This is a genomic window from Novosphingobium sp. TK71 (genome assembly GCF_055361505.1).
Map to the genome: position 1 here is coordinate 1,539,651 of NZ_CM143962.1, position 225,523 is coordinate 1,765,173.

At 65.1% G+C, this 225,523-nt stretch carries 198 protein-coding genes, 6 tRNA genes, 1 pseudogene and 2 riboswitches (1 of these 207 running past the window's edge); of the genes and pseudogenes, 88 read left to right on the forward strand and 117 right to left on the reverse strand.

Features of this window, described 5'->3' with window-relative positions; all coding sequences use genetic code 11:
• Positions 1-57: 57 nt before the first annotated feature.
• From katG to ACXJ16_RS07070, 6 genes are all read right to left on the reverse strand, one after another.
• A complete protein-coding gene (gene katG / locus ACXJ16_RS07045) occupies positions 58-2,262 on the reverse strand; it encodes a catalase/peroxidase HPI (RefSeq protein ID WP_463921669.1) in 2,205 nt (734 codons plus the stop codon).
• Between the two features lie 721 nt (positions 2,263-2,983).
• Positions 2,984-4,477, reverse strand: coding sequence for an L-lactate permease (locus tag ACXJ16_RS07050; RefSeq protein WP_463921671.1), 1,494 nt, complete (start codon positions 4,475-4,477; stop codon positions 2,984-2,986).
• Between the two features lie 5 nt (positions 4,478-4,482).
• On the reverse strand, positions 4,483-5,493 hold the full coding sequence (locus ACXJ16_RS07055; RefSeq protein ID WP_324698974.1) for a 2-hydroxyacid dehydrogenase: 1,011 nt from the start codon (positions 5,491-5,493) through the stop codon (positions 4,483-4,485).
• A gap of 94 nt (positions 5,494-5,587) precedes the next feature.
• Positions 5,588-6,592, reverse strand: coding sequence for a L,D-transpeptidase family protein (locus ACXJ16_RS07060; protein ID WP_324698973.1), 1,005 nt, complete (start codon positions 6,590-6,592; stop codon positions 5,588-5,590).
• Positions 6,593-6,673: 81 nt separating this feature from the next.
• Complete coding sequence (locus ACXJ16_RS07065; protein WP_324698972.1) at positions 6,674-6,937, reverse strand: GlsB/YeaQ/YmgE family stress response membrane protein; 264 nt, start codon at positions 6,935-6,937, stop codon at positions 6,674-6,676.
• Between the two features lie 584 nt (positions 6,938-7,521).
• Complete coding sequence (locus ACXJ16_RS07070; RefSeq protein WP_443477794.1) at positions 7,522-8,346, reverse strand: universal stress protein; 825 nt, start codon at positions 8,344-8,346, stop codon at positions 7,522-7,524.
• A gap of 162 nt (positions 8,347-8,508) precedes the next feature.
• Here ACXJ16_RS07070 and ACXJ16_RS07075 point away from each other — a divergent pair, with 162 nt between their 5' ends.
• Positions 8,509-9,210 (forward strand): DUF2238 domain-containing protein, encoded by a 702-nt coding sequence (locus ACXJ16_RS07075; RefSeq protein WP_054435865.1) that lies wholly within the window; start codon positions 8,509-8,511, stop codon positions 9,208-9,210.
• Between the two features lie 353 nt (positions 9,211-9,563).
• On the opposite strand, the gene ACXJ16_RS07080 is transcribed toward ACXJ16_RS07075, so the two are convergent.
• From ACXJ16_RS07080 to ACXJ16_RS07105, 6 genes are all read right to left on the reverse strand, one after another.
• The gene (locus tag ACXJ16_RS07080) at positions 9,564-10,820 is read right to left on the reverse strand and encodes an IS701 family transposase (RefSeq protein WP_185997635.1); all 1,257 of its coding nucleotides are present in this window, start codon (positions 10,818-10,820) and stop codon (positions 9,564-9,566) included.
• A 146-nt stretch (positions 10,821-10,966) separates the two neighbouring features.
• Positions 10,967-12,175 carry an ABC transporter permease gene (locus ACXJ16_RS07085; protein WP_324698970.1) on the reverse strand — a complete coding sequence of 403 codons (1,209 nt, stop codon included), beginning with the start codon at positions 12,173-12,175 and terminating at the stop codon, positions 10,967-10,969.
• Positions 12,175-12,927 carry an ABC transporter ATP-binding protein gene (locus ACXJ16_RS07090; protein WP_324698969.1) on the reverse strand — a complete coding sequence of 251 codons (753 nt, stop codon included), beginning with the start codon at positions 12,925-12,927 and terminating at the stop codon, positions 12,175-12,177. The genes ACXJ16_RS07085 and ACXJ16_RS07090 overlap by 1 nt, the downstream gene beginning before the upstream one ends.
• A 10-nt stretch (positions 12,928-12,937) precedes the next feature.
• The gene (locus tag ACXJ16_RS07095) at positions 12,938-14,260 is read right to left on the reverse strand and encodes an efflux RND transporter periplasmic adaptor subunit (protein ID WP_054441360.1); all 1,323 of its coding nucleotides are present in this window, start codon (positions 14,258-14,260) and stop codon (positions 12,938-12,940) included.
• Between the two features lies 1 nt (position 14,261).
• Positions 14,262-15,743, reverse strand: coding sequence for an efflux transporter outer membrane subunit (locus ACXJ16_RS07100; RefSeq protein WP_463921673.1), 1,482 nt, complete (start codon positions 15,741-15,743; stop codon positions 14,262-14,264).
• 217 nt (positions 15,744-15,960) lie between these two features.
• Positions 15,961-17,013 (reverse strand): NAD(P)-dependent alcohol dehydrogenase, encoded by a 1,053-nt coding sequence (locus ACXJ16_RS07105; RefSeq protein WP_463921674.1) that lies wholly within the window; start codon positions 17,011-17,013, stop codon positions 15,961-15,963.
• 134 nt (positions 17,014-17,147) lie between these two features.
• On the opposite strand from ACXJ16_RS07105, the gene ACXJ16_RS07110 reads away from it, so the two are divergent.
• The 3 genes from ACXJ16_RS07110 to ACXJ16_RS07120 all read left to right on the forward strand — a co-directional run bounded on the left by ACXJ16_RS07110 (position 17,148) and on the right by ACXJ16_RS07120 (position 20,315).
• The gene (locus tag ACXJ16_RS07110; RefSeq protein WP_054441366.1) at positions 17,148-18,044 is read left to right on the forward strand and encodes a LysR family transcriptional regulator; all 897 of its coding nucleotides are present in this window, start codon (positions 17,148-17,150) and stop codon (positions 18,042-18,044) included.
• Positions 18,045-18,197: 153 nt separating this feature from the next.
• Positions 18,198-19,346, forward strand: a complete 1,149-nt coding sequence (locus ACXJ16_RS07115; RefSeq protein WP_185997640.1) for a ThuA domain-containing protein — start codon at positions 18,198-18,200, stop codon at positions 19,344-19,346.
• A gap of 117 nt (positions 19,347-19,463) precedes the next feature.
• Complete coding sequence (locus ACXJ16_RS07120; protein ID WP_463921676.1) at positions 19,464-20,315, forward strand: aldose 1-epimerase; 852 nt, start codon at positions 19,464-19,466, stop codon at positions 20,313-20,315.
• Between the two features lie 237 nt (positions 20,316-20,552).
• Here the strand turns inward: ACXJ16_RS07120 and ACXJ16_RS07125 are convergent, their stop codons facing one another.
• A complete protein-coding gene (locus tag ACXJ16_RS07125) occupies positions 20,553-22,013 on the reverse strand; it encodes an arylsulfatase (protein WP_463921677.1) in 1,461 nt (486 codons plus the stop codon).
• Positions 22,014-22,361: 348 nt separating this feature from the next.
• On the reverse strand, positions 22,362-23,300 hold the full coding sequence (locus ACXJ16_RS07130; RefSeq protein WP_463921678.1) for a LysR family transcriptional regulator: 939 nt from the start codon (positions 23,298-23,300) through the stop codon (positions 22,362-22,364).
• A 116-nt stretch (positions 23,301-23,416) separates the two neighbouring features.
• Here ACXJ16_RS07130 and ACXJ16_RS07135 point away from each other — a divergent pair, with 116 nt between their 5' ends.
• The 4 genes from ACXJ16_RS07135 to ACXJ16_RS07150 all read left to right on the forward strand — a co-directional run bounded on the left by ACXJ16_RS07135 (position 23,417) and on the right by ACXJ16_RS07150 (position 25,571).
• Positions 23,417-24,535, forward strand: a complete 1,119-nt coding sequence (locus ACXJ16_RS07135; RefSeq protein ID WP_463921679.1) for an alkene reductase — start codon at positions 23,417-23,419, stop codon at positions 24,533-24,535.
• Positions 24,528-24,668, forward strand: coding sequence for a hypothetical protein (locus ACXJ16_RS07140; protein WP_463921680.1), 141 nt, complete (start codon positions 24,528-24,530; stop codon positions 24,666-24,668). The genes ACXJ16_RS07135 and ACXJ16_RS07140 overlap by 8 nt, the downstream gene beginning before the upstream one ends.
• Positions 24,669-24,693: 25 nt before the next feature.
• Positions 24,694-25,161 carry a nuclear transport factor 2 family protein gene (locus ACXJ16_RS07145; protein ID WP_463921681.1) on the forward strand — a complete coding sequence of 156 codons (468 nt, stop codon included), beginning with the start codon at positions 24,694-24,696 and terminating at the stop codon, positions 25,159-25,161.
• 257 nt (positions 25,162-25,418) lie between these two features.
• Positions 25,419-25,571 carry a hypothetical protein gene (locus ACXJ16_RS07150; protein WP_463921682.1) on the forward strand — a complete coding sequence of 51 codons (153 nt, stop codon included), beginning with the start codon at positions 25,419-25,421 and terminating at the stop codon, positions 25,569-25,571.
• 113 nt (positions 25,572-25,684) lie between these two features.
• Here the strand turns inward: ACXJ16_RS07150 and hutC are convergent, their stop codons facing one another.
• Complete coding sequence (hutC, locus tag ACXJ16_RS07155) at positions 25,685-26,407, reverse strand: histidine utilization transcriptional repressor HutC (protein ID WP_463921683.1); 723 nt, start codon at positions 26,405-26,407, stop codon at positions 25,685-25,687.
• Positions 26,404-27,792, reverse strand: a complete 1,389-nt coding sequence (locus ACXJ16_RS07160; RefSeq protein ID WP_463921684.1) for a formimidoylglutamate deiminase — start codon at positions 27,790-27,792, stop codon at positions 26,404-26,406. The genes hutC and ACXJ16_RS07160 overlap by 4 nt, the downstream gene beginning before the upstream one ends.
• Before the next feature lie 86 nt (positions 27,793-27,878).
• Between ACXJ16_RS07160 and hutI the strand changes: the two genes are divergently transcribed.
• The 4 genes from hutI to hutU all read left to right on the forward strand — a co-directional run bounded on the left by hutI (position 27,879) and on the right by hutU (position 33,244).
• Positions 27,879-29,078 carry an imidazolonepropionase gene (gene hutI, locus ACXJ16_RS07165; RefSeq protein ID WP_463921685.1) on the forward strand — a complete coding sequence of 400 codons (1,200 nt, stop codon included), beginning with the start codon at positions 27,879-27,881 and terminating at the stop codon, positions 29,076-29,078.
• On the forward strand, positions 29,075-30,604 hold the full coding sequence (hutH, locus tag ACXJ16_RS07170; RefSeq protein ID WP_324698956.1) for a histidine ammonia-lyase: 1,530 nt from the start codon (positions 29,075-29,077) through the stop codon (positions 30,602-30,604). Before hutI ends, hutH begins: the two co-directional genes overlap by 4 nt.
• Positions 30,605-30,758: 154 nt before the next feature.
• Complete coding sequence (hutG, locus tag ACXJ16_RS07175; RefSeq protein ID WP_324698955.1) at positions 30,759-31,565, forward strand: N-formylglutamate deformylase; 807 nt, start codon at positions 30,759-30,761, stop codon at positions 31,563-31,565.
• A gap of 14 nt (positions 31,566-31,579) precedes the next feature.
• A complete protein-coding gene (gene hutU / locus ACXJ16_RS07180; RefSeq protein ID WP_443477792.1) occupies positions 31,580-33,244 on the forward strand; it encodes a urocanate hydratase in 1,665 nt (554 codons plus the stop codon).
• A 46-nt stretch (positions 33,245-33,290) separates the two neighbouring features.
• On the opposite strand, the gene ACXJ16_RS07185 is transcribed toward hutU, so the two are convergent.
• Positions 33,291-35,114: a DUF885 domain-containing protein gene (locus tag ACXJ16_RS07185; RefSeq protein ID WP_324698953.1), complete on the reverse strand. Its 1,824-nt coding sequence runs from the start codon at positions 35,112-35,114 to the stop codon at positions 33,291-33,293.
• 204 nt (positions 35,115-35,318) lie between these two features.
• Here ACXJ16_RS07185 and ACXJ16_RS07190 point away from each other — a divergent pair, with 204 nt between their 5' ends.
• Together ACXJ16_RS07190 and ACXJ16_RS07195 are read left to right on the forward strand one after the other, a co-directional pair.
• Positions 35,319-35,891 carry a helix-turn-helix transcriptional regulator gene (locus tag ACXJ16_RS07190; protein ID WP_054441402.1) on the forward strand — a complete coding sequence of 191 codons (573 nt, stop codon included), beginning with the start codon at positions 35,319-35,321 and terminating at the stop codon, positions 35,889-35,891.
• Positions 35,892-35,915: 24 nt separating this feature from the next.
• Positions 35,916-37,124 (forward strand): glycosyltransferase, encoded by a 1,209-nt coding sequence (locus ACXJ16_RS07195; RefSeq protein WP_463921686.1) that lies wholly within the window; start codon positions 35,916-35,918, stop codon positions 37,122-37,124.
• Between the two features lie 60 nt (positions 37,125-37,184).
• Here ACXJ16_RS07195 and secF read toward each other — a convergent pair whose 3' ends face one another.
• The 3 genes from secF to yajC form a co-directional block, all read right to left on the reverse strand.
• Positions 37,185-38,171, reverse strand: a complete 987-nt coding sequence (gene secF / locus ACXJ16_RS07200; RefSeq protein ID WP_054441345.1) for a protein translocase subunit SecF — start codon at positions 38,169-38,171, stop codon at positions 37,185-37,187.
• A 12-nt stretch (positions 38,172-38,183) separates the two neighbouring features.
• On the reverse strand, positions 38,184-39,797 hold the full coding sequence (gene secD / locus ACXJ16_RS07205) for a protein translocase subunit SecD (protein ID WP_463921687.1): 1,614 nt from the start codon (positions 39,795-39,797) through the stop codon (positions 38,184-38,186).
• A 121-nt stretch (positions 39,798-39,918) separates the two neighbouring features.
• Positions 39,919-40,257 (reverse strand): preprotein translocase subunit YajC, encoded by a 339-nt coding sequence (yajC, locus tag ACXJ16_RS07210; protein WP_054441343.1) that lies wholly within the window; start codon positions 40,255-40,257, stop codon positions 39,919-39,921.
• Between the two features lie 280 nt (positions 40,258-40,537).
• On the opposite strand from yajC, the gene ACXJ16_RS07215 reads away from it, so the two are divergent.
• The 4 genes from ACXJ16_RS07215 (at position 40,538) to aroQ (ending at position 42,131) form a co-directional block, all read left to right on the forward strand.
• Positions 40,538-40,614, forward strand: a tRNA-Pro gene (locus ACXJ16_RS07215).
• A 136-nt stretch (positions 40,615-40,750) separates the two neighbouring features.
• Positions 40,751-41,164, forward strand: a complete 414-nt coding sequence (locus ACXJ16_RS07220) for a holin family protein (RefSeq protein ID WP_054441342.1) — start codon at positions 40,751-40,753, stop codon at positions 41,162-41,164.
• 74 nt (positions 41,165-41,238) lie between these two features.
• On the forward strand, positions 41,239-41,571 hold the full coding sequence (locus tag ACXJ16_RS07225) for a hypothetical protein (protein WP_463921689.1): 333 nt from the start codon (positions 41,239-41,241) through the stop codon (positions 41,569-41,571).
• A gap of 122 nt (positions 41,572-41,693) precedes the next feature.
• Positions 41,694-42,131 (forward strand): type II 3-dehydroquinate dehydratase, encoded by a 438-nt coding sequence (gene aroQ, locus ACXJ16_RS07230; protein WP_185997659.1) that lies wholly within the window; start codon positions 41,694-41,696, stop codon positions 42,129-42,131.
• Here aroQ and ACXJ16_RS07235 read toward each other — a convergent pair.
• Together ACXJ16_RS07235 and ACXJ16_RS07240 are read right to left on the reverse strand one after the other, a co-directional pair.
• The gene (locus tag ACXJ16_RS07235) at positions 42,095-42,619 is read right to left on the reverse strand and encodes a hypothetical protein (RefSeq protein WP_324698948.1); all 525 of its coding nucleotides are present in this window, start codon (positions 42,617-42,619) and stop codon (positions 42,095-42,097) included. The genes aroQ and ACXJ16_RS07235 overlap by 37 nt on opposite strands.
• Positions 42,620-42,638: 19 nt before the next feature.
• A complete protein-coding gene (locus ACXJ16_RS07240) occupies positions 42,639-43,106 on the reverse strand; it encodes an Lrp/AsnC family transcriptional regulator (RefSeq protein ID WP_054441400.1) in 468 nt (155 codons plus the stop codon).
• Between the two features lie 254 nt (positions 43,107-43,360).
• On the opposite strand from ACXJ16_RS07240, the gene ACXJ16_RS07245 reads away from it, so the two are divergent.
• The 4 genes from ACXJ16_RS07245 (at position 43,361) to ACXJ16_RS07260 (ending at position 46,638) form a co-directional block, all read left to right on the forward strand.
• Positions 43,361-45,202 carry a sensor histidine kinase gene (locus ACXJ16_RS07245; protein WP_463921690.1) on the forward strand — a complete coding sequence of 614 codons (1,842 nt, stop codon included), beginning with the start codon at positions 43,361-43,363 and terminating at the stop codon, positions 45,200-45,202.
• Between the two features lie 164 nt (positions 45,203-45,366).
• Positions 45,367-46,371 (forward strand): polysaccharide deacetylase family protein, encoded by a 1,005-nt coding sequence (locus ACXJ16_RS07250; RefSeq protein ID WP_463921691.1) that lies wholly within the window; start codon positions 45,367-45,369, stop codon positions 46,369-46,371.
• Positions 46,372-46,436: 65 nt separating this feature from the next.
• Positions 46,437-46,512: transfer RNA gene (locus tag ACXJ16_RS07255), tRNA-Ile, on the forward strand.
• A gap of 49 nt (positions 46,513-46,561) precedes the next feature.
• Positions 46,562-46,638, forward strand: a tRNA-Pro gene (locus ACXJ16_RS07260).
• Positions 46,639-46,746: 108 nt separating this feature from the next.
• Here the strand turns inward: ACXJ16_RS07260 and ACXJ16_RS07265 are convergent.
• Positions 46,747-47,640, reverse strand: a complete 894-nt coding sequence (locus tag ACXJ16_RS07265) for a LysR family transcriptional regulator (protein ID WP_054441333.1) — start codon at positions 47,638-47,640, stop codon at positions 46,747-46,749.
• Between the two features lie 193 nt (positions 47,641-47,833).
• Between ACXJ16_RS07265 and ACXJ16_RS07270 the strand changes: the two genes are divergently transcribed.
• Positions 47,834-48,691, forward strand: coding sequence for an aldo/keto reductase (locus ACXJ16_RS07270; RefSeq protein WP_463921692.1), 858 nt, complete (start codon positions 47,834-47,836; stop codon positions 48,689-48,691).
• 22 nt (positions 48,692-48,713) lie between these two features.
• Here the strand turns inward: ACXJ16_RS07270 and ACXJ16_RS07275 are convergent, their stop codons facing one another.
• The 7 genes from ACXJ16_RS07275 to ACXJ16_RS07305 all read right to left on the reverse strand — a co-directional run bounded on the left by ACXJ16_RS07275 (position 48,714) and on the right by ACXJ16_RS07305 (position 67,977).
• Positions 48,714-49,919 carry an HlyD family type I secretion periplasmic adaptor subunit gene (locus tag ACXJ16_RS07275; RefSeq protein WP_463921693.1) on the reverse strand — a complete coding sequence of 402 codons (1,206 nt, stop codon included), beginning with the start codon at positions 49,917-49,919 and terminating at the stop codon, positions 48,714-48,716.
• Positions 49,916-52,060, reverse strand: a complete 2,145-nt coding sequence (locus ACXJ16_RS07280; RefSeq protein WP_463921694.1) for a type I secretion system permease/ATPase — start codon at positions 52,058-52,060, stop codon at positions 49,916-49,918. Before ACXJ16_RS07280 ends, ACXJ16_RS07275 begins: the two co-directional genes overlap by 4 nt.
• Positions 52,053-53,429, reverse strand: coding sequence for a TolC family protein (locus ACXJ16_RS07285; protein ID WP_324698826.1), 1,377 nt, complete (start codon positions 53,427-53,429; stop codon positions 52,053-52,055). The genes ACXJ16_RS07280 and ACXJ16_RS07285 overlap by 8 nt, the downstream gene beginning before the upstream one ends.
• Before the next feature lie 68 nt (positions 53,430-53,497).
• Positions 53,498-64,105: an Ig-like domain-containing protein gene (locus ACXJ16_RS07290; RefSeq protein WP_463921695.1), complete on the reverse strand. Its 10,608-nt coding sequence runs from the start codon at positions 64,103-64,105 to the stop codon at positions 53,498-53,500.
• Between the two features lie 664 nt (positions 64,106-64,769).
• Positions 64,770-65,453 (reverse strand): TadE/TadG family type IV pilus assembly protein, encoded by a 684-nt coding sequence (locus tag ACXJ16_RS07295; protein WP_185997667.1) that lies wholly within the window; start codon positions 65,451-65,453, stop codon positions 64,770-64,772.
• Positions 65,450-66,073, reverse strand: a complete 624-nt coding sequence (locus ACXJ16_RS07300) for a TadE/TadG family type IV pilus assembly protein (protein WP_231636177.1) — start codon at positions 66,071-66,073, stop codon at positions 65,450-65,452. Before ACXJ16_RS07300 ends, ACXJ16_RS07295 begins: the two co-directional genes overlap by 4 nt.
• Positions 66,070-67,977, reverse strand: a complete 1,908-nt coding sequence (locus tag ACXJ16_RS07305) for a pilus assembly protein TadG-related protein (protein ID WP_132469467.1) — start codon at positions 67,975-67,977, stop codon at positions 66,070-66,072. The genes ACXJ16_RS07300 and ACXJ16_RS07305 overlap by 4 nt, the downstream gene beginning before the upstream one ends.
• A 260-nt stretch (positions 67,978-68,237) precedes the next feature.
• Between ACXJ16_RS07305 and ACXJ16_RS07310 the strand changes: the two genes are divergently transcribed.
• From ACXJ16_RS07310 to ACXJ16_RS07335, 6 genes are all read left to right on the forward strand, one after another.
• Positions 68,238-71,351, forward strand: a complete 3,114-nt coding sequence (locus ACXJ16_RS07310) for a response regulator (protein WP_463921697.1) — start codon at positions 68,238-68,240, stop codon at positions 71,349-71,351.
• Between the two features lie 5 nt (positions 71,352-71,356).
• The gene (locus tag ACXJ16_RS07315; RefSeq protein ID WP_185997670.1) at positions 71,357-72,220 is read left to right on the forward strand and encodes a CheR family methyltransferase; all 864 of its coding nucleotides are present in this window, start codon (positions 71,357-71,359) and stop codon (positions 72,218-72,220) included.
• A complete protein-coding gene (locus tag ACXJ16_RS07320; RefSeq protein ID WP_463921698.1) occupies positions 72,210-74,039 on the forward strand; it encodes a response regulator in 1,830 nt (609 codons plus the stop codon). Before ACXJ16_RS07315 ends, ACXJ16_RS07320 begins: the two co-directional genes overlap by 11 nt.
• Positions 74,040-74,311: 272 nt before the next feature.
• On the forward strand, positions 74,312-74,806 hold the full coding sequence (locus ACXJ16_RS07325) for a low molecular weight protein-tyrosine-phosphatase (RefSeq protein ID WP_324698821.1): 495 nt from the start codon (positions 74,312-74,314) through the stop codon (positions 74,804-74,806).
• Between the two features lie 236 nt (positions 74,807-75,042).
• Positions 75,043-75,825, forward strand: a complete 783-nt coding sequence (purC, locus tag ACXJ16_RS07330; protein WP_054441309.1) for a phosphoribosylaminoimidazolesuccinocarboxamide synthase — start codon at positions 75,043-75,045, stop codon at positions 75,823-75,825.
• A 137-nt stretch (positions 75,826-75,962) separates the two neighbouring features.
• Positions 75,963-78,803: a M16 family metallopeptidase gene (locus ACXJ16_RS07335; protein WP_324698820.1), complete on the forward strand. Its 2,841-nt coding sequence runs from the start codon at positions 75,963-75,965 to the stop codon at positions 78,801-78,803.
• 75 nt (positions 78,804-78,878) lie between these two features.
• Here the strand turns inward: ACXJ16_RS07335 and ACXJ16_RS07340 are convergent, their stop codons facing one another.
• Positions 78,879-79,757, reverse strand: coding sequence for an isocitrate lyase/PEP mutase family protein (locus ACXJ16_RS07340; protein WP_132469464.1), 879 nt, complete (start codon positions 79,755-79,757; stop codon positions 78,879-78,881).
• Positions 79,758-79,977: 220 nt separating this feature from the next.
• On the reverse strand, positions 79,978-82,368 hold the full coding sequence (locus ACXJ16_RS07345; protein ID WP_132469463.1) for a TonB-dependent receptor: 2,391 nt from the start codon (positions 82,366-82,368) through the stop codon (positions 79,978-79,980).
• Between the two features lie 227 nt (positions 82,369-82,595).
• On the opposite strand from ACXJ16_RS07345, the gene ACXJ16_RS07350 reads away from it, so the two are divergent.
• A complete protein-coding gene (locus ACXJ16_RS07350) occupies positions 82,596-83,282 on the forward strand; it encodes a response regulator transcription factor (protein WP_185997675.1) in 687 nt (228 codons plus the stop codon).
• 19 nt (positions 83,283-83,301) lie between these two features.
• Here the strand turns inward: ACXJ16_RS07350 and ACXJ16_RS07355 are convergent, their stop codons facing one another.
• Positions 83,302-83,988, reverse strand: coding sequence for an HAD hydrolase-like protein (locus ACXJ16_RS07355; protein WP_324698818.1), 687 nt, complete (start codon positions 83,986-83,988; stop codon positions 83,302-83,304).
• Positions 83,989-84,047: 59 nt separating this feature from the next.
• Between ACXJ16_RS07355 and glmU the strand changes: the two genes are divergently transcribed.
• Positions 84,048-85,418 (forward strand): bifunctional UDP-N-acetylglucosamine diphosphorylase/glucosamine-1-phosphate N-acetyltransferase GlmU, encoded by a 1,371-nt coding sequence (gene glmU, locus ACXJ16_RS07360; RefSeq protein WP_443477787.1) that lies wholly within the window; start codon positions 84,048-84,050, stop codon positions 85,416-85,418.
• Positions 85,419-85,475: 57 nt separating this feature from the next.
• Here glmU and ACXJ16_RS07365 read toward each other — a convergent pair whose 3' ends face one another.
• A complete protein-coding gene (locus tag ACXJ16_RS07365; protein ID WP_324698816.1) occupies positions 85,476-86,189 on the reverse strand; it encodes a tetratricopeptide repeat protein in 714 nt (237 codons plus the stop codon).
• Between the two features lie 170 nt (positions 86,190-86,359).
• On the opposite strand from ACXJ16_RS07365, the gene ACXJ16_RS07370 reads away from it, so the two are divergent.
• The 3 genes from ACXJ16_RS07370 (at position 86,360) to ACXJ16_RS07380 (ending at position 91,584) form a co-directional block, all read left to right on the forward strand.
• Positions 86,360-87,208, forward strand: coding sequence for a TIGR00266 family protein (locus ACXJ16_RS07370; protein WP_185997678.1), 849 nt, complete (start codon positions 86,360-86,362; stop codon positions 87,206-87,208).
• A 134-nt stretch (positions 87,209-87,342) separates the two neighbouring features.
• A complete protein-coding gene (glmS, locus tag ACXJ16_RS07375) occupies positions 87,343-89,166 on the forward strand; it encodes a glutamine--fructose-6-phosphate transaminase (isomerizing) (protein ID WP_324698815.1) in 1,824 nt (607 codons plus the stop codon).
• 234 nt (positions 89,167-89,400) lie between these two features.
• A complete protein-coding gene (locus ACXJ16_RS07380; protein WP_324698814.1) occupies positions 89,401-91,584 on the forward strand; it encodes a putative bifunctional diguanylate cyclase/phosphodiesterase in 2,184 nt (727 codons plus the stop codon).
• 134 nt (positions 91,585-91,718) lie between these two features.
• Here ACXJ16_RS07380 and purQ read toward each other — a convergent pair whose 3' ends face one another.
• Entirely contained in the window at positions 91,719-92,396 is a 678-nt protein-coding gene (gene purQ / locus ACXJ16_RS07385) for a phosphoribosylformylglycinamidine synthase subunit PurQ (RefSeq protein ID WP_054441294.1), read from the reverse strand.
• Positions 92,396-92,629 (reverse strand): phosphoribosylformylglycinamidine synthase subunit PurS, encoded by a 234-nt coding sequence (purS, locus tag ACXJ16_RS07390; RefSeq protein ID WP_054441292.1) that lies wholly within the window; start codon positions 92,627-92,629, stop codon positions 92,396-92,398. The genes purQ and purS overlap by 1 nt, the downstream gene beginning before the upstream one ends.
• A 140-nt stretch (positions 92,630-92,769) precedes the next feature.
• On the opposite strand from purS, the gene ACXJ16_RS07395 reads away from it, so the two are divergent.
• The 3 genes from ACXJ16_RS07395 to ACXJ16_RS07405 all read left to right on the forward strand — a co-directional run bounded on the left by ACXJ16_RS07395 (position 92,770) and on the right by ACXJ16_RS07405 (position 95,100).
• Positions 92,770-93,681 carry an SDR family NAD(P)-dependent oxidoreductase gene (locus tag ACXJ16_RS07395; protein WP_324698813.1) on the forward strand — a complete coding sequence of 304 codons (912 nt, stop codon included), beginning with the start codon at positions 92,770-92,772 and terminating at the stop codon, positions 93,679-93,681.
• 87 nt (positions 93,682-93,768) lie between these two features.
• Positions 93,769-94,446 (forward strand): DUF4328 domain-containing protein, encoded by a 678-nt coding sequence (locus tag ACXJ16_RS07400; protein ID WP_324698812.1) that lies wholly within the window; start codon positions 93,769-93,771, stop codon positions 94,444-94,446.
• Between the two features lie 30 nt (positions 94,447-94,476).
• Positions 94,477-95,100: a DUF4328 domain-containing protein gene (locus ACXJ16_RS07405; protein ID WP_443477784.1), complete on the forward strand. Its 624-nt coding sequence runs from the start codon at positions 94,477-94,479 to the stop codon at positions 95,098-95,100.
• A 21-nt stretch (positions 95,101-95,121) separates the two neighbouring features.
• On the opposite strand, the gene ACXJ16_RS07410 is transcribed toward ACXJ16_RS07405, so the two are convergent.
• From ACXJ16_RS07410 to ACXJ16_RS07425, 4 genes are read right to left on the reverse strand one after another with little or no spacing between them, the layout of a single operon-like run.
• Positions 95,122-95,493, reverse strand: coding sequence for a DUF2794 domain-containing protein (locus ACXJ16_RS07410; protein WP_185997684.1), 372 nt, complete (start codon positions 95,491-95,493; stop codon positions 95,122-95,124).
• A gap of 5 nt (positions 95,494-95,498) precedes the next feature.
• Entirely contained in the window at positions 95,499-96,200 is a 702-nt protein-coding gene (gene epsC / locus ACXJ16_RS07415; protein ID WP_054441282.1) for a serine O-acetyltransferase EpsC, read from the reverse strand.
• 44 nt (positions 96,201-96,244) lie between these two features.
• Positions 96,245-96,868 (reverse strand): P-loop NTPase family protein, encoded by a 624-nt coding sequence (locus ACXJ16_RS07420; RefSeq protein WP_054441279.1) that lies wholly within the window; start codon positions 96,866-96,868, stop codon positions 96,245-96,247.
• An 11-nt stretch (positions 96,869-96,879) separates the two neighbouring features.
• Entirely contained in the window at positions 96,880-98,178 is a 1,299-nt protein-coding gene (locus ACXJ16_RS07425; protein WP_324698810.1) for a heavy-metal-associated domain-containing protein, read from the reverse strand.
• 218 nt (positions 98,179-98,396) lie between these two features.
• Here ACXJ16_RS07425 and purM point away from each other — a divergent pair, with 218 nt between their 5' ends.
• Together purM and purN are read left to right on the forward strand one after the other, a co-directional pair.
• Positions 98,397-99,500 carry a phosphoribosylformylglycinamidine cyclo-ligase gene (gene purM, locus ACXJ16_RS07430; protein ID WP_054441276.1) on the forward strand — a complete coding sequence of 368 codons (1,104 nt, stop codon included), beginning with the start codon at positions 98,397-98,399 and terminating at the stop codon, positions 99,498-99,500.
• Positions 99,493-100,446: a phosphoribosylglycinamide formyltransferase gene (purN, locus tag ACXJ16_RS07435; protein WP_443477781.1), complete on the forward strand. Its 954-nt coding sequence runs from the start codon at positions 99,493-99,495 to the stop codon at positions 100,444-100,446. Before purM ends, purN begins: the two co-directional genes overlap by 8 nt.
• Before the next feature lie 50 nt (positions 100,447-100,496).
• Here purN and ACXJ16_RS07440 read toward each other — a convergent pair whose 3' ends face one another.
• From ACXJ16_RS07440 to ACXJ16_RS07450, 3 genes are all read right to left on the reverse strand, one after another.
• Positions 100,497-100,880 carry an OsmC family protein gene (locus tag ACXJ16_RS07440; RefSeq protein ID WP_324698809.1) on the reverse strand — a complete coding sequence of 128 codons (384 nt, stop codon included), beginning with the start codon at positions 100,878-100,880 and terminating at the stop codon, positions 100,497-100,499.
• A 13-nt stretch (positions 100,881-100,893) separates the two neighbouring features.
• Entirely contained in the window at positions 100,894-101,790 is an 897-nt protein-coding gene (locus ACXJ16_RS07445; protein WP_054441271.1) for a pirin family protein, read from the reverse strand.
• A gap of 137 nt (positions 101,791-101,927) precedes the next feature.
• The gene (locus ACXJ16_RS07450) at positions 101,928-102,626 is read right to left on the reverse strand and encodes a pirin family protein (RefSeq protein ID WP_054441269.1); all 699 of its coding nucleotides are present in this window, start codon (positions 102,624-102,626) and stop codon (positions 101,928-101,930) included.
• 121 nt (positions 102,627-102,747) lie between these two features.
• Between ACXJ16_RS07450 and ACXJ16_RS07455 the strand changes: the two genes are divergently transcribed.
• The 3 genes from ACXJ16_RS07455 (at position 102,748) to ACXJ16_RS07465 (ending at position 105,214) form a co-directional block, all read left to right on the forward strand.
• A complete protein-coding gene (locus tag ACXJ16_RS07455) occupies positions 102,748-103,677 on the forward strand; it encodes a LysR family transcriptional regulator (protein ID WP_463921703.1) in 930 nt (309 codons plus the stop codon).
• 190 nt (positions 103,678-103,867) lie between these two features.
• The gene (locus ACXJ16_RS07460; RefSeq protein WP_454796959.1) at positions 103,868-104,377 is read left to right on the forward strand and encodes a helix-turn-helix domain-containing protein; all 510 of its coding nucleotides are present in this window, start codon (positions 103,868-103,870) and stop codon (positions 104,375-104,377) included.
• A 429-nt stretch (positions 104,378-104,806) separates the two neighbouring features.
• Complete coding sequence (locus ACXJ16_RS07465; RefSeq protein WP_463921705.1) at positions 104,807-105,214, forward strand: DoxX family protein; 408 nt, start codon at positions 104,807-104,809, stop codon at positions 105,212-105,214.
• A gap of 143 nt (positions 105,215-105,357) precedes the next feature.
• On the opposite strand, the gene ACXJ16_RS07470 is transcribed toward ACXJ16_RS07465, so the two are convergent.
• The gene (locus ACXJ16_RS07470; protein ID WP_324698805.1) at positions 105,358-106,536 is read right to left on the reverse strand and encodes a TetR/AcrR family transcriptional regulator; all 1,179 of its coding nucleotides are present in this window, start codon (positions 106,534-106,536) and stop codon (positions 105,358-105,360) included.
• A 285-nt stretch (positions 106,537-106,821) separates the two neighbouring features.
• On the opposite strand from ACXJ16_RS07470, the gene ACXJ16_RS07475 reads away from it, so the two are divergent.
• Positions 106,822-107,877, forward strand: a complete 1,056-nt coding sequence (locus ACXJ16_RS07475; protein WP_454796957.1) for a tyrosine-protein phosphatase — start codon at positions 106,822-106,824, stop codon at positions 107,875-107,877.
• Between the two features lie 101 nt (positions 107,878-107,978).
• Here the strand turns inward: ACXJ16_RS07475 and ACXJ16_RS07480 are convergent, their stop codons facing one another.
• The 4 genes from ACXJ16_RS07480 to ACXJ16_RS07495 form a co-directional block, all read right to left on the reverse strand.
• A complete protein-coding gene (locus ACXJ16_RS07480; RefSeq protein ID WP_463921707.1) occupies positions 107,979-109,277 on the reverse strand; it encodes a purple acid phosphatase family protein in 1,299 nt (432 codons plus the stop codon).
• A gap of 11 nt (positions 109,278-109,288) precedes the next feature.
• Positions 109,289-112,501, reverse strand: a complete 3,213-nt coding sequence (locus tag ACXJ16_RS07485; protein ID WP_463921708.1) for a TonB-dependent receptor — start codon at positions 112,499-112,501, stop codon at positions 109,289-109,291.
• A 125-nt stretch (positions 112,502-112,626) separates the two neighbouring features.
• Entirely contained in the window at positions 112,627-113,655 is a 1,029-nt protein-coding gene (locus ACXJ16_RS07490; protein WP_463921709.1) for a FecR family protein, read from the reverse strand.
• A 3-nt stretch (positions 113,656-113,658) separates the two neighbouring features.
• Positions 113,659-114,195: an RNA polymerase sigma factor gene (locus ACXJ16_RS07495; RefSeq protein WP_324698800.1), complete on the reverse strand. Its 537-nt coding sequence runs from the start codon at positions 114,193-114,195 to the stop codon at positions 113,659-113,661.
• 255 nt (positions 114,196-114,450) lie between these two features.
• Between ACXJ16_RS07495 and ACXJ16_RS07500 the strand changes: the two genes are divergently transcribed.
• The 7 genes and pseudogenes from ACXJ16_RS07500 (at position 114,451) to ACXJ16_RS07530 (ending at position 120,340) form a co-directional block, all read left to right on the forward strand.
• On the forward strand, positions 114,451-114,783 hold the full coding sequence (locus tag ACXJ16_RS07500; protein ID WP_054441254.1) for a hypothetical protein: 333 nt from the start codon (positions 114,451-114,453) through the stop codon (positions 114,781-114,783).
• On the forward strand, positions 114,780-116,342 hold the full coding sequence (locus ACXJ16_RS07505) for a PepSY-associated TM helix domain-containing protein (protein ID WP_463921711.1): 1,563 nt from the start codon (positions 114,780-114,782) through the stop codon (positions 116,340-116,342). Before ACXJ16_RS07500 ends, ACXJ16_RS07505 begins: the two co-directional genes overlap by 4 nt.
• Positions 116,339-116,623, forward strand: a complete 285-nt coding sequence (locus tag ACXJ16_RS07510; RefSeq protein WP_463921712.1) for a DUF3325 domain-containing protein — start codon at positions 116,339-116,341, stop codon at positions 116,621-116,623. Before ACXJ16_RS07505 ends, ACXJ16_RS07510 begins: the two co-directional genes overlap by 4 nt.
• Before the next feature lie 95 nt (positions 116,624-116,718).
• Positions 116,719-117,671: pseudogene (locus ACXJ16_RS07515) on the forward strand (glutathione S-transferase family protein).
• 101 nt (positions 117,672-117,772) lie between these two features.
• Positions 117,773-118,084, forward strand: coding sequence for a hypothetical protein (locus ACXJ16_RS07520; RefSeq protein ID WP_231636170.1), 312 nt, complete (start codon positions 117,773-117,775; stop codon positions 118,082-118,084).
• A gap of 231 nt (positions 118,085-118,315) precedes the next feature.
• Positions 118,316-119,158 (forward strand): hypothetical protein, encoded by an 843-nt coding sequence (locus ACXJ16_RS07525; protein ID WP_324698796.1) that lies wholly within the window; start codon positions 118,316-118,318, stop codon positions 119,156-119,158.
• 93 nt (positions 119,159-119,251) lie between these two features.
• Positions 119,252-120,340 (forward strand): endonuclease/exonuclease/phosphatase family protein, encoded by a 1,089-nt coding sequence (locus ACXJ16_RS07530; protein ID WP_463921714.1) that lies wholly within the window; start codon positions 119,252-119,254, stop codon positions 120,338-120,340.
• A gap of 12 nt (positions 120,341-120,352) precedes the next feature.
• On the opposite strand, the gene ACXJ16_RS07535 is transcribed toward ACXJ16_RS07530, so the two are convergent.
• Positions 120,353-122,449, reverse strand: a complete 2,097-nt coding sequence (locus tag ACXJ16_RS07535; RefSeq protein WP_454796949.1) for a transglycosylase domain-containing protein — start codon at positions 122,447-122,449, stop codon at positions 120,353-120,355.
• 314 nt (positions 122,450-122,763) lie between these two features.
• On the opposite strand from ACXJ16_RS07535, the gene ACXJ16_RS07540 reads away from it, so the two are divergent.
• The 7 genes from ACXJ16_RS07540 (at position 122,764) to ACXJ16_RS07570 (ending at position 130,678) form a co-directional block, all read left to right on the forward strand.
• Positions 122,764-124,248 carry a class-III pyridoxal-phosphate-dependent aminotransferase gene (locus ACXJ16_RS07540; protein ID WP_185997707.1) on the forward strand — a complete coding sequence of 495 codons (1,485 nt, stop codon included), beginning with the start codon at positions 122,764-122,766 and terminating at the stop codon, positions 124,246-124,248.
• 4 nt (positions 124,249-124,252) lie between these two features.
• Complete coding sequence (locus ACXJ16_RS07545; RefSeq protein ID WP_463921716.1) at positions 124,253-125,848, forward strand: glycosyltransferase family 39 protein; 1,596 nt, start codon at positions 124,253-124,255, stop codon at positions 125,846-125,848.
• Positions 125,849-126,015: 167 nt separating this feature from the next.
• The gene (locus ACXJ16_RS07550; RefSeq protein WP_463921717.1) at positions 126,016-127,011 is read left to right on the forward strand and encodes a UbiA family prenyltransferase; all 996 of its coding nucleotides are present in this window, start codon (positions 126,016-126,018) and stop codon (positions 127,009-127,011) included.
• Positions 127,012-127,022: 11 nt separating this feature from the next.
• Positions 127,023-127,739, forward strand: a complete 717-nt coding sequence (locus tag ACXJ16_RS07555; protein WP_324698792.1) for an HAD family hydrolase — start codon at positions 127,023-127,025, stop codon at positions 127,737-127,739.
• The gene (locus ACXJ16_RS07560; RefSeq protein ID WP_054441233.1) at positions 127,732-128,148 is read left to right on the forward strand and encodes a hypothetical protein; all 417 of its coding nucleotides are present in this window, start codon (positions 127,732-127,734) and stop codon (positions 128,146-128,148) included. Before ACXJ16_RS07555 ends, ACXJ16_RS07560 begins: the two co-directional genes overlap by 8 nt.
• A complete protein-coding gene (locus ACXJ16_RS07565) occupies positions 128,145-129,587 on the forward strand; it encodes a GMC family oxidoreductase N-terminal domain-containing protein (protein ID WP_132469453.1) in 1,443 nt (480 codons plus the stop codon). Before ACXJ16_RS07560 ends, ACXJ16_RS07565 begins: the two co-directional genes overlap by 4 nt.
• Positions 129,588-129,811: 224 nt before the next feature.
• Positions 129,812-130,678: a hypothetical protein gene (locus ACXJ16_RS07570; protein WP_324698789.1), complete on the forward strand. Its 867-nt coding sequence runs from the start codon at positions 129,812-129,814 to the stop codon at positions 130,676-130,678.
• A gap of 107 nt (positions 130,679-130,785) precedes the next feature.
• Here the strand turns inward: ACXJ16_RS07570 and ACXJ16_RS07575 are convergent, their stop codons facing one another.
• From ACXJ16_RS07575 to ACXJ16_RS07585, 3 genes are read right to left on the reverse strand one after another with little or no spacing between them, the layout of a single operon-like run.
• Positions 130,786-131,793, reverse strand: coding sequence for a lysylphosphatidylglycerol synthase transmembrane domain-containing protein (locus tag ACXJ16_RS07575; protein WP_463921720.1), 1,008 nt, complete (start codon positions 131,791-131,793; stop codon positions 130,786-130,788).
• A 2-nt stretch (positions 131,794-131,795) separates the two neighbouring features.
• A complete protein-coding gene (locus ACXJ16_RS07580) occupies positions 131,796-132,455 on the reverse strand; it encodes a response regulator transcription factor (protein ID WP_324698788.1) in 660 nt (219 codons plus the stop codon).
• Positions 132,452-134,119, reverse strand: a complete 1,668-nt coding sequence (locus ACXJ16_RS07585) for a sensor histidine kinase (RefSeq protein WP_054441221.1) — start codon at positions 134,117-134,119, stop codon at positions 132,452-132,454. Before ACXJ16_RS07585 ends, ACXJ16_RS07580 begins: the two co-directional genes overlap by 4 nt.
• A gap of 190 nt (positions 134,120-134,309) precedes the next feature.
• A riboswitch (SAM-I-IV-variant riboswitch) is annotated at positions 134,310-134,421 on the forward strand.
• Between the two features lie 55 nt (positions 134,422-134,476).
• Here ACXJ16_RS07585 and ACXJ16_RS07590 point away from each other — a divergent pair.
• Complete coding sequence (locus ACXJ16_RS07590) at positions 134,477-135,547, forward strand: threonine aldolase family protein (protein WP_463921721.1); 1,071 nt, start codon at positions 134,477-134,479, stop codon at positions 135,545-135,547.
• A 198-nt stretch (positions 135,548-135,745) separates the two neighbouring features.
• Positions 135,746-138,283, forward strand: a complete 2,538-nt coding sequence (locus tag ACXJ16_RS07595) for a PepSY domain-containing protein (RefSeq protein WP_463921722.1) — start codon at positions 135,746-135,748, stop codon at positions 138,281-138,283.
• Positions 138,284-138,341: 58 nt separating this feature from the next.
• Here the strand turns inward: ACXJ16_RS07595 and ACXJ16_RS07600 are convergent, their stop codons facing one another.
• Positions 138,342-140,309: an OPT family oligopeptide transporter gene (locus ACXJ16_RS07600; RefSeq protein WP_185997717.1), complete on the reverse strand. Its 1,968-nt coding sequence runs from the start codon at positions 140,307-140,309 to the stop codon at positions 138,342-138,344.
• 167 nt (positions 140,310-140,476) lie between these two features.
• Here ACXJ16_RS07600 and ACXJ16_RS07605 point away from each other — a divergent pair, with 167 nt between their 5' ends.
• The 3 genes from ACXJ16_RS07605 (at position 140,477) to ACXJ16_RS07615 (ending at position 143,803) form a co-directional block, all read left to right on the forward strand.
• The gene (locus tag ACXJ16_RS07605) at positions 140,477-141,394 is read left to right on the forward strand and encodes a LysR family transcriptional regulator (RefSeq protein ID WP_054441217.1); all 918 of its coding nucleotides are present in this window, start codon (positions 140,477-140,479) and stop codon (positions 141,392-141,394) included.
• A 142-nt stretch (positions 141,395-141,536) separates the two neighbouring features.
• A complete protein-coding gene (locus tag ACXJ16_RS07610; protein WP_054441215.1) occupies positions 141,537-142,886 on the forward strand; it encodes an MFS transporter in 1,350 nt (449 codons plus the stop codon).
• A gap of 29 nt (positions 142,887-142,915) precedes the next feature.
• Positions 142,916-143,803 (forward strand): shikimate dehydrogenase, encoded by an 888-nt coding sequence (locus ACXJ16_RS07615; protein WP_463921723.1) that lies wholly within the window; start codon positions 142,916-142,918, stop codon positions 143,801-143,803.
• A gap of 150 nt (positions 143,804-143,953) precedes the next feature.
• Here ACXJ16_RS07615 and ACXJ16_RS07620 read toward each other — a convergent pair whose 3' ends face one another.
• The 4 genes from ACXJ16_RS07620 to ACXJ16_RS07635 form a co-directional block, all read right to left on the reverse strand.
• Positions 143,954-145,843 (reverse strand): bifunctional sugar phosphate isomerase/epimerase/4-hydroxyphenylpyruvate dioxygenase family protein, encoded by a 1,890-nt coding sequence (locus ACXJ16_RS07620; RefSeq protein ID WP_463921725.1) that lies wholly within the window; start codon positions 145,841-145,843, stop codon positions 143,954-143,956.
• 127 nt (positions 145,844-145,970) lie between these two features.
• The gene (gene egtD, locus ACXJ16_RS07625) at positions 145,971-146,963 is read right to left on the reverse strand and encodes an L-histidine N(alpha)-methyltransferase (protein ID WP_463921726.1); all 993 of its coding nucleotides are present in this window, start codon (positions 146,961-146,963) and stop codon (positions 145,971-145,973) included.
• Between the two features lies 1 nt (position 146,964).
• A complete protein-coding gene (gene egtB, locus ACXJ16_RS07630) occupies positions 146,965-148,233 on the reverse strand; it encodes an ergothioneine biosynthesis protein EgtB (RefSeq protein WP_463921766.1) in 1,269 nt (422 codons plus the stop codon).
• Positions 148,234-148,490: 257 nt separating this feature from the next.
• Positions 148,491-149,147 carry a response regulator transcription factor gene (locus ACXJ16_RS07635; RefSeq protein ID WP_463921728.1) on the reverse strand — a complete coding sequence of 219 codons (657 nt, stop codon included), beginning with the start codon at positions 149,145-149,147 and terminating at the stop codon, positions 148,491-148,493.
• A gap of 126 nt (positions 149,148-149,273) precedes the next feature.
• Between ACXJ16_RS07635 and ACXJ16_RS07640 the strand changes: the two genes are divergently transcribed.
• On the forward strand, positions 149,274-149,957 hold the full coding sequence (locus ACXJ16_RS07640; RefSeq protein WP_324698782.1) for a response regulator transcription factor: 684 nt from the start codon (positions 149,274-149,276) through the stop codon (positions 149,955-149,957).
• 21 nt (positions 149,958-149,978) lie between these two features.
• Here the strand turns inward: ACXJ16_RS07640 and ACXJ16_RS07645 are convergent, their stop codons facing one another.
• The 8 genes from ACXJ16_RS07645 to ACXJ16_RS07680 form a co-directional block, all read right to left on the reverse strand.
• A complete protein-coding gene (locus ACXJ16_RS07645) occupies positions 149,979-150,683 on the reverse strand; it encodes a YoaK family protein (RefSeq protein WP_324698781.1) in 705 nt (234 codons plus the stop codon).
• 104 nt (positions 150,684-150,787) lie between these two features.
• Positions 150,788-152,149, reverse strand: a complete 1,362-nt coding sequence (locus ACXJ16_RS07650) for an alginate export family protein (protein ID WP_324698779.1) — start codon at positions 152,147-152,149, stop codon at positions 150,788-150,790.
• Positions 152,142-152,570 (reverse strand): DoxX family protein, encoded by a 429-nt coding sequence (locus tag ACXJ16_RS07655; RefSeq protein ID WP_463921730.1) that lies wholly within the window; start codon positions 152,568-152,570, stop codon positions 152,142-152,144. The genes ACXJ16_RS07650 and ACXJ16_RS07655 overlap by 8 nt, the downstream gene beginning before the upstream one ends.
• Before the next feature lie 3 nt (positions 152,571-152,573).
• Entirely contained in the window at positions 152,574-153,467 is an 894-nt protein-coding gene (locus ACXJ16_RS07660) for a glyoxalase (protein WP_324698776.1), read from the reverse strand.
• 166 nt (positions 153,468-153,633) lie between these two features.
• Positions 153,634-155,478 carry an amidohydrolase gene (locus tag ACXJ16_RS07665; RefSeq protein ID WP_463921731.1) on the reverse strand — a complete coding sequence of 615 codons (1,845 nt, stop codon included), beginning with the start codon at positions 155,476-155,478 and terminating at the stop codon, positions 153,634-153,636.
• A gap of 89 nt (positions 155,479-155,567) precedes the next feature.
• Complete coding sequence (locus ACXJ16_RS07670; protein WP_454796934.1) at positions 155,568-155,840, reverse strand: DUF1427 family protein; 273 nt, start codon at positions 155,838-155,840, stop codon at positions 155,568-155,570.
• A 25-nt stretch (positions 155,841-155,865) separates the two neighbouring features.
• Positions 155,866-156,702: an alpha/beta fold hydrolase gene (locus ACXJ16_RS07675; RefSeq protein WP_054441195.1), complete on the reverse strand. Its 837-nt coding sequence runs from the start codon at positions 156,700-156,702 to the stop codon at positions 155,866-155,868.
• A gap of 126 nt (positions 156,703-156,828) precedes the next feature.
• Positions 156,829-157,500 carry a hydrolase gene (locus ACXJ16_RS07680; protein WP_054441193.1) on the reverse strand — a complete coding sequence of 224 codons (672 nt, stop codon included), beginning with the start codon at positions 157,498-157,500 and terminating at the stop codon, positions 156,829-156,831.
• A 427-nt stretch (positions 157,501-157,927) separates the two neighbouring features.
• Between ACXJ16_RS07680 and ACXJ16_RS07685 the strand changes: the two genes are divergently transcribed.
• Entirely contained in the window at positions 157,928-159,937 is a 2,010-nt protein-coding gene (locus ACXJ16_RS07685) for an acyltransferase family protein (protein WP_463921732.1), read from the forward strand.
• 284 nt (positions 159,938-160,221) lie between these two features.
• Here ACXJ16_RS07685 and pnuC read toward each other — a convergent pair whose 3' ends face one another.
• The 3 genes from pnuC to ACXJ16_RS07700 form a co-directional block, all read right to left on the reverse strand.
• On the reverse strand, positions 160,222-160,782 hold the full coding sequence (gene pnuC, locus ACXJ16_RS07690; protein ID WP_463921734.1) for a nicotinamide riboside transporter PnuC: 561 nt from the start codon (positions 160,780-160,782) through the stop codon (positions 160,222-160,224).
• A complete protein-coding gene (locus ACXJ16_RS07695) occupies positions 160,782-161,891 on the reverse strand; it encodes a phosphotransferase enzyme family protein (protein ID WP_463921768.1) in 1,110 nt (369 codons plus the stop codon). Before ACXJ16_RS07695 ends, pnuC begins: the two co-directional genes overlap by 1 nt.
• A gap of 65 nt (positions 161,892-161,956) precedes the next feature.
• Positions 161,957-164,287: a TonB-dependent receptor gene (locus ACXJ16_RS07700; protein WP_463921769.1), complete on the reverse strand. Its 2,331-nt coding sequence runs from the start codon at positions 164,285-164,287 to the stop codon at positions 161,957-161,959.
• Between the two features lie 47 nt (positions 164,288-164,334).
• A riboswitch (TPP riboswitch) is annotated at positions 164,335-164,444 on the reverse strand.
• A gap of 175 nt (positions 164,445-164,619) precedes the next feature.
• Between ACXJ16_RS07700 and ACXJ16_RS07705 the strand changes: the two genes are divergently transcribed.
• The 3 genes from ACXJ16_RS07705 (at position 164,620) to ACXJ16_RS07715 (ending at position 167,352) form a co-directional block, all read left to right on the forward strand.
• Positions 164,620-164,949 carry a hypothetical protein gene (locus tag ACXJ16_RS07705; RefSeq protein WP_324698771.1) on the forward strand — a complete coding sequence of 110 codons (330 nt, stop codon included), beginning with the start codon at positions 164,620-164,622 and terminating at the stop codon, positions 164,947-164,949.
• Between the two features lie 272 nt (positions 164,950-165,221).
• Entirely contained in the window at positions 165,222-166,835 is a 1,614-nt protein-coding gene (locus ACXJ16_RS07710; protein WP_463921735.1) for a DUF6438 domain-containing protein, read from the forward strand.
• A gap of 1 nt (position 166,836) precedes the next feature.
• Positions 166,837-167,352 carry an SH3 domain-containing protein gene (locus tag ACXJ16_RS07715; RefSeq protein ID WP_324698769.1) on the forward strand — a complete coding sequence of 172 codons (516 nt, stop codon included), beginning with the start codon at positions 166,837-166,839 and terminating at the stop codon, positions 167,350-167,352.
• A gap of 250 nt (positions 167,353-167,602) precedes the next feature.
• Here ACXJ16_RS07715 and ACXJ16_RS07720 read toward each other — a convergent pair whose 3' ends face one another.
• The 4 genes from ACXJ16_RS07720 to ACXJ16_RS07735 form a co-directional block, all read right to left on the reverse strand.
• Positions 167,603-167,890, reverse strand: coding sequence for a BrnA antitoxin family protein (locus ACXJ16_RS07720; RefSeq protein ID WP_324698768.1), 288 nt, complete (start codon positions 167,888-167,890; stop codon positions 167,603-167,605).
• 626 nt (positions 167,891-168,516) lie between these two features.
• On the reverse strand, positions 168,517-169,020 hold the full coding sequence (locus ACXJ16_RS07725; protein ID WP_324698767.1) for a tyrosine-type recombinase/integrase: 504 nt from the start codon (positions 169,018-169,020) through the stop codon (positions 168,517-168,519).
• Positions 169,021-169,221: 201 nt separating this feature from the next.
• Positions 169,222-169,298, reverse strand: a tRNA-Met gene (locus tag ACXJ16_RS07730).
• 110 nt (positions 169,299-169,408) lie between these two features.
• On the reverse strand, positions 169,409-169,951 hold the full coding sequence (locus ACXJ16_RS07735; RefSeq protein ID WP_443477763.1) for a 2'-5' RNA ligase family protein: 543 nt from the start codon (positions 169,949-169,951) through the stop codon (positions 169,409-169,411).
• 107 nt (positions 169,952-170,058) lie between these two features.
• Here ACXJ16_RS07735 and ACXJ16_RS07740 point away from each other — a divergent pair, with 107 nt between their 5' ends.
• Positions 170,059-170,469, forward strand: coding sequence for a sugar transporter (locus tag ACXJ16_RS07740; RefSeq protein ID WP_443477762.1), 411 nt, complete (start codon positions 170,059-170,061; stop codon positions 170,467-170,469).
• Between the two features lie 19 nt (positions 170,470-170,488).
• Here the strand turns inward: ACXJ16_RS07740 and mltG are convergent, their stop codons facing one another.
• The 4 genes from mltG to aspS form a co-directional block, all read right to left on the reverse strand.
• Complete coding sequence (mltG, locus tag ACXJ16_RS07745) at positions 170,489-171,463, reverse strand: endolytic transglycosylase MltG (protein ID WP_132469082.1); 975 nt, start codon at positions 171,461-171,463, stop codon at positions 170,489-170,491.
• A 21-nt stretch (positions 171,464-171,484) separates the two neighbouring features.
• Positions 171,485-172,744 carry a beta-ketoacyl-ACP synthase II gene (gene fabF / locus ACXJ16_RS07750; RefSeq protein WP_054439687.1) on the reverse strand — a complete coding sequence of 420 codons (1,260 nt, stop codon included), beginning with the start codon at positions 172,742-172,744 and terminating at the stop codon, positions 171,485-171,487.
• Between the two features lie 186 nt (positions 172,745-172,930).
• Entirely contained in the window at positions 172,931-173,167 is a 237-nt protein-coding gene (locus ACXJ16_RS07755) for an acyl carrier protein (RefSeq protein ID WP_007013838.1), read from the reverse strand.
• Positions 173,168-173,390: 223 nt separating this feature from the next.
• On the reverse strand, positions 173,391-175,175 hold the full coding sequence (gene aspS / locus ACXJ16_RS07760; RefSeq protein WP_185998821.1) for an aspartate--tRNA ligase: 1,785 nt from the start codon (positions 175,173-175,175) through the stop codon (positions 173,391-173,393).
• Between the two features lie 273 nt (positions 175,176-175,448).
• Here aspS and ACXJ16_RS07765 point away from each other — a divergent pair, with 273 nt between their 5' ends.
• Entirely contained in the window at positions 175,449-175,862 is a 414-nt protein-coding gene (locus ACXJ16_RS07765) for a hypothetical protein (RefSeq protein ID WP_454796910.1), read from the forward strand.
• A 119-nt stretch (positions 175,863-175,981) separates the two neighbouring features.
• Here the strand turns inward: ACXJ16_RS07765 and ACXJ16_RS07770 are convergent, their stop codons facing one another.
• On the reverse strand, positions 175,982-176,302 hold the full coding sequence (locus tag ACXJ16_RS07770; protein ID WP_463921739.1) for a ribonuclease E inhibitor RraB: 321 nt from the start codon (positions 176,300-176,302) through the stop codon (positions 175,982-175,984).
• Positions 176,303-176,508: 206 nt separating this feature from the next.
• Here ACXJ16_RS07770 and ACXJ16_RS07775 point away from each other — a divergent pair, with 206 nt between their 5' ends.
• The 3 genes from ACXJ16_RS07775 (at position 176,509) to ACXJ16_RS07785 (ending at position 179,750) form a co-directional block, all read left to right on the forward strand.
• The gene (locus ACXJ16_RS07775; RefSeq protein ID WP_463921740.1) at positions 176,509-177,546 is read left to right on the forward strand and encodes a hypothetical protein; all 1,038 of its coding nucleotides are present in this window, start codon (positions 176,509-176,511) and stop codon (positions 177,544-177,546) included.
• Between the two features lie 81 nt (positions 177,547-177,627).
• Entirely contained in the window at positions 177,628-178,857 is a 1,230-nt protein-coding gene (gene rnd / locus ACXJ16_RS07780; protein ID WP_132469118.1) for a ribonuclease D, read from the forward strand.
• Positions 178,854-179,750, forward strand: a complete 897-nt coding sequence (locus ACXJ16_RS07785) for a hydrogen peroxide-inducible genes activator (RefSeq protein ID WP_054439690.1) — start codon at positions 178,854-178,856, stop codon at positions 179,748-179,750. The genes rnd and ACXJ16_RS07785 overlap by 4 nt, the downstream gene beginning before the upstream one ends.
• A 27-nt stretch (positions 179,751-179,777) precedes the next feature.
• On the opposite strand, the gene ACXJ16_RS07790 is transcribed toward ACXJ16_RS07785, so the two are convergent.
• The 3 genes from ACXJ16_RS07790 to chrA all read right to left on the reverse strand — a co-directional run bounded on the left by ACXJ16_RS07790 (position 179,778) and on the right by chrA (position 183,151).
• Positions 179,778-180,908 (reverse strand): MFS transporter, encoded by a 1,131-nt coding sequence (locus ACXJ16_RS07790; protein ID WP_054439866.1) that lies wholly within the window; start codon positions 180,906-180,908, stop codon positions 179,778-179,780.
• A gap of 243 nt (positions 180,909-181,151) precedes the next feature.
• On the reverse strand, positions 181,152-181,745 hold the full coding sequence (pgsA, locus tag ACXJ16_RS07795; RefSeq protein ID WP_054439868.1) for a CDP-diacylglycerol--glycerol-3-phosphate 3-phosphatidyltransferase: 594 nt from the start codon (positions 181,743-181,745) through the stop codon (positions 181,152-181,154).
• A gap of 77 nt (positions 181,746-181,822) precedes the next feature.
• The gene (chrA, locus tag ACXJ16_RS07800; protein WP_463920333.1) at positions 181,823-183,151 is read right to left on the reverse strand and encodes a chromate efflux transporter; all 1,329 of its coding nucleotides are present in this window, start codon (positions 183,149-183,151) and stop codon (positions 181,823-181,825) included.
• A 323-nt stretch (positions 183,152-183,474) separates the two neighbouring features.
• On the opposite strand from chrA, the gene ACXJ16_RS07805 reads away from it, so the two are divergent.
• A complete protein-coding gene (locus ACXJ16_RS07805; protein ID WP_185997766.1) occupies positions 183,475-184,788 on the forward strand; it encodes an MFS transporter in 1,314 nt (437 codons plus the stop codon).
• Between the two features lie 48 nt (positions 184,789-184,836).
• Here the strand turns inward: ACXJ16_RS07805 and ACXJ16_RS07810 are convergent, their stop codons facing one another.
• From ACXJ16_RS07810 to ACXJ16_RS07820, 3 genes are all read right to left on the reverse strand, one after another.
• Complete coding sequence (locus tag ACXJ16_RS07810) at positions 184,837-185,061, reverse strand: hypothetical protein (RefSeq protein ID WP_054439694.1); 225 nt, start codon at positions 185,059-185,061, stop codon at positions 184,837-184,839.
• A 198-nt stretch (positions 185,062-185,259) separates the two neighbouring features.
• Positions 185,260-185,442 (reverse strand): CsbD family protein, encoded by a 183-nt coding sequence (locus ACXJ16_RS07815; protein WP_054439696.1) that lies wholly within the window; start codon positions 185,440-185,442, stop codon positions 185,260-185,262.
• 121 nt (positions 185,443-185,563) lie between these two features.
• Complete coding sequence (locus ACXJ16_RS07820) at positions 185,564-185,977, reverse strand: EVE domain-containing protein (RefSeq protein WP_054439698.1); 414 nt, start codon at positions 185,975-185,977, stop codon at positions 185,564-185,566.
• Positions 185,978-186,122: 145 nt separating this feature from the next.
• Between ACXJ16_RS07820 and ACXJ16_RS07825 the strand changes: the two genes are divergently transcribed.
• The 6 genes from ACXJ16_RS07825 (at position 186,123) to ACXJ16_RS07850 (ending at position 192,548) form a co-directional block, all read left to right on the forward strand.
• A complete protein-coding gene (locus ACXJ16_RS07825; RefSeq protein ID WP_324699020.1) occupies positions 186,123-187,058 on the forward strand; it encodes an isopenicillin N synthase family dioxygenase in 936 nt (311 codons plus the stop codon).
• Between the two features lie 90 nt (positions 187,059-187,148).
• Entirely contained in the window at positions 187,149-188,858 is a 1,710-nt protein-coding gene (locus ACXJ16_RS07830; RefSeq protein ID WP_463920335.1) for a putative bifunctional diguanylate cyclase/phosphodiesterase, read from the forward strand.
• A gap of 69 nt (positions 188,859-188,927) precedes the next feature.
• Positions 188,928-189,746, forward strand: a complete 819-nt coding sequence (dapF, locus tag ACXJ16_RS07835; RefSeq protein WP_185997767.1) for a diaminopimelate epimerase — start codon at positions 188,928-188,930, stop codon at positions 189,744-189,746.
• Positions 189,743-190,957, forward strand: coding sequence for a MiaB/RimO family radical SAM methylthiotransferase (locus ACXJ16_RS07840; protein WP_463920337.1), 1,215 nt, complete (start codon positions 189,743-189,745; stop codon positions 190,955-190,957). The genes dapF and ACXJ16_RS07840 overlap by 4 nt, the downstream gene beginning before the upstream one ends.
• Positions 190,954-191,895 (forward strand): signal recognition particle-docking protein FtsY, encoded by a 942-nt coding sequence (gene ftsY, locus ACXJ16_RS07845; RefSeq protein WP_054439702.1) that lies wholly within the window; start codon positions 190,954-190,956, stop codon positions 191,893-191,895. The genes ACXJ16_RS07840 and ftsY overlap by 4 nt, the downstream gene beginning before the upstream one ends.
• Entirely contained in the window at positions 191,895-192,548 is a 654-nt protein-coding gene (locus ACXJ16_RS07850; protein ID WP_324698708.1) for an inner membrane-spanning protein YciB, read from the forward strand. Before ftsY ends, ACXJ16_RS07850 begins: the two co-directional genes overlap by 1 nt.
• 12 nt (positions 192,549-192,560) lie before the next feature.
• Here ACXJ16_RS07850 and ACXJ16_RS07855 read toward each other — a convergent pair whose 3' ends face one another.
• From ACXJ16_RS07855 to ACXJ16_RS07900, 10 genes are all read right to left on the reverse strand, one after another.
• Positions 192,561-193,670, reverse strand: coding sequence for an energy transducer TonB (locus ACXJ16_RS07855; RefSeq protein ID WP_463920340.1), 1,110 nt, complete (start codon positions 193,668-193,670; stop codon positions 192,561-192,563).
• A 69-nt stretch (positions 193,671-193,739) separates the two neighbouring features.
• Positions 193,740-195,698, reverse strand: a complete 1,959-nt coding sequence (locus ACXJ16_RS07860; protein ID WP_185997771.1) for a potassium transporter Kup — start codon at positions 195,696-195,698, stop codon at positions 193,740-193,742.
• A 105-nt stretch (positions 195,699-195,803) separates the two neighbouring features.
• Positions 195,804-196,472, reverse strand: coding sequence for a tetratricopeptide repeat protein (locus tag ACXJ16_RS07865; protein WP_324698705.1), 669 nt, complete (start codon positions 196,470-196,472; stop codon positions 195,804-195,806).
• Positions 196,469-196,867: a cytochrome c-type biogenesis protein gene (locus tag ACXJ16_RS07870; RefSeq protein WP_082370474.1), complete on the reverse strand. Its 399-nt coding sequence runs from the start codon at positions 196,865-196,867 to the stop codon at positions 196,469-196,471. Before ACXJ16_RS07870 ends, ACXJ16_RS07865 begins: the two co-directional genes overlap by 4 nt.
• Before the next feature lie 35 nt (positions 196,868-196,902).
• On the reverse strand, positions 196,903-197,454 hold the full coding sequence (locus ACXJ16_RS07875; protein ID WP_324698704.1) for a DsbE family thiol:disulfide interchange protein: 552 nt from the start codon (positions 197,452-197,454) through the stop codon (positions 196,903-196,905).
• Positions 197,451-199,415: a heme lyase CcmF/NrfE family subunit gene (locus tag ACXJ16_RS07880; RefSeq protein WP_185997773.1), complete on the reverse strand. Its 1,965-nt coding sequence runs from the start codon at positions 199,413-199,415 to the stop codon at positions 197,451-197,453. The genes ACXJ16_RS07875 and ACXJ16_RS07880 overlap by 4 nt, the downstream gene beginning before the upstream one ends.
• Positions 199,416-199,425: 10 nt before the next feature.
• Complete coding sequence (gene ccmE / locus ACXJ16_RS07885; RefSeq protein ID WP_420719869.1) at positions 199,426-199,908, reverse strand: cytochrome c maturation protein CcmE; 483 nt, start codon at positions 199,906-199,908, stop codon at positions 199,426-199,428.
• A 2-nt stretch (positions 199,909-199,910) separates the two neighbouring features.
• Positions 199,911-200,051, reverse strand: coding sequence for a hypothetical protein (locus ACXJ16_RS07890; protein WP_324698702.1), 141 nt, complete (start codon positions 200,049-200,051; stop codon positions 199,911-199,913).
• A gap of 24 nt (positions 200,052-200,075) precedes the next feature.
• Positions 200,076-200,804 carry a heme ABC transporter permease CcmC gene (ccmC, locus tag ACXJ16_RS07895; RefSeq protein WP_324698701.1) on the reverse strand — a complete coding sequence of 243 codons (729 nt, stop codon included), beginning with the start codon at positions 200,802-200,804 and terminating at the stop codon, positions 200,076-200,078.
• Between the two features lie 107 nt (positions 200,805-200,911).
• Positions 200,912-200,988: transfer RNA gene (locus ACXJ16_RS07900), tRNA-His, on the reverse strand.
• Positions 200,989-201,189: 201 nt separating this feature from the next.
• On the opposite strand from ACXJ16_RS07900, the gene ACXJ16_RS07905 reads away from it, so the two are divergent.
• Positions 201,190-201,822, forward strand: a complete 633-nt coding sequence (locus tag ACXJ16_RS07905) for a prolyl hydroxylase family protein (protein WP_185997775.1) — start codon at positions 201,190-201,192, stop codon at positions 201,820-201,822.
• Positions 201,823-201,881: 59 nt separating this feature from the next.
• Here ACXJ16_RS07905 and ACXJ16_RS07910 read toward each other — a convergent pair whose 3' ends face one another.
• Positions 201,882-202,433 carry a superoxide dismutase family protein gene (locus tag ACXJ16_RS07910; protein WP_054439723.1) on the reverse strand — a complete coding sequence of 184 codons (552 nt, stop codon included), beginning with the start codon at positions 202,431-202,433 and terminating at the stop codon, positions 201,882-201,884.
• 192 nt (positions 202,434-202,625) lie between these two features.
• Here ACXJ16_RS07910 and ACXJ16_RS07915 point away from each other — a divergent pair, with 192 nt between their 5' ends.
• Complete coding sequence (locus ACXJ16_RS07915) at positions 202,626-202,973, forward strand: PilZ domain-containing protein (protein ID WP_324698700.1); 348 nt, start codon at positions 202,626-202,628, stop codon at positions 202,971-202,973.
• A gap of 87 nt (positions 202,974-203,060) precedes the next feature.
• Here the strand turns inward: ACXJ16_RS07915 and rpmE are convergent, their stop codons facing one another.
• The 10 genes from rpmE to pyrH all read right to left on the reverse strand — a co-directional run bounded on the left by rpmE (position 203,061) and on the right by pyrH (position 212,629).
• The gene (gene rpmE, locus ACXJ16_RS07920; protein WP_054439727.1) at positions 203,061-203,288 is read right to left on the reverse strand and encodes a 50S ribosomal protein L31; all 228 of its coding nucleotides are present in this window, start codon (positions 203,286-203,288) and stop codon (positions 203,061-203,063) included.
• Positions 203,289-203,407: 119 nt separating this feature from the next.
• Positions 203,408-203,860 (reverse strand): 3-hydroxyacyl-ACP dehydratase FabZ, encoded by a 453-nt coding sequence (gene fabZ, locus ACXJ16_RS07925; RefSeq protein WP_054439729.1) that lies wholly within the window; start codon positions 203,858-203,860, stop codon positions 203,408-203,410.
• Between the two features lie 20 nt (positions 203,861-203,880).
• Positions 203,881-204,480, reverse strand: a complete 600-nt coding sequence (locus ACXJ16_RS07930) for an OmpH/Skp family outer membrane protein (protein WP_054439732.1) — start codon at positions 204,478-204,480, stop codon at positions 203,881-203,883.
• Positions 204,480-207,119, reverse strand: coding sequence for an outer membrane protein assembly factor BamA (gene bamA, locus ACXJ16_RS07935; RefSeq protein ID WP_231636063.1), 2,640 nt, complete (start codon positions 207,117-207,119; stop codon positions 204,480-204,482). Before bamA ends, ACXJ16_RS07930 begins: the two co-directional genes overlap by 1 nt.
• 173 nt (positions 207,120-207,292) lie before the next feature.
• On the reverse strand, positions 207,293-208,678 hold the full coding sequence (gene rseP / locus ACXJ16_RS07940; RefSeq protein WP_324698699.1) for an RIP metalloprotease RseP: 1,386 nt from the start codon (positions 208,676-208,678) through the stop codon (positions 207,293-207,295).
• A gap of 30 nt (positions 208,679-208,708) precedes the next feature.
• Positions 208,709-209,860, reverse strand: a complete 1,152-nt coding sequence (locus tag ACXJ16_RS07945; RefSeq protein ID WP_324699019.1) for a 1-deoxy-D-xylulose-5-phosphate reductoisomerase — start codon at positions 209,858-209,860, stop codon at positions 208,709-208,711.
• Between the two features lie 5 nt (positions 209,861-209,865).
• Positions 209,866-210,639: a phosphatidate cytidylyltransferase gene (locus tag ACXJ16_RS07950; RefSeq protein ID WP_054439739.1), complete on the reverse strand. Its 774-nt coding sequence runs from the start codon at positions 210,637-210,639 to the stop codon at positions 209,866-209,868.
• Positions 210,626-211,315 (reverse strand): polyprenyl diphosphate synthase, encoded by a 690-nt coding sequence (gene uppS / locus ACXJ16_RS07955; RefSeq protein WP_132469080.1) that lies wholly within the window; start codon positions 211,313-211,315, stop codon positions 210,626-210,628. Before uppS ends, ACXJ16_RS07950 begins: the two co-directional genes overlap by 14 nt.
• A gap of 30 nt (positions 211,316-211,345) precedes the next feature.
• Entirely contained in the window at positions 211,346-211,903 is a 558-nt protein-coding gene (gene frr, locus ACXJ16_RS07960; protein WP_132469079.1) for a ribosome recycling factor, read from the reverse strand.
• Between the two features lie 3 nt (positions 211,904-211,906).
• Positions 211,907-212,629: a UMP kinase gene (pyrH, locus tag ACXJ16_RS07965; RefSeq protein WP_054439743.1), complete on the reverse strand. Its 723-nt coding sequence runs from the start codon at positions 212,627-212,629 to the stop codon at positions 211,907-211,909.
• A gap of 77 nt (positions 212,630-212,706) precedes the next feature.
• On the opposite strand from pyrH, the gene ACXJ16_RS07970 reads away from it, so the two are divergent.
• On the forward strand, positions 212,707-213,513 hold the full coding sequence (locus tag ACXJ16_RS07970; RefSeq protein WP_324698698.1) for a hypothetical protein: 807 nt from the start codon (positions 212,707-212,709) through the stop codon (positions 213,511-213,513).
• A gap of 4 nt (positions 213,514-213,517) precedes the next feature.
• Here the strand turns inward: ACXJ16_RS07970 and ACXJ16_RS07975 are convergent, their stop codons facing one another.
• Positions 213,518-213,946 (reverse strand): winged helix-turn-helix transcriptional regulator, encoded by a 429-nt coding sequence (locus ACXJ16_RS07975; RefSeq protein WP_324698697.1) that lies wholly within the window; start codon positions 213,944-213,946, stop codon positions 213,518-213,520.
• 54 nt (positions 213,947-214,000) lie between these two features.
• Between ACXJ16_RS07975 and ACXJ16_RS07980 the strand changes: the two genes are divergently transcribed.
• Positions 214,001-214,609: an NAD(P)-dependent oxidoreductase gene (locus ACXJ16_RS07980; RefSeq protein WP_197283093.1), complete on the forward strand. Its 609-nt coding sequence runs from the start codon at positions 214,001-214,003 to the stop codon at positions 214,607-214,609.
• 82 nt (positions 214,610-214,691) lie between these two features.
• Here ACXJ16_RS07980 and tsf read toward each other — a convergent pair whose 3' ends face one another.
• Together tsf and rpsB are read right to left on the reverse strand one after the other, a co-directional pair.
• Complete coding sequence (gene tsf / locus ACXJ16_RS07985; RefSeq protein WP_054439749.1) at positions 214,692-215,615, reverse strand: translation elongation factor Ts; 924 nt, start codon at positions 215,613-215,615, stop codon at positions 214,692-214,694.
• A 145-nt stretch (positions 215,616-215,760) separates the two neighbouring features.
• On the reverse strand, positions 215,761-216,516 hold the full coding sequence (gene rpsB / locus ACXJ16_RS07990; RefSeq protein ID WP_054439750.1) for a 30S ribosomal protein S2: 756 nt from the start codon (positions 216,514-216,516) through the stop codon (positions 215,761-215,763).
• Between the two features lie 406 nt (positions 216,517-216,922).
• On the opposite strand from rpsB, the gene ACXJ16_RS07995 reads away from it, so the two are divergent.
• Positions 216,923-217,201 (forward strand): hypothetical protein, encoded by a 279-nt coding sequence (locus ACXJ16_RS07995; RefSeq protein WP_054439752.1) that lies wholly within the window; start codon positions 216,923-216,925, stop codon positions 217,199-217,201.
• Between the two features lie 38 nt (positions 217,202-217,239).
• Here ACXJ16_RS07995 and ACXJ16_RS08000 read toward each other — a convergent pair whose 3' ends face one another.
• Positions 217,240-217,710 carry a hypothetical protein gene (locus ACXJ16_RS08000; protein WP_463920347.1) on the reverse strand — a complete coding sequence of 157 codons (471 nt, stop codon included), beginning with the start codon at positions 217,708-217,710 and terminating at the stop codon, positions 217,240-217,242.
• 192 nt (positions 217,711-217,902) lie between these two features.
• Between ACXJ16_RS08000 and ACXJ16_RS08005 the strand changes: the two genes are divergently transcribed.
• Positions 217,903-218,202 carry a hypothetical protein gene (locus ACXJ16_RS08005; protein ID WP_132469076.1) on the forward strand — a complete coding sequence of 100 codons (300 nt, stop codon included), beginning with the start codon at positions 217,903-217,905 and terminating at the stop codon, positions 218,200-218,202.
• On the opposite strand, the gene ACXJ16_RS08010 is transcribed toward ACXJ16_RS08005, so the two are convergent.
• The 3 genes from ACXJ16_RS08010 to ACXJ16_RS08020 form a co-directional block, all read right to left on the reverse strand.
• On the reverse strand, positions 218,180-218,920 hold the full coding sequence (locus tag ACXJ16_RS08010) for a CDP-alcohol phosphatidyltransferase family protein (protein ID WP_454797828.1): 741 nt from the start codon (positions 218,918-218,920) through the stop codon (positions 218,180-218,182). The two genes, ACXJ16_RS08005 and ACXJ16_RS08010, sit on opposite strands and share 23 nt — an antisense overlap.
• 80 nt (positions 218,921-219,000) lie before the next feature.
• Positions 219,001-219,750: a phosphatidylserine decarboxylase gene (locus ACXJ16_RS08015; protein ID WP_054439880.1), complete on the reverse strand. Its 750-nt coding sequence runs from the start codon at positions 219,748-219,750 to the stop codon at positions 219,001-219,003.
• Between the two features lie 197 nt (positions 219,751-219,947).
• Positions 219,948-220,033: transfer RNA gene (locus tag ACXJ16_RS08020), tRNA-Tyr, on the reverse strand.
• A 163-nt stretch (positions 220,034-220,196) separates the two neighbouring features.
• Here ACXJ16_RS08020 and rlmB point away from each other — a divergent pair.
• Together rlmB and ACXJ16_RS08030 are read left to right on the forward strand one after the other, a co-directional pair.
• Complete coding sequence (rlmB, locus tag ACXJ16_RS08025) at positions 220,197-221,024, forward strand: 23S rRNA (guanosine(2251)-2'-O)-methyltransferase RlmB (protein ID WP_054439760.1); 828 nt, start codon at positions 220,197-220,199, stop codon at positions 221,022-221,024.
• Between the two features lie 24 nt (positions 221,025-221,048).
• Positions 221,049-221,882: a hypothetical protein gene (locus tag ACXJ16_RS08030; protein ID WP_132469075.1), complete on the forward strand. Its 834-nt coding sequence runs from the start codon at positions 221,049-221,051 to the stop codon at positions 221,880-221,882.
• Between the two features lie 181 nt (positions 221,883-222,063).
• Here the strand turns inward: ACXJ16_RS08030 and ACXJ16_RS08035 are convergent, their stop codons facing one another.
• The 4 genes from ACXJ16_RS08035 to ACXJ16_RS08050 all read right to left on the reverse strand — a co-directional run bounded on the left by ACXJ16_RS08035 (position 222,064) and on the right by ACXJ16_RS08050 (position 224,837).
• Positions 222,064-222,336, reverse strand: a complete 273-nt coding sequence (locus tag ACXJ16_RS08035) for an HU family DNA-binding protein (RefSeq protein ID WP_054439764.1) — start codon at positions 222,334-222,336, stop codon at positions 222,064-222,066.
• 417 nt (positions 222,337-222,753) lie between these two features.
• Positions 222,754-223,122: a 50S ribosomal protein L19 gene (gene rplS, locus ACXJ16_RS08040; RefSeq protein WP_054439766.1), complete on the reverse strand. Its 369-nt coding sequence runs from the start codon at positions 223,120-223,122 to the stop codon at positions 222,754-222,756.
• Positions 223,119-223,865 carry a tRNA (guanosine(37)-N1)-methyltransferase TrmD gene (trmD, locus tag ACXJ16_RS08045; RefSeq protein WP_054439882.1) on the reverse strand — a complete coding sequence of 249 codons (747 nt, stop codon included), beginning with the start codon at positions 223,863-223,865 and terminating at the stop codon, positions 223,119-223,121. Before trmD ends, rplS begins: the two co-directional genes overlap by 4 nt.
• Before the next feature lie 57 nt (positions 223,866-223,922).
• Complete coding sequence (locus tag ACXJ16_RS08050) at positions 223,923-224,837, reverse strand: LysR substrate-binding domain-containing protein (protein WP_463920350.1); 915 nt, start codon at positions 224,835-224,837, stop codon at positions 223,923-223,925.
• Positions 224,838-224,938: 101 nt separating this feature from the next.
• On the opposite strand from ACXJ16_RS08050, the gene ACXJ16_RS08055 reads away from it, so the two are divergent.
• Entirely contained in the window at positions 224,939-225,175 is a 237-nt protein-coding gene (locus ACXJ16_RS08055) for a hypothetical protein (protein ID WP_463920351.1), read from the forward strand.
• A 3-nt stretch (positions 225,176-225,178) separates the two neighbouring features.
• On the opposite strand, the gene ACXJ16_RS08060 is transcribed toward ACXJ16_RS08055, so the two are convergent.
• On the reverse strand, positions 225,179-225,508 hold the full coding sequence (locus ACXJ16_RS08060) for a hypothetical protein (protein ID WP_463920353.1): 330 nt from the start codon (positions 225,506-225,508) through the stop codon (positions 225,179-225,181).
• Positions 225,501-225,523, reverse strand: the end of a protein-coding gene (gene rimM, locus ACXJ16_RS08065) for a ribosome maturation factor RimM (RefSeq protein WP_185997786.1). The gene runs 505 nt beyond the window's last position; only the last 23 of its 528 coding nucleotides appear in the window; its start codon lies off the right edge, out of view — the gene reads right to left on this strand; it ends in the stop codon at positions 225,501-225,503. Before rimM ends, ACXJ16_RS08060 begins: the two co-directional genes overlap by 8 nt.

A 225,523-nucleotide genomic window follows, 5' to 3' on the forward strand; every position in this document is an offset into this window, starting at 1 on the left:
AAAGATATCTTTATATGCCTCGCCGAAGCCTTGGCAGGGCAATCCGCAGCCCCCGTTTCAGTGCAGATCGAAACGATCCGCATTCATGACCTTTACCCAGGCGGACACGAAATCCCTGAGGAACCTCTCCCCTCCATCGGCGCAGGCATAGACTTCGCTGAGCGCGCGGAGCTGAGAATTGGAGCCGAACACCAGATCCGTCCGCGTGGCTGACCATTTCGGCTGGCCCGAAGCGCGATCGGTGCCCACGAAGGTTTCGTCTCCCGCATCGTCCACCTGCTTCCAGGCGGTGCCCATGTCGAGCAGATTGACGAAGAAGTCGTTGGTAAGTTGCCCCTCGCGGGCCGTGAAGACACCGTCCCTCGTCCCGCCGTGGTTCGCACCCAGCACGCGCAGCCCCCCGACCAGCACCGTCATTTCGGAGGCGCCAAGGCCCAGCAGTTGCGCGCGATCGATCAGCAGTTCCTCGGTCGGGACAGTGAACGGCACCTGCAGGTAATTGCGGAACCCGTCGACGCGCGGCTCCAGCACGGCGAAGCCCTCGATGTCGGTCTGCGCCTGAGAGGCATCGGTCCGACCCGGCGCGAACGGCACTTCCACCGGCGTTCCGGCGTCGGCCGCCGCCTTCTCGATGCCGACACCGCCGCCCAGCACGATGAGGTCGGCGATGCTCACTTTCTTCCCGCCTGCAGCCGAACTGTCGAAATCGGCCTTGATGCGCTCGTAGACGCTCAGGATCTGCGCCAGCTTATCCGGCTCGTTGACGTCCCAGTCCTTCTGCGGTGCAAGGCGAATGCGTGCACCGTTGGCGCCGCCGCGATGGTCGGACCCGCGATAGGTCGATGCCGAAGCCCAGGCGGCGGAGACAAGTTCCGCAACCGTCAAGCCGGAGGCCCGAATCCTCTGCTTCAGGTCCGCCACGTCCCCGGCCTCTATCGCCGGATGGTCGGGCGCGGGGAGTGGATCCTGCCAGAGCAGGTCTTCTGCCGGAACCTCCGGGCCGAGGTAGCGGGATTTCGGCCCCATGTCGCGGTGGCAGAGCTTGAACCAGGCACGCGCGAAAGCATCGGCGAAGTGATCCGGGTCGGCCCGGAAACCTTCAAGAATCCGCCGATATTCCGGATCGACCTTGAAGGCCATGTCGGCGGTGGTCATCATGGTCGGCACGCGCCGCTCGGGGCTGTGGGCGCCCGGCGCGAGATCCTCCAACCTCTGCCCCACCGGCTGCCACTGCTGTGCGCCCGCCGGGCTGCGGACCAGTTCGTATTCGTAATCGAGCAACATGTGCAGGAAGCTCATGTCCCACTTCGTCGGCGTGGGCGTCCAGGAGCCTTCGAGCCCTGAAGTGATCGTGTGGTCGCCAAAACCGCTTTCATGGCCGCTCTGCCAGCCGAGACCCTGCTGGGCGATGTCCGCGCCTTCCGGTTCCGCGCCGACCTTGGCGGCATCGCCCGCGCCGTGGCACTTGCCGAACGTATGTCCGCCCGCCGTGAGAGCAGCGGTTTCCTCATCGTTCATGCCCATGCGCGCGAAAGTCTCGCGAATGTCGCGGGCCGAGCCGACTGGATCAGGCTCGCCGCCCGGCCCTTCGGGATTGACGTAGATGAGACCCATCTGGATCGCCGCCAGCGGGTTTTCGAGCGCCATTTCCCGCTCCGGCTGGATGCGCGTTTCGGCGCCCTGCCCGACCCACTGCTCCTCGGTGCCCCAGTAGACGTCCTTCTCCGGTTCGAAGATGTCCTCGCGCCCGCCACCAAAACCGAACGTCGGCCCGCCCATGGACTCGATGGCGACATTGCCGGCGAGGATCAGCAGGTCCGCCCAGGATAGCTTCGCGCCGTACTTCTGCTTGATCGGCCAGAGCAGGCGCCGCGCCTTGTCGAGATTGGCGTTGTCAGGCCAGGAATTGAGCGGCGCGAACCGCTGGTTGCCGGAAGAGGCCCCGCCGCGCCCGTCGCCGGTACGGTAGGTGCCCGCGCTGTGCCAGGCCATGCGGATGAAGAACGGGCCGTAATGGCCGTAATCGGCGGGCCACCACGGCTGGCTGCCGGTCATCAGCGCGGTAAGATCGGCCTTCACCGCCGCATAGTCGAGCGACTTGAACGCCTCGGCATAGCTGAAGCCAGTGCCGAGCGGGCCGGCGCCGCTGACGCCCAGGATGTCGAGGGAAAGCTGGTTGGGCCACCAGTCTCGGTTGGTGCGGCCCAAGAGCGATCGTACCGGCTCGCCGTGCATCGGGCAGCCGCTGGTCTTCGCATCCATGTCATTCTCCTTCCGGTCGGTCCTGTCAGTCCGCCCTGTTCACCGGGCGGTTCCAAAAACTCCGCATTCGGCCACGGGCGCTGTTCGGCGCATCGCAGGAGGCCTGTCGCGGCTCCGGGAAGCTACAGAAAGCCTGCCTAGACACTCTCCCGGTGCCCGGCCAGCTTGCCAGATGCAGGCGCGCGATCAAGGGCGAGGAACATCGTCGCTGACGGAAATTTCCGATCATCGACCGGGATGAAACTGATAAGGCTGCAACGCCGGCCCACCAAGGAGGCAACTGATTATTCCGCCTCCTGCCACGCTCGGTGGGGGGATATGGACAGGAGGCGGAATTGGCTACGGAAGGCCTAAAGCCCGCCGTTGCACATCTTGAAGGAGAGCCCTGCTCTCCTGAATGGCTGCGTGAACGCCTGGCCTGCTCGCCCTGCCAGACAGGACACCGGAGCCGCGCGGCTGCGGCGCATCATGGGATGGAAGTCAGCCATTTCAGTCTCACCCTTGAGCGTTCCGCTTGTCATGACCGGACACGATATCGCTCAGCAATATTGCACAAGCAAGACACAATACTCAATACATAATAGGCAACCCGCCCAACCTGGTTACTGATTCACTTAACCATAAACAGGATGAACGATTGCAGCAATTTTCGCAGACATTGAAACAGAAACGAAATTTTGGGAATAAGTTCTGACGATCCTCACCACACACAGCACGGATTTCAGCCCATCGCCCACTGTGCGGCAAGCACGATAACCCCTCCCGCCGCCGCATAAGCCAGGCAAACCGGTGCGGTGCGGGACAGAGCCTCGCCCTCACGCCCCACCAAGCCGACTGTCGCGGTGCCTGCCACGATATTATGCGGGGCCACGATGTTCCCGATCGCCGACCCCACGCTCTGCCCGGCAAGCGCCAGCCAGTGGGGCAGGGTAACCGCATCGGCGGCGGCGATCTGGAAGTTGGCGAAAATGATGTTCGAGGCCGTTGCCGAACCGGTCACGAACGAGCCCAGCGCCCCCACCAGCGGGACGGCCAGCGGCCAGGCCTGTCCGAACAGGCCTGTCGCGCCGACGGCCAGCGCGTCGATCATGCCGCCGTGGACGATGAACCGCGCGAGCGTCAGCACGGAAACCAGCGCGATCGCCACTTGCGGCAGTCGCCTTGCCGCCGCCGTCATGGACTGGGCAACGAGACGCGGGCTGGAGCGATTGACCATCGCGGTTATCGCAAATGCCAGGACCAGCATCGTACCGGGATGATAGAGCGGCATCAGCGTATCGCCGAACCCGTTGCCGTAGGCCCAGTCGAACCGATGAGCGCGCAGGCTGATGCGAAGCGGGTCGATCAGCCGGGTCGCAAGGATCAGCGTTACCAGTACGGCATAGGGCAATGCCGCGGACAGCAGCGCCCTGCCCGCAATTCGCTCGGTCCGTTGCACCGGCGGCGAGCCCCGTCGCAACCAGACGATGAACAGCCCTCCGCCCAGCAGGGCGCCGCCCAGTGTCGGCAATTCAGGCCCGGCCACGCCAGCAATGAGCGCCGCCGCCGGAAAGAAGCAGGCAGCCGCCATGACCGCCACCTGCCACGAAGCCGCACCGTCCAGCCGCGCCCGCACGCTGCCCTGCCTGACGACGATCAGCGCCAGCACCCAGCCAAGGCAGGCATGGATCAGCAGTATCGCAAGCGAGAGCCTGCGCTCATCGACGTATCCCGCTTCGACGAGCGGCACCATCGGCGCCCCCACCGCCCCGAACGATACGCCCACGACATGGCCCATCAGCGCGACCAGCAATGCGCGCGCAGGGGGAACGCCCAGCGAGACCAGCATCGGCGCAACGATCGCCACCGGCGTCCCGAACCCGGAAGCACCTTCGAGGAACATCGCGAAGAACCAGCCCACCAGCAAGGCGGTTGCCGCAGGGTCGGAAGAGACCGACTTCAGCCAATCCCCGATCACCTCGGTCGCGCCGGTCCGCATCTGATACTCGTGGATCGAAAGCGCGGGGAAGATGATCCAGAGGATCGTCGCCGCCGTGAACATCGCTTCTAGGCACGGCCCTGCCAAGTCAGCCGGTGTCTCTCCGAACTGGAACGCCGTCACCGCCACCACCGCGGCGATCACCGCCGAAACTGTCCCCGCCGCTGCCGCCGACCAGCGCAGCACGGTCATCAGCAGCACCAGCGACAGGATCGGGGCTATCGCCAGCCCGGTCACGGCATTTAGCCCCGTCGCTCTACCTGGACGGGATAGAGAGGCGCGCCCTCTTTCTCGAAGGCGGTGATGTTGGAAATCGTCGTGCCGGCGATCGCGGTCATCGCCTCTCGCGTGAAGAAGCCCTGGTGGCCGGTGATGAGGACGTTGGGAAAGGTCATGAGCCGCACGAAAACGTCATCACGGATGACCTGCTCGGACAAGTCCTCGAAGAACAGGTCTTCCTCCTCCTCGTAAACGTCGAGCCCGACATAGCCGACCTTGCCGCTCTTGAGCCCGGCGATCACCGCGCGCGCATCCATCACCGCGCCGCGGCTGGTGTTGATGAGCATGGCTCCGGACTTCAGCTTGGCGATTGCGTCCCGGTCTATCAGGTGGCGCGTCGCCGGCGTCAGCGGGCAGTGCAGGCTGATGATGTCGCATTGCGCCAGCAATTCGTCGATCGGAACGTATCGCCCGCCAAGCGCGCCGAGTTCCGGCGCCTCGAACGGATCGCTCGCCAGCACCTCGCAGCCGAAGCCCCTGAGAATGCGGGCGACGTTGATGCCGATCTTGCCGGTGCCGATCACGCCCGCGACCTTGCCCTTGAGGTCGAACCCCAGCAGCCCTTCGAGTGCGAAATTGCCTTCCCGCACGCGGGCGTAAGCCTTGTGGATCTTGCGATTGAGCGAGAGGATCAGCGCCACCGCATGTTCGGCGATCGCATCGGGCGAATAGGCGGGAACACGGCCGATCCGAAGGCCCAGTTCACGGGCGGCATCGAGATCGACATTGTTGAAGCCAGCGCTGCGAAGGGCAATTAGGCGCGTGCCGTTGGCGGCGATGATTTCCAGCTCCTTTCGCCCCAACTGGTCGTTCACGAAAGCGCAGATACAGTCATGGCCGGCAGCAAGATGGGCCGTATGCGAATTGAGGCGCATCTCTAGATAGAACAATTCATGCCTGGAACCGCTCAGCTCGTTCGCACCGTCAAGGAATTCACGATCGTATGGACGGGTGCTGAAGACCGCAACTTTCAAGGAAGCCCTCCTGTCGTCGGGATAATTTCAGAGTACCACGGGATGACGGCAAGCTGCGAAACCGGTCAGCCCTACCGGAGCACGGATAATCGCTTCACGGGACGGGATTGACTGCGTCGATCACCGTGAGCCTTTCGAGCGGGCCGTCGGCCACGCGTGAATTGGTCACGAGAATCGTGGTGCCGGGCTTCAACTGGGCCTTCACTTTCTCGTAGAACGGACGCGGCACCCGCAAGCGGTTGATGACCGCCTCGTCTACTATGGCCCCCTCATCCTCTCCGTGGCCTGGCAGGCCGACGTAGACCCACTCCGGCTTCCCGCTGCGCGTCGTCAGGGTGATGACGTGGGAACCGGGATCCTTGTCATTGACCTCGGCCACGCTGCGACCGATCTCGATCCCGTTGCGCAGCACGACGACACGCTGGTCGAGCTTGGAAACGATGATGGAAAGCGGCCCGGAACGGGCAAGCTCCGGCCGCCAGCGATATTGCTCGCCGCCGCTCAGCGGATGTCGTTCGACCACCTTTCCGGTAGCGTCGAACGGTGCCAGCAGGCTGTTGTCGCTGGTGCGGACATGCGCCTCGGCATTGCCTTCGACGACGACCGTCACGCCGAGCTTGGTAATCTCGAACAACTCGCGCGCGAAACCGTAGGGCAGGTGAACGCAGCCGTGGCTTTCGGGGTAGCCCGGCAACCCTCCCGCATGAAGCGCCACCCCGTCCCATGTCAGCCGCTGCTGATAGGGCATGGGAGCGTTATTGTAGGTGCTCGACCGGTGCTTGGCATCCTTCTGAAGGATGGTGAAGACTCCGGTCGGCGTCGCATAACCGGACTTGCCGCTGGACACCGTGGTCGCCGCAATCCGCACGCCGTTGCGATAGACGAGACCGATCTGCCGCGAGAGATCGACATAGATCAGCACCGGCCCACTTGGCGCAACGGACGGCGCCCAGACCCATTCCCCCGGCTTGAGATGCTCGACCCTGCGGGCAAACTCGGGCGGCGAAGTTGCCCGGGCTCCCTGCGCCACGGCGGGCACCGCCGTGAACGAAAACACCCCGAGAACCAGCGCCGATATCGCCGATCGCGCCGCCAACATGCCTGCCCGCATGAAAATCCCTGCAATATCTGCGAGAACCGAAAGCCGCGCCCGCCTGAGCCGAAGCGCAGCGCCTGTCGATCAGCGCACCCGGCCGTGTTGCACCAGGTTGACGATGGCCAGCAGGATAACCGCTCCGAGGAAGGCGACGATCAACCCGACGATGGAGAATTCCTGGACCGATCCGACGATGCCGAACCGATTGGCCACGAAATTGCCGATCACCGAACCGACGCAGCCCACGACGATGTTCCAGATAACACCCATCGAGGCATCGCGGTTCATCACGAGACTGGCCAGCCATCCAGCGATGCCGCCAACGATCAATGCGATAATCCAGCCCATAACGTTCTCCCGACCAATTGTCCGCATGGTGCGGAAACAAAATGCAATGTCGTATCAGCAAACCTGAAGTGGAATGACATTCACCGCCTGAAGCCGTTCGTCGGCAATGCTGCGCCTGCTGCCGTTAAAGGTCAACCGGCACATGCGCAATTCTACCTAATATCCCTGCCTAGGCTCGACTTATTCATCGCCCGGCGTGGAATAGAAAACTCACATGATGCGTGGCGATGCAAAGTATCCGGCCATTTCCGGACCACATGTCTTGCCTAGGGTCAGGACCCATTAATCACGCCTGCGAGGTTTGAATCAAAATGGCTCAGAGCGAGGAAGGAAGGCGTAGTAATATGTCTATATTTCAAGCCTTTCTGACGCTGCACTGGGCCATTTTGATCAAATCCCTCCGGGACACCGGAATGGCTTCCATCTCGAACCAAAGCGGCTTTGGACGGGCAACCAGCCCGCCCGGCAGCCGCTTTGGCCCGATATGTTCGCCATTCCGGTGCCTCGCAGGCGTGATTAATGGGTCCTGACCCTAGCCGCCGGGATGCCCGTCGGCGGCCAAAGCACCGGCTCCGCCAAAAAACCTAGGCCGCTTCCCCGCGAACTATCAGCGTATCGGGCCGGATCGTGGTCAGCAAGGATGAGGAGAGGCTGCCGATCACCGCTTTTCGGAACCCGGATTCGCCATGCGCGGCGAGCACCACGAGATCGGGGGTTTGTTCATTGATGGCGCGATCGATGCAGCCTTCGGGTTCACCGTAGCTGATCCAGCCTTCCAGTCGCGATGTCCCTAGCTCGGCAAACCGAGGGTCGGCGAGGAACGCATCCATCTGCGCTCTGGCCTCGACTTCTGTCTCATCCCGGACATGCGCGGAAACGCCCCAGCCCTCGAAAGCGACGTGGAAGGCATGAACAACGTCGATGCGCGCCTTGGGAAAAAGCCGCGCAGCCGCCAGGATTGCCGCTTTCGAGTTCTCGGAAAAGTCGGATGGCGCAAGAATTCGCGCATAGGGACGGCGAAGGCGCTGCTTCACCACCAGCACCGGCGCTCGGGCATGGTGCACGAGATAGTCCACTGCCGTGCCCAGGGCATAGTCCGTGACATGATTGAAGCGCGCTACTCCCACCACGATCAATGCGGCGCCCTGTTCCTCGGCGACGCGGGCAATCGTGGCGGGCGGAGAGCCCACGGGCAGGAAGATTTCCGCGCCTTCGCTCTGCTCCGGCAACGTGTCGCGAACCTCCTGGTCCAACGCCCGCGGGGGCAGCCGGGCATCCCCTTCCGCCTTGAGGACATGGACCACCTTGACCTGCAGCCCCAGATCGCGGCCCAGCGCGAAGGCACGGTCGATCGCCCGGTCGCTCCGCGCGCTGAGGTCGGTCGCGGCGATGATGGACCCTTGCAGCATGAGCGGCTCCCGCTGGAAAAATGGACCTTATGCGAGTGGCCTATCCCAAGTCTCCGCCAAGGTCACGCTTGCAAGTGCAGGGAAGGAATGCTTGCATCCATACGGCGAAATACCTGAAAAAGCCGGCGCATATCGTGCCAGACATTGCCGCATGGGAATCTCATGACCGATCCAGAGCGCGACAGTTCGCAAATCCCGCCGCCGGTCGGCCGCAAGCAGGCGCTGGTAACTTATGCGATGCTGGCCGTCATGGCCTTCGAACTGGCGACGCTGCTATGGACAGGACGCTGGCCCCATGCCGTGCTTGTGCTGGGCCTGATGGCGATCATCGGCCTGCCGGTGTTTCACCGCCGCGGCGTGATCGCTCTGGTGCCGGTCGAAATTCAGGTCTGCGCCGTGATCTTCATCTTCGCGACGCTGTTCCTTGGCGAGGTTCGCGATTTCTACATCCGCATCTGGTGGTGGGATCTGGTACTCCACACCAGTTCCGGCGTACTGCTGGGGCTGCTGGGCTTCCTCATGCTCTACCTGCTCAACGAGAGCGAAACCGTCGGCTTTGCGCTGAGGCCCGTGTTCCTTGCCTTCTTCGCCTTCTGCTTCAGCGTGGCGCTCGGCGCGCTTTGGGAGATTTTCGAGTTCGCGATGGACCAGATCTTCGGGATGAACATGCAGAAGCCGATGCTGAACGATCCATCCGGGCTGACCGACACGATGTGGGATCTCATCGTCGATACGATAGGCGCGCTCTTCGCCAGCCTTGCCGGGCTGCTCTATCTGCTGCGTGCCCGCAAGGAAGGCCGCAAGGACTGGCTCCAGCGTTTCGTCGAACGGTATCCCAGGGTGTTCGGGGCGGATAAGTCCTAGGTCGTAAACTCATAAACGGCACCATCGAGGTTTGAGGCAAAATGGCTCAGCGCAAGAAGGGAAGGCGATGGAATATGTCGATATTTCAAGCCTTCCCGACGCAGCGTTGGGCCATTTTGATCAAATCCCGAAGGGACGCCCAAATGGCTTCCATCTCGGACCGAAGCTGCCTTGGACGGGCAACCAGCCCGTCCGGCGGCACCTTCGGCCCGAGCTGTTCGCCATTTGGGCGCCTCGATGGTGCCGTTTATGAGTTTACGACCTAGCACTACTTTGGCAGAATTTGGTTAGATGGTTTAAACAGCGCCCCTCCGCAATGAGGGCAATGTCTTGGCGGTGAGCGCGACAAGCGGTCAAGGATGGCTTGGCGAACTGCTGGCAAACTGGGCTGAGGTGGCGGCCCGGAGACTCTTTTTTTTCCGGCCCGCCTGAGCGAGCCTTTGTGTTTGTAGAAACGCGTATGCCATCATTGTCATGAGCGCGTGTCGATGCAGCCCCGTCCATGACCTTCCCTCGAAGTGATCGAGGCCAAGTTCTTCCTTGAGTTGCTGATGAGCCTGTTCGCAAACCCAGCGGGCCTTGATCGCGCCTGCTAGCTCGCGGATCGAGGTTCCTGCGGGCAGATTGGAGAGGTAGTATTTGCGCTCGCCGTTCGAGCGATGCTCGCCCACCAGCCAAACCTCTTCGCCGGGCATATGCTGGGCTCCTGCAGAGCCAATCCGCTGGGGCGCGCCATCGGCGATGCGCACGCGCATGGCGGCAAAGCGGGCGCTCAGCATCCCCTTCGTTCCCCGCCTCCAACTGACCTGTCGCCATTTCGCATCCTCGAGCATGGCATGGGCCGCTCGGGATTTGACATCAGGCACGTGCCGGACACGTGGCCGGCCCCGTGTCGCTACCGGGAAAATCAATTGCACATCGGCTGGATAGACCTTCTGGTGCCGGGGAATACCGACCGCCCAGCATAGATCCCGGGCGGTGAGTGCCTGTCGGAACGACGCCGAGAGCCCATAGCCGGCATCGGCCAAGACGCAGCCGAAGCGAACGCCGGCAGCGATTGCGCGGTCGATTTCCTCCACTGCGATCTCGGGCTTTGTGCGGTAGCTCTGCAAAGGCTCAGGCACGCCAGCTTTGGTCATCCGCGCCGCATCGTCGGTCCAGCTTTCCGGCAGGAACAGGCGCAGGCTCAGCATGATGGGTACTTCGCCTGATGCGAGCGTTACCGAAACCATCGTCTGACAATTCGCATTCTTGCCGAGCACCGTTGCATATTGCGGGGCGACACCGACCGAAGCTTTGCCCTTCTTGGGCAAGGCCGTATCGTCGATGATCAGCCAGGCCTTGTTGCCGCCGACCAATTGATCTGCCTGGCTCCACAAGATCGCTTCCAGCGGGGCGCTGTCCCACAGGCCGGCACCGATGAAATGATGCAGCCGGTCATAAGGGATGGCATCAGTTCGAGCTGCCATGGGCTGAATGCTCTTGCGATCGCCAGGCCCAATCAAGCCGGCAATATAGGCCGGGCACATCCGCCGCCGCGTCTTGTTCGCCAGACTTCCCAGATATGGCTCAAGCCAACGCTCCAGATCTGCTTGCCAGTCCTCGTCCATCGCCAGCCTCCATAAAAGCTGGCTCCTCATGAATCACGCATTCAACGCCAAGGGAATCCTAAAAATCAACGTTCTGCCAAAGTAGTGCTAGTCGGCGTGGACGAATTCGGCGTAGCCCACGAACATCCGCGGATCGGCTGAAGTTCCTATTCGTGACGAAGGGCGTCGATGGGATTAAGACTGGCCGCGCGCCGGGCCGGGAAATAGCCGAAGACTACACCGATCACCGCCGAAACCACAAAGGCCCCGAGGTTGACCGCCGGATCGAATATCCAGGGCAGATCCATCAGCGGCGTCGCCACGCCCACCACAAGTTGAGCAAGCAGCAGTCCGATCAGCCCGCCCAGACACGACAGCACGACCGCCTCCACCAGAAACTGCATCAGCACCTCGTTCGCCACCGCTCCGATGGCGAGGCGGATGCCGATCTCGCGGGTTCGTTCCGTCACCGAGACCAGCATGATGTTCATGATGCCGATCCCGCCCACCACCAGGCTGATCGCGGCTACCGCCGCCACGATCTGGGTGAGCATCGTCGTCGTCTGGGTCAGCGTATCGGAAATCTGCTTGGTGTCGAAGATGTTGAAATCGTCGTCCTTGCCTTCCGTGATGTGGCGGCGCTCGCGCAGGAGGGTGGTGAGGGTCGTCTGGACCTGCTCGGTGGAATAGTTGCCGTCCACCCCGACGAGGATCGTGCGGATCGAAGTCGTGCCGAGGAAGCGGCGCTGCACCGTCTTGATCGGCATGATGACGATATCGTCCTGGTCGCCGCCGAAACCCGCCTGTCCCTTGGTCGTCAGCAGCCCGATGACATCGCAGGATACATCGCCGATGCGGAAACGCTTGCCGATAGGATCGGCGCCGCGAAACAGGTTGGTGCTTACCGTGGTGCCGATGATACAGACCGACTTGCCGGCGCTTTCCTCATCCCCGGTGAACAGGCGGCCCGATTGCAGCGGCCAGGGCTGGATCCGGAAGTAGTCGGAAGTGGTGCCGTTGATCGTCGTCGACCAGTTGGCACCCTCGTAGATGGCAGTGCCGCTCGACGAAGCCTGCGGGGCCACGGCCGTGACGCCGCCCACCTGCTGGCGGATGGCGACGATGTCGGATGGGTCGAAATCGCGCGGCGAAGGTCCGCCCCCCCCGCGCCCGAAACCCTGACCGGGGCGGACCTGAAGGATATTGGTGCCGAGAGCGGCGATCTGCTGGGTTACCGCCGCCGTGGTCGCCTTGCCCAGCGTCACCATCGAGACAACGGCCGCCACGCCGATGACGATCCCCAGCATGGTCAGCAGGGATCGCAGAACGTGGCGCCGGATCGAGCGCAGCGCGAGAAGGAAGGTCGTGCCCAGCATCAGCCGATATCCCCGGAATGCGCTGAAGCCGGAGCCGGAGCCGCAGCCGCAGCACCGTTGCCCTGGTCGATCCGGTCTATCAGACCATCCTTGAAGTGGACGATCCGCCGCGCATACTCGGCCATGTCCGGCTCATGGGTGACCATCAGCACGGTAATCCCGGAATCGCGGTTGAGCACGGAAAGAAACTCCATGATCTCGACCGAGCGCTGGCTGTCGAGATTGCCGGTCGGCTCATCGGCCAGCAGGACTTCCGGATTGGTGACGATGGCGCGGGCAATGGCGACGCGCTGCTGCTGCCCGCCGGAAAGTTCGCCCGGCGTATGGCCCGCCCAATCGGCAAGCCCCACCTTGTCCAGCGCGGCCATGGCCTCCTTGCGCCGGTCTTGCTTGCTGTCGCCGCGGTAGAGCAGCGGAAGTTCCACATTCTCCAATGCGGAAGTGCGCGCCAGCAGGTTGAAGCCCTGGAACACGAAGCCGAGGTACTTGCGGCGCAGGAGCGCGCGCTGGTCCCGGTCGAGGTTTTCGACGTGGTGGCCATGAAACAGGAATTGGCCGGCGGTAGAAACGTCGAGGCAGCCCAGGATGTTCATCATCGTCGACTTGCCCGAACCGGACGGCCCCATGACCGCCACGAAATCACCCGACATGATATCGAGATCGACGCCCTTGAGTGCGCGGAAAGCCGTCTCCCCGGTGCCGAACACCTTGGTGATCCCGCGCAGCGAAATGATGGGCGAGGTGCCGGCCATGCGCCCCGCCTCAGCTTCCGGCTGTGGCAAGCTGGCCGGTCACGACCTGCATGCCGGGCCTCAGATCGCCGGACACCACCTCGGTCTGCTGGCCGTTGGTGCTGCCGGTAACGATCTGGATCGCCTGCGGCGTTCCGTCGGCGCCGAGCACGTAGATGGTCTGGCGCGTGCCCCGGTCAAGCGTCGCGCTCTTGGCCGCGCGCTGGCCGCGACGCGGCGGGCGGAAGCTGATCGCCGCGGTCACGCCGCCGCCCTTCTTCTTGGCCGCGGCCTGCGGGGTGAAGGAGAGCGCGGCATTGGGGATCAGCAGGACGTCGTTCTTGTCCGAAGTGACGATATCGGCCGTGGCGGTCATGCCGGGGCGCAGCTTGAAATCGGCATTGGCGACGGAAAGGTCCGCCGCATAGGACACGACCTGCCCGCTGGTGCTGGTCGTGCTTGTCGACGAACTGGATGAACTCGCCGAGGAGGCGGTAAGGTTGGACGCGATCTCGACACGGGTGATCTTCGCGGGGAAAGACTTTCCGGGGAAGGCATCCACCGTGAAAGTGGCGCTCTGGCCTTCCTCCACGGTGCCGACATCGGCTTCGTCTATCGCGACTTCCAGCTTCATTTCGCTGAGATCCTCGGCGATCACGAAGAGCGTGGGGGTGTTGAAAGAGGAAGCGACGGTCTGGCCGGGATCGACCTGCCGGGCCAGCACCACGCCCGAAACCGGAGACACGATCATCGCCCGGGCGCGCTGTGTCTGGTTCTGCGCCAATGACGCTTCGGCAGCGAGCACATTGGCCTGCGAGGTCTTGAGCGCGGCGGCAGCACGCTGCATGTCGGCGCGGCCCGCCTGAAGTTCGGTCTTCGAGGGAACCTTGCCGCCGGACAGCCGCGAGACTTCCTCGAGGCGGGCAAGCTGGGCCTGCGATTCCGCCAGCGTCGCCCTCGCCTGGTCCACCTGGGCGCGGTTTGCCGCGAGTTGCGCCTGGCTCTGGCGGATCTGATCCTCGATCTGCTCGGGGTCGATCTCGGCAAGCACCTGCCCGGCCTTGACCCTGTCGTTCACGTCCACCAGCACCTTGGTGACGAGGCCGGAAAGCTGCGAACCCACCGTCACCTGATTGGTTGGAGCCAGTTTTCCGGTGGCCGAGACACTGGTGACGAGGCGCCCTTTCTCCGCCTTGGTGGTGGCGTAGGCCTGAGGCTCAGTGCCACCGAAGCACCGCACAAGCAGCACTGAAAGCGACACAAGCACCACCAGGCCGGTCCAGAACACCCATTTGCGCTGCCAGACCGGTTTCTTGTCCGCTCCGAGGAATTCGTCGAGTTTTTCGTCGGCCATCTCAGTTCGTTCCCCGAGGCTCGGTTGCCAGCACGGTGTAGTCGGAGGAAGGGTCCCAGCCGCCGCCGAGCGCATCGTAAAGCGCGATCAGCGCGGTTGCCCGGTCGGACCGGGCCTGCACCAGCCCGTTCCGCGCGGAGATCAGCGCGCTTTCCTGCGTATTGAGCGTGGTGAAGTCGGTCAGGCCGCTGCGGTACTGCGCCCGCGCCAGCAGCGCCGAATTGTTCGAAGCGTCCAGCGCGATGGCGAACTGCCGCTCGCGCTCCTCGGCCGATTGCAGCGCGACGACCGCATTTTCCACGTCCTCCAGCGCGGTCAGCACCGAGGAGCGGTATGCCGCGAAGGCGCCGTCCGCCGCGGCGCGGCTGGAGCGGACCTGCGCGTTCAGGCGCCCGCCGTTGAAGATCGCCTGGCTGATCCCGCCGAACAGCCCGCCGGTGATCGTGTCGAACAGGCTGTTGAAGTTGGTGGCGTTGGTATCGAGGCTGCCGCTGATGTTGAGCTGGGGCAGCAACGCGGCCTTGGCCACGCCGATCTGCGCCGTCGCCGCCGCGAGCTGGCGTTCGGAGGATCGCACGTCGGGCCGCTGGCGCAGCACATTGGCGGGAATGCCCGAGCCGACCTGCACCGGCCCTCGCGGGATCGGCCGCACTGGCGCGAGCAACGGCTTGAGCGCGCCCGGCGCCTGCCCGGTCAGTACCGAGATGCGCGAGACGGCGGCGTTGTACTGCTGTTCGACCTGCGGGATGCCCGCGGCTGTCTGCGCCCTGCTGGCGCGCGCCTGCTCCTGGTCCACCGAGGAGACCAGCCCCGCCATGACCCGCCACCCGGCGATCTGGAGATTGTCGTCCTGGATCGCGAGGCTCGCCTTCGCGTTTTCGAGCTGCGCCTGATAGGCCCGGGCCAGCACATAATTGCGCGCGACTTCGCTCTGAACCGTGAGCAAGGTGGTGGCATAGTCGAAGCCCGAACCTTCGAACCGGGCCCTGCTGGCCTCCACCGCGCGGCGATTGCCGCCGAACAGATCGAGCTGGTAGCTGGCGTCGAGCCCGAGCGAGAAGCTGGTCCGCCCTCCTCCGCCCGTGGTCGTCACCGTGCCGTCCGGCAGGGTCAGGGTCGTACCGCCGCCCTTGAGCGTTTCGGTGCGGTTGACGCTGCCCGATCCGCTGGCCGAAGGCAGCAGCGCTGCCCCGCTGATGACGAGCGATTCCCGCGCCTGCCGCAGCCGCGCTATCGCCTGTTCGAGATCGAGATTGGTCGCGGCGGCCTGTTCGACCAGCTGCGTCAGCACCGGATCGTCGAAATTGCGCCACCAGCGGGTGAGGTCTTCGGCCTGGGGCGGCGCACTGACCGACCATTGATCGGGAACGCCCAGCTCACCGGCACTGCGCGCCGCATAATCGGGACCGACCGCGCAGGAGGCCAGCAAGCCTGCCGCGAGCGGGACGAACAAAAGGCGATCTAATCCGGCTCGCAAGATCATCGGATTCCAGGGTGATCCCTCGACTTGGGTCGTAAACCTTTGGCGAAGATGATCCGGGTTGAGGGGAAAGGTCAAGAAGAAGCGTCGGCGATTACAACGCCTTGGCGAGGAGGGATGTTCCCGGCTCTGCCCGCGGATCAAAAGGAAATGGCCGGAAAGCTCCCGCTTTCCGGCCATTCTCATCGTTCGGCGCGCCCCGATCGGGGCACATGACCGGTCAGGCGGCGGCTTCCAGCGTCGCCATGTCGATCACGAAGCGGTAATGCACGTCGGACTTCTCCATGCGTTCGTAGGCATGGTTGATCTCGTCCATGCGGATCATCTCGACTTCGGGAAGGATGTTCTTTTCGGCGCAGAAATCGAGCATTTCCTGAGTTTCGGCGATGCCGCCGATCAGCGATCCGGCCACGCGGCGGCGTCCGAAGATCAGCGGCGTCGTGATCGGCTCTTCCACCGGGCCGATCTGCCCGACCAGAACCAGGCTGCCGTCGACGTCGAGCAGCGGCAGGTAGGGATTGAGATCGTGCTTCACCGGCACGGTGTCGATGATGAAGTCGAAGCTGCTGGCGGCTGCCCTCATCGCATCTGCATCGCTGGAGATCAGCACGCGGCTGGCGCCCAGTTCGAGCGCGTCGGCTTCCTTGCCGGGCGAGCGGCTGAACACGGTGACGTCAGCGCCCATTGCCGCCGCCAGCTTCACCGCCATGTGGCCCAGACCGCCCAGGCCGATCACGCCCACGCGGCTGCCCTCTCCCACGTTCCATTCGCGCAGCGGCGAATAAGTGGTGATGCCCGCGCAGAGCAGCGGCGCAACCTTGGCCACATCCAGGTTCTGCGGAACCTTCAGCACGAAATCCTCGCGCACGACGATATCGCGCGAATAGCCGCCCTGCGTGATTTCGCCGGTGATCCTGTCCTTGCCGTTATACGTGCCGACCCAGCCGTTGCGGCAGTAGTTCTCAAGATCGCGTTCGCACTGGTCGCAATGCTTGCAGCTGTCGACGAGGCAGCCGATCGCCACGACCTCACCCACCGCATGACGCCCCGCCTCGGAGCCCACCGCAGTGACGCGGCCGACGATCTCGTGCCCCGGCACGATCGGATACACGGTGCCGCCCCAGTCGTTGCGGGCGGTGTGAAGGTCCGAGTGGCAGACCCCGCAATAGAGGATCTCGATGGCGACATCGTTTCCGCGCAGTTCGCGGCGGTCGAATTCGAACGGCGCGAGCGGCGTTTCGGCGGACTGGGCTGCGTAGCCGATGGTCTTCATGGGAGTTCCTCGTTCTCGGGATGGCACGGTGGGACAGACATGCTGCAATGCAACACCCGGCGCGGAATATATGTTCGCAAGGTGCTAACAATTAGGGGAGGCCACGGCATGACTGTCATGATATGGCCTCATGAATGCAACGCGAACATCTCGCCGATCTCACCGCCTTCATCGCCGTCGCCGACGAAGGCAGCTTCACGCGCGCCGCCGCGAAGCTGGGTTCGTCCCAGTCCGCGCTCAGCCACACGATCCGCCGCCTTGAAACGCGGCTGGGGGTGCGGCTGCTTTCGCGAACGACCCGCGCCGTCTCGCCCACCGAGGCCGGCGATCGGCTGCTCGCCACCCTGCGCCCGGCGATGGACGAGATCGCCATGGGCCTGGCCACCGTCAGCGAACTTCGCGACAAGCCGGCCGGCACCGTGCGGCTGACGGCATCGGAACATGCGGCGAATTCGGTGATCTGGCCCGCGCTGCGCCGGTTCCTGCCCAACTATCCCGACATCAACGTCGAAGTGAACATCGATTCCGGCTTCGTCGATATCGTGGCCGAACGGTTCGACGCCGGGGTCCGGCTTGGCGAATCCATCGCCCGCGACATGATCGCGGTACGCATCGGCCCTCATGCGCGCCTCGTGCCCGTGGCAGCGCCGGAATATATCGAGCGCCACGGCCTTCCCGAAACCCCGCATGACCTTGCGGCCCACCAGTGCATCAACTTGCGGTTCCGCACGCGGGGCAGCATCTATGCGTGGGAATTCGAGAAGGACGGGCGCGAACTCAACGTCCGCGTCGATGGCCAGCTCACTTTCGACAGCATGGCGATGATCCTGCAGGCGGCGCTCGACGGCGCCGGGATCGCCATGATGATGGACACTTACGCAAGGCCGCACATCGAATCCGGCGCTCTGGTCCCCCTGCTCGACGACTGGTGCCAGCCGTTCTCCGGCTACCACCTCTATTATCCCAGCCGCCGGCAACCTTCCGCCGCATTCCGCCTGCTCGTGGATGCCCTGCGCTATCGCGGGGATTAGGCGGCACCGATCAAGCCGCTTTCGTGAAAGAAACGGCCGGAGGGGACCGGCCGGGTCCGGTGCCCCGCGAATGTCCGTCTGGCGAACGCTTGCCAAATTGCAGCCTTGCGTTACGCAGGAGAGACCAGACCGGGAGAGCTGGAGACCATGACAATGAAAAGACGCACCCTGATCGCCTGCGCCGCCCTGGCTGCTTCCGCATTCACCCCGCATGTCGCCGCTGCCGCAGCGCCTGCCGGCCCGGCGCAGTTGGACTGTGCCTTGCGGGATGCCCCGTTCACCGCGGATTCGCCGCTCATCGACCTGCTGCTGAGCCCCGATGCGAAAGCCATCGTCTCGCGCGAGATGGGGCCCGCGCTGGACCGCGCGCCGCCGCGCTTCCTGGGCACCGAAGCCCCCACTTTCGCCGCCATCCTGACCCTGCGCAAGGCCGCCGGATTCTTCGGAATGCCCGCCGAAGCCGTGGACCGGGCCGATGGCGAACTGCGCAAGCTCAAGGTCACCGAGGCCGACCGCGTGGCCCGCTGCGCCCGCTATGACGACACGCCGCTCGACCTGCCTGCGCAAAAGGGCAAGGACAGGAACGGTGCTCCGAGCCTGCTCGTGTTCGAGAAGATCAACGGCTTCAAGGACACCCCCGGCTTCGACGCTGCCCATGCCCTGATCATGGACCTTGCCCGCGAGAATGGTTGGAACGTGGTCGCCACGGACAAGGGCGGCGCGATCCGGCCAGAAACCCTGCGCCGCTTCGATGCGGTGATCTGGAACAATATCAGCGGCGACGTGCTCACCCTCACCCAGCGCAAGGCGCTCCAGGGCTATGTCGAGGGCGGCGGCGGCTTCTTTGCGGTTCATGGCTCGGCCGGCGATCCCGTCTACTTCTGGGACTGGTATGCCGATACGCTGATCGGCGCCCGCTTTGCCGGGCATCCGATGGCACCGCAGTTCCAGGACGCCCGGATCAGGATCGAAACCCCGTCCTCGCCGCTCGCCGCCGGGCTCCCCGCCGAATGGACGATGAACGACGAATGGTACTCGTTCAGCACCAACCCGCGAAAGGCCGGAGCAAGCGTATTGGCCACGCTGGACGAGACGACCTATTCGCCGAAGGGCATCGGCGGCCAGGACCTCCACATGGGCGACCATCCGCTTGTCTGGAGCAATTGCATCGGCAAGGGCCGGATGTTCTATTCCGCCATCGGCCACCGCCCGGAGACGTATTCCACGCCGGAGTATCGCACCATGGTGAAGAACGCCCTCACCTGGGTTTCTCAGCGAAAGGCGTGCGAGCGCGGGCAATGATCGCCCGCGCCGGGATCATCGCCGGAGTTGCAACACCTCCTTGTTAGCGCTAACTCGGTTTCCGCCCAAGCCCGCCGCAAACCGGGAAGGCAGAGCCATGGGAGTGGACCGGAAGCGATGATTATCGAAGCGCAAGGCTATCGCCTCGAACTGGCCCCCGAGCGCGGCGGATCGGTGTTGCGGCTGGACTGGCACGGCGAGCCGCTGATGCGTCCCGTCTGCGGGAACACGATCTTCGACGTCGCCAGTTTTCCGCTGGTCCCCTTCTCCAACCGCATCGCGCGGGGGCGCTTCAACACCGGCGCGCGCAGGGGCACGATCGCGCCGAATTTCCCCGGTTCCGATCACCCCCACCCGCTCCACGGCTTCGGCTGGCTGGCCGCGTGGCAGGCGACGGAACAGGGAGAGGACCACGCGGTGCTCGAACATGTCTATCCCGGCGGGGAGTGGCCCTGGCCATACCGCGCGCGCCAGACCTTCCAGCTCGGCGCCGGGGGGGTGGTTACGAGCATCTCGGTTACGAACCTCGGCGATGCAACGATGCCGGCCGGTCTCGGTTTCCACCCCTATTTCCCGCGCGATGCCGCCACCGTCTATCGCGGGTTTCACCGGGGTGAGTGGTACAACACGCCCGACTGCCTTCCCAGTTCGCTGGACGAACAGGACGAGGCGATCGACTGGTGGCAGGGCGAACCCGTGGATGCCCGCGCGGTCGACACCGCCTATACCGGACGCGAAGGCGCGCTGGAGATCGACTGGCCCACGCGCGGCCTGGGCCTGACTATCCTGCCCTCGGACGAACTGTCGACCACGGTGGTCTTCTCCCCGAAAGGCGAGGACTATTTCTGCGTCGAGCCCGTCACTCACGCCACCGACGCGATCAACCGCGCACCGGAAACGATGGCCTGGCTGGAACCCGGCGAAACCGCCAGCGTGACCATGACGATCTCGGCCCGCCAACTCGCTTAGGCGCATCCGTAAGTCGGAAACCTGCGTTCTGAACGCTGGCCGACCCGGACACGCACCATAGCCGACGTCAGGCCGAGCCGGATTAGCGACTGCTCTGCGCCCAACCTGGGCCTGGGGCCATCGGCTCGCGGCGGAACACCCCGGCAGAGCATCAATGCTGGCCCATGATGAAGTGCGAAAAGGGCTGCCGCAGGTAAACCGGCGGCAGCCCTTTCCTGTCGGATCAATCGCCGTGCGTCAGTCGCGCGCGGCCTGTTCCTTGAACTTGTCGATCATCTTCGAGAAGTCGGCCGACATGGCTTCCTGCCGGGGCGGGAATTCCTGGAAGGTCATCACGTGCTTGGTCATGAAGTCGACGATCGGCAGCAGCACCCAGCCCTTGTGTTCGGCCAGCTTGCGGTTGACGTCTCCCCACTGGCGTTCGAAGGGATCCATCAGGATGTTGGTGATCATCGGGCGACCCAGGTGGACCAGCGGATTGTCCCACTTGCCTTCCATCTTCGCGGCGATCGTCACCTTCCATGGGCCATAACGCACGCCGGTCAATTCGGTCTCGTCGTAATAGAAATAGTACTTGCGCGTGGAGGGGCCGGTGCCGGTGAACAGCGCGGTCTGATCGTAGCCGTCGAGATGGATCTTGTAGGTCTTGCCGTCGTGCTCGACCCCCTTCTTCAGCTTCTCGCCGATGTCGGGCATGCCGACCAGCGACGCGAAGGTCATGAAGAAGTCCTCCATGGCGACGATGTCCGAGCTGACCTGGCCTGCCGGAATCTTGCCGGGATAGCGCACCACGCAAGGCACGCGCACGCCGCCCTCCCAGGTCGTGCCCTTGTCGCCGCGGAACGGTGAGGTGCCGCCTTCGGGCCACATGTACTGATAGGCGCCGTTGTCGGTGGTGTAGACGACGATGGTGTCCTCGGTGATGCCCAGTTCTTCGAGCTTGGCCAGCAGCTGGCCTACATGGCCGTCATGCTCGGCAAGGCCATCGCCGTAGATGTCGGCCTCCGACGCCCGCGATACGCCGCGCCGCTCGTCAAGCATATGGGTGAACACGTGCATGCGACTGGCGCAGTGCCAGACGAAGAACGGCTTGTCGGCCTTGACCTGCCGCTCCATGAAATCGGAGGTCTTGGCGACGATCTCGTCGTCGATGGTCTTCATCCGCTCGGTATCGAGCGGGCCTTCGTCCTTCGTTTCGCCGCCGGCGGTACCCGAGACCAGACCGCGCACCTGCCAGCGATCCTGGAATTCCTTGCTCTGGGGACGGTCAGGGTCTTCGGGATCCTCGTTCGCATTCAGGTGATAGAGGTTGCCGAAGTATTCGTCGAAGCCGTGGCGGTGGGGCAGGTGCTCTTCGCGGTCGCCAAGGTGGTTCTTGCCGAACTGGGCGGTGGCATAACCCGCCATCTTGAGGATCTGGGCGATCGTGGGATCCTTGTCCGACAGGCCCTGCGGCGCACCGGCGGCACCCACCGTGGTCAGGCCGGTGCGCGCGGGCATCTGCCCGGTGATGAACGCCGCGCGCCCCGCCGTGCAGGACGGCTGCGCGTAGAACGAGGTAAGCTTGATCCCTTCCTTGCCGATGCGGTCGATGTTGGGCGTTTCGACACCCATCGTATCCCCGCCAAAGGAACTGATGTTCCAGTAGCCGATGTCATCGCCAAAGATGACGAGGATGTTCGGTTGCGACTTGGGCATGACGTTCTCCAGCTTGGCTCTGCCATAGGGCCATCCGCAGGCAACCTAGAAAGGCAAGTCACACGCGCACATCGGGATTAACCCTTGCATTAATCGGGGAAAGCACGGGTGCTCTCCAGCAGCGCACCATCAAGCGCGGAATTACTTGAACTGGCCGACAGCCGATACGGCGTAAACGTCAGCTATCGCCGCGCCCCGGCCCGGGACCGGACGTTCGCCAATCGGCCCGGTGGGCGTATGAGATGGGTAAGTGGACAGACTGCACCGGGGAACGGGAATTCGACCGCTGAACGACCGATAAGGGTCGCGAGCCGCTGCAGAACCTATCCTTGTCAATTTCTGGTAGCATTAGTCTCGGGAAGGCGCTTCTGGCGTAAAGCACGATCCCGGCTTTTGCGCCGCGGCAGCCAAGGCATCGATCACGATGCGCAGGCGCGGCTGCTCATAGCGGGAGCTGGGCCAGACGAGGTGGATCGGCATTTGTGCGCCGGCAAATTCCTCCAGCACCGGCACAAGAGCGCCTGAAGCAAGCTCCTTGCCGATCAACCAAGTAGGGAGCTGGGACAGGCCTTCTCCCGCCAGAACGGCCGCGACGATCGCTTCGCCGTCGCTGAATTCATGGCGTACCTTCACTTCCTGAGCGATCTCGCCACCGGCCTCATCCTTCAGCAACCACACCGGTCGGGGAACGCGCCTCCAACCGATGATGCAATCACGCTGTGTCAATTCCTCCGGAGTTGTCGGGGCGCCATGGCGCGCAAGGTAGTCCGGGGAGGCACAGATCAGGAGCCGCTGGGTGCCGAGCCGCCGCGCGGTCAGGTCCGCGTCGTTACCGAGCGCGCCGATGCGCACGGCGAGGTCGATGCCCTCATCGATGACGTTGGCCGTGCGCTCGGTGAACATCACCGAGAGGTCGAGGTGGCGGTACCGGGCCGTGAGATCCAGCAGGATCGGCATCACGTGTTTGCGCCCGAACGCCGCAGGCAGGTTGAGATGAAGCGTCCCTACCGGCGTGTCCCGCCCCGACGCCATCGCCAGTTCGGTCCCTTCCAGGTCATCGATGATCCTCTGGCACGCATCGAGGTAGAGCTGGCCTTCGGCGGTCAGGGTCAAAAGCCGCGTTGTCCGGTGCAGCAATTTGGTCCCGAGGCGCGCCTCCAGGCGCGTGATACTCTTGCCGACCGCGGAACCCGTGACACCCAGCTCCCGGGCGGCGGCCGCGAAGCTCCCCTGGCGCACGGTCGTGACGAATTCGGTCAGTCCGGAAAATCGGTCCTGTGTGTCCATTCGGGAATTGTGGGATCGGCTGGCTGGAATGGCAAGGGGATTATCAGGCCTCGGTTCCACTCTAATTAGGAGCAACGCATCGCTCCAATTCCAAACCCGTACTGTCCAGGATTCCCATGACCAAGCTTTTCGAGCCCTTCGACCTCTCCGGTCTCCAACTGCGAAACCGCGTCGTCATGGCGCCGATGACCCGGGCGCGGGCGCTCGACACCGTGCCCGACGACCTGACCGTGAAGTACTACAGCCAGCGCGCTGGCGCAGGCCTCATCATCAGCGAAGGGGCCCCGGTCTCGCTGGAAGGCTGCGGCTACTTGTTCAATCCGGGCCTCTATACGCGCGAGCAGGCAGCAGGCTGGCGGCGTGTGACCGACGCGGTTCACGCGAAAGGTGGCCGCATGTTTGCCCAGCTCTGGCATGTGGGGCGTGTCTCGCACACCTCGATCCTGGGCGAGGAACAGTCGCCGGTTTCGTGTTCATCAAGCGTGGGTGAGAACGTCTGGGCTTTCGGGCGCGACGAGAACGGCACCGCCAAGACGCTCGCTGCCAGCCCTCCGCGCGCGCTTGAGACCGAGGAAGTCGCCCGAATTACCCACGACGTCGTGCGAGCGGCGCGCACGGCCATCGATGCCGGTTTCGACGGCGTCGAGCTTCACGGCGCCAATGGCTACCTCTTCGAGCAGTTCGTCAACGGCGCGCTCAACAAGCGCGAGGACCGCTATGGTGGCTCGATCGCGAACCGCCTGCGCTTCATGCTCGAAACGCTCGACGCGATCAGCGCGGAGATCGGCAGTAACCGGGTCGGCGTGCGCGTCTCGCCGTTCGGCCGCCTGTTCGGCATGAAGCCCTACGAAGACGAGGCCGAAACCTGGGTCACGCTGGCGGGCGAGTTCGAAAAGCGCAGCCTTGCCTATGTGCATCTCAGCGATCAGCTGACGATTGGCGCCGAGAAGATGCCCGAAAACTTCGCACGCGATTTCCGTAACACCTATACCGGCATCCTGATTGCCGCAGGCGGCTTCGAGAAGGACACCGCCGAGGCGGCCCTGCAGTCGGGCGAGCTCGACCTCATCGCCTTCGGCCGCCCGTTCATTGCCAACCCCGACCTGGTCGAGCGCATGCGCGCCGGCCATCCGACCAACGCTGCCGACCGCGCCACCTGGTACGGTGACCTCGGCGCGCGTGGTTACACCGATTACCCCACCTGGGAGGAAGAGGAGGCCGGCAAAAATGGCTGAACCAAGCACGAACCGGGAGCAGGCCGGCGACACCGCGTCGCTGCGCCTCAGCCTGCCGTCCTCGCTTTGCCTCGCCGTTCGCGACGACGTTCGCGAACCTCTCCCCACGATCCAGCCTCTCGGGCCAGCCTGATCCTTACGACAAGGTGTACGAAAACATGCAAGACAAGATCCAAGCCTTGATCGACAAAGACGAGATCCGCAACCTGCGTATCCGCTATTCGCATCTTCTCGACGGAAACCGGATCGACGCTCTCGACCAGGTGTTTGCCGCCGATGCGGTGGTCGAAGTGACGGTGGGGCGGATGGAAGGGCTCGAGGCGATCAAGGCTGGGCTCAAGGATGCCTATGCTCTGTTCGATCGTGACCGGCGGGGCCACTATCCCTTCATGCACCCCATCGCCAACCACCTGATTGAGCAGACCGGCCCGGACAGTGCGACCGGCTCCTGTTATCTCATCGACTTCGAGACAGCCTCCAAGTCCGATCCCAATCCCCTGCTTCTGCTGGGCCTCTATGCGGACGAGTATCGGCGCATCGACGGCGCTTGGCGCATCACCCACAGCCGACTGGATGTCGTCTGGCCAACTTCCGAAGCTCCGCCACAGAGCAAAGGCCAGGCGTGAACTGCGCCCCCGATACCGGTTTCCACCTCGCCCCTCCTCCCCCTCACGAGGAGGCGGAGACCGGCACAGTTATAGCAGCAGTCTCATGGTTCGGACACATTCAGTGAGAACTCTGATCGCCACCACGCTCTGTTTTCGGCGCTGTTTATGGCCCTGTTTCCGGCGCGCGCCAGCGACGGAGTCGAGATAACCGAAACGGCGCGGGGCAGTCTTGAAAGCCACCCTAACTGTTTCTGTAGATCATCCCAAGAAATCCCATGGCTCTCGCCATTGATTTCCCATCGCAAGGTGGCTTGCTGCTGTTCAGTTGCCGCCGAAATGCCGACCAGCCCGTGACACAGGCCGTTCCGAACATCGAGAGGCTTTTGCAGTTGGCGGCGCAACGTCTTGGCGAGAAGCGGCCCCAATGAGGCCTCTCATTCCACCAGCAAGCCCTCCTCAACGCCCCGCCGGTACCTGCGCTAAACCGAGGCATCTCAGAGAAGCATCCGACAGGTCTATTGTGCGAGGCGGCATGGATCTTTCAGGCCTCGCGGCGCGCCGACGCGCCCGGTCCGAAATGTGCCGTCAGTTCATAGGCACCGGCGACGAACTGCTGGCGCACATAAGTGATCGGCTCAAGGCCGCGCCAGGTCTTGCGCTCCACGCAAAGGCAGGGCGCTCCCGGTTCGACGGCCAGCAACCGCGCCTCGGCCGCACTGGCCCCGGTTGCGGTGATCCGGGCATCGGCCTCGGTCCAGGGGACGTGCTCCAGCAGCCATGTGCCGGGCGAGGAGCCGGTGAAATCGGCGTCTAGTATCTCGGAAACGGCGGCGACGTTCACGAAGCGGTGCTCCAGCGCGAACGGCGCGCCATCGGCGAAGTGAATGCCTTCCAGTTCGAGCAGCGGCACCGAACTGTCCACCTTCCACTCCAGCCGCGCCTGTGTCGCGCGCATTTCGCGGCGCAGCGAGATGTCGAAGCGATAAGCCTGTCCGCGCTCCGCCACCTGGGCGCCGAGATCCGGGATATCCATCGCCATCGAATGCACGCGCGGCCGGGCGACGAAAGTGCCGGCTTTCTTGCGGCGGTCCACCAGCCCCGCCGTCGCCAGTGCGGACAGCGCCTTGTTCACCGTCATCCGTGCGCAGCGATAGAGTTCCATCAGTTCCTGCTCGGTCGGCAGGCGCGCGCCGGGCGCGAGCGCGCCGGACAGGATGCGCGTTTCGAAATCCAGACGGATGCGTTCGTGGAGCGGTGTGTTCACCCGATCAGCCTGTTCAACGTCTCTGTATAGCGCCGGACGACCCCGTCCCGTGCATGATGTCGGCCACCGCTTACCACCTGTGCGCCGAAGCGCCAGACGCAATCCACCGCGCTCCGCCCCGCGGCGAAAACCAGCCCGTCGAGCAGGCGATCAGCCCCGCGCGCCGCCAGTGACGGATGGCCGAGGTCGAGCGAGAGCGCGTCGAAGGCCAAGCCGATGGAAAGCCCGCCCTTTGCGCCGAGCGCCTGCCCGCCGCCGTCCAGCGCACGCCGCCAGACCGCCTCGCCCGTGGAAGGCGTGGCAGCATCCGCCAGCAGATTGCGGCCGCGCCGGGTGAGCCGCTGGCCATATTCCAGCAGTCGCAATTCCTCGGCCACATCGATCAGCACGTTCGAGTCGCTGCCGATGCCATAGACGCCGCCTTCGGCAAGGAACTCCTCGGCGGGGAACAGACCGTCGCCCAGGTTGGCCTCGGTGATCGGGCAAAGCCCCGCCACGGCGCCGCTGCGAGCCACGGCGCGGGCCTCGCCCTGCGTCATGTGCGTGGCGTGAACGAGGCACCAGCGCCTGTCCACGGCCGCATGATCGAGCAGCCATTCGACCGGACGCCGACCGCTCCAGGCAATGCAGTCCTCCACTTCGCGGACCTGCTCGGCGATGTGGATGTGGATCGGCCCCGCGCCGGCACCAGCCCCGGCCCCGGCCATACTTTCGAGCGCCGCGAGTTGCTCCGGCGAAACCGCCCGCAAGCTGTGCGGGGCGAGACCGAGCACTGCCTCGTCCAGTCCGGCAAGGGCGCTCCCCGCACCTTCGAGCAAGTGGGCGAAACCGTCGAGGTCGTGGAGGAAGCGCCGCTGCCCCTCGCTCGGCGGCAGCGCGCCGAAGCCGGAATGGGCGTAGAACACCGGCAGCAGGGTGAGGCCGATGCCCGTTTCCGCCGCCGCGCGGGCAATGGCGACGCTCATTTCCGCCGGGTCGGCATAGGCCCGCCCATCCGGCGCGTGATGGAGATAATGAAACTCGCCGACGCGGGCAAAGCCGCTTTCCAGCATCTCCAGATAGGCCATCGCCGCCACCGCATGGAGATCGTCCGGCGTCATCCGGTCGAGGAAGCGATACATGACCTCGCGCCAGGTCCAGAAGCTGTCGTCACTATGGCCGCGCCGCTCCGCGAGACCGGCCATGCCCCGCTGGAAGGCGTGGCTATGGAGGTTGCCCAGTGCAGGGATGACGCAGTCATGGCGCTCGTCGCCCGCGCGCACCGCCGTATCGCGCTCGATGCCGGAAATCCGCCCCTGCCGGAGTATGATCCGCACGTCTGCGGCCCAGCCGTCCTCCAGCAGGGCGAGGTCGGCAAAGATCGCACGGGGAGAAAGGTCGGACATCGCTTTCGTAGCTCCTTCGCTATTTTGTCTATACATTAAAAACGACCGATGCAATAACCGGGGCAACCAAGGAGGATCGACTCGTCATGCGCTGCGACAGGCTCTGGAAACATGCCCGTTTGGCAACGATGGCGGGCGAGGGACTCGGACTGGTCGAGAACGGCCTCGTCGCATCGCAGAACGGCGTGATCTTGTACGCCGGTCCCGAAGCCGGGGCTCCCCCATTCGACGCCGCCGAAACGATCGACTGCGCGGGCCGCTGGATCACGCCCGGCCTGATCGATTGCCACACCCATCTCGTCTTCGGCGCAGACCGCTCGCGCGAGTTCGAACTGCGGCTGGAAGGCGCCTCCTACGAAGAAATCGCCCGCGCCGGGGGCGGCATCGTCTCGACCATGAAGGCCACGCGCGCCGCCAGCGAGGATGAACTGGTCGCCTCCGCCCTGCCCCGCCTCGACGCGCTGATTTCGGAAGGCGTTACCACCGTCGAAGTGAAGTCCGGCTACGGCCTCGACCTCGCCAGCGAGATCAAGATGCTGCGCGCCGCGCGGCGGCTGGGCGAACTCCGCCCCGTGCGGATCGTCACCACCTTCCTCGGCGCCCACGCCCTGCCTCCCGAATTCGCAGGCGATGCCGATGGCTATATCGGCCACATCTGCGAGGTCATGCTGCCAGCCGTCGCACAGGCGGGCCTTGCCGATGCGGTGGACGCCTTCTGCGAGGGCATCGGCTTCTCTCCCGAGCAGACCGAGCGCCTTTTCGTCGCCGCCAAAGTGCATGGCCTGCCGGTGAAGCTCCATGCGGAGCAGCTCTCCAACCTCCACGGCAGCGCCCTGGCCGCCCGCCACGGCGCGCTTTCGGCGGATCATCTCGAACATCTCGATAGCGAAGGCGTGGCCGCCATGGCCGCTTCCGGCACCGTCGCCACGCTGCTGCCGGGCGCCTACTATTTCTGCCGCGAAACCGTGCTGCCGCCGGTCGCCGCCCTGCGCGCAGCCGGCGTGCCGATCGCGCTGGCGACGGACTGCAATCCCGGCACGTCGCCCCTCACCTCGCTGCTGCTGGCGATGAACATGGGCGCGACCCTGTTCCGCCTCACCGTGCCCGAATGCCTCGCCGCCGTGACGCGTAACGCGGCGCAGGCGCTGGGCCTTTCCCACCGTCTCGGCACGCTCGAACCCGGCAAGGCCTGCGACCTTGCGATCTGGGACATCGAGCGCCCGGCCGACCTCGTTTACCGCATGGGCTTCAATCCGCTCCATGCGCGCATCTGGAGTGGACAATGAACGACATCCTCCTCACGCCCGGCAACGTTTCGCTTGCCCAGTGGCGCGCGGTCTATCGCGGCGCGGGCGTGACGCTCGACCCGGCCTGCGCGCCGCGCGTGATCGAAAGCGCCGCCGCCGTCGCCCGCATCCTCGCCAGGGGCGAGCCGGTCTACGGCATCAACACCGGGTTCGGTAAGCTTGCCAGCGTGCGCATCGGCGACGAGGATCTCGCCACGCTCCAGCGCAACATCGTGCTGAGCCATGCGGCGGGCACGGGTGAGCCCTCTCCGGTTCCCGTGATCCGCCTGATGATGGCGCTCAAGCTTGCCAGCCTCGCACAAGGCGCCTCGGGCGTGCGCCCGGAAACCGTCGCCCTGCTCGAAACGATGCTGGCCAAGGGCCTGACGCCGGTGGTGCCCTCGCAAGGTTCGGTCGGCGCCAGCGGCGACCTTGCCCCGCTTTCGCACATGGCCGCAACGATGATCGGCGTGGGCGAGATCATGTTCGAAGGCCAGCGCCTCCCCGCTATCGAAGCGCTCACCCGCGCCGGTCTCGATCCGCTTGAACTCGGGCCGAAGGAAGGCCTCGCACTGCTCAACGGCACCCAGTTCTCGACCGCCAATGCGCTGGCCGGCCTGTTCGAAGCCGAACTGCTGTTCCGCTCCGCGCTGGTGACGGGGGCACTTTCCACCGAAGCGGCGAAGGGCTCCGACACGCCGTTCGACCCGCGCATCCACGCCCTGCGCCGCCATCGCGGCCAGATCGAGGTGGCCGACGCCCTGCGCGGCCTCATGGCGGGCTCCGCGATCCGCGCCAGCCATGTCGAGAACGACGCCCGCGTGCAGGACCCCTATTGCCTGCGCTGCCAGCCGCAGGTCATGGGCGCCGCGCTCGACGTGCTGCGCCAGGCGGCAACGACGCTGGAGATTGAGGCCAACGGCGTTTCCGACAACCCGCTGATCTTCCCGGAAGCGGACGAGGCCCTCTCCGGCGGCAATTTCCATGCCGAGCCGGTCGCCTTCGCCGCCGACATGATCGCGCTGGCCGTCTGCGAGATCGGCTCGATCGCCGAACGCCGCATCGCCATGCTGGTGGACCCTGCGCTGTCCGGCCTGCCCGCGTTCCTGACGCCGCGCCCCGGCCTCAATTCGGGCTTCATGATCCCGCAGGTCACCGCCGCCGCGCTGGTCTCCGAAAACAAGCAGAAGGCCTATCCGGCATCGGTCGATTCGATCCCCACTTCGGCCAATCAGGAAGACCACGTCTCGATGGCCGCCCACGGCGCGCGCCGCCTTCTCTCGATGGTGGAGAACGCGACGGCGGTGATCGGCATCGAACTGCTCGCCGCCGCCCAGGGCATCGAGTTCCACGCCCCGCTCGCCTCCAGCACCTGGCTCGAAGCCGCGCGCGGCGTGCTGCGCGCGGAAGTTCCGGCGCTGGACGACGACCGTCATTTCCACCCGGACATGGAAGCCGCGAACGTGCTGATCCGCTCCGGCGCGCTGGCCGACACGGCGGCGGACCTGCTCCCGGCGATTTCGTGATGGCCCGCCTGCCGTCCACCCCCACTTTCGTCATTGCGAGCGTAGCGAAGCAATCCAGAGTCGCGCAGAGCCGTTCCGGATTGGCGCGTCGGCTTCGCCTCCTCGTAATGACGAAGATGGAAACGGGAACGACGGTCGGTACGGTGCGAAGCACATGAACCTGCCCTTCACCCTTCATCGCGGGGAGGCGCCGCTCATCGTCGCCTTCCCGCATGTCGGCACCGACCTCGCCGACGTCGGCCCGGCCTTCCACTCGGACTGGCTGGCACGGCGCGATGCCGACTGGTGGGTGGACGATCTCTACGCCTTCGCCCGCGAGCTTGGCGCGACGACGATTGCTGCGCGCGTCTCGCGCAGCGTGATCGACCTCAACCGCGATCCATCGGGCGCCTCGCTCTATCCGGGGCAGGCGACGACGGAACTCTGCCCGACGACCACCTTCGACGGCGAGCTGCTCTACAAGGACGCTGCGCCGGACGAAGCCGAGATCGCCCGCCGGCGCGCGCTCTGGTTCGATCCATACCACGCCGCGCTTCGCTCCGAGATCGAGCGACTGCGCAGTGCTCACGGCAAAGTCGTGGTCTATGACGCGCACTCGATCCGCAGCCACGTGCCGCGCCTGTTCGATGGCGAATTGCCGCAGTTCAACATTGGCACCAACCTCGGCCAGACCTGCGATCCGGCGCTTTCCGCCGCCGTGACCCAAGTCTGCAAGGCAAGCGGTCTGAGCCACGTTCTGGACGGCCGCTTCCGTGGCGGCTGGACCACGCGGCATTATGGAGAGCCTGCCAGCGGCGTCCACGCGATCCAGATGGAACTCGCCATTCGCGGCTACATGGATGAGCCCGAAGTGCCGAGCGAAGCCAACTGGCCCTTGCCCTATTCGGCGGCGCGTGCCGCCACCCTCACCCCGATCCTGCAAGACGTGCTGAAGGCCGCAATCGCCTTCGCGCAATCCTGACCAGAGGAAATACAATGACCCGCCTCGACAACAGCCGCGTCATCAAACCTGCGACCGGCACCGAACTCAGCGCAAAAAGCTGGCTCACCGAAGCGCCGCTGCGCATGCTGATGAACAACCTCCACCCCGACGTGGCCGAACGGCCGGAGGAACTGGTGGTCTATGGCGGCATCGGCCGCGCCGCGCGCGACTGGGAAAGCTACGACAAGATCGTCGAGACCCTGCGCCGCCTGAACGAGGATGAGACGCTGCTGGTCCAGTCCGGCAAGCCGGTCGGCGTGTTCCGCACCCATGCCGATGCACCGCGCGTGCTGATCGCCAATTCCAACCTCGTGCCGGAATGGGCGAACTGGGAACACTTCAACGAACTCGATAAGCGCGGCCTTGCCATGTACGGCCAGATGACCGCCGGTTCGTGGATCTACATCGGCACGCAGGGCATCGTTCAGGGCACCTACGAGACGTTCGTGGAGATGGGCCGCCAACACTACAACGGCGACCTTTCGGGCAAGTGGCTGCTGACCGCCGGCCTTGGCGGCATGGGCGGCGCGCAGCCGCTGGCCGCGGTGATGGCCGGCGCTTCCTGCCTTGCCATCGAATGCCAGCCCAGCCGCATCGAAATGCGCCTGCGCACCGGCTATCTCGACGTTGCCGCCGAGACCATCGACGAAGCCATGGCAATCATCGAAAAGGCCAATGCCGACAAAAAGCCGGTCTCCGTCGGCCTGCTCGGCAACGCGGCGGAACTGCTGCCCGAAATGTTCGCGCGCGGTATCCGTCCCGATTTGCTGACCGATCAGACTTCCGCCCACGATCCCGTCAACGGCTACCTCCCCGCCGGCTGGACCGTTGCCGAATGGATCGAAAAGCGCGAGCGAGAACCCGAAGCCGTCGCCAAGGCGGCCAAGGCCTCCATGGCGGTCCACGTGCAGGCCATGCTGGACTTCCAGGCGGCGGGCGTGCCCACCACCGACTATGGCAACAACATCCGCCAGATGGCGAAGAACGAAGGCGTGGAGAACGCGTTCGACTTCCCCGGCTTCGTGCCCGCCTATATCCGCCCGCTGTTCTGCCGCGGCGTCGGACCGTTCCGCTGGGCCGCGCTCTCCGGCGATCCCGAGGATATCTACAAGACCGACGCCAAAGTGAAGGAACTGCTGCCCGACCACGCGCACCTGCACAACTGGCTCGACATGGCGCGGGAGAAGATCCAGTTCCAGGGCCTGCCCGCGCGCATCTGCTGGGTCGGTCTGGGTGACCGCCACCGGCTGGGCCTCGCCTTCAACGAGATGGTGGCGAACGGTGAACTCAAGGCCCCGGTCGTCATCGGCCGCGATCATCTCGACAGCGGCTCGGTCGCCTCTCCCAACCGCGAGACCGAGGCCATGCGCGACGGTTCGGACGCGGTTTCGGACTGGCCGCTGCTCAATGCGCTACTGAACACTGCGTCGGGCGCGACCTGGGTTTCGCTGCACCACGGCGGCGGCGTCGGCATGGGCTATTCGCAGCATTCGGGCATGGTGATCGTCGCCGACGGCACCGAAGCTGCCGCCAGGCGTCTGGAGCGCGTGCTGTGGAACGACCCGGCGACAGGAGTGATGCGTCACGCCGATGCCGGGTACGAAATCGCGCTGGATTGTGCGCGGGAGAAGGGTCTGGACCTTCCCGGCATCCTCTGAAAGCTGGCGGGAGCGATCGCCGCAGCCGGTCGCTCCCGCCCTGCGCTCAGCCCAGCTTCTGCCGCTCGGCGATGCGTTCGTCCACGCGCTTGTCCAGCATCGAAAGCGGCATCACCCCTTCTGCCAGAACCGCATGGAACCATGGCAGGGTGAACTTGTCGCCCAGGGCCGCCTGCGCCCGCTGCCGCGCCTTGACCCATGCGGTGTGGCCCATCTTGTACGAACAGGCCTGGCCGATCATCGTGCAGTAACGCTCGACCTCGCGCAGGGAACGCGGACGCGCGAATCCCACCGTCTCGACCATGTAGTCCGCCGCCTTCTCGCGGCTCCACTTGTAGTGGTGGAGCCCGGTATCGATGACCAGACGCGCGGCGCGGAACAGATAGCTCTGGAGATATCCCGCGCGTTCAAGGCCGCTGTAACCTCCCAGCTCGTCGGCAAGCTGCTCCGCATAGAGCGCCCAGCCTTCGCCATAGGCGGAGATGAAGCTGTTCCTGAGCAGCATCGGCAATTCGCCCCCGGTCTGGGCATAGCCGCCCTGCAGGTGATGCCCGGGAACGCCCTCGTGGTAGGTGAGCGAGGGCAAGGTGTATTTCGGCCAGTCCCCCACGTCCTTGAGGTTGATCCAGTAGATCGCCGGACGCGACCCATCGAGAGGCGCGCGATAATAATAGCCGTTCGAAGCGCCGTCCTGAATCTCGGGCGGCACGCGGCGGATTTCGAGCGGCTGCTGCGGTGGGTTGTCGAAGACCTGCGGCAGCTTCGCATACATCTGCCGGATGCCGTCGTTGAGGGCGGCGATCAATTCGGTGCGACCGGCATCGGTGTTCGCGTAAAGCTGGTCCGGCCGCTTGTTGAGCGCATCGAGACGCGCGCCGACCGGGCCTTGCGTCAGCCCGGCGGAGCGCAGGATCGTATCGAGCTGCGCTGAAAGATCGGCAACCTGTTCGAGGCCGATCCTGTGGACTTCCTCGGGCGAATACTCGGTGGTGGTCGCCTGCTTGAGCGCCTCGGCATAGATTTCGTCGCCGCGCTTGAGGCGCCACGCGCCGTCGCCCGCCGCGGTGTTCGGGCGCTGCGCCCTCAGCAGGGCGATCTGGCGGTCCAGCGCGGGATGAACCTCCTTTTCGAGTATGGCCGATGCCCGTGCCGCCCAATCACCCGCGATGCCCTTGGCCGCCGCGCGCCTCGCCAGTGAAGTGACCAGACCGCTCTGCGCGGCAGGCGTGTCGCGCAGCTTCGCCATCTGGCCGAGCGTCAGGTCCAACGACCAGCCCGGCGCGACCACGCCGCGCGCGCCATATTCCTTCTGCAGGTCCGTCTCGTCGTCAAGCGAGGTCCTGAAGGCGGAAAGGCGCGAGAGATAAGCCTCCGCATCGTCCTTCGTCTCGATCGTGTGGCGGCTGTCGAGGAAGTCCGGCAGCGAAAAGTAGGCGCCGCCCTGCTGGGTTATGAGATAGGGCCGCTGCGCGCTTTCCAGATCGAACCGGTCCTGCGCCGCCACCCGCTGGCGAAGCTGGTAGAGCGAGAGTTCGCGGTTGCGACGGCCGGTTTCGCTGAGCGGCGCGGGATCGACTTTCTCGACTTCGGCGATCGCCTTGTGGCCAAGGGCGAGATCGGCCTCCCGTCCCTTGCGGCTGCCGTCCGAAAGGCGGGACTTCAGCGCCGCATACTTGCCCTTGTCCAGGCCAAGCGAGGTGGCCATCTCCGGGCTCTGCGCCAGGCTTTCATAGAACAGGCCGTCCAGCTTTGCATAGAAAGCGGTGTCGGCACCGTTCGGCGCGGTCGCCGCAGCCATGGCGCTGCGGGATGAAAGCAGGCTCCAGGCCAGTCCGGCCCCAGCCGTAGCCATGAATTCGCGGCGCAGCATTCTGTTATCTCCATCAAGAGCACTGCCGCGAACGTGCCGATCCTTTCACGCCTCCGCAACGCAAGTGTACTGGTTCAAACGATTAAATTCACAGCCGCGCAAAAATCCGATCGATCAGGCGAGAAAGCACGGCAGGTTCTCTTGCCAAACTGGATCGCAAGAGGAATGAAAGAAAACCAGATCGGTTATATGACAGGACATCCCATGATTAACCGCATCCGCGACATTCGCCTTCAGAAAGGGCTTACCCTGGCCGATGTCGCCGCCGCCTGTGAACCGCAGACCACGCCGCAGACCATCGGCCGTCTCGAAACCGGGATGCGCAACCTCTCCCTCGTCTGGATGAACCGGATCGCAAGGGCGCTGCAGGTCGAGCCGGAAAGCCTGCTGCGCAGCGAGGCGAACGCACCGGCCATGATCGTGGCGGTGCTGTCCGAAAGCGGGGCCGAGAGCCCGCGCACCCGCCGCGAAGCCGTGCTGCCCAGCGACCTCGCCGCCGAAACGCCGTGGATGGTGATGGAAGTCGAAGGGTCCTGCGGCGAGTATCGCACCGCGGATCAGGTATGGCTCAGGCAAGGTCCTGCGCAGGACGCCGCCCGCCTGCTGAACCGCGACGTGCTCGTGCCCCTTCCCGGCGGCCGGTTCGCGTTCGGCCGCCTGATCGAGATAACCGGAGAGACGCTTTCCCTCCTGCCTCCCGTCAGCGGCCAGCGGCCGGTACCGGTGGAACATCCGCAATGGATAGCCGTTGCCGAAATGCTCGTCAGGAAGCTCTAACCTTATACAGCCAAAGGCAAACCCATGCGCATCCTGTCCATCGCCACGCTGTTTCCCAATCCTGTCAGACCTTCGTTCGGTATCTTCGTCGGCAACCAGATGCGCGCGATCGTGGCGAGCGGCGAGGTGGATCTGACGATGATAAGCCCGATCGGCATCCCGCCATGGCCCCTCGCCCGCCGCCATCCCTACGACAAGCTGCGCCATGTTCCCGAATGCAGCGATGCGTCCGGATTCGAGGTTCACTATCCCAAGTTCACCCTCATCCCGAAGATCGGGGGCGACAGCAATCCCGGACGAATCGCCACGGCCGTGCTGCCGCTGGTGCGCCGTCTCCACGCAGAGAAGCCGTTCGACCTCGTCGACGCCCAGTTCTTCTTCCCGGACGGGCCTGCCGCCGCCATCGTCGCACGGGAACTGGGACTGCCGCTCACCATCAAGTCGCGCGGGGCGGATATCCATTACTGGGGCCAGCGCCCCGCCGCGCTGAAGCAGATGCGACAGGCCGCGCATCAGGCGGCAGGAATGCTCGCAGTGAGCCGGGCCCTGCGCGAAGACATGATCGCCCTGGGCATGCCGGAAGAACGGATCGGCGTTCACTACACCGGGCTGGACCACGATCGCTTCCACCCCATCGAGCGCGGTGCCGCGCGCGCGCTGGTTTCGGCCATGCCCAACCTCGGCATCTGGTCGGTCGGTCCGCTGATCGTCACGCCCGGCTCGCTGATCCCGCGCAAGGGCCAGCGGCTGGTCATCGAGGCCCTGGCCCTCCTGCCCGGCGCTAGGCTGGCGCTGGCCGGCGCCGGCGAGGACGAAAAGCCGCTGCGCGACCTTGCGCAGCGGCTGAGCGTGAGTGACCGGGTGCAGTTTCTCGGCCTTGTCGGGCATGACCTGCTTCCCCACGTCCTGTGCGCGGCCGACGTTCTGGTGCTCCCTTCGACCAGCGAGGGCCTTGCCAATGTCTGGATCGAGGGGCTGGCCTGCGGCACACCGATCGTCATCCCCGATATCGGCGGCGCACGGGAAGTCGTGAAGGACGACAGCGCCGGCCGCATCGCCTCGCGCACACCGGAGGCGATTGCCGATGCGGTGAGCCGGATTCTCGCCGATCCGCCGAGCCAGCAGGATGTTTCGGCCAACGTCAGCCGTTTCTCATGGGGCGTGAACGCGCAGAATCTCGTTCACTTCTGGCACGGTATCCTCGCGGGCGACCCCGTAAACACCGGAGCATGAATGAAAAAAGGGCCGCTCCCTTCCGGGAACGGCCCTTTTTCTTAAAAGCCCAAAGGCCGATCAGGGCTGCGCGCCACGCTCGCGGGCGAGGCGGTCCTGACGGTCAATCTCGCTTTCCTGCTTCACGAAGGTATCCGACTTCACGCCCAACCAGACCAGGATCGGCGCGGACATGAAGATCGAGCTGTAAGTGCCGATGAAGATACCCAGCGTGATGGCGGCGGTGAAGCCGAAGATCACATCGGGACCAAGCGCCAGCAACGAGACCAGCATGATGAGAACCGACAGCGAAGTCGCGATCGTGCGTGACAGCGTCTCGTTCACCGAGAGGTCGAGCAGCTCGTTCATCGGCATGCGCCGGTGCTTCTTCATGTTCTCGCGGATACGGTCGTAGACGACGATCTTGTCGTTCAGCGAGTAACCCAGCAGCGTCAGCAGAGCCGCGACGATGTTGAGGTCGAATTCCATCTGGGTGAGCGAGAACATGCCCACGGTCAGCAGGATATCCTGCACCAGCGCGAAGAGCGCGCCGACCGCGAACTGCCACTCGAAGCGGATCCAGATGTAGATCGAGATGAACACCATGGCGAGACCGAGCGCCAGCATACCGGTGTGGAACAGCTCGCCCGAAACCTTGCCGGAGACCGAGTCTACACCGTCGACGCGGGCGTCCGCGAAGTCCTGCCGGACCTTGGCGGTGATCTTGCGGGCCATGCCGTCAGCCAGCTTCGGATTGTCCTCCGAACCTTCCGGCAGCTTCATGCGGACCGAGACCTCGTTCGGCTTGCCGAAAGTCTGGATGACCGGCTCGCCGAAGCCGAGCGAATCGACGCTGTCGCGCAGCTTGGCGACCGGAGCGGTCGCGCTCTGTTCGAAGGTCACGCGGATCATCTGGCCGCCGACGAAGTCGACGCCCAGGTTGAGCCCGTATGTGAACAGCAGAACGACCGAGGCGGCCATCGCCAGGATGTTGGTGATGAAGAACGGCCACTGCCAACGAAGGAAGTGGATGTTCGTGTGATCGGGAATGAGCTTGAGGAGCTTCATGCGCCAGTACCTTTATACGTTCAGGTCGCTGGGACGGGTGCGACGCAGCCAGCCCGCAACCCACATCCGGCTCATCGTGACCGCGGTGAACACCGAGGTGACGATGCCGATCATGAGAACGACGGCAAAACCGCGTACCGGGCCCGAACCGAAGGCGAACATCAGCACGGCGGCGATGGAGTTGGTGATATTGGCGTCGAAGATGGCGCGGCTCGCCTCCTTGTAACCCAGTTCCACCGACTGCACGACGCGGCGTCCGCGATGGCGTTCCTCGCGGATGCGCTCGTTGATGAGCACGTTGGCGTCCACCGCAGCACCGATGGTGAGCACGAAGCCGGCGATGCCGGGCAGTGTCAGCGTCGTTCCCAGCACGGCCATGATGCCCAGGATCATCAGCACGTTGAAGATCAGGGCCAGGTTCGCATAAGCGCCGAAGCGCCCATAGGTCAGGAAGATGAACAGCATCAGCAGCACGGTGCCGACGCCCATGGCGACGACGCCCTTCTGGATCGAATCGGCGCCGAGATCAGGCCCGACGGTGCGTTCCTCCACCACGGTGAGGTCGACCGGAAGCGCACCCGAACGCAGCGCAATGGCGAGCTGGGTAGCCGACTGGACGTTGAAGCTGCCCGAAATCTGGGCGCTGCCGCCAAGAATCGGTTCGTTGATGCTGGGCGCGGAAAGCACCTTGCCGTCGAGGATGATGGCGAAGCGCTTGTTCACGTTCTCGGTGGTCAGCTTGGCGAACTTCTCGCCGCCCTGCTGGTTGAACGTGATCGAGACGACAGCCGCGTTGGTCTTCAGTTCGAAGGCCTGCTTGGCGTCGGTCAGTTCGTCACCCTTGATGCCGCCGAGGCGCTTGACGGCCAGGACCGGAACGCCGCCCGAACCGGGCGCGCTCGGATCGGCCCATGGCACCAGTTCGTCACCCGGGGGCACAATGCCCTTGGCGATGTCGCTGGGCACGGCGGTCTCGTCGACCATCTTGAATTCGAGCTTCGCGGTCTGGCCGAGCAGGTTCTTGAGCGCCTGCGGGTCCTGAAGGCCCGGAACCTGCACGTCGATGCGCGTGCCGCCGAGGCGGCGGATGTCGGGCTCCTTGGTGCCCAGCGCGTCGATACGCTTGCGCACCACCTCGACCGCGGTTTCCATCGCATTGCTGATCGCAAGGTCGATACCCGCCTGCGTCGGCACGAGGATGAAGCGGGTGCCGTCCTGAACCGTGATGTCCCAGTCACGCTGGCCGGTAAGGCCTGCGCCGGAGGTCAGCGGCAGGATCGCCTCGCGCGCCGCATCGACCTGCGAGGGATCGCGCACGGTGAAGGCAAGCTGGCCGCCGGTGCTGGAGAAATCGCCGATGGCGATGGCCGGGGAGGCCTGGCGCAGGCGCGTGCGCACGGATTCTTCCATGCCTTCGAGGCGCTGCTGCACGACCTGCTGGCGATTGGCCTCCAGCAGGAGGCGGCTTCCGCCGGCAAGGTCGAGGCCGAGATTGATCTTGGGCTCGGGCAGGAAACTGGGCCAGCGCGCGTTGGTCAGCGAGACCAGCGAGGGCACGGCGCAGAGGGCGATGACAATCGTCAGGCCCCAGTACCAGAGCTTCTTCCAGGTGGGAAATTCGAGCATAGCCTGTGGCTTCTCTCCGAAAAGAGCGCCCGAATGGCGGGGCGCCCTATGTGATCGGACCTACTGTGTGATCGGACCTAGCAAACGGGCATCGCCGGCAACACCCGGCGATGCCGGAAACTCAGTCGTTCGCGGGCTTCGAACCGGCCGGCGGGATCACGTCGACGATGGTCGACTTGACGGCCTTCACGATAACGCCCTGTGCGAGCTGGACGTCGGCATAGTTGTCGTCGATCCGGACGATCTTGCCGACGAGACCGCCACCGGTCAGCACTTCGTCGCCCTTCTTGAGCGCCGACAGCTTGTTCTTGTGCTCCTTCTGCTGCTTCATCTGCGGGCGCAGGATGAGGAACCAGAAGATCACCGCCATCGGGATAATGATACCGAAGTTCGCAATAAACGAACCAACACCACTGGGGGCGGCTGCTGCGGCGAGCTGGTTGAGAATCGAGCTTTGCATTGAACTGAAGGGCCTTCTCGTCGTTTCGTCCCGGCGGGCGGGGCGGCATCCGATCTGCCGCACGCCTCGCCGGAAAAATCCATTCATGGACTTTGCCGGATGCGCGCGGTTAGCAATAAAGCGAAGCACTGGCAACGCGCGGCCTTGCTGCCGAAAGCCGCCCATCCCCCGCGACCTGCCCGCAGATAGGTATCCACAGGCTTGCTTCAACCGGCATGAAGAAAGTCTCAATCAGACGCTTGCGCTCTCGAAAAGACCCTCCTATAGGCCGCGCTCCGGTCGGGACGTAGCGCAGCCTGGTAGCGCATCACACTGGGGGTGTGGGGGTCGGAGGTTCGAATCCTCTCGTCCCGACCAATTTTCCAAGACATCGTTGGCAGAGAATTTCCCCTCCCGGGGACACGGCATTCTCTCGCGGTCTTGCTACCCATTTTCCTACAGGGCCGGTTTTGGCTATCTGGTTGCGGGCCACCATTCCGGGAGTGCCCCAAGAATGCCACTGCTCGATTCGATTCTCTCGCCCGTATCGAAGATCATCGACAAGGTGATCCCCGATCCCGAAGCGCGCGACCGCGCCAAGCTCGAATTGCTCAAGCTCGAAAATTCCCAGGAACTCCAGATGCTTCAGGCGAGCCTCTCGCCAATCGTCGCAGAAGCGAATTCAAGCGATCCCTGGACCAGCCGTGCGCGGCCAAGCTTCCTCTACGTCATCTACATCATGATTCTCTGGGCCTTGCCGATGGGCCTGATCGGCGCGCTCAGCCCGGCGACGGCCCATGCCATCGGCGATGCCATGACCGCTTACCTCAACGGCATCCCCGAGCCCCTCTATGCCCTCTTCGGCACCGGCTATCTGGGCTACTCGGCAATGCGCCAGTGGGGAAAGACCAAGGGTTCCGACCGTTAAGACAAAGCCAAGCCTTGGCCGCTAAGCCTCCTTGCAAGAGCGCGCGCCATGCCCGCCCTTGCAAGGAGCAACTGGTGTTTCGGATTGTCGCGCGCATCGTGCTGGCCACGACCCCTGCCCTGGCGCTGGTCGCCTGCGGACCGGGCCGCGAAGAGGAGCTGGAAAAGCAGCTGGCCGAGGCCAAGGCATCGGCCGAACAGGAAGCCTCCGCCCGCAAGCAGGCCGAACGGGAAGCCTCGGCCGCGCGGCTCAAGGCGAACGACGCGGAACTCGCCCGGTTCTACCAGGGTGACGGCGGCGCGGCGGGGGAACCCGAAGCGGAAACGCCTGCCGACACGGCGCCCCCGCCCGAGGGGACTCAGGCCGATGGGCGCCCTGTCGCCGACGAGATGCCCGCTCCGCGCTGACCGTGCCGACATCTCGCCCCGCGACATGTTTTGCCGCATTTTCCGGCGGGCGGGCGATTCCACCTCGCCTGAAAATGCTCTAGAGCCGCGACCGGAAAGCAACCGCACCGGGAATTCTCGAAATGGCCAGCAAGCTCGTCTACGTCCTCAACGGACCGAACCTCAACCGCCTGGGCAAGCGCGAGCCCGGCATTTACGGCTCCCAGACGCTGGACGACATCGGCGCCATGCTGGTGGAACGCGGCGAGGCGCTGGACTGCACCATCGAAATGCGCCAGTCGAACCATGAAGGCCACCTCGTGGACTGGCTTCATGAAGCAGAGGACGAAGGCGCGCACGCGGTGCTGATAAACCCCGGCGCCTACACGCATACCTCGGTAGCGCTGCATGACGCGATCCGCTCGATCAAGGTGCCGGTGATCGAGGTCCACCTTTCCAACCCCCATGCACGCGAGGAATTCCGCCACAAGTCATGGGTCGGCATGGCCGCCAGGGCGACCGTCGCCGGCTTCGGTGCGAAGGGCTACCTGCTGGCGCTGGAGGGTGCCGCAGCGCTTTGAGCGACGATGCAATCCAGCGCCTTGCCCCGCTCATCCCTTACCGAGACGATATGCTGGATATCGACGTAGACCCCGCCGCGCGTTCCGGGCTTCATGCCGTCCGGAACGACGGCAACGTCGCAAATTGACGCCCGCGCAAGATCGAGAAGCATGGGCCGCAGTTCCTGCGGCCCCTCATCCGCGGCGATGGCGATGGCAAGGTAGGAACGGGGCTTGAATTCCGAGATAACGTCGTCGCCATGAAAGGGACGGACGCGATCGCCGATCGCAGAAATGGGCCGCCCCCGGTCGCTCCAGCCGCCGTGAACGACATCGAAGCGAGGAAGTGACGGAAGGACATCCGCCGTAATCTCCACTTGCTCCCATGTCGTTCCAAGCACGAAGTCGGGCTCGGGCGCCTGCTTGCCGCGCGTGAACCACCAGAGGTTCCCTCCAGCCAGCAGCAACGCCGCGCCGACCAGCAGGGCACGGCGCGTTCTTGCCATCATCGTCACGCGCGAATCGCTGTCAGGTTTCGAGCGGCACGCCCGGCACGCTCTTGGCAGTGCGGATCGTCAGCGAAGTCTTGACGCTATCGACGTTGGGAGCCGGCGTCAGCTTGCTGGTCAGGAATTCCTGGAAGCTCTGAAGATCGCGGCTGACGATCTTGAGGATGAAGTCGATCTCGCCGTTGAGCATGTGGCACTCGCGCACCTCGGGCAGACCCTTCATGTGGTCTTCGAAGGCCCTCAGCGATTCCTCGGCCTGGCTCTTGAGGCTGACCAGCGCGAAGACGGTGATCGTGAAGCCCAGCTTCGAGGCATCGAGGTCGGCGTGATAGCCCTGGATGATGCCCGATTCCTCCAGGCTGCGTACGCGGCGCAGGCACGGAGGGGCAGTGAGACCGACACGCTGGGCCAGTTCGACATTGGTGATCCGGCCCTCCTCCTGCAGCTCGGCGAGCAGGCGGCGGTCGATGTCATCGAGATTAATCATGCGAAACTTTCCTTGCGGGCGCGCAGCGTCATCCGACATGCAATATCCACACGAAAACACTGACGCCCCTGTAATAATATTATCCCATAGCGTAATCGTCCCGCATTGCAACGCCTACAATCTACCGACTTCCGCTGTCTGCACAGTTTGCTAGGCCATGAGTGACGCGGGTTTAACCTCTATCGGGCCATACTGTGCCGGATATGCGGAAACGGCAGCTTCGCAATGGTTTGCGGGTCGCCTATGGAACGGAAATGCACTTCGACGATCGCCTTGCCACGGTACTGCGCCTGCCGTCCTCCGCGGACACGCTGGCCCGTATCCAGTACAGGCAATTGATCGATATCCTCGGCCGCCTGCCCGCCGACGCCCAATCCGCCGCGATCGACGCCGGATTCGCGCGCGTCGTGGAACTGGGCGCGGTGATTCCCGCCGCCGATCGTGCCCGCCTTGTCCGCCAGCCGCTTCAACCGCTGACCAACCCCCGGTTGCTGGCGATTTTTGCCGAAGCGGAGCCCGAGGTCGCGACGGCGGCAATCGGCACCGCGAGGCTCGATACCGAGGCGTGGGTCGGCCTCGTTCCCGCCCTGCCCGTGCGGGCGCGCGGCATTCTTCGCCATCGCCGCGATCTCGGCCCCGAAGTGGAAAGGCTGCTCGAAAGGCTCGGCATTCTCGATCGCGGACTGCCGCCTTGCGAATCGGCCGAGGCGGTCGACGAGCCGCTCGAACCCGAACCGCTCGATCTGCTCGACGAAATTGCGCCGCCCGAGCCGGCCCAGATCGAGCCCACCCAGATCGAGCCCACCCCGCTCGAACAGCCGCCGATCGGCGCACCTGCAAGCCACCCCATTCCCTTCGCCGAGTTCGAACAGGCTGCCGCCTCGCTCAAGGCGCCGCCTTCTCCGACGACGAACGAAGCGGGCATCGGCGCCATCGTCCGCCGGATCGAGGAATTCCGCAAAGCGCGCGAGAGCCATGCGAGCGACGCCGCGCCCCGCCTGCCGCTCGGCGATTCGGCTGCTGCCGTCTTTCCCGCCGCGATGGACTTCACCACCGATGCCGAAGGACGAATCTGCTGGGCGGACGGCCCGCATGCCAGCGCGCTGATCGGGCTCAACCTTGCAGCGCATGATCCGGCCATGGCCGAACCGCATCATGCGCCTGCCCCCCACCCCGCCGCGCATATGCCCGGCCTCGCGCTTTCGATGCGCCACCGTCAGCCCCTGCGCGCCGTACCCATCGAGATTGCCGGCGCTCCGGCCGTCAGCGGAGACTGGCAGGTCGATGCCGTTCCGCACTTCGATTCGGCGAGCGGCCGCTTCACCGGCTATGCGGGCCGACTGCGCCGTCCCGGCAAGGTTGCCGCTGTCGATGCAGTGCCCACCGCCGAGCCCAGCGAAGCGGACCGCATGCGGCAGGTGCTTCACGAACTGCGCACCCCGGCAAACGCCATCCAGGTGGCCGCCGAGATCATCCAGCAACAGCTCTACGGCCCGGCCCCGCATGAATACCGCGCGCTGGCCGCCGCCATTGCCGGAGACTGTGCACACATTCTCGCCGGATTCGAGGAACTCGACCGGCTGGTGAAGCTAGAATCGGGCGTCCTCGGGATCGAATCGGGCGAGTGCGATCTCGCCTCGGTTCTGGAAGAGACCGTTGCGCGCCTCAAGGCCTGGACCGAACCGCGCCGCAGTGGGTTCGCCCTGCCCGAAGGTCAGGCTCCCGGCCTTCTTCTCGCGATCGACCGCACAGAAGTCGAACGCCTGGTATGGCGGATATTCGCCGTGCTGGCGGGCATGACCGCGCCGGACGAAATACTGCGCCTGACGTGGACCTGCGAGAGCGGGCGAATCGGACTGCGGATCGCCCTGCCCACCCTGCTCATCGCCCGCACCGCACAAAGCCTGTTCGAAACGCCGGCCAGCGAACGTGGGCAATCGCTCTCCACCGGCATGTTCGGCATCGGCTTCACGCTTCGCCTGGCGGCGGCGGAAGCGACGGCGGCCGGCGGCGGGCTTCTGCGCGAGGACAACGACCTGAAACTCTGGCTTCCGGCTTTGACCGCGAGTGCAGCAACACACAGCCAGGGAGCCTGAATCCGCGTTCTCCGGGATGCCCCGCCTTTACCGAAGCGGAACGTTTTACCGCCTATTCTCGTTTCTGCCGCAAGCATCGAATCGCAGGTTCTTTCCCGATCCGGGCACGGTTTTCATTGTCGCCACCCTGTCGGATGCGACCCGATCGAGGGAAAAGTTCTTTCTTGCAGGGGTCAAATCTCCTCCAGCCGCCGGCAACCGATGCGCTCGCACGATTTCGCGAGGGCTTCGGGCAGCGTTTCATCGTCACGGTCGACACCGAGGAGGAGTTCGACTGGGACGCCCCGCTCGACCGTAGACGGCACAGCACGCTGACCCTGCCCGCCCTGCGCAAATTCCAGCAGTTCTGCGAAGGCTTCGGCGTCGTCCCGATCTATCTGCTGGATTATCCGGTCGCCGATTCGCCCGATACCGTTGCCGCCATAGGGGACGCAGTGGACGCTGGCCGCGCCGAAGTGGGGGTCCAGCTCCACCCATGGGTAAGCCCTCCGTTCGACGAGGACGTGAGCGAGTTCAACTCCTACGCCGGCAACCTCCCCTACGAACTGGAGCGCGAAAAGTTCGCCCGCCTCCATCGGCGAATCGACCGGGCCTTCGGCCAGGCCCCGCGAATCTATCGTGCGGGCCGTTATGGCCTCGGGCCGCGCACCGCCGAAATTCTCGCCGAATTCGGAATGGCCATCGACACTTCGGTACGCGCCCGGTTCGACTACAGTTCAGCCGGCGGCCCCAATTACCGCGAACACCCGCTGCACCCCTACTGGGCCGGGGGCGAGCACGCCCTGCTCGAACTGCCGCTGACCACCGTTTACTGGGGCCCGCTGCGGCAGATGGGCAACGTCATCTACCCCCACCTCTGGCGCGCACCGCAAGTGCGCGGCGTACTGGCGCGGGCCGGACTGCTGGAGCGCATTCCTCTCACGCCTGAGGGAATCACCGCCGAGGAAGCCCTGCGCGGCGTGGATATCGCGATAGACGAGGGCCTGCCCGTGCTGGTCTTCTCTTTCCACAGCCCCTCACTGGCCCCTGGCCACACGCCCTATGTGCGCAGCGAGGCCGATCTGGACGCTCTTTACGACTGGTGGCGCACGCTTTTCGCCCATCTGGCGCATCGCGGCGTGCGTCCCACCCATGTTGCCGACATCCTTTCCAGCGTAGTGCTTGCCTAGACGGCATTGCCAAGCTAACGGGCTTTTCGTCCGGCCATCGTCGATGGGGTCGGGCATGGCAGTTGGGGCCTGTAGCTCAGCGGTTAGAGCTGGCCGCTCATAACGGCTAGGTCGCGGGTTCGAATCCTGCCGGGCCCACCAACGGCCACCAGGGCACAGGCCTTGGATACATCATCGACGACCGAAGGGTCGGGGAGTGGCGCAGCCCGGTAGCGCGCTTGCTTTGGGAGCAAGATGTCGCAGGTTCGAATCCTGTCTCCCCGACCATTTCGTTTTTCCAGAACACCGGTACCTTCCAGGATCGAGGCCCGCATTCGGCGCTGCGCGGCCGCTGGCGAAGCCATGACGGATGTTCTTACGCAGGTCTGCCCTACCTCAAGACCGATAGCGCAAGGTCTCGACCAGCAGGGCGAAGGCGGGAGAAGCGTGGCGCCGGCTCGGGTAGTAGAGATGGTGACCGGGAAAAGGTCCACACCAGTCTTCCATCACCCGGATCAGGCGGCCTTGCGCGATATAGGGCAGAACCTGATCCTCCGGCAGATAGGCAAGGCCCAGGCCATCCAGCGTCGAATTGAGCCGCAGGCCGATGTTGTTGAACACCAGTTGCCCCTCGATCCGAACATTGACTTCGTGCCCGTCCTTATCGAGGTCCCACGGGAAAATGCCGCCATAGGTGGGCAGCCGGATACCGATGCAATTGTGCCGTGTCAGGTCTTGCGGCGTATGCGGAACGGGATAGCGGGCAAAATACTCGGGCGACCCGACAACGGCCATGCGCAAATCCGGGCCGATACGAACTGCAACCATGTCCTTGGCCACCTGGTCGCCCAACCGAACCCCTGCGTCATATCCTTCGGCCACGATGTCGGTCAGACCGTTGTCGACAACGATCTCGACGCGGATGTCGGGGTTATCGGGCAGGAATTTACGCAGCGCCGGCTGCAGGACCGCCAGTGCCGCATGTTCCCCCGCATTGATGCGGATGGTGCCGGACGGCTTGTCGCGCAACTGGCTGAGCGAGACGAGTTCCTGCGCGATCTCCTCGAAGCGCGGGGCCAGGGTGCCGAACAGGCGGTGTCCCGCCTCGGTCGGCGATACGCTGCGGGTCGTGCGGGTGAGCAACCTCAACCCCAATCGCTCTTCGAGCCCGCGGATCGTCTGGCTGAGCGCCGATTGCGAAACGCCGAGCTTTGCAGCCGCGCGGGTAAAACTGCGCTCACGCGCGACCATCACGAACGCTGCGAGTTCGTTGTAGTTCTCACCCGCCATTAATTAGCGTACCTTATAGTGACATACCGATTACGGCGTCTAATCGCATTCCGGCTGCCAGACTATATCCGATCCGACAATTTTCCCGGCGGCCTGCGCCGTATTGGCCGGCAACCTGACGCGAACCTCGGGTAATCGCCATGAGTCAGGCTGAGACCGCACGTGATCGCCGATCTGAACAAAAGGATGCCACATGTCCCAGTCCGTCCCCAATGTGACCCTGAACAATGGCGTGGAAATGCCGAGCCTCGGCTTTGGCGTTTTCCAGGTTCCCGACCCCGCTGAATGCGAGCGCAGTGTGCGCGACGCCATCGATGTCGGTTATCGTCTGCTCGATACCGCAACCTCCTATGGCAACGAGGAAGCGGTTGGACAGGCCATCCGCAATCATGGCATCGCGCGCAGCGAACTTTTCGTCACGACCAAGCTGTGGATCGAGGACGTCAGCTATGAAGGCGCCAAGGCGGCTTTCGAGCGTTCACTGAACAAGCTGCAGCTCGATTATCTCGACCTGTGGCTGATCCATCAGCCTTATGGCGATGTGTACGGCGCCTGGCGCGCCATGCAGGACCTGCACCGCGAAGGTCGCATCCGGGCTATCGGAGTGAGCAACTTCTATCCCGACCGGCTGCTCGATTTCGTGCTGCACAATGAAATCACCCCTGCGGTCAACCAGATCGAGATCCACCCCTTCCACCAGCAGCACGATGCTCAGGCATTGCTGGAGGAATACCAGGTGCAGCCCGAAGCCTGGGGCCCCTTCGCGGAAGGCAAGAACGGGCTGTTCAGCAACGAGTTGCTGACCTCGATCGGACAGAAGCACGGCAAGACCGTTGCCCAGGTCGTCCTGCGCTGGCTGAACCAGCGCGGCATCGTCGCAATCCCGAAGTCGGTCCGCAAGGAGCGCATGGCCGAGAATTTCGCGATCTTCGACTTTGCTCTGGACGATGGCGATATCGCAGCGATTTCCGCGCTTGATCAGAAGGCCAGCAGCTTCTTCGACCACCGCGATCCGGCGATGGTCAAATGGCTCGGCACCCGCAAGCTCTGACACGGGAAGCACATTTTCCGGCCTAGCGCTCCCGCAGCGCTTCTTGCGCCTTGTTGATCGGCTTCATCAGGTACTGGAGTATGGTTTTCCGACCGGTGCGGATTTCCACCGTAGCCACCATTCCCGGCATGATCGCATGCTCGCGCCCGTCTTTCGTCCGCAGGCTAGAATTGTGGGTGCGAACGTAGACGCGGTAATAGACCTGATCGCGGTGGACCTCGTCCTGCAAGGTATCGGGAGAAATGCGGTCCACCGTTCCCGGTAAAGTGCCGTAGATGGACGGATCGTATGCCGTGATTTTTACGGTGGCCGGCTGGCCGGGCCGGATGAAGGCGATGTCGCGCGGGGAAACCCGCGCTTCGATCAGGAGCTGGTCCTCCAGCGGCACGATCTCCATCAGCGAGCCGCCCGGCTGGATGACGCCGCCGATGGTCGTGACTTCCAGGTTCTTTACGATCCCGCGGACGGGCGAATGAAGCGTCGTGCGGTCAAGCTGGTCGCGCCTGCCGCCGATCACCTGAATCACCTGATCCAGTTCGGCGCGGGCCTTGGCATAGTCTGCACTGGCATCGATGACGTACTGGTTGCGCAGTGAATCGAGCTTGGCCTGGATCTCATTCTCCTGACGGCGAAGCTGGATCACTTCCACCTGATTGGCCGCGCCGAGTTCGACGAGCGGCTCCGTCATGGCAAGCTGGCGCCGGGTCAACGCCAGCGACTGCCGCATGCTCGCGGTGGCGACGGCCAGGTTCTGCCGGCGCGAATGCATCAGTTCCATTTCGCGCGCGACGAGGCCGGGTGTATCCTTCACCGCCTGCGGAAAGCGAGGCGTTCCGCCATTGATCTCGGCTTCAAGGCGGGCTGCTGATGCTTCGAGCGCGCGTGCCTTCGCTTCCGCTTCGCCAAGCATGGAACTGAAGCGTGCACGGTCAAGCGTGGCCAGCTTCTGGCGCGGGCTGACGATATCTCCTTCATGGACGAAGATTCCATTGACGATCCCCCCCTCCAGACTCTGAACAATCTGGGATCGGGAGGGCGGCGTCACTTTGCCTGGCCCCACGGCCACTTCGTCAAGCACGCCGAAGTAGCTCCAGACCACGAAAGCCAGGATGCCGATCGAAAGGATCGGCACGATGCGCAGACGCCCCAGGGTACGCAGCCAGCGGCTCTCCTCATCGCCGCCGAAACCCGCCGGCAGGCTCGCGGAAACCGGCATGGTCCGGTTCATGAGCGTTTCTCCTTCAGCGCAGCAGGCATCGCCAGCGCCGCGAGCACGGCCTCCTTGGCTCCGTCGAGCGCGACCCGCCCGCCGTCGATCAGCACGATCCGGTCCACCAGTTCGAGCAGCCCCGGCCGGTTGGTCGTCACGACAAGGGTCCTCCCGTTCAGCCACTGGCCGAGATTGGCCACCAGATTGCGCTCGCTGATATCGTCCAGCGGCGCGGAAGGTTCATCGAGCAGCAGGATATTGCCACCTCGCAGCAGCGCCCTGGTCAGCAGCAGGGTTTGCCGCTGCCCGCCGGAAAGCCCCGCCCCGCCCTCCTGAAGCAACAGGTCTAGCCCGTGCGGCTGGTTCTGGACGATCCCGGTGCCGCCGGTCACCGCCAGCGCCCGCAGTATCCGATCGTCGCTGGTGCCGGGCGCGCCGATCAGCAGGTTTTCGCGAATCGTACCGAGAAAGAGCTGAGCCCCCTGCCCGAGATAGGAAATGTCCCGGCGAACATCGGCCGGGCTGATCTGCGCAAGACTGCTGCCGTCAAGCAGCACATCGCCGCCCGATGGCAAGGACAGCCCCGCAAGGACTCGTAGCAGAGTCGACTTGCCGGCTCCGATCCGTCCCAGCAGGGCAATCCGCTCCCCGGCGCGGATGGACAGCCGCTCGACCTTGAGGGCCAGCGGCCCCTCGGGATCATAGGCATATCTCAGATCGTTGATCTCGTAGTATCCCTTGAGCACGGGGCGACGCAGCAGCCCCCGCTCGGGATCATGATCGACCGGTTTCCCGAAGAGATCCTCAAGCCCGCCGAGTGCGACCCTGGCATTCTGCCATCGGGTGAATATCTGGCCGAACGGAACGAACAGCACCAGCGCGCGGCTGGTCAGGATGGAGCAGGCGATAAGCGCGCCCATCGTCATGTCGCCGTCCATCACGCGAAATGCCCCGGCGACGACAACGACCGTATAAGCCAGTTGCTGAAGGGTCTGCGTCCAGTTGACGAAAAACGAGGACAGGAACCGCTGTTCCGCCGCGACGCGCGCCCCCGTCACCGAGAGCCGCTCCCACAGCGACTGGAAGCGCGGCTCCGCCTGCGCCATCTTGATCTCGTCGATACGCTCGATCGATTCCACGAGGATCGCGTTTCGCAATGCCCCTTCCTTCATGCCCTCCGTCGCCAGCCGGGCAAGCGGCCGCTGTAGAAGGAGGCCGGGCAGCACGATCAGCACGGCAGCGCCCACCAGCACGAAAGTGAGCGGCCCTGCCAGCAGGGCGAACAGCATGAGGAAGAGCGCGACGAACGGGACGTCGATCAGGGCCGATACGGTGGTGGAGGTGAGCATCTCGCGGATCTGTTCGACATCGCGCAATTGCGCGATCAGGGCCCCCGTCGATCGCGGGCGGGCATCGTTGCGGATGTCCAGCGCACGGGCAAATATCCGCGAGGAAATGGCAAGGTCGGCCCGCCGCCCGATGCGGTCCACCAGTTGCACCCGCGCCGTGCGCAACATGAATTCGAATAACAGCGCCAGTCCCGTCCCCAGCGCCAGCACCCACAGCGTGGGAATGGACTGGGCGGGGATCACGCGGTCCCAAACCTGCATTGCGAAAAGCGAGGTGGCGAAAGTGAGCAGGTTGCCGAACACCGACGCCAGCAGCACCTCCCCGTAGCCGCGCCGGTCCGCGGTGATGATATCCCACACCCAGGAACGGGATGGCCGCCGCAGGAACTCCTCCAACCGGGCATCTCGCGATCGCGTGGACAGGGGTTCGACGAAGCCGACCCGCCCCGAAACCTGCGCGCGGAATGTCTCCAGCGCGAGTTCGACCGGTGTATCCCTGTGGAGCCATGGCATCGTGACGCGGACATGCCCTGCATCGCGGCTGTGGACGATGGCCGCCCCTTCGCCGCGCAGTTCGAAGATGGCCGGAAGCAGCATTTGCGGCACATCTTCAATGCCCATCGCCACGATCTCGAAATCGAGGCCGGACAGCCGCGCAGCCTCTGCCAGGCCTTCTTCCGCCCCCCTGCCCTCATTCCAGTAGAGCCGCCGCGCCAGTTCAGGCACGCCGACCGGCACGCCCTTCAATGTAGCGAGCGCCGCGATGGCGGCGGCCCAGGGATCGTGCAGCACTTCCGGACTGTCAGCCATGCAGGTCTTCTTCCTCGATGAGGCGCGCGGGAAGGCCCAGCGAGGGACGCAGCGTCCCGCAAAGGTTCTCGAACCGGACGCGCGCGCCCATGATGTCATGTTCGGCCACGATCCGGGCACTGGCGGCGCGGTAGATTTCAAGCTGGGTGTTGAGCAGTTCGGTCAGCGTTCGCTTGCCCAGCTTGTATTCCTCGAAGAAGATGCGGCTGGCGGTGATCGCCTGCTCTTCCTGATGCGAATAGGCGGCGATCCGCAAGTGGCCGGCACGGATTTCCTGCCGCGCGGAAAGAGCCTTGCCTCGCGCTTCCATGATGGCCGCTTCCCGCGTCGCGTCAGCCGCGCGGCGGTCTTCCTCGGCAGCTTGAACGAGATAGCGGTTGCCCCGGCGGTAGACATCGCCCGTCACCGTCACCAGCGCCGTGAAGGCATTGTCCCGTGTGTTGTAGGTGTAGTTGTTGCGGGTGTAGCCCATTTGCAGCCCAAGCCTGGGATAGCGTTCGGCCTTGGCCTGCCCGATCCGGGCCGCAGCGGCGTTCTCCGCTTCCTGCGCGGCGGCGATCGCGGGCAAGCGATCATAGTCCGGCTCTTCGTCCCCGGCTTCGAGGCGCGAAATCTCGGCAGATGGATCGGCATAGGTCAGGGCGACCCCGCCGATCAGGTTCGCCAAGGCCGCGCTCGCGATCGCAAGCGCGGTCTGTGCCTGGATCGCTTCACCGCGCGCGCTTTCCACTCTTACGTCGGCCAGCATGAGGTCGGACTTGTCGGATATGCCGGCGCGAACCCGAAATCCGATCAGTTCCCGCAGCCGCTCCAGTTCCTCCACCTGCCGCGCCGCTTCGGCCGACAGCTGCTCGAAACGGCGCACTTCGAGAAACGCCAGCGCACCCTGTTCGGCAAGCTGATCCGCCACCGATTCCAGTTCGAACCGGCGCTGGCTCGTCGTTGAACGGGCCGCGCCGATTTCTCCCCTGGATCGTCCGAAGTCCCAGACCTGCTGCTGCAGATAGACGCTTGGCCCGGCCATGTTCTGGTTGAGCCCGGAACCGTTCCTGTCCGTGAGCATGTTCGGCCCGAGATTGGCCTGGTAGGAAAGCTGCGGATACCAGGCCGCGCGCGCCGCGCCGAGATCGGCCCGGCCCCGCGCCAGCGCGGCATTGGCCCGGGCGATCTGCGGGTGCCGCGCCAGCGTCAGCGCAACGGCCTGCGCGATGTCGAGGTTGGCCGGAACCCGTTCAGCCAGTTCAGGGCCACCCGGTTGTTCGAAGTTTCGTGAAGCTCCTTCGCCATCTTGCGCTGCCAACTTCTCCGCCATCATCCCGGCCATAAGAAACACGGCCGCTCCGGCGATCCTGCGCCACGTAAAGGTCATGAGTCCCCTTCATGATCCGCTTCCCATATTCGACCGGCACGCTGGCCGGATGCGCTCTCCCCGGCGGCTCAAACCACGACGAGAACCGGGTGATCGACGAAGATATCCGTCGTTCCCAAAGTGTAGTGGTTGTAGGCTTCGCCATTGATCAGGGTTTGGCCCTGGAAGACCGCTCCGGTCATGGTGACCCGGTCGCTCCCGTCACCGGCGATCGTCAGTTGGTGGTTACTGTCGGTCGCGCGCAGGACGCCGGTCTCGGTCAGGGTGATCTGCCTGCCGGCATCCCCGGTTCCCAGATCAATGCGTTCGATGTTGCGAATGTTGCTCACCGCATCGAGATTGAGCACCTGCCCGGTTCCGCTATCGATCAGCAGCGTATCGCTTCCCGCACCGCCGTCGATCAGCGTATCGCTGGCATCATAGACGAGCGTGTCGTTGCCCGCGCCGCCGTTGAGCGTATCGGCACCCGCCCCACCGCGCAGCAGATCGTTGCCGTCATTGCCGTTCAGCACGTCATTCCCGGCAAAGCCGTAGAGGCGGTCGTTTCCGGTCGTCCCGCTGAGGGTGTTCGCGCCGGCATCGCCCTGGATCACGTTGGCCGAGCCACCGGAATTGAGCAGGCTGACATCGAGCAGCGAACCTGTGGCGGCACTGGCGGAAAGGCCTGTCGTATCGGTTGCCGTGATCGTCGTCGCGTTGAGCACGTCGAGGCCGAGAAGCGACAGATTCTGCTCGAAATGCACGGTGCCGAGCAGTTCGTTCACCGCCATGTTGCTCATCGCGCCATTGTCGATAGCGGTGATCGTCAGCGTGGAGGAAGGCGCCACGATGCCGAGGATGCCGGAAGAATTGCTGATCGAGATATGCAGCCCGAGTTCCGCCGCCAGCGCTGCCGAAGCCGTCAGCGTATAAGCGCCGAGAGCCAGCGACAGCACCGGGGCATACTTGACCTGCACCGTCTTGAGGTTGTTGTTGGGATCCACGGCGGTAAGCGACTGCGAGCCGAGGTCCAGCAGGTTCAGCGCCTCCACGCCGACCAGTCCCAGCAGTGCCGAATTGCTCGCCTGCACCATCGGTGCCTGCGCCGGAATGCTGGTTATGCTGATCGTCTGCGAGGCATTGTGACCCACGTTGCCTGCGGCATCGACGACGCGAACGGCAACGGCATGCGATCCCACGGAAAGGGTGCCCGGCCCATAATACCAGCTTGTGCCGGATACCGAGGCATTGACCCAGGTTCCACTGTCGATCTGGATCTGCACCTGCTCGCCCGTGCCGAGAGCCGAACCGAGAGTTCCGCTGATGGTGGGGCTGTTGTCCTGCGTGCTCCAGTCACCGACGGTGCCCGTATCGACCGACAGCGTAGTGATGGCGATCGTGGCGGAAGGCGGCGTCTGGTCCAGCGTCACGCCGTAAGTGTTGGACGCGGCGCTGGCATTTCCGGCCGTGTCCATGGCAACAGCCGTGAAGTTATGCGTACCGTCGCTCAGGCCCGAGGAAGGCGTGAAGGTCCACGCGCCGCTCGCATTGGAGGTGGTGCTGCCGATGACCACTCCATTGTCGTAGATCGCCACGGCTGTGTTGGCCGAAGCCGTGCCGGTCAGTTGCGGAGTGCCATCGTTGGAAACGCCGCCATTCGCGACGGTACCGGTGTTCGGCGCCACGTCGTCCACGATGCCGGTGATGACCGGCACTGACGGGGGCGTGGTGTCCGCCGTGATGGCGAAGGCATTGGAGGTCGCTCCGGTGTTCCCTGCGGCATCCGTGGCGGTAGCGGTGAAGCTGTATGTCCCCTCGCCCAGCGCCGGCGATGGACTGAAAGTCCAGTTGCCGCTCGCATCCACCAGCGTCGTGCCGATCGACACTCCGTTCGCCAACAGCGTCAGCGTCGATCCCGCCTCGGCGGTGCCGCGAAGGAGCGGCACTGTGTCGTTGGTCACGCCGCCATTGGCGACCGAGCCCTGCACGGTGCCGACATCGTCGGTAACGCTGGAGATCGTCGGCGCGGCAGGGGCGCTGGTGTCGACCCGGATCGCGAATGGCGAAGAGGCAGGGCCAAGATTGCCTGCGGCATCCGTTGCCCGAACGGTAAGGCTGTGATCGCCCTGGGCAAGTGCGGCAGGAGGGGTGTAGCTCCAGGCGCCAGACCCGTTCGCGGTGGTGGTGCCGACCAGCGTGCCGTTGTCGTAGATCGAGACGGTGGCATTGGCCTCCGACGTGCCCGAAAGCGTTGGCCGGGTATCATCGGTCGCCGCGCCGTTCGCCAGCGCGCCGGTACGGCTTCCCACATCGTCTGTAACGCTGGCGATCAGCGGAGCCGAGGGAGGCGTGGTGTCCACGACGACGACATAGGCCGTGGACGATGGACTGACGTTGCCCGCTGCATCACGCGCCGTGACGGTAAAGCTGTGCGGTCCATCGGACAGCGGAGATGGCGGCGTGAAGCTCCAGGCACCCGCCCCGTTCGCCGTCGCAGTACCAAGCAGGACCGCACCGTTGTAGACCGAGACGATGGAGTTTGCCTCGGCGGTGCCGGACAGGAGCGGCGTGGCATCGTCGGTAACGCCGCCGCTGGCGACCGGCCCCTGCGTCGTGCCGACGTCATCGGCGGCGCCAGTGATGACAGGCGCTGTCGGTGCGCTGGTATCGACGGTAAGATTGAAGACGGTGGTTGCACCGCTCTGATTGCCTGCCGCATCCGTGGCCGTAACGGTCAGGGCGTGCGGTCCAGAGGACAAGGGGCCGGAAGGCGTGAAGCTCCATGCGCCGGAGGCATTTGCCGTGGTCGTGCCCACCAGCGTCGCCCCATCGAAGATCGATATCGTCGCATTGCCCTCTGCCGTTCCGGCAAGGGTCGGACGGGCATCATCCGTCGTCGCGCCGTTGGCGAGCGGTCCCTGGATCAGGCCGACATCATCCGTGACCGATGCCAGGACCGGCGTGCTCGGCGCCGTGTTATCCACCGTCAGGCTATAGGTGTTCGATGTCGCGCTCTGGTTGCCTGCCGGATCGGTGGCAACAGCGGTCAGGTTGTGGAGCCCGCTCGACAGCGGCGTGGAAGGCGTGAAGCTCCATGCGCCGGACCCGTTGGAAGTGGTGGTGCCGACCAGCGTCGCGCCCTGATAGATCGAAACCGTCACATTGGCGGGAGCGGTGCCGACCAGCGTCGGCCGCGCGTCGTCGGTTACCCCGCCGCTGGCGACCGGCCCCTGGATCGACCCCACGTCATCGGTGGCGCCGGTGATGACAGGCGTTGCCGGCGCCGTGGTGACGACCGTGACCGTATAGGCCGGGGAAGGCAGACTGACATTGCCGAGCGTATCGGTGGCAGTGATCGTGAAGCTGTGGCTGCCTTGTCCCAGCGGTGTCGTGGGCGTGAAGGCCCAATTGCCCGCGCCGTTGGCCGTGGTCGTTCCCAGCAGCGTTGCGCCGTCGTAGACGGTTACGGTCGCATTCGCCTCGGTCGTGCCGGAAAGCGTGGGCCGCGTATCGTCGGTCTGGCCGCCGCTGTTCACGGAGCCTGTCACCGGACCGACATCGTCCGTCACCGTGGCGATGGCCGGCGGCGAAGGAGGCGCGCGGTCGATCGTTGCCGTGCCGGGAGGCGAAGCGTTTCCGGCAGGGTCCACCGCCACTGCACTGACCACGGTCCCGTTCGAGAGCGGCGTCGGCGGCGTATACGTCCAGTTTCCGGACGGGTCCGCCAGCACCGAGGCATCGGTGTTGTTATCGCCATCGAAATCGAGATTGACGGTAGCGCCCGCCTCTGCCGTGCCTGTCAGGGTGGTGCCATTGCTGGCATTGACCGTGGGCGCCGCGGGAGGCACCGTATCGACCTCGAATGCGAGCGGCGGGCTGTTGAGGCTCTGCACGCCGTTGTCCGTAGCCGTGGCGGTAATGCTGTGTGCGCCGTCTCCCAGCGCAGGGGAGATGCTCCACTCGCCAAACGTATCGGCGATTACGGTGCCGATCTGGACGCCATTGTCATAGATGGTGACAAGCGAGCCCACTTGCGCCGTACCGTGAATCTCGGGAACCGGATCATCGGTAACGCCGCCCGGACCGATCGGCCCCTGCGTGGTGCCGACGTCATCCGCGATTACGGGTGCTGACGGGATCGGCGGCGGTGTCGTATTCATGCCGGTATTGACGATTTCGGAATCGCTGCCCGAAACGTTGCCGGCCGCATCGACGGCAACGACGGTGATCTCCGTGCCATTCGGAAGTGTGGGGCTGAAAGTGACGCTCCACTGCCCGAAACTGTCTACCGTGGCAGTCGTATCGGGAACGCCGATGGCATCGGTATGAACCTGGATCACCGCGCCGGCCTCTCCGGTGCCGGACACCGTTGTGCCGTCGGTCGGGTTCAGGGTCGGGTCGGCGGGAGCTGTCGTATCCACGCGAACGGTGTAAGCGACCGATTGCGGGCTGACGTTACCGGCCCGGTCGGTTGCCGTAACGGCGAAGTTGTAGTTGCCTTCAGGCAAGACGGGCGAGAACGACCAGTCTCCGTTGATGTCGGCAGTGGTCGTGGCCGGATAGGCGGACCCGTTGATATAGAGGGTGATCGTCGCACCGGCTTCCGCCGTACCGGAAATGACCGGTTGCGTATCGTTGGTGGAGCCCCCGCTCGCAACCGTTCCGGTCTGCGGCAGGACATCATCCGCAACGGTCAGGATCGTCGGTGCCGGCGGCGCATTCGTGTCCACGGAGAACACGAAGGGAGCCAAGGCCGTGCCGGTGTTTCCGGCTGCATCGGTCGCGGTGATCGTGATGCTGTGCGATCCCTGCCCCAGCGGTGCCGAGGGCGTGAAGGTCCAGTTTCCGGCATTGTTGGCCTGTACGGTTCCGATAGCCGATCCGTTGTCGAGTATCGTGACGGTCGCATTGCCTTCCGCCGTTCCGCTGAGCACCGGCAGTGTATCGTCGGTGGAGCCGTTGGCGCTGACAGCCCCCACAACCGCGCCCTGATCGTCCGTCACGGCGGTAAGCGCGGGAACCCCCGGCGCAACCGCATCCACGGTGATCGTCGTCGCGCCCGAGACGTTCCCCGCCGCATCCACCGCCGTTACCGAAACCGGCGTGTTGTTCCCCGGATTGCTCGGCAGGGTGTAGCTCCACTCTCCCGAAGCATTGGCCTGTACGCGCGTGTCGATCGACCCGTTGTTGCCGATATCGATATCGATGAAGGCGTTCGCCTCCGCCGTGCCGGACAGAATCTGCCCGTTACTGGGGTGGACGGAAGGTGCGCTCGGCGCGGTTGCATCGATGGTGAAGGCGAAGGGCGACGAGACCCCGCTGGTGTTTCCAGCCGAATTAGTCGCGCTGACGGTGATGCTCTGCGCGCCTTGTCCCAGGGTTGGAGTGTAACTCCAGGCGCCGCTGCCATTGGCCGTCGTCGTCGCCAGCAGCACGCCATTGTTGAAAATGGATATCGTGGCATTGGCTGCAGACGTGCCGCTGATGAGCGGCGTGGTATCGTTGGTGAGCCCTCCGTCCGTGATCGGTCCCGTTATGTTGGGCGCGTTATCCGTCAGCGACGTGATCTGCGGCACCGGAGGAGGCACGGTATCGATCGTCACGGCATAGCTGTTGGAAAAGGCGCTGACATTGCCCGCGCCATTGGTGGCCAGGGCGGTGAAGCTGGGTGTTCCGCTCAGGGCGCCGGTCGGCGTGAAGCTCCATGCGCCTGTTCCGTCCGCCGTCGTCGTGCCGAGCAGGCTGCCGTTCGCATAGACGGAAACCACGACATTGGCGGCCGAGGTGCCGGTTACGGTCGGCTTGCTGTCATCCGTTGTGCCGCCATTGGCGACCGTACCCTGAGTAGCGCCGATATCGTCGCTCACAAGCGTGATGACGGGTGCTGCCGGCGTGCTCGTGTCGAGCGTGACGGTATAGGCCGGGGAAGCCGGGCCGAGGTTGCCGGTGGCATCGGTCGCCGCTGCGGTGAAGGCATGCGGGCCGGACAGGAGCGGCGTCGAGAGGGTCAGGGTCCAGGTGCCGGAAACGCCCGCCACCGCCTGCCCGATCGCGGTGCCGTTATCGTAGACGGTTACCGTCGCACCATGCTCGGCGGTGCCGCTGATGACCGGCAAAGTATCGTCCGTGGCGCCGCCGTTCGCGACGGTCCCGGTCTGCGGCCCCACATCGTCCGTCACGCTGACGATGGCCGGAGCGGCGGGCGCGGTGCGGTCAACCACGATGCTTTCGGGCGCGGAAGTATTGCCGGCCGCATCCGTGGCCGTGACGATCACGGTCACCCCGTCCGCAAGTTGGAGCGGCGGATTGTATGTCCATATGCCGGAACCGTTTGCGGTTGTCGTCACGTCTACCGTGCCGTTGCCGTCGAGATCGAGGTTGATCGTCGCATTCGGTTCGGCCGTACCGCCAAGGGTGGTTCCCGTGCTCGGATTGATCGTGGGATCAGCGGGCGGCGTGACGTCGACAACAAGGGTGAAGGTTCCCGAAGGCACGCTCACGTTGCCGGCCGCATCGGTAGCGACGGCGGTGAAGTTGTGCGGCCCCTCCGCCAGCGCGGTGCCGGGCGTAAAGCTCCAGATGCCAAGGCCGTTCACCGCCGCCGTGCCGATTGCATTACCGTTGTGGAAGATGGTGACCGTCGCTCCCGGTTCGGCGGAACCTGCAAGCGTGGGAAGAATATCGTCAGTGACCGAACCGCTCGGCAGCGGCCCCTGAACGGTGCCGACATTGTCGTTCGCGCTACCGAACAGCGGCGCGGCCGGCGGTGTCGTGTCCACGGTGACAACGTAAGGCGATGACAGCGCGCTTTCGTTGCCGGCCGCATTGATGCTCATCACGGTGTAGCTGTAAGTGCCCTGCGCCAGAGGCGCCGCAGGCGTATAGTTCCAGCCGCCCAGGGCATCGGCCGATACCGTGGCCACGGGAATACCGCCGCGCAGGATCGTGACGGTGGAGTTGGGGGCTGCCGTGCCGGAGAGGCTCGGCTGGGTGTCGTTGGTGATGCCGCCATTGACGACGGCGCCCTGCTCCAGCCCCACATTATCCACTGCGATCGCGATTGCGGGCGTGTCGGGCACGGAATTGTTGATCGACACCACGTAGGCCGGCGATTGTGCGCTGACGTTGCCAGCGGCATCCGCAGCAGTGACGACGAAGCTGTGACTGCCCTGCCCCAGCGCCGAAACCGGCGTGAAGCTCCATGCCCCGGAACCGTTCGCCGTGGTCGTGCCCAGCAGCGCGCCGTTGTCGTAAATGGAGACGGTTGCATTGGCCTCCGATGTGCCGGTCAGCGTGGGGCGTGCATCGTCCGTGGTTCCGCCATTGGAAACGGGGCCCTGGCTGTCCCCGAAATCGTCGGCAATCGACGAGATGGCAGGCGCTGCCGGAGGGGTATTGTCGATCGTCAGAGTGAAAGGCGCGGAATTGGCGCTGACATTGCCTACCGCATCGGTCGCCGTAATCGTGAGTGTATGGGTTCCCTGGCTCAGCGGCGCGGTGGGCGTGAAGGTCCAGCTCCCCGCCCCGCTTGCCGTGGTCGTTCCCAGCAAGGTTGGGCCGTCGTAGACGGATACCGTCGAATTGGCTTCCGCCGTGCCAGACAAAGCCGGTTGACCGTCATCCGTGGACGAACCGCTCGCCAGCATGCCCTGGCTCGCGCCGACATCGTCGGCTGCTGACGTTACGACGGGCGCTGGTGGCGGGCTGCGATCAATGGTGGTCGAACCCTGAAGCGAGGTATTCCCGGCGGCGTCCGTAGCGGTGGCGATCACGGTGCTGCCGTCGGCTAGCGGCGTGGCCGGGGTGTAGGACCACGAACCCGAAGGGCCGGCCTGCACCGTGGCATCCACGGTGCCATTGCCGTTCAGGTCCAGCCGAACCACGGCGCCTGCCTCGGCCGTGCCGGAGACCAGCGATCCGTTGGAAGGATTGATGACAGGCGCCGCAGGGGCCGTCGTATCCACGGTCAGGCCGAAGACAGGCGTGGCCTGGCTTTCGTTACCCTCGCTGTCGGTAGTGGTGAAGGTCAGGCTGTGTGCACCCTGTGCAAGGGTCGGGGTGAAGTTCCAGGCCCCCGAACCATCAGCGACGACCGTACCGAGGAGGTTTGCGCCGTCATAGATCGAGACCAGGACACCCGCCTCGGCCGTACCCGCCAGTCGAGGTTGGGTGTCATCGGTCACCGCACCATTGGCCAACGGCCCCTGCACCGTGCCCACGTCATCGGTGGCCGAAACCAGCACGGGAACCGGCGGCGGTGTACTGTCCAGCTCGGCATCCACGGTGGTGGTTGCCGCAGGCGACGGATTCCCCGCCGCATCGGTGGCGATCACACTGACGACGGTTCCATCCGCGAGCGGGGCGGCGAAAGTGACGCTCCACTGCCCACCGTCTCCGGCGATCACGCTGGCGTCCGGGGTTCCATCGCCGTTCGTGTCCACCGTAACGGTCGCCCCGGCCTCGGCCGTGCCGGACAGGGTTACGCCATCTGTCGGGCTGAGCGTGGGCGCGGCGGGTGCGCTGAGGTCGATCGTAACGGCATATCCGGAAGAAGGCCCGCCTACCCCGCCCGCCTCGTTTACGGACGTGACGGCGAAGATGTGGTCTCCTTCGGGCAAGGCCGCCGCCGTGAACGTCCAGTCGCCCGATCCGTTCGCGATGGCCGTGCCGAGCAGCACGCCATTGTCGTACAAGGAGACGGTAGAGCCTGCTTCGGCCGTGCCGCCGATCGTCGGCGTGGCATCGTTGGTGAGACCACCGCTGGGCACGGTGCCGGTCTGCGGCGCGGCATCGTCAACGACCCGGAGAATGATAGGCGCGACGGCCGCTTCGATATCCACGACCACGGTCACGGGCGGCGAACTGTTTCCAGCCGCATCGCTCACCGTGATGCTGACGGTCGTGCCGTCGGGAATGTGCGTGGTGGGCACGAAGACCCAATCCCCCGCGGCATTGGTCAGCGCGGTTCCGTCGATCGTGCCGTCATCGCCGAAGTCGATGTTGACGACCGATCCCGGCTCGGCCGTGCCGGTCAAGGCCGCGCCGTTGCTGGGGTCGACCGTGGCGGCCAGGGGAGGCACGGTATCCACCGTGAACGCGAAAGGCTGCGACGGGGCGCTCTCGTTGCCGTCTCCGTCGCTTGAAGTGAAGGTCAGGCTATGGCCGCCCTCCCCCAGTGGAGGAGACGGGGTGAACTGCCAGTCCCCATCGCCGTCAACCGTGGTCGAGCCGATCAGCACGCCATTGTCGTAGACGGAGACGGTCGATCCCGGTTCCCCGCCAGACCCGCTGAATTCGGGCGTGGAATCGTCGGTAATCGCCCCGTTCGCGAGATTACCCTGGATCGCGCCCGTATCATCGTCCGCGCCGCCCACGCCCGGCACGGGCGGCGGGGTCGTGTCGATGTCGCCATCCACCGTGACGGTCGCTGCCGGCGAACTGTTCCCGGCCGCGTCTGTCGCCGTGGCACTCACCACCGTGCCATCGGCAAGCGGCTCATCCAGCGTCACGCTCCAGCTGCCGGTAGGCCCGGCAACGGCGGTTGCATCGGGGGTTCCATCACCATCGACGTCGATCGAGACAATTGTGCCCGCCTCGGCGGTGCCGGAAACCGTGATCCCGTCCGTCGGATTGAGCACGGGCGCCGCCGGAGAGGCGGTGTCCACCGTCAACTCGTAAGCCGGAGATGCCGCGCTGACATTACCGACCGCGTCCTTCGCGGTGATCGTGAAGCTGTGATGGCCCTGTGCCAGAGCGCTGGGCGGCGTGAAGCTCCAGGTGCCTGTCGAACTCGCCGTAGCGGTGCCGATCAGGGTGCCGTTGTCGTAGATGGAAACGGTCGATCCCGCTTCGGCCGTGCCCGATAGCGCCGGACGGGTATCATCGGTTGCGCCGCCGCTTGCGACATTGCCCTGGATGGCCCCGACATCGTCGGCAGCCGCGCTGATCGTCGGCACCGCGGGAGGCGCGGCATCGACCGTGACCGATGCCGGCGTGCTGACGTTCCCGGCAGCGTCCACCGCTCTTACTGTAACCGTGGTGCCGTCGGCGATCGGCGTCGTCGGCGTATAGGTCCAGCTTCCGCTTGCGTTGGCCGTCACGGTGGCATCGGTGGTGCCGTCACCGTTGATGTCGATACGCACTGTGGCGCCGGGTTCCGCCGTTCCGCTCAGGACAGTGCCGTTTGTTGCCGCCACGGTCGGCGCGGCCGGAGGTGTCGTATCCACCGGTTCGTCGGAGTGACCACCCCCGCCGCTGGCCGCAAGCGCGATCCCCCCGCCCACACCCAGCGCGCCAAGCGCGAGTAGAGCGCCCGTGCCGATCCCGCCACCACCAGCCGCACCCAGCGGCGACATGCTGAAATCGAGCGGTTCGGTCGAAGCGTCGGCAGGCGCGAAGCAGGCGGCATCTCCAAGATGGACGAGCCACTGTTCGCCGCTGCCCGGATCGCCGAAGCTGAGCTGACCGATATCGTCCGCCGGGCAGGCGAAGTAGCCGTCCAGACGAATGGTGGAGCCATCCGAGAACGTTATGACGAGATCGTCACCTTCGCGGACCATCGAGGACACGCTGCTGGGCGGCGCCACGACCTTCACATTGGAACCTGGCTGGACGGCGATCTGCGTGACGCCTTCCCGTGCCGTGGTGGTATTGACGGTCCGGGTTGTGCGATTGGTGATTTCGACACGCTTTTCCATCGAACGTCTCCCAGAAAGAAGGATCGCCTCGCCGCCTGGCGGCGCGTTTTGGGCAGCGTTCTGGAAAGACGCGTGCGCGCGGAGAAATATCCGCGTGTTAGCTCCGTCATATTACGGCTAAATCAGCGTTTATCCGGAACGTGCAGATCGTATTCCAGGCCATACGAACTTTCGTTACGTCATCATGGCCAGCAAAATTGCGATAGATATCGTGGATACTATTATGAGGGCACCACATCCCTGACAGGTTTATTCTATTTTTACTGAGTGCATCGATAGGTTCGCGACTCAATCGCGAACAGCACTTTCCCGTCCGCTTCGGATGGATTGCCCCAGTGAAATTGGGAATGCGGATCAAGAACTTCGGTCAGGAAGTGCGGCATCGGGCGCTGCCGGATAGGGATGCGCGCAGTATTGAACGCAAGGCGGCCCCTCATGGGCGGCATCTTCCCCGGCTTTGCGGGGTAACGCCGCAATGCGCCCGGTCATCGTCAAGTTACCGAAAATCCAGTCTTATGCGTCGTTTGCTCGCTTTCCGGATCGAGACTGCACAGCATATCTCCCCGGAAAAGTCGGTAATCGCACGGAACTGGATGAAACCCTTCGGAATTTCCTGCTCCGACCGGATAGCCCAAGCCTGCCGGTCAGAACGCCCGGCAATACGTCAGGTGCAGTGAGACTGCCCGCCGCTGCCGGTAATGCCGTCTGTCGAGCCGGTCGGATTGAGACTGCGGTCGTCACGGATCAGGAAGGCCGCCTCCTGGTGGAAGGTCGTGTTCTTGACGAACATGTCCCCGAACAGCGGCTGGTAGTGGAAGAAGACCTCGACATACATCACCGCCGAATTGGCGGTCGCGTAGATCTTGTGATCGGTCTGCCCCATGCCGTCGAGCACCTTGCCCGTCTTGCCGGTGCCCGAAATCCCGTAGCTTGACGCGCGATCAAGCTCCCCGCGGCACCTCTGCCAATGGATATACTGGCGATTGGAAGCGGAATCGATTTCCAGACTGGACAGGATGATCCTGCCGTTCGCGTTGAAATCGAAGGAAGCACCTTCCGACAAGGCCCCCCACATCACCGAATCGACCTGGGTTTCGGTAACGGTGGGCGTTACCGAACTGTTGTCGGTCTGGCCGAGCCGAGAGGCGTTGTCCGCCACCGACGTGGCGATCTCGCCGACCTGCATCTTTATCATCGACATGTAGGCCAGTTCGGTACCGTAAAGCCCCAGCGTCAGCAGGACCGGCAGGACGAGCGCAAACTCCAGGATCGACACGCCGCTCCGATCCCGGAGCAGTTTGCCAAGACAGGTGGCAAGCGGGCGCAGCAATGCAACTCGCCGGTTCATCTGCAGGTCCCCGCCGCGGAACCATAAGCCTGTTGCAGCGAGTAGGGCTGGTTCTTCTTGACCGCCGTTGCGCTGAGCGTGCGCGTGGCGTCGCGGTTGGTCAGGCCGGGAATGGGGAACAGTGGGCTGTAGGTGACATTGACCTTGTAGATCACGACATCGTTCGCGCCGCCGTTACCGCTTTTTCCGACGTCGGCATCCCACTGACCGTTCTTGTTCTCGTCCGTATAGGTCTCGCCGTTATCGCATATGCCGTTGTTGTTCTTGTCGTTCCACGATTCCGGCCGGGCAATGTCGGTAAAGTCGTAGTAGCTGGAGCGCGAGAATTCCACCACGGCACCGGGCGCGACGCCGCCCACGATCTTGCTGACGAACGCATCCTCCGTTGCCGTGTCGGCGGTTTCCAGCGTCGCGTTACGGGCAACCTGCTGGACCGCACCCTGAAGCACGGCCCGGACATAGGCCATGTGTCCGATGTCGAAGATTCCCATCAGGAGCATGATCAGCACCGGCGCCGCCAGCGCGAACTCAACGGCCGTCACGCCTTCCCGGGCGGCGCCGCAGCGGCGCAGCAGGGCCGCGAAGCGACGCACCGGGCGATGATGCCCGCTACGCTTCACTGGGTAATCCTGAGCTCGCCGACCTGCTTGGCGATTTCCTGGAAAGCGGAATCGAGTTCCGTGGAATTGTTCGCGGTGAACGAACTGTCATCCGAAGCGCAGGTCTGGAGATCGGTGGACAGGGCCGAGGTAAAGGCGATCACCCAGACCCGGATGCCCTTCGCCTTGATCGCCTCGCAGACCGAGAGGAAGCGCTGCGTGTGGCGTGCGTCCTCCTGGAGCTTCGAGCCATCGCTCGTCGTGCGGCGATCCCACCATTCCATCCCCCACGCGGTAGGCACGTAGTTGGCGGTATCCATGTAGCCGTCGGTCATGAAAATGATGTGGCGCGAAACTTCGCCGCCGTTCGACGGATCCTTGTTCACCACGGAACCGAAGATGCCGTCGGGCGAAAGCAGACGCCCACCCCAGATCATCCCGATATCAAGATAGGTTCCGCCCACCGCCGTCAGCGAATCCGCGTAGGCATTGAAGCTCTTCTGGTCCATTTCCTGGAGCAGTTGCGATTTTGCCGGGCAGTAGGTTCCAGCCGAAGCGCCTGTCGTGCCAGGATCGAGCGTGTAGGTGTTGGCGGCGCTTCCGGCGCGGCGATAGGAAATCTCCGGCCACAGCGGGGCCCAGCGCGTCGCATTGCCCGTTCCCGGCGCAGTATCGATATCCACGTCGAGCGCGCCGGAAGGGGACATGCCGGTAATGGATGAGTAAGAAAACTTATCGCTGTTGACCGTCTGGCGCTCGATGATGCAGCCGCCCCAGGTATAGGAAACCGACGCGCCGTTGGTTCCGTTGTTGACCGCGGTTGCGGCAAAGGTCTTGAACAGGCTCGTGTCGCGCGTCAGCTTCATGTATTCGAAGTGATCGAACGTATATCCCGACGTCGGCGCATTGGTCGTGGCGTTCGTGTAAGGCTGGGTCGTAACCTTGTCGCGCGTGTACGTATAAGTATAAAGGTAATACTTGCTCCCGGACTTGGCGCAGGAATACTCCATCTTGCGCTGCGGCTGCGTGGTCACGACGTTGACGACGACATTGGGGCTCGTTCCCGAAGTCGAAGTCGTGCTCGTGGCGGAACCGTAGTCCTTGTAGTCCGTATCGTTGGCCGAGAGCGCCGAATTGCAGGCGCTCGACGAATTGTAGCTCTTCGACGTGTTGCTGCTGCCCGCGTTCTTGTACTCGACCGTCGATGTGCCCTTCGTCCCTTTCGAGACATTGTAGAACACCGGCTGGCGCGACTGGTAGTCGGCGGAATTCGCCAGGAACGCCGGATTGAGTTCGGAAAGCAGGTGCCCGACGTTGACCGTGGAACTGTAGGGAACGAACCCGTAGCGGACGCGGGCGTTGGTATCGTTCGTCGCGGTGGAGAGCGTCTTGTAGAAGTTCTTCACGGCGGAACGCAGGGCGGCGATGCGGGTGGAACTGCCCAGCGCTTCCCCCATCGACCCTGTCGTGTCGAGCACCATCATGACATCCGCGTTGCCCACGCCCATCGAGGACGTGCAGTGAACGTTGACCGGAAACGTATCGTAGCCGACCAGTCGCATGATGAGCGTGTTGACGGTGGTGGAAGCCGTGCCCTTCACCGTCTGGCCATCGTCGTCGGACGTGGAGTCGAAAGTGGTTCCCGTGCTCTCGTGCACACCATCGTTGAAATTGGTCGCGAAATAATTCCTTGCGATCGCCTTCGACGCTTCGTCGAGTCCGTTCGTCGTCACCGAGCGACGTCCGGCGAGTACTGCCGCGTCACAAGCGGCCTGAAGCTGGTTCTGTACCTTGTAGGTGCGGCTGATATCGACCGCGGCACCCACCACGACGACCGCGACCAGCATTCCCACCGCAGCCATGGGCAGGATATTGCCCGAGGCATCCCGAAGACAGTCTCGCAACCAGTGATGGATTTGGCGCATCGGTTAACCAGTCTTTCGGCTAGGATTTTCCGCAGGATTTCAGCCGTCTCCTAGAGGAGATTGCTTAATGAAACCCTCACCGAGCGTGGACCGCCTTCCTTCACGAAGCGTCCCGAATTTCGGGAAACACAGGATTTACCACGATTTCTCCGGAACCAATCGCAACGCAGAGCGTTCAAGCTCCCGATCCGGGGACCGTCTCGAATTTTTGGGGGAAGATTCGGTCCGCCTGCAGCCGGCCTTTTCCCTTGAGATTCGTAATGTCGCCCAGCAAGGCTCTCAGTTCCCACGTCCAGCTTGCGCTTGTCATCATTGTCGTTCTGGGCCTTGCCCTCGTCATCGACATCACGATCCCGCTCGGCACCGGAGTCAGCGTCCTCTACCTGCTGCCCACGGTGATCGCCTTCGTCGCCAGGCGGCCGATCACGCCGGTGCTGGCAGCCATTGCCGGCGTAGGCTGCGCGATAGCCGCCTATTTCATCGCGCCGCAGGGACTCGGGCTGGAAATTGCGCTGACGAACCGGGCATTTTCGGGCGTGACCAATTTCCTGCTAGCGGCGATCGGCTTCGTCCTGATCCGCTATCGCAATTCCAATCGCCATGAACAGTGGCTGCGCGAGTGCGAGGCCGACCTTGCGCGCGCCACGGCCGGCAGCATTCCTCTGGGTGATCTCGGCGACCGCGCCCTCGCCTTCCTTGCGGAGCGCTTCGGCGCGATCGCCGGAGCGCTCTATGTCAACGACGACGGCGCGTTCCGGAAGATCGCGACATATGGCGTGCCCGCCGATGCAAGCGTCCCGGAACGCATGGAGCCCGGCGAGGGTCTATTGGGCGAAGTCATGCGCCACGGCCGCACCACCACGATCGCGCAAGTTCCCGCAGGCTACCTTTCATTCGGCTCCGCTCTCGGCCAGTCCACGCCCGCACGTCTCGTCCTCGGCGCCACTCAGGTGGATGACAAGGTCAACGCGGTCCTGGAACTTGGCTTCCTGGACACGGCCGATGCCCGCCCGGAAGATCTCGTCTCGTTCCTGGACATCGTGGCGAATTCGCTCGGCATCACCCTGCGCTCTGCGAAGTACCGCGCCCGGCTTGAACACCTGCTCGCGGAGACGCAGCAACAGGCGGAAGAACTCCAGAACCAGAGCGAGGAACTGCGCGCCACCAATGACGAGCTGGAAGCGCAGAGCAAGCTGCTGCTCAACTCGCAGTCCCAGCTTGAGGAACAGCAGGCGGAACTCGAACGCAGCAATTCGCAGCTTGAGGAACAGGCCCAGTCGCTCGAGGCGCAGCGCGACGAATTGACCCGCTCGCAAGCGCGCCTGCGCGGCCAGACCGAGGAACTCGAACAGGCCAGCCGCTACAAGTCCGAATTCCTCGCCAATATGAGCCACGAGCTGCGCACGCCGCTCAACTCCCTGCTGATCATGGCCCGCCTGCTTGCCGATAACCGGCAAGGCAACCTTTCGGGTGAACAAGTGCGTTATGCCGAGACCATCGAGTCCTCAGGCAACGACCTGCTCACGCTCATCAACGACGTGCTCGATATCTCCAAGATCGAGGCAGGCAGGCTGGAACTGGACCCCCGCGACGTCCCGGTAGGCGCCATCCTCTCCAAGCTCGAAAACACGTTCGCGGCGGCGGCGTCCGGCAAGGGTCTGAAGCTCAGCATGAACCTCGCCGAAGGCGCGCCGGGAACGATCGAGACCGATCCCCTCCGGCTTGAGCAGGTTCTGAAGAACTTCCTGTCGAATGCAGTCAAGTTCACCTCGGACGGCGAAGTCTCCCTCACGGTCGGCGCGCTGGCGTCCGGCCGGGTTGCGTTCTCGGTCCGGGATTCCGGGCCCGGCATCCCGGAAGACCAGCAGGACGCGATCTTCGAGGCATTCCGCCAGGCCGATGGCGGCATTGCCCGCAAGTACGGCGGCACCGGGCTGGGCCTGTCGATCTCGCGCGAACTGGCGCACCTGCTCGGCGGTGCGATCACGCTTCACAGCACTCCCGGACAGGGCAGCACCTTCTCGCTGGAAATTCCCGAGCGCTTCGCGCCTCGCGAGGCGGGCAGCGCGCCCGGCGTGCCCGGCAAGGCCACGCCCACCCCGACCCCGGCCGCCACGCAAACGACTGCCCCGCAAAGCCGCCGCGGCCCCTCCCCGCAGGACGACCGTGAAACGCTGTCGGGCGATTCCCGCGTTATCCTGATCGTCGAGGACGACCCGGCCTTCGCGCGCATCCTCTGCGATCTGGCGCATGAAGTCGGTTTCGAGTGCCTGATCGCCGGCACCGCAGACGAGGGAGCCCTGCTCGCCCGGCAATACCTGCCGCAAGCCGTGATCCTCGACATGCACCTGCCCGATCACACCGGGCTTTCCGTGCTGGACCGGATCAAGCGCGATACCCGCACGCGCCATATTCCGGTGCACATCGTCTCGGCCGACCACGACGACCATGCCGCGCTCGCCAGCGGCGCCGTAGGCTACCTCTTCAAGCCGGTGAGCCGGGATACGCTGGTCGACATGCTCGAAGGCCTCGAGGCGCGGATGGACCAGCGCCTGCGCCGCGTTCTGGTGGTGGAGGACGATCCCCGGCAGGCCGAAGCGATCCACCTTCTCCTCGCCTCCCGCGATGTCGAGACGGTGGACGTGCAAAGTGCTGCGGATTGCCTCGCCCGGCTGGGCGAAGAGACGTTCGACTGCATGGTGCTGGATCTCAACCTGCCCGACATGTCCGGGTTGGACCTGCTCGAACGCCTCTCGCACGACGAGAGCGTCGCGTTCCCGCCGGTCATCGTCTATACCGGCCGCGAGCTTTCCGAAGAGGAGGAGATGCGGCTTCGGCGCTACTCCAAATCGATCATCGTCAAGGGCGCCAAGAGCCCGGAACGCCTGCTCGACGAAGTGACGCTGTTCCTGCACCAGGTCGTCTCCGAACTGCCGGACGAGAAGCAGCAACTGCTTGCCCGCTCGCTCGGACGCGATGCCGCGCTGGAAGGCCGCCAGATCCTCGTCGTCGAGGACGATATCCGCAACATCTATGCGCTGACTTCGGTTCTCGAACCGCACGGCGTACAAGTGCGCATCGCCCGCAACGGCATCGAGGCGCTGAACGAACTGGCCCGCGCGGCGGACAGTGACGGCGCCCCGGTCGATCTCGTATTGATGGACGTGATGATGCCGGAGATGGACGGCCTCACCTGCACGCGCGAAATCCGCAAGCAGGGTCAGTGGCATTCGCTGCCGATCATCGCACTGACGGCCAAGGCCATGGAACGCGACCACCGCGAATGCCTTGAGGCGGGCGCCAACGACTACCTGTCGAAGCCGCTCGACGTGGACAAGCTGCTCAGCCTCGTGCGCGTGTGGATGCCGCGATGAAGCCGATGTCACGAAGGTTGGCGGAGGCCGTCGAGGATATCGAAGTCGATCTCCTCGTCGAGGCCATCTGGCGGCGCTACCAATACGATTTCCGCGACTATTCCCGTGCCTCGCTGCTGCGCCGCCTGCAACGTGCGCAGTCCCATTTCGGCTATCCCCATCTCTCCAGCCTGCTCGACCGCATTCTCCACGATCCCGACAGCCTGAATGTCCTGATCGGGTTCCTGACCATCCAGGTCAGCGAGATGTTCCGCGATCCCGAGTATTTCCGGGCGATCCGCGAGCAAGTGATCCCGCACCTTCGCACATGGCCCTCCATCAAGGTCTGGGTTGCGGGCTGTGCCAATGGCGAGGAGTTCTATTCGCTGGCGATCCTCTTCCGCGAGGAAGGGCTGGACGATCGCACGATGTTCTACTGCACCGACATCAACCCGGCAGCTCTCGTCAAGGCAGAGGCCGGCGTCTACGAGATCGAGCGTATTGCAGGCTTCTCCCGCAATTATATGGAAGCAGGCGGGAAAGGTTCGCTTTCGGACTATTACACCGCCAATTACGGCGTCGCCCGGTTCGACCCGACATTGCGCAAGCGCGCGGTCTTTGCCGATCACAATCTCGCCAGCGATGCCGTGTTCTCGGAAGTCCAGCTTGTCTCCAGCCGCAACGTGCTGATCTATTTCGACCGGGCGCTGCAGGACCGCGCACTCGGCCTTTTCGCCAGTTCACTGCCGCCCGGCGGCTTCCTGGGCCTCGGTTCGAAGGAGACCGTCCACTTTTCCGCCGAGGGCGATAGCTTCGCCGACTTCGCGCCGATCGAGAAGATCTGGCGCCGCACCAAGCACGACGTGCAGGAGGCCGCCTTTGCTGAATGAGCCGCTCAAGATCCTTGCGGTCGACGATATCAGGGACAACCTTCTCGTGCTCGAAGCCGCGCTGGACCAGCCCGGCGTCGAACTGGTCACGGTTTCCTCGGGGTTCGAGGCGCTGGAAGCCATGCTGCGCGACGATTTCGCACTGGCCCTGCTTGACGTGATGATGCCGGAGATGGACGGCTTCGAACTCGCCGAGCTCATGCGCGGGACCGAGCGCACGCGTGCCGTGCCGATCATATTCCTCACCGCCCTGGCCACGGACGAGCGGCGCAAGTTCCTCGGATACGAGGCCGGCGCCGTGGATTACCTGCTCAAGCCGCTCGACATGGTCGAACTCAATTCCAAGGTCGCGGTCTTCGTCGAACTCGCCCGCCAGCGGCGCGAGATCGCCCGCCAGCGCGACGAACTCGGCCTGGCCCTCGGCCGCCTTCGCGCGCATGGCGACAACTCCCCCCTCGCCGTTCTGGAAATCGACGCCAACCTGCGAATCGTGAGCTGGTATCGCAGCGCCGAACGCGAGATCGGCTTCGCGGCGCAGGATATTCTCGGCCTCAAGGTAGAGGACGCCCCCTTCCTCCCCATGGCGGACCGTCCGCGCTTCCTGGACGGGATGCGGGCCCTCCTCGGCGGTGAGGACCGCAGGGAGAAGCAGGACCACCGCTTCGTGCGCGCAGACGGTGCCCTTCGCGAAGGCGAATGGTACTGCTCCTCGCTGGTCGGCACCGGTTCGCGCGGCGCCAGCGTGATGATCGAACTGATCGACGTGACCGAACGCCTGCGCGCCGAAGAGACCCAGCGGCTGCTGATCGGGGAATTGAACCACCGGGTGAAGAACACCCTCGCAACGGTTCAGGCCATCGCCTCGCAGGGGTTCCGGCACGCCCGGTCTCCCGAGGGCTTCCACCAGTCGTTCACCGGCCGCCTGCAATCGCTTGCCCGCGCCCATTCGCTGCTGAGCGCAACGACATGGGAGCCCGCCAGCCTGCGCCGCCTGATCGCCGATCAGGTTGCCATCGGCGCGGTCGGCGAGGATCGGCTGAAGCTCTCCGGCCCGGACGTGGACCTGCCGCCGGAACTCGCCCTGCGCTTCTCGCTCATCATCCACGAACTGGCGACCAATGCCCACAAGTACGGTGCACTCTCGAACGAGGCCGGAACGGTCACGCTCGACTGGTCGCTGAAAGGACAAGTGCTGTCGCTCGCCTGGAGCGAGCACGGCGGCCCTCCCGTTTCCGTCCCGGAACGGCGTGGCTTCGGGTCCACCCTGATCGAGAACAGCATGGCGGGTGATGGCGCCCGGATCAGTGCGGAATATGCACCGGAAGGCGTGCGCTGGCAGTTGGTCCTGCCGCTCTCAGATGCCGCCGCCGAAGCGCCTGCTACCGTCGAGGAATCGCCGCGTTCTGAGCCTGCCCCGGACGCCCCTCCTGCGGAAGCCGCGCCCAGTCCGCGGGCGCTCAGGGTGCTCGTGGTCGAGGATGAGCCGCTCGTGGCCATGGAGCTCATGATGGAGATCGAGGACTGGGGCGCATCGCCCCTCGGCCCCGCGACGTCGTGCGATCAGGCGATCCACATGATCCGAGACACCGTGCCGGACCTGGCCCTGCTGGACGGCAACCTCAACGGCGAGAGGATCGATGCCGTTGCCGACGAACTGGCCGCACGCGACATCCCCTTCGCTTTCGTCAGCGGCTACGACCGGCAGCACCTTCCAAGCGGCCACAGCCACAGACCGATGCTGGGCAAGCCGTTTCTCGGCACCGAGGTCTGCGCCATGGTCAGGAGACTGGCTGCCGAAGCCGGCGCCGTGACGCCCTGAAATGGCAAACGGCGGCGCAGCGGGGGAACCTTTCAGCCTTCCTTCGGGTTTCTTCGGGACGGAAGAAGGAGCATCGCCTATGGCCTTGACGCAAGAACGCACCTACCGATCCGAACGTATCTGGACGCCCCGCCCACCACTGGATCCCGGCCTCCGCCGGCGTTTCCATGGGCCGATCCAGCCGATGGAAGAGCCCACGTTCCTCGAGCGCCTGTTTGGCCGGCATTGAATGATCGTTTGAGAACGATCCTGCCCGGCGCTAGGCCGGAAGCATGTCTGCAACGCCTCCCCCATCCGTCCTGTTCGTCTGCCTCGGCAATATCTGCCGCTCCCCGCTGGCCGAGGCGGCGTTGCGCCATGCCGCGCAGGAAGCCGGACTGGAACTGACCGTTGATTCGGCCGGAACCGGATCCTGGCATATCGGCAAGGGGCCCGATCCGCGTTCCTGCGACGAGGCATCCCGGCACGGCATCGACATCACCCACTATCGCGCCCGGCAGGTCACGGTCCGGGATTTCGACCGTTTCGATCGAATCGTCGCGCTGGACGCCAGCAATCTGGCGAACCTCGAACGGATCGCACCCGCCAGCCCCCACGCCCGGCTTTCGCTGCTGCTGGACCATGTGCCGGGCATGGAGGGGCAGGATGTCGACGATCCCTACTTCGGTGGCCCAGAAGGTTTCGTGACGACGTGGGAACAGGTGAGCGAAGCCGCGCGGAACCTCGTCGCCGAATTTCTCGATGAACGCGATGGTCAAGGGCACTAATTCGCAATCCGGGACACGGACTTCCTGCTCGTTCAGAGCACGGCTCGTGGTTCGCCGGGCAATCCTCCGCAACGGCATGCCCCGGTCGCGGCCCGGTTCGATCCCCCTGCCTCAAGCCCTGTTTGCTTTTGGGCCTGCTTTCATTATATGCCCGCTCGAACGCCCCGGCCCGCAGTCGCCAAAGCGACTTCAACGTGCCGGGGCTCGCTCTTTTACAGTTTCAAGGACGAACACGCATGTCCCGTCGCCGCCAGATCTACGAGGGCAAGGCCAAGATCCTCTACGAAGGCCCTGAACCCGGCACCCTGATCCAGTACTTCAAGGACGACGCCACTGCGTTCAACGCGCAGAAGAAGGGCACGATCCAGGGCAAGGGCGTGATCAACAACCGCATCAGCGAGTACGTGTTCACGCGCCTCAACCACATCGGCGTGCCCAACCACTTCATCCGCCGCCTCAACATGCGCGAGCAGCTCGTCCGCCAGGTCGAGATCATCCCGATCGAGGTCGTGGTGCGCAATGTGGCCGCCGGTTCGATCTCGAAGCGTCTCGGCATTCCCGAGGGTGAGCCGCTGCCACACACGCTGATCGAATATTATTACAAGGACGATGCCCTGGGTGATCCGATGATCGCCGAAGAGCACATCGCCTGCTTCGGCTGGGCCACCAACGAGGAGATGCAGGACATCGCCGCGATGGCCATCCGCGTGAACGACTTCATGTGCGGCATGTTCGCGGCGATCAACATCCGCCTTGTCGACTTCAAGCTCGAATTCGGCCGTATCTGGGACGGCGACTACAGCCGCGTCATCCTCGCGGACGAAATCAGCCCCGATGGCTGCCGCCTGTGGGACATGTTCACCGGCGAAAAGCTGGACAAGGACCGCTTCCGCCGCGATCTCGGCGGCGAGGAAGAGGCCTATCAGGAAGTCGCCCGTCGCCTCGGCCTGCTGCAGGACGATAACGGCCCGAGCGAAGTCTTCGACCTGTCGAAGCACCGCAAGCTGCGCGGCAAGTAAGGCCCGCAGCGATGCTCCCGAAGGCCCGGCCGCCGCAAGGTGTGCCGGGCCTTCTTGCGTCTGGAGCATCCGCAAGTCCTCACAGTTCACCTCTCTCTCCCCTTGTTATCAAGGGACTGCTCGGGCACTGGCGCCATATGCGAATCGTTCTCATTACTGCGCTGGTCCTTGCCACGCCCCTTCCCCTGTCCGCCCGGGAAGCACCGCTCCGTACCGAGGAGACCCGTTGGGCCTTCGAAACGAGCGACGTGCCGGTCGATCCCGATTTCCGCTTCGGCCGCCTGGCCAACGGCATGCGCTATGTGATCCGCCACAATGCAACGCCCGCCGGAACCGCCGTGGTGCGGATGGAAGTCGCCGCCGGCTCGCTGGACGAACAGGAAGCCGAACAGGGCTTTGCGCATTTCGTCGAACACATGGCCTTCAACGGCAGCAAGCGCGTGCCCGAAGGCCAGATGATCCCCCTGCTGGAACGGGACGGCCTCGCTTTTGGGGCCGATACCAACGCCTCGACCAACTTCGAGCGTACGATCTACAAGCTCGACCTGCCGCGCAACGACGCCAAGTTGCTGGACACTGCGCTCATGCTGATGCGCGAAACGGCAAGCGAACTGACCATTTCACAAGGCGCGATAGACCGCGAGCGCGGCGTGATTCTCTCGGAAATGCGCGACCGCAATACTTTCGGCCTGCGCAACAGCATTGATTCCACGCACTTCTTCTATCCGCAGGCGCTCTACGGCAGCCGTTTCCCGATCGGCACGGTCGCCACGCTCAACGGCGCGAATGCGGCGAACCTGCGCGCTTTCTACGAGCGCGAATATGTGCCCGCACATGTCACGCTGGTCATCGTCGGCGATTTCGACACTGCCGCCGTCGAGGCCGGCATCACCCGCCACTTCGCTGACTGGACCGGCGGCCCGGCCGAGGTCCAGCCCGACCCCGGCCCGGTTGCCTCGAAGGATCGCGACCGCACCGGAATATGGATCGATCCGGCGCTGTCGGAACGCCTCGTGATCCAGCGCAACGGCGATTGGCTGGACGAACCCGACAGTATCGCCCAGCGGCGCGAGAACCTGCTGCGCTCCATCGGCTATTCCATCGTCAATCGCCGTCTCCAGCGCTTGTCGCGCAGCGCCACGCCGCCGTTCCGCGGTGCCGGGTTCGGAACCGGTGACGTTTTCGAGACCGCCCGCTCGACGCGCCTCATCATCGACAGCGTCGACGGCAAATGGGCCGATGGCGTAACCGCAACCGCACAGGAATATCGCCGCGCCCTCGCTCAAGGGTTCAGCGCGGCGGAAGTGGCCGAGCAAGTGGCGCAGCTCCGTACTTCGATGGTCAATGCCGCCGGCTCTGCCAACACCCGCAGCAACGCGGCGCTTGCCGGCATTGCACTGTCGGTGGTCGAGGACCGGGTCGTGCCTTCCACGCCCGCCTCCGCACTTGAGCGATTCGAAACCTTCGCGCCTGCCATCACGCCCAAAGCGGTGCTGGCCGCGCTCAAGCGGGAGGCGCTCGCTCTCGACAGGCCACTCATCCGTTTCGAAGGCCGCAAGGCTCCCGAAGGCGGAGAACAGGCCATCCGCGCCTCATGGCTCAGCGCGATGCGCGGCCCCGTACCCCGGGAAGCGGACCCATCCGTGACGGAATTCGGCTACACCGATTTCGGCACGCCCGGCACCATCGTCAGCGACAGGCGCGACCCCCTGCTCGGCATTCGCGAATTGCGCTTCTCGAACGGCGTCATGCTGAACCTCAAGCCCACCGAGCTTGAAAAGGACCGCATCCGCGTCAGCCTCTCCATCGACGGCGGCGACATGCTCGACACCCGGGAGAACCCGCTCGCCACCGAAATGGTGGGCTGGCTCGACAAGGGCGGCCTCGGCAAGCACAGCCGCGACGAACTCGATACGATCATGGCCGGCCATACGCTGGGCTTCGGCCTTGGCAATGGCGCCGCCAGCTTCGATGCCGAAACCGCGACCACCCCGCGCGATCTCGAATTGCAACTGCAACTGCTGACCGCGCTCATGACCGATCCCGGCTACCGTGCCGAAGGCGAAGTCCAGTACCGCCAGCAGGTCAACAACAGCTTCGCCCAGCTTCGCGCAACCCCGGCTTCGGCAATGGGCGCGGACCTCGGCAGGATCCTGTCAGACAACGATCCGCGCTTCAGCCTTCAGCAGGTGGACGACTATCGCCACCTCACTTACGGCAAGCTGCGCGACACCATCTCCGAACGCCTCGCCCACGGCGCCGTCGAACTGGCGCTAGTAGGTGACTTCGACGAGGACAAGGCCATCGCGGTGGTCGCGCGAACGCTGGGCGCCCTGCCCGCCCGCGAGGCCGCCTTTCGTCCCTACGCGGATCAGCCGCCGCGCACCTTCACGGCTGACCGCAAGCCCCGCGTGCTGCGCCATACCGGCCCTGCCGACCAGGCGCTGCTTCGCCTGACCTGGCCCACCCGCGACGATTCCGACCCGCTGGACGCGCTGAAGCTGCAAATGCTCGAACGCGTCGTCCGCATCGAACTGACCGACAGCCTTCGCGAAGTGCTCGGCAAGGCTTACTCACCCTCTGCCGGCAGTTCGCTCTCGCACTACTGGAAGGGCTACGGCACCTTCACGATCAGCGCCTCGATCGACGTGGCCGACGTGCCCGCAAGCCGCGAAGCCATCGGGAAAGTCGCCCGCGAACTGCGGCTCGCCCCCGTCAGCGATGACGTGCTGCAACGTGCCCGCGCGCCTCTGCTCGAAGCCTATCAGAATGCGCTCAAGGGCAACGGCGGCTGGCTTTCCCTGGTGGACCGCGCCCAGACCCAGGCCGACCGCATCGAACGCTTCACCAAGGCCCGCGACCGTCTGCTGACGATCACTCCGGCCGATGTCCAGGCCATGGCGCAGCGCTATCTCGATCCCGCCATGGGGCTGGAGGTCCTGGCCCTGCCCGAAGGCGTGGAAGCGCCCGCAAAGTAAGGGGCGCGCAAGCACGCGTGCGGAGGACGAGGCTTGATGGACCGCCCCTCAAGCCTCGCCTCGGTTTTTGTTCGCTTACCTCGCGTGATTGGGGCGTGTCGGCCGCCCCGTCCGCTCCGCCCATTCGACGATCAGATCGTCGTAGAGGTTCTGGTCGATCAGATCGTATTTCTCCGGGAAGTTGGTGAAGGCCGCCATCGCGCTCTTCACCGCGCCGGTCTCCATCAGTTCGCGCGCCATGGCGAGGTGGCCGACGGCCGCCGAAACCCAGCCCCAGCCGGTCGAGAGCGTGAAACCCGTATCCGGAAGGTTGAAGCCCAGCGTGCAGACCGGGATCGGCATGTGCGGGATCACTTCGGCCTGCTGCTCGGGCGGGGCGCTGGCGAAGACGATGGCATCGGCCCCTGCCTCGGCATAAGCCTTGCCGCGCCGGATCGCCTCCTCGATCGAGCCCGTACCGCCCCCGCCATTGGCGCTGGTATAGAGCTCGTCGCAGCGGGCGATGATGACGAGCCCGGAATCGCCCCGTGCCTTTACGCCGGCCTCGATGCGAAGCTGCATGTCCTCGATCGAACAGAGACCGTTGGCATGCTTGGAATGCTTGGGATTGACCTCATCCTCGACGTGATAACCTGCGACGCCCGCGGCCACGTACCTTCGCGTGAAATGATAGGCATCGGCCACGGTTTCGCCCAGGGTATCGGCATCCACGATCAGGGGAATGTCGATGGCCTGCGCGATCCGGCCAGACTGTTCGATCATCTCGACCTGCGAGAAGATGCCATTGTCCGGCACTGCGTAGTGGAAGGCGGAGCAGGCATGTCCGCCAAGATAGGCCGCCTTGAACCCGACATGCTGCACCGCGCGCCCGGTCAGCGCGGAATAGGCCTCGGCCGCCACGAAATGCTCTCCGCTTTCGATCAGCGCGCGCAGTTTCTCACCCGGTGTCGGCATCGTCCTCATCTCCCGTCCTCGCGGCCCGTTCCGAGCGGCGCCTTCATCGCAGAGGGCTCGCATGATCGGAGGGCACCGGCAAGCGGAGCGGGCATCGCCGCCGCGTTCATCGTTCCCACGAACAAGGCACGCGGCCGCGCCGAAGCCCAGCCGCGTGCAGTTTTGCAGGCAGGAACCTGCCGGCAGGCCGCGAGGGAGCGGCCTGCCGGAACCGGAGCGATCAGAAGTTGACGGTGCCCTCCACGCCGAAGGTGCGCGGCGGATTGAAGTTTCCGTACGCGCCCAGGGTATTCGCGTTGGCGTAGGATAGGCGATAGATGTGCGTTTCGTTGAGCAGGTTGCGGCTCCAGACGGAGACGGTCAGCCTGGTTCCGTTGTCGCTCATCGGAATATCGGCAAGCGCGATGCGGCCGTTCACGATGAAGCTGGACTGAGCCTTCACGGCCTCGTCCTCGAAGGTGTACTGGCGGCCGGAATAAGCTGCATCCAGATGGAACTGCACGCTCTCGTCGCCGCTGCCGACCGGTATCGTGTAGTCGATGAAGCCGGATGCAGCATGCCTCGGCGTGTAGACGATGAAGACATTCTGGTAGACCGGATTGGTAGCGGAACCGAGGAACGGGTTCAGCGTCTTGGGCACCTTGGTGTAAGTGTAGGCATAGGACGCGCCGAGCGAGAGGTTGCTCGTCGGGTGGATGTTCAATTCCGCTTCAAGCCCGCGGATCTTCGTGGTGCCCGGTGCATTGAGCGTCTCCTGCGTGTGCAGGTTGAAATACGGGCTGTTGGGATCGATGTTGACGTTGTCGAAATCGACCTGCGTGCCGTCACGGTCCATGATGTAGCCGGCAAGGTTCAGGCGCACCTTGCGATCGAGGAACATCATCTTGGCGCCGACTTCGTAGGAATTCACGGTTTCCGGCCCGAAGGCGTCAAACGTCTGCGAACGGTCGTTGGCGCCGCCGGCCCGATAGCCGGTCGCATACTTGGCGTAGAGGTTGATGTCCTGCGTGGCGTCCCAGGCCAGCGTGACCATCGGGTCGAAGCGGTCCTTCCGGTAATGGAAGCCGTAATCGACCACGGCGCCGTTCACCATGTCCAGCACGCCGTCACGCTTGTCATGCGTGAAGCGGCCGCCCGCCGTCAGGTGAACCTGGTCGAGACCGGCGGGCGTGTAGGTTGCCTGGGCGAAAGCGGCGATGCTCTGCGCCTTCGCGCGGCTGTCTCGCTGGAGGAACAGCGAAGAATCGTCCCAGCCCTGGTTGCCCGAGGTTACCGTGCCGGTGACGCTGGGGCTGAGGATGGTGTAGCCGCTGCCGTCCGCATTCCACTGGTTCGAGCTGGGCGTCGCGGCATATTCGCTGGCGTGTTCGTTGTAGTAGAAGGCGCCCGCCACGAAATCGAGATGCGGCAGGCTGCCGACGATCTGCAGTTCCTGGCTGAACTGGTTCTGGTCGAGGAACGAGAGCGAGTAGCGGCCGAACTTGGCATTCGGGAGGAAGACCGAGCGATGGGCACCGCCGGAATTGTCGTACTGGTCGGTATGAACCTCACGCCATGCCGTGATCGAGCGCAGCGTCAGGTTCGCCCCCAGATCGTAGCTGAGATTGCCCATCACGCCCTGTGTCTTGTCCACGCTGGGCTGCTGCGGCACGCCGATGTCGGCGGTCTTCATGCGCTTGTCGCCGCTGACCTGCACGAGCGGTGAAAGCGGGGCAATCGTGCCGCTGGGCAGCTTACCGCCATTGGCCGCGATCTGCGCCAGCGTGGCAACCGGCAGGTTGTTTGGATTGTAGTTGATGAGCTGGCTGTACATCGGCGTGTTGTCATCACGCGACTTGTCGAACGAGATGTTCGCGGTCAGCCCCTCGAACGGCTTCCACTGGGCCTGGATTCGGCCACCCACGCGGTCGTAGTAGTTCCAGCCCGTCTGCCCGGCGAGCGGGTTCTTCACCGTGGCGTCCTGGTGCTGGTAGACGCCGTCGACCTTGATCGAGATGTTGTGGAATTCGGGGAAGTCGATGTGCGCTTCGCCATTGCGCTGGCCGTAGTTGCCGATGCCGGCCTCCACGCGGCCGCCGAATTCGCCGGTCGGCGCCTTGGTGACGATGGACAGCGCGCCGCCTTCCGTATTGCGGCCGAACAACGTGCCCTGCGGCCCGCGCAGCACTTCGATGCGCTGCACATCGAACAGCGCCGCATTCAGTCCCTGCTGGCGGCCGAGGTATACGCCGTCAAGGTAGACGCCCACGCCCTGGTCACGCGCGGTCTGGTTTGCGTCGAAGGGCACGATGCCGCGAATACCGACAGTAAGCGCCGACTGGCGCGCCTCGAACGTGGCGACGCGCAGCGACGGCACGGTGCCGCTGGCAAGGTCGATCAGGCTCTGGACGTGCTGCTTCTCGATATCCGCGCTGCCGATGACGGCAATCGCGATCGGCGTCTTCTGGAGATCGGTCTCGCGCTTGGTAGCGGTGACGATGATCGGCACCGAGGCATCACTTTCGGCGGCCGCAGCGCTTGTTGCTGCTTCGTCAGCGAAAGCGGCGACCGGCGCCTGGCTCAACGCGACGATGCTGCACGTAGCCGCCAGACGGATGGCGTGGCGAATCATGTAAAACTCCCTGAAATGCTTTGCTTTCCGCCTTGCAGTCGCGGCAAGGGGCTCGCCCGTCGGGGCGACAGGGAGGCTGACTAAGCGCGGCCCGCGTCACATCCATGTTGCTTTCTTGTAATTTTTTTGACGTGATTGTGACGGCCAAACATGACAAATTTGACACGTGAATGGCAGCCGATGTGGCACTATGTGGGCGGATCACTCCTGTTGAAACCCGGGACACCATGATCAAATCTGGCGACATCGTGCTGACTTCGGGCGACCTTGCCCATGTCAGCGCCGTTCGTGACAGCTTCCTCTCCTTCGAGGCGGAAGTGACGAATGCCACCGACCTTTGCGTACGTATTTCCAAGGCACCGACCTGGGTCTTCCTGGACTGGCTTCTGCCTGAAATGTCGGGACTTCAGCTGTGCGGCCTGCTTCGTGACCGTATTCACGACCACCCGCTCCACGTGACCATGATCCTGCCCGAACCTGACCAGCGCGCCCAGGCACGCGCGCTGGATGCGGGGGCGGATGACTATCTGATTGGGCCGCTTACCCCGGCCGCTCTCGTTCAGCGCCTGCGAATCTACCAGCCGGCCGCAGCCGCGCGGAAAGAAACTCCGGCGATCCAGATCGGCGATCTCCTGATCCAGCCCGATTCGCATCTGACGCGCTACAAGGGTCTGGTCGTGCCCCTGCAATCCAACGAGCAGCGCCTGCTCAATCATTTCGCACGAAACCCCAACCGGGTGTTCACGCGCGGCGAACTGATCGGCGTGCTCGGCAAAAGCGTGGACGTCTGCGACGAACGCACCGTGGATTCGTGGGTCAGCCGCCTGCGCCGAAAGCTGCGCTCGATGCAGGTGCCCCACCTGCCCCGCACCGTCCGCTCGTTCGGCTACGTCTTCGACAGCGCAGAAGCCTGAAGCCCGACGCCGAACGACGTCAGAGGCTTTCGAGAGCCGGGATCAGTTCGTCGAAATGATCGATCACCACCGTCGCGCCCAGTTCGCTGGCCGGCTTGTCGTTGAAGCCGAAGCTGACCGCGACGCAGGGCAGCCCCGCCGCCGCCGCCGCGCCCGTATCGTAAGTGGTGTCCCCCACGAAAGCGGCCCTGACGGCACCGGAACGGCCGCTCCCCGCGCGCTCCAGCATGAGATCGATGAGGTCGGGTTTCGGTTTGGCCCGCCCGGGGCCCAGCGTGTCGCCGCCGATCACCGTGAAGAAATGATGAGAAAGCCCCATTTCCTCAAAGATTTTCACCGCCAGACGTTCCAGCTTGTTCGTGACGACCGCCAGCTTGACCCCCCGCTCCGCCAGTCCCCTGAGCATCGCTTCGCCGCCGGGATAGAGCCGCGTCTCCACGGCGATATGGTCGGCATAGTAAGCGATCAGTTCATGATGCAGTTCGTCGAGCCGCGCCTCGGAAACCGGGCCGCCGGTAACGTCCAGCCCCTTCGCGAGCATCTTCCTCGCGCCGCCGCCGACCAGATCGCGCACCTCGCTCACGGGAATGGCTGGCCGCCCCTCGATCGAGAGCGCATGATTGAGCGCCACCGCAAGGTCTCCAAGCGAATCAAGCAGGGTTCCGTCGAGGTCGAAACCGACGATGTCGAAGGGAAAGTCTGTCATCCCCTCCTCAGTGGCTTCCCGATGTGGAAACCGCAACAATTTGCTGGCAAGTGATACACATGGTCGAACAATCCACGCCTCTCGCAATCGTCGTCCTCGCCGCCGGCAAGGGCACCCGCATGAAGAGCGATCTCCACAAGGTGCTCCATCCCATCGCGGGCCGTCCCATGCTCGAACACCTGCTGGACAGCGCTGCCGCACTGGCACCGCAGCGGCAGGTCGTCGTCGCGGGCCATGGACGCGAACAGCTTGAGCGGGCTCTCGGCAGCCGCGCGACAATCGCCGTTCAGGAACCGCAACTCGGCACCGGCCACGCAGTGCAGCAGGCCGAAGCGGCGCTGGCCGGCTTTTCCGGCGACGTGCTGATCCTTTACGGTGACGTGCCTTTCGTCAGCACCGAAACGATGCAGGCCATGATCCATCGCCTTCATGCCGAGGATTCGCCCGCCGTCGTCGTGCTCGGTTTCGAGCCGGAAGACCCGCTCCAATACGGCCGCGTCCTCGCCCATGACGACGGGCGCATTGCCATGATGGTCGAATACAAGGACGCGAGTGAGGAACAGCGGGCCTGCCGACTGTGCAATTCGGGCCTGATGGCGGTAAAGTCCGCCGACCTGTTCGGCCTGCTTGCCCGCGTCGGGAATGAAAACGCCCAGGGCGAATACTACCTCGTGGACATCGTCAACGTGGCGACACTCGACGGGCAGTCGTGTGCGGTCATCGTCACCCCCGATCCGGGCGAAGTGGGCGGCATCAACAGTCGCGGCGAACTGGCCGAGGCCGAAGCGCGCTGGCAATCCCGCCGCCGTATCGCCGCCATGGCCGACGGCGCCACCCTGATCGCGCCGGAAACCGTGTTTTTCGCCTGGGACACGAATCTCGGCCGAGATGTGACCGTCGAACCCAACGTCGTCTTCGGCCCTGGCGTCACGGTGGCGAACGATGTGACCATCCACGCATTCTCGCACCTTGAAGGCGCCACCATCGAAACCGGCGTCTCGGTCGGCCCTTATGCGCGCCTGCGCCCCGGCACTATCCTGCGCGAGGGTTCGAAGGTCGGCAATTTCGTCGAGATCAAGAACGCCGAACTGGGCGAAGGCGCGAAGGCCAATCACCTCACTTACGTTGGCGACGCAACGGTGGGCGCCAGCGCCAATCTCGGCGCAGGTACGATCACCTGCAACTACGACGGCTATTTCAAGCACCGCACCGTTATTGGCGAGCGCGCCTTCATCGGCTCCAACAGCGCCCTTGTCGCCCCGGTCAGGATCGGCGCGGATGCCATCGTTGCCGCGGGCAGCACCGTCACCCGCGATGTGGGGGACGGAGAACTTCGCCTCGTCCGCGGCGAACAGCTGGTCAAGCCGGGTTGGGCCGACCGTTTCCACGATGCCATGAAGAAGAAGAAGGCCGAGAAGTCAGCAAGCTGATACGAAAACGGGCGGTTCAGCACCGCCCGTTTCAAGATTTGCGGTGATTGCGAATGGTCAGGCGCCGATGGCCTTCTTCTGGGCAATGAAATCCAGTTCGCTCTTGGCTCCGGCATTGGCGGGATCATATTCCAGCGACTGGCGGAACAGCTTCTGCGCTTCGTCAAGCTGGCCCATCTCGATCTTGTTGTAGCCCATGCCGCGAAGAGCGCGGGCGGCGACCGAGGCGTCGTCACCCTTGGTGTCCTTGTCGACGATTTCCCATGCATGGGAGAACAGATCGTAGGACCGTTGCCATTCCCGGCGCGACTTGAACAGTTCTGCATACTCGTTGGCGAAGTGGGCATTATCGGGCGCGAGTTCGGTAGCACGGCGCAGTTCGGCTTCCGCAAGGTCGCCGCGTCCAAGATCGACCAGCGCAAAGCCCTTTCCGAAGTGTGCATCGCAAACCGCGCTGCTCACGATGACGGCCTTGCCCGCAGCAACAGACCCTTCAGCCGCTTCCGACTGGCAGAGCCGCGGACGGACGTCACCGGTCAGCGCCTGTTCGCTCGCGAGGATCACCGAATCGAACATCTTTACCGCCTGCGCAGGCTTGCCGGCACGAATCAGCGCGAAGCCTTTGCTGACGCCGTTCTGGCTTTCGATGTGGAGCGCGGTGTTCACCACCGCCCCGCCGCCACCGATGTCGCGCGCGAATGCAGGTCCGCTGCTGGCCACGGCGGCAAGCCCGATGAAAACAAATGAAACCGACTTCATGGTGAAGTGCATCGGCGTTATCCTCTCCAGGAACACCGATCGCGCACCGATCTTTGCCGGGCGATTTTCGTCGGAACAGTGTTCGTCGAACTGCGTAGACTATCCAACGGACGCGGTTTGACAAGAACTTTCACGAAACCCAGATAGCGGTCACCGAATCTTTCCCGTCCCCCGGAGTATCCATGCCAAACAATCCCTGGAGCCACAGCCGCAATTCCGCGATCGCCGACGATGTCGACTTCGAAATCAAGGGTGCGGAACTCCAGTTCGTCGAGATCGAACTGGACCCGGGCGAAAGCGCGGTAGCGGAAGCGGGCGCGATGGTCTGGAAGGATTCGTCGATCGCCATGTCCACCGTGTTCGGCGACGGTTCCGAACAACAAGGCAGCGGCTTCATGGGCAAGCTGCTTGGCGCGGGCAAGCGCCTCGTCACCGGCGAGAGCCTGTTCACCACCGTATTCACGCACGAAGGACGCGGCAAAGCCCGCGTCGCCTTCTCCGCGCCGATCCCCGGTTCGATCGTGCCGATCAAGCTCGATGAGGTGGACGGCCGCCTGATCTGCCAGAAGGACGCCTTCCTCTGCGCGGCGCGCGGCGTCTCGATCGGCGTTCATTTCCAGCAGAAGATCATGACCGGCCTGTTCGGCGGCGAAGGCTTCATCATGCAGCGCCTCGAAGGTGACGGCTGGGTCTTCGTGCAAATGGGCGGCACCGTTATCGAGCGCACGCTGGAAGCGGGCGAGGAACTCCACATCGACACCGGCTGCGTCGCCGCCTTCACGTCCGGCGTGGATTTCGACCTGGTGCGTGCAGGTTCGGTGAAATCGATGATCTTCGGCGGCGAAGGGGTGTTCTTCGCCCGCCTGCGCGGCCCGGGGAAAGTGTGGATCCAGTCGCTGCCGTTCTCGCGCCTCGCCGGGCGCATGATGGCCGCCGCCGTACCCTATGGCGGACAGAACCGCGGCGAGAGCACGCTGCTCGGCCTCGGCGCCGTTGGCGGAATCGGGGCCCTGCTCAGCGGCGACGACTGATCGCTTCGGATTACATCCGATAACCCATCCGCTTTGCACACATTACCAAGCCTTCATGGTGGCGCCACCAAACGCCAACCATTATCGGTGTATGGGCAAGGCAGTTTCGGCTCGAACAAGGTAACGCAAGCGCAATGTGTGGAATCATCGGCATCGTCGGCAAGGAAGAAGTCGCGGATCGGCTCGTCGACGGACTGCGCCGCATGGAATATCGCGGTTATGACAGCGCGGGCGTCTGCACGGTCGAGAACGGCCAGCTGATCCGCCGCCGCGCGCAGGGCAAACTGGTGAACCTCGTTGACGAGCTGGCGCGCGATCCCGCGCCGGGCCTGATCGGCATCGCTCACACCCGCTGGGCCACGCATGGCGCGCCCACCGCCGTCAACGCCCACCCGCATGCGACCGAACACCTTGCCCTCGTCCACAACGGCATCATCGAGAACTTCAAGCCGCTGCGCGAAGCCCTCGAAGCGCGCGGTCGCAGGTTCGAGAGCCAGACCGATACCGAAGTTGTGGCGCATCTCGTTTCCGAGCAGGTCGAAGGGGGGCTCTCCCCGCAAGAGGCGGTGAAGGTCGCGCTGCCGCAACTTCGCGGCGCCTTCGCGCTCGCGATCGCTTTCCGCCAGCACCCCGACCTGCTGATCGGCGCCCGCCTCGGCTCGCCGCTGGTCGTCGGTTACGGCGAGGGAGAAACCTACCTCGGCTCCGACGCCCTCGCGCTCGCCCCGCTGACCCAGCGCATCACTTATCTCGACGAAGGCGACTGGGTCGTCATCACCCGCGAGGGCGCGCAGATCTTCGATGCCGACAATAATCCGGTGGAGCGCGAGATCGTCTCCTCCGGCGCCTCGGCCGTTGCCATCGAGAAGGGCAATTACCGCCACTTCATGCAGAAGGAGATTTTCGAGCAGCCGACCGTGGTGGCGCAGACCCTGCGCAGCTACATCCACCAGGTGGACCAATCGGTCGCCCTGCCGCAGATCGATTTCGACCTTTCGGCCATCAAGCGCATCACCATCGTCGCCTGCGGCACCAGCTTCTACGCCGGCATGGTGGCGAAATACTGGATCGAGACGTTCGCTCGCCTGCCGGTCGACATCGATGTGGCCTCCGAATTCCGCTACCGCGACCCGGTGTTGGAGCCGGGCGGCCTTGCCCTTTTCATCTCGCAGTCCGGCGAAACGGCGGACACGCTCGCCGCGCTGAAGCACTGCAAGGCGGCCGGGCAGACCATCGCCGTCGTCGTCAACGTGCCCACCAGCACGATGGCGCGCGAGGCGGACCTGCTGCTGCCTACCCATGCCGGCCCGGAAATCGGCGTCGCTTCCACCAAGGCCTTCTCCTGCCAGCTCGCCGTGCTCGCTGCCCTCGCGGCGCATCTGGCGGTAAAGCGCGGACGGATGGACCGGAATGAGGAAATGGAAGTCGTCCATCACCTCCTGCAGACACCCGCCAGCCTCAACGCGGCGCTCGCTTTCGACGAAGAGATCGCCGCCATGGCACATCTCATCGCGCCGGCCCGAGACGTACTCTACCTCGGCCGCGGGCCGGACTATCCGCTTGCCCTCGAAGGCGCGCTGAAGCTCAAGGAAATCAGCTACATCCATGCCGAGGGCTATGCCTCTGGCGAGATGAAGCACGGCCCCATCGCCCTTATCGACGAAGCCGTGCCGGTGATCGTGCTCGCCCCCTCCGGACCGCTGTTCGAGAAGACGGTAAGCAACATGCAGGAAGTGCGCGCACGCGGCGGCAAGGTCGTGCTGATTTCCGACGCCGAGGGCATCGCAGAGGCAGGCGAAGGCTGCATCGCCACGATCGAAATGCCGCGCGTCCACCCGCTGATCGCGCCGCTGGTCTATGCGGTGCCGGTTCAGCTCCTTGCCTATCACGTCGCCTGCGTGAAGGGCACCGACGTCGACCAGCCTCGCAACCTCGCAAAGAGCGTCACCGTCGAATAACCCGCGCGGCGGTGACCGCTTATGCTTTACCTAGTAATAACCCTTTGCCCGATATAGGCTGAAGGCGTGAATAAGCGGTCACTCCCCACCAAGGCCCTTCCCCGGGAGTTGCCTGTTCTCGCCGTTCTCGGTTTTACCGAACCGGCGGAAGGGGATTGGGCTCGTCTGCGTGGCATCCAGTATTCCAGCCTCGGCCGCGCGCCGCTTGCACGCGTCTTGACGCAGCTGGCGGCCATGGCTGCCGCGGCCGCCCTGCTTCTGCCCCATGTCCATCCGGCGGCGGTCGCCTGCTGGGCCATGCTGGTCTGCCTGACCACCTGGCACGGTGCCCGCATCGGACGAACGATGGCCGATGCGGATAGCCGTCCTCGCCACCGGGGAGAAGCTCGCGCGCAGATCGTCAGCACGGCTGCGAAGTGTCTGGTCTGGGCCATCCCGGTGTGCGGTTTCGGGCCGTTCGTCGATCCGCAAGTCCAGATCAAACTCTGGACCGTGCTGGCCATGCTGATGACCGCCTGTGCCGTACTGATTCCTGGGTTCCCGCTCACGACCCTGCTGTTCATCGCCATTGTCGGCGGTTCCGCCATCGGCTCCTTCCTTGCCGCCGGGCTCTACGACATCGCGCTTATCGCCTCGGCTTTCATCGCCGTGGTCGTTGCGGGGACGATCCAGTCCGCCAGGCAATACCTGACCGGCAAGCTGGCTGAGGCTGGGATGGTCGAACGGGACGAAGTGGTTTCGCTCTTGATAAGCGAATCCGAGAAAGGTCATGGGGACTGGGCCTGGCAGATTGACCCTTCACGCCGCCTCCGCGCCGTTTCACGCCGACTCGCCGGGGCGCTCGACAGGACTGCGGAAGAGCTTGAGGGCGTGCCGTTCCTCCAACTGCTGGCTGGTCCAAGCTGGGAAACCGGCGAATTTCCGGCGAGCCTTCACGAACTTGCCGAACGGCTGAAACGCCGTGAGAGCTTCTCGAACCTGCTCGTCCGCGTCTCGGTAGGCGGGAGGCCGCGCTGGTGGGACCTTTCAGGCGATCCCAAGCTCGACGCGAACGGCCGGTTCGACGGTTTCCGCGGCAACGGCACCGACGTGACCGAAGCTCGGGAGAATTCGGACAAGATCGCCTGGCTCGCGCGCTACGATCCCCTGACCGGGCTTCCCAACCGCCTGATGCTCACCGAAGCCCTGGATGGAGCGCTTGCCTACGCAGCGCAGTGGCGCACGCGCTGCGCCTTCCTCATGATCGACCTCGACCGCTTCAAGGCCGTGAACGAGACCCTGGGGCACCATGTCGGCGACCAGTTGCTGGCGCGCGTATCGGAGCGCCTGAAGGAACAGATGACCGATCGCGAGGTCTGCGGCCGTCTAGGCGGGGACGAGTTCGCGGTCGTCATTCGCGATGCATCGGACCTCGACTACGTGCGGCGCGTCGCGCAGCGCATCATCCAGAGCCTTTCCCAGCCATACCAGGTCGACCACCACACTCTCTTCGTGGGCGCATCGGTAGGCTCAGCGATCGGCCCGCGCGACGGCGCAACCGTCGAAACCCTGATGCGCAATGCCGATCTCGCGCTCTATCGCTCCAAGGACGAGGGCGGCAACGCACACTTCACTTACGAACCCGTGCTCCACGCCCATGCCGAGGAACGGCGCAAGCTGGAATTCTCGCTCCGATCGGCGGTGGAACGCAAGGAATTCGCGCTCCACTACCAACCGGTCGTCGATGCCGAAAGCGAAGCGGTCGTCAGCTTCGAGGCGCTCCTGCGCTGGAACAGCAAGGAGCATGGCTTCGTCAGCCCGGCCAAGTTCATTCCCCTCGCCGAAGATACGCGTCTTATCGTGCCGATCGGCGAATGGGTGCTTCGGGAGGCTTGCCGCGAGGCGATGAACTGGCCGGATCATGTCCGCGTTGCCGCCAATGTGTCGGGCGAACAATTGCTCGACGCCAACTTCGTCACCAGCGTGGTCTCCGCGCTGACGCAAAGCGGCCTTCCCGCTGCCAGGCTCGAACTGGAAGTGACCGAGAGCATCTTCCTGCGCGACGCCACGCTCGCCCGCGCCGCGCTGGAGCAGGTCATGGCACTGGGCTGCAAGGTCGCCCTCGACGATTTCGGCACCGGCTATTCCTCGCTCGGCTACCTGCGCAAGCTCCGCTTCTCGACTATCAAGATCGATCGCTCCTTCGTGCAGGGCGCCGCCACCGGCAACCCGGAAAGCCTGGCGATCATCCGTGCCGTCGTCGCCATGGCCGACAGCCTCGGCATGTCGACCACCGCCGAAGGCACGGAAACCGAGAAGGAGGTGGAGATGATCCGCAAGCTCGGCTGCCGCAAGATCCAGGGCTACTTCTTCGGCCGCCCGATGTCGGCCGCGGACGCCGGCGCGCTGTTCCGCAACCGCGCCTACTCCGCCGCCTGAAACTCCAGAAAGCCCAACGAAAAGGAGCGGGAAAGGCATGCCCCTCCCCGCTCCCGATCTTTCCCGAATGGGCAAACCTTCGATAGTCGGTCCGCCGCAGATCCGGCAATCGCCGGACCCGCCCTGGCGGCCGCTTAGGCGCCGACCATCCCGCGAATCGCGCTTTCGAAAAGCGCGCGGCCATCCGTGCCGCCGTGCGTCGCCTCGATCGCTCGCTCCGGGTGCGGCATCATGCCCAGCACGTTGCCGGCAGCGTTGAGCACGCCGGCGATCTGACGGGCCGAACCGTTGACGTCCTCGGCATAGCGGAAAGCCACGCGGCCCTCGCCCTCGAGACGGTCGAGCGTTTCGTCGTCGGCATGATAATTGCCATCATGGTGAGCGACCGGAACGCGGATATGCTGGCCGGTCTCGTATCCGGAGGTGAACAGCGACTGCGCGTTCTCCACCTTGAGCGACACTTCGCGGCACACGAACCGGATGCCCGAATTGCGCAGCAGGGCGCCCGGCAGGAGGCCGCTTTCGGTCAGCACCTGGAAGCCGTTGCAAACGCCGAACACCGGCACGCCGCGATTGGCGGCCTCGATCACCGCCTGCATGACCGGCGAACGCGAAGCGATCGCGCCGCAGCGAAGGTAGTCACCATAGGAGAAGCCGCCGGGCAGGCCGATGAAATCGAGCCGTTCGGGCAGTTCTGCATCACCGTGCCAGACGCGGATGCACTCGTTCCCCGAAACCTTTTCCAGCGCCACCGCCAGATCGCGGTCGCAGTTGGAGCCCGGGAACGTGACGACAGCGGAGCGGAAAGCCATCAGGCGACCTTCTCGATGCGGTAGTTCTCGATCACCATGTTGGCGAGGAGCTTCTTGCACATGTCGTCGATCGCTTCGTCGCTGACCGATTCTTCGACATCGAGTTCGAAGAGGCGGCCGGCGCGCACATCGTTGACACCGTCGAAGCCGAGGCCTTCGAGCGAATGGTGGATCGCCCGGCCCTGCGGGTCGAGAACACCGGGCTTGAGGCTGACGTGGACGCGGACTTTCATCGCAGGGCCTTTCGCTAAAGCAGCGCAGATTCGTTTCATGCGCCTATGGCCTCGCGAACGCTCCGGGGCAACCCGTGAGGAGGCCAAACCATGCCACCTTTGCAATTGAAGGGGCTCGCGCAACCTGCCATTCCCGGCTGATGCAGTCCTTCATCTCCTTTGCCGATCAGGTTGCCGTGGTTACCGGAGCGGGTCACGGTCTTGGCCGGGCCTATGCCCTCGAACTCGCGCTGCGCGGTGCGAAAGTCGTCGTCAACGACCTTGGCACGGCGCTTGACGGCTCGGGGCATTCCGATTCCGCTCTTGCCGTCGCCGAAGAAATCCGCGCGCTCGGCGGCGAGGCCATGGCCGATGGCGGGGACGTTTCGGACTTCGCGCAAATGGAAGCCATGGCCGCACGCGCCAGCGAGGCGTGGGGCGGCATCCATGTTCTCATCAACAATGCCGGAATCCTGCGCGACCGCACTTTCGCCAAGATGGACATGGCCGATTTCGAACGGGTCGTAAGGGTCAATCTGCTAGGCAGTGCTTATGCGACCAAGGCCGTGTGGGAAATCATGCGAGAGCAGAACTATGGCCGCGTACTCATGACGACGAGTTCCAGCGGCCTCGGCGGCAACTTCGGCCAGGCCAACTACGGAGCGGCAAAGCTCGGCGTTCTGGGCCTTGCGCGTACGCTTCGCATGGAAGGCGCGAAGTACGGCATCCGCGTCAATTCGCTTGCCCCCACCGCCGGTACGCGGATGACCGCGGACATCTTCCCCGACGAAGCCTACTCAGCGTTCCGCCCCGAAGCCGTCGTGCCCGCCGCACTGTTTCTCGTATCGAAGGACGCCCCCAATGACGCCATAGTCGGCGCAGGGGGCGGTGTCTGCCAGAGCGCCTTCGTCACAATGAATGACGGCATTCTGCTTGGCGAGGACAACCTTTCCGTAGAAGGGTTCGCCGAAGCCTGGCCCAGGATTGCCGACCGCAGCGGTGACAGCGTGCTGGAAACGGGCATGGAACAGGCCCAGCACGCTCTCTCCCTGCTGCTGAAAACCCAAGGTTAAATTCCCGAAGCCCAAATTGTAACCCAGTTGACGTCGCGCTTGCCGCAGGGCAGCCTCCCGTGAGGTGCGACGGGGGAATACTGGAACATGCGGGGGCATATCACGCCGCAAGCTAACGCGCGGCTGGCGACTTATTCGGTCTTCACACAACTGGCAGCAGCAGCTTATGTCGTTGCCCTGATCATCGCGATTTTCGCGCTGGCCTGGGCCGAATACAGGCGGCAAATCGGCTATATCGAGCTCGGCGAGCCGAAGATGGTTCCCTTCGTGATCGCGGGCTTGGCGATTATCGCCGGTCTGGTCACTTTCGTCGTAGCCATGATCGCCTTCCTGCTCTGGTTTCACAAGGCCATCGCCAACCTCCATGCCGTAGGGCTCGCCGGCCTTCGCGCGCGGCCGGTCTGGTCCGGCGCCAGTTTCTTCGTTCCGGTGGCACAGCTCTTCGTGCCGTTCCTGGCCATGCGCGAACTGTGGAACCGCAGCCACGGAGAAGACGAGTACCAGTCGCGCACCGGCGTCACGCAAGTGGCGATCTGGTGGATGAGCTTCGTCACCGGTTCCTTGCTGGTGTTCTTCGTGACCGGCCTCGGGCTGTTCAACCTCGTTTCGCCCGTGAAATTCATCTCGCCCAGTCTGCTCAACCTTTCGCTCATGCTATCAGGGCTTGTCTTCTGGTGCGTGGCTGCTGCCGGCCTCGTGGTGATCCTGCGCGCAATCACCCTCGCGCAGGCCACGCTCATGGACGAAAAAACCGTCTTTGCCTGAACGACAATCCTTCCCGAAAGTAGCTTCATCATGCCCGAAACCGCGCTTTCCGATGGAATCGCCTCGCTCGCCCGCCGTACGCTCGTGGTACGGGTTCTGCTGTGCTGCTACATCGGAACCACCGGGCTGACCCTCGCGGCCATCGCAGCTTCGCTCGCCAGCGGTGCCGTCCCGGAAAGCCCGCTGGCGGTTTTCGCCGCCACAGGTACCGTCGCCGTCCTGGCCGTCTATCTGGTCTGCGCAGTCGCGGTGTCGCTTTGGATCCACAGGGCCCATGCGAATCTCTTCGCGGCCGGGATGGAAGGCCTGGAATTCTCGCCCGGATGGTCCGTCGGCTACTTCTTCATTCCGATAGCCTGCCTGTTCAAGCCATTCGAAGCGATGAGAGAGTTGTGGAACCGGAGCCACCTGCATGGCCATGATGCAGACCAGCCTACCGATCCGCGCCTGGTCGTCTGGTGGACCTGCATGATCGCCGGTACTGTCGCAGGAACGCTCCTCTCATTCAGCATAAGCGCACCGCCGGCAGGCGCCGTGCTGACCTGCATCGTTTATGCCTTGCGAATTGTCGCCGCCGGATCCCTGCTTGCGATCGTCAACGGCGTCGCCCGCGCGCAGGAGGCGGATCTGGACATGCATCACGCATTCGCCTGACCGCATAGGAACCCCTGAGGCTCAGTCTTCCACCACTTTCAGCAGCTTGCGCTCCAGCGGGCTGAGCACGCCGGCCAATTCATGTCCGCGCTTCAGGATTTGCCCGGCCTCGCCGAACAGTGTCCACATTCCCTGTTTCGCACGCAGCGAAGGGCGCTTCTCGATGCGGGCCTGCGGACGCTCGGCAGCGCGGCGGAAGGCAGAGAAGTTGGCGGCCTCCTTGCCGAAATCCATCGCATAATCGCGCCACATGCCTGCTGCCACCATGCGGCCGTAAAGATCGAGAATGCGCTGGAGTTCGAGCCGGTCGAACCCGATCTGCAAGGGCGTGCGGCCGGGAAAGGCCAAGACGCTGCCGGTACTGGAATTCGCGCCTGCGGGGCCTGACACCATTCGGTTCAGACGCCCTTCACGGCCGGCTCGGCCTGCGGCTCATCTTCGCGCGCATGCATCAATTCAGCCACTTGCGCGCGCAGGGCGGCAATCTGCTCCTCCAGCTCGTCGATCCGCTGGTTGCCCACCGGCTCGCAGGGTTCCTTGCAGGGCGTGCCATAAGGCATGAAGTCCTTGGCGTAAGTTTCCGCCTTCACCAGCGTGGAGCGCGCCTTGACGCCGATCATGGTCGCGCCTTCGGGCACGTCCTCGGTCACGACGGCACTGGCGCCGACACGTGCGCGCCTGCCCACCGTTACCGGGCCGATGATCTGCGCGCCGGAGCCTACGATAACATTGTCGAGCAAAGTCGGGTGGCGTTTGCCGCCCTTGCCGTTGGTGGGGTTGGAACCGCCCAGCGTGACGCACTGGTAGATCGTCACATTGTCGCCGATCTCGGCGGTTTCTCCGATGACGGTGAAGCCATGGTCGATGAAGAAGTTCTTCCCGATGGTGGCGCCGGGATGAATGTCGATCGCGGTCAGGAAGCGGGAGATGTGATTCACCACGCGGGCCAGGAAGAACAGGTCCGCACGGAACAGGCGATGCGCGATCTTGTGAAAGAACAGCGCCCACACGCCCGGATAGAGCAGGACTTCCCAGCGTGAACGCGGCGCAGGGTCACGCGCGACGACGGAGTCCAGGTAGCGGACAAGATTACCCAGCATCGCGCGAATCTCCCATCAATCGGCCCGCAAGGCAAGCCGTCCGGTCAAGTGGTCTTCGAGTCGCCGCCTTTAGTCTCGATCAGAGCGTCGCGCCAGATCGCCAGAGTAGGCGGCTGCTTGCGTTCCAGACTGAGCCGATCAATGGCAGTGACCAGATTTTCGACGCCCAGATGGCTACGCACGACGCGCGGTACAAGGTAGTCGATCGCAGTGGGATCGAGATTGAGTGCGCGCATCTGGGCGTGGATCTCGATCAGGGCGGCCAGCATCTCGTCGTCCGGCTCGACGATCTCCAGTTCCAGGGCGGCGCCAAGCCGGGATCCCAGGTCCGGGAGACTGACCTGCCAGCGCCCTTCCCCGCTGCCGCGGCGGCGACTGGAGACGATCAGCAACGGACGTCCGGTTTCCTGCGCACGGTTCCAGCTGTGGAAGATCACGTCCTCCTCCATCCGGTCGGCATCATCCAGCGCATCGCCGTGACCGGCCTCGACGAACCAGCGTGCCAGCAGGGACTTGCCCGAACGCGGAGGACCGGAAAGGATCGCGCTGCGGAACGGCCATGCACCCGGCTCAAGCAAGGCGTCGATCGCCTGTGCGTTGGCACTGCCGACGACAATGCGCGGCGGGCTGTCGCTCGCGGCAGACAGTGGGAGGGCGATCTGCTTCATCACCGAGGAACCTAGCGGGTGATCCTCAGCGCACCGCCGCCGTTCGTCACTTTCCAGCCTTGCGCACGCAGCGCGGCGGCAAGACGCTCGCTACCGCCCTCGACGGTCACGCGCATGACGGACGTTCCGCCGACAGCAAGGCTGACGGTGGCGGCGCCGCGCACACCCGGAACGCCGCGCACGGCGGCAAGCGCCGCATCGACGGCTGCCGCATCGGGCGAAGCGAACTGTACGGAAACCGTCTCGGTCGGGACGACGACCGCCGGGACCGGTGCGATTGCAGGGGGCGCGATGGGCACGACATCCACCGGAACCCCGCCCTTGGGCATGAGCTTCTGGCGCAATTCGGCAAAAGCGCGGTCCAGCACCTGCCCGCTGGTCGTCAGCGTGGGATCGGGACGCAGCTCGCCGCTGGCGAGTGCATTCCGGTACAGGCCATCGATCCGCTCCACCGCCTGATTGAGCATGACAGGAAGGTCCTGCTCGCTGGCGGCATCGAGTTCGAAGGTGCCGAGGAAAGTGTTGTCCGGGCCATAGCGCGCGGTGAAAGTGCCGTGAATCGGGCCGCCGGGCCATTGCCGCTCAAGGCGGGCGACCGGGATCACCACATCCGCAGCGTCGAACTGGTTGAGGATGTTGCGCCACCACAGGCGGCTGCGGCGAGAAGCCTGGCCGGCGGTGAGAATCAGCGATTCCCCCCCCGCGCCTACCGGCCGCACATAATCTATCGGGCTTTGCGAAGCCTGGAACTCGGCCCATGCCTTCTGCCAGGGCCCGCGCACTTCGAACACCTGCTGCACGCCGCCCGAGTACAGCACCGGCAGTACCAGCATCGGCGCCGACCGGATCGCCGCGCCGCCTGCGCCCACGTACTGCCCTGCACGCGCCTTGTTGAAGATGATGCCGAGCGTGGCGATATAACGGCGAGGCCCGACCTGCTCATGGCCGATCACGACCGACGAAACCATGGCATCGATAGCCTCAACCGGCATGTCCGGCCCGCCGAGCTTCTTCCAGGCGTCCTTCTCCGCCTGTTTCCAGCCTTCGAGCCGGGCATCGGCGCCGGTTTTGGCCGTAACATCGACCTTGATGCCGTTGACCTGGATATCCTCGGAATTGGCGAGCGGGGCGATGCCGCGATCGCCTTCCACCTGCGCCACGAGTCGGTAACCACCCACGGTGCCCAATGCGAGAAACGCCGCCCCGCCCAGCGCAAAGGCCAGGCCCCGCGGCGAACGGACGCGCGCCTGCCCAAAGGCCAGACCGCTGCCGGCCACGCGCCGGATTTTGTGGGAGAAGGTGATTGCCATTATCGAAACCGACCGGCCTTTTGCCCAAACGAATCCGGAAATCCAAGTCGTAAAGCGACGACATCCCCGGAAGGCGGGACGCACGATCGGCCAAGGCCCCGGAAATCCGGCGGAACGCCGCGCACCGGCGCCTCCTGCACGAATTTTTCCGCCCGAATTGTTCACCTGATTGCCGCCTCGGGCGTGACAGGAGAGCGTTTGCACACTATGCGCGCGCAATGTCCGACGATAACTCCCCGAAGAGCTACTCCTACGAGCAAGCCGGCGTCTCGATCGCCGCAGGCAATGCGCTGGTCAAAGCCATCGCCCCGCTCGCCAAATCCACCGCGCGCCCCGGCGCCGATGCGGAACTGGGAGGCTTCGGTGGCTTCTTCGACCCCCGCGCGGCCGGCTACAAGGACCCGCTTCTGGTCGCCGCGAACGACGGTGTCGGCACCAAGGTCAAGCTGGCCATCGACCATGACCGGCACGACCAGATCGGCATCGACCTCGTCGCCATGTGCGTGAACGACCTTATCGTACAGGGCGCAGAGCCCCTGTTCTTCCTTGACTACTTCGCCACCGGCAAGCTCGAGAACGGCGTCGCCGAACGCGTGGTTGCCGGAATCGCCGATGGCTGCCGCATCTCGGGCTGCGCCCTCATCGGCGGCGAAACCGCAGAGATGCCCGGCATGTACGCCGCGGGCGATTACGATCTCGCGGGCTTCTGCGTCGGCGCGGTGGAACGCGGCGAACAGCTCACCGGTGAAAAGGTCGCGGACGGCGACGTGCTGCTCGGCCTTGCATCCTCGGGCGTGCATTCCAACGGCTACTCCTTGGTGCGCCGCCTCGCCGAGGACAAGGGCTGGAAGCTCGACCGCCCGGCCCTGTTCGATTCGGACACCCTGCTGATCGACGCGCTGATCGCGCCCACGCGCATCTACGTTAAGAGCCTGCTGCCCTTCATCCGCGCCGGCCGCATCAATGCGCTGGCCCATATTACCGGCGGCGGCCTGCTCGAAAACATTCCGCGCGTGCTGCCCAAGGGCCTGCACGCCCGTATCGATGCCGGCGCCTGGGAGCAGCCGCGCCTGATGGCGTTCCTGCAGGCGCAGGGCAATATCGAGCCGGGCGAGATGGCGCGCACCTTCAACTGCGGCATCGGCATGGTGCTTGCAGTCTCGCCGGAAGAAGTCGCCGCGCTCAAGGCCGAGCTGGAAGCAGCCGGCGAAACCGTCTTCGTGATCGGCATCGTCGAAGAAGGCGACAAGGGCTGCACCGTTCAGGGCAAGACCGAGATCTGGTCCGCCCGCGAGGACTGGGAAGCCGTTCATCTTGCCTGACAAGGCAAAAGTCGCCGTCCTGATTTCGGGCAGCGGCACCAACATGGCCGCCCTGCTCTACGCCAGCCGCGCCGAGGACTGTCCCTATGAGATCGTCCTCGTCGCCAGCAACCGGCCCGATGCAGGCGGCCTTGCACTCGCCTCTGCCGAAGGCGTGCCCACCTTCGCGCTCAGCCACAAGGGGCTGAGCCGCAAGGAGCATGACGCCGCGATGGACTCCGCCATCCGCGGCTCCGGCGCGCAATGGGTCGCGCTCGCGGGCTACATGCGCATCCTGACCGGCGGTTTCGTGGGCAAGTGGGACGGCAGGATGGTCAATATCCACCCGTCGCTCCTGCCGAAGTACACCGGCCTGCATACCCACCAGCGCGCCATCGACGCGGGCGACAGTCACGGCGGCGTCAGCGTCCATCTCGTCATTCCCGAGCTGGACGAAGGTCCGATCCTCGGCCAGACGCCGGTTGCCATCGTGCCGGGAGACACCGCCGATACGCTTGCCGCGCGCGTACTGATTGCCGAACACCAGCTCTATTCACGCTGCCTCGCCGCGCTTGTCGTGCGCGAAACGAGCCCGGAATGGCTGCTTGAGCGCGTACGGGAACGGGCCATGGCCCTGCCCGAAGCGGACGAGATACAGAGCCACGGAATGCCCTGCTTCGGCGTGACCAAGGGCAAGAAATTCGCCTACTTCACGTCGAACCATCACGCCGACGGTCGTACCGCCCTGTTGGTGAAGATCAGCGGCCCGGACGAACAGGCCATGCTCATCGAGCAGGACGAGGAACGCTATTTCCGCCCCGCCTACTTCGGCGACGGCTGGATCGGCATTCGCCTCGATCTGGGCGAGAACGACTGGGACGCCATCGGGACGTGGCTGGCCCGGTCATGGCGCGCGATCGCCCCGAAGAAGCTGACCTCGCTCGTGGACGTGGCCGAGCAGTTCTGACGCGAAAAGGGCAGCGCGGCCGGCCGCACTGCCCTTTGTTTTCCAAGGGTTCAAGCCAGCCGCGTCTCGATCGGCAGGCCCGACTTCAGGGTCAGTGTAACCGGCGTCCGCTCCGCGATGTCGGCGAGGCGGCTTTTCTGCTCCTCGTCCAGTCCCGAAATGAGGAGCGTGCGCTCGACATGCATGTCATCCTTCGAGCCCCTCAGCTTCAGGTCGACATCGAGCGATTGCAACGGCCAGCCCTTGCGCGCGGCGTACATCTTCAGCGTGATCGCGGTGCAGGCGCCGAGACTGGCGAGCAGCAGGTCGTAAGGCGCGGGGCCGGCGCCCTGCCCGCCGAGCGCTTCCGGCTCGTCGGCAACGATCGCATGGCCGCCGACGACGATCTCGGTGCGCCAGGGGGTTTCGCCGATATGGGCGGTTCCATGTGCCATGGCGTGATGCTCCTCAGGCCGGAAGGGGAATGAATTCGTTTTCGTCGGGCACGCGGTCGAAGCGCTGTTCCTTCCAGTCTTCCTTGGCCTGCTCGATACGGTCGAGCGAGGAAGAGACGAAGTTCCAGAAGATATGGCGCTTCTCCGGCAGGGGTTCCCCGCCCAGCAGCATCAGGCGGGTGCCGCCCCTGGCCCTGAGCACGACTTCGGCGCCCGGCTTGAAGACCACGAGTTCGGTTTCCTTGAAGCTGCCGGTCTGGCCTTCGACCTCGACTTCGCCGCCGACGACATAGATCGCGCGTTCGACGTGCTCGGCCTTCACCTGATAACGCGCACCGTCGAGCATGACGATATCGGCATAGACCATGTCGGAGTAGGTCTTGAGCGGCGAGGTCAGGCCGTCGGACGTACCGGCGATCAGCGTCAGCCGGGTTCCGGCGTCTTCGGTCACGGGAATCTCGTCTGCCTTGTGGTGCGCAAAGGCCGGGGCGATCTCTTCCGCTTCCCTGGGCAGCGCGATCCAGGTCTGGAGCCCGAACAGCTTGCCGCCGCTGGCGCGGATTTCGGGAGAGGTGCGCTCGGAATGGACGATGCCGCTGCCTGCGGTCATCCAGTTGACCTCACCGGGGCGGATCGCCTGGACCGAACCGAGGGAATCGCGATGAAGGATCTCGCCTTCGACGAGGTAAGTCAGCGTGGAAAGGCCGATGTGCGGATGCGGGCGCACGTCGAGGCCTTCGCCGCTGCGGAACACCGCCTCGCCCATCTGGTCGAAGAAGATGAAGGGGCCGACCATGCGGCGCTGCGCGGTGGGCAGCGCACGGCGGACCTGGAACCCGTCGCCAAGGTCGCGAACGGGAGGAAGAACGACGAGGTCAACGCCTTCGATATCGGATGAATGGACGGTCATGGGGGCAATCCTTCCTTGCGCTTCTTTTGTGCGTTTGAGCGCCGGGGAAGAACGTCGGCGCCGATAAGGGAAAATGCAATCGGGCAATCTGGCAGAGAAGAGATGGGAGCGGGCGATTTCCGCCCGCTCCCCTTACTTCAGGCAGCGTCGACCAGAACGATCTCGCTATCCTCGATCGCGGTGATCCGCAGCACGTCGAGGTCGCTGATCGCCACGCCGTCCCGGGCATTGGCGCGCACATCGTCGATCTGCACCGCACCGATGGCGGGAACGAGGTAGGCCTTGCGGTCCTTGCCCAGCGGGTATTCGGCGGTCTCGCCGGCCTTGAGCGTGGCGCCCACGACGCGGGCATTGGTACGGATCGGCAGGGCTTCGTTGTCGTTCTCGTAGCCAGAGGCGAGCGTCACGAACTGGCCCGAGCGGTCCCCCTTGGGGAAGGGCTTGGCGCCCCAGCTCGGTTCCTCGCCGTCGCGGGTCGGGATGATCCAGATCTGGAAAATCTTCGTCGTCACGTCCTCGAGGTTGTATTCCGAGTGCGTGATGCCCGTGCCCGCGCTCATCACCTGGACATCGCCGGCCTCGGTCCGGCCCTTGTTACCCAGGTTGTCCTGGTGGGTGATCGCGCCTTCGCGGACATAGGTGATGATTTCCATGTCGCGGTGCGGATGCGGCGGGAAGCCGGTCTGCGGGGCGATCGCATCGTCGTTCCAGACGCGCAGGTTGCCCCAGTGGACGCGGGCCGGATCGTGGTAGCCGGCAAACGAGAAGTGGTGCTTGGCGTCGAGCCAGCCGTGGTTGGCACCGCCGAGGCTGTCATAGGGGCGAAGTTCGATCATGGCCTATCTCCTGAAGGGCGGCGGGGTTAGGTGCCGCCCTCTCTTGAAAACCCATATAGACCTCGGCTCATTTCAAGTTCAGAGGGATAAAATCGACCTGACTGTTCGAGGAGATTGAAAAGTGAGCAACCCCGGCACGCCGACCCTGGACCAGCTGCGCATCTTCCTGGCCATCGTCGACACCGGCAGTTTCGCCGCCGCCGGGCGCAAGCTGAACCGTGCGGTCTCCGTCATCAGCTATGGAATCGCCAATCTCGAAGCCCAGCTCGGTGTCATGCTGTTCGAGCGCGAGGGTACGCGCAAGCCCGTCCTCACCACGGCCGGGCGTGCGGTCCTCTCGGAAGCGCGCGGCGTGGCGGAAGGGATCGACGGATTGCGCGCCAAGGTTAAGGGCCTGCTCGACGGGCTTGAGGCGGAAGTCGATCTCGCCGTGGACGTGATGTTCCCGGCCGAGCGCCTCGGCGTGATCCTGCGCGCTTTCGCCGCCGAGTTCCCCACCGTCCAGCTTCGCCTCCATGTCGAGGCACTGGGCGCGATTACATCGATGGTGCTGGACGGGAATGCCGTGATCGGCCTGTCCGGCCCTCTCTTCGCGGGCGTGGACGGGCTGGAAAGCGTGTCCGTAGGCTCGGTGGCGATGGTGCCGGTGGCCGCCCCCGATCACCCGCTGGGCCGCATGGACCCGATCCCGCCCGGCGCGGGGCGCGAATATACCCAGCTCGTGCTCAGCGACCGTTCGCGCTTTACCGAGGGAAAGGACTTCTCGGTGATGAGCCCCAAGACATGGCGCCTCGCCGACCTTGGCGCCAAGCACGCCCTGCTGCGGCAGGGAATCGGCTGGGGCAACATGCCGCTGCCGATGATCGAGCCGGATCTCGTTTCGGGAACACTTGTGCGCCTGGCCATGCCGGATCATCCCGGCGGCATCTACCGCTTCGGCGGGATATGGCGCCGCGACGTTCCTCCCGGCCCGGCAGCGGCATGGCTGCTCGACCGTTTCGTGGCCCAGTGCGAGTTGGACAACACGTTTAACGAACTTCCCGATATCTGACACCGAAAGCGAAGTTTTCCGATATCTTTCGTATAATACCTTAGTAAAATTCCCCCTTTCACCTACCGTAGCAAGATCGCAATCTCTGCAGGCGATTCATGTTCCAGCGGAGAATCCGGTTGTCGTTCCGAAATACTGTGCGACAATCCGATTCGCCGAGATTGGAGAGTTGGTCATGCTTCATGCGAACTTGAGCACGACAACAATAAAATCGGGACGGGATCTACCAGCTATTTTCGAAGACAGGGTTCACCCCGCCGGCATTTCGGCGGGAGAAAGGCCCGAGAACTACCGCGCCCTGTTGCTGCCGGTGGCTCCGCCGGCGGACCTGACATCCGATCCTTCGGCCAAGGGCGGCCTCGCCGGCTGGCAACTGCACAGGGTGGTCCGCCATGTGGACGACAATCTTGCTCACCCCCTCGCCTGCAGAGACCTTGCCCTGGTTGCGCGGCTCAGTACCGGCCACTTCTGCCGGGCCTTCAAGACCAGCATGGGCGAACCGCCCCACGCCTATGTCATCCGGCAAAGGATCCGGCGGGCGCAGCGCCTCATGCTCCAGACCGACGATGCGCTTTCGCAGATCGCCTGCACATGCGGATTGACCGACCAGGCGCACCTGACGCGGCTTTTCCGCCGCGCGGTGGGCACCACGCCCAAGGTTTGGCGCAGCCGCTGGCAGCCCGTCGCACGCGCCAACTGATGCTTCGCGTCAACTCCGTACAAGACCCTGAACCGCGAAAGGCCTAGGTCGTAAACTCCTGTCCGGCAAAGCCATTGCCTGCCGCGACAGTATTCATTTGCAACCTTGATGCCAGGCCGGGCCGGGCCGTTGATCCCGCCTGCTTGGCAAGAGTTACGGGCTTGGCGGCGACTACGCCAAGGCCCTGTTCGGAGCCCGCACGGTCGGCCTGCGAACCCCTGAGGGACTGGCGGCGACTCCCCCCGCCCTGCCGCCAGTCCCATTTTCCACGATCTACCATTTCAACTTTATCGAATGTGAAGATCAATTTTATCAGGATTTCTGGAAATCCGATTTTCCGGCACTTCCCTGTCATCGAGGCGCCGCAGCATCGGCCGCATGACGCGGACTTACGGCTCCTCTTCAACGCAAATGCCAAGGGGAATCGCCATGAATACCGCAACCGCCAAGACCGCTCGCGCCACGCTCGACAACGGCATCGCCAGGTTCCTGCCGCTTATCGGACGCATCCTGATAGCCGCCATCTTCATCCTGAGCGGCGCATCCAAGCTTGCCGATCCATCCGGCACGATGGCCTATATCGCCTCGGCCGGGCTGCCGCTGCCGGCTGTTGCGCTTGCCGGCGCGATCGTCGTCGAACTGGTGGGCGGTGTCGTCCTGATCTCGGGCTATCGCCTGCGCGCGGTGGCCGCGGTGCTGGCGCTGTTCAGCCTGGCGACCGCCCTCTTCTTCCACGCCCAGCTCGGCGACCAGAACCAGTTTATCCACTTCTTCAAGAACGTCGCCATGGCCGGCGGCCTGCTGCAGATCGTCGCCTTCGGAAACGGCCGCGACTGACGGGTTTGCAGACCGGAAATAACAAGGGCGGGCCGAAAGGCTCGCCCTTTTCGCGTCTGGAACAGAACGACACCTAAAGGCACCAGAACGGCACCTGGCATCACCCTGCCCGCTCGGACGGCGCGATGACGTTGGCGAGGCGATCAGCCCGCCCGGATCAGGTCGACCACCGCCTCGAACTCGCGCCGGATCGCTGCCCGGGACGTTTCGCCCTCCGCCCCGGCATGGTTGCGCGTCAAGGACGAAAGGAAGCTCGACAGCAGCGCCGCTTCGAGATTTCCCGCCTGACGCCGCCCCTGGATCAGTGCCTCCAGCAGCTTGCGCGAGGTTTGTCCGCGCAGATAGCGCAATTGCGCCGCGAACTGGTTCAGCGCCGGGTCGCGCGCTACGGCGATGTGCAGTTCATCCATGCCCCGGCCGCGCACGCTGTGGGCGATGAAGCCCACCATGTTGTCCAGCGCCTGCTCGATCGCGGCTTCGGCGGCGGTGTCGCTGCCGGGCAGGGCATCGGAGCGGAAGCGGGTCACGCCGCTCAGGTAGGTTCCCTCGAATGCGGCCTGGACCAGTTCCGACTTGGTGCGGAACTTGTGCGAGACCACGCCCAGCGTCAGCCCCGCGCTTTCGGCAACCGCGCGGTGAGTCAGCCCGCTGGCGCCTGTCTTCTCCAGCAAGGCGGCTGCGGCCTCGACGATGCGGGCGCCGGTGGCGTCGCGTTCAGGGAAGGCCGGAAGCTCGCGCAGAGCCTCGGCCCGGGCATAGTCGCGCCATGGCGCTTCCGGGATCGGCCTGCCCGACAGCCACGCCGCCAGCCCCCGCGCGAATTCGTCCAGCCCGGCGCGGTCCACGGTGCGGCGCCAGCGGAACATGTGCAGGAAGCTCTCGTTCTCGAAGACCCGCTCGACGACAATGGCCCGGTCCGCCAGCCCGAACTTTGCCGCCGCGACCTGCCAGAACCCCGCCCAGAGATCGCGCCACTCCCCCTCCGCCTGCAGGAAGGCCGGGCTGGTGGCGGCCAGAAGCTGCCCTTCCCGCCAGGCGAAGGCCAGCCCCCGCCGCTCGTTCGCCCAGCCATCGACGATCTGCGCGAAGAAGGCCGGGAAATCGCGATAGTCCCCCGCGAACCCCGAAACCTGCCCGAGCTGGTCATCGCACCAGAGCCGCGCCTGCTGCCGCGCGTGATCCTGCGCAACGACCAACAACTGTTCCAGAGAGCCGAAATGATGGTAGATCGACGATACCGGTATATCGGCAATTCCGGCAACCTGCCGCGCGGTGACCCCGCTGCCGCCAACAGCGGCCCATTGCTCAAAAACAGCCTCCAACAGCCTGTCATTAGAGGGTTTTCTAGGATTTTCCGGCATCAGGCCCCGCTCCGGTTCGGCATGTCGTCTGCCTGACAATAGCAAGCGATCCCGCCGATGGCGAGCATCGTGGCCACGATGCATGCCATGGAGATTGACGATACGGATGTCACACAGGATACATACATACGTTCTACATCGGCCACGATCAAATTCGCGCCGCCGGGCCTGTCGCCGCTACGTCCGTTCATCGCGGGCCGATCGGAAGCACGCTGCCCCCTGCGCCACTGACCGGGAATCCCAGAAATGACGCGCAAGACCACATCCATCGCCCTGATCGCCGCCATCACGGCGCTTTCCGGCACAGCCGCCACCGCGCGCGAAATCGCCGCGCTGACCCGGCTCGACGCGCAGACCGTCCAGCTCACCCGGCCGGACACCGCCCCGGTCGCGGTGTGGATCAGCGCCGATACCGTGCTCGACAAGGGCGACCGGCGCTTTGCCGCCGCCAGCACCGAGAGCACGCTCACCCTGCCCATCCCCGCAAGCGAGCGCCGCTACGTCATCCTCGAAAGCCGCAAGGGCAAGACCGCCGTGGTCGCCGAGCGGGTCCTGCCGCTCCAGCAGGGCAGCAACTTCCGCGACATCGGCGGCTATGTCACTCGCGACGGCCGCACCGTGAAGTGGGACAAGGCCTTTCGCTCGGGCGCGATGCCGCTGCTGACGGATGCCGACTATGCGCTGCTCGATCAGGTTCATCTGGGCGCCGTGGTGGACCTGCGCTCGATCGAGGAACGCGAAGTCGCGCCCGACATGCTTGACGACCGTACCGGCGCACTGTTCCTCGCCAACGACTATTCGCTGAAGCCCCTCTTCGCGAAGATGGCCAGGAGCGGCGGCGAGAACATCTACGAGGGCATGGAAATCATGCTCGTCCCGCAGTTCCGCGCCCTGTTCAACCGGCTCCTCGCGAACGAGGGCGCGGTGGTCTACCACTGCTCGGCCGGGCAGGATCGCACCGGGATCGCCACGGCCCTGATCTACGACCTGCTCGGCGTGGACCGGGAGACGATCCTCAAGGACTATCACCTCTCCACCACGTTCCGTCAGCCGCAGTGGGAAATGCCCAAGGTCGACCCTGCCGATTATCCGGGCAACCCGATCCTCAAGTATTACGCCGCCCGCGCCGATGGCCAGCCGCCCAAGGCCGAACCGCTCTACACCCCCGGCGGCATCTCTCACCTCGCGCAGTTCTTCACTTACCTCGACAAGCAGTATGGCGGCACCGAAGGCTACCTGAAGCAGAAGATCGGCCTGACCGACGCGGATATCGCCAGGCTGCGCCAGACCATGCTCGACTGACCGGGCCGAACGAGGCCGCACTTCGCGTCGCAATACGAAGCGCGGCCTCGCCAAGGGCCGGAAACGGCGCCCCCCCGGCCTGCGGCCGGCCCTTGCGGATATCAGGGCTTGTGCAAGGTCACCGCGTCGAGCGGCTCACCCGTCGCCGTATAGGCCCGGTAGGTCAGCGCGGCGGGGCTGACGTCGATCACCTGATAGGCCTGCGTGCGGGAGGCCGACTTGCGGGCCCAGGACAGGCTGCCGACATCGTACATCTTCGGCCCGGCGACCGAGACGGCATAAGTGGTTCCGGCATCGTCCGCCGATGGGCCGTCCTTGCCGATCGCGCCGCGCGCATAGCCGTGATCGTGGCCCTGCAGCACGAGGTCGACATGATACTTGTCGATCAGCGGCTTCAGCGCGGCGCGGACCTTGGGATTGTCACGCCCCGGCTCGCTGGAGAACAGCGGGAAGTGCAGGAACAGCACCGTCCAGCGGTTCGGATTCTTCGCCAGCAGCCCGTCCAGCCATTTCACAATGGCCTTGCGCGCGGTCTCGTCCCGATCGACCTGCATGGAATCGATCGAGATCAGGCGCAGCCCCTGATAGTCGGTGTACCAGCTCGTTTCCCGGCTCGCCGGAAGCTCGGCCGGGCCGTTCTCGGGCAAGGTGAACTGGCGCCGCCACTGGCCGTTGATCGAGGAACCCGCCCGCGCGGCTTCATCCTTGACGTATTCGTGATTGCCCGGCGTCGGCATCTGCGGCGTCTGCGCATAGAGGAACCCGCCCGAGGCGAACCACTCGCCCCATTCGGCATCGCTGTCATGCCGGTTGATGAGGTCTCCGGCGTGGATCGTGAAGGCCGCGTCCCCCGCCTGACGGAAGGCCATGCGCAAGGTGCGCGAGGCTTCCGACAGGATCTGGTTCTGCATGTCGCCCATGTAGATGAAGCGGAACGGCTTGCCCTCGCGGGAGGCGGTGCGGAACTGGAACCATTCGGACCAGTGCGCGCCGTCCCCCACGCGGTAGGCATAGACGGTATCGGGTTCGAGCCCGGTCAGCACCGCCGAGTGATAGGCGGCGCGGAATGCCGGGTCCTCGCGGACCGGCAAGGTGGCATCGTCGGTATTCGCCGCCACGGTGAGCGGCGCCTTCACGAAGTCGGGGCTGCTGGTTGCCTTCGCATATTGCACCTGCCCCGGCAGGCCCGGTGCCGAGCGCCAGGTCACGGCCATGCCGGTGGCCGGATCGGCAGTGAGATTCAGGATCACGCGCTCGGGCCGGACGGTGGCGGGCGCCAGCGGGTCCTGCTGCTGGGCCGAAGCATCGGCGGCGAAGGCGGGAAACGGCAGGCACAGCGGCAGAAACAGCGGCAGGGCCGGGGCCAGCGCCCCCAGCAGGATGCGGGTCTTGGTCTTCATGGCAGGTATCCTCAGAAGATCAGGTTGAAGCCGAGCGTCATGCTGCGCCCGTTCTTGATGTAGGCGCGGCTTCCCCCCGTCCCCGACGACACGGTTTCCCAATAAGTGTGCGAATCGAAGAGGTTCTGGACCTGGAACTGCACCGAGGACTTCTTGAGGAAGGTCTTGCGGAAGGTCAGGTCCACGAAGCTATAGGCCTGCTCGTAGGGATTGTTGCCGAAGTCCTGGATGCCGCCGAGGAACCGCGACTGGTAGTTCCACGCACCGTAGATTTCCCAGCCCTTGCGCTCCCAGAACAGTTGCAGGTTGGCGATCGTCTCGGGCGTTTCCATCAGCGGCAGGGTGTAGCCGTCGGGATGCCACGAAAGCCCCGTCACCGCCTTCGAACGCTGCAGCGTCAGGTTGCCGCCCACGCCCAGCGAACCGAGCACGCCCGGCAGCCAGTGCAGGAGCTGCTGGCCGCTGATCTCCACGCCGTAGACTTCGGCCCACTTGCCGTTGTTGGGCATCGAGATCGCCACGCCGGTAGGATCGACGTTCTCGCCCAGCGTCCCGTCGCGGATGTTGCTGGATGAGGAGCGGAACAGGAAGTTGGTGATGTGCTTGTAATAGAGCGCCACCGAATAGGCCCCGGTGCGGCCGGCATAGTGCTCCAGCGACATGTCGAGGTTGAGCGAGCGCATCGGCTTGAGGTTCGGGTTGCCCTGCGCGATCGAGGTCAGCACCCACTGCGAAACCGGGTTTTCCTCGCCGTCGCCATCGGGGTCCGTGTCGTAGCCGTATTCGCGCGCCGAACTCATGCGGGCGATGTCGGGACGGGCGAAGCTGGTCCAGACCGCGCCGCGCAGCTTGGTGCGGTCGTCCAGTTCGTAGTTCACATGGACCGAGGGCAGCACGTTCACGAAGCTGGACTTGTCCGAGACGAACCGCTCGCCCTGGATCAGGTCCATGTTCCAGGCGTCGATCTTGTTGCGCGTCGCCTCCATGCGCACGCCGGCGATCACTTGCGCCCGGCCGAAGCGGGCCGTGCCCATGGCATAGGCCGAGATCACCCGTTCGCTGAAGCGGAAGCTGTCCTCGTTCGAAAGCTCCGCGTCATTGGGATCGACCGCGAAACCGTCGAAGATCTCGCTCTGGCCGTCCTCGGCGCGCTGGAGTTCGGCCAGCATCTTGCGGTTGTCGATCGTCGTGCCGAGCCGGTAGAGCCCGCTATAGGCGCCGCCGAACAGGCTGTTCACGTCCTTGCCGTAGAACTCGGAAAAGTCCGCCAGCGTGCCGTCCGCCTCGAGGTTCAGGAACGAGCCCTGATAAGTGCGGCGGCGCGAATTGTAGAACTTGGCGCCGGTCTTGAACGATTGCAGCCAGGAATCGACCGGCTTCCATTCAAGGTTGAACTGCGCCTGCCAGAGCTTCTCGCTGCTGCCGCCCACTTCGCCTTCAAGGCTGCTGAAATCGTACTGCGACGGGTCCTGCACCGCTTCGAGCCCGGCGGAATTGAGCAGCCACTTGGGGAAGCGCGAATCCTCGCTGCTGCTGAACAGCACGCCCTCGTTGCCGAGCCAGCCGTACTTGTCGCTGCGGAATTCCAGCGTGTACCCGTCGTCGAGATTGTCTTCCGACTGCGAGTAGGAAACGTCGTAGTCGACCGTCAGCTCGCCCACGCGCGAGATTCCGCCGAGGTTGGCCGAAGCGAGACTGCCGGTCTCGCGCGAACCTTCCCAGAAGCGGCGCAGCCGGAAGCCCTGCGGATCCCACGTACCCGACCCGCCGTTGAGGCTGTAGAACGATTTGCCCTTGCGATCCGCGTCGGTGATGATCCCGTCGCCGTCCTGATCCACGATCTGGTCGAGCGAATAGCCGTAGATTCGCCCCAGCGCATCGTCGTACCCGGTCACGTTGTCGTCGGGCTGGAGCAAGGCGGTATCGGCGGAATCCACCTGCACCAGGCGGGTCGAGTTCCGGGCGGTGTCGTTGCGGAAGTTCAGGCGGTTGAGGAATTCGTCCTTGCGGTACTTGTTGTACTGCCCGCGGAAGTGGAAATCGTGATTGTCCGAGCGGTAGTCGATGCTGGTATTGGCGCCCCAGCGCTTCACGTCGGTTTCGCCGAAGCCCAGGTCCATGCCGCGCATGACGAAGCGGTTGGGGTCCCAGCCCAGCGTCTCGCTGTCATCGTACCAGGTATCGGGCTGGTTATCGCCGTCGACGCCGTTCTGCTCGAACTGCGACTTGCGGCGGCTCCAGTTCGCGGCGACGTATATGCCGAAATGGTCGCTGAACTGGCGCGAGAGCGCGCCTGAAACCTGGCCGGACTTGCGATGGTCGTACTTGTCGAGCATCCCGCCCTCGGCGGACAGACGCGCGTACATCGGGGTCTGGTCGAAGGCGGTCGGGGTGGAGATATCCACCGAGCCGCCCAGCGCGTCACCGTCGCGGTCGGGCGTCAGGGTCTTGTAGACGGTGATCTGCTTGATACCGTCCGGCGGCAGGACCGAGAGGCGCACGCCGCGATAGAAATTGTTGTCGCGCGAACCGGCCCCGCCCAGGCGAACGCCGTTGATCGAGTAGTTGTTCAGCTCGGTGGAAAGGCCGCGCACGGTGATGCGGTCGCCCTCGCCCGTGGTCGGGCTGCGCACCGCGTTGACGCCGGGCAGCCGCGCGAGCGCCTCGGAAACGTTGTTGGCGGGCAGCTTGCCCATGTCGTCGGCGCTGATCGTGTCGGAGACGGTGTCGTTCCTGCGCTTGATGTCGAGCGCGTGCTGCGCCGCCTCGATATAGCCGGTGACGACGATCTCGCTGTCTCCGCCCCCGGCAGGCTCTTCGGCAACGGCGGCGGCGGCCACCGGCGCGGCGCGGCGCGCCGGTGCGGTTACGGCGGCGGGGCGCGGCGTGGCCGCCCGCGCCTTCAGGATCACGGTGCCCCCGCGAAGCTGCGTCTCGACATTGGCGCCGCGCACCAGCCGGGCGAGCGCCTGCTGCGCGCTCATCCGGCCCGAGACGGCCGCGCTCCGGCGCCCCCGCACCGCATCGGGCGCCGCCGCCACCTGCAGCCCGGTAACGCGCGAGAATTCCTGCAGCGCATGGCCGAGGTCCTGTGCCGGAATGGCGAAGCTGTACTGCCCCGTGGCGGCCGCCTGCGCAGGCGCCGCGGCGACCCCGCCGCTCACCGTGGCCAACGCGATCGCCCACGCGGATACGCGCAGCAGGGCATTACTCGAACGAAACATCATTTCCCCCCTAGGATAAGGCATTCGGGGGGAAGACGTGCAGGCCCGGCCTAACCCGACAATTATTTTTTCTTACATTTTCATTACGTTATCAAGTATTCTTGATGACACCAAGAGCCTGCCGCCTAACGCGAAAGCAGGTAGCGGCCGCCTTCCCTGTGCCACTGGAGATCGTGGATCGCGGCCAGCGCATCCAGCACCATCTCCGGGTCCGACGTCTGGAACCGGCCCGTCACCGGAAGGTCGCCCAGGGCCGGATCGGACAGTTCGATCGGCCGCGAGGAACCCCGGTTGAGCCGCTGCACGAGTTGCCGCACCGATGTATCCTCGGCATCGAACCAGCCGTCGATCCAGCCGGGATGATCGCCCGGCACATCGCCAAGGCTGCGGACCTTACCGCCGCCCACCTCGATGCCGCTGCCCGCCGGCAGGCGCCATTGCCGCCCGGCACCGGCATCCACGCTCACCAGGCCGCGATAGACCCGCACCACCCGCGTCTGTTCGTCCACCAGATCGATGTCGAAGGCGGTGCCGAGCACGGTCACGCTGGAGCTGCCGGTATCGACGGCGAAATTGCGGACTTTCTCGTGCGCCACGTCGAAGAAGGCCTCGCCCTCGCGCAGGACGACCTCGCGCGACCATGGGGTGAAGCGCACGTCCATCCGGGTATCGCCGCTGAGGCGCACTTTCGATCCGTCGACCAGCTGGACATCGCGGGTTTCGCCGCGCGCCGTGCGGTAGCTCGCCTCGCTCACCAGCAGCCGCGCCCCCAGCGACACGACCACTACGAGGCATAGCGCCACCGCGGTGAAGGCCGCGAACTGCTTCCACGCCTGCGCGGCCCAGTTCGGGGCCTCGCCGTCTTCCGGCAGGCCGGATTCGTCCGTACCCGTCCGGGTGCCGCCCGCCGCGCCGGGCCATGACCCGATCGCCGCCGCGCCCGTCCCTGCCTCCGCTGCCGTCAGCGCGTCCTGCATGGCCCCGGACTGCCAGAGCCCCTGCATCCGCGCATAGGCTTCCACGTGGCGGCTATCCTGCAGGATCCAGCGATCGAACGCCGCCGCCATCTCGGCATCCTGCAAGGGGCGGTTCATCCGGTCCGCCCATTGCGCGGCCTGACGGTCGATCTCGCCGAAGTCCTGCCGGTCGGGCATCATTCAGCCATGTCCCGCAAGGTCCACGCCCGCGCGTTCGAGCGCCCGCCGCAGGTCGAGCAGACCGCGCGTGATATGCTTCTCCACCGCCTTCGCGCTGATCGAGAGATCGTCACCGATGGCGCGGCAGCTTTCATGATTGAGGCGCCTGCGAATGAGCACTTCCCTGCGCAAGGGCGGCATCCGCCGCAGGCAGAGCGAGAGCACGTCCAGCGCGCGGCGTGAATCGAGAACCCTGTCCAGCGAGGGATCGTCGCTTTCCCATTCTTCGTCTGCTTCCCCGGACTGGCGCGACCCATGGCAGTAATCCTGGCGCATCTCCCGCCGCTGCAAGTCCACGATCAGGTTGTCCGCGATCCTGAAGCCCAGTGCAAAGAGACTGCCGATCTGCTGCGTCTGGCTGAGAGCGATCAGCCGCGCAAGCGTTTCCTGCGCCACGTCGTCGGCCACGTCGGGCCGCGTTCCCCGCGCCCTGAGATAGCGCACGAGCGCAGCGCCGACCGCATTCCAGTCCTGCGGCGGCGACGCGGGACGATCCATGGCATTCGACAACACGATTTTTCACCCAGCGCCCCGCCGTCTCGTGTCCGGCCGGCGGTCCCTAGGGCCTGTCCATGACGGTTTGAGGAATACCGGAAACTGCGGGAACGGCAGCGCCCGGTTGGGTATCCTTGCGGGCTTACCTTGGCCCCGGCCCCACGCGCGGCGCTGGACCATTGACTCGGGCGCGGGCTGAATCTAACCGGCGCACTGTTGCGATTGATTTGCAATATACAGTTGGACGGTGGGAACACGATGGCGAGAAGTGCCGCGAACGGCAGGACGACGGGGCGCGGTATCGGCCGCTGGAACGTGACCGCACGCATTCTCGCGGCGGTCCCCGCGAACTATCTCGTCACCTCGCTGGCAACGGCCTGCCTGGCCCGGCTGCTGGCGCACGGACTTTCCGTCAACCCGGCGGAGGCCAGCGTGGCGGCCACGCTGCTGTCCTTCGCGCTTTTCGCCACGATCGCGCTGCTGGCCTTCGGCCTGCGCTCGGCAGGGCAGCTCTGGCTGTGGCTGGCCGTTTCGGCAGCGGTTCTTGGCGGCGCGCTGTGGCTCTCTCTCGACATGGGAGGCCGGCTGTGAAGGAGGGCCTGCGCCAGTCGATGGCGCTGCTCCACACCTGGACCGGGCTGCTGCTGGGCTGGCTGCTGTTCGCCATGTTCGCCACCGGCACCTCGGCCTATTTCCAGGACGAGATCACCCGCTGGATGCAGCCGGAAATCACCGGCGATGCCGATCCGGTCGCCTCGGCGCAAGGCGCGGTGCGGTTCCTGCAGCGCACGGCCCCCGATGCGGCGAGCTGGTACATCTCGCTGCCCAACAGCCGCAGCGCCACCACGCAGGTCTACTGGCAGCCCGGCGAAGGCAGCGCGCCCGCAAAGCGCGGCGAAACCAGCGCCCTGCTCGACCAGACCGGCAAGGAAGTCTCCACCCGCGAGACGCGCGGCGGCTTCTTCCTCTACCGCTTCCACTTCGACCTGCACTACATGCCGGTGCTCTGGGCCCGCTATCTCGTGGGGCTGGCGGCGATGTTCATGCTGGTGGCGATCCTTTCGGGCATCATCACGCACAAGAAGATCTTCGCGGACTTCTTCATGCTGCGCTTCAACAAGGGGCAGCGCTCCTGGCTGGACGCGCATAACGTGACCGCCGTGATCGCCCTGCCCTTCCACCTGATGATCACCTTCACCGGGCTGGTCACGCTGGCGGTCATGTACATGCCCTGGGGCATCGCCGCCAACTATGCCGATCGCGCCACCTTCCAGGACGCCGTCTTCGGCCGGACCGAGGACGTGGCCCGCAGCGGCAGCCCCGCGCCGCTGGCCGCCATCGCACCGATCATGCAGACGGCCTCCGCCCGGTGGGGCGGCAAGCGGGTGGGCTACCTCAACATCTCCAACCCCGGAGACGCCACCGCCAGGATCGGCGTGACCCGCGCGGCGGAAGGCGCCATCGGTTCGCGGGGCGAGGAAATCTCGTTCGGCGGCGTCACCGGCCGCCCGGTGGATGCCAGCATGGCCAAGGGCGCCGCGCTCGCCACCGAGAGCGTGATGATCGGCCTCCATGCCGGGCGCTACGCCCGGTACGGCCTGCGCTGGCTCTACTTCCTCTCCGGCCTCGGCGGCACCATCATGGTGGGCAGCGGGCTCGTGCTCTGGACGGTCAAGCGCCGGGCCAAGTTGCCCGATCCCGCTCGCCCGCACTTCGGGTTCCGCCTCGTGGAGAAGCTCAACATCGCCACGGTCGCGGGCTTCCCTGCGGGCCTTGCGACATACTTCCTGGCGAACCGCCTGCTGCCGCTGGACCTTGCGGAGCGTGCCGAGCGCGAGATCGACAGCCTGTTCCTCGCCTGGTTCGCGGTGCTGCTCTGGGCGCTGGTGCGCCCCTCGGCCCGCGCCTGGCCGGAAGCACTCGGCCTTGTCGCCGCGCTGTTCGCCGCCGTGCCGCTGGTCAATGCGCTGACGACCTCACGCGGGCTGCCGGTCAGCCTGCTCGCGGGGGACTGGCTGTTCGTCTCGTTCGACACGGTCATGCTGCTGCTGGCGGCGGGCTTCGCGATGGGCGCGCGCAAGGCGGCCCGCAAACGCGCGGAGGGGCCCCGCCCCGCCCGGCGCAGGAACCAGACGGCGGTGACGGCATGATCCAGCTCCTTTGCATCGTCCTTGCCGGCGGCGCCTTCGCCGCGCTGGCCCTGTCGATGAAGCGCCACCAGCGCGACCTTGCCGGGCGGGCGCTGACCCAGCGGGAAGCCCGCCTCGCCCGCATCGGCGGCTGGACGCTCGTGGTGCTGGTGCTGGGAATCGACGCGGCGGCATCGGGCTGGGGCTACGGCACGGTTGCCTGGGCCGGGCAGCTCACCGTGGGCGCGTGGGCCAATGTCGCCTGGCTGATCTGGCGCGGCCGTTCCTCGCGCGGGGCCTGAACCTTCGCAGCCCGCTTGCCCCGCCCGCATGTCATGGACATGTCGCCGCGCGGGAGCGATAGAGCGGCCCTGTCCATCCTTGCGGGAGCCTGACCATGGGAATGCTGATCGAGGGCCAGTGGCACGATGTCTGGTACGACACGAAATCCACCGGCGGCCGCTTCATCCGCAAGGATTCCGCCTATCGCGGCTGGATCTCCGCTGACGGCGCATCCGGTTTCAAGGCCGAGGCCGGGCGCTATCACCTCTATGTCAGCCTTGCCTGTCCCTGGGCCCATCGCACCCTGATCGTGCGCGCGCTCAAGGGGCTGGAAGCGCTCGTCCCGATCTCCGTGGTGAACTGGGTCATGCTCGAAAAGGGCTGGACCTTCGCCGATGCGCCCGGAGTCATTGCCGATCCCGTCAACCGCGCCGACTATCTCCACCAGGTCTATACCGCCGCCGATCCCGCCTACAGCGGCCGCGTCACCGTGCCCGTGCTCTGGGACAGGCAGACCGGGACGATCTGAACAACGAATCCTCCGAGATCATCCGCATGTTCAACGAGGCGTTCGACGGGCTCGGCGCCGCGCCGGGAGACTTCTATCCCGAAGCCCTGCGTGCCGAGATCGACGCGGTGAACGCGCGGGTCTACGATACGGTGAACAACGGCGTCTACAAGGCCGGCTTCGCCACCAGCCAGGATGCCTACGAGGAAGCCCTCGCGCCGCTGTTCGATTCGCTGGACTGGCTGGAGCAACGGCTCTCCCGCAGCCGCTTTCTGGTGGGAGACAGGCTGACAGAGGCCGATATCCGCCTTTTCACCACGCTGGTCCGCTTCGATGCCGTCTACGTAGGTCACTTCAAGTGCAACGTGCGGCGGATATTCGATTATCCCGCCCTGCAAGACTACCTGCGCGACATCTACCAGACGCCGGGCATCGCGCCGACGGTGAACTTCCAGCACATCAAGGGCCATTATTACGAAAGCCATCGCGGCATCAATCCAACCGGGATTGTGCCCAAGGGCCCGATACTTGACCTCGACACGCCGCACGGACGCTCCTGATCGGGACTCCTGCGGCAACTTTGGGCTGTTCCCTCTCGGGCAAATACAGGTAAGCTGTATTCCGATCCGCACTATCCCTCAGTTCCCAAGGAGGCGCCCCCATGCGCAAGGATGCATCCCTCTACTCGATCGATGGTTCGTCGCTCTCCGGTGCCTCCTCGGATGAGCCCCTCACCGACCGTCTGAACCGGGTGCTGGAGATGCTCCGCGCCGAGTTTCCGCACGCGGTGGACATCGGGCTGGAATTCGACGGCAAGCTCCACGCCCATATCGACGTGCGCGGCGGCGAGGAAGTCTGCGGGGTGGAATCGAAGCTGCCCAACCTGGGAGAGGGAATGTTCACCCAGATCGCCCACGGCGCCACGCCGCACCATCCCTTCTTCCACCGCATCAGCTCGGTCGTCGAAGGATAAGCGGCAGAGCGGCGGGGCGACCTGTCGCGAAACCATCATCAAACGGTGATCGTCCCGTCACTTGCGGAGCCTATCGAGCCCTGGGTGGTATCGAAGGCGCCGTGAGGGACGGCAAGGTCTCGATGCCCTTGCCGCTTTCGTGGTATCCTGCCGCATCCATCGTTCGAGCGAGGGGCAGAACATGATCGACGAACCGACCCGCCATTTCTGCGCCGGAATCGGGGCACGCCCATGATCTTCGCCGCGCTCGCGCTTGCCCAGAGCCTGGCTCTTGCCCTGCCTCCCGCTGTCGCGGCCTCCGGCGCGGCGCCCGGCGCGCCGCTTCCCGCAGCAACCGAACTGCGCCGCATCGCCGCCCCCGAGGCCCGGCAGGGCGCGGCCGGCGGCCATGGCTCCGTCTATGCCGTGGGCGATCACGAGGTCGCCCGTTATGACGCCGCGAGCGCCCGGCGCGTCGCGCACTGGAGCGGCGATCCGGTGATCTACCCGCATCTCAACAGCTGCGAACTGGACGGTTCCGAACTGGTCTGCGCGGCCTCGAACTATCCGCAGGTTCCGATGGACAGCCAGGTGCTGTGGTTCGACGCGGCCAGCCTGAAACCGCTGCGCAGCCATGCCCTGGGCCATGGCCACGGCTCGCTGACATGGTTCGTCCGCCACGAGGGCAGCTGGTGGGCCTGCTACGCCAATTACGACGGCAAGGGCGGCGAGCCGGGCCGCGATCACCGCGCCACCACACTTGTCAGGATGAACGACCGGTTCGAGGAAACCGGCCTCTGGACCTTCCCGGAGACCGTGCTTTCCCGCATGGCCCCGCGCAGTTCCTCGGGCGGTTCGTGGGGCAAGGACGGCTTGCTCTACGTGACCGGCCACGATCTGCCGGAAATCTATGCGGTCCGGGTTCCCAGGCAGGGCGGCGTGCTCGAACATGTGGCGACGATCGCCATGCCGACCGGCGGCCAGGCCATCGGCTGGGCCCCGGACGAGCCGCGGGTCATATGGTCTATCGAGCGCAAGACGCTGGAAATGGTGGCGAGCAGGGTTCCTCCGGTGAAGAGCGGAAGGAAGCCGTAGATCCGATCATCGCCCTGCCGGACCGCCCGGCAGGGAACGGCGCAACAGGGGACGACCATGATCTTGCACAGGGGCAGGCACGCAAGGGAGTTCTTGAAAGCATCGGTCCGCTGGACCGCAAGAGACCGCCGGCCGGTCTGGCTGGCGGTGCCGCTTGCCGCCGCGCTCGGCCTTGGCGGCGCCATCGGGGGGGAACCGCGCGATCCGGTCCCGATCGCGGCGGCGCCGCTGCCGGAGCCAGCAACGGCGGGAGCAAGGGAGCCGGGCACGATTTCCATCCTCACCTACAACGTCAAGGGCCTGCCCTGGCCGCTTGCCAGCAACCGCCCCCAGGCGCTTCGCCGCATCGCCGAGCGGCTGGCGGGGATGCGGCGCGAAGGGCGCCAGCCACATGTCGTCGTCCTGCAGGAAGCCTTCACCGCCGATGCCAAGGCGATCGGGCGGCGTGCCGGATATCCCTTCGTGATCGAAGGCCCCTACGCCCGGCGCGCGCCCTCGCATTCAGGCGGGCGCGACTGGCATCTGGGCGAAACCAGCATGGCAGTGGTGGACAGCGGGCTCGTCCTGCTTTCCGACTTTCCCGTGCTGGGCGTGGAGCGCGCCGCCTTCCCGCCGGAGGACTGCGCCGGGTACGACTGTCTTGCCGCCAAGGGCGTGCTGATCGCCGAACTGGAAACCCCGGATCGCGGCCCCGTGCTGGTGGCGACCACGCATCTCAACTGCCAGAGCGCATCGGGAGCGCCCAAGGCCCGCACCACCGCCGCTTTCGGACGACAGGCGGCCTTCCTCGGCGCATTTCTCGCAAGGGCACATGCGCGCGGATTGCCGGTGGTGGTGGCGGGAGACTTCAACCAGGGCCAGCGCCCCCGCCGCGCGGCCCTGCTCCGCACGGCGCTGGGCGAGGTGAACGGACGGCCGGTGCGCGATGCCCTCAGCCGGAGCCTTCTCCCCGGCGCGTCTGACGATCCCGCCCGGAACGCCGATCTCGCCGCGATCCGCGAGCACGCACGCGATCTGCAATTCGCCTTCGACGGCACGAACGCGCGCATCGTGCCGGTGGGCGCGGAAGTGCCCTTCGGCCGCGAACCGGACGGCCGGATGCTTTCCGACCACATGGGCTACACGATCCGCTACCGGATCGAGCCATTCCGGGCTTTGCGGCCCCGGATTGCTACGAACTAGGCCTGAGCAAACCTAGGGTTGCGGAGAAGACGAAGCGGCGGGTGCCGGATCGGTGCGGCGTGGCTGCACCAGTTGCTCGATGATCTGCCGCCCGTCGATCTGGAGCCCCTTCTCGTCCAGCTTCACGTCCACCGGAGCGCCGCCGATCTGGGTGGAGAGCACCGCCTTGCCCTCCTCCACGCGCAAGCTGGAATCGCCCAGCGGTATATCGCCGATATCCGGCACGTCGAGCGGCTGGACCGGGCCTTCGGGATCGGGGCTCCCGGTTGCACGGGGACGCGGCGCGGCGCGCTCGCCCAGCGCCTGCTGCATGAAATCGCGCCAGATACGGGCCGGAATCGTGCCGCCGGAAACCCCCTTGAGCGGCGTATTGTCGTCATTGCCAACCCACACGCCGACCACGAGATCCTTGGCATAGCCCACGAACAGCGCATCGCGGTTCTCCTGGCTGGTGCCGGTCTTGCCGTAATTCGCGGTTTGCAGCCGGGCGCCGCGCCCGGTGCCGCGATTGACGGCGCCGCGCAGCAAGGTCTCGATATCGTCGTGCTCGCTCTCGGACAGGCTGCGGCGGCCGCTGATGAGCCCGTCGAACCAGCCCTCCTCCTTGGCCTTGAACGCCGTCGGCGCGACCGGGAAGCGATTGCCGGCCACGCCCGCATAGGCCGCCGTCAGTTCCATCAGCGTCATGCTGGACGTGCCGAGCGCGAGGCTGGGATCGCCATGCGGCAGCGGCGCGGTGACGCCGAGCTTGCGCGCCATGTCGATCACCGCCTTGTCGCCCACTTTCTGGAACAGGCGCACGGCCGCCACATTGCTCGAATGGGCGAAGGCATCGGCCAGCGTGATCGTCTGCGAATAGGCGCCGCCGGCGTTCTGCGGGCGATAGTAGCCGATTTCGAACGGGGTGTTCTCGATCGTGTCGGTCGGCTTCCAGCCGTCATCGAGCGCGGCAAGATAGACGAAGAGCTTGAACGTCGAACCCGGCTGGCGCCGGGCCTGCGTCACGCGGTTGAACGGCGACTTGGCATAGTCGCGCCCGCCGACCATGGCCACGACCTCGCCATTGGGCCGCATCGCCACCAGCGCGACTTGCGCCTTGCCCAGCGGCGCATTCTCGATGGCGCGGCGCGCGGCGGCCTGGAGACGGGAATCGAGCGTGGTCTTGTAGGTCTGCGCGGCATAGCTCGCCTCGTCGAGCCCGCGCGCCTGCGGCAGCGCCCAGTCCGCGAAGTAGGTGCCGGTGGGCAGGTCGTTCTGCGAACGCACGTCAAGGCGCGGCGCACGGATGGCGCGGGCCTGCTCCGGCGTCATGTAGCCCGCCTCGACCATGGACTGGAGCACCAGCTTCATGCGCTGCGCGGCAAGATCGTAGTTGTTGGTGGGCGCGAGGCGCGAAGGCGCCTTCATCAGCCCCGCCAGCATGGCCGACTGCGCGGGCGAGAGGTTCTCGGGCTTGCGGTGGAAGTAATGCATCGAGGCCGCCCGCAACCCGTAGGTATTGTCGCCGAAGTAGGCGTTCGACAGGTAGCGTTCGAGGATCTCGTCCTTGCTCAGCCAGGCTTCCAGCCAGAATGCGATCAGCACTTCGCGCGCCTTGCGCGTCAGGCTGCGTTCGGAGGTGAGGAAGGTGAACTTGGCGAGCTGCTGGGTGATCGTGCTGCCGCCCTGGGTGCTGCCGCCGCTGACGTTGCTCCACAAGGCGCGGGCGATGCCGCGCGGATCGATGCCCCAGTGGCTGTAGAACCGGCGGTCCTCGATGGCGATGAAGGCCTGCGTGACGTGGATCGGCAGCTTCTTCACCTCCACCGGCGCATCGACGATGGCGCCGTTGCGCGCGATCGGGGTACCGTCCGCCGCCAGCAGCGTGACTTGCGGCGGCGAAATCGGCTGGAGCGACTTTGACAGCGGCGCCGTCACCAGCAGCCAGCCGATCAGCAGGAAGAACAGCATCAGCACGCCGGCGGTCCCGCGCGAAATCCACCACCAGCGCGAACGGCCGCGCGGCGGCGCCTCGGCGGAAGGCGGCGGGTTCGGGGAACTGGGGGAATGGTCGTCCTGGTCCGGCCCGCCTTCCGGCAGGCTTTTCAGGTTATCCAACGTCAAGGCCATATCGCGGCTTCGCCTGCACTTCCCATCCAACAAGGCCCGCAGCGGGCCGGATTTCGCCAATACGGGGTTCCGTGGCGCCTTGCGAGGCAAATGTTGTCGCAAAATCGACAAACCGATGACCGGAACCGGCGCAGGTCCATCCCTTCCGGTACGGTGTGCGTGCCATCCCGTCTATCCGGCAGGGGTAGCCCCGTTCCCGGAGGGCTAGGCCATGCGTTCCGGCGCGGGCATTCGGGAGTATAAGGTCCTGTAGATACACGCCGTCCCACCCGCCCGGTAGCCTGCTTGCATATCGATGGCAGGAGAGATCGAGCGTGACGGCACATTCCAAGATCGAAGCCCGGATCGAGACGCCCGGCCCGGATGCGCCGGAAGACCGCAAGCTGCTGTCGCTGGAGCAGAGCCTCGCGCTGGACGGCGATGCGGCGATGGACCTCTATGCCGCGCACCTCAACAAGTACATGCTCCAGGTCTTCGACATCCTCGGCCTGGCGCGCATGGATATCGAAAGCGCGCAAGGCGCCGAGATCACCTTGCGCGACGGCCGCACCATCCTCGACTATTCGGGTGGTTTCGGCGTGCTCGGGCTGGGCCACAACCACCCGCGCGTGATCGCCGCGGAGCGCCGCTGCCACGAGCTCAAGGTGCTGGACTGCATCAAGATCGCGCCGCACAAGCTGCAGGGCGCGCTGGCCTACAACATCTCGCGGTTCCTGCCCCGCCCGCTGGACGTCTCCTTCCTCGCGGTATCCGGCACCGAGGCCAACGAAGCGGCGATGAAGCTGTGCGAGCGCGTGCAGACCCCCAAGGGAAAGACCAAGTTCCTGTGCTTCCGGGGCGCCTTCCACGGCAAGACGCACGGCCCCCTCTCCCTCACCACCGCCACCGACGTGCAGAGCGGCTTTATCATGGGCGTTCCCCGGGAGAACGTCGTCTTCGCCACCTATGGAGACATCGAATCCGTGATCGAGGCGATCCGGCAGGAACGGACCGCAGGCGGCAACCGGATCATCGCCGGGATCGTCGAAACCATCCGGGGCACCTCCTGCGAAGTGCCGCGCCCGGGCTTCCTCACCGAATTCGCGGCGCTGTGCCGGCAGGAGGACATCCTGACGATCTTCGACGAAGTGAAGGTCGGCATGGGCCGCACCGGCAGGTTCTGCGCCTTCCAGCACGAGGACGTGGTGCCCGACGTCGTCACCCTCGCCAAGACGCTGGGCGGCGGCAAGCGCGAACTGGGCGCCATGGTCACCTCGCAGGCCCTGTTCGACAAGGCCTATGGCAACAAGCAGGACTGCAACCTGCACAGCTCCAGCTTCAGCGGCATGGGGGAATCCTGCGCGGTCGGCATCGAGACGCTCAACGTGCTCGCGGACGAGAAGCTGATCGAGCGGGCCGGACGCATCGGCGCTTACCTGAAAGCCGGGCTGGAACGCCTGCGCGAGAAGTATCCGCGCAAGATCGTATCCCTGCGCGGCAAGGGCTGCTTCCAGGCAATCGAGCTGAACTTCGGCCAGCAACTGGCTGAAAAAGCGATAGATATACGCAAGAACCCGCTTTTCGTGACTTACGAGACGGTGCTGATCGGCGCCGTGGCGCGCGAACTGTTCGAACGCCACGGCGTGCTCGTCCATTTCCAGCCCGGCGCCCGAGACCTGCTGCACTTCATGCCGCCCTACATCGTCGAGGAGGCACAGGTGGACCATCTGCTCGCCGCTCTGGACGACGTGCTGGGGCGCGGCGTGGCGGATGCCACGGTCCGCTTCGTCGCCAAGAACATCAAGCGCGTGCTGGGCTGAGCCGATGGCAACGCCCGCCGAGATGGCCCGCCCCTTCGCGGCCACCGCGCCCCGCCCTCCCCTGGGCCTTGGCAATGCCGCTTCGGTCCGGCAGGGCCGGATAGCCTGCGCGCTCCTGGTGCTGGGCTCGCTGGCGTTGCTCCAGTTCAACGTCCACCACGGGCTTTCCGTCACCCCGGACAGCACCCGCTACATGGGGATCAGCCCGATCCCCTACGACGCGCCGGTCTACCACTGGATGCTCGTGCTGCCCCATGCGCTGGGCGTGCCGCTGCTGACGGCGGCCATGGCCTGGGCGATCGTCACGCTCTGCACCAATGTCGTCATGATCTTCGCGCTGCTCCGGCGGGCCGCCGGGGACTGGCGCCATGCGGCGGTCGGCACCGCCCTCGTGGCGCTGGCACCGCAGTTCGTCGCCCTTCATGCCAGCGTGATATCGGAGCCGCCGTTCATCTCCTTCGTGTTGTTCACGCTGTGGTTCGTGCTCGACTACTTCGAGCATGGCCGCCAGCGCGACCTGGTGATCGCCTCGCTCATGCTGGGCATGGCCACGCTTGCGCGGTTCACCGCCCCGCCGCTGGGCGCCGCCATCGTGCTGGTCCTGCTCACCACGCCGCGCCTGCCGCTTGCCCGGCGCGTGGCCGACAGCGTGCTGATGGCCGTCCCGGGGGCCGCGCTGTTCTTCGGCTGGGTGATCCTGAGCACGCTGACGGTGGGCCATTCCATCGGCCGCGAGATGCGCTTCTACGGCAACATGGGGCCGGCGCAGTGGCGGGCCAATCTCGAAACCACCGCCGCCTGGCTGTTCCCCGACAACGTGCCGCTGGCCTTCCGCGTCAGCCTGCTCGTCCTGCTGCTCGGCTTTGCAGGCTGGCAGTTCGCCCGCCAGCTTGCCGCCTGGCGGAACGAGCGCGCCGATGCGCCCAGCGATGCGCGCACCGCCCTGTCGCTGGTCCTCGGGCTGTTCTTCGTGGGCTATCTCGCCTTCGTCTGGCTCTCGACGATGCTGGAGGCGAACCTTTCCTTCGTGGGGCGCTACGGTCTTCCCGCCTATCTGGTCCTGGCGATGCTGCTGACGCTTCAGGCAAGCGGGCTCGACCGCCGACTGGCCGCCCCCCGCGCCATGTGGTTCGCGCTGGCCGCGCTGGCGGCGGTGATCCTCGCCTCGCACACCGTGCGCACGGTCAGCCGCACCCATGACGCCTATCGCGAGGGTTCCGGCTTCCACGCCCGCATCTGGCGCGAATCCCCGACGATCGCGGCGGTGCGGGCGCTTCCCGCCGCCTCTCTGGTCTATTCGAACGGCCCCGAAGTCGTCACCCTGCTGACGGACCGCCGCGCGGGCATGGTGCCGATGGAGCGCCTGCTGCGCACCAACCGGCCCGATCCCAACGATCCGCCCGAAGCGCAGATCGCCCGCATCCGCGGCGAAGCGGCCGCATGGCCCGAGCGCCCGGTCTATGTGGTCGCCTTCGACAACATCGACTGGCGCTTCTACCTCGCCAGCGAAGACCGGCTGCGGCGCGCGCTCTCGCTGGTTCCCGTCGCCAGCTTCGCCGACGGACGCATCTACCGCGTGTCGCCCGCGGTGCAGCCATGACCCCGCCGCCGCCATCGGCATCCCCGCCCGCGATCGCGCCGCCCATCGCGGTGGCGCCAATCGCCTCCGGCCCGGTCGGCCCCCTCATTTCCGGAACAACAGCCGTTCCATCCGCATCCGTTTCACCGCCAGCCACCCCGCCCCCTCCGCTCCAGGAGAATCCCCCCATGCCCTCGACGGCCACGCTTGACCGCAAGACCGCGCGCCTGCGCGATTACCTGACCCTTGCCCGCTTCGATCACATCACCAAGCATGTGTTCATCATACCGGGCCTGATCCTCGCCTATGCACTGCGCGAGCCCTCGCTGCTGGACGCCCCGCAGCGCGTGGTCATCGGCTTCGTCGTGGCCATCGCGATCGCCTCGGCCAACTACGTCATCAACGAATGGCTGGACCGGGAATTCGACGCGCATCACCCCAGCAAGCACCACCGCAAGGCCGTGTCGCTGCAACTCTCGCCGGCGCTGGTCTATGTGGAATACCTGGCCTTCGCCGGGGTCGGCCTTTCGCTGGCGGCTTGGATGGGAGGCAGCTTCTTCGTCTTCTCGATCGTGTTCCTCGTCTCGGGCCTCGTCTACAACGTGCAGCCGATCCGCTCGAAGGACCGCCCGTTCCTCGACGTGATCTCGGAATCGGTGAACAACCCGATCCGCCTGACGCTGGGCTGGCTGATGATAGACCCCTCCAGCATGCCGCCCGTCAGCCTCCTGCTCGCCTATTGGACCGGCGGCGCCTTCCTCATGGGTTCCAAGCGCCTGTCCGAATACCGCGACATCACCGCCGCCGTCGGCCTTGAAACGCTGACCCGCTACCGCAAGTCCTTCGCCGGCTATACCGCCGAGAGCCTGGTGGTGAGCTGCCTCGTCTATGCCATGCTCTCGTCGTTCTTCCTCGGCGTGTTCCTCATCAAGTACCGGGTCGAATACGTCCTTGCCTTCCCGTTCATCGCCGGGCTGTTCGGTTGCTATCTCTGGCTGTCGATGCTGCCGGACTCGATCGCGCAGCGGCCGGAACGGATGTTCCGATCCCGCCGCCTGATGGCGACGCTGGGCGTGACCGTCAGCGTACTGCTGGTGCTCTCGTTCCTCGACCTTGCCGGCCTGTCCACGCTCACCAACCGCAGCTTCACCCCGGCGGACATGCTCCCCGGGCACCGCAAGTGAGGGCTGGAACGATGACGGAGTGGGGCAACATGTCCGAAGTGGGCTGGAAGAAGGTCGGGCTGGTCGTCTTCGACCTCGACGGTACGCTTTACGACCAGCCGCCGCTGCGCCGCGCCATGGCCATCGAACTGTGCAAGCACAGCCTGCGCCAGCGCAGCCTTCGCACCGTGCGCACCCTGCGCGCCTTTCGCCAGATCCGCGAACTGCTGGGCGAGGTGCAGGGCGACGACTTCACCCATGAACAGTTCAGCCTCACCTCGCGGCGCTGCGGCTGCTCGGAAGGGGAAATCCGCGCCATGGTGGAGGAATGGATCGAGCGCCGGCCGCTGGCGCTGCTCCCTCGCTACAAGGCGCGCGGGATCGACCGGCTGTTTTCCGCCCTGCGCGCCACCGGGCGGCGGATCGCGGTCTGGTCGGACTACCCGGTGGACGCCAAGCTCGCCGCGCTGGGGCTGCGTTGCGACCATACGATCTGGTCCGGCTCGGGCGGGGTCGGCCGCCTCAAGCCCAACCCCGCCGGCCTGCTGGCGCTGCTCGCCGAAACCGGCATGACGCCCGAGGAAACCCTCGTGATCGGAGACCGGGCGGATCGCGATGCCGCCGCCGCCGCCGCCATCGGCGTTCCCGCCCTCATCCGCACGCACGGCAAGACCGCCGAGCCCTCGGGCTTCCGCCGCTTCGACGATCCCCCCTTTAAGGCCATCCTCGCGGAGGGAGCCCATGCCTGAACGCGCCGCCATACCCCATTCCGGCCGGACCGGAGGCGGGATGATCCGATCCTGCATCGCGGCTCTCGTGGATGTCCTGGTGGAGGAAGTGCGCCCCGGCCTCTCGCCATCCGACCGAGCGACCGTGCGCGACTATGTGCTCGCCACCAGCGCGGCCATGCCCGATCACTTCCGGCTCGGCTTCCGGGGGCTGGCGCTGCTGTTCGAACTGTCGAGCCTGCCGGTCCATGGCCACCGCTTCTCCCGCCTTGCCCCGGGCGAGCGCGCCGCCCATGTCCGCGCCTGGCGTGGATCGCGGATCGGCTTTCGCCGCTCGATGATCGCGTTCTATTCCACCTTCTCCTGCTACGGCCTCTATTCGCTGCCCCTGCGCGAGGAACAGGCCCGCGCGAAACGGATCGCGGCATGAGCACGCCCGGCGAGATCCTCACCGAAGTGCTGGTGATCGGCTCCGGCCCCGGCGGCGCGGTAAGCGGCACGCTGTTCGCGCAGGCGGGCCACCGGGTGACGATGGTGGAAGAAGGCCAGCATCTCCCGCTCGAAGCCGCGCCGCACTTCTCGCGTGAGGAGATGCTGCTCAAGTACCGCAATGCCGGGGTCGGCGTCGCGCTGGGACGGCACAAGCTGGCCTGGGTGGAAGGGCGCTGCGTCGGCGGCGGCAGCGAGGTCAACCGCGGGCTCTACCACCGCACGCCCGCCTATGTGCTTGACGACTGGCGGCGCCGGTTCGATGTGCGCGATCTCGACCTTGCCGGAATGACGCCCCATTTCGCCGCCTGCGAGGCGATCGCGAAAGTCGAATATGCAGGCACCGCCGCCTCCGACATGTCGCGGCGGCTCCAGCAGGGCGCGCAGGCGCAGGGCTGGTTCGCGATCGAGGCGCCCCGCCTGTACCAGTACGCCGCCGATGGTCGCGGCGGTGAAAAGCAGTCGATGTCCGCCACTTTCGTGCGCCGGTTCCTGGAGGCGGGCGGCGAACTCCTGCCCGCCACGCGGATCGCCCGCCTGCGCCGCGAAGGCGGCATGTGGATCGCCGAAGGGTTCCGCCGCGGCGAGAACGGCCTGCCCCGCGCCGTGACCTTCCGCGCCGAAACCGTGGTCGTCGCCTGCGGCGCGGTGCAGACCCCTGCCCTGCTGCGCCGTTCCGGCATCTCCCACAATGTCGGCAACAGCCTGCGCTTCCATCCGATGGTCAAGGTCGTCGCGGAATTCGACCGCGACGTGAACCAGCCGGGCGATTTCGATCCGGTCCACCAGGTCAAGGAATTCGAGCCGCGCTTCGGCATGGGCTGCTCGATCAGCAATCCCGCGATGCTGGGCGTGGCGCTGGCCGGGCGCGAGGGCCACTGGGAGCTCGTGGCCGAACGCTGGCGGCGCATGGGTATCTACTACGTGCAGTCGGGCGGCGGCGTGGCCTCGGTGCGCAACCTGCCCGGCTTCGACGATCCGCTGGTCCGCATCCGTTTTTCGAAAGGCGATCTCTCCGTGCTCGGAGAGGGGCTGCGGCGGCTCTGCGAAGCGCTGTTCGCGGCGGGGGCCCGGACGATCTACCCCTGCGTCACCGGCTACCCGGACCTGCATTCCCCCGCCGATCTCGCGGACCTTCCCGAACTGCTGGAAGCAGGCGACGGCAACGTCACCTCGGTCCATGTCTTCTCCTCGTGCCCGATGGGCGAGGACACGCGGCGCACCGCCACCGATTCCTTCGGCAAGGTCCACGGCGCCCAGGGCCTCTACGTAAACGACGCCTCGCTTCTCTGCGGACCGACCTCGGTAAACCCGCAAGGCACGGTCATGGCTCTGGCCCACCGCAACGCCATGGAAGCCATGACCCGCCGCTTCCATTAGGGGCCAAGGGGCCGGTAGGCGAATGTCCGGTTTGAAGGCGGGTTTCGAGGATAACTGACGCTCACGCGGCGTTGGCTGCCGACCAGAGCAGCAGTTCCCGCTCCCTCTGCCTAATGTCTAATGCCTGCCGAACCCCGATCAAGGTCCACGAACGGCAACGGCAAGGACTAACTTCCGGCCTCGCATTGTTGTGCTAGACTGACGCCGGGTGGAAGGGGCAAGAAATGATCGACACCATGAAAAGCGGCTTGGAATGGGCACAGGGGCTCACGTTCTTTCCGAAATTAGGATTGAGTGTCGCAATCAGTGCGGCAGCCCTCGCATTCTTAATTGCGATTTGGCAAAAGCCGCCGCCGAACGCTGTCGAACCAAGCCTTCCCCTTTCGATCAACCAATCCTCGACGGACGGAGCCGATACAGCACAGATTGCGACCACGGGCGATCATTCACCCGCCATCGGCCAACATAACAGCGGCGGGATCAACGTCGCGGGCGATAATACCGGCGTGATCGCCGGGACGTATTACGCCGCACCCGCTACGGCTGCGGAGCGGGCGCAGCAAGGCAGTCGGCTCAAGCAGGAGCTGGGAGATTTTGCTAACTATCCTGACAAGTTCGAGGGGAAGCCTAGAACGATCCTTGAGACGCACAGCACCACCGGCCAGCCCCTCGCCCTCTACTCTATTTTGTCGCGTTACTATAAAACGACAATTTCAGATGTCCCGGATGTCGGCGCTGACCTCCTGAAGTTCAAGCGGGACTATTACACTTTCTCAGGCTCCGAAGCGCAATTTGAACAACGGGCGATTCTCAAGGTAGGAACGCTGGTTGAAGGCCGGCTGCGGCCGGCGTGGGAGATATATTTCTACTATTTTCTCCTGCGAAGTGCCGAGCACTCAATTGATGCGGTCAAGGCCGGGGGCAATTTCCTCAACTATGGCATCACATGGGAGGACGCCGAGCGGGTGTATCAAGCCTTAAACACCGATGCCGAGATAAGCGGCGGGATGAAGAGAAATCTCGCTCAGATCAGCGAGCTCCAGCGGTCGACGGGCGGTCTGATCGCGAACATCAAGAAGCTAGACTTTTAGGTCCCCCCAAAGTCCCAGCACCGGTGATAAGCGGAATGTCCGGTTATGCGCCCGCAAATGCTCAATTGAACGGCAAGAAGGGGCGCAATCCAGTCGCTGTATCCAGCTCAGCCTGCTCTCAGCAGCCGCAGCGGGGAGCCGGTTCGTGCGGCTGCCAGCCAGCCGAGTGCGAACAGTGCGGTCGGCAGCCAGAGCATGAGATGTGCCAGCAGGATCGTCGCGGTGGCCTGCTCGGCGCCGACACCTACCGCGCGGTAGGAAAGCATCCCGAAGAATTCGTAGGAACCGAAATGCCCCGGCAGCGCCGGCACCAGCGTGCCCAGCGTCGAAAAGGCAAAGGCCACCAGCGGCCGCAGACCCTCGGTCACGCTGCCGCCCAGGCTCACCCATGCCCCCAGCATGACGAGGCTTTCGAGCAGCCAGAGCGCGAAGGACAGCAGCACCATCCCTGCGATCCGCTTCGGGCCGCCGCTTCCCCGCACCGCGCGCGCCACCGCCCGTGCCGTTTCCGCCAGTTTCGCGGCGGCGGCGAACGGCAGTTTCCGCTCGATCAGGCCGGCCAGCCCCTCGATCAGCGCCGGCGAAAGCAGCACCGCGAGGCTCGCGATCACCGCGACCGCCAGCACCAGCCGGAACTGCGCCACGATCTCGGCGGGAAGCGTACTGTCCACCAGCATCAGGGCCACGCCGGCAACCATCAGGATCGACACGAGATCGAGCACGCGCTCCACCACCATCGCCCCCAGCACATGCCCCACCGGCAGTGCGAACCTGCGGTGAAACCAGTAGACGCGGAACACGTCGCCAAGGCGAAAGGGCAGGATATCGCTGATGCCGAAGCTTGCCACGAAAGGCGCCACCGTCGGCGCGAAGGGCACGTCCCGCCCGCCGGGATCGAGCAGCAGCCGGAACCGCCACGACCGCAGCAGGAAGTCGAGCGCATAGGCCAGCAGCGCCAGCGCCAGCGGCGACCATGTCGCGCGCACCAGCAGCGCGCCGACAGCGGCCATGTCCACCGTGGACCACAGCACCGCGAGGAAGGCCGCCCCCACCACCACGCCAAGCCAGAACCGCAGGCGGCCGCCTTGCGCAGCGGGTGGGGGCTGCGCCGTCATGGTCACTCCTGCTCGCTGCGCTGGGCCTGATACTTCACGAACAGCGTCGCCAGCGTGGTGCGGCTGGAAATGTCGAGCTTGCGGTAGATATTGTGGAGGTGAATGCTCACCGTCCCCTCGGTCGACCCGAGCATCCCCCCGATCGCCTTGTTCGAGAACCCTCGGCAGACCAGCGCGCTGATCTCCCGCTCACGCGGAGTGAGGTTGCCGATATCGGAGGCGATGTCCACGCCCCCGCCCCGCCGCCCCTTGGCGACCAGATCCTCCGGCAGCCACTTGCGACCGGACACCACCTCGCGCAGGCAGTCGAGCAGCGAATTGGCAGCATAGTCCTTGAGCAGCAGGCCCCAGACCCCAAGCGCGATGGCTTCGGCGATCTGCCGCCCGCTCATCGTCGCCGACAGGAAGATGACCCGGACCGGCCAGCCCGCCTCGCTGATCGCGCGCAGGATCGCGAGGCCGCCGACATCGGGCATCGACACGTCGAGCACCGCGACTTCGGGGCGCTTCTCCCGGATCACCGCCAGAGCGCGCGTGCCGCTGCCGGTGGCCTCGATCAGGTCCACCTCGCCCGTGCCGCGCAGCATGTCCGCCAGCCCGCGCAGCAGCAGGGGGTGATCGTCCGCAACCAGGACCCGGCAAGCGCTCGCGGGCATGTTCATGCGGCTTCCTCCAGCGGGATGACCATGGTGACGCGCAGTCCGGTTGCGCTGTCGTCCAGCGCGATCGAGCCGCCCAGTTGCATGGCCCGGCTGCGCAGCGAGGCCGGGCCGATCCCGTTCGCCGCTGGGCCCAGGCCCCGTCCGTTGTCGGCCACGCCCAGTTCCAGCGCGCTGCCGATCAGCCGCGCCTCCAGCGCGATCTGCGTGGCGGCGCCGTGGCGCACGGCGTTCGCGGTCGCCTCGGAAAAGAGCTGGATCACCTCGTCCACAAGGCTGCGCGGCAACTGCGCGGCGCGTCCGTGCCAGTCGAACAGAACGGTGACGCCCCACTTCTTTTCGAGAATGTCGGCCTCCCGGCGCAAGTCGGCCACCATGTCGGTGGGCGCTCCGCCGTCGCAATCGCGCTGGTCCTCCACGAAGCTGCGGATGCGCCGCTGCTGCTGGGTCACGAGTTCCTCGATGTCCTTGAGTTCGGCCGCCAGCTCCCTTGCGCCCGCCGGATCGCGCGCCGCCAGCCCGCGCAGCTTGAGCGTCGTGGCGGTCAGGTCCTGCAGCACGCTGTCATGCAGGTCCTGCGCGAAGCGGCTGCGTTCGTCGGCACGGACGCTGTCGGCATGGCGGGCCACCAGTTCGACATGCTCCAGTTCGGACCCCGTGCGCGCGGCGATGATCTCGGTGAGCGCCAGCGCGTCCTCCGGCCGCCCTTCGGGATCGACCAGGATCAGCGCCCCGCGGAACCGCAGCCCGGAAAAGCCGGAACGCACCGCATAGTCGTGCGAACGCGGACGCGGCAGGCCCAGCCCGCCGAGCATGAGCGTAAGCGCCAGCATCTCGTCCGGTCCAAGCTGGCTGGCCCGCGTGCGGTCCATGAAGTCGAGCCGCGCCTCGGAAAAGGCGCTGCGGAAATTGGCGCGGTCCAGCGGCCGCAGGTCGAGCCCCTGCTTGCGCCAATGGGCGATGAAGCCGGTCGGCTCGTCCTGCTCGCGCCAGATCAGGATCAGGCTTTCGCAGCCGGTGACGGTGGCGGCATGGCGGCACAGTTCGGACAGCCAGCCGCGCCGGTCGCCGAACCCGGCATCCATTGGCCAGCTCGCCAGCCGCGCCAGCCGTTCGCGGCTGCTTTCGCGGTAAGCCCCGAAATAGCCGAGCATCACCGCGCAGACCAGGAAGTAGGCCGCCCGGATGATGAGCACGTTGAGTTCGGATTCACCGTCGAGAATGTCGGGAATGCCGACCGCGAACAGCACCATCTCCAGCATGACCGCGCCGACGATCGCGCCCGCGAACCCCCAGCGCACCGCCATCGCCAGCAGCGCAAAGGGCAGAAACGAGAAGAACGGGCTGGTCAGTTCGTTGGTGAGGAACGCCAGCCAGCCGAGGATCGCGGTATCCAGGACGTGAACGGCGAAGTGGACCGGGCTGTCCACCGGCTTGCGGATCGGCACCGCCACCAGCAGGATCGCCATGACGAGGTAGATCGCCAGCACGTCCTGCGCCTCGTGCCGGTAACGGCCGGGCTGCGTGGGATCGAGATAGATCGCGATCACCGCGAAGATCGCGGTCATCAGGCGGCCATAGCCGATCAGCCGGTTTGGATCGGTGATCAGCAGCGCCTGGCGCGCCCGGCTCAGGCCGGATGATCTCGCGTCGAATGTCCGCCCCATGTTCCTAGCTGTCTTGCCGAACCGCCCGGCGAAGTGCCGGAAGCGACGGGAAAAACCTACGAAGGCCGGGGCTCCGCGTCGAGTCAGCCTTCCTGCTGATACCCCTGCTCGAAATCGCCGGAACCGTTCTCCGATTGATGGTCCGGCCCGTCTTCCGATTGACGGCGGACCGGGATCGGCCTAGCAGACGCCCCAGCATCAAGAGTCGGGATAATGCCCGGCACCAACCTGCTCCCGAGCAAGGTGGTACCTTCGCAGACATGCGAAGGGATGTGGCCGGACCGGCAACAAACGGGTTTTCCAGCTGCATCGCCGTCATTTTCCTCCCGGCTCGCCGAGCCCAGAAGGAAATACCGCATGTCCCAGATCCGTCCCGCCCCGGCCCAGCAATTCGCCAGCGACAATTATGCCGGAATCTGCCCCGAGGCCTGGTCCGCGATGGAGCTGGCCAATACCGGCTCGGCCACCGCTTACGGCGAGGATGAATGGACGCGCCGCGCCGCCGACGCCTTCCGCGCGCTGTTCGCCATCGATTGCGACGTCTATTTCGCCTTCAACGGCACTGCCGCCAACTCGCTGGCGCTTGCCGCGCTGTGCCAGTCCTATCACTCGGTGATCTGCTCCTCCTCCGCCCACGTCGAGACCGACGAATGCGGCGCGCCGGAGTTCTTCTCGAACGGGTCCAAGCTGCTGGTCGCCCAGAGCGCCGACGGCAAGCTGACGCCGGAGGCCATTCGCGCGCTCGCCACCGGCCGGTCGGACATCCACTTCCCCAAGCCGCGCGTCGTCACCATCACCCAGCCGACCGAGACCGGGCAGGTCTATTCCGTGGCCGAAATCGAGGCGATCTCCGCCACCTGCCGCGCGCTCGGGCTGAAGCTGCACATGGACGGCGCCCGCTTCGCCCATGCCTGCGCGGCGCTGGACTGCACCCCCGCCGAGATCACCTGGCAGGCCGGCGTGGACGTGCTCTGCTTCGGCGGCACCAAGAACGGCATGGCCGTGGGCGAAGCGGTCATCTTCTTCGACCGCACGCTGTCGGAAGACTTCTCCTACCGCTGCAAGCAGGCCGGGCAGCTCGCCTCGAAGATGCGCTACCTCTCGGCGCCGTGGATCGGCGTGCTCGAAAGCGGCGCATGGCTGGCGAACGCGCGCCATGCCAATGGCTGCGCCCGCCGCCTTGCGGATGCCTTCGCGGGTGTGGCCGGGCTGGAACTGATCTTCCCGGTCGATGCCAACGCCGTGTTCCTGGCCGCGCCCGAACCGGTTCTGGATGGACTGCGCGCGCGCGGCTGGCGCTTCTACACCTTCATCGGCGGCGGTGCCCGCTTCATGTTCGCGTGGGACGCCGACCCGGCACAAGTGGACCGCCTTGCCGCCGACGTGCTCGATCTTGCGCGAGAATGTACCCGCCCGGTCGCGGCCTGAAGGCAGGAGCGGCGCGCCTTGCGAAGGTCCGCGCGCGCCGCTCCTGCAAACGAATGAAATCTCTGTTGCTATTGCAAGTTGATCGCATTAGCGAAGCTCCCTCGAGGGAAGACTTGCGAAAGTCCAGAGGCCGAACGGCACGCGCTTTCCCGAGGGGCCGGCGGGCGGCCCCGGCAAGATCAAGCGGGAAGCTAAGACGTGACGCGGCAGGTACTGTTTCAGATTCACTGGTTCCTCGGAATCACCGCCGGCTTCGTGCTCGCGCTGATGGGCGTGACCGGCGCCACGCTGAGCTTCGAGAACGAGATCATGCGCCTGCTCAGCCCGGGCATCGTCACCCTTTCCCCCGGTAAGGGCCCGGCGCTTTCCCCTGACGAAGTGATCGCCCGCGCCTCCGCGCAGCGCGCCGGTCTCAAGGTCGAGCGGCTGACCGCCGAGCACGACCCCGAGGCCGCCTGGCAGGTCCAGTTCGCCGCGCAGGGCAAGGAGCGGCGCGGCGAGCGCAGCTACGTGGACCCGCGCAGCGGCATCCTGCTGGGACAGCCCAGCGGCACCGGCTTCTTCCGCACGGTGGAGGACCTGCACCGCTGGCTCGCGCTGCCGGGCGGCGGCAACGGGATCGGCCGCCAGATCACCGCCTTCTCCGCGATTTCGCTGGTGTTCTTCGCAATCTCCGGCCTCTACTTGCGCTGGCCCCGCCGCACGTTCGACTGGCGCGCATGGCTGGTGCTGGACCTGCGCAAGAGCGGCCGCAACCTTTACCGCGCGCTGCACGCCGTGATCGGCGGCTGGGTGGCGCTCGTCTATCTGCTGAGCGCGATGACCGGGCTCTGGTGGTCCTACGACTGGTACCGGCAGGGCGTGCTCTACGCGCTCACCGGCAAGACCAGCCGCGAGGAAAGCGGGCATGGCGGCGGCGCGAACGGCAAGGAAGGCGCGAAGGAAGCCGCAAAGGAAGCCCCTGTGCCCAGCCTGGCCCGCGCCTGGCCCACGGTGCTGGCCGCGATGGACGGCCGCTATCGGTCGATCTCCATTTCCATGCCAGAGGACGGCAAGAAAACGGCCACGTTCCGGGTGCTGCTGGAAGATGCCCGGCATGACCGCATGACCGATGACATCAAGGTCGATCTTGCCGACGGCAAACTGGTCAAGGCCGACCGCTACGACCGGCGCAGCCTGGGCAAGGTCATCACCACCAGCATGTACGAACTGCATCGCGGCGCCTTCTTCGGGATCGGCGGACGCATCCTGCTCCTGCTGACCAGCCTGACGATGCCGCTTTTCACCGTTACCGGACTGCTGCTCTACCTTGTGCGCCGCCGCAAGAAACGGTCGCTCAGGGAAGTGGTGGAGGCCCAGCCCGCCCTGTCCGCCGCTACCGGCGACCTGCTTGTCGCCTTCGCCAGCCAGACCGGCGGCGCCGAACGCCTCGCCCGCCAGACCGCCGCCGCGCTGGGCGGCGCCCGGGTCGTGCCGCTTTCGGCAGTGGACGATGCGCTGCTCTCCGATGTCGATCGCGCGCTCTTCGTGGTCAGCACTTATGGCGAAGGCGAACCGCCCGACCCGGCGCGCCGCTTCGCCCGTCAGGCGATGGCGACCCCGCCCGGCGCCGAACACCTCGAATATGCCGTCCTCGCCCTTGGCGACCGCGAATATCCCGAGTTCTGCGCCTTCGGCCATTCCGTTGACCGCTGGCTCCATGCCGGCGGCGCGCGGCGCCTGTTCGACATGGTGGAAGTGAACGGCGAGGATATCGACGCCCAGCGCCAGTGGCAGCAGCAACTCGCCGCGCTCGGCGCCGAACCCGACATGCCGGACTGGGAGCCCGCCGCTTACGAGAACTGGCAGCTTGCCGAACGCCGCCTGCTCAATCCTGGCAGCGCCGGAGGCCCTGCCTTCCTCGTCAGCCTAAGGCCCGCTACCGATCCGATGCCGTCATGGCAGGCGGGTGACATCGCCGAAGTCCTGCCCGGCGCCAACGATCCCGCGCGCATCGCCGCCTACCTTTCGGCCTGCGGGCTGGGCCGCGATGTCGAGGTGGAGGGCAAGTCCCTGGCCGATCACCTCTCCCGCGCGCTCATTCCCGACCATCCGGTGGAAAGCGCCGGGGAACTCGTGGCCGCGCTTCGTCCCCTGCCGCACCGCGAATATTCGATCGCATCGGTCCCCGGCGACGGCAGCCTCGACCTGCTGGTCCGCCAGGTGGAACGAACGGACGGCACGCTGGGTCTCGGTTCCGGCTGGCTGACGCATTTCGCTTCGCCGGGCGGCGCAGTCTCGCTTCGCCTGCGCGCCAACGAGGGCTTCCACGCTCCCGCCGGGGGGCGCCGCCTGATCCTGATCGGCAACGGCACCGGCCTTGCCGGGCTGCGCGGCCACTTGCGCCAGTCCCGCGCCGAGGGACGCGGCGGGCACTGGCTGCTGTTCGGCGAACGCAGCCGCGCGCATGACGCCCTGCTTCCGGGCGAAGTGGACGGCTGGCTGGCGGACGGCACGCTCATCCGCCTCGACCGCGCATGGTCGCGCGATGCGGACTGCGGGCGCTATGTGCAGCACCTGCTGGCCGAAGCCGAGGCGGACCTGCGGGACTGGGTGGAAAACGGCGCCGCGATCCTCGTCTGCGGCAGCCTTCAGGGCATGGCCCCGGCGGTTGACGACGCCTTGCGCCGTGCGCTGGGCGACGAACGGGTGGAAGCGATGGCCGAAGCCGGGCTCTATCGCCGCGATATCTATTGAAGCCGTGATCTCTTGAAAGTTGCGGGGCTCCCTTCGCGGAGCCCCGCAACCTTTCCGATCAGGCCGAAGTGACCAGCCTGCGCGTGCGGGCATAGAGCATGTAGACCAGCGCGAAGAACAGCACCGTGCCGCCTGTCAGCGCCGGCCCGGCGAAACCGTCGCCCACCAGTGCCAGCGGTGCGTCGCTGCCCGAAGCCGCGACGATGCCCGCAAAGCCCACGCCCCACAGGCTCTCGCCCACGATCAGGCCGGTGGCGGTCAGCACGCCCATGCGCTCGGCGAATTCCGGGTCGCGCTGCTGCCTCGCCCAGCGGTCGTAAAAGAAGCCCAGCACCGAGCCGATCACCGTCGGCAGGATCACGCTCATCGGCAGGTAGATGCCGATCCCGACGCCAAGGGGCGGCAGGCGCAGGCGGCCCATCAGCCCCAGCACTTCGTCCAGCGCGACGAACACCACGCCCGCCGCAGCGCCCCAGCCGATCATCGTCCAGTTGAGATTTCCGCCCAGCACGCCCTTGGCCAGGGTCGAGATCAGCGCCGCCTGCGGCGCGGGCAGCGCATTCGGCCCGGCATTGGCCGCTCCGGCAAAGCCGAAGGCGGTGTTCAGCAGGTCCAGCACCGGCGGGATCACCAGCGAGCCGAACACCACGCCGATCACCAGCGCCACCTGCTGCTTCCACGGCGTAGCGCCGATGAGTTGCCCGGTCTTGAGATCCTGGAGGTTGTCGTTGGAGATTGTCGCCACGCCGAAGACGATGCCGGTGACGATCAGCGCGTAGGCGACCAGCGCATCGGTCGTCTCGGCGCCCTGCCCCCGGCCGAACAGGCCGACCAGCATGAGCGAGGCGGCGACCACGGAAAGGATGCCGATGCCGGAAACCGGCGAATTCGACGCGCCGATCAGCCCCGCCATGTAGCCGCAGACCGCCGCGATGAGCAGGCCGATCACGAGGATGAACAGCAGCGCGCCAAAGATCAGCAGCATTTCCGAACCGGCCAGCGGCCCGCTGCCGATCACGCTCCACAGCAGCACCGCGATCGGCACCAGCATGGCCAGCGAGCCCACGAACACGATCGAGATCGGCAGGTCGCGCTCCTCCACCGCCAGCACCGTTCCGGCATGGCGCGCACGGCTGGCCGCCATGGCCGAACGCACGCCGCCGATCACCGGCCCGGCGATCCGCAGCAGGGTCCAAACCGCCGCAACGCCGATCACGCCCGCGCCGAAGAAGCGCACATTCTCGGAAAATACCGTGGTCGCCCAGACTTCCGCGCCGCCCGGCAGCGGGTTCTGCGCGGTCAGCATCGGCAGGAGCACCCACCAGCCGACGACGAGACCGAGGAACATCGCCATGCCCACCGAGATGCCCACGAGGTGGCCCACGCCCATCAGAGCGAAGGACAGGCCCCCGGAAATGCCGGTGGCCCCCGGCCCCGCCCGGAACCAGAGCGAGGCTTCGGCAACGGCAAGGCGCGTCTGCGTGAGGATTGCGAAACCGGCCGAAGCCAGCGCATTCCACAAGAGCACCGAAAGGCCCTTGGCGCTTTCCTCGGCCCCTTCGCGCGATTCGGAACCCACGCGCAGCACTTCGGCAGCGGCATGGCCCTCGGGATAGGGAAGCGGCGTGTCGATCACCAGCGCGCGGCGCAGCGGCACCGAGAACAGCACGCCGAGGATGCCGCCCGTGCCGGTGATCGCCGCCGTCGTCCAGTAGGGGAAGCCCTGCCAGTAACCGATCATGACGAGGCCGGGCAGCACGAAGATGATCGCCGCCAGCGTGCCCGCCGCGCTCGCCACGGTCTGGACGATGTTGTTCTCGAAGATCGTCGAATCCTTGAAGCCGCGCAGGATCGCCATCGAGATGACGGCGGCCGGGATCGAGGTCGCGAAAGTCAGGCCTACCTTCAGGCCGAGATAGACGTTGGCCGCCGTGAACAGCAGCGTGATCACGCCGCCCAGCAGCACGCCGCGCAGTGTCAGTTCCAGCGGCGAGCCTGCTCGCGCGCTGCCTGTTTCTTTTGCCATGTCTTTCCGTTCGGGAAACAAAGTGATTGCCGCCCTCATCGCACGGCCGCCGCCTGCGGGGCAAGCATCGCAAGGCCCCGCAGGCGGAGGGGGAGGCATCGCAAGCCGCCCGATCGCCCTGCTTTTGCCCCGTTGGCGCAGGACCGGCGCCGTGCTAGCCGCTAGCGATGCTGACCATCAGGCAGATCGAGATCTTCCGCGCGGTAATGATTACCAAGACGGTGAGCGGCGCCGCGCGCATGCTGGGCACCTCGCAGCCCGGTCTCAGCCGCATGCTCGGCCACATGGAGGACAAGCTCCACTTCCGCCTGTTCGACCGTACGCGCGGCCGGCTGGTGCCCACGTCCGAAGCCCGCGTGCTGTTCGAGGAGATCGAGCAGATCTACAAGGGCTTCAACGATCTGGAACACGTCGTCCGCCGCCTCGCCAAGGGGGAGGACCGCACGTTCAGGGTCGGCGCCTCTCCGTCGCTGGGGCATTCGGTGGTGCCGCAGATGCTCTCTCGGCTGACCGCCAATTATCCCGGCCTCACCATCCAGTTCGACATTCTCTCGGTGGAGCAGGCGGACGACTGGCTGGCACTTCAGCGCGGCGACTATGCGTTGACGGTGTTCCCCATCGACCATCCCAACGTGCTTTCCAGCCGCATCGGCGCCGGCCGCATGGTCTGCGCCGTGCCCGCCGGGCACCGCCTTGCCGAACGCGAGCGGATCACCGTGGCCGACCTCGGGGGCGAGCGCATCCAGTCATTCCGGGAAGACACTCCGCACGGCCGGATCATCGCCCGGATGTATGCGGATGCGGGCGAGGAACTGGACATCGCCACCTATATCCGTTTCGCCGAAACCGCCGTGGCCTTCGTGGCGCAGGGCATGGGCATCGCGCTGGTGGACAGCTTCACCGCCATGCAGCCCCACGCGGACACCGTGCGCTTCCTCGAATTCGAGTCGCCCGGCGTGCTGCCGGTCTACGTCAGCCGCAACCTCGACGTGGCGCGCACTCTCGTAGGGGAGACCTTCGAGGAGATCGCCCGCAACATACTGATGAACCTGCCAAGAGTTATAGGCCATAACATAACGCTATAAGTCACATCGTCGTGATGTCTGGCAATGCACCCCGGGATCAAACACCGTGAAGATGCCCGCAAGGTTCATACAGTCCCGGCGCCGGGCCGCCGGACGACAACAGGCGCAGCCAAGCGCCGCTGAGGATGGGAAAGGCGTTACCATGGCCAGCTATTCCGCCGCCGGATCGGTATCCGTGCGTCCTTACGTGACGGTGGGCGAAAGCGCCTCGCAGAACGTCGACGGCTGGACCGCGCGGCAGGTGCTTGTGGTCGCCATCTGCTTCCTCCTCAACATGCTCGACGGGATGGACGTGCTCATCCTGTCCTACGTCGCCCCCGCCCTTTCCGCCGACTGGAAGGTCAATCCCGAGAGCCTGGGCGTCGTCTTCAGCTCCAGCCTCGCCGGCATGGCCGCGGGCGGACTGCTGATCGCGCCGCTGGCCGACAAGTTCGGCCGGCGCAAGCTCATCATCGCCTCGCTGGTGATGATGACGGTGGCGATGTTCGGATCGGCGATTGCCGGCTCGATCGCCGAACTGATCGCCTCGCGCTTCCTGGTCGGCATCGGCATCGGCACCGTGCTGGCCAGCATGGCCGCGCTGACCGCCGAATATGCGCCTGCCAAGCACCGCACTTTCGCGGTGGGCTTCCTGCAGGCCGGATACCCGGTCGGCGCGACGATCACCGGTTTCATCGTCGCCCACCAGATCGACACCCACGGCTGGCAGGCCATGCTGCTGGGCGCCGCCACCCTCTGCCTGCTGGCGCTGCCGCTGGTCTGGGCGATGCTGCCCGAATCGGTCGATTTCCTGCTCGCTCACCAGCCCAGGGGCGCGCTCGCCAAGGCCAATCGCCTGCTGGCCTCGCTTGGCCGCCCGACGCTGGAAGCGCTGCCTGAGCGCCGCGTCGCCGAAGCCCACTCCGTCGGCCTGCGCGGCGTGCTCGGCGAAGGCCGCACTTCGGGAACGATCCTGCTCTGGACCGCGACGATCTTCGGTTTCATGACGCTCTACTTCGTCATCAGCTGGATCCCCAAGCTCGCCGTCGAGGCGGGCCTGCCCGCCACCCAGGCAATCTACGCCGGCGCGGTCTACAACATCGGCGCCTTCATCGGCATCACCTCGATCGGCCTGATCGCCAGCCGCATCGACCTGCGCCGCCTGATCCTGCTCTACATGGTTCTGGCCGCCGTCGCCCTCGTCGTGTTCGGCGCGGTTTCCATGACGATCGCCGCGACGCTGCTGACCGCCTTCTTCATCGGCGCCTTCATCCAGGGCGGCTTCAACGGCTGCTACCCGCTCGCCACCAGCTTCTACCCGCCGCAAGTGCGCAGCACCGGGCTCGGCTGGGCGATGGGCGTGGGCCGTATCGGCGCGGTGATCGGGCCGATGCTGGGCGGCGTCCTGCTGGCCGAGAAGGTTCCGCTGGCGGCGATCTTCGCGATCTTCGCGGTCCCGGCGGTACTGGCCGGACTGGCCGTCACCCTGATCCGGATGCCCGCCGAGCGTTAAGCCTTCCTCCCTACCCAAGGACCAAGATCATGCTTCAGTCTCCCGTCGCCGTCACGGGCCCCGCGCGCTCGACCATTCTCTGCGGCCTGATCGGCTCCGGCATCGGCGGTTCGCGCAGCCCGGCGATGCACGAAACCGAAGCGAGGGCGCTGGGCCTGCCGCTGGTCTACCGCATCCTCGACAGCGACGTGATCGGCTTCGGCGCGGATGACCTCGGCACTTTCCTGAAGACCATGGCCGCCCTGGGGTTTGACGGCACCAATGTCACCCACCCCTTCAAGCAGGCGGTCGTGCCGCTGATGGACGAGCTTTCGGAAGCGGCGGCCAAGCTCGGCGCGGTCAACACCGTGCTGCTGCGCGGCGGCCGCCTGATCGGCGACAATACCGACTGGTCCGGCTACCGCGCCAGCTTCCTCGCCTCGCTGGGCGTGCTGCCGCGCAAACGCGTGGCCATGGTCGGTGCGGGCGGCGCGGCTTCGGCGGTGGGCTATGCCCACCTCGACCTGGGCGCCGAGCGGCTGGCGATCTTCGACCCCGCAACGCAGCGCGCAGAGGCGCTGGCCCGGCGCCTTGCCGCGCTGTTTCCCGACGCGGAAGTGATCGCGGCAGGTTCGGCCGCAGAGGCGATCGCGGGCGTGGACGGCGTGGTGCAATGCTCGCCCGTGGGCATGGAGAGCCACCCCGGCCTGCCCTTCGACCCGGCGCTGCTGACGCGCGACATGTGGGTTTCGGACGTGATCTATTTCCCGCTGGAAACCGAACTGCTCAAGGCCGCGAAGGCCATCGGCTGCGCGACGCTGAACGGCGGCGGCATGGCGGTGATGCAGGCCGCGCACGCCTTCGCGCGCTTCACCGGGCGGGAGCCTAACACCGAGCGCATGCTCGCGGACTTCGCGGCAGCCAGTCAGGCAGTTTAAGGAAAAGGAAAAGCAGGGGAGCATAGCCCCCTGCACTATCCGGCCGCGCGCGCCCCTTGCGTCGGAAGACTTACTGGCTGCGCAGCAAGTAAATCGCGCGCGGCGCTGACATTCCGAGGGTCTGGGGGATCATCCCCCAGGACTTTGCTCTTACTCGGCCACCTCTTCCACCGCACGAAACCGGTTCTGCGCCGCCAGCCTGATCCCGGCATTCGGCGCGCCGTAGCCCGTGTAAGTCCCGCCGCGCTCGACGAATTCGAAGAAGAACAGCTTGTCGAACGCCCGGCTGTAAAGCTGGCGATAGGCATTGCCGGCGCCGTCCTCGTCATAGAGCACGCCGGCCTGTTCCATGCGCGCGGCGGCCTTGCCGTCGAACCCGAAGCGGGCGACGAGATCGTCGTAATAGTTCTCCGGGATATCCAGCATCGCCGCCCCCCGCGCGCGGACGACAGCCGCCGTGGCGAGCAGGTCGTCGCTGGCGAGCGCCACGTGCTGGAAACCGCCGCCCATACCCTGCGCAAGGAAGCGCGAGGACAGCGTCTCGCGCGCGTCCGAGGCGTTGAGGGTGAGGCGGAAGCCTCCGTCCGGCGATTGCAGCGCCTGGCTGTGGACGAGGCCGGAAGGGTCGATCACGTCGTTGGCGTCGCGCCCTTCGAGGCCGAACAGGGCGCGCCAGTAAAGCTGCCAGGACAGGAATTCGTCATTGTGGACCACGGCGGCAAGGTGGTCGATCGAGCGGGCGCGGGCATCGTCGGTGAGGTCCTCCACCGGCACCGCCTCGAACTCGCGCGCCCAGAGCGCCTCGGCGCCGTCATCCTCGACCAGATAGACGAGGCTGCCGCCGACGCCGCGCAGCGCGGGCATGGCCATGCGGCCGGGGCGGCCCTCGGGGCTATAGGCACGGATGCCGAGCGCGGCGGCGCGCTCCATCACCGCGGCGGCGTCCTTCACCCGCACCCCGATGGCACAGATCGAAGTGCCGTGGACGATGCGATAGGACTTGGCGAAACCCTTGGGCTCGGCATTGATGACGAGGTTGACATTGCCCTGCCGCCAGCGCGTCACCTTCTTGGTGCGGTGAGTGCCGATATGCGAGAAGCCGAGCGTTTCGAAAGTCTCGCCCAGCCGCGCGGTGTCGTCGCCGGTGGCGGTAAACTCGACGAATTCGGCGCCGAGCGGCGGCTGCGGTGCGGGCATCGTGGTCGGCTGGCCAAGCAGGCGCCTTGCCGCATCGCGCACGTATTCGAGCGAACGGTGCCCGTCCTGCGCCACGAGGCGCGAGGAAATCGCGCGGAACCGGTCGTTGAAGATTTCGAGCGAGAGCGGGCCGTCATAGCCGGTACGCAGGATTTCGGCGACGTAGCCCGGCAGGTCCAGCCCGCCCTGCCCCGGCAGGTTGCGGAAATGCCGGCTCCAGTAAAGCAGGTCCATGTCGAGCAGCGGCGCGTCGGCAAGCTGGACATAGACGATCTTGTCGCCCGGAATGTCGCGGATGCTCTCGTTCGTGATACGGCGCGACAGCGAGTGGAAGCTGTCGAGGATGATGCCGACCGCCGGATGGTCCACCTGCCTGACGATGGACCAGACATCGCGGTGATCGTTGACGTGGCGGCCCCAGGCCAGCGCCTCGTAGCCGACGAGGATGCCGCGCGCGGCGGCCCTGTCGCCCAGTTCGCGGAAGTCGTCGACGATGCGCTGGCGCTCGCCCAGCGCATGGGGCGAGCAGTTGGAGCATACGAGAATGCGGTCAGTGCCCAGTTCGCCCATGAGGTCGAACTTGCGCTCGGCCCGGTCCATGGCACGGCCCCGCATCTCGCCGGGCATCCCCTCGAAATCGCGGAACGGCTGGTAGAGCGAACAGTGGATGCCGAGGTCGGTCATCAGCTTGCGCACGTCCGCCGGGCGCAGGGCCGAACCGATCAGGTCGTTCTCGAAAATCTCCACACTGTCGAACCCGGCGTCGGCCGCGGCCCTGAGCTTTTCCTCAAGCGTCCCGCGAAGCGAAACGGTGGCGATAGCGTTGGCGGCGGCGCTGGACATGGTGACCTTCCGAAGCTGTGATACGCCAGATATCGTACCAAGGCAGCGCGGATTGAAGCGCCGCCATCGCACTCAGCCATGCCTTGTTGTTATGGCAGAGGCCCTGCACGGTAGCGGGAGGCCCGCCTCAGTCACCGCCCCCTTGCGCCAGCACCAGCGAGAAGTCGCCCCCGGCATCGCTCCAGTGCTCCACCTCGCCCCATCCGCTGGCGGCGAGCAGCAGGCGGATTTCTCCGGGGCGGTACTTGTGGCAATTCTCGGTATGGATGGTCTCGCCGCTTTCCATGTGGAAGGCCTGGCCCGCCACCTCGAAACGGATCGCCCGGCGCGCCTGCAGATGCATCTCGATCCGGCTGGCATCCTCGTTCCAGCGCGCGACATGGCGGAATTCGCCGACCGGGATGGTGCCCCCAAGCTCGCGGTTGATGCGCTGGAGGAGGTTGAGGTTGAACAGCGCCGTCACCCCGTCCGCGTCGTCATAAGCCGATACCAGTCGCGCCGGGTCCTTGACCCGATCGATCCCGATCAGGAGATGCGCCTGCTCGCTCAGCGTCTCGCGCATCGAACGCAGCAGGTCCACGGCGGCGAAAGGCGTGAGGTTGCCGATCGTCGATCCCGGGAAGAACCCCAGCATCGCCCTGCCCTCGCGCCGCAGCGGCAAGGACACCGGGTTCATGAAATCGGCCTCCACCGGCACGATCCGCAGCGCGGGAAACAGCCCCTGCAGCGCCAGGCAGGCCTCGTCGAGGAACTCGCCGCAGATGTCGATCGGCACATATGTCGCGCGGGGCAGCGCCTTGAGCAGGATGCGGGTCTTGATCGAGCTGCCCGAGCCGAACTCCACCACCGTGGCATCGGCGCCAAGCCTTTCCGCGACCGCCGCCACATGGGCGTGAAGCAGCGCGGTTTCGGTGCGAGTGGGGTAATATTCCGGGACCTGGGTGATCGCCTCGAAAAGCTGCGATCCGCGCATATCGTAGAACCAGCGCGCCGGGATCGCCTTGCCTGCCTGCGCCAGCCCGTTCAGCACATCTTCGCGAAAGGCAGGATCGGGCTGGAACGTCCGGGGAGTAAGGCGCTGTTCGGTAAAGATCTCGTCGCTCCGGGGGGCCGTGAACATCTCAGAGACTCCTGGCAAGGCGCAGGCCGGTGAACTGCCAGCGCTGGTGAGGATGGAAGAAATTGCGGTAGGACGCACGCATGTGACCGCGCGGGGTGGCGCAGCTTCCGCCCTTGAGGACGAACTGGCCCGACATGAACTTGCCGTTGTACTCGCCCACGGCGCCCGCCGCCGGGCGATAGCCGGGCCACGGGCGATAGGCCGAGCCGGTCCATTCCCAGACGTTCCCGAACAGCGAGGCGAAATCTCCCGCCGGCGCTTCGGCACGGGGCATGACCGCGCCTGCGGTGTCCAGTTGCACGCCGCCGCGCGGATCGCGGCCATGCGCGGCCGCTTCCCATTCCTGCTCGGTCGGCAGGCGGGCGCCCGCCCATGCCGCGAAAGCATCGGCTTCATAGAACGAGACATGCGCGACCGGCGCATCGGGATCGACGGGAAGCCAGCCGCCAAGCGTGAAATGCTCCCATTCATCGCCGCCGCCCCGCCAGTAGAGCGGCGCCGCGATCCCTTCGCGCCCGGTCCAGTCCCAGCCGTCGGAAAGCCAGAGCGCGGCGGTGCCGTAGCCATTGTCGCGAATGAATTCCGCCCATTCGCCATTGGTCACCGGCCGACTGGCCAGTGCATGGGGAGCCAGCCATGCGGGGTGCCGGGGCGTTTCGTTGTCGAAGGCGAATGGATCGTCCTCCAGACTGCCGATCCGGGCCAGCCCTTCCTGCCCTTCGATCCAGCGCAGAGCCCCCCCGTCCGGCGTGGCCCGGGAAGCGGATGCGGATGCATAGGCCGGGCCGAGCGGATTGCGGGAGAACAAGTGCTTGATATCGGTCAGCAGCAGTTCCTGATGCTGTTGCTCGTGCTGGATGCCCAGCTCGATCAGGTCGCCATGCCGCGCCAGAAGCTCCGGCAGCGCCGCGCGCATCGCCGTGTCGACATGCTCGCGATAGGCCATGACCTCGGCCAGGGCGGGCCGGGTCAGCAGGCCGCGTTCGGGCCGCGCCATCCGCTCGCCCTCGGCTTCGTAATAGCTGTTGAACAGGAACGGCCAGCGCGGGTCGAACAGGCGGTAGCCGGGAACGTGATCGCGCAGCAGGAAAGTCTCGAAGAACCACGTCGTATGCGCCAGATGCCACTTGGCGGGCGAGGCATCCGCCATGGACTGCACCGCCGCGTCCGCCTCGTTCAGCCCCAGCACGAGCTCGCGGCTGAGATGCCGGGTCGCGGCGTACCTTGCAGCAATGGCGTGGATGTCGTCGTCAGGTCCCCCATCGGGCATGGGATGCAGGTCCGCATTGCTTGGCCGGTGCGCCATGGCCTCTCCTTCTCGCTACCCGCGTGGGCACGCTTCGCCCTCGCCCGCCATCCCCGGATGCTATCGCGCCGCGACGGTCCGCTGAATGAGACGAAAGTATGGCTAGGTAGTGCGCGGGCGGCTCCGAGGTTCCGGGCAGCGCGAAAAAGGCCGTCGGAAACGCGCCCGCGTGCGCCGAGCGGCTATGGAAGCAGGCCTGTGCCGATGTCGGGTGCCCGATATCAGGCGGCCGATCGGGCCTCGATCACTTGCGAGGCCCGGACGAGGTCTGGGACGGAGCGGAGCTGCATCTTCTTCATCAGGCTGGAGCGGTGGAGCTTCACGGTGATCTCGCTGATCTCCAGCTCCCAGGCGATCTGCTTGTTCATCAGGCCCCGCACCACGCCTTCCATCACTTGCCGCTCGCGCCCTGTGAGGGCCGCGAAGCGTTCCGCGACCGCGCGGTGGCGATGGGCCAGTTCCCGCCTGTCCCGGTCGAACGCGAGCGCGGCATCGACGGCATCGATCATCTGCTGGTCGCCAAAGGGCTTGGGCAGGAAATCCATCGCCCCCGCCTTCATCGCCCGCACCGATAGCGCCACGTCGGGATGGCCGGTCATGAACACGACCGGAATCTCGTCGCCCCGCCGCTTGAGCTGCTCGTACAGTTCGAGCCCGCCGATGCCCGGCAGGCGCACGTCGGCGATGAGGCAGCATTCGCGGTCGGGAAGCGGCGCATCCAGCACGGCCTGCGAGGATGCGAACCCCTGCGGGCAAAACCCTCCCACACGCAGCAGGCTGCCCAGCGCCGAGCGCATTTCGGGATCGTCATCGACGATCAGGACCGTGCCCGATGCCCTGTCGGCAATCGGGGCGGGGGTGACGGGTTGGGGAACCACCTGGGGGGGCAAGGCGAGACCTCCGGTTTTTTGCGATGCACAAAAATGCCTCCAAGTGCACATATCGGGCAATCCCCCCATTCGGGGGGAATTGCCTAATCCGGCCATCGCGCTCAGGGTCTCCCCATGGACATGCCCGCTTCTGGCGAAACCACCTCCGCACCGGCAACAGCCCCGGAAGCGCCGATCCGCGTGCTCGTGATCGACGATCATCCGCTGCTGCGCGACGGCGTCATGGCGGTGCTGGGCACGCAGCACGACATGGCACTGATCGGCATGGGAGAGGACGGCGAGGCCGCCGTGGCGCTCTACCGCGAGCTTCGCCCCGACGTCATGCTGCTGGATCTCCAGATGCCGGGCATCGACGGGCTGACCGCGATGGCGCGCATCCTTGCGGAATTTCCGCAGGCCCGCGTGCTGGTGCTGACGACCTATTCGGGTGACGGCCGGGCCCTGCGCGCGCTCAAGGCGGGCGCCGCAGGCTATCTGCTCAAGAACAGCCTGCGGACCGAACTTCTCGACGCCATCCGCTGCATTCACCGGGGCGAGATGCATTTCGACGCCGGTCTGGTCAGCGCGGACGGTTCGAGACAGGCCGCCTCCGAAAGCCCCCCTCACCTCACCGCTCGCGAAAGCGACGTGCTGGAACTGGCGGCGGCGGGCAACTCCAACAAGCAGATCGCCGGCCGGCTCTCTCTCTCGGAAGAGACGGTGAAGGGATATATGAAGGCGATCTTCGCGCGGCTGGGGGCGATGGATCGCACCCATGCCGTGGCGATTGCCGTGCGAAACGGCCTGATCGAGCTTTAGCCGGTAGACAGGCGCATTCGCTCAGGGCCTGTGCGGCGCGGCGGAGGCCGGATCGCGGGCAAACAGCAGCGTTGCACCCAGCACGATGGCACCGGCCAGGATCAGCGGAACCGCCAGTCCGACATGGAGCAGCAGCGTGGCACCCACGGCGGCGCCGAGGAAGATCGAAAGCACGGCGGCGAAGCGGCGCAGGAAATTGGGAGAGCGTCCTCCCACCTGATCGGCGGCGATGCCGGTGATCGTCAGCGTCAATACGGTGGTGGTCAGGTCGGGCACCTTGAGCGAGCGCACGGTCGCATTGCGCAGACCCATGGCGAAACCGGTCAGCACGATCACCGAAAGCACCGCGATCTCCGGCGCCTGCGCGGCGATGTCGATCCTGGTGGAAATGGCGGCAGCGATCCACAGCAGCGCGGCTTCGACCACGGCGGCCCAGAGCAGCCAGCGGCGCAGCGGCAGGTCCACATGGGCGCGGGCAAGGCGTCCCGCCCCAAAGGCGCCCACCATGAAGGCCAGCAGCGCCATGACCGCCGGCACAACCTTGAAACCGGGCGTTCCCGCCGCCGCGAAGCCGAGGAACACGACGTTGCCGGTCATGTTGGCGGTAAAGACCTTGCCGAGACCCAGCACCGAAGCCGCATCGACCAGACCGGTGGTGGCGGAAAGCAGCAACAGCAGGCGCGGCAGGGTGGACTTGATGGGGGAAGCGGCGGGTGTTGCGGTCATGTCGATCTCCGGGATGGGGGGGATGCCGGTGGTCTAGGTCGGGGCTGCTATCTCAGGTATCCGAATAAGATCGTCCGGTTTGTTCGATGAAACTGAAATGCCGATCAGAACCGGAAATTGCTTTCGAGACCGAGCATATGGATCGTCCTGGCGGAGCCGGTCTCGCGGATGAAGGCTCCCGGCGCGAAGGCGGAAAGCGAGGCGGAGAGTTCGAGCTCCGCCGTCGCCTGCCAGGCCAGCGTCGCTTCCACTTCCTTGCCGACGAATTTCGCGCGGCTGTCTCCCGCGTCGCGGATCAGGTTGCCGGGAATGTCGTAGATGCCGTCCCCGCACGAGGCGCGCCAGTAGGCCATGGCAGCAAGGCTGGCCGAGATATCCGGGGCAAGTTGCAGGCCCAGCGAGGAATAGGCGTTGACGATGTTGTAGGGGCCGACCGGCGAAAGCTCGCCGAAGTATTTGCCCTTGGGGAACATCGCGTTGAACGTGCCGAGGCGATTGTCGGCCTTGTCCTTGTCCCCGCTCACCACATTGACGCGAACGGTAAGGTCGGGGGCGAGCGGTGCTTCCGGGAAGGCGCGGCCGAGTTCGGTGCCCAGCGTCCAGGCCGAGATCGGGCCATCCGCGAAACGGCCGAACTGATAGACGCCCTCGACGTTCCAGTGCCAGTCGTCGCGGCTGCCGTGCCAGCGCGCGCCAAGACTGTGGCGGGTTTCGGTGCCCCCGCGCGTGCCCCAGTGGGCGGCTTGGTTACGATAGCCGAGATAGTAGAGATCCAGTCCCGGCAGCGCGGCATAGGCGCCCCAGAGCGACTTGTCGGGCGAAGTGCGATCGTCGAAGTCGCCCCGGCGGGCCTGCACGGGCCTGACCGCCAGCAGGCTGACTTTCGCGGCGCCCAGCGTCACGTCCGCACGCAGGCCATCGAAGGCGAGCGGCACGTTGGGACCGTAGCGGGTGCCGATCAGCCGTTCGGTGCCGAGCGAGAGCATCTGCCGCCCGCCGCGCAGGGTTACGGGGCCGAGGTCAGCCTCGACGAAGCCTTGCAGCAGGTCGATGCCGGTGCCGTCCACCGGGCCCGGCGAAGGCGCGACGCTGGCCGATGTCGAGGCGATCGGCTGCACGAAGGCACGCACTTTGCCGACATGCAGGTCCGCATAGGGCAGCGCGCGCAGCCAGACGTAGCTGTCGTTCGGCGCATCCGCCCCGCCCCAGAGGTTGTTTTCGAGGTTCTCGTTCCTCACGCGCAGTTCGATGCCGGTGGAGAGCCAGACGTCATCGCTGATCGGGATGTACTTGAACGGCCCGGTCCAGTGGTGCGCGCGCTTTTCGGCGTCGGCAAGGTCGGACCAGTCCTCGTCGTAGCGGGTGATCGAGAGGGTCGGGGCCTGCCAGGCCTCGGTGGGTTCGGCATGGGCAAGATGGGGGAGAAGGGTTGCGGCAAGCGCCGCAAGCGGGGCCAGCCTAGGCACGTCGCTTCGCCCGGGAGGCTAGGATGGCCACGAGAATGAACCCGCCGACGAGGCCCATGTGTTCGAAGAAGGCATTCGTCGCCCCGAAGCGCTCGGGTCCGGCGGGCATGGCCCAGAAGGCATTGGCGACCGTCGCGGCGAAGAACGTGAACACGCCCAGCATGCCCGCGCCCAGCCAGACCAGGCGGTTCGACAGGATCAGCAGCGGGCCGACGAGCTCCACCGCAATGGTGAGCGCCGCCCAGAGCGCGGGCGGGGTCAGGCCGAAGTGGGCCTGCTCCGCCACGGCGCCCTGCCAGTCGGTGAGCTTGGTGAGCCCGCCGACGAGATAGGCGCCCACCAGCAGGAGGCGGGCAAGAAAGCCCGTCGGCGCGAAATCCAGCACCGAGGCGACGAATTTGGGCGTACCGGTGCCGGACATGGTTCAGTCAACCTCACCGGAGTGGATCTCGGCGATGTAGCCGCCGGGGAAGCGCACGATGGCGGCCTGGCGCTTGCCTGTGCTGTAAGGCGCGACCAGCGTTTCCGCGCCTGCCGCCGAAGCCCTGGCGAGCGTGGCATTGAGGTCGCTCACCGCATAGCCGGTCATGTCGCGGCCATAGGGCCAGGGTAGCTGGCCGTCCGAAACGTAGACCACCATCTTGCCATAGCCGCTGGTGATCGACACGCGGCGGATGGTCTTGCCGGGCTCGCCGATCTCGGCGCCATTGGCGGCCTTGTCATCGGCGGTGATCTTGCCGTGGGCGAAGCCGGTCCAGCCCTTGATGAAGCTGTCGGCGGCATCGGCGGTCAGATAGACGCGGTTTTCCGGGACCGTCTCAAGCGCCTTGTAGTTCGGCTTGGCGGTGTGCCAGTAGAGCTGCATGTTCACGCCGCCCGGCCACTGGATCACCGAATCCCGGCCGATGGGATCGGGGAAGGTCTCCAGACGGCGCACCGCCCCGTGGCTGCGGGCAGACTTCACCGCCGCATCGAGGTCGGTCACCAGATAGCCGGTGCGCTCGTCGCCGAAGGGAACGGGGATCGGCGTCTTGAAGCCGAAGACCGAGACGGTGCCCGCAGGCGTCAGCACGAGCTGCGACTTGGTGAGGCTTTTCGTCGGCGTCACCTGGAATTCGCCCTGCTTGCTGGTGGTGCCGCCGAAGGTGGCGACGAAGCTGGAAACGAACGTGTCGAACTGGTCCTGCGGCACGTAGACATGGGTGGTGTCGTACTGCGCGCCGACGGCGTAGTCGGCTGCGGGAGCGGCGAAGGCAGGCGTGACTGCGGGGCTCGCGGCCACCAGGGCGGCCGCGATGATCAGGGTGAAGTGCTTCATGTCTGTGGCTCCGATGGGAGAGGGACAGTGCCGCTCGGTCGATGGTGCAGGCCCGGTGTAGGGGGCCGTCGGCTATCCATCGATCCGAATAATCTAGACTGGAATGTTCGAAATTATGGAAAAGCCGTGAATGCGGCCCCTCCTCGCCCGGAGGGGCCGCACCGGATCAGACCGCCCAGCAACCGCAGCCGAGCGAGCCCCAGAAAGTCTGGACATCGGCGGCGGGAACATTGGCGCCGAGCGCGGCGGCATGGTCGTGCCCGTGGACGCCGCAGGAACTGGCGCAGCCGCAGGTAGAGGCCAGCTTCTGCTTGGCTTCCGGCGTCTGGTAATAGCCGCCGAAGGTGGCGACCGGCGACCAGTCCGGCATCGGGCGCGGCAGCTGCGGCGCGAGCGGGCGATAGTCGCCCTCGCCGTGCACCACCTTGCCGCCCAGCAGCGTCAGGATCGAGCGGATGTGGACGATCTCGTTATCGGGGACGCTGAAGTAGTCGTCGGAAAGCAGCGCGAGGTCGGCCAGCTGGCCCGCCTTGATCTGGCCCTTCTTGCCCACTTCGTTCGAGAACCAGGTGTTCTCGTGCGTCCACATGCGCAGCGCCTTTTCGCGGCTGACGCGGTTGTCGCCGCGATAGAGCGAGAGGCCGCCCACGGTGCGTCCGGTGACGAGCCACGAAAGCGAGACCCAGGGGTTGTAGCTGGCGACGCGGGTGGCGTCGGTGCCGCCGCCCACGGGGATGCCGGCAGCCAGCATCCGGGCAATCGGCGGGGTGCGTTCGGCCGCCTTGGCGCCGTAGCGCTCGACGAAATCCTCGCCCTGATAGGCCATGCGGTGCTGCACCGCGATGCCCCCGCCGAGCGCGGCGATACGGTCGATATTGCGATCCGAAATGGTCTCGGCATGGTCGAAGAACCAGTTGATGCCTTCGAGCGGGATGTCGCGGTTGACCTTCTCGTAGACGTCGAGCGCACGGCCGATCGTCTCGTCATAAGTCGCGTGAAGGCGCCAGGGCCAGCGGTGCTCGGCAAGCAGGCGGATGACGGGTTCCAGATCGCCTTCCATGCTGGGCGGCATGTCGGGGCGTTCGACGCGGAAGTCCTCGAAGTCGGCGGCGGAATAGACCAGCATCTCGCCCGCGCCGTTATGCCGGTAGGTGTCGTCGCCCTGTCCGGGGCTGACCTGCTTCACCCAGCCCGAAAAGTCCGCCAGTTCCTCTTTCGGCTTCTGCGTGAAGAGGTTGTAGCTGATGCGCACGGTCAGCTGGTCGTCGGCGTGGAGCTTTTCGATGATGTCGTAATCGTCGGGATAGTTCTGGAAACCGCCCCCCGCATCGATCACCCCGGTCACGCCCAGCGCGTTGACTTCGCGCATGAAGTGGCGGGTGGAGTTGATCTGGTATTCGGGCGGAAGCTTCGGTCCCTTCGCCAGCGTGGAATAGAGGATCGTCGCGTTGGGCTGGGCCAGCAGCAGGCCGGTGGGGTTGCCATTCGCATCGCGCACGATCTCGCCGCCCGGCGGGTTCGGCGTGTCCTTGGTATAGCCGACGACACGCAAGGCAGCGGCGTTCAGCAGCGCACGGTCGTAGAGGTGGAGGATGAACACCGGCGTATCGGGCGCCACCGCGTTCAGTTCCGCGATGGTCGGCAGGCGCTTTTCGGCGAACTGGTGCTCGGTGAAGCCGCCGACCACGCGGACCCACTGCGGGGCGGGCGTGTTGTCGACCTGCTTCTTCAGCATCGCCATCGCTTCGGACAGGCTGGTCACGCCGTCCCAGCGCAGCTCCATGTTGAAGTTCAGCCCGCCGCGGATGATGTGCATGTGGCTGTCGATCAGGCCGGGGATCAGGCGGTGCCCCCTGGCATCGATCACCGTGGCTTCGGGAGCGGCGGCGCGCACTTCCTGTTCGCTGCCCACGGTCAGGAACTTGCCGTCGCGGATCGCCACGGCTTCGGCCTGCGGGTTCTCCCGGTCCAGCGTGGTGATCCTGGCGTTGACGATGATCGTGTCGGTCATGACGGCTTCCTTGGAACGTGCGGTTTGGGAGAGTAATGTGGGCAGGAGCGACGTTGCGGCCGCTCCGGCAAGTGTCTGGCGGCGGGTGATCACGCTTCCGCCTTGTGATCGGCGGTGCGGCAGGGGAACTTGTCTCCCGGCAGGCGGCCGAGGACGTGCTTGCGGCAGTCGGTCTGAACGAAGTGGCCGATTTCATCGTCTGCCCAGATCCTCTTCGCCAGCGGAACGATCTGCTCGCCCAGCAGGATGCCCAGAAGCCCGAGCAACGCGATCATCGGCGGGGCCGGCGAACGCACGCCGAGGAGACTGTAGACGATACCCACCAGCAACCCGGCAGCGATCGAGAGAAGGTAGGCTTTCATCGTGGAGGCTCCCCGGCGTCTTGGTTCAGGCCTGCACGAAGGCGAGCAGGTCGGGGTTGATCACGTCGGCGTGCGTGGTCAGCATGCCGTGCGGGAAGCCGGGATAGATCTTGAGCGTGGCGTCCGGCAGGATCTCGGCCTGGAGCACACCGGCGTTCTTGTAAGGCACGACCTGGTCGTCATCGCCGTGAAGCACCAGCGTGGGCACGGTGATCGCCTTGAGATCGTCGGTCTGGTCGGTTTCCGAGAAGGCCTTGATGCCTTCGTAATGGGCCTTGGCGCTGCCCATCATGCCCTGGCGCCACCAGTTGTCGATCACCGGCACGGAAACTTCGGCGCCATCGCGGTTGAAGCCGTAGAAGGGACCTGCGGCCACATCGCGGAAGAACTGCGCGCGGTTGGCGGCAAGCCCGGCGCGAAGGCCGTCGAACACCTCGATGGGAAGGCCGCCCGGATAGGCCTGCGTCTTGAGCATGATCGGGGGGACGGCGCTCACCAGCACGGCCTTAGCGACCCGGCCCTGCGGAATGCCGTAGCGGGCGACATAGGCCGCGACTTCGCCGCCGCCGGTCGAGTGGCCGATATGGACCGCGTTCCTGAGGTCGAGATGCTCTGCCACGGCGGAAGCGTCGGCGGCGTAGTGGGCCATGTCATGACCGTCGCTGACCTGCTCGGAACGGCCATGGCCGCGGCGGTCATGGGCGACGACGCGGTAGCCCTTGGAGAGGAAGAACAGCATCTGCGTATCCCAGTCGTCCGACGAGAGCGGCCAGCCGTGGTGGAAGACGATCGGCTGGGCATCCTTCGGGCCCCAGTCCTTGAAGAAGATTTCGACGCCGTCCTTGGTGGTGACATATGCCATGATGCTGATCCTTCGGTGGGTTGGGTTGTCTATGCAGCGGCTTCGACAAACTCAGCCTGGGCGGAGCTGGAACTGAGAGGGCTCTTTCCGCCCATCCTGAGCCTGTCGAAGGATCACGAACTCAAATCAGTGAGCGCCCTCGGACGCGCCGAACATGGTCTTCGCGTAATTGATGCCGATACCGTAGGCACCGCCCCACTTCTTGGCGATTCCGGTGGTGCTGTCGTAGGTCTCGGTACGGGCCCAGTCGCGCTGCAGTTCGAGCAGGTACTGGAGCGAGGTCATCGGCACCGCGCCAAGCTGGATCATGCGTTCCACGGCCCGTTCGTGCGCCTCGGTGGAAATATCGCCGCAGGCATCGGTGATGACATAGGCTTCGAAGCCCTGGTCGATCGCCGAGGCAACCGGGCCGACGATGCAGACCGAGGTCCACAGCCCGGCGAAGACGATGCGTGGGCGGGCGATGCGGTTGATTTCGGCGATCACGCCTTCGTCTTCCCAGGTGTTCATGCTGGTCCGGTCGAGCATGGCCTGACCTTCGAAGGCTTCGGTGATCTCGTCGAACATCGGGCCGGAGAAGCTCTTCTCGGCAACCGTGGTCAGGATGGTGGGAACGTCGAAGGACTTGGCCCCGCGCGAAATCAGCGCGGCGTTGTTGCGGAGCAGTTCGGCCGAGATCGACTTGGTTGCGAAGGCCATCTGCGACTGGAAGTCGATCAGGACAAGCGCATGATTGTCAGGCGAGATCAGCGACTTGCCGGGGGTTGCAGTGGCGGTCGGCGTGGCGGTCTTGGTCATTGGGAAGCTCCTGTCGTTGTCTGGTGAAGCTGTTTTCGCGTCATTTTCGCTTGCAGTGAAGCTGGATAAAATGACCATTATTGTTCGATAAACTTGAAAAGTCTGCCCGAGGCAGACCTGCATGGCCTGGCGGTACAGCCGAACGCCCGCCCACCACGCGCAGCACTTTTGCCTCGGTCGTGCCGGAATTCTAAGCCAACCATTGGTATGGTCCGGGCCGAACGGAGCGGCCTTTCCCAGGCCGGGCGGCGTGGAAGAATTCCGCATGGCCACGGCCGCCGCCCAAAGCCGTCAGGCGCGGCGACGGAATATGTCCGCGCCGCCTAGACTTGCATTGCATCGCAACGTAGTCCGGTGCGGCCGGCTGCTGTTTCAATTCTGTAAGCGCAGTTCTGCCAGAATTCGAATTGACGAGGGGCGAATATCGATGAGCCACATCAGGTACCGGCGCGATATCGATGGGCTACGAACGATCGCGGTACTGCCCGTCGTGCTGTATCATGCCGAACTTCCGCCATTTTCGGGCGGCTTCGTCGGTGTCGACATCTTCTTCGTCATTTCCGGGTTTCTGATTACCAGCGGCCTTCTCAAGGATGCGAACGAGCAGAAGTTCAGCCTGCTGGCCTTTTACGACCGCCGCATCCGGCGTATTCTGCCCGCCCTGCTGGCCGTTACCATGGCGACTCTGGCCTACGGCACGTTCGTCATGCTTCCCGGCGAACTCCTCGCCCTCGGGAAATCCGCGGTGAGCGTGGCCCTGTTCTCGTCGAACATCTGGTTCTGGTCGCAGCTCAACTATTTCGGGCCGGCGCCTTACGAGAGCCCGTTGCTGCACTCCTGGTCGCTGGCGGTGGAGGAGCAGTTCTACATCTTCTGGCCGCTGGTCGTGGCCCTGTTCACGCTGAAGCCGCTTCGCCGCTGGTTCCTGCCGGCGATCGTGGCCGCGATCGTCATCTCCTTCGGCCTCTCTGAATTCATCGTCCACAAATCGCCGAACTTCGCCTTCTACATGTTCCCCACCCGTGCATGGGAACTGCTCCTGGGCGCGCTGCTGGCGGTCGCTCCATCCCTGCGCATTCCGAACCCCGCCTTGCGCCTTGCAGCCGCCCTCGCCGGTCTCGGCCTCGTGCTGGTTCCCATGCTGACTTATACCGGGGCAACGCTGTTCCCCGGCCTTTCCGCGCTGCCGGTCTGCGCAGGCACGGCGCTGCTCCTGCTGGCCAATGCCGAACAGGACAACGTGGTGGCCCGGCTACTGGGCAGCGGCCCGATGGTCTTCGTGGGCAAGCTCTCCTATTCGCTCTATCTCTGGCACTGGCCGGTCATCGCCTTCTTCTGGCTCCAGCGCGGTGCGGCGCCCTCGCCCGTCGAAGGCGCGCTGCTGGTGGCGGCCAGCTTCGTCCTGTCGTACCTCAGCCTGCGCTATGTGGAAGCGCCCTTCCGCCAGCGCAGCAGCACGAACATCGACACCCGCATTGTCCAGCGCCGCGTCGTCGCGTTCGGCGCGCTGGCGCTGCTCGCGATCGGCCTGGCATCCGCGCCGCTGATCGTCACGCGCGGCCTGCCCGGCCGACTGCCGCAGCCCGCCCTGCTGGCGACCGAGTTCTCCCCCAAGCCCTTCACCCCCGAAATCGGCTGCGCGCTCGGTGGTTCGAAAGGTATCGAGAACTGCGCGAAAGGCATTGCCGAGGATGACAGGTCCACAGTCGTGCTGTGGGGAGATTCGCACGCCCGCGCTCTCGGATTCGGCTTCACCAAGGCGACCGAACAGGCCGGAATCCCCCTGCGCACGGCCGTGAAAAGCTCCTGCTCGCCGCTGCCCGGCACGCTCGAAACCGACGGCACCCTCGTTGCCGACGACAGTTGCCGCCGGTTCAACGAAATGATCTTCGAGGCGATCAGGTCCAATCCGCATGTAAAGACCGTCGTCATCGCCGGGCGCTGGGCACGCTTCGTGAATGACAGCGCTCCCGGCAGCAACGAGGCCATCACCTCGAAATTCCTGCTCGACGAACAGGAACGCGTTGCCGGACCGGAACAGACCAAGGCGGTGCTGCAGCGCTCGCTCGAACGGGTGATCTCCCGGTTCGGCGCGGCGGGCAAGGAAGTGCTGCTGGTCGAACAGGCCCCCAGCTTCCCGGACAATGCCCGCAAGTGCGTGGCCCGTTCGCTGTGGCGCGGCAAAAGCGCGGAGGACTGCTCCGTCCGGGAAACCGACGTCCGCCGCCGACGACTGGCGCTGACCACCATGTTCGAGGATATCGCCGCGCGGCATGACAACGTTCGGCTGATCGACCCCCTGCCCGTCATGTGCCGGGGCGGCCTATGCCCGGCCGATGACCGTGGCCTGCCGCTCTACGCGGACGAGCACCACGTCACCGAACGCGGCAGCGCCCGTGAAGCGACATCGATCCCGCTGCGCGACCTGAGGTCATGAGCGGCTGCGAAGCTGCAGGATAGAAGGCCTGAACGGGCCGGAGCCCGGATCGGAAGGGTCCGCCTACAAGGCGTTGTAGCGGACCAGTTCCTCGCAGTCGCAGCATGGCGTTTCTACCGAACAGCCCGGAATCCTGTCCGGGCAGAAGTTCGATTCACCGATGCATCGTTTCAGCCACGCAAGAACCGCGTGGCCCCACCCTTTTCTCATGTCGCCCCCCGACAACGTAAACGCGGCGCTTACTATGCAGACCAAGGGTACACAAGGGTTTCACGGGCGGCCCGCTAGTTCGCACTCCGGGCCTCCTGCCAGCGGCGATAGCCCAGTACGGCAAGGGCGATCATCGCTGCATAGAGGCCCGCCGTGAGCCACAGTCCCTTGAAGGCGAACATGCCCACGTAAAGTATGTCCACCGCGATCCACAGCAGCCAGCTCGCCGCGTGTCGCCGCGCGGTCCAGTATTGGGCCACGAGACTGAAGCTGCTCAGGGCGGAATCCATCCACGGCAGCGCCGCGTCGGTATAGCGGCTGGTGAACCAGCCGATGGCGACGGCGCCCGCCGCGCCCGCCGCCAGTCCCGCCCATGCCTGCAGGGGAAGCAGCGGCTTCACCATGACTTCCCCGGCATCGCCCTTCCCTTTGGTCCAGACGATCCAGCCATAGACGATGGCCACGCCGAACAGCGCCTGCAGCGCCATGTCGGCATAGAGCCGCACGTCGAGGAACAGCTTGAAGTAGAGCGCACAGGCCAGCAGGCTCGTTGGCCAGCACAGCAGCCAGCGCTTCGCGGTGAGCCAGATTGCCAGGAAGCTGACGACGACGGCAACGATTTCGAGTGCCGACATCAGGCCGCGTCCCCGCTTTCGAGTTGGTTCAGGAAGTCCCGCCCCGGCGGGGAGAGGAACCAGTCGGCATGGTCCACGAGATAGCCCTGCCATGCGAGCTTCGCCTGAGCGCCATCGCGCAGGATGCCCGCGAAATAGTCCACTTCCGAAAGCGCGAATTCGATATGGACGAGCGGCAGCAGGCGGACGACCGTCTCCACATCACTGCGGGTGAGCGGCAGCACCGTGCGGTAGCCGGCAAGCAGCGCCAGCGCCGCTGCCGCATCGGCGGGTCCGTCGCCCCGCCCTTCCGCAAGGTCCAGCCACGGAATGGCGGTGCGCTCGATCGCGGTGGCGAGATCGTGGTGCGCCGAGGTCCGCGCCGCCAGCCCGAAATCGAACACGGTGCGCACCGCGCCGTCCTCGCTCCAGAGAAGGTTCGAGGGGTGCCAGTCGTTATGGGTCCAGAGCCGCGGATGCCCGGCCAGACGCTCGGGCAGCCCGGTGCCCAGCGCGGCGAAAAGGCGCGCCAGTTCCTGCCGCCAGGGCTTGTCCTCAAGAAATCCGGCCAGCGCCGGACGGACGGCGACATAGTCCGCCGCCGCCGCCAGCGGATCGCGGGAGGGCAGGATGGTGAAGCTGGCGACAAGCGGATGCGCCGCGCGATCCGGCGCCGCGTAACCTTCTGAGGCGCGGTGCAGCCGCGCCAGCGCCACGCCCGCCTCGAAGGCGTGACGGTGCGAAAGGAACGGCGTCCATGACAGCCTGTCGCGGTAGATATCCCGGCCCGGCGACCTTGCGTGAACTTCGTATGTCCAGTCACCCCGGGTGACGGCCCCGCCGCCGCCCGCCGCCGGCACGACCTCCGGCACCGGCACGCCGCCGGCCCGCAGATGCGCCATGAAACCATGCTCTTCATCCAGCCCCTCCGGCGTGCGGAGCGACTGGTGATGGCGCTTGAGGAAGAACGATCCCCGGTCGGTCTCGACCAGAGCCCCTGCCGAGAACGGTCGGGGCGAATGCCAGTGCAGCGCCGCCAGCCGACCGGCGGAAGGGAACCGGGCCAGGATCGCCTCGGCCTCGCCATGCGTGATGGCGGGCCAGGTCGGTGCCTCCAGCGCGGTTCCCATCCCATGCACCATGTGGCCGGGTTCGGTGCGGCCGGACACGAGACGGGGCACCGCGCCGCTCACGGTCAGAAGGCGCGCGAGAGCGTCGCCACGAAGGCGCGCCCGCTTCCGACGTAATAGGCCGGCGACGAGCCCGAAATGACGGTGCCGCCGCGCCCCGTCGTATCCAGCGCATTGGGCGTGATCGAATAGACGCCCGACAGCACATGCGGGTTGGTCACGTTGATCGCATTGAGCCGCAGGTCCATCCGCTGCGCGTCGATCAGCCCGGCAAGATGGACGCCCACGGACAAGTCGAGCGTGGCATAGCCCTTGATGCTCTCGTCATTCATGAAGGTGGCGTACTGGCGGCCGACGTACTTGAGCGCGCTGCTGCCGAACAGGCGGCCGTCGTCATAAGTGGTGCCCATGGCGAACTGGAACTCGGGGCTGGATACCGCGCGTTTGCCCTTGGTCGGCAGATAATCGCCGCCGATGGCCAGGTCGTCGTTCAGGCGCGTGTGCAGGTATTCGCCCGAGAGATAGACGCTGACGCCCCTCGCCGGGCGATAATCGATCTCGCCGTCCAGTCCGTAGGAGGTCTGGCTGCCCCCATTGATCGTCGAATTGACGAGCGCGCCGCCGCTGTCGATCACGGTCGCCACCTGGCGGTTGCGGAAGTGATAGTGGAAGGCGGTGAGCGAGAAGGACAGGCTGGGGCCGATGTAGCGATAGCCCAGCTCCTCGGAGACCGAATATTCGTTCTTGAGATCCCCGCTCCCCTGGCTGACGAGTTCGCCGCCGTAATAGCTGTTGTAGAGCGCGAACTCGTTCGGGGTGCGGAAGCTCGTCGTGATGTTGGCGAAAAGCTGCTGCCGGTCGTCCAGCTTGTAATGCACCGCGGCGCGGGGCAGCGCGGCGAAGCTATCGGCGCGCACTTTCGACTGTGGGCCGGGCAGGTAATTGCGGCCGTTGCGCAGCACGTCCACGCCCTTGAAGCCCAGGTCGACGCTCAGGCGCGGCGAAACCGCGATGCTGTCGGCCAGGAAGAAGCCCTTGGTGACGGTGACGGTCCGCGCATTCTCGTAAGCCAGCAGGCGGCCGTCGGCCGTGCGGATCGCCTTGTCCTGATAGCCCCACTGGTCCACCGGATGCCCATCGGCGCCGATCGAGGTGTAGGACTGGGTAACACGGTCGGTCCCGTAATCGAACCAGAGCCCGGCGGTGAGCGTGTGGGCGCCCGCCTGAAGCGTAAGCTTGCTGACATCGCCGACGCGAAGCTGCTTGCCGGTCCAGTTGCCGAGCACGGTGGCCACCCCGTCCACCGCGCCGGGCAGCGCGATCGGCTGGGTCAGTTCCTCGGTGCCGAGATAATTGCCGGTCGTGGCAAGCTGCGTGCCGTAAGGCGCATTGCCGTGGCCGAGCTGGAGATAGGCCGAACTGTCGAACGCCAGGCGATCGCCCAGCTTCAGATGAACCGGCGCCGCCACGTAGAAGTTGCGGAACGGCGCGCGGTAGAGCCTCCAGTAGTTGGCATTGCCCTCGGTGTACTGCCGATCGTAGTTGAAATCACGGCCGGAGGCTTTCCAGTCGGCCAGCGTGGGGCTCGGATAGCTCGATGTCTTGGCGTCGTTGTACGAGAAGGAGATGCTGGCGCGGTTCCCGTCGCCCCATTCGCGCAGCAGCTTCGCATCGATATGCTGGCGCTTGTCGTATCCGGCGCCCCGCCAGTTGTCCGCGCGGTTGTTCGAATAGGAGACGAAGGCCTTGAGCCCGCTCGCCCCCAGCGTGCCGGTGTCCAGCCGCACGAAAACGCGGCGGGCATCGTAGGAACCGGCAGAAAGATTGACGAGGCCGCCCAGCTCCGATTTCGGATCGTCGAGCGTCAGCGATAGCAGCCCGCCCGCCGCGGCGACGACGGGCGCGTCGATATCGGCGGCCCCTTGCGCCAGCGCGATCTGCCGCACGTTCTCGGCATCGGCGAACTGCGAGGGATAGGCGTAGAAATAGCCGATATCGTTTTGCGGCGCACCTTCCATCACGACGCCGATCTGGTCCTGACCCAATCCGCGCAGGGTCAGGCTGGAACCGGTGGAGAGGCCGTAGGGATCGCTCGAAGACACGTTCGCGCCGGGCAGGAGGTTGACGAGCTGGAACGCATTGAGCGTCGGCGCCTGCTTGAGGATGAAGTCCGCCGAAATGGCGCTTACGGCCTTGGGCGCGGTCTGGTCCGGCAGCAGCCCCTCGGGATCGGGATGCCCGATCACCTGGATGTCGGACGGGCCGGCATCGTCGGCCGCCTCCGCCATCGCCGCGGGCGCGGCCAGCAAGGCCGGCAGAACCAGCGCGGCACCACCGATGCCGGTCAGGCCGCGAAGACAGGAAAAGTTACGGAAATTGGGCAGATTAATGGGCATCGTCTTACTGGGCATCTTCTCGCGTCCACTCCATCTGGAGGGACAACGGACCTGCCGCCAGCCCTCCCTACGCCGGTGTCAACCGGATCAGGTTCAGCGGGTCGTGGTCTGCAGACCACCTCTCAGCCGCGCATAAGCGGCCCCCCGGGGATAGGGCGCCTCTAGGCGGTCAGATGCGGGCTGGGAAGCGTTATTGAGAGCAAGGCACACCATTACCGCCCCACCGGCGTCCACGCGCGAGGATCCTGATCCACAGTCTTGCGGCTCTTTGCCTCCGCGATTTCATCCCGCCGCCCGCGCACGGCCTCGATCTGGCCGGCAGCGTCACGCGCATGGCGACTTTTGCACCGAAGGGCCGCATCGATCTGGCGACGGTCGACAACGAAATCGCCAGACTTGGGCGCCTCTGGTCAGTCAGCAACGCCAGCAATGAGGATAAGCTGGCAGCATTCCTCGACGCGGAAAGACTGGAGGAGATCGATCCCTTTGACCGCGTCCAGCTGGCTTACGTCGTGGACACATGCCGCGAGAGTACCTCCCTGTCCGAAGCCGGACGGCACCTGTTCTCCGCCTCGCGCGCGCGACGCAACAGCACCAACGACGCAGACCGGCTCAGAAAGTATCTGCCTCGCTTCGGATTGGATTTCGCAACAATCCGATAGCGCAGGTTAGTGATGCCTGTTCACCGCAGACTAAAACTTAAAAAAACTTGATCTAAATTATGATTGTATAATTAGTCACCCATTGCCAGCATCGTTCCAATGCGAACACGGGATGTCGCCCGCGGCCCCATCAATTCACAACCCTTTTCGGACGATCATCGGTCACCAAGTAAAGTCGATGATTTTCTAACTTAGTATTCTACGGTTTAAGGGGTAGCCTATCAAGCAGAGTTCTGGTGATATGGTCGCCTATCAATACCTTGGGAGAGATGATGAAGGGTGGCCTTGCATGGCGATCAGCAGCGGCACTGTCCCTGCTCTTAGCCTGTTCCGGATCGACGCACGAGGTCGAAAGGGTGGGCATCTACTATCTCCAATCGGAGCGCCTCTCCGGCCCGGAGACGGTCAATGGTTACGGATCAGCCAATGTCGGCGTCCTGGTGACCATTGACGTGAAAGGCCATGTCATCGACGCTCGGGTAGGAGACAACTTCTACAAGCTCGACCCCAAGCCAGCTCTTGAAGCTGCGCGGAAGTGGACATTCAAGCCTCAGTCGTTCGACGGGCATCCTGTCCAGGCAGTTGGCTTCATAACGATCAACTACGAAGCCGCCGAAACTGCTCCTGACCCGAAAGTCCCGTTCCCGGAAGGTAGCCCTCAGGATACCGAGGTTACGCTGCGAAGGACCGCCTGTTACGGATCGTGCCCCGATTATGAGGTTTCGATCAGGGGAGATGGCCGCGTCCGTTTCTCCAGCAATTATCCTCGCTTTCCCGGAAGCGCCGCCGACGTGCATCGTGCATTCAACGGGTACAATGTACTCTGGCCCGGCCCTCATGAAACGAACGTCGAGCCTGAAGCGGCTGCCGCCTTGTTCCAGAAATTTCGAGATGCGCACTTCATGGGGATGAAGCCGGATTACACGGCCGGCGTCACGGATAGTCCGACCTATGAACTCACCCTGAGAGTCGGCACAACCTCCAAGGTGGTGGTCGATTACGTGGGCCGGTCTGTCGGCATGCCTCGGAGCATGACCCAACTCGAGGATGCCGTGGATACTCTGGCTCAGACAGATCGGTGGATTCGGGGCAACGGCGGTACTGTCGCTCTACTCAAGCAGCAGCGGTTCGACTTCACTTCTCAAGCCGGCGCAGACCTCGTTCAAAGTGCCATAAGGCTTGCGCAAGCCTCACTCGGAAGGAATGATCCGACAGACCTTGTCCGAGCTGCTCTTGCCTCCGGAGTTCGTTTGGACGCTCTCATTAAGGCCGGACCGCAGGATAATTCCCCTTCTTCGCTGGCTCTTGGCGTTCTGATCGCCGAATTTGCGGCAGAGAGGGGAGATCAAAAGCTGTTCGACCGGATGGCAAAGCAGGGCTATGTTTCACGGATACCCAAGGCACGGTTGACGGCTCTGCTTGCCGAGGGAGTCGGCTGCAACGCCCCGATAGCTCGGGCCCTGGTGAATGCCGGTGCCGACCCCAAAGGGCAGGATAATGACGGGAATGCCCTGCACATATTTCGCGGAACCTATGGGGCTTGCGGGAAGGCTTCCAGCCGGGACCGTGCTGCAATGGCGCGCACCCTGATCACGCTTGGCGTTCCACTGGAGGGACGCGATAGCCTGGACTGGACTCCGCTCATGGGAACCAGCGATCTGGCGGTGACGAAAGTTCTCATCGAAGCGGGGGCGAAGCTGGACGCCAAGTCCAATGACGGCACCACACCTGTCCTTTCAGTGGATGACGACCGCATCGCACTCACAATGTTGCGGGCAGGCGCCAACCCCCGCGTGAAGGACCCAGACGGAACCCTTCTGGCTGCCGCGAAAAGGCGTCATTGGCCTGCCACTTTGGAATGGCTCGCTGCGCATGGGATACAGTGAAATGGCGGGCCGCTTCCCCATCGGTCGCCGTGTGAACGTGTTCTGCCTGGTCCTGGGCTCGCTCCTCATGGTTCAGTGCACAGGTGGATTGTCATCTCCTGATCCGTCAGGCAGCGAGGATGCCGAACTGACGGAACCAGCAGGGGCTGCGCTAGCCTATGATGACGGCGATACCGTCTATGTCTCAGCGTCGACCCTTCGGACGCGCGACGCGCCTTCAACCAAAGGGCACATCACGGGAAACTTCCGCAGCGGCGATAACGTCGAGATCATCAAGCGGTCGGGCGAATGGCTCCAGGTCATGAAGGACGCCCGGCGCGTGTGGATCTCAGCGAACCATGTCTCCTCGTCATCACCTGTCACTCGCCAGTCCTTTGCCTCGCGCCCCTCATCGACAGGAGTATCAACTGACGACTCTGGCTCAGGCGGTGGATTTTCATGGTTCGGCAAACGCTGCAAAAAGGGAAAGCCCTGCGGCAACGCCTGCATTTCAGTCAATCGTGTCTGCCATAAGTGACAACGCCCCTCCCGAGACAATACCCTCCCCCAAGCTGCTCGAAGTCCCCGCTTTCGTAGCTGTTCGTGGGAGAGGCATGAAGTAGACTTTCATTACCTCTTGCCCCAACGCCACGCCTTCTGTTGATGGCGGGGCTCGAACACCCCACAAAACCGACCCATGCCGGTCGTTCAGCCACCGATGGCTCCCCCGGGAGCCGGGACCGGCAGCTCGTCATCGTCCTACCGGGAGGATGGGGGGCCAATCGGCTTCAGTGCGCAGCCACCCAATCCTTGAGGGCTGCATCGATCCGCGACTGCCAACCGGGGCCGCCGGATTTGAAATGCTCGATCACCTCGGGCGAAAGGCGCAGTGTGGTGCTGACCTTTTTTGGGGCCTTCTGCGGACCGCGCGCGCGAATCGTCTTTGCGAGGTCCGGGAAGGCCTCAGCGAAAGGCATTGCCCTCGCGAAGTCCTCGGCTGTCAATTCGGGGTTATTGCTGACCGCATCCATATCGGCCCTGGTGTATCCGGGAGCGGCGTGTTTCGGGTCGGTCATGGCAGGAGCGTCCATCCTTCGCAGGGATCACCAGAGCGGAGAGGAAGGACCCTTCGCCCACATCGGCAAAGTCGATCCCGTGCTTGACGAGGATCGCTTGCCGTTTCGGTTCATCCCATACAGCAATCATGGCTTTTTGTGGCTACGATTTGATTGGAGGTCAATCGCTTTTAGTAACTACAATTTGCTTTTGGCGGCGGGATCGATCTTCCAGTTCATCAGGCGTCACAGGCTCTTGAACATCTTGCCCAGCGTGGCGGCGGGCGAGGCGAGCGCGCTGGTCGAGCAAAGGCTTGCGCGGTTCCGTCGGCGAGCCGTCAAAAGGGCACGTTATCGGCCCTGCGGCTGAGGTTCGAGCGCTGACGGGCCGGTCCCAACTTGAGCGCAACGCGGCGGCGGTGGCCCAAGTAAGCAGCGTGAACACATGGCGTCTCTGGCTCGATCACGCCTCCGGCTTCCATCTTCACCGTCGTACCCAGCGATGGCACGAACCAGATCGGGAACTTCCTGCAGCGGCACGCGCGCCATGTGCTTCACTCGTGGGCGGGGCTTCAAGGCGCCAAGCAGGTGAACAGTTGGATTCTCGCGCTCCCACCCGTTGGCGATCGCAAACCGATAGACCTGGCTCACGCATTGGTTGGCGCGCCGGCTGATATCGAGAGCCCCCCCCTCGCCTCGATCTTTCTGATCATGTCCAGAATCTCGGGGACGGATATCTCAGTGAGAGGACGGTGACCGATCGCAAGAAAGACATCCCTTTCCATCCGGCTGATTACCCGCTGGGCGTGGGCGGCATTCAATCCGCTGGCGCGATTGGCGTGCCAATCGCGCGCGACCTTTTCGAAGGTACGCTCTGCTGCCCGCTGTTCCTCCGCCTGCACCGCCCCCGGATCTCGCCCCTCGGCAAGGCTGGCCCTTGCCTCGTCACGCTTGGTCCGCGCCGCGGCGAGCGGAACGTCGGGATATTTTCCGAAGCTCAGCAGCTTTTCCTTGCCGCCGAATCGGTACTTCATACGCCACAGCTTCGAGCCGTTTGGCTGCACGAACAGATGCAATCCGCCGCCGTCCGTCAGCTTATATGCGCGGCTCCGGATCGCCGCGTATTTAACTTCAAGTTCCTTGAGGGCCATCTGGGGGTATCGCCTGTTGGGGGTGCCGGCCAAAAATACCCCCAATTCCACCCCCAATTCAAATCGACGTGGGCGGTCTCGCATGGACGAGAGTGGGCGCCAGCGGATAACCGCTAACGCCGTAAATGCTTGAAATTATTTTGAAAAAAAATGCCCCGAGACGTCAACGGACAAATCTGGACTGTCTCGGAAAATGGGAAATGGTAGCGGAGGAGGGACTCGAACCCCCGACACGCGGATTATGATTCCGCTGCTCTAACCAGCTGAGCTACTCCGCCAAACCAAGGCCGCCGCGTCGGGCGGCTCGATCCGGTGCCCCACATCACTGCCGGGCAGGTCGCGTCCTCTAGGGGCAAGGTCGGCATCGGTCAACACCCAAAAATGCGTTTCAGCCACGAAAAGGTAAAACGCGGATCGGGCGCCACAATCCGTCCTCCCAGGCATAAAGGCCAAAGCCCCGGAAGCGGAAGCTGATCGGGTGCAGTTGAGCCCCGAGCTGTGCCTGCAGCGCACGGGCGGCGGCCGGGGCGACCTTGTTCTGGATCGTCACGTGAAGGCGCAGTGGCCGGCTGTCCTGATCGGTCAGCAATCCATGCATGCGCTCCGCGATCACGGCATGGAGCCACGCCATGTCCGGTGATTCGACGGAGAGAGCGGTGCCGTTGTCCAGCTTCATCAGCCCGTCGATTCGCGCCCTCGGCGGCGCGCAGCGGGCAAGGTCGGCGAGGACGTCCACCAGTTCGCCTTCCACCGAGGGCGGCAGGGCATGAAACAGGGTGACATGGGCGCGCAAACGGTTGCGCTCGGGTGGGTAGTGGGCCTTGCGCAGGCCGTCGGCCCAGCCGAGCACGTCGGCGGGCAATTCGGCCGTCACCAGCAGCGGAGCGCCGCGCTTGCGATCCGCCGCCAGAACTTCACCTTCACGGTTCATTCGCCTTGCTCCCTGAGGCCGTCTGCCTTGCCCCTACGGTCAATTGCCAGAACAGGGACGCTGCGGCAAAGTGCCCGTTCGGCCGTCATGCGCGAAAGGGAGCGGGCATGCGCAAGTTCTGGATCATCGCCATCCTCATCCTGCTGTGGAACCTTGCCGGGGACGTGGCCTATCTTGTTCAGGCCAGCGCCGACCCGGGCGAAATCGCCCGCCAGGACCCGGTTCAGGCGCAGGCCTTCCGTGAAATGCCCGGCTGGGCATGGACCGCCTATGCCGTGGCAGTGGCCAGCGGCACCATCGGCTCGGTCATGCTGCTGTCCCGGCGCGGCTGGGCATGGATGCTCTTCGCGCTTTCCTTCGTTGCCGTGGTGATCCAGTTCGGCTGGAGCTTCCTCGGTTTCGACATGCTGGGTGCCAAGGGGCCGGCTTCGGCGATCTTCCCGCTGCTTATCGCGGGAATCGCACTGGCCTCCACGATCTATGCGCGGCGCAAGCGGGCGGACGGGACGCTCCGATAGCGGGCGCCCTTCCCTCCGTTCAGATTTCGCCGCGCTCGCGCCGGATCGCGAACCACTTCTTCACGTTGGCATTGTGCTGGGCCAGCGTGTCGGCAAAAGCATGGCCGCCGGTGCCGTCGGCCACCATATAGAGCGCATCGGTCTTTGCCGGATTGAGCACGGCGGCGATCGATTCGCGGCCCGGATTGGTGATCGGATGCTTGGGCAGGCCGACCATCGTGTAAGTGTTGTAGTCGTTGACCGCCTGGATCTCCGACTGGAGGATGCGGCGTCCCAGCGCCTTGCCCTTGGTGATCGGGTAGATGATCGTGGGGTCTGCCTGCAGCATCATCCCCTGCTTGAGCCGGTTCGAGTATAGCCCGGCCACCATGCGCCGTTCAGAGGGCTTGCCGGTTTCCTTCTCGACGATGGAAGCCAGGATCAGCGCCTGCTCCGGCGTCTTCACCACGAGACCCGGGGCGCGCTTTTCCCAAAGCTCCTTGAGTGTGCGGGTCATGGCCGCCTGCATGCGGCGCAGCACCGCCTCGCGCGGCTCGCCAGTCTCGAAAGCGTAGCTGTCAGGCAGGACCGAGCCTTCGTCGGGCGAAGCCACCTCGCCGCTGAGCTGGTCCTGCGCCTTCAGGCGTTCGTAGACCATGATCGAGGGCATGCCTTCCGGCACGGTGACGAAGCGGCGGATCACCTCGTCGCTCGAGAGGATCGCCAGCACGCGCGAAGGGCTGGCATGGGCGGGAATGGCGAATTCGCCCGCCTTGATCCCGCCGCCGCCGCCGAACACGCGGGCGCGCAGTTCGAAGCCGCTGGCCGAGCGGATCACGCCCTTGTCCTCCAGCCGCTGGGCCACAGCCGCAAGGCTTGCCCCGCCGGGAACGATGAAGTGCTGGTCCTTCGCCAGCGGGCCGGAACCGTACCAGCCGCCCACGAAGGACCATAAGGAGATCACGGCCGCAAGGCCGATGGCCGCGACGAGAATCCAGTTGCGCCGCGACATCATCGCCCCTTACGCCTTTCGCGATCAGTCGATCTTGCGCATCACCAGGCTGGCGTTGGTGCCGCCGAAACCGAACGAGTTGTTCAGCACCGCGCGCACTTCGCGCTTCTTGGCGACGTGCGGCACCAAGTCCACGCCCTCGCAGCCCTCGTCCGGGTTGTCGAGGTTGAGGGTGGGGGGCACGATCTGGTCGCGCATCGCCAGGATGCAGAAGATCGATTCGACCGCGCCGGCGCCGCCCAGGAGGTGGCCGATGGCCGACTTGGTCGAGCTCATCGAAACGCTGCCGATGGCATCGCCGAACAGGCGGCGCACGGCGCCCAGTTCGATGGTGTCGGCCATGGTCGAGGTGCCGTGGGCGTTGATGTAGTCGATATCCGCCGGGGTCATCCCCGCCTTCTTCAGCGCCATCTGCATCGAGCGATAGGCACCGTCGCCGGTGGGTTCCGGGGCGGTGACGTGGAAGGCATCGCCCGAAAGACCGTAACCGATCACTTCGCAGTAGATCTTCGCGCCGCGGGCCTTGGCGTGTTCGTACTCCTCGAGCACGAGAACGCCGGCGCCCTCGCCCATGACGAAACCGTCACGATCCTTGTCGTAAGGGCGGCTCGCCTGTTCGGGGCGGTCGTTGTAGCTGCTGTTGAGCGCACGGGCCTGCGCGAAACCGGCGATGCCGATCGGGCAGATGGTCGATTCGGCGCCGCCGGCCAGCATGATGTCGGCATCGCCGTCCTTGATCATGCGCGCGGCATCGCCGATCGAGTGCGCGCCGGTCGAACAGGCAGTGACGACGGCGTGGTTCGGGCCCTTGAGGCCGTACTTGATCGAGACCTGCCCCGAGATCAGGTTGATCAGGCGGCCATGCACGAAGTGCGGAGAGACGCGGCCCGGACCCTTTTCGGCCAGAACCAGCGATTCGCTTTCAATACCCGGCAGACCGCCGATGCCCGAACCGATCGAGCAACCGGTCATGAGCTTGTCTTCCTCGCTCATGTCGGTGAGGCCGGCATCTTCAAGTGCCTGCCCTGCGGCATCGATGCCGTAGACGATGAAGGGATCGACCTGGCGCTGGATCTTGTGGTCGACACGCTTGCCGGCATCGAAGCCGTATTCGTGATCGGCCGGCTTCACCTCGCAGGCGATCTGGCACTTCTGGTCCGAGGCATCGAACTTGGTGATCGGGCCCGCCCCGCTCTTGCTCGCAAGGATGTTGGCCCAGGTGGTCTCCACGTCAGCACCCAGCGGGGTGACAAGACCAAGTCCGGTGACGACAACACGACGCATTCATGCTCTCCGAAAAAGCAATTTGGCCGAAAACGCGGCTGGCACGAACCAGCCTGCAGAAACGGCAACAGGCCCGCCCCCTTAGAGGTCGAGCCTGTCGAGTTCAATCCGGTTATGAACCGGGATCACAGCCGCCCGCGCGCCGGCGCATGGCCGGACCGCGCGAGAGTAGCCGAAAAGCCGGGCTCAGCCCTTGTTCTCTTCGATGTACTTGATGGCATCCGAGACGGTGCTGATCTTCTCGGCAGCATCGTCGGGGATTTCGACGCCGAATTCTTCTTCGAACGCCATGACCAGCTCGACGATGTCGAGCGAATCTGCGCCCAGATCGTCGATGAAGCTTGCTTCTTCCGTCACCTTGTCGGCTTCGACGCCCAGGTGTTCGACGACGATCTTCTTAACCCGATCGGCGGTATCGCTCATTGAATAAACCCCTTCAAAAATTCGCGAGGTGTGAAATCTCGCCTGCCGCCCTAATGACTGGGGCGCGCGCTGGCAAGCCTCGCTCGCAAGATAGGATCACGACGCGAAAGCGCCATGGCCCGATTTATCCACGCCCCGATCCTGTTTCCAGAATGTTTCCGGGATCGTGAAGGTTGGGCAGCGAAGCGAAGGCCCGCTGCCCGGCGGAAATCTGGAAACGAATTCAGTTCTTCTGCGGTTCCACCACACGCATGTGCAGTTCGCGCAGCTGCCTGGATTCGGCCGGGCTCGGCGCGCCCATCAGCAGGTCCTCGGCGCGCTGGTTCATCGGGAACAGCGTGATTTCGCGCAAGTTCTGCGCACCGCACAGGAGCATCACGATGCGATCGACACCGGCCGCCATGCCGCCGTGCGGCGGCGCGCCGTACTGGAAGGCGCGGTAGAGGCCGCCGAAGCGATCTTCCACGTCCTGCTTGGTGAGGCCCACCATCTCGAAGGCCTTGACCATCAGTTCCGGCGACTGGTTACGGATCGAACCCGAGGCGATTTCATAGCCGTTGCAGACGAGGTCGTACTGATAGGCCTTGATCGTCAGCGGGTCCTGGCCTTCCAGCGCTTCCATGCCGCCCTGCGGCATCGAGAACGGGTTGTGCGCGAAGTCGACCTTCTTGTTGTCCTCGTCCCATTCGAAGAACGGGAAGTCGACGATCCAGCACAGCTCGAAGCGGTCCTTGTCGATCAGGTCGAGCTGTTCGCCGGTGCGGATACGGGCAAGCCCTGCCAGCTTGGCCGCCTGCTCTTCCTTGCCCGCGGCGAAGAACACGCCGTCGTTCGGACCCAGACCCAGCGCCGCGATCAGCGCGGCGGTCTTTTCCTCGCCGTGGTTCTTGGCGATCGGGCCGCCGGGGACGCCGTCCTTGATGTTGATGTAGCCAAGGCCCGAATAGCCCTCGCCGCGCGCCCAGACGTTCATCTCGTCGAAGAACTTGCGGCTGCCCGCACCGGCGCCCGGAGCCGGGATCGCGCGGATCACGCCGCCACCGGCCACGATGCCCGCGAAGATGCCGAAGCCCGATTCGACGAAGTGCTCGGTCACGTCCTTGATGATCAGCGGGTTGCGCAGGTCCGGCTTGTCCGAACCGTAGTCCAGCATCGACTGGGCGTGCGGAATGCGGCGGAATTCACCCGCAGGCGTCACCGGCTTGCCTTCCGCAAAATCGGCGAAGACGCTCTGGAGCACCGGCTCCATGGTTTCCCAGATCTCTTCCTGGGTCACGAAGCTCATTTCGAGGTCGAGCTGGTAGAACTCGCCCGGCAGGCGGTCTGCGCGCGGGTCCTCGTCGCGGAAGCAGGGGGCGATCTGGAAGTAGCGGTCGAACCCGGCGACCATCAGCAGCTGCTTGTACTGCTGCGGCGCCTGCGGCAGCGCGTAGAACTTGCCGGGGTGGATGCGGCTGGGCACCAGGAAGTCGCGCGCGCCTTCGGGGCTGGAAGCGGTGAGGATCGGCGTCGAATATTCGGTGAAGCCGATGCCTTCCATCTTGCGGCGCATGTCCGAGATGATCTTCGTGCGCTTCACGATGTTGCCGTGCAGCGTGTCGCGGCGCAGGTCGAGGAAGCGGTAGCGCAGGCGGATATCCTCGGGATATTCCTGCTCGCCGGCCACCGGCATCGGCAGTTCCTCGGCGCGGCTGATGACCGTGGCGGAACGGGCGTAGACCTCGATCGCGCCGGTGGCGAGGTTCGGGTTCACGGTGGATTCGGTGCGGGCCTTGACCACGCCCTCGATCGTGACGACCGATTCGACGCGCAGCGAATCAAGCAGTTCCAGCGCCGCGCTGTCGGTGTCGGCAACGACCTGGGTCATGCCGTAGTGATCGCGCAGGTCGACGAAGAGAACGCCGCCGTGGTCGCGCTTGCGATGCACCCAGCCCGAGAGGCGGACGGTCTGGCCGACCTCGGCAGCGGTCAGGGCGCCGCAGGTGTGGGAGCGATAGGGATGAGTCATGGCGGGCTCGCGCTTCTTCTGATCGGAATGAGGTTGCAAGCCGAGCCCCCTAGTCGAGTGGCGCGGCGATTTCCAGAAGAGATCGGCCCGCAAGCACGCACCGGGTCGGAGAACCGGGCTGCAACGAGCCCCCGCCCCGGAATTCCGGTGCCCCCGCAGTGCGATCAGGAGATATCCAACGACGCGGCCTGGCGGGAAAAACGGACGTAGCCCCAGTTACCGCAATGTCGCACTTGGGTGGAAAGCGGACATAGATTAGCATACCGTCCCCTCATGAAATTCGACGATCTATGCTCGCTAGCCCACAATGTCGCTGACTCCTTTGGCAGCGGCGCAAGCTTGCTGTTTAACTACGGCTTCTACCCGTACGACGATGCGAAGCGCAGCGAAGATGGTCTGTTGGAGGTGGATTTCCTGAACGGACAGGTGATCTCGGGCCTACCATGCAACGAGGTTCGTGAACGAGTCAGCTTCGCACCTAAGGTTATAACCGACCTATGTGCTCGCTACGGTCAATCTTCTGACGTATTCGCCATCTTGCGCGCTCGCTATGTCGTGACTGCAGTAGGTAGACGCTACGAGGTTACAGTGACCGACCGTGGTGGGCGAACCCGCATCGATCTTTATGACGGCATCAAAGGCAGCCGGTTGGCCCCCGGCAAGCATCCTCTGGTCCAAAGCATTTAAGTCCACCATGGGGCGTGAGCCATCAGGCTGCTTCCGGGGACCGGCGTTCCGTCGCTTGATGACCGGGAGGGGGGATTTTAGACCACAGGTTTCGGGCCACAATTGTCCGCAATAGTCGATTAGACTTGCAGGAATCCCCAACCATCCGACCGACCACCATAAGTCTTGGCGCGAGCATCGAAGCGCTCCTCCCAAGCGGTAATGTTCACGGCGGAAGGCTGCATGTCGGCCGAAACCGTCACATCCCACGCGTCGTCGTCCTGATCGGTTTCCGCAATGTCGATTTCAAATCCGTCTCGCTGGCACTCGGCTGCGAACGCTTCTGCGGAAGGTTGATCCGGGAAAACGTGCGAAAAATCGACTGATCGCGCGGGACTAAGATAGCTGCCGTCTCGTTCCATTCCCGCAAGAATATCGGCGTTTTCTTCTAGCAGCGACATAGGCACCTCTGACGAATGCCTCTATGTGAATGAAAGGCTTCTTTCGGGCAAGGCTGAAGGGCGCTACGAATGTCCTCCATGGGGCGAAACCCGACCGGCCGGGCGACGCCCGAGCTCTCCGGCAAAGCTCCGGCCCCGGCATAAACCCCAAATAAACCAATTCGGGGCTATGCCGCTGGGCAAAACGGGTCTCGCCAATGGATTACATGGACAACGCGCAGGTTCCGGATGCCGTCACCATAGACGGCATGTCGGAAAATCAGTTCCGCACGGCGATCGAGGCGATGCTGCGCGAAGGCCGCGCCGACGAGGCGGCGCGCCGGATCAAGGACGAACTCGTGTTCCTCTGCGGCGCGGGCCTGCCTCTGCCCGCCCGCTTCCGCTTCATCGCTTCGCAGGACGTGATCGTGACCGGCTGGGACCGGCTGATCCGGCGCATCGCCGAACTTGACCGGCCCGGCGATCCCGTCACCGCCATCGCCATGGATATCTGCCCCGCCATCGCAGCCGCTTCGGCCGATCCGGGCCGCCCGTTCTACGAAACCGCCTATTACACCGATCGCGCATGGCCCTTCTCCACCGCTGGCCGGTCCCGCCTGGCGCAGGCCTTCGCCATGCCCGAGGTGCCGTGGCAGGGCGCTTTCGAGGACAACGACGACACGCTGGGCGTAACCGGGCTGGAGGATCTGCACGCGGTGATCGCGGCCATGCGGAAGCTCTGCACGGCCGGCATGGCCACCGCCGAGGAACAGCGCGCCTGCACGGTGGGCGCCTGCCATCTCGCGGTGCTGACGCATCAGGCCATTCGCGACAAGGCCATGGCCGAGGGGCTTCCCCGGCCCATGGCCGTTCTGGTGGGCGGCCATGGCGGCTACCCGGCATTCGAGGCGGCGGCCCTTGCCGCCGTCACGGACGAGAGATGGCCGGAAGGCGCTCCGGACGGGCAAGCCGCTGCCCCGGCGCCCTCACCGTTTCCCGTGCCCTCGTTTCCCGCGCCTCCGTTTCCCGCGCCCCCGCTCGCCGCCGATGCCCCCGATGGCGGCCCGCCGCCGCGCAGTGCCGCGCCGGGCGACGATGCGGAAGCCTGGCACCTGCCTCCGCCCGGAATCCATGTGACCGGCACTCAGCTTCGCCGCCGGCTGGTGACGCGGGAAAGCATCGCCGCGCTGGAAAACGAGGCCGCGCCCAGCCTGCTCCAGACCCTCGCAAATCGATTGCTGACGCCCTTCCTGCGCAAGAAATAGGCAATATCGTCATTTGTCGGAGAATTTGACGGCCGGGAAACATTGATCCCCCGCCTTGTTCGCGTTACCGCCACGCTCGAAATGAAAATCCATCCGCTGATAACAAAGACCGAAGAGCTCGCCGCGCTGTGCGAACGCCTTGCGAAATCCGATTTCGTGGCCGTCGACACGGAATTCATGCGCGAGAACACCTATTGGCCCGAACTCTGCCTGGTGCAGATCGCCAATACCGAGGAAGCGGCCGCGATCGACCCGCTCGCGCAGGGGCTCGACATGACCCCCCTGCTCGACCTGCTGACCGCGAACGAGGAAGTCCTGAAGGTTTTCCACGCCGGCGGGCAGGACGTGGAGATCATCTTCAACCTCACCGGCCGCACCCCGCACCCGATCTTCGACACCCAGATCGCGATGATGGCGATCAGCCAGTCGGAGCAGATCGGCTATTCCAACCTCGTCGAATCGTGGATGGGCCTCACCATCGACAAGGGCGCACGCTTCACCGACTGGTCGCGCCGCCCGCTGACCGAGCGGCAGATCGAATATGCCATCGGCGACGTCACCCACCTCTCCAAGATCTTCCCCAAGATGCTCAAGCGCCTGATCAAGACCGGGCGCGGCGAATGGCTGGACCAGGAGATGGAAAAGCTCGCCGATCCCGAACACTACCGCAACGACCCCGCACAGGCGTGGAAGCGGATCAAGGCGGCGGGGCGCAATTCCGCCATGCTCGGCAGGCTCAAGGCCATCGCCGAATGGCGCGAACACGAAGCGCAGGGCAAGAACATCCCGCGCGGCCGCATCGCCCGTGACGAAACGCTGGCCGACATCGCCAGCCACCCGCCCAAGCAGCAGGCCGATCTCGCCAAGGTGCGCGGCCTCTCGCAAGGCTGGAAGGACAACGACATCGGCAAGCGCCTGATGAACACCATCGCCCGGGCGGAACCGCTTTCGGACGACGAACTGCCCCCGCGCACCCCCAAGGGCGCGCCGCTGGGCAAGGAAGGTTCGCTCGTCGCCGACCTGCTCAAGCTGCTGCTCAAGATCCGCGCGCGCGAGATCGACGTGGCCGCCCGCCTGCTCGCCCGCAGCGAAGACCTTGAACTGCTGGCCGCCGGCGTGCGCAAGAAGCTGCCGATCCTCGAAGGCTGGCGCTACGAAGTGTTCGGCCGCGATGCGCTGGCCCTGGTGGAAGGCAAGCTCGCCTTCGCGGTGGAGAACGGCAAGCTCAAGATGACCCGCCTCGAAGACGAGCCGGTCGCCGGAGCCGACGACGATGCCGGCGACACCGACGGGGCGGCAACGGAAGAGTGACCGTCTACCAGCCCACGCTCAAGCAGCTCCAGTACCTCGTCGCCCTGCACGAACACGGGCATTTCGGCCGCGCCGCCGATGCCTGTTTCGTGTCGCAGTCCACGCTTTCGGCGGGCCTGCGCGACCTTGAGGCGCTGCTCGGCGTGACGCTGGTGGAACGCACCAAGCGCGCGGTACGCTTCACGCCGCTGGGCAATGCGGTGGTTGCCAAGGCCCACCGCATCCTGCGCGAGACCGAGGAACTCTCCGACCTCGTGCAGTCCAGCGGCAAGCCGCTCTCGGGCGAAGTGCGCATGAGCGTGATCCCCACGATCGCGCCGTTCCTGCTGCCCCGGATGCTGCCCCGCCTGCGCCGCGAACGTCCGAACCTCAAGCTGTTCCTGCGCGAGGAGCCGAGCCAGGCCGCCATCGAATCGCTGCACCACGGCCGCGCCGACTGCGTGCTGCTGGCGCTCCCCTATGCCACCGGCGAGGTCGAGAAGGAGACGATCGAGCTTGACGCCTTCTTCGTCGCCTTCCCCAGCGACGACCCGCGCAATCCGCCTGCCGAGGTCGGTCCCGAAGTCATAGACGAGCATCGCCTGCTGCTGCTGGAAGACGGGCACTGCCTCAAGGACCATGCGCTGGCCGCCTGCAACCGGCCGGAACTGCGCGCCTCGGCGACGATGATCGGCACTTCGCTGCACACGCTGGTGCAGATGGTCGACAATGGCCTGGGGCTGACGATGCTGCCGGAAATGGCGATCGACGCGGGCATCCTCAACGGCACCAATGTCGTCGCGCGGCCCCTGCTCTCGCCCAACGCCAACCGCGAGATCGCACTGGTCTGGCGCAAGAACTCTCCGCGCGGGGACGAATTCCGCATGCTCGCGGACGAGCTGCGCGCCGGTTAGCGGGAACAGGCGGCGCCTGGCGCTGCCTTACTTCTTCACACGCAAGGTCTGCAGCGCCAGTCCGAGCGCCGCGATTCCCGTGCCCAGCACCGTCACGCCGGTCCAGCCCCAGTTGTGCCATGCCACCGTGGCCGCGCCCGAACTGGCCGCGCCGGCGAGGAACATCGAGGCCATGTAGACCGTATTGATTCGCGAGCGCGCCTCGGGGCGCAGCGCATAGATGATGCTCTGGTTGGAAATCTGGCTCGCCTGGATCGCGAAATCGAGCAGCAGCACGCCGACCACCAGCCCGGCGATCGAGGTCCAGAACCCGAAGACCAGCCATGACGCCAGCGTCAGCACGCTGGCCGCCACGATCACCGGATGCGGGCCGCGCCGGTCGGCGATACGGCCCGCGATCGGCGCGGCCAGCACGCCCGCCGCGCCGAGCACGCCGAACAGGCCCGCCACTTCCGAGCCCAGCCCGAAGCGCGGCTCCTGAAGGTGCAGCGCGAGAATCGTCCAGAACACGCTGAACACGCCGAACTGGGTGCACTGCGTGAACGTCGCCAGCCGCAGCGCCGGGAATTCGCACCAGAGATCGCGCAGCGAGGCCATGAGCCCGAGCCAGCCGAGCCCCCCCGGCTGCGGACGGCTGCGCGGAAGCTGCCATGCCATCAGCCCCGCCGTCAGCAGCGCCAGCGGCACCGCCAGCCAGAACATCGCGCGCCAGCCGAAGTGCCCGCCCACGAAACCGGCCAGTGTCCGGCTGAGCAGGATGCCGCAGAGCAGGCCCGCCATCACCGTGCCGACCACCGCGCCGCGCTTGTCCTCTGGGGCCAGATTGGCGGCCAGCGGCACGATCTGCTGGGCGACGGAGGCCAGCAGGCCCACCAGCAGCGAGGCGGCAAGCACGGCACCCGCGCTCGGCGCCAGTGCGACCAGCGCCAGCGCCACCGACAGGGCCAGGCACTGCGTGACGATCAGCCGCTTGCGCTCCAGCAGGTCTCCCAGCGGCACTAGCAGCAGCAGCCCGGCGGCATAGCCGAGCTGCGTGGCGGTGGGCACATAAGTGATCGCGGCGCCGGGAACCTCGCGCTCCATCAGGCCGAGCATGGGCTGGCCGTAATAGATATTGGCCACCGTCAGCCCCGCCGAAGCCGCCAGCGCGAAGACCATCGCGCGGCCGAACGGGCGCTCGCTGCGCGGATTCGCGTCCGGAGAGGGCTTGCGGAAACGGGCGGTGAAAGGGCGAAGCGGCGCGGTAATGGGATTGTCCTTGATGAAGAGTCCCCCCGAACGTGGCCCGCCCTGCCGCAGGATCACGCTTGCGCCAAACGCAACGAATTCACGTCAGACGGCGAATTTTGCAATGCAGCGACAGCATCGCGCCGCGAGGCCCGAACCGGCGAGCCCCCCGCCTCAGTCCATATGCTTGAGGCCGACGCGCAGATAGTCCCACCCGGTGATGAGCGTAAGCACGGCCGCGCCCCACAGGGTGGTCAGGCCCACGGTGTGCGGAATATTGATCTCGATCGCGCCCACGTCGAGGTTCCACCACGGGGTGGCCACGCCGAGAATCAGCGCGCCGAGCGAGATGAGCTGGAACGTGGTCTTCCACTTGGCGAGGCGGCTGACGGGAACCGAGACCTGCAGGCTGCCGAGGAATTCGCGCAGGCCCGAGACCGCGATCTCGCGCACGAGGATGATGAGCCCGGCGATCACGTGCATGTCGCCCACGTAAGGTCCGGTCAGCACGCCTTGCGCCGTCAGCACCAGGATCACGGCGGCAACCATGATCTTGTCCGCGATGGGATCGAGGAAAACGCCGAGTTTCGAGACCGTCCCGCTCGACCGCGCGAGATAGCCGTCGAAATAGTCGGTGATGCCCATCAGGCAGTAGACGCCGAAGGCCAGCGCATAGCCGAACTCCCATTTCGGCCACCACAGCAGGAAAGCCAGGAAGGGCATCGTGACGATGCGCGAGAGGGTGAGAATGTTCGGCAGGGTCAGCATGCTTTCCTGCCCATAGCCGCGATGATCGCTTTTGAGAATGCGCTTCTGGCGAGGATATCGCCCGGCGGCGCGAAACATCATCCCAGCCGGGCCAGAAGCAGCCCGCCAAGAGCCGCGATCGCCAGCACCTTGATGACATTCAGCTTCAGCCGGAAGATCAGGATTGCCGAGAGCGCCGCCAGCAGTCCGGCACGCCAGTCGAAGCTTCCCCAGTCCGGCAGGTAAAGCCGCAGAGGCCCGATCCGCGCATCGCCCACCCGGCTGAAAAGGACATGGATCAGGAACCAGAGCGAGAGGTTGGCGATCACGCCGACCACCGCCGCGGTCAGCGCCGCCAGTCCGCCCCTGATGCGCCGCGCGTTCTCAAGCCGCTCTATCCACGGCGCGAAGGCGAAGATCCACAGGAAGCAGGGCGCGAAGGTCACCCATGTCGTCAGAGCGGCGCCGATCATGCCCGCGACCAGCGGCGTGAACGGCGCCGGTGCCCGGAAGGCGGCCAGAAAGCCGACGTACTGCGTCACCATGATCAGCGGCCCCGGCGTGGTTTCCGCCAGCCCCAGCCCGTCCGCCATCTCCCCCGCCGAAAGCCAGCCGTAACCCTGCACGGTCTGCTGGGCCATGTAGGCCAGCACCGCATAGGCCCCGCCGAACGTCACCACGGCCAGTTGCGAGAAGAACGCGCCGATCTGCCAGAGCACATGGCCCGTGCCCAGCGTGACCAGCACGGCGGCCATCGGCAGGGCCCAGATCACGCTCCACAGGCAGACGGCGCCGATGCTCTGCTTCCACGGACGCGGCGCGGCGGGCGCGACCTCGCCGTTCTCCCTGATCGCCAGCAGGTCCGGCCGCACGGCCGCTATGACCATGCCCAGCGCGCCTGCCCCCAGCACCACCAGCGGAAAGGGAAGATCGAAGAAGAACAGCGCGATGAACGCCGCCAGCGCCAGCCCTTTCTTGACCCCGGTGTTCAGCGCCCGTCCGGCGATGCGCAGCAAGGCCTGCGCCACCACCGCCAGCACCGCCGACTTGATGCCCAGGAACAGCGCCGCAAACCAGCCGAGATGGGCGGCATAGGCGTAGAGCACCGAAAGCCCGAGGATCACGAAAGCGCCGGGCAGCACGAACAACAGTCCCGCCGCCAGCCCGCCGCGCATGCCGTGCAGCTTCCACCCGATCCATGTCGCCAGTTGCTGCGCCTCCGGCCCGGGCAGGAGATGGCAGAAGTTGAGAGCGTGAAGGAACTGGTCCTCGCTCACCCATTCCCGCCCGTCCACCAGTTCGCGGTGCATGAGCGCGATCTGCCCGGCCGGTCCCCCGAAACTGAGGAAACCGATGCGCGCGAAGACCCGGAGAAGCTCGGAAAACTCCGGCCTGTTCGCGGAATGGGATTTCACGGAGTTCGTCATGGAGTTCGCCACCCTGCCCTGCGCCTTTCCGTCCGCGCAAGCACGGACAACAAGGCAACGCTTGGGCGGTGACGCCTGGTCGGGAGGTTGCTCGATCCCGCTGCGTTTTTCTAGCAAGGCCCCGCCGCCTTGCCAATAGCCCGGCCCTTCCGGCGCGCCCATTCGCATGGCCCGATTCCCGGGCCCGATTGTTTCCGGACGATTTCGCACCGGCGCGGAAGAACGCTGCCGGGCGGCAAAAAACGCCTCAAGGGGTTGTGCCCTCGCCCCACCGCATTAAGTGTCGCGGCAACGATGAAGCGAGGCCGCCGAATTTTTCCGACATGACAACGACGACCCAACTCATCCGGGCCAGGAGATTCCTGCCCTTGTTCGTCACCCAGTTGCTCGGCGCGTTCAACGACAACCTGTTCAAGAACGCCATGGTGCTGTTCGTGGTGTACGGCGTCTACAACTCGGAGGCCGCCGAGGCGCGGTTCAGCGCGCTCGCTTCCGGCATCTTCGTGATCCCCTTCTTCCTGCTTTCCGCGCTGGCGGGCCAGATGGCCGACATGCGCGACAAGTCCAGGATCATCCGCATCGTCAAGCTGTGCGAGATCTTCATCATGCTGGTGGGCGGCGCAGGCCTCGCGCTGGCATGGAAGGGCATCGCCCTTCACACCGCCGCCATCCCGCTGATGCTGCTGGCGCTGTTCGCGATGGGCATCCACTCGACCTTCTTCGGGCCGATCAAGTACGCGATCCTGCCGCAGCACCTGCGCGAAGGCGAAGTGCTTTCCGGCACCGGCCTCGTGGAGGCAGGCACTTACATCGCGGTGCTGGCGGGCACGATCGTGGCGGGCTGGATCAGGGTGGACATCGCCGCCGTGACCGTCGTGGTGATCGCCGCCATCGGCTATCTCGCCGGGCGACAGGTTCCCCCTGCTCCTCCGCTCGGAAAGCTGGAGCCGATCGACTACCATGTCGTGCGCTCCTCCATCAATCTCGTGCGCACGACGATGCAGGATCGCCGCGTGTTCCTGGCGATCTGCGCGATCAGCTTCTTCTGGGCCATCGGCACGGTGCTGTTCGTGCAGTTCCCGCCGCTTACCAAGAACATCCTCAACGCCAGCAAGGAAGTGGCCAGCCTGTTCCTGGTGATCTTCTCCGTCGGCGTGGCGATCGGCTCGGTGGCGATCAATGCGCTGCTCAAGGGCACCGTCTCGGCCCGCTGGTCTCCGCTTTCGGTGATCGGCATGGGCGTGTTCCTGGTCGCCTTCCAGGAAGTCTGCTCGATCTGGCCGCCGCACGACGGTCCCGAAGCGCTGATGAACGTCGCGGTCTTCGTGGTCCAGCCGCTGGCGGTGCCACTGCTGCTGACGCTGCTGGGCATTGCGGTGTGCGGCGGCATGTTCGTGGTGCCGCTCTACGCGTTCCTCACCACCTTCGTCGACAAGTCGCAGACGGCCCGCACGATCGCGGCGAACAATATCGTCAATTCGGGTGCGATGGTGGTCGGCGCCATGGCCACAGGGCTGATGTCGCTGCTCGGACTGCCGGTTGTGTTGCAGCTCGTCGTGGTGGCGATCAGCTGCGGCGCCTCGGCCTGGCTCGGTTTCCTGCTCTACCGCGCCGAGCGCGCGGCCCTGCCGGCCTGAACTGCCCGCAGGTTCCGTTCAGCACCCTTCAGGTGCCGTTCTGTCCGGTCAGGCAATGAAGGCCAGCGCAGCCACGAAAGTGGCGCAATAGGCCGAGAGAAAGCGGCGCCAGTCGCCGCCGTTCATGCGCCATGCCTCAGCCGCCGCGGCATTCTGCGCCGTCTCCGCAGCCTCGGACGTTACCGCAAGAGCCTTGCGCGGCAGGGACCGCCGGAAGGGATGGCCCGCACCCTCGCTGGTGAGGACAAGATCGCGTCGTGACATTCTCTGCATGAGACGCACCTTAAGAACTTGTTTACTCTTTTCCAGTCACCCGAAAGGATCATCTCATTTCGGGACGAAAGTGTTCTCGTGAACAGATGAAGGAGTTTTAACAAGCGACTGGTTTCCCACGAAAAAGGGCCGCCAGCTGGCGACCCTTTAAACGCTTGCGCCGATCCGGCGGAGCGCGGTGTTCCCGAGGGAACTATGTCAGATGCGGTCGCCCAGTGCGCCCTTGACCTTGCCGATGCCCTGCTGGACTTCGCCCTTGGTTTCCTGCGCCTTGCCTTCGGCCTGCTGGGCCGGATCGTTGCGGGCCTTGCCGATCACCTGCTTGGCATTGCCGGCGACTTCGTTGCCGAGGCCCTTCACGGTGTCCTTGAGCTTACCCATGGTCGATCTCCTTGCTTGTCCGGCGAAAGTCCGCCGTGTTCACGAGAGACAAACCCGCAGATGCCGCCGCAAGTTGCGTGCCTTCGCGCCGAGCCGTGCCGCGGCGAAGGCAAGACGAAAATCAGCCTCCCGCAAGAGTGAGGATGTAGTCCCATTCCTCAGGCGTCACCACCGCGACCGAGAGGCGCGAGAACTTGACCAGCTCCATCTCGGCCAGCCTGGGGTCGGCCTTGACCTGCTGGAGAGTGACCGGACGAGCCACCTTGCGCACGGGCTTGAGCTTGACCGCCGCCCACTTGCCTTCGGGATCGGTAGGATCGCTGAGGCCGGACTGGCTGATCGTGGCGATGCCGACGATCTCCTTGCCGATGTTGGAATGGTAGAAGAACACCTCGTCCCCCACCTGCATCGCGCGCAGGTTGTTGGCCGCACGGTGGTTGCGCACGCCGTCCCAGGTGCCCTCACCTTCCGCGACAAGGTCGTCCCAGCTGTAGGCGTCCGGTTCCGACTTCATCAGCCAGTAGCGCTTTGCCATAAATCGCCTTTCGATTTCGCCTTACGGCCAGAAACTTCTATGGGGGCCGCATAGCGATTCAATCGGCGGAGACAACACTGGTGATTCGGCGCCGTCATTCGCGCGTGCCGGTCACTGTCAGCCGATCCTTGTTTGGAAGACCATGATGAACCTTGCCCAGATTCCCGTTCTCAGCCTCGAAGGCGACCGCGCCGAATTCTCGCAGCACATCGGCGAGAGCTTTCGCACCTTCGGCTTCGCGATGGTCCGCGACCACGGCATAGACCAGGCCCTGATCGCCCGCGCCTGGGCGCTTACCGAGCAGTTCTTCGCACTCCCCGACGACGTCAAGCGCCGGTACTTCATCACCGGACAGGGCGGCGCGCGCGGGTATACGCCGTTCCGCACCGAAGTGGCCAAGGGCGCGACCGAAAAGGACCTCAAGGAGTTCTGGCATGTCGGCCGCGACCTGCCCGCCGGCTCGCCGCTCGCCGCCTCGATGCCGCCCAACATCTGGCCCGCCGAGATCGAAGGCTTCGAGGAAACCTTCACGGAACTCTTCGCCCAGTTCGACAAGGCCGGCGCCGAGATTCTTGCCGCCATCGCGGTCTATCTCGGCCTCGATGCGCGCTGGTTCGATCCGGCCATCGAAGACGGAAACTCGGTCCTGCGCCTGCTGCACTATCCGCCCGTGGGATCAGGTGCGGGCGGTGCCATTCGCGCCGGCGCGCATGAGGACATCAACCTCATCACCCTGCTGCTCGGCGCGCAGGAAGCCGGTCTCGAACTGCTTGGCAAGAACGGCGAGTGGCTTTCGGTCGCGCCGCCCGAAGGCGCGGTGGTCATCAATATCGGTGACATGCTCCAGCGCCTGACCAACCACTTCCTGCCCTCGACCACGCACCGCGTCCGCAATCCCGAGGGCGACCGCGCCGCGCACAGCCGCTACTCGATGCCGTTCTTCCTCCACCTGCGCAGCGACTTCCCGTTCAGGACGCTGGAACAATGCGTGAGCGAGGAAAACCCGGACCGTTATCCCGTCAGCATCACCGCAGACGACTATCTGCAGGAACGCCTGCGCGAGATCGGCCTCAAGATGTAAGACGACCGCGCGCGGTTCGGCCAACTTAACCAATATTTCAGTCCCCCTGCGCTAGCGATCCACCGGGGTTCAAGCGCAGGGGGACATCAGGTGAGCACAATCGGGGCCGCGCCAGACGGCGGCGACGGCGAGATTGCCGACCGTCAGGTCGACATCGTCGCGCTGGGCATCGTCACCGCGGCCATCCTGCTGTTCGTGGCGACGGGCAGCGCCATCGGCCCTTCGGTCGTGAAATCGCTGCTCGGCCAAGGTCCGGGGCCAGACCGATTCCTGCTCAACGCCTTCCTGCTCAACGTGGCGATCATCATCTTCGGGTGGAGCCGCTACCGCCAGCTTTGCGAGGAAATCCGCCAGCGCAAACGCGCAGAACAGCGCGCGCGCCACTTGGCCGAAACCGACCCGCTCACCGGCTTCCTCAACCGCCGCAGCTTCCACCGCGCGGTGGACGAGATGATCCGTAAGGCGGAGTTGCAGGGGCGCGCCGTCGTTCTGGCCATGATCGACCTCGACAACTTCAAGCAGGTCAACGACTACAACGGCCACAACACCGGCGACCGGCTTCTGCAGGAGTGCGCGCGGCGGATTTCCGGTTGCCTCCCTCACCAGGCGCTGATCAGCCGCATCGGCGGTGACGAGTTTTCCGTCGCCATCCCCTTCGACCTTACCCGCGTGGACCGGATCGACCGCATCGCCGCGTCGCTCGTGGAGGCGATCGGGCAAAGCGCCTCGGTGAATGCGATCAATATCGAAGTGACCGCTTCGATAGGGCTCGCCCGATCCGACTTTCCTCCCGCGCACGGCAATCGCCCCGATGCCCGCGCGCTGCTCGAAATGGCCGATGTCGCCATGTACCATGCCAAGCGCCAGGGCCGGAACAGCTACTACTGGTTCGAGGCCCCGATGGCCGCCGAGATGCGCTTCCGCAATGAACTGGAATTCGGGATTCGCCAGGGAATTCCGCGCGGCGAGTTCGTGCCGTTCTACGAACAGCAGATCGACCTGCACACCGGCGAACTGACCGGGTTCGAAATGCTGGCGCGCTGGAATTCTCCGCAGTTCGGCATCGTCGCGCCCGATATCTTCATCCCCATCGCGGAAGAGATCGGCGCGATCGCCGACCTCTCGGAATGCGTGATCGCGCAGGCTCTCGACGATGCCAAAGGCTGGGATTCGCGCCTTACCCTTTCGGTCAATATCTCCCCGCTGCAATTGCGCGATCCGTGGTTCGCCCAGAAGCTGCTCAAACTCCTGCTGGAAGCGAGCTTCCCGCCGCACCGGCTTGAGATCGAGATCACCGAATCCTGCCTGCACCAGAACCTGGCCCAGGTCCGCACGCTGATCACCAGCCTGAAGAATCAGGGCATCAAGGTCAGCCTCGACGACTTCGGGACCGGCTACAGCTCGCTGGCGCTGCTGCGCAGCCTACCGTTCGATCGCATCAAGATCGATCGCAGCTTCGTCTCCAGCCTGACCGACAACAAGGACAGCGCCGCGATCGTCCACGCCATCGCCATGCTGGGCAAGGGACTGGACATGCCCGTAACCGCGGAAGGGATCGAGACCAGCGAAGTGCTCTCGCACCTCCAGCAATACGACCAGATCAAGGGCCAGGGCTATCTCTACGGCCGCCCTCGCCCTGCCGCACAGCTCGCCGAATGGCTCGAAGGGATGGAACTCGTGGCCGACTCGGAAGCGATCAGCGATCTCGAAGCGCTGCGCAGCCAAATCGAGGCGAAGCGCGAAGCGGAACTCTCCAGCGCCGCCGAAAGCACTGACGACCCGCAAGCCCGGCAGGCCTGACCGGGCCCTGTCTGCCCGTCTTGCGGCTTTCTCTGGACCTGACGCGCCGCAGCGCATAAATCGCGCGCCATGCGGATCGATTTCACCAAGATGCATGGGCTCGGCAACGACTTCGTCGTGCTCGATGGACGCACCGGCGCGCTGCCGGTCGTGGATGCGGCGCTGGCCGCCGCGCTCGCCGACCGGCACACCGGCATCGGCTGCGACCAGCTGATCGTGCTGGCGCCTTCGGATCTCGGCGATTTCCGCATGCGCATCTTCAATGGCGACGGTAGCGAAGTGGAAGCCTGCGGCAACGCCACCCGCGCCATCGGCCTGCTCCATGGGCGTCCCGCCACGATCGAGACGCTGGGCGGAATGCTTGCCACCACGCCTACCGATGGCGGCATCAGCGTGGAAATGGGCAAGCCCCGTTTCGACTGGGATGCAATCCCGCTCGGCTATCCGATGGATACGCACCGGATGCCGGTGGCCTGGGAGGAGCTCGTCAATCCGATTGCGGTCAATGTCGGCAATCCGCACGTGATCTTCTTCGTTGAAGATCCATACCGGATCGACATGGCGCGCCTCGGCCCCCTGATCGAGACCGATCCGCTGTTTCCCGAACGCATCAACGTCAATGTCGCGGCCGTCACCGCGCGCGATGCCATCAGCCTGCGCGTGTGGGAGCGCGGCGCCGGGCTTACCCGCGCCTGCGGCACCGGTGCCTGTGCGACTGCCATCGGCGCGATGAAGCGCGGCCTCGTGGATCGCAAGGTCACCGTCACCCTGCCCGGCGGCCCGCTCGCAATCGAATGGCGGGAAGACGACGAGATCGTCATGACCGGCCCCGCGACCGAATCGTTCCGGGGCTCGTTCGAAGCGGCGGACTACGGGATTCCAGATTGACCGTCGAAGTCCATTCGCTCGGCTGCCGCCTCAACATTTCGGAAAGCGAATCGCTGCGCGGGCTCTTGCGCGGCGTGCCCGACGCCGATGGGGATCTCGTGGTCGTCAATTCCTGCGCGGTGACGGCTGAAGCGGTGCGCCAGACCCGCCAGGCCATCCGCCGCGCTCGCAAGGAACGGCCGGACGCGCGCCTGATCGTCACCGGCTGCGCCGCCGAAGTAGAGCGCGAGATGCTGGCAGCCATGCCCGAGGTCGATGGCCTGGTTCCGAACACCGCCAAGCTCGACCCACGCGCCTGGAACGTGCCCGCCGTGACTGCCCCCGCCGAACGCCGCGCCTATACGCGCGGTTTCGTGCAAGTGCAGAACGGCTGCGACCATGCCTGCACGTTCTGCGTGATCCCGCAAGGCCGCGGCCCCAGCCGCTCGCGCAGCGTCTCCGAGGTGCTGCACGACGTGGCGGTCCACCTCGACAGCGGCGTGAACGAGATCGTGCTGACCGGCGTGGACCTCACGTCTTGGGCCAGCGATCAGCGAAGTGATCAGGGAACTGATCGCGCCGGCGCCCCTCGCCTCGGCGCGCTCTGCGAAGCGATCCTCGCGCGCTTTCCCGCTCTGCCCCGCCTGCGCCTTTCCTCCATCGATGGCGCCGAAGTGGACGAGACCCTGTTCGAGCTGCTGGCCGGCGAAGCGCGGATTATGCCGCATGTCCACCTCTCCCTTCAGCATGGCCACGACCTGATCCTCAAGCGCATGAAGCGCCGCCATTCCCGCGCCGATGCCATCGGCCTCGTCTCCAGCCTGCGCGCGCGCCGCCCCGAGATCGCCATCGGCGCCGACATCATCGCCGGGTTCCCGACAGAGGACGAGGAGGCCCACGCGGCCAATCTCTCCATCCTGGGCGAACTGCAGGTCGTCCACGGTCACGTCTTTCCCTATTCGCAGCGCCCCGGCACCCCGGCGGCGCGCATGCCGCAAGTCGATCCCGCCGCGATCAAGGCGCGCGCCGCGCAGCTGCGCGACAGGATCGCCGAAATCAGGGCGAGCTGGCTGGCCGGCCTCATCGGCCACCCGCTATCCGTGCTTGCCGAAAGAGGTGGGAAAGGCCATGCGGAAAACTTCGCGCCCGTGCGCTTGCCTGCCCATGCGCAGCCCGGCGCGCTGATCCGCGTTACGCCCGCAAGGGTAGTCGAAGGAATACTGGAATCATGAGTACCGAAGGCCAGCAGGCTGAACGCGACTGGTCCGACCGCCTGTTCGGCGGCTTTCGCAAGACCTCCGAACGCCTGAGCGAGAATCTCTCCGGCATCGTCGGTAAATCGAAGCTCGACGACGCACAGCTCGATGCGCTCGAAGACGCGCTGATCATGTCGGACCTCGGCCCCCGCGCCGCCGCCCGCATACGCACCCGCCTTGCCGAAGAGCGCTTCGAGCGTGACGCCGATGAGCGCGCGATCATGGAAGTGGTCGCCCGCGAGATCGCCGAGATTCTACGTCCGGTCGCCAAGCCGCTCGATGTCGTCGCCTTCCCGCGTCCGCAAGTGATCCTCGTGATCGGCGTAAACGGCTCGGGCAAGACCACCACGATCGCCAAGCTGGCGCACTTGTTCCAGGAGCAGGATTATTCGGTCATGCTGGCGGCGGGCGACACTTTCCGCGCCGCTGCAATCGGCCAGCTCGGTGTCTGGGCCGACCGCCTCGGCATTCCGCTGATCAAGGGGCCCGAGGGCGGCGACCCTGCGTCGATCGTGTTCGATGCGGTCAAGGCCGCGACCGACCAGGGTATCGACGCTTTGATCGTCGATACCGCCGGCCGCCTCCAGAACAAGCGCGAGCTGATGGACGAACTGTCCAAGATCCGCCGCGTGCTCGGCCGCCTCAATCCCGAGGCACCGCATGACGTGGTGCTCGTGCTCGACGCCACCAACGGCCAGAACGCGCTCTCGCAGATCGAGATTTTCAAGGAAGTGGCGGGCGTCTCCGGCCTCATCATGACCAAGCTGGACGGCACCGCACGCGGCGGCGTCCTCGTCGCGGCGGCGGAGCAATACGGCCTGCCCATCCACGCCATCGGCGTCGGCGAGAAGATCGACGACTTGCGCCCCTTCAACCCGGACCTGCTGGCACGGGTCATCGCCGGAATCGCCTGATGAACGCCCACACCACCTCCGCGGAAAAGCCTAAGTCGAGCTGGGTCAACCTCGTCGTCGATTTTGGACCGCTGCTGGTCTTCTTCCTCGCCTACCGGCACTTTTCTCCAGCCGGCGAAGGCAGTACCATCGGCACCGTTTCCGCCGTCATCAAGGGCACTATCGCCTTCATGGTCGCCACCGTGATCGCGCTGGGCATCTCGAAATGGCGGCTCGGCCATATCTCGCCGATGCTCTGGCTGACGACGGTGCTGATCGTCGGATTTGGCGCGCTGACCGTGGTGTTCCACGACGCCTTCTGGATCCAGATCAAGCCCACCGCCGTCTACCTGATGTTTGCGGGCGTGCTGTTCTTCGGCCTGATGCGCGGGAAGGCCATGCTGAAGTATCTCCTCCAGTCCGCCTTCGAAGGTCTGACCGAGGAAGGATGGCTGAAGCTTTCACGCAACTGGGCCTGGTTCTTCCTGCTGCTCGCAGCGCTGAACACGGCACTGGTCTTCAGCGTGAGCTTCGAAACCTGGCTTCAGGCAAAGCTCTGGGGATTCACGGTGCTTTCATTCGTTTTCACCTTCTCCCAGCTTCCCATGGTGCTCAAGCACGGGATGGGCGAGGCCGCCAAGGAAGAAGTGATCGAGAATCCGCCGCACGACTGAGCGGGCCGCGATTCAGAATTCCGTTTCCGGCTCCACGGCATCTGCATCTGTCCGGGAGCCGGCCTGCGGTTCCATCGCGAACCTGACCCGCGCGACGCAACCCGTCGCGCCTTGCGGCGAACTTGCCAGCTTCGCCTGCTGCAGCATCTGGAGCGCCTGCCGCCCGAAAGCGTCGGAAGGCTGCGTCTGCACCACCCTGGCATTACCGATAGCGCCCCATGGGGCCACATCGTAGGCGACGATCGCCCAGCCTTCGATACGGCGGCGGCCATAAGCCGGCGGAAAACGCAGTGAAGGCGGAACGGCCCACTGCTTTTCCGCGGGACAGCTCGCGTTCTTCGGCTGATCGCCGGGGCCGGGCATCGGCGGCGCCGGGACCGTGGCGGGTTTCAGCCAGTAGGGAAAACGACAGGCCTGCCGCGCTCCCCCGGTAAACCGCGATCTGGCGACGGCTTTGACGGACTCTTTTTCGAGCGCCTGGTTGCCGCTGCCCGTCATGATGCGGGCATGGACCGGCTTGCCATTTGCATCGAGGTCATAGGAGACCAGTGCCCACTCCCGCACACCGGGCTTCGCAGGTACTTTGCGAAAGTCCGGGTAGGCGCGTGTGAGAACCTGGGGCCGCGGACGCTCCATGCAGTCCCCCTCTCCCCACAAGCGGCTCCAACCCTGTCCCGGCAATCGACCTGAAATCGGGTCCATCGTATAAGCCGCGAGATCGGCGATCGTGGCTGCTGCGATCGGTATCTCTTTCGGCGTGAAGGTAATCGAGCACCCTTCGCGCGCCGCCGCCGGGAAATGGCTCGCCGCCAATGCCGGGCCGAGGTCGGTGCCGGGAGAATAACGGTCCTCGATCGAAATCGCCCGGCCCGAGGCGTCGATATCGAAGCGCAGGGTCACGCCTCCGCGCGCCATGGAATCGCGCCACAGACCCTTCAAAGGATGGACCAGCCCGGCCGTGTCAACCGGCGTGCCGTCGTTGCAGGTCACCGGTCCCGGCGCCCAGCCTGCAAGGCTCGGCCCTCCAGAAGCCCGCGCGCCGACCGTGTCGATCACGGGTAGCGGAGGCGGAACGAATCCCGCCGATGAGGGTGCGAGCAGCAAGCCAAACAAGAAGTTCATCGTCCCGGCTCCAGATCGTTTGCGCGAAAGCTAACACGATCAGAACACGGGATAATGACAAAATTCCCGTCAGATTTCGAGCTGACTGCCCAGTTCGACCACGCGATTGGTGGGCAGGCGGAAGAATTCCATGGCACTGGCGGCGTTGCGCATCATCCAGGCGAAGAGCTTCTCCCGCCAGATCGCCATGCCGGGCTTGGCCGAAGGCACCAGCGTCTGACGGGAGAGGAAGAAGCTGGTCTTCATCATCTCGAACGGGCCGCCGCACAGTTCGGAGTGGGCAAGCGCGGCCGGAATGTCCGTCTCTTCCATGAAGCCGTAGCGCAGCGTCATGCGATAGAAGCCCTGCCCAAGGTCGGTCACCGAGTAGCGCTCAGCAGGCTCGACATAAGGCACGTCCTGCACTTCGACCGTCAGAACCACCACGCGTTCATGCAGCACCTTGTTGTGCTTGATGTTGTGAAGCAGCGCCGAAGGCACACCGGCGTTGCTGGAGGCCATGAAGATCGCCGTCCCCGGTACCCGCGCGGCAGAACCGTGGGCGCTCTTGGCAAAGACGTTGAGCGGCAGCGCTGCCTCGGTCATGCGGTCGCGCATGAGGCGGCGGCCCTTGTTCCACGTCGTCAGCAAGGTGAAGGCGATGCCGCCGATCAGCAGCGGGAACCAGCCGCCATCCGGCACCTTGGTGGCATTGGCGGCGAAGTAGGCCCCGTCGACCACGAAGAAGGTGACGATGACGGGCACCGCCAGCCAAAGCTTCCAGCGCCACAGCACGATCAGCAGCACGGCCATGAGGCAGGTGTCGATCAGCATCGCACCCGTAACGGCGATACCGTAGGCGGACGCAAGGTTCGACGAATTCTGGAACACCAGTACCAGCACGATCACGCCGGTCATCAGGGCCCAGTTCACGAACGGGATATAGATCTGCCCGACCTCGTGCTCGCTGGTATGGCGAGTCGAGAGGCGCGGGATGAAGCCGAGTTGCATGGCCTGGTGGGTGATCGAGAACGCACCCGAAATCACCGCTTGGCTGGCGATGAAGGTAGCGCAGGTCGCGAGAATCACCAGCGGCAGGCGCAGGTTTTCGGGAGCGAGATTGAAGAACGGGTTCTTCATCGCCTCTGCCGCCGCAGAATCGTCCAGTCCGAGGATCATCGCCGCCTGGCCGAAGTAGTTTATCAGCAGGCAGGGCATGACCACGCCGAACCACGACAGCCGCAGCGGGCCGCGCCCGAAGTGGCCCATGTCGGAATAGAGCGCCTCGGCCCCGGTAACGGCCAGCACGACCGAGCCGAGCGCCAGGAAACCCAGCACCTTGTCGGTCATGAAGAACTGGATCGCGTACCACGGGTTCAGCGCCACCAGCACCGAAGGCATCTGCACGAGATGATAGATGCCGAGCACGGCAAGCACGGCGAAGTAGACCACCATGACCGGCGCGAAGAGCGCGCCGACCTTGGCGGTGCCGCTCTTCTGGATCACGAAGAGCGCGATCAGCAGCACCAGCGCGATGGGAAGTACCAGCGGTGCCAGCCGCGATTCGACCACGGTAAGACCCTCGACCGCCGAAAGCACGGAAACCGCAGGCGTAATCATCGAATCGCCGTAGAACAGCGAAGTCGCGAAGACGCCGAGCAGGACGACCAGCGGGCCATAGCGGGACTTGCGGATCGCGCCGGAAATCAGCGCAACAAGCGCGAGGCTTCCGCCCTGCCCCTTGTTGTCCGCCCGCATGAGGATACCGACGTACTGGACCGAAACCACCAGCGTCATCGACCAGAAGATCAGGCTGACCACGCCGAGAATATGGAGTTCATCGATCGCCAGCGGATGCGGGCCGACGAACGTTTCGCGGAACGCATAGAGCGGGCTGGTGCCGATGTCGCCGAACACGACGCCAACGGCGCCAAGTGCGAGCTTGGTTATATTGCCGGAACCATGTCCCCCGGCGGCGGGGGCTTTGCGCCCCGTCGCCGGATCGATCACCGTCGGAACGACAGCCGTGTCCGAACTTGCATCACTCATTCCAGCGCCCCGTAATGGACTTGTCGCGTCAGCATTTCACCGCCCCGACAAGCGCCCGCCGTTAGCAGCATGATAAGAGCCTAGCAACGACCGTTAGCGCTGCGTTCATGGGCGGGCCGACATGTCCTCGGGATTCTGCCCGGAGGACTGGCTGGCAATGAAGGCGTCCAGCCGCTGCAATTGCTCCGCCAGCGGGCCGCGCCAACCGGCATCGGCCGGAGCGTGTTCGAGAAGATCGGCCCAGAGCGCCCGCGCTTCCGGCAGCTTTCCGGACTGCGCCATGGCAAGGCCGAGGAAGTAGGGAGGCCCCGGCGCCTTCGGATCGGCCGCTCCCGCCTGGCGATAGGCATAGAGCGAGGCCGGTGTCAGTACGCCTTCCGAGTGGGCGACGAGCACGTTACCGAGCGCCAGCCAGCCCTCAGAATTCCTGGGATCGTCCTCGATCGCGCCGCGCAGCAGGCCGGCGGCGTCGATGTAGTGACCGTTGCGGGCAAGGCCGTCGGAAATCACCACCCAGCGATTGCTCGTCGGGATGCCCTCGCGGCTCAGCTTGCCGCGCGCCTCCACGAAGAATTCGCCGGCCTCGGTGTCCTGCGCCTCGGCCGCCTCCTTGGGTGCGCCGGGCTCGCTGGGGCGCCCCTGCGCGGCATAGCCCGCAATCCCCAGCATCAGTGCGGCAGCAATGGCCTCACGCCCGCCCCTCGGCGCCTTGAACACGAACACGATCAGCACAAAGGAAACGATCGCGAGCAGCGCGACGAAGACCCAGGTCACAGCGAATCTCCCGGCACCGGGCCGCCCCGTCGGAACCGTTTGCGTAGCAGCAATGCCGCCAGCGCCAACAGGAACAGCGGCACTGCAAACAACGGCCAGGTCAGCGCCGTCAGTTGCGGGGCATAACTGACATAGTCTCCGTAGCGTTCGATCAGCCAGCCGCGAATCGCTTCGGGGTCCTCCCCGGCGGCGATCCGCTCCCGCACGAGCGAGCGCATGGAACCGGCGATGGGTGCGTCCGAATCGGCGATCGACTGTCCCTGGCACTGCAGGCAGCGCAGCGTTTCCATCAACGTCTGGGCCTGTTGTTCCTTTGCGGGATCGTCAAGCTGGCGATAGGCATAAGGCGCGGTGGACTGCTCCTCCTGCGCCGCCGCGGGCAAGGCGGTCCACATGACCAGTGTCAGCAGCAATGCCGCGAAGAAACGGGTCACTGGCTCGCTTCCTTGAGCTTTTCGAGAATCAGCGGGATCTGGTCCGGCCTGATTTCGCCGATGTGCTGGTAGCGGATCACGCCCTTGCCATCGATCACGTAAGTCTCAGGCACGCCTGACGAACCGAGCGACAACTGCACCTTGCCGTCGTCATCCGCGCCGACCCGCTTGTAGGGATCGCCGTTTTCCTTGAGGAACCCTTGCAACGCCTCGGTGCTGTCCCTCACCGATATGCCCTCGATCGGGACTCCGGCCCGGGCCAAGGCTCCCAGTTGCGGCGCCTCGACACGGCAGGGAATGCACCAGGAGGCGAAGATGTTGACGAGATGGGGCTTGCCGTCAGCCATATCCGCACTGTTCAGTCCAGGCCGATCCGGCAATGCCGCGGGCAGGGAGAACGCCGGCATCGGCTTGCCGACAAGCGTGCTGGCCACGGTCTTGTCGGCCGGGCGATAGAGCCCGAGCATGACAAGCGCCACGAACGCCACGAACAGCGCCAGAGGCAGCCAGATCGCCCAGCGAGGCGCCTTGGCGGACGGTTCGCTCATGAGCGCTCTCCCAGCTGGGCCTGACGTTCGCGGCGGTACGCGATCTTGTCACGGGCGAAGATACGGCGAAGGTCGCTCGCCACGCGGCCAAGCAGGGCCAGGAAGCCGCCCAGCGCAATCATCAGACCGCCAAGCCAGATCATCGTCACGAAAGGTTTCCACCACAAGCGAAGCTGCCAGCGCCCATCCTCGGCTTCTCCGCCCAGAACCGCATAAAGCTGCCCGTTCCAGCGCGTCAGCAATGCCGATTCGCTGGTCTGCTGCGGCGGCGCCCAGAAACTGCGCGATTGCGGATCGATCTGAATCACCCGCCCGGTATCGCCATAGCGCACGAGCAGCCGCGCTTCGAGCGCCGTCCAGTTCGGCCCTGCCACCGGTTCCACGGTATCGAGTTTCACCTGCCACGGGCCGACTTCGGTAACGTCGCCGGCCTTCACCGCGACAAGCTTCTCGATCGAGAACGCGCTTTCGCAGCTCATCCCCAGTAGCGACACGGCAATACCGAGATGCGCCACCACCATGCCCCAGACCGGCAACGGCGTGCGGCGCAGGTTCCGCCCCTTGAGCGGCAGGACGCTGGCCCATCCCAGGCCGAGCGCCAGCGCGAAGCCCAGCGTCGACAACAACGAGACACCGCCGATCGCCACCATGGCAATCATTCCCGCAACGATCAGCATGGCCGGGATCACCAGAGTCTTGCCGATGCGCGGGAACGAATCGCGCCTCCAGCGCAGCAGCGGCCCCACCATCAGCACGATCAGCATCGGAACCGCGAAAAGCGCGCCCATCGGATTGAAATAGGGCGGCCCGACGGAGACTTTCGCACCCATCGCCTCGGCCACCAGCGGATAGAGCGTGCCGAACAGGACGATGCCGAGAATCGCCGAAAGCATGACGTTGTTGAACACGAGAGCGCCCTCGCGGCTGACGACGGCAAAGCGCTCGCCTTCGGTCACGGTCGCCGCGCGCAGGGCAAACAAGATGAGCGCTCCGCCGATATTGATCGCCAGCAGCGCAAGGATGAAAGATCCGCGCTCGGGGTCGACCGCGAAAGCATGGACGCTGGTCAGAATGCCTGAGCGCACGAGGAAAGTGCCGATCATCGACATCGAGAACGCCACCACCCCGAGCATCATCGTCCAGGCGCGCAGCGCATTGCGCGCTGCCAGCACGCTGACCGAATGGAGCAAGGCTGTCGCCGCCAGCCATGGCATCAACGAGGCGTTTTCGACCGGATCCCAGAACCACCAGCCGCCCCAGCCAAGCTCGTAATAGGCCCAGTAGGAGCCGGCCGTAATGCCGACCGTCAGGAAAATCCAAGCGCCGAGTACCCACGGGCGCATAGCCCTTGCAAAGGCAGGGCCGACTTCCCGGGTGACGAGCGCGCCGATCGCGAAGCTGAAGGCAACGGACAGACCGACGTAGCCGAGATAGAGCGTGGGCGGATGGAACGCGAGGCCGAGATCCTGAAGCAGCGGGTTGAGTCCATTGCCCTCCTGCGGAACCGGCAAGAGCCGTTCGAACGGATTCGAGGCGATCAGCAGGAAGGCATAGAAGCCGAGGCTGACGAAAGCCTGCCCCGCGAGCGTCGCCAGCATGGTCGGCTCCGGCAGCCGCTTCTCCACGAGCGCCACGAACCCACCAGCCACACCCATGACGGTGACCCAGAGCAGCATCGAGCCCTCGTGGTTACCCCAGGTTCCGGCGATCTTGAAGATCAGCGGCTTCATCGAATGCGAGTTCATCGCCACCAGCTTCACCGAAAGGTCGGTGGAAGCGAACAGGTCGACGAGGGCCATGAAGGCAACGAGAGCCAGAAGGCCCTGCACGACGGCGACGGGACGCACGATGCCCGCCAGCGATGCCCCGCGCGCCGTCAGCGAAAGAGCACCCGCGATCAGTTGCAGGCCAGCGAGTGCAGCGGCCAGCCAAAGCGCTGCAAGTCCGAGTTCCGCGATCATTTCGACTGGTTCATTTCGTCTCGCGCATGACCTGCTCGGCCTGTTCCCTGCTCATGTCCTGCATTTCACGCGGCACGTAGTTCTCGTCATGCTTGGCCAGGAGATTGTCAGCCTGGAAGGTTCCGCCCGCGTCCAGATGGCCCTCCGCCACGACGCCCGAGCCTTCCACGAAAAGCGAAGGAACGATGCCCTTGAACCGCACGGGAACATGCGCCTTGCCGTCCTGCACGGCAAAGGCAATCGTCACCCCATCGGCCTCCGTCCTCAGCGACCCCTTCTCCACCATGCCGCCAAGGCGCACTGCCCGGCCCGGCTCCGGCGGATTGGCCACGATTTCGCTCGGCACATAGAAATAGCTCGCCTGGTTGCGCAGCGCCCAGGCTGCAAGCAGGCCCGCACCGATCAGCACCACCAGCGCGATCACCAGCAGGATCAGCCTCTGATGTTTCGCCTTGATCCCCGACGTCTTTGGAATTCCCGAAATCGCGGCCACCGTCAGCGCTTCCTCGCTTCGTCGCGGCGCTTTTCCGCGCGCTTCATCGACAGCAGGGACCAGGCGACCATCGCCGCGGTCGCACCCACGCCGATTGCATAAGCGGCCATCACGAAAGCCCAGGGGTCCATCGTCTCGCGCATCAGTTCGTCCCCCTCTCCATCGTCTCAGTATGCCTCGCTCAGCGCCTTGCGCCGTAAGCGGGCCTCCGCCTGCTGGTTGGCCAGAATCGCCCTCATCCGGGCCAGTACGCAACCTGCGAAGAGCAAGGTGAAGCCAAGCATCGCGAAAAGCAGCGGCCAGAGGAACGCCCCCGACATGGCCGACTTGCCGACCGTGATCGATGGCGCCTGATGCTGGCTGTTCCACCAGATCACCGAATAATGGATGATGGGAATGTTCACCGCGCCAACCAGGCCGAAGATCGCCGGGGCGCGGTTCTGTCCGCCGTCGGAAGCCTCGCTCGCTTGCGAAAGCGCCATCCAGCCGAAATAGAGGAACAAGAGCACCAGCATGCTGGTAAGGCGCCCGTCCCACACCCACCAGGTGCCCCAGGCCGGCCGCCCCCAGAGGGAGCCGGTAACGAGGCAGACCGCGGTGAAGACCGCACCGGGTAGGGCACAGGCCCGCGCTGCAATCGCCGCGAGCGGGTGGCGCCAGACGAGTTCGGTGAAGCTGGCTGCGGCGATACCCATCCAACCGGCCATGCCGAGCCAGGCTGCGGGAACATGAAGGTAGACGATTCGCACCGTTTCGCCCTGAAGGCGTTCAGCCGGACCGAAGAACAGCCCCCATCCCAAAGCAGCCAGGGCAACGAGGATTCCCGCCCCCATGCAAAGCGGCATCAGCCAACGGGCGATGCGCAGGAAGCGGGCGGGATTGGCAAAGCCGTGCATGTCAGGAGGCTTCTATCGTTCGCGGTGAAAGGAGCAAGTGGCCTAAGTGAAAGCGCTGCGCTTTTCACCCGGCAAATGCCCCATGGCACGATGGATAAAAGATAAAATGGGGCGATCGATGGGGTTCGAACCCACGACCTCCGGTACCACAAACCGGCGCTCTAACCAACTGAGCTACGATCGCCACACGAGAAAACACAGGCCTTGCCGTGTCTTTCCGAAGCCCCGCGTCCGTTTCGCTGCGAAGCGACCGTTGCGGGAGCGCGCCCTTTGCACAAGGTTTGCCGACTTGAAAAGCAAAAAGTCGAGGTCGAGCGCAAAAAATCGGAACGAGGCCGATCCAATGCAATTTTACCGGCATGATCCCCCCGCTAAAGCAGGGCTCATGAATGCTCCCGGCGAATCATCTGGCCAGATCCTGCTCGCACGTTCCGGCGTGCAACGCTTCCCATCCTCGAGGCTCGACCTGTTCGTCCTGCGCGATTTCCTCAAGGAGGCAGAATGCGAAGAACTCGTCGCCCTGATCGAGGCGCGGCATCGCCCGTCCACGATCGCCAACTTCAATGGCGACAATGCCTTTCGCACCAGTTCCACCTGCGACCTCTCGCCCGATGTTCCCGCGGTTGCGGCACTGGCGGAGAAGCTGTCGAAACTGTCGGGGATCGACCCTGCCCACGCCGAGCCGCTGCAAGGGCAGCGCTACGAGGTAGGGCAGGAGTTCAAGGCCCACACCGACTATTTCGAGCCCAACAACGACGACTACAAGAAGTACTGTACGGTGTCCGGGCAGCGCACCTGGACCTTCATGATCTACCTCAACACGGTAGAAGCCGGCGGCGCGACGCGGTTCAAGGTGATCGACAAACTGGTCCAGCCGGAACGCGGCAAGCTCATCGCCTGGAACAATCGCCGCCCGGACGGCACACTCAATCCCGCAACGCTTCATCACGCCATGAAAGTGCGCAAGGGACTCAAGTACGTCATCACCCAGTGGTATCGCGAAAAGCCTTGGGGATGACGGTTCGAGGATGAGCGGCCGAGGAGTGGCGCGCCGCCGGTCCCCAGCCGCTTGGGCATTTACTTCGGCGCGCTGATCACGGCGCAGGCGATGCGGCCGCCGGCATTGCCCGCGGGCTGGCTGGTATAGTCGTCAGGGTCGGCATGGATCACCAGGGCCGAACCATCGGCATCCGCAAGAGACTTGGCGCCTGCCGCAAGGGTCACGCCCGTGTTCAGAACCTGTGCCTTGAGCAGACCGTCAGTCCCGACATGCTGGTTCGGCATGTCTCCGCCGTGCGGACCGCCCATGACCATGAGGCCGTGCTTGTGCTCGCCGCCGGTGAAGTGACCGCCCGCCGTCGTGAATTTCTGGGCAGGATCACACAGGCCCTTCTCATGGAAATGGAAACCGTGATCGCCGGCGGGCAGTCCCTTCAGGTCAGTCGTCACGAGGACGCCGGCAGGCGTGTCCTGCAGCATCACCATTCCAAGCGACTTGCCGTCGAGGCCGATCACGTCTGCATGAACCATCGGACCGCTCGCGGCGGCAGGCGCGGTATCCTGGGCAAGTGCCTGGCCGGCCACGACAGCGGCACCACATGCCGCCAGGATTTTCAGGGTACGGATCATTGCGCTTCTCCATTTGCGAGCCGGTTGACCGGCATCTGCGAACTTCCGCCGCCCTGCCCTTACGGATTTTCCGCAGGGCAAAGGCGCGCGGTGACTGACCGTTAACGATATTGGCCGAAATTGGCTCCGAGAACTCAATGGCCGAAAATCAAGCGGCCAGAAAATCCCTCGGGAAGCCAAGGACATCGCACAGTGAACGCACCGCTCGCAAGGCTCAAGGCCTGCTCTCCGCAAACGCGGGACGAACGGCGGCGGGAAGACCGCCACATAACGTGCCACGAGGCAACACTCGAATCGCTTCGTGGCGGCTGCATGGGCGTGCAACTCGCCGACGTTTCCGCCCACGGATGCAGCGTGCGCGGTGAAGCGACATGGCTGCGGCAAGGCGCCTTTGTTTCGATTCGCCTCGGCACGAGCGCGAAACTGGACGCCATCGTCCGCTGGGTGCGCGGCGACGCGGCAGGCATGGAGTTCCTGCATCCGGTCCCGGCCGACCGATTCGATTGGCACGACCTGATGGATTTCGGGTTCGAAGCCTGACCGTCAGGATGCCGCATCTGCAGCAGGCAACAAAAAAGGCGGCCTCGAAAGGCCGCCTTCTTCGTGTTCGTGAAGCTGACTTCGCGCTCAGTTCTTCTTGAGCGAAAGGCCACCGAAACGCTTGTTGAACTGGGCAACGCGGCCGCCGTCCTGCAGCTGAGCCTTGCCGCCGGTCCAGGCCGGGTGCGACGTCGGATCGATGTCGAGAACCAGCGTGTCACCTTCCGAGCCCCAGGTCGAGCGGGTCTGGAACGTGCTGCCATCGGTCATCTGAACGGTGATCAGGTGGTAGTCGGGATGGGTATCGGCCTTCATGTCGTATCTCTCTTCGCATATGGCCGGTTCCGACCGGCCTGCTTGGGAAAGCGGCGCCCTTACAGGGGCAGCCCCGAAATTGCAAGGATTAAGGGGAAGGCAAGCCCTCCCCCCATCCGTCAGGCGTCGGCGATCATGGCGGTGAAGTTGACCTCGCAGGTCACCTTTTCGCCGATCGAGGCCTTGCCCCAGAACTTGCAGACACGCGAACGCTTCTGAACGAAGCCGGCCCGCAGGTCGAGCAGGTTGCCCGGCGTCACGGGGTTACGGAACTTCGCTTCCTCGATCGCCATGAAGTAGACCAGCTTGCCGGTCCCTGCGAGGCCAAGCGCTTCAATCGCAAGAATTCCCGCCGCCTGCGCGAGCGCCTCGATCTGAAGCACGCCGGGCATGATCGGACGGCCGGGGAAGTGCCCCTGGAAGAAGTCCTCGTTGAAGCTCACGGCCTTGACCGCGTGGATCTCGTTCTCATCGAACGAGACCACACGGTCGACAAGCAGCATCGGGTAGCGATGCGGCAGCGCCGCCAGGATCTTCGCGGTGTCGTAGACGAACTCGGTCGAATCGCTCATCGCTCTACCCGCCGTCGCTCTTAGCGGCCCGAGGCCGCCGGAGCAGGCTGCTGCTGCGCCGGAGCGGTGGTGTTGATCGTGGTCAGCGCGCCGTTCAGCGCGGTCAGAACGTCGGTGGTGATGTCCAGCGACGGATCATAGGCCAGCGTCTGGCCCATCTCGACCAGCATGTTGGCGCCGCGCTTCTGCATCGCCGGCTTGTAGAGGTTCTGCAGCTGCGCCTGGATCTGCTGGCCGACATAGGCCTGGTTGCGCTGGATCTGCTGCTGCTGGCCCTGCAGTTCCTGGCCGGCCTGCTGTTCCTTCTGCTGGTAAGCCTGGATGCGGGTCTGCAGCGCGGCGTCGGGCTGCTTGCCGCCCAGTGCCTTCACAGCGGTTTCGAGACCCTGTGCTTCGGGCTGAAGCGAAGCCTGAAGCTGGTTGCGACGTGCTTCGAAGGTCTGGATCTGCTGCTGCAGCGCCTGGTTGGCGGTCTTGCAGGCGTTGCATTCGCGCGCAACGCGGTCAAGGTCGACCACGGCAACCTTCGAGGCGGGTACGGCCTGCGCCAGCGCGGGCTGGGCCAGAGCGACAAGCGCCAGGCCCGAGGCCAGAGCGGCGGACTTGAGAAGCATGTTCATCAGAATTGAGTTCCCACGTTGAAAGTGAAGGTCTTGGTGTTGTCGCCGTCGTACTTCAGCAGCGCCTTGGAGATGTCGATACGGAACGGGCCGAAAGGCGAGTTCCAGTTGACGCCGAAGCCGATCGCGACGCGGGGCTTCCAGGTGTTGCCGACGAAGGTTTCGTCGAAATAGGTGGTGGTGCCGTAAAGCGTGTTCGCCTCGCCGGTAACCGTATTTGTCGGGCTGGTAACGTACGAGATCGTCCCGTCCGACGCAGTCTGCTGGTAAAGCTGATTGCCGTCGGAATCGCGATTGCCGATGAAGCAGCCCGCCTTGCAGTGGCTCAGCTCGGGCGACTTGATCGCCCATACCGCGCCGGCATCCACGAAGATCGAGGGACGAAGGCCCATTTCACGAGCGCCGGAACCGAGCGGAATTTCAAGCTCGGCACGGCTCATGTAGTAGTAGCGGCCACCCAGCGCGTCATCCGAATCCGAACTTACTTCGTTGTTGGAGGCAGCCGTCGCGTCGGCGTAATAGCTACGCACCACGCGCGGACCGATGCCGCGAATGCCGAAGCCGCGAATCTGGGGCTCGCCCAGATAGAAGCGATCGGTCAGGCGAATATCGTCGCCGCCCCAGCCCTTGATCGCACCGCCCTCGCCCTGGAGCGAGAAGATGAAGCCACTGCCCAGCGGCCAGTACTTCGCGGCATTCGCACGCAGGCGCACATACTTCACGTCGCCGCCAAGACCGGCCACGTCGATGTTGGTCGAGATGGTTTCGCCGCGGGTCGGGCGCATGCGATTGTCGAGGTTGTCGTAGATCAGCGAGAAGCCGAGGATCGAGCTCAGCCGCTGGCCGATCGCGTCGCAGAGATAGCGTCCTGCGCGAAGCGGATCGCAAACGTATTCGCCGTTGGAATTGACGGAATAATACGTGCTCTTGGACAAGGTCACGTCGTCGTAGTTGAGCGTGTAGCGGCCAACCGCGGTGAGGTACTCGGTCAGCGGAACACCGGCACGAACCTGGAAGCCGGTGGTCGACTGCTGGTAGGTCGTGTTGCGGTCCGAGTTGTAGTACTGGAAGCTGTTGTAGTCGCGGCGATAGATGTCCACGCCCAGCGAGACGTTCTTGTCGAACAGGTAGGGCTCCACGAAGCTCGCTTCGACCGACTTCGAGTAGGACGAATAGCTGCCCGAAAGACCGATCGTCTGACCGCGGCCGCGGAAGTTGCGCTGGCGGATCGAGGCCTGGAAGATGAAGCGCTCAAGGCTCGAGAAACCGGCCGAGAGCTGCAGCTCTCCGGTCGGCTTCTCCTCGAGGTTGGCTTCGAGGATAATGCGATCTTCGGCGGAACCGGGCTTCTGTTCGACCTCGAACTTCTCCTGGAAGTAACCGAGAGACTTGATGCGGTTGGTCGAACGCTTGACCTGCAGCGAGTTGAAAGCGTCACCTTCGGCGAGACGGAACTCGCGGCGGACGACCTTGTCCTGGGTCAGGGTGTTGCCGTTGATGTCGATCCGCTCGACATAGACGCGCGGCGCCTCCTGGATCACGAAGGTCAGCCCCATGGTGAGGTTTTCCTTGTCGCGATCGTACTGCGGACGCACGTCGGCGAAAGCATAGCCGAAGGCACCGGCGGTGTCGTTCAGGCCCTCGATGGTGTCTTCGACGAGCTTGGCGTTGTACCAGTCGCCCTTCTTCATCGACAGGTTCTTCGCCAGCTTCTCGCCGTCGAAGTCGCGCAGCTGGCTTTCGACCTTCACGTCGCCGAACTTGTAGCGCTTACCTTCCTCCACCACATAAGTGATGATGAAGTCCTTCTTGTCCGGCGTCAGTTCGGCGACCGCCGAAACCACGCGGAAATCGGCATAACCCTGCGTCAGGTAGAACTGGCGCAGCTTCTGCTGGTCGAAGGCCATGCGATCGGGATCGTAGCTGGTTCCCGAGCTGAAGATGCGCGTGATGCGCGACTGCTTCGTCACCATCTGGCCGCGCAGTTCGCCGTCGGAGAAGTGCTCGTTGCCAAGGATGTTGATCTGGCGGACCTTGGACTTGTCGCCCTCGGTGATCTCGAAGACGATGTCGACGCGGTTCTGGTCGAGCATGACCATCTTCGGCTCGACGGTCGCGGCGTAGCGGCCCTGACGCTTGTAGAGTTCGATGATGCGCGCAACGTCGGCGCGGATCTTCGAGCGGGTGAAGATCTGGCGCGGAGAGACCTTGATCTCCGGCAGGATCTTGTCGTCCTTGATGCGCTTGTTGCCCTCGAGGATGATGCGGTTGACGACGGGGTTTTCCTTGACCTGGATGGTCACGACACCCTTGTCGTTGGTTACCTGCACTTCCGAGAACAGTTCGGTGCCGTAAAGATCCTTCAGCGCGGCGTCACCGGCAGCCTTGGTGTAGGGCTGGCCCACGCGCAGCTTGATGTAGGACATGACCGTCTGCGCCTCGAGGCGCTCGGCCCCGGTAACCTGGATAGTCAGGATCGTCTCGGCAGGCTCTGCCGCAGCGGCCGGCGCGGCTGCGGGAGCCGAAGACGCTGCTGCGTCCTGCGCAAATGCCGCATCTGGCACGCCTGCGAGGATCGTGGTTCCCAGGAGCACTGCTGCAAGCTGCGGCGCACGGCGGGCGTCAGTGCTGCGACCCATTACCAATCCCATCATTCTACGCAAATTCCCGTATTCGCTTTCGCGAGGACCCCGATCGATCCGCCAGGCTGCCTGTCAAAATGACAGACAATCGCGCCCATCTGCCCGATGGACGACGTCCAATCAAGCAGCCAATCCCGGCGGAAATGTGATCGCTGATGAATTCCTTCAGCCTATCCCCCGAAAATCGGGAGAGAAGCCAGATCGTTGACAGTGACGAACAGCATCAAGGCCAGCACGAGTGCCACCCCGGTGCGGATCGCCCATTCCTGACTGCGCAGGCCCAAGGGCTTCCGACGGACCAGTTCAGCCGCGTAGAAAGCCAGGTGCCCGCCGTCGAGCCCAGGAATTGGCAGGAGATTGATGAATGCCAAGTTAATCGAGATCATGGCCACGAAGCCCACGAAAGGCTCCCAACCAAGGGTGAACTGCTCACCGGAATACTTGGCGATCTTGATCGGGCCGCCCAGTTCCCGGACCGAACGGTCCCCGACGATGATCTGGCGGATTCCCGTGATCATGGTGCCCATGGTCGCGAAGCTCCGCTCCACGCCGATGCCCAGCGCCTGAACCGGACCGACAGCCTCCCGGCGGCCGAAGCCCGACTGAACACCGATGCGACCGATGGTCTCTGTGCGGCCATTGCTGCCTGTCTGCGTCGCGCTGCCGATCGTCATCGGCAGCACATGGGCTTCGCCCTTGCGCATTACCGTGATCGTGACCTTCTGCCCCGCCCGCGACATGATGAGCGGCGGCACCTGAAGGAAGCTCGTCACGCCGACGCCATCGACCGCGACGATACGGTCGCCGATCTCCATGCCCGCCTCCTCGGCAGGCGAATCGCCGAAGAAACCGCTGACCACGGGAACCGCAAAATCGATGCCGATGTCGCCGATCCGGGCCTTGTTGCCGAACCTGTCGCTAACTTCCTCGCCGGAAAGCTTGACGGGGAGCGTGACATTTCGCCCGTCGCGATCGACCATCACGTTCACGGTCTTGTTCGGGAAGTAGACTGTATGTTCGGGGATATCGGTGATGCTGCCGATGCGGTTGCCATCAATGGCGACGATGCGATCCCCGACCCGCAGCCCCGCCTGCTTCGCGGCCGACGATTCGGAGAAACCCGCCACTTCGGCATCGGCGATCAGGCGTCCGTTCGCATAGACGAAACCGGCCAGGATCAGCACGCAGAGCAGGAAATTGGTCAGGGGGCCGGCCAGAACGATCAGCGCCCGCTGCCAGAGCGGCTTGACGTGGAAGGTGCGCGCCCGCTCCTGCGGAGTCAGGCCGTCTTCCGCCGCGCTCGGCGCCGAAGCCGGGTTCATGTCGCCAGCGAACTGGACATAGCCGCCCAGCGGCAGCGCCGAGAGCTTCCAGCGAGTACCCCGCCTGTCGGTCCAGCCGGCGATCTCCTTGCCGAAGCCGATCGAGAAGGCATCCGCCTTCACGCCGAACAGCCTTCCGACCAGATAGTGGCCGAGTTCGTGGATCAGCACGAGCGGCCCGAGAACCAGCAGGAACGCGAAGATCGTCGTCAGCAGATTGGGCGATCCGGTCAAATCAGAGAATCTCCATCGGACCGCGTATCGTCACGCGGCCCCTGCGAGCATGCTTGCCCTTGCCCGCGCCTCGCCGTCAACAGCCAGTACGTCCGACAGGCTCGCGGGCGGGGCCGGCGAATAGGCGCCGAGCACGTCCTCGACCTGGGCGGCGATGCGGGTGAAGGGTATCCGGCCACCGAGAAAAGCGGCCACCGCCACCTCGTTAGCGGCATTGAGCACGGCGGGGATGCCGCCTCCGGCCTCCGCAGCTTCTCTGGCAAGACGCGTTGCGGGAAAACGCACTTCGTCGGGACGGCGGAAGGTGAGCTCACCGATTTCCGCAAGGTCGAGCGGCGCGCAGGGCGTGTCCATCCGCCCCGGCCACGCCAATGCCGAGGCGATCGGCACCCGCATGTCGGAAGGTCCGAGCTGCGCCAGTGTCGAACCGTCGCGGTATTCGACCATCGAATGGACGACCGATTGCGGGTGGACGATGATGCGGAGACGATCGAGGCCCACCGGGAAGAGATAGTGCGCCTCGATCAGTTCGAGGCCCTTGTTGAACATCGTCGCCGAATCGACGCTGATCTTCGCGCCCATGTCCCAGTTCGGATGCTTGACCGCCTGCGCCGGAGTGGCCAGCGTCAGCTTGTCGAGCGACCAGTCCCGGAACGGCCCGCCACTGGCGGTGAGCGTGATCCAGCGAACATCGTCGAGATCGTTGCCCTGAAGGCACTGGAAGATCGCATTGTGCTCGGAATCGATCGGCAGCAGCGTGGCACCGTGACGGGCGACGGCGGCCGTCATGACCTCACCGGCCGAAACCAGGGCTTCCTTGTTCGCGAGCGCAATGACGCGGCCCTGCTCGATCGCGGCCATGGTGGGCGCGAGGCCCGCGCAGCCGACGATGGCGGCAACCGTGACGTCGGCGCCGCGCGCCGCGGCCTCGACCAGCGCGGCCTGACCGCCTGCCGCCTCGATTCCCGTGCCGGCCAGCGCTTCGCGCAAGTCCGCGAGACTGGCCTCGTCGGCGACGACGGCGATTTGGGCGGAAAACTCCACCGCGAGCCGCGCCAGTTCAGGCACGTTGGCGTTGGCGGTCAGCGCCACGACCCGCCAGTCGGCGGGGCTGCGCCGCACGAGGTCCAGCGTCGAGGCGCCTATCGAGCCGGTGGCTCCGAGAACGGAAATGGTGCGCATGGTCGTCATCGCGGCTGGAACAGGATCATGAGGCCTAACACGAAAAGCACCGCGAGCAAGCCGTCGAGCCGGTCGAAGAAACCGCCGTGGCCCGGAATGAAGTGGCCCGAATCCTTGACCCCTGCCCGCCGCTTCATCCAGCTCTCGAAGAAATCTCCGGCCTGCGCGCAGACGGCGAGGAGGATGCCGGTCATCAGGCAGGTTGCGAATAGCGGCACCGGGTTTGCCGTCAGGTACCAGCAGGGCTGCATCCCGAAGCAAGCCGGACCGTCGGCGGCATTGCCCTGCGGATGGACCGAGATCAGCCCCTCCTGCCAGAACCTGGCGGCACCGAACAGCACCAGAGTGGCACCTAAAACGCCGCCAAGGAGGCCGGACCACGTTTTCGAAGGACTGATGGCAGGCGCGATTTTCGGACCCCCCAGTGCACGTCCGGTAAAGTAGGCGCCGACGTCGACTCCGATCACCGCGAGCAGCACCGTCAGCAGCGGCGCCAGGCTGAATGCGGGGTTGCGGAGGAACAGCAGCATGGCGGCGCCGATGCCGACGTAGACCATGCCGCCGAAGTTGAAGGCTGCCCGCTCCGCCGGGTTCTGCGTGCCGCCCCGCGCGAGCTTGACCCATTCCCACAGCACGCCGAGCGCCACCGCGCAGACGAAGGCGGTCCAGACCACGCCGCCGAGCCACAGCGTGCTGCCCGCGACCAGCAGCATGACTGCCGCCGAGATGCTCCGCACCTTGAGGTCGGCGTTCTTCTTCACCGGATCAGCGTCCGCCATAACGTCGGTCCCGCGTGGAGAAATCTTCGAGAGCCTGCCGCAAGTGTTCGGCGGTGAAATCCGGCCAGAGCACTTCGGTGAACATCATCTCGGCATAGGCGGCCTGCCAGAGCAGGAAGTTCGACAGCCGCACTTCGCCCGAAGTGCGGATCAGCAGGTCGAGCGGCGGCAGGTCCGCGGTATCGAGCTCGGCCGCGATGCTCTCGGGCGTGATCGGTCCCTTGGCGGCCGCCTTGGTGGCGGCGCGGGCGATCTCGTCCTGCGAACCGTAGTTGAGCGCGACCGCCAGCGTGGTCCCGGTGTTGCCGGCGGTGCGGGCGACCGCACCTTCGACCAGTTCCACGACGTCGGGCTTGAACGCCTTGTAATCGCCGATGATCTTGAGCCGCACCCCTGCCGCTGCGAACTCGTCGAGGTCGGAGAGGATGAAGCGCTTCATCAGGCTCATGAGGTCGGAGACTTCCTCCTCCGGCCGGCGCCAGTTCTCGGTCGAAAAGGCGTAGAGCGTCAGCGCCTCCAGCCCCATCTCGCGCGCGCCGCGCACAACGCGCCGAACCGATTCGACGCCGCGCTGGTGGCCCAGCGCGCGCGGCAGGTGGCGCTTCTTGGCCCAGCGCCCGTTACCATCCATGATGATGGCAACATGGCGCGCCGAGACGGGTTCACTCTTCGCCATCAGACATTCCTCCAAGCGGACCGCAAGGCCTCACTTGCCGAGGATTTCCTTCTCCTTGCGGCCGAATTCCTCGTCGAGCTGCTTGATGATATCGTCGGTCAGCTTCTGGACTTCGGTTTCGCCGCGCTTGCGCTCGTCTTCCGAGATTTCCTTCTTCTTCTCGTCCGCCTTCAGGTTCTCGATACCGTCACGGCGCACGTTGCGCACGGCGACGCGCGCCTTTTCGGCATAGGAGCTGGCGAGCTTGGCCAGTTCCTTGCGGCGTTCCTCGGTCAGGTCGGGAATGGGCAGGCGCAGGGTGTTGCCGTCGCTGATCGGGTTGAGGCCGAGACCGGCCGAGCGGATCGCCTTTTCGACGGGGCCGATGTTCGACTTGTCCCACACCTGCACCGAAAGCATGCGCGGCTCGGGCGCCGAAATCGTGGCGACCTGGGTGATCGGCGTGTTCGCGCCGTAGACGGTGACCATGATCGGTTCGAGCAGCGCCGTATTGGCGCGGCCGGTGCGCAGGCCCGAGAGATCGTGCTTGAGCGCGTCGATGGCGCCCATCATGCGGCGCTCGAGGTCCGCCTTGTCGTACTTGGCCATGAATCAGGCTCCTTTCTGGACGACCGTCTTGATGCCGCCACCCGCGAGAACAGTGGCAAGATTGCCCTTCTCGCGGATCGAGAACACGACGATCGGGATTGAGTTGTCGCGGCACAGGGCCACGGCGGAGGCGTCCATCACCTTCAGGTTGTCGGCAAGGACGGTGTCGTAGTCGACCGAATCATAACGCTTCGCGTCGGGATTGGTCTTGGGATCGCTGTCGTAGACGCCGTCCACGCTGGTGCCCTTGAGCAGGGCGTCGCAGCGCATTTCGGCGGCGCGCAGGGCAGCGCCCGAATCGGTCGTGAAATAGGGTGCGCCCACGCCGGCGGCGAAGATCACCACGCGGCCCTTTTCGAGGTGACGCTCGGCGCGACGGCGGATCACCGGCTCGCAGACCTGATCCATCTGGACGGCGGACTGCACGCGGGTTTCCACGCCCAGCTGCTCAAGCGCGTTCTGCATCGCGAGCGCATTCATGACAGTGGCCAGCATGCCCATGTAGTCGGCCTGCGCACGGTCCATGCCGCGCGCGGCACCGGCCATGCCGCGGAAGATATTGCCGCCGCCGATGACAAGGCAGATCTCCAGCCCGGTCTCCTTGGCCGCCTTCACTTCCCTGGCGAGTTCAGCGACGAAATCGGGGTCGATCCCGAACTGCTGGCTCCCCATCAAGACCTCGCCCGACAGTTTGAGAAGGACGCGCTTGTAGGGGGAAGAACTCATGGCCGCACAATCTCCTCTGGGCAGGACCGCCCGGCTTTAGGAGCGCGCGCGCGGATTGCCAAGGGGCGAGCTTGTGGATGAGCGCGGGCGACCCGCAGAAAAGGCCCCAGTTTGACTTGCCTAAGATGATAGGCAAGAAAAACACTATGGGGACTTCGTATATTGCTCGGCATCACCTTTCCTGTCTTGCGGCGATGACGATATTCGTCAGTTTGAGGGGCGATGCTCCGCCAACGCAATATGAATCATTGCCATCATCAGGCAGCGAACAACCGGCTACCTGCAAGCCCGAACTGCGGCCTGACGATCCGGCCCTTCTCACGCGCGAAACGCGTGGCTATTTTCCTAAAGAATGGACATCGCTGGGCCTGCAATGCAATCGTCACTGCTTACCGCTATTCTCGCCTTTTGAAAGAGAATGGTATTCCGATGCCCTCGCCGCAGCGGGGGAGCCATCCTTGGCTTCGGCCTCATTGTCCGATCGGACTGAACAAGAACAGTTTCGATTTACGTGGCTGCCCACTTTCCATCATCCGGTGGTCGTGCGTGTAACTTTCGACGCGGAGGGCGGCCGACTGGACGCCGTAGAACTTTCAGGCTCAGGGGGCTATGAGCCCGGCAAGATCGGCCGACAGATCCATCGCCCCTTGCAGCCGGATGAACTGGTTAAAATCAGGCAGGCATCGGCCGAGACAATGCTGTTCGAATTCCGCAGCGTCGAATGCGGCAAGGTCGGAATCGACGGATCCGAATGGCTTTTCGAAAAACGTGACGCCAATGGCTATCACTTTGGCAATTACTGGGCCCCGGAAAAGAACAGGGCACGCCGCACAGGCGAATTAATGCTGCGCTTGACGGGCTGGAAGTTCAGGAAAATTTACTGAAGCCTCACGCTCCGATCAGTCGTTCCCGCTCTCGTGTATCATAGGCACACTGCGCTTCTCCCACCATCGCCATGCGTCGCTCGGCCCAGTCGATCATTGCCTGAAGCGCCTCGATAAGTTCGCTGCCAAGCGGCGTGATCGCATAACTGACGGTGACAGGCACAGTCGGCACGACATGACGCGCGACCAGCCCGTCCCGCTCCAGCGAACGTAAGGTCTGGCTCAGCATCTTCTGCGAGATTCCGTCGATCCGGCGCTTGAGCGCATTGAAGCGCATCTGGCCCCCGCCAAGCGTCGTCAAAATCAGCACGCTCCACTTATCGGCAATACGGTCGAGCAGCTGCCGGGTCGGACAATTCGCGGCATAGACGTCCGGCTGCCTGCCGCCGGTTTCCTCCGGGTAACCCGGTGCGATGAAAGTGCCTTCTTGCATAGGCGCACCCCATGCCACACTTGGTCACTATTGGAAACTAGTGGAGTAATCGTAATGAAGATCGCAGTCCTCGGCGCCAGCGGCCGCGCCGGATCGGAAATCGTCAAAGAAGCCGCCGCACGCGGCCATGAAGTGCTCGCCATCGCGCGCAATCCCGAAAAGATCGCCGCTGCTCCGGGCGTAACCGCCGAAGCCGGCGACGCCGCAGACCCCGAAGCCCTCGCGGCGCTCATCGCCGGTAGCGACGCCGTGATCAGCGCCCTGCACTTCGACGTTCCGGCCGAAACCTTGCTTTCCGCAATCCGCAAGGCCGGAGTTTCGCGCCTGCTGGTCACCGGCGGCGCCGCCAGTCTCGAAGTGGCGCCCGGCAAGCGCCTCATCGATTCGCCCGACTTCCCCGAGGAATGGAAGCCCTTTGCCATGGGCGGCATCACCTTCCTCGACGCCCTGAGAAAGACGGACGACGTGGACTGGACGTTCTTCTCGCCCGCAGCGCTGATCTTCGAAGGCCCGCGCACCGGCTCCTATCGCCCCGGCACCGACCAGCTCGTCACGGACGAAGCGGGCGAGAGCAAGATCAGCTTCGCCGACTACGCCATCGCCATGGTGGACGAACTGGAAGCCCACAACCACAGCCGCGCGCGCTTCACCGCTGCGTACTGATCCGGCGCTACGGCACGCATAGAAAAAGGGCCGGGAAGCCAACGCTCCCCGGCCCTTTTCTTATCTCGGTATCCGCGAAGGATCAGCCGGCGACAGCGGCAGCCACTTCGGCTGCGAAGTCGGTGACTTCCTTCTCGATGCCTTCGCCGAGCTGGAAGCGGACATAGTCCTTCAGCACGATCTTGGCGCCGGCTTCCTTGCCGGCCTGGTCGACGACCTGCTGGATCGGGGTCTTGTTGTCCATGACGAAGACCTGCGAGAGCAGAGCGTTTTCCTTGGCGTACTTGGCGATCGCACCGTCGACCATCTTGGCCTGCACGGCTTCGGGCTTGCCCGATTCCGCGGCCTTTTCTTCGGCGATCTTGCGCTCGCGCGCGATCAGCTCGGCGTCGAGGTCGTCGGCGTTGAGGGCCAGCGGGAAGGCAGCGGCGATGTGCATCGCGATCTGCTTGCCGAGCGCTTCGAGAACGTCAGCCGAAGCTTCCGATTCGAGAGCGACGAGCACGCCGATCTTGCCGAGGTTCGGCGCAGCAGCGTTGTGCATGTAGGGAACGACGAGGCCCTGAGCGACTTCGACGGTCTTCAGGCGGCGAACCTGCTGGTTCTCGCCGATGGTCGCAACGTTGTTGGTCAGCGCGTCGCCAACGGTGCCACCGTTCGGGTAGGCAGCGGCCTTGAGCGCTTCCACGTCGTCACCGGCAACGCCGAGGGCGACTTCGGTGGTCTTGCGGACGAAGTCCTGGAACTGGTCGTTCTTCGCAACGAAGTCCGTTTCCGAGTTCACTTCGACGGCAACGCCCTTGGTGCCGGTGACGGCAACGCCGACCAGACCTTCGGCAGCCGTGCGGCTCGACTTCTTGGCGGCAGCGGCCAGACCGCGAGCGCGCAGCGCGTCAACGGCGGCTTCGAGATCGCCACCGGTCTCGTCGAGGGCCTTCTTGCAGTCCATCATGCCGGCGCCGGTGCGCTCGCGCAGGTTCTTCACGTCAGCGGCGGTGTAAGCCATCGCTCAAATCCTCTTGCTTGGTGGGGCCGCATTTCACGGCCTTTAAAATGCCCAGGTCGCCCTGCGACCCGGAAATGGAACGCGCGCCAGGCCCATTGGACCCGGCGCGCGACAATTCCATGACGAAAAGTCGTCGCCGGACCTATCAGGCCTCGACTGCTTCCTCGGCAACCGGCACTTCCATGGCGCCGAGATCGGCACCGCTGTTGACCAGCGCGTCACGGCCACCCTTGGTCGCGGCCTGGGCGACGGCGTCGCAGTACAGGCGCACGGCGCGGCTGGCGTCGTCGTTACCCGGGATCGGGAACGAGATGCCCTGCGGGTTCACGTTGGTGTCGAGCACGGCAACGACCGGAATACCAAGGACGTTGGCTTCCTTGATGGCCAGGTCTTCCTTGTTGGCGTCGATCACGAACATCACGTCCGGAATGCCGCCCATGTCGCGGATGCCACCGAGCGAAAGCTCAAGCTTGTCACGCTCGCGGGTGAGCTGAAGGACTTCCTTCTTGGTCAGGCCGGTGGTGTCGCCCGAAAGCTGCTCTTCAAGAGCCTTGAAGCGCTTGATCGAACCCGAGATCGTCTTCCAGTTGGTGAGCATGCCGCCCAGCCAGCGGTGGTTGACGTAGTGCTGACCGCAAGCGCGGGCGGCCTGTGCGATGGGCTCCTGAGCCTGGCGCTTGGTGCCGACGAAGAGCACCTTGCCGCCGGCCTGGACAGTGGCCTGCACGAACTCGAGAGCGCGCGCGAACAGCGGCACGGTCTGCGAAAGGTCGATGATGTGGATGCCGTTGCGGGCGCCGAAGATGTACGGCTTCATCCGCGGGTTCCAGCGGTGGGTCTGGTGGCCGAAGTGAGCGCCGGCTTCGATGAGCTGCTGCATGGAGACGACAGGAGCCGCCATAGGTAATTCCTTTCCGGTTAGGCCTCTGGAAAGCAGGAACCAGGCGTGGGACGAACCCATGACACCAAGGCACCGGTATGTGCGCTTTCCATGTGGATTGCCCGATTCGCCAGATACCGCGAATTCGGTATCGTCCCTCGAGCGGGGCCGCCCTTAGCGCCGTTGCCGGAGAAAATCCAGCCTCAATTCGATCGCGTTCCGCCGTTCCGCAAAGGCATCTCGTCGCAGACACCTCCGCTTCCGATGCAACTGGCGGAAACCAAACGCCTTCCACCGTTTTTCCACAGGGTAATCCCTGTTATATCCACTGACGCGGAAAGGCAGAGGTTTCCGCTTTCGCAGGAGAAGAGCCGGGGACTTTCGTTCAATGCGCCCAGGGGGCAGGGCGCGAAGCAGGACACATGCCATGAGCCTCCTTCCACCCATCCTATTCGCGATCGGCGCCTGCGTTGCGATCAGGGCGATCTGGGGCACCTATCGCAGCGCCCTCCCCGCGATCCGTGCCCTTCATCGGGCTTCCCACATCGCAGCCGCATCCGGCGACATCGAATGGTCCACGTTCGAGCGCCGCTCCACCACGCATGACAGCACCGCCCGCGCTGTTCGCCGCAACCGGCGCCCTATCCGCTCCAAACCGGCACCGCACCATCCGCAGCGCCCGGTGCGAGAACGCACCGCAGCATAATTCGTCGCCTCAAAAACGGACAGAGTGCGAACTGCGGCTCAGTGCAGTCGCCGCGAACCTTCCAGCCCGAATGCCTGATCGATCGTGCGATCATCCGCAGCCATTTCGGTCTCGATCACCTCATCCAGCAGCGGGCTCGTATGATCGATGATCGCCTGCATCTGCATCACCGCCTCCGCAATCGCCGCCGAAGACCGGCAGGACGGCATCAGGTCGACGATGATGACAAGCCCATGCTGCGAATCCACCGAGAACCGGCACCCCAGCAGGCGGTCGTGCAGCCTAGCCAGAGTCAGGCATAGCGCGGGTCCCGGTTCGACATCGTCCAGCACCAGCCCCTTCACCTGGATCCAGCCATCCACGCAGAACACCGACCAGACGCTTCCCGCTTCCTGATCGTTAAGCACCAGTTCGCTGTCGTCGATGATCTCGATCTCGAACTGGTTGGCCGCGCACCATTCGCGCAATCCTTCGAGTTCGCCAAGGCTGACGCGGGTTTCCTCGCTCATGCGGCGACTTTCGGGAACCGAGCCAAGCCCTGGGCAGAAGCCTCCTCGCAGGTCATGCCTTTACGCTTGACAGCATGAGAACAAATTGAGAACAACGTCATCACAGGAACATTGATAGAACGATTCTCGGTTTTCCACAAGCTCTCCACAGGCTGGGCAGAGAATGTGGACGATGGTTCGAAAGGAACGATCATGACTGCATTTGCCGCCTGTCTCTTCGTTGTAGCCGCGCTGGTTTCCGCCCACGTCATCTGGTCGAACTGGCTTCGCCATGCCGATACGGTTCGCGGGCTGCGCACGGCACTGCGCCAATGCCCCGAAACGGTGATGCTGGAATGGAAGATGGTGGAGCGGGTGCCCCTGCCCACGCTCGCAATCCTCAGGAAGGACCGCATGACCCGCATCCGCCGTACCCAGTGGACGCCGGGTTTAGAATGGCCCTCCACGGAGCGCGCGGAAGGCGAATGGACTACCGGGGAACTCGCCGCCTGACCTTCGCGTAGCTGGCGATTCCTACGGGAATCAGCAGGATATAGGCGATGGTGATCACGGCCAGCGTGAACCAGGGCTCGGTCAGCAGCGCGGCCACTGTCAGGCCGACCAGCGCAAGAACGCCAAGACGCAGACTGGGCGGAGGCCGCATCTTTGCCCAACTGAGCGTAGGCAGGCTGGAAATCATCAGGAAAGCGACCAGCACCATCCACACGCTCACCGCGACGGGATTGGCGAATTCGGAAATTCCGCTGGCGATCCACAAGTACATCGGCAGGAACGCGAGCCCGGCGCCCAGCGGCGCGGGAACACCGGTCAGGAAACCTGCCTGCTTGTGAGGCTGGTCCTGCTCGTCAAGCCGGGAATTGAAACGTGCGAGCCGCAACACGCAGCAGATCGCAAACGCCAGCGCCGCGATCCAGCCAAGGCTGGGAAGCTGGTGCAGGGTCCAGAGATAGACGATCAGCGCCGGCGCAACGCCGAACGAGATCGAATCCGCCAGACTGTCCAGTTCGGCACCGAAGCGGGTCTGGGCCTTGAGCAGGCGCGCCGCGCGGCCGTCTATGCCGTCAAGCAGGCCGGCAAGGATGATGGCCTGAACCGCTCGCTCGTAGTCGCCGCCGATGGCGAAGCGAATGCCGGTCAATCCCGAGCAAAGCGCGGCAGCGGTGATGGCGTTGGGCACGAAGACGCGCATCGGAAGCCCGGCTGCCGCCATCCGGCCGCGCGCACGCGGGCCTGCGGCGTCGAGATCGCCGGTCTCGTCGATCCCGGCTTCATCGATCGCAGGCCCATCGTTCACTGGGCGATACCCTCGATCACGGGCGCGGAGCCGAGTTCGGCGAGAATCGTTTCGCCGGCCACGATCTTCTGCCCCATGAGCACCTTGGGCTCGGTTCCAGCGGGAAGGTAGACATCCACACGGCTACCGAAACGGATCAGGCCCATGCGCTGACCGGCGGCAAGCATGTCGCCCGGCTTCACGAAGGGAACGATGCGGCGCGCAACCAGACCGGCAATCTGCGTGAAGCAGATGCGAAGCCCGTCGCCGCGCTCCACCAGGATGTGCTGGCGCTCGTTTTCTTCACTCGCCTTGTCGAGATCGGCGTTTACGAACCGGCCGGGAATGTAGATCACCCGGCGCACCGTGCCGCCAATGGGCGTGCGATTGATGTGAACGTCGAACACGCTCATGAAGATCGAGATGCGAGTGACCGGTTCGGTCGACATCGGTTCCGAACCGCTGCCATCCTCCACCGTCAGCTCACGGGGCGGCGATACCTTGCCGATGAGCGTGACCAGGCCGTCGGCCGGAGCGACGATATAGCGATCATCCTGCGGCGTAACGCGGACGGGATCGCGGAAGAAGGCCAGCACGCACAGCGTCAGGACCGCCAGCGGCCATCCCACCCACGGACCGAAAACGATCCATCCGAACAGCGCGATAGCTGCGGCGATGGCGCCGAACTTGCGACCCTCGCCATGGATGGAGGGCCAGTTCCAGGACGCTTCGCCGCGTCCCTGATTATCAAGAATTTCTCCGGGCATCACCATCCTCTAGTCAGTGTCCACCGCTCCCGCAATGCCGGGAAGCGAGCCATGTTCCCATTCAACGGGATTGTCGGAAAGACGGCGGGGGATAGTTTTCGGCGAAAAGCGCGACAGGACGCTTGAAGCGGCGTTGCCGGCAAAGGCAAAACCTGGTCAGCCGCACCCCGAAGGGAATGTCCTGTTGAGGAAACCGGTGGTGGACAGGGCTGGATTCGAACCAGCGTACGCTTGCACGGGCAGATTTACAGTCTGCTGCCTTTAACCACTCGGCCACCTGTCCACACCAGTTATGGCGGGGGTCAAACTCTCGAAAGACCCGTTGTGTTGAAGCCCTGAAGTCAGAGCCTCGCTGCCGAGGAGCGCGCCTATGTAGAACCCGGCCTTGCCTGTCAATGGGGGGAATGGCAGGAGCGGCATAGTTTTTTCGAATAAGGACAATTTTCATGACCAATCGTAGCGACCGGCAAGAAGGCGACCGCGAAGGCGGACGCTCCGGAAAGGCGCTGCGCGGCCGCGCGGGCCGGATGAAGAACGGCCGTGGCAGCGGGCGAGCGAGCACGGGCATGATCCGGCTCTGGGGCCGGCACGCGGTAGAAGCCGCGCTGAAGAACCCGAATCGCAACCACCGCAAGCTCTGGGCGACTCGCGAGGGCGTGGAAGCGCTCGACGGCGAACTGCCTGCCGACTTCCCGGTGGAATGGGCACAGCCCGCCGACCTCGCCCGCCTCGTCGCCCGGGACGCCCCGCATCAGGGCCTCGTGCTCGAATGCACGCCGCTCGACGACATCTTCATCGACGACGTGCTCGACGGCGATCCGTCGCGGCCCGTGATCGTGCTCGACCAGGTGACCGACCCGCACAACGTCGGCGCCATCATGCGCTCCGCGGCAGCCTTCAATGCCTGCGCAATCGTTACCCAGGACCGCCATGCGCCCCCGGAATCGGGCACCTTGGCCAAGAGCGCCTCGGGTGCGCTCGAAACCCTGCCCTGGGTCCGCGTGGTGAACCTTGCGCGCGCGCTCGAAGAGATCGCCGAAGCCGGGTACTGGCGCATCGGACTTGACGGCGCCGCAGAATCCACACTCGGCCAGGCCCTGCCGACCGGCCCCGTCGCCCTCGTGCTCGGCGCCGAGGGGGACGGCATGCGCCACAACATCGTCCAGCACTGCGATTCGATCGCCAAGCTGCCCATCAGCGAGGCCATGGAAAGCCTCAACGTCAGCAATGCGGCAGCCATCGCCCTCTATGCCGTCGCCACGCGGTCCGAATAATCCGAAATCGAGAGGGCACTCATCATGAACCGAATCGAACGGCGTCCTCCGGGACGCCGCCTTCTCGCCGGGCTGGGCGTTACCGCCCTCGCCCTGCTTGCGGCGGCCTGCATCTTCGCGCCCGGCAAGTTCACCTCCACCCTGGACTTGCGCAAGGATCGCAGCTTCGCCTTCCGCTACACCGGCGAGATAGTGATGGTGCCGCTCCAGTCATCCAAACCGGCCGTGTTCGAGCCGGAGACCTGCCACGACGACGACTATAACGATCGCGCGTGCACGGACGAAGAACTCGCCCAGCAAAAGACCGACTGGGAAAGCTCCAGCAAGGAAAAGAAGAAGAGCGACGCCCAGGCCGCCCAGATGCTGCTGGGCGGGCTCGATCCGAGCGATCCCAAGGCAGGGGAGCAAATCGCCGAGAAGCTGCGCCGGCAGACCGGATGGAACAAGGTTACCTACATGGGCGACGGCAGGTTCGACGTGGACTTCGCCATCGCCGGAAGGCTCGACCATGACTTCGCCTTCCCGACCATCGAAGGCTTCGCGATGAGCAACCATTTCGTCCAGCTTTCGCTGCGCCGCGATGGCACGGTCCGCATGGATGCCCCTTCGTTCGGCCCGCAAGGCGGTTCGTCGGCCATGGGCGCAATGATGAGCGGTGCGCTCAACGACAAGGCCGGTGACATGGCCGACGGCAATACCCAGGCCGACGGCACCTTCACGCTGACCACGGACGGCGAAATCCTCGCCAACAATACCGACGAGGGGGCCGTGACCGCTCCTGGCGGCAAATCGCTGTTCTGGAAGGTCGATCCCCGCACACCGGCAGCGCCGACAGCGCTGGTCAGGCTGAAGCCCTGACGCGGATTGGCCGGGCCCGAAAGGTCCGGCCATGGCCTGCCTGCCCGGCAGGTCGTCTTCCGGCTTTACGAAAAGTCATGACTTCAAGGACATGACCTCAAACGAAAAACGCCGCGCCAACCCGAAGGTTGGCGCGGCGTAATCTTATCAGCCTGCGAGGCGAAGCAGGCTGCAAGGATGCTTAGTTGACAGCGTCCTTGAGGCCCTTGCCGGCCTTGAACTTCGGCTGAGCCGAAGCCTTGATTTCCATCGGTTCGCCGGTGCGCGGGTTGCGGCCGGTCGAGGCCTTGCGCTTGGCGACCGAGAAGGTGCCGAAGCCGACCAGGCGAACTTCGTCGCCGGCCTTCAGCGCGCCGGTGATGGCGTCGAACACGCTTTCGACAGCCTTGGTGGCATCGCTACGGGTAAGACCGCTCGAGTCGGCAACGGCGCTGATGAGATCGTTCTTGTTCATTATGGGTACCCCCTAACCTTTCAGTTGAATCGGATGTGACGGGAATATTCGGATTCGCCTCTGGACGGGGACGGAATTGAGCGGGTTTTGCGCGCGGTGTCAAAGCCTAAACAGAGCCAAAAGTGGCAGTTTATCGCGTTTTTCCGCCGTTCAGATGACGATTCCTGAATTGTGCAATGCAGCATTATGGAATGCAGCGCATCTGCTCCCCCTTTCGAGCGAGCCGATACGGTACTGCGCGTATGCCACGCGCCGTTCCTGAGCCGATATCGAGCGATTCGTCGAATGGAATCAGCTCAGTAGATGGCGCAATAAAAGCAACTGCGCCCACCTGCCGCAAGGCGCAAAAAAGGCGGTCCGAAATCGAACCGCCTCTCAGGCTGCCCGCCCCTTTCGGGCCGGGCAATCGACCAGGGCTTACGCCTTGGTGTCGTTGACGCGGCGCTCGGCGATGCGGGCGCGCTTGCCGGTACGACCACGCAGGTAGTACAGCTTCGCACGACGCACGACGCCGTGGCGAACCACGGTGATCGAATCGATGTTCGGCGAGTAGAGCGGGAATACGCGCTCGACGCCTTCACCGAAGCTCATCTTGCGAACGGTGAAGTTCGAACCCATGCCACGGTTCGAGCGCGCGATGCACACGCCCTCGTAAGCCTGGACGCGGGTACGGGTGCCTTCGACAACCTTCACGCCGACGCGGACGGTATCGCCCGGACGGAAGGTCGGGATATCCTTGGCGGCCTTGGCAATTTCCTCGGCCTCGATCTGCTGAATCAGGTTCATGAACCCAAATCCTCGTTTTTGCGCCGCGCACCAGAGGCAGACTGGCCCCGAACGTCCCTGTGACGTTCCCAAAGGTCCGGCCTGCGTGACCGTGTATCCTCCGCCGCCTGTTGTTTCCGCCAGGCAGCGATTTTCGCATGATCCCCCGATCGCAGCACTTCAGGGATCGTGCGCCCTTCCCACTCGGTGGGTCGGGTATATTGCGGGTATTCGAGAAGACCGTCCTCGAACGATTCCTCGGTCCCGCTGGAAGCCGCGCCCATTACGCCGGGAAGCAGGCGAATGCAAGCGTCAAGCAGCAGGATTGCCGCGGGTTCACCCCCGGAAAGCACCGCGTCGCCGACGGACATCTCCTCGACCTGCCGGCCTTCGAAGATCCGCTCGTCGAAACCCTCGAACCTTCCGCACAGGACGATGACACCGGGACCGTCCGCGAGCGCGCGCACGCGGGCCTGCGAGATCGGCTTGCCGCGCGGGGTCATCGCGATGATCGGCGCATCGGGATTGATCGAACGTGCATGGTCGATGGCGGCGGCCAGGATATCCACCTTGAGCACCATTCCCGCCCCGCCCCCGGCGGGCGTATCGTCAACCGTGCGGTGCTTGTCCTTCGCGAAATCGCGGATATGCACCGCATCGATCGACCACTTGCCCTCGGCCAGCCCGCGCCCGGCCAGCGACAGGCCCAGCGAGCCGGGGAACATCTCGGGATAGAGGGTGAGAACGGTGGCGTTGAAAGTCATGCGCGCGGCAAAGCCCAAATCGGCCCCCGCGACAAGGGGCTGCGGCCGAAAAGTGGCTCAGAACGGCTCCCATACTTCCGCCGGGAGGCTTCCCTTGTCCGCGGCGACCTCTTCCCGCAGCCATTCGCGCAGCCGCTCGATCTTGCGCAGGCCCACACGACCGTCCGGATGGACCAGCCAGTGCGAATTGCCCGGCATGTAGAGCGTCCCGAAAGGCTGGACGAGGCGACCGCTCGCCATTTCCGCACGCCAGAACAAGGGCGACATCAGCGCCACCCCGAACCCGCTCATCACCACGCTGGCCTCGGGCAACTGGTTGTCCATGTACATCCCCCCGCGCTGGAGCGGCGGCGCATCCACCCCGGCCGCTTCGAACCAGGCAGACCACCACGGATCGTCGGGCGTCAGGCGCTCGACCCTGAGCAGGTCTTCAGGGCGGCGGATGGCGTGCATTTCGAGGAAGGTGGGCGAACACATCGGCGCCAGGTGCTGCCGGAACAGGAATTCCGAGCGCATTCCCGGCCAGTTGCCCTTCCCTGCCCGAATCGCGACATCGAACGAGGACGCGGAAAGGTCGATCACATCGTTCGACAGCGACAATCGCACCGCGATATCGGGATGGCGCAACTGGAACCGCCCGATCCGCGCGCCCAGCCAGGCCCCGCCGATCGAGGTGAGCGAGGTTATGGACAGGACTTCGTGATCTTCCTCGCGGATGGCCGCGAAGGCTTCCGCCATGCCGCCAAAAGCCGCGCTTATCGTGGGAAGCAGGCGAAGCCCCGCCTCCGAAAGCCGGACCCGCCCCTTGCCGCGCACGAAAAGCGCGCGGCCGACCCGGTCCTCCAGTTGGCGGATCTGATAGCTGATGGCGGCCTGGGTCATGCCCAGTTCTTCGGCCGCGCGCGAGAAGTTCTCGTGCCGGCCAGCCGCTTCGAAGGCACGGATAGCGGTCAGGGGCGGAAGGCGGTCCATGCGCAGATCATAAGCTTGCCTTATACTCCATGCCAATCGTCTTGTTGGCGCTCCTGCTCCGGCAGGTTCATCTCACGGCCTTCGCAACAAGGATGCATGCCATGCAGGACGAACACTTCATGCGGCAGTGGAACCAGTGTCACACCCGCTTTTCGAACGATGTGAACGATGGCCTTGCAAGAGTGGCAGTGGGGATGAGCGGACGGCGCATGCCAAAAGCCGGGCTTATCGCCTTTGTGCTTATCGGCATGCTGGGCGCCACTGTCGCGGGCAGTTTCGCGCTCGGCAGCGCCGCGCCGACGACACAAGCCGGTCAGGCCGAACAGCCCGCGCCCTGACCGCTAGTCGAAAATGGCAGGAAGATGCGCCGCGCCCTCATGACGCCAGCGACGCGCCAGATAGAGGGTGGCGGGCAAGCAGACGCCACCTCCGATGAAAAGTGCCGGAAGCAGCGACGCGAAAGCATGAAGCACGCCGGCCTGGAAAGCCTCCGGTTCGCCCAGAAGAACCATGGCCCCGGCTACCACGACCGCACCCGCCAGAACGGCAACAGCCCCGCGCAGCAGGCCATGCATGCGCGGGGCTATCCGGCGTAGAAGCAGCAGGAGCGCAACGCAGGGCAGATTGGCGATGATCGTTATCGCCGCCAGCCCCACGAGGAAATCACTCATCCGCGAAGGCGGCGG

What these genes read in the sequence shown, in the direction of transcription:
- katG (WP_463921669.1), bottom strand. Translation starts at nt 2,262, where the DNA reads ATGGATGCGAAGACCAGCGGCTGCCCGATGCACGGCGAGCCGGTACGA.
- ACXJ16_RS07060 (WP_324698973.1), bottom strand. Translation starts at nt 6,592, where the DNA reads ATGTTGGCGGCGCGATCGGCGATATCGGCGCTGGTTCTCGGGGTGTTT.
- ACXJ16_RS07065 (WP_324698972.1), bottom strand. Translation starts at nt 6,937, where the DNA reads ATGGGCTGGATTATCGCATTGATCGTTGGCGGCATCGCTGGATGGCTG.
- ACXJ16_RS07070 (WP_443477794.1), bottom strand. Translation starts at nt 8,346, where the DNA reads ATGCTGCAAGGGTCCATCATCGCCGCGACCGACCTCAGCGCGCGGAGC.
- ACXJ16_RS07075 (WP_054435865.1), top strand. Translation starts at nt 8,509, where the DNA reads ATGACCGATCCAGAGCGCGACAGTTCGCAAATCCCGCCGCCGGTCGGC.
- ACXJ16_RS07080 (WP_185997635.1), bottom strand. Translation starts at nt 10,820, where the DNA reads ATGGACGAGGACTGGCAAGCAGATCTGGAGCGTTGGCTTGAGCCATAT.
- ACXJ16_RS07085 (WP_324698970.1), bottom strand. Translation starts at nt 12,175, where the DNA reads ATGCTGGGCACGACCTTCCTTCTCGCGCTGCGCTCGATCCGGCGCCAC.
- ACXJ16_RS07090 (WP_324698969.1), bottom strand. Translation starts at nt 12,927, where the DNA reads ATGGCCGGCACCTCGCCCATCATTTCGCTGCGCGGGATCACCAAGGTG.
- ACXJ16_RS07095 (WP_054441360.1), bottom strand. Translation starts at nt 14,260, where the DNA reads ATGGCCGACGAAAAACTCGACGAATTCCTCGGAGCGGACAAGAAACCG.
- ACXJ16_RS07100 (WP_463921673.1), bottom strand. Translation starts at nt 15,743, where the DNA reads ATGATCTTGCGAGCCGGATTAGATCGCCTTTTGTTCGTCCCGCTCGCG.
- ACXJ16_RS07105 (WP_463921674.1), bottom strand. Translation starts at nt 17,013, where the DNA reads ATGAAGACCATCGGCTACGCAGCCCAGTCCGCCGAAACGCCGCTCGCG.
- ACXJ16_RS07110 (WP_054441366.1), top strand. Translation starts at nt 17,148, where the DNA reads ATGCAACGCGAACATCTCGCCGATCTCACCGCCTTCATCGCCGTCGCC.
- ACXJ16_RS07115 (WP_185997640.1), top strand. Translation starts at nt 18,198, where the DNA reads ATGAAAAGACGCACCCTGATCGCCTGCGCCGCCCTGGCTGCTTCCGCA.
- ACXJ16_RS07120 (WP_463921676.1), top strand. Translation starts at nt 19,464, where the DNA reads ATGATTATCGAAGCGCAAGGCTATCGCCTCGAACTGGCCCCCGAGCGC.
- ACXJ16_RS07125 (WP_463921677.1), bottom strand. Translation starts at nt 22,013, where the DNA reads ATGCCCAAGTCGCAACCGAACATCCTCGTCATCTTTGGCGATGACATC.
- ACXJ16_RS07130 (WP_463921678.1), bottom strand. Translation starts at nt 23,300, where the DNA reads ATGGACACACAGGACCGATTTTCCGGACTGACCGAATTCGTCACGACC.
- ACXJ16_RS07135 (WP_463921679.1), top strand. Translation starts at nt 23,417, where the DNA reads ATGACCAAGCTTTTCGAGCCCTTCGACCTCTCCGGTCTCCAACTGCGA.
- ACXJ16_RS07140 (WP_463921680.1), top strand. Translation starts at nt 24,528, where the DNA reads ATGGCTGAACCAAGCACGAACCGGGAGCAGGCCGGCGACACCGCGTCG.
- ACXJ16_RS07145 (WP_463921681.1), top strand. Translation starts at nt 24,694, where the DNA reads ATGCAAGACAAGATCCAAGCCTTGATCGACAAAGACGAGATCCGCAAC.
- ACXJ16_RS07150 (WP_463921682.1), top strand. Translation starts at nt 25,419, where the DNA reads ATGGCTCTCGCCATTGATTTCCCATCGCAAGGTGGCTTGCTGCTGTTC.
- ACXJ16_RS07160 (WP_463921684.1), bottom strand. Translation starts at nt 27,792, where the DNA reads ATGTCCGACCTTTCTCCCCGTGCGATCTTTGCCGACCTCGCCCTGCTG.
- hutI (WP_463921685.1), top strand. Translation starts at nt 27,879, where the DNA reads ATGCGCTGCGACAGGCTCTGGAAACATGCCCGTTTGGCAACGATGGCG.
- hutH (WP_324698956.1), top strand. Translation starts at nt 29,075, where the DNA reads ATGAACGACATCCTCCTCACGCCCGGCAACGTTTCGCTTGCCCAGTGG.
- hutG (WP_324698955.1), top strand. Translation starts at nt 30,759, where the DNA reads ATGAACCTGCCCTTCACCCTTCATCGCGGGGAGGCGCCGCTCATCGTC.
- hutU (WP_443477792.1), top strand. Translation starts at nt 31,580, where the DNA reads ATGACCCGCCTCGACAACAGCCGCGTCATCAAACCTGCGACCGGCACC.
- ACXJ16_RS07185 (WP_324698953.1), bottom strand. Translation starts at nt 35,114, where the DNA reads ATGCTGCGCCGCGAATTCATGGCTACGGCTGGGGCCGGACTGGCCTGG.
- ACXJ16_RS07190 (WP_054441402.1), top strand. Translation starts at nt 35,319, where the DNA reads ATGATTAACCGCATCCGCGACATTCGCCTTCAGAAAGGGCTTACCCTG.
- ACXJ16_RS07195 (WP_463921686.1), top strand. Translation starts at nt 35,916, where the DNA reads ATGCGCATCCTGTCCATCGCCACGCTGTTTCCCAATCCTGTCAGACCT.
- secF (WP_054441345.1), bottom strand. Translation starts at nt 38,171, where the DNA reads ATGAAGCTCCTCAAGCTCATTCCCGATCACACGAACATCCACTTCCTT.
- secD (WP_463921687.1), bottom strand. Translation starts at nt 39,797, where the DNA reads ATGCTCGAATTTCCCACCTGGAAGAAGCTCTGGTACTGGGGCCTGACG.
- yajC (WP_054441343.1), bottom strand. Translation starts at nt 40,257, where the DNA reads ATGCAAAGCTCGATTCTCAACCAGCTCGCCGCAGCAGCCGCCCCCAGT.
- ACXJ16_RS07220 (WP_054441342.1), top strand. Translation starts at nt 40,751, where the DNA reads ATGCCACTGCTCGATTCGATTCTCTCGCCCGTATCGAAGATCATCGAC.
- aroQ (WP_185997659.1), top strand. Translation starts at nt 41,694, where the DNA reads ATGGCCAGCAAGCTCGTCTACGTCCTCAACGGACCGAACCTCAACCGC.
- ACXJ16_RS07235 (WP_324698948.1), bottom strand. Translation starts at nt 42,619, where the DNA reads ATGATGGCAAGAACGCGCCGTGCCCTGCTGGTCGGCGCGGCGTTGCTG.
- ACXJ16_RS07240 (WP_054441400.1), bottom strand. Translation starts at nt 43,106, where the DNA reads ATGATTAATCTCGATGACATCGACCGCCGCCTGCTCGCCGAGCTGCAG.
- ACXJ16_RS07245 (WP_463921690.1), top strand. Translation starts at nt 43,361, where the DNA reads ATGCACTTCGACGATCGCCTTGCCACGGTACTGCGCCTGCCGTCCTCC.
- ACXJ16_RS07265 (WP_054441333.1), bottom strand. Translation starts at nt 47,640, where the DNA reads ATGGCGGGTGAGAACTACAACGAACTCGCAGCGTTCGTGATGGTCGCG.
- ACXJ16_RS07270 (WP_463921692.1), top strand. Translation starts at nt 47,834, where the DNA reads ATGTCCCAGTCCGTCCCCAATGTGACCCTGAACAATGGCGTGGAAATG.
- ACXJ16_RS07275 (WP_463921693.1), bottom strand. Translation starts at nt 49,919, where the DNA reads ATGAACCGGACCATGCCGGTTTCCGCGAGCCTGCCGGCGGGTTTCGGC.
- ACXJ16_RS07280 (WP_463921694.1), bottom strand. Translation starts at nt 52,060, where the DNA reads ATGGCTGACAGTCCGGAAGTGCTGCACGATCCCTGGGCCGCCGCCATC.
- ACXJ16_RS07285 (WP_324698826.1), bottom strand. Translation starts at nt 53,429, where the DNA reads ATGACCTTTACGTGGCGCAGGATCGCCGGAGCGGCCGTGTTTCTTATG.
- ACXJ16_RS07290 (WP_463921695.1), bottom strand. Translation starts at nt 64,105, where the DNA reads ATGGAAAAGCGTGTCGAAATCACCAATCGCACAACCCGGACCGTCAAT.
- ACXJ16_RS07295 (WP_185997667.1), bottom strand. Translation starts at nt 65,453, where the DNA reads ATGAACCGGCGAGTTGCATTGCTGCGCCCGCTTGCCACCTGTCTTGGC.
- ACXJ16_RS07305 (WP_132469467.1), bottom strand. Translation starts at nt 67,977, where the DNA reads ATGCGCCAAATCCATCACTGGTTGCGAGACTGTCTTCGGGATGCCTCG.
- ACXJ16_RS07310 (WP_463921697.1), top strand. Translation starts at nt 68,238, where the DNA reads ATGTCGCCCAGCAAGGCTCTCAGTTCCCACGTCCAGCTTGCGCTTGTC.
- ACXJ16_RS07315 (WP_185997670.1), top strand. Translation starts at nt 71,357, where the DNA reads ATGTCACGAAGGTTGGCGGAGGCCGTCGAGGATATCGAAGTCGATCTC.
- ACXJ16_RS07325 (WP_324698821.1), top strand. Translation starts at nt 74,312, where the DNA reads ATGTCTGCAACGCCTCCCCCATCCGTCCTGTTCGTCTGCCTCGGCAAT.
- purC (WP_054441309.1), top strand. Translation starts at nt 75,043, where the DNA reads ATGTCCCGTCGCCGCCAGATCTACGAGGGCAAGGCCAAGATCCTCTAC.
- ACXJ16_RS07335 (WP_324698820.1), top strand. Translation starts at nt 75,963, where the DNA reads ATGCGAATCGTTCTCATTACTGCGCTGGTCCTTGCCACGCCCCTTCCC.
- ACXJ16_RS07340 (WP_132469464.1), bottom strand. Translation starts at nt 79,757, where the DNA reads ATGCCGACACCGGGTGAGAAACTGCGCGCGCTGATCGAAAGCGGAGAG.
- ACXJ16_RS07345 (WP_132469463.1), bottom strand. Translation starts at nt 82,368, where the DNA reads ATGATTCGCCACGCCATCCGTCTGGCGGCTACGTGCAGCATCGTCGCG.
- ACXJ16_RS07350 (WP_185997675.1), top strand. Translation starts at nt 82,596, where the DNA reads ATGATCAAATCTGGCGACATCGTGCTGACTTCGGGCGACCTTGCCCAT.
- ACXJ16_RS07355 (WP_324698818.1), bottom strand. Translation starts at nt 83,988, where the DNA reads ATGACAGACTTTCCCTTCGACATCGTCGGTTTCGACCTCGACGGAACC.
- glmU (WP_443477787.1), top strand. Translation starts at nt 84,048, where the DNA reads ATGGTCGAACAATCCACGCCTCTCGCAATCGTCGTCCTCGCCGCCGGC.
- ACXJ16_RS07365 (WP_324698816.1), bottom strand. Translation starts at nt 86,189, where the DNA reads ATGCACTTCACCATGAAGTCGGTTTCATTTGTTTTCATCGGGCTTGCC.
- ACXJ16_RS07370 (WP_185997678.1), top strand. Translation starts at nt 86,360, where the DNA reads ATGCCAAACAATCCCTGGAGCCACAGCCGCAATTCCGCGATCGCCGAC.
- glmS (WP_324698815.1), top strand. Translation starts at nt 87,343, where the DNA reads ATGTGTGGAATCATCGGCATCGTCGGCAAGGAAGAAGTCGCGGATCGG.
- ACXJ16_RS07380 (WP_324698814.1), top strand. Translation starts at nt 89,401, where the DNA reads ATGGCTGCCGCGGCCGCCCTGCTTCTGCCCCATGTCCATCCGGCGGCG.
- purQ (WP_054441294.1), bottom strand. Translation starts at nt 92,396, where the DNA reads ATGGCTTTCCGCTCCGCTGTCGTCACGTTCCCGGGCTCCAACTGCGAC.
- purS (WP_054441292.1), bottom strand. Translation starts at nt 92,629, where the DNA reads ATGAAAGTCCGCGTCCACGTCAGCCTCAAGCCCGGTGTTCTCGACCCG.
- ACXJ16_RS07395 (WP_324698813.1), top strand. Translation starts at nt 92,770, where the DNA reads ATGCAGTCCTTCATCTCCTTTGCCGATCAGGTTGCCGTGGTTACCGGA.
- ACXJ16_RS07400 (WP_324698812.1), top strand. Translation starts at nt 93,769, where the DNA reads ATGCGGGGGCATATCACGCCGCAAGCTAACGCGCGGCTGGCGACTTAT.
- ACXJ16_RS07405 (WP_443477784.1), top strand. Translation starts at nt 94,477, where the DNA reads ATGCCCGAAACCGCGCTTTCCGATGGAATCGCCTCGCTCGCCCGCCGT.
- ACXJ16_RS07410 (WP_185997684.1), bottom strand. Translation starts at nt 95,493, where the DNA reads ATGGTGTCAGGCCCCGCAGGCGCGAATTCCAGTACCGGCAGCGTCTTG.
- epsC (WP_054441282.1), bottom strand. Translation starts at nt 96,200, where the DNA reads ATGCTGGGTAATCTTGTCCGCTACCTGGACTCCGTCGTCGCGCGTGAC.
- ACXJ16_RS07420 (WP_054441279.1), bottom strand. Translation starts at nt 96,868, where the DNA reads ATGAAGCAGATCGCCCTCCCACTGTCTGCCGCGAGCGACAGCCCGCCG.
- ACXJ16_RS07425 (WP_324698810.1), bottom strand. Translation starts at nt 98,178, where the DNA reads ATGGCAATCACCTTCTCCCACAAAATCCGGCGCGTGGCCGGCAGCGGT.
- purM (WP_054441276.1), top strand. Translation starts at nt 98,397, where the DNA reads ATGTCCGACGATAACTCCCCGAAGAGCTACTCCTACGAGCAAGCCGGC.
- ACXJ16_RS07440 (WP_324698809.1), bottom strand. Translation starts at nt 100,880, where the DNA reads ATGGCACATGGAACCGCCCATATCGGCGAAACCCCCTGGCGCACCGAG.
- ACXJ16_RS07445 (WP_054441271.1), bottom strand. Translation starts at nt 101,790, where the DNA reads ATGACCGTCCATTCATCCGATATCGAAGGCGTTGACCTCGTCGTTCTT.
- ACXJ16_RS07450 (WP_054441269.1), bottom strand. Translation starts at nt 102,626, where the DNA reads ATGATCGAACTTCGCCCCTATGACAGCCTCGGCGGTGCCAACCACGGC.
- ACXJ16_RS07465 (WP_463921705.1), top strand. Translation starts at nt 104,807, where the DNA reads ATGAATACCGCAACCGCCAAGACCGCTCGCGCCACGCTCGACAACGGC.
- ACXJ16_RS07475 (WP_454796957.1), top strand. Translation starts at nt 106,822, where the DNA reads ATGACGCGCAAGACCACATCCATCGCCCTGATCGCCGCCATCACGGCG.
- ACXJ16_RS07480 (WP_463921707.1), bottom strand. Translation starts at nt 109,277, where the DNA reads ATGAAGACCAAGACCCGCATCCTGCTGGGGGCGCTGGCCCCGGCCCTG.
- ACXJ16_RS07485 (WP_463921708.1), bottom strand. Translation starts at nt 112,501, where the DNA reads ATGTTTCGTTCGAGTAATGCCCTGCTGCGCGTATCCGCGTGGGCGATC.
- ACXJ16_RS07490 (WP_463921709.1), bottom strand. Translation starts at nt 113,655, where the DNA reads ATGCCCGACCGGCAGGACTTCGGCGAGATCGACCGTCAGGCCGCGCAA.
- ACXJ16_RS07495 (WP_324698800.1), bottom strand. Translation starts at nt 114,195, where the DNA reads ATGGATCGTCCCGCGTCGCCGCCGCAGGACTGGAATGCGGTCGGCGCT.
- ACXJ16_RS07500 (WP_054441254.1), top strand. Translation starts at nt 114,451, where the DNA reads ATGGCGAGAAGTGCCGCGAACGGCAGGACGACGGGGCGCGGTATCGGC.
- ACXJ16_RS07510 (WP_463921712.1), top strand. Translation starts at nt 116,339, where the DNA reads ATGATCCAGCTCCTTTGCATCGTCCTTGCCGGCGGCGCCTTCGCCGCG.
- ACXJ16_RS07520 (WP_231636170.1), top strand. Translation starts at nt 117,773, where the DNA reads ATGCGCAAGGATGCATCCCTCTACTCGATCGATGGTTCGTCGCTCTCC.
- ACXJ16_RS07525 (WP_324698796.1), top strand. Translation starts at nt 118,316, where the DNA reads ATGATCTTCGCCGCGCTCGCGCTTGCCCAGAGCCTGGCTCTTGCCCTG.
- ACXJ16_RS07535 (WP_454796949.1), bottom strand. Translation starts at nt 122,449, where the DNA reads ATGGCCTTGACGTTGGATAACCTGAAAAGCCTGCCGGAAGGCGGGCCG.
- ACXJ16_RS07545 (WP_463921716.1), top strand. Translation starts at nt 124,253, where the DNA reads ATGGCAACGCCCGCCGAGATGGCCCGCCCCTTCGCGGCCACCGCGCCC.
- ACXJ16_RS07550 (WP_463921717.1), top strand. Translation starts at nt 126,016, where the DNA reads ATGCCCTCGACGGCCACGCTTGACCGCAAGACCGCGCGCCTGCGCGAT.
- ACXJ16_RS07555 (WP_324698792.1), top strand. Translation starts at nt 127,023, where the DNA reads ATGACGGAGTGGGGCAACATGTCCGAAGTGGGCTGGAAGAAGGTCGGG.
- ACXJ16_RS07560 (WP_054441233.1), top strand. Translation starts at nt 127,732, where the DNA reads ATGCCTGAACGCGCCGCCATACCCCATTCCGGCCGGACCGGAGGCGGG.
- ACXJ16_RS07565 (WP_132469453.1), top strand. Translation starts at nt 128,145, where the DNA reads ATGAGCACGCCCGGCGAGATCCTCACCGAAGTGCTGGTGATCGGCTCC.
- ACXJ16_RS07570 (WP_324698789.1), top strand. Translation starts at nt 129,812, where the DNA reads ATGATCGACACCATGAAAAGCGGCTTGGAATGGGCACAGGGGCTCACG.
- ACXJ16_RS07575 (WP_463921720.1), bottom strand. Translation starts at nt 131,793, where the DNA reads ATGACGGCGCAGCCCCCACCCGCTGCGCAAGGCGGCCGCCTGCGGTTC.
- ACXJ16_RS07580 (WP_324698788.1), bottom strand. Translation starts at nt 132,455, where the DNA reads ATGAACATGCCCGCGAGCGCTTGCCGGGTCCTGGTTGCGGACGATCAC.
- ACXJ16_RS07585 (WP_054441221.1), bottom strand. Translation starts at nt 134,119, where the DNA reads ATGGGGCGGACATTCGACGCGAGATCATCCGGCCTGAGCCGGGCGCGC.
- ACXJ16_RS07590 (WP_463921721.1), top strand. Translation starts at nt 134,477, where the DNA reads ATGTCCCAGATCCGTCCCGCCCCGGCCCAGCAATTCGCCAGCGACAAT.
- ACXJ16_RS07600 (WP_185997717.1), bottom strand. Translation starts at nt 140,309, where the DNA reads ATGGCAAAAGAAACAGGCAGCGCGCGAGCAGGCTCGCCGCTGGAACTG.
- ACXJ16_RS07605 (WP_054441217.1), top strand. Translation starts at nt 140,477, where the DNA reads ATGCTGACCATCAGGCAGATCGAGATCTTCCGCGCGGTAATGATTACC.
- ACXJ16_RS07610 (WP_054441215.1), top strand. Translation starts at nt 141,537, where the DNA reads ATGGCCAGCTATTCCGCCGCCGGATCGGTATCCGTGCGTCCTTACGTG.
- ACXJ16_RS07615 (WP_463921723.1), top strand. Translation starts at nt 142,916, where the DNA reads ATGCTTCAGTCTCCCGTCGCCGTCACGGGCCCCGCGCGCTCGACCATT.
- ACXJ16_RS07620 (WP_463921725.1), bottom strand. Translation starts at nt 145,843, where the DNA reads ATGTCCAGCGCCGCCGCCAACGCTATCGCCACCGTTTCGCTTCGCGGG.
- egtD (WP_463921726.1), bottom strand. Translation starts at nt 146,963, where the DNA reads ATGTTCACGGCCCCCCGGAGCGACGAGATCTTTACCGAACAGCGCCTT.
- egtB (WP_463921766.1), bottom strand. Translation starts at nt 148,233, where the DNA reads ATGCCCGATGGGGGACCTGACGACGACATCCACGCCATTGCTGCAAGG.
- ACXJ16_RS07640 (WP_324698782.1), top strand. Translation starts at nt 149,274, where the DNA reads ATGGACATGCCCGCTTCTGGCGAAACCACCTCCGCACCGGCAACAGCC.
- ACXJ16_RS07645 (WP_324698781.1), bottom strand. Translation starts at nt 150,683, where the DNA reads ATGACCGCAACACCCGCCGCTTCCCCCATCAAGTCCACCCTGCCGCGC.
- ACXJ16_RS07655 (WP_463921730.1), bottom strand. Translation starts at nt 152,570, where the DNA reads ATGTCCGGCACCGGTACGCCCAAATTCGTCGCCTCGGTGCTGGATTTC.
- ACXJ16_RS07660 (WP_324698776.1), bottom strand. Translation starts at nt 153,467, where the DNA reads ATGAAGCACTTCACCCTGATCATCGCGGCCGCCCTGGTGGCCGCGAGC.
- ACXJ16_RS07665 (WP_463921731.1), bottom strand. Translation starts at nt 155,478, where the DNA reads ATGACCGACACGATCATCGTCAACGCCAGGATCACCACGCTGGACCGG.
- ACXJ16_RS07670 (WP_454796934.1), bottom strand. Translation starts at nt 155,840, where the DNA reads ATGAAAGCCTACCTTCTCTCGATCGCTGCCGGGTTGCTGGTGGGTATC.
- ACXJ16_RS07675 (WP_054441195.1), bottom strand. Translation starts at nt 156,702, where the DNA reads ATGGCATATGTCACCACCAAGGACGGCGTCGAAATCTTCTTCAAGGAC.
- ACXJ16_RS07680 (WP_054441193.1), bottom strand. Translation starts at nt 157,500, where the DNA reads ATGACCAAGACCGCCACGCCGACCGCCACTGCAACCCCCGGCAAGTCG.
- ACXJ16_RS07685 (WP_463921732.1), top strand. Translation starts at nt 157,928, where the DNA reads ATGAGCCACATCAGGTACCGGCGCGATATCGATGGGCTACGAACGATC.
- pnuC (WP_463921734.1), bottom strand. Translation starts at nt 160,782, where the DNA reads ATGTCGGCACTCGAAATCGTTGCCGTCGTCGTCAGCTTCCTGGCAATC.
- ACXJ16_RS07695 (WP_463921768.1), bottom strand. Translation starts at nt 161,891, where the DNA reads ATGGGAACCGCGCTGGAGGCACCGACCTGGCCCGCCATCACGCATGGC.
- ACXJ16_RS07700 (WP_463921769.1), bottom strand. Translation starts at nt 164,287, where the DNA reads ATGCCCATTAATCTGCCCAATTTCCGTAACTTTTCCTGTCTTCGCGGC.
- ACXJ16_RS07705 (WP_324698771.1), top strand. Translation starts at nt 164,620, where the DNA reads ATGGCGACTTTTGCACCGAAGGGCCGCATCGATCTGGCGACGGTCGAC.
- ACXJ16_RS07710 (WP_463921735.1), top strand. Translation starts at nt 165,222, where the DNA reads ATGAAGGGTGGCCTTGCATGGCGATCAGCAGCGGCACTGTCCCTGCTC.
- ACXJ16_RS07715 (WP_324698769.1), top strand. Translation starts at nt 166,837, where the DNA reads ATGGCGGGCCGCTTCCCCATCGGTCGCCGTGTGAACGTGTTCTGCCTG.
- ACXJ16_RS07720 (WP_324698768.1), bottom strand. Translation starts at nt 167,890, where the DNA reads ATGACCGACCCGAAACACGCCGCTCCCGGATACACCAGGGCCGATATG.
- ACXJ16_RS07725 (WP_324698767.1), bottom strand. Translation starts at nt 169,020, where the DNA reads ATGGCCCTCAAGGAACTTGAAGTTAAATACGCGGCGATCCGGAGCCGC.
- ACXJ16_RS07735 (WP_443477763.1), bottom strand. Translation starts at nt 169,951, where the DNA reads ATGAACCGTGAAGGTGAAGTTCTGGCGGCGGATCGCAAGCGCGGCGCT.
- ACXJ16_RS07740 (WP_443477762.1), top strand. Translation starts at nt 170,059, where the DNA reads ATGCGCAAGTTCTGGATCATCGCCATCCTCATCCTGCTGTGGAACCTT.
- mltG (WP_132469082.1), bottom strand. Translation starts at nt 171,463, where the DNA reads ATGATGTCGCGGCGCAACTGGATTCTCGTCGCGGCCATCGGCCTTGCG.
- fabF (WP_054439687.1), bottom strand. Translation starts at nt 172,744, where the DNA reads ATGCGTCGTGTTGTCGTCACCGGACTTGGTCTTGTCACCCCGCTGGGT.
- ACXJ16_RS07755 (WP_007013838.1), bottom strand. Translation starts at nt 173,167, where the DNA reads ATGAGCGATACCGCCGATCGGGTTAAGAAGATCGTCGTCGAACACCTG.
- aspS (WP_185998821.1), bottom strand. Translation starts at nt 175,175, where the DNA reads ATGACTCATCCCTATCGCTCCCACACCTGCGGCGCCCTGACCGCTGCC.
- ACXJ16_RS07765 (WP_454796910.1), top strand. Translation starts at nt 175,449, where the DNA reads ATGAAATTCGACGATCTATGCTCGCTAGCCCACAATGTCGCTGACTCC.
- ACXJ16_RS07770 (WP_463921739.1), bottom strand. Translation starts at nt 176,302, where the DNA reads ATGTCGCTGCTAGAAGAAAACGCCGATATTCTTGCGGGAATGGAACGA.
- ACXJ16_RS07775 (WP_463921740.1), top strand. Translation starts at nt 176,509, where the DNA reads ATGGACAACGCGCAGGTTCCGGATGCCGTCACCATAGACGGCATGTCG.
- rnd (WP_132469118.1), top strand. Translation starts at nt 177,628, where the DNA reads ATGAAAATCCATCCGCTGATAACAAAGACCGAAGAGCTCGCCGCGCTG.
- ACXJ16_RS07790 (WP_054439866.1), bottom strand. Translation starts at nt 180,908, where the DNA reads ATGGTCTTCGCGCTGGCGGCTTCGGCGGGGCTGACGGTGGCCAATATC.
- pgsA (WP_054439868.1), bottom strand. Translation starts at nt 181,745, where the DNA reads ATGCTGACCCTGCCGAACATTCTCACCCTCTCGCGCATCGTCACGATG.
- chrA (WP_463920333.1), bottom strand. Translation starts at nt 183,151, where the DNA reads ATGACGAACTCCGTGAAATCCCATTCCGCGAACAGGCCGGAGTTTTCC.
- ACXJ16_RS07805 (WP_185997766.1), top strand. Translation starts at nt 183,475, where the DNA reads ATGACAACGACGACCCAACTCATCCGGGCCAGGAGATTCCTGCCCTTG.
- ACXJ16_RS07810 (WP_054439694.1), bottom strand. Translation starts at nt 185,061, where the DNA reads ATGCAGAGAATGTCACGACGCGATCTTGTCCTCACCAGCGAGGGTGCG.
- ACXJ16_RS07815 (WP_054439696.1), bottom strand. Translation starts at nt 185,442, where the DNA reads ATGGGTAAGCTCAAGGACACCGTGAAGGGCCTCGGCAACGAAGTCGCC.
- ACXJ16_RS07820 (WP_054439698.1), bottom strand. Translation starts at nt 185,977, where the DNA reads ATGGCAAAGCGCTACTGGCTGATGAAGTCGGAACCGGACGCCTACAGC.
- ACXJ16_RS07825 (WP_324699020.1), top strand. Translation starts at nt 186,123, where the DNA reads ATGAACCTTGCCCAGATTCCCGTTCTCAGCCTCGAAGGCGACCGCGCC.
- dapF (WP_185997767.1), top strand. Translation starts at nt 188,928, where the DNA reads ATGCGGATCGATTTCACCAAGATGCATGGGCTCGGCAACGACTTCGTC.
- ftsY (WP_054439702.1), top strand. Translation starts at nt 190,954, where the DNA reads ATGAGTACCGAAGGCCAGCAGGCTGAACGCGACTGGTCCGACCGCCTG.
- ACXJ16_RS07850 (WP_324698708.1), top strand. Translation starts at nt 191,895, where the DNA reads ATGAACGCCCACACCACCTCCGCGGAAAAGCCTAAGTCGAGCTGGGTC.
- ACXJ16_RS07855 (WP_463920340.1), bottom strand. Translation starts at nt 193,670, where the DNA reads ATGAACTTCTTGTTTGGCTTGCTGCTCGCACCCTCATCGGCGGGATTC.
- ACXJ16_RS07860 (WP_185997771.1), bottom strand. Translation starts at nt 195,698, where the DNA reads ATGAGTGATGCAAGTTCGGACACGGCTGTCGTTCCGACGGTGATCGAT.
- ACXJ16_RS07870 (WP_082370474.1), bottom strand. Translation starts at nt 196,867, where the DNA reads ATGTGGACCGCCTTGCCCGCGGCGGCGCAGGAGGAGCAGTCCACCGCG.
- ACXJ16_RS07875 (WP_324698704.1), bottom strand. Translation starts at nt 197,454, where the DNA reads ATGAGCGAACCGTCCGCCAAGGCGCCTCGCTGGGCGATCTGGCTGCCT.
- ACXJ16_RS07880 (WP_185997773.1), bottom strand. Translation starts at nt 199,415, where the DNA reads ATGATCGCGGAACTCGGACTTGCAGCGCTTTGGCTGGCCGCTGCACTC.
- ACXJ16_RS07890 (WP_324698702.1), bottom strand. Translation starts at nt 200,051, where the DNA reads ATGCGCGAGACGATGGACCCCTGGGCTTTCGTGATGGCCGCTTATGCA.
- ccmC (WP_324698701.1), bottom strand. Translation starts at nt 200,804, where the DNA reads ATGCACGGCTTTGCCAATCCCGCCCGCTTCCTGCGCATCGCCCGTTGG.
- ACXJ16_RS07905 (WP_185997775.1), top strand. Translation starts at nt 201,190, where the DNA reads ATGAATGCTCCCGGCGAATCATCTGGCCAGATCCTGCTCGCACGTTCC.
- ACXJ16_RS07910 (WP_054439723.1), bottom strand. Translation starts at nt 202,433, where the DNA reads ATGATCCGTACCCTGAAAATCCTGGCGGCATGTGGTGCCGCTGTCGTG.
- rpmE (WP_054439727.1), bottom strand. Translation starts at nt 203,288, where the DNA reads ATGAAGGCCGATACCCATCCCGACTACCACCTGATCACCGTTCAGATG.
- fabZ (WP_054439729.1), bottom strand. Translation starts at nt 203,860, where the DNA reads ATGAGCGATTCGACCGAGTTCGTCTACGACACCGCGAAGATCCTGGCG.
- ACXJ16_RS07930 (WP_054439732.1), bottom strand. Translation starts at nt 204,480, where the DNA reads ATGAACATGCTTCTCAAGTCCGCCGCTCTGGCCTCGGGCCTGGCGCTT.
- bamA (WP_231636063.1), bottom strand. Translation starts at nt 207,119, where the DNA reads ATGGGTCGCAGCACTGACGCCCGCCGTGCGCCGCAGCTTGCAGCAGTG.
- ACXJ16_RS07945 (WP_324699019.1), bottom strand. Translation starts at nt 209,860, where the DNA reads ATGCGCACCATTTCCGTTCTCGGAGCCACCGGCTCGATAGGCGCCTCG.
- ACXJ16_RS07950 (WP_054439739.1), bottom strand. Translation starts at nt 210,639, where the DNA reads ATGGCGGACGCTGATCCGGTGAAGAAGAACGCCGACCTCAAGGTGCGG.
- uppS (WP_132469080.1), bottom strand. Translation starts at nt 211,315, where the DNA reads ATGGCGAAGAGTGAACCCGTCTCGGCGCGCCATGTTGCCATCATCATG.
- frr (WP_132469079.1), bottom strand. Translation starts at nt 211,903, where the DNA reads ATGGCCAAGTACGACAAGGCGGACCTCGAGCGCCGCATGATGGGCGCC.
- pyrH (WP_054439743.1), bottom strand. Translation starts at nt 212,629, where the DNA reads ATGAGTTCTTCCCCCTACAAGCGCGTCCTTCTCAAACTGTCGGGCGAG.
- ACXJ16_RS07970 (WP_324698698.1), top strand. Translation starts at nt 212,707, where the DNA reads ATGAGCGCGGGCGACCCGCAGAAAAGGCCCCAGTTTGACTTGCCTAAG.
- ACXJ16_RS07975 (WP_324698697.1), bottom strand. Translation starts at nt 213,946, where the DNA reads ATGCAAGAAGGCACTTTCATCGCACCGGGTTACCCGGAGGAAACCGGC.
- ACXJ16_RS07980 (WP_197283093.1), top strand. Translation starts at nt 214,001, where the DNA reads ATGAAGATCGCAGTCCTCGGCGCCAGCGGCCGCGCCGGATCGGAAATC.
- tsf (WP_054439749.1), bottom strand. Translation starts at nt 215,615, where the DNA reads ATGGCTTACACCGCCGCTGACGTGAAGAACCTGCGCGAGCGCACCGGC.
- rpsB (WP_054439750.1), bottom strand. Translation starts at nt 216,516, where the DNA reads ATGGCGGCTCCTGTCGTCTCCATGCAGCAGCTCATCGAAGCCGGCGCT.
- ACXJ16_RS07995 (WP_054439752.1), top strand. Translation starts at nt 216,923, where the DNA reads ATGAGCCTCCTTCCACCCATCCTATTCGCGATCGGCGCCTGCGTTGCG.
- ACXJ16_RS08000 (WP_463920347.1), bottom strand. Translation starts at nt 217,710, where the DNA reads ATGAGCGAGGAAACCCGCGTCAGCCTTGGCGAACTCGAAGGATTGCGC.
- ACXJ16_RS08005 (WP_132469076.1), top strand. Translation starts at nt 217,903, where the DNA reads ATGACTGCATTTGCCGCCTGTCTCTTCGTTGTAGCCGCGCTGGTTTCC.
- ACXJ16_RS08010 (WP_454797828.1), bottom strand. Translation starts at nt 218,920, where the DNA reads ATGGCGGCAGCCGGGCTTCCGATGCGCGTCTTCGTGCCCAACGCCATC.
- ACXJ16_RS08015 (WP_054439880.1), bottom strand. Translation starts at nt 219,750, where the DNA reads ATGCCCGGAGAAATTCTTGATAATCAGGGACGCGGCGAAGCGTCCTGG.
- rlmB (WP_054439760.1), top strand. Translation starts at nt 220,197, where the DNA reads ATGACCAATCGTAGCGACCGGCAAGAAGGCGACCGCGAAGGCGGACGC.
- ACXJ16_RS08030 (WP_132469075.1), top strand. Translation starts at nt 221,049, where the DNA reads ATGAACCGAATCGAACGGCGTCCTCCGGGACGCCGCCTTCTCGCCGGG.
- ACXJ16_RS08035 (WP_054439764.1), bottom strand. Translation starts at nt 222,336, where the DNA reads ATGAACAAGAACGATCTCATCAGCGCCGTTGCCGACTCGAGCGGTCTT.
- rplS (WP_054439766.1), bottom strand. Translation starts at nt 223,122, where the DNA reads ATGAACCTGATTCAGCAGATCGAGGCCGAGGAAATTGCCAAGGCCGCC.
- trmD (WP_054439882.1), bottom strand. Translation starts at nt 223,865, where the DNA reads ATGACTTTCAACGCCACCGTTCTCACCCTCTATCCCGAGATGTTCCCC.
- ACXJ16_RS08050 (WP_463920350.1), bottom strand. Translation starts at nt 224,837, where the DNA reads ATGGACCGCCTTCCGCCCCTGACCGCTATCCGTGCCTTCGAAGCGGCT.
- ACXJ16_RS08055 (WP_463920351.1), top strand. Translation starts at nt 224,939, where the DNA reads ATGCAGGACGAACACTTCATGCGGCAGTGGAACCAGTGTCACACCCGC.
- ACXJ16_RS08060 (WP_463920353.1), bottom strand. Translation starts at nt 225,508, where the DNA reads ATGAGTGATTTCCTCGTGGGGCTGGCGGCGATAACGATCATCGCCAAT.